Here is a 226,329-nt window from a genome sequence, read left to right as displayed (position 1 = left end):
AGAATATTGGGAATGGCGATGCCGTACGCCATCACCACCAGCATCATCGGCAGAACGAACCACAAGCTCCCTTCCAGCAGCAGTACCAGCAGGCCGCCGGCCAGTGATAAAACGCAGGCCAGCATCAGCAACGCGGGGAACAGCCAGTGTTTGCCGATCAAAAACTTGTTGATCGCCGCGCCGATACCGACCCCGGCCGCCAACACCAAACCGGTATAACCGAACCACTGCGCCGGCAGTTCCAACGCCGCGAAGTGGAATGGCGCCAGCTGGTAATAGCTGAACATGCAAATATTGAACAACGCCACCAGCAGCGCACTGAGCCAAATATCCCCGTCCTTGATCATCCGCCCCAGCGTGCCGAAAAATGAATGCTTCACCACCTGTTGCGGACGCGTCTCCGGCAGTTGCCAACCGGCATAGCCCAGCAACAGCGCCGCCAACAGCGCCAAACCGCCAAACACCCCCTGATAGCCCCAATAGTGAGTCAGCACTGCGCCGCTCAATACGCCAACCGCCGGGCTGATCGCCATGGCGATCCCCATCACCGAGAACACCCGCGCCAACTCATAACCGTCGAAGCGATCGCGAATCGCCGTTTGCGTCCCGACCGAACCGACCGCCGCGCCAAAGGCGGCCAGCACCCGCGCCGCCAGCAGCACGCTGAAGCTGCCGCTGAACAGTGCGACGATAGAAGCCAGCAGATAGAGCGTCAGCCCGGCCAAAATGGTGGGACGGCGTCCGATGACGTCGCACATCCGCCCCCAAACCACCACGCCCAGCGCAAAGGCGAAAAAGTAGCAAGAGAGCGTTTGCGCCGCCATTTCCGCACTTACCCGGAAACCATGCGCAATGTGCGTCAATGCCGGGCTGTAGATGGTCTCCACCACCTGGGGAAACATCATCATCGACGTCGCCAATGTCAGAGTCAGCTTACGTTGCATAACAGATCCTGTAGCCAAGAATAAGCTGCACAAGGTAGCATCTGCTCCCGGCGCCGATTACAATATAAAAGACAATAAATTTACAAAATCGGACATACTATGGCGTGGCTTCAGGCGCAGGACAGTTTTAATCCGGATACGCTCGACAACGGCGTGCTCGGGATCGCCGCCGAACTGGCGCAGCACGACTCTGGCACGCATTGGCATGACAGAGGCCAGTTGCTGTTCTGTCAGCAAGGCAGCATGCGTATCACGCTCAACCAAAGCATCTGTATGCTGCCGCCGGGCAGAGTTGCCTGGATCCCGCCGCAAGTGGCTCACCGCGTTCAGGTCAACGGCGTAGTCGGTTACCGTTCGCTTTATCTCGACGCCGATCGCTATGCCTGTCTGCCTGCGCAGCTTGCCGTACTGACAGCCTCGCCGCTGCTGCGCGAGGTGTTGGAACGCATCGCGTTCGCCGCATTCGACACCGACTGGCAGCATGGGCCTCACGCCAATATTCTGGCGGTCTGCCTGGACGAGATCGCCGCCGCGCCGCGCGAACTGACGTTGCTGCCGCTGCCCAGCGACCGGCGCCTGCGCCATCTGGCCAATCTGGACATGCTTCCGCCGCTGCACGAGCTATCGCGCTACAGCGGCGCTTCCGAGAAAACCATCAGCCGGATTTTCCGCCGTGAAACCGGCCTCAGTTATCAACAGTGGCGTCAGCAATGGCGCCTGATCAAAGCAATAGAGATGCTGGCCGCAGGGCTGAGCCAATCCGACGTCGCCGGTCGGCTGGCGTTTTCCAGCGACAGCGCCTTCGCCACTTTTTTCAAGAATATGGTGGGCTGCCCGCCAAGGGCGTATATGGAGAGAAGAAAGTAAGAGGCCGTCTAAAACGGCAACGCCGACAGAATGCGTTGATGGGGAGGAAAAAAGCGACGGCGGGAACGGCGCCCCCGCGACAAGCGAGAAACGCCGTTCCGCTACGCCCTTATCGATAGACGATCTCGCCCTTCGGCTCGTAGGCCGCCGCATCCAGCGGTGAATGTTTCTCGATGTACTGCTTCAGCACCTCAGCGTCGATAAAGCCGGTGTTGACGTAGCTCGGCAGCCCGTCCAGCTTCGGATAGCCGTCGCCGCCCAGCGCGTTGAAGTTCAGCGTCGCCATGCGGTAGGTTTTATCCGCCTGCAGCGGCTGGCCGTTGATCTTCACCTCGCTGACGCCCTTGCCGTCCGCCACCAGGCTGACGTTGGCGAACTGGGCGTAGGCGCCGGAATCCGGCTTCATGTTGGCCACCACCGCCAGGTACTGCTCAACCTCGCTGCCTTTCATATCGACATGCACCAGGGTGTTGCCGAACGGCTGTACCTTGAGCACGTTCTTATAGGTGATATCGCCGCTTTCAATCGAATCGCGCACCCCGCCGCCGCTCATCACCGCGAAGTCGGCATCGGCGCGCTCCCTCTGCGCCGCCAGCATCACCCGCGCCAGGTTGGTCTGCACGAAGCGCACCTTGCTGCGATCGCCCTCCAGCTTGCCGTTAACGCTGCCGATCTTCACGCCCAACTGCGCCTTGCCCTTCTCCTGGAACGGCGTCAGCAGTTTCATCATGGCCGGGTCTTCCGCGATCTGCTGGGTGTAGTACACCCGCTCGCTGGTGCCGTCCGCCTTCTCCACCTTCTTCTTCAGGTTTACCGGGATCAGCTGATAATGCACCAGCTTCAGCTCGCCGTTGCGGAATTCGAAGTCGGCGCGGCCCACGTATTTGCCCCACTCGTGCGCCTGCACGATCCAGGTGCCGTTCTGGCGATCCGGCGAGCACGGCGTGCCCGGCACGTAATCTGCCTGTTTGCGGTTGTCGCCGGCCATGCACACCGGATCCTGCGAGTGGCCGCCGACAATCATGTCGAGATACCCGGCCGGCAGGCTGCGCGCCATTTCCACGTCGCCCGGCGCGTTCGAGCCGTGTTCGCCGTTGTCGTAGTGCCCCATATGGGTGGCGGCGATAATCACGTCCGGCTTCTCGTCCTTGCGCAGTTGCTCCACCACCTGCTTCGCCTCCTGCGCCGGCACGCGGAACTCCATGTCGGTGAAGTACTCCGGGTTGCCTATCTTGGCGGTGTCGTCGGTCGTCAGGCCGATCACGGCAATCTTGATGCCCTGCTTGTCGAACAAGGCGTAAGGCTTGAACAGGCGCTGGCCGGTGCTTTTCTGATAGATATTGGCGGACAGCAGCGGGAAGGTCGCCCATTTTTCCTGCTGCCGCAGCACGCTCAGCGGGTTGTCGAATTCATGGTTGCCGATCGCCATCGCGTCGTAACCCACCAGGTTCATGCCGCGGAAGTCCGGCTCGGCGTCCTGCAAATCCGATTCCGGCACGCCGGTGTTGATATCGCCGCCGGACAGCAACAGCAGGCTGCCGCCCTGCGCCGCCACTTCCTGACGAATGCCGTCCACCAACGTTTTCTGCGCGCCCAGGCCGTATTCGCCATGATCGTTCTGCCAGAAGTGACCGTGATGGTCGTTGGTATGCAGAATGGTGATGGCGTAGGTCTTATCCTTTTCCCAGGCACTGGCGGCCCCCGACAGCAACGTCAGGGAAACGGCCAACGCACATGCGGTGGTTTTCAGCGAAAAACGCATGGCGGATCTCCGTGTATTAAATGGCTTTTATGATGAGGGCGAAATTGTAGCGCGAATCAATGACAGCTGATTTCAAATTTTTGCGATGTGAGTCTGATTATTTCAGATATGGTAAAAATTGCGCACCCTGCCTAAGATGTCTTCTCTGTGCTCAACAACTTATCAGGCTAATAATAATATGACCGACAGTAGCCAAAGCGCGATGCCGCCCGCCAAGGGCAGTGCGGTGAAAGGCACCGCCTTCTCCATCCTCGGCGCCATCAGCGTGTCTCACCTGCTCAACGATATGATCCAATCGCTGATCCTGGCGATTTACCCGATCCTGCAAGCCGATTTTCACCTCAGCTTCGTGCAGATCGGCATGATCACCCTGACCTATCAGCTGACGGCCTCGCTGCTGCAGCCGCTGATTGGTTATTACACCGATAAACACCCGCAGCCTTATTCGCTGCCGATCGGCATGGGCTTTACCCTGTCCGGCCTGCTGCTGCTGTCGGTGGCGAGCACCTTCCCGCTGGTGCTGCTGGCGGCGGCGCTGGTGGGCACCGGCTCATCGGTGTTCCACCCGGAATCCTCGCGCGTGGCGCGCATGGCCTCCGGCGGGCGGCACGGCCTGGCGCAGTCGCTGTTCCAGGTCGGCGGCAACTTCGGTAGCTCGCTAGGCCCGCTGCTGGCTGCGCTGATCATCGCGCCTTACGGCAAGGGTAACGTCGCCTGGTTCACGCTGGCGGCGCTGCTGGCGATCGTGGTGTTGCTGCAGGTCAGCAAGTGGTATCAACATCAGCACCGGGCAACTAAAGGGCAGCCGAAAAGCCCATCAACGCTGAAACCGCTGCCAAAACGTACCGTAGTCTACTCGCTGGGCATCCTGCTGGTGCTGATTTTCTCTAAATACTTCTATCTGGCCAGCATCAGCAGCTATTACACCTTTTATCTGATACATAAATTCGGCGTTTCGGTGCAGAATGCGCAAATTCACCTGTTCGCCTTCCTGTTCGCGGTGGCGGCAGGCACCATTATCGGCGGGCCTCTCGGCGACAAGATAGGGCGAAAATACGTTATTTGGGGTTCTATTTTCGGCGCTGCGCCGTTTACCCTTGTTTTACCCTATGCATCGCTCTATTGGACCGGCATTTTAACGGTGATTATCGGGGTTATTCTCGCCTCGGCGTTCTCCGCCATTTTGGTCTACGCCCAGGAGCTGATCCCCGGCAAGGTGGGCATGGTTTCCGGCTTATTCTTCGGTTTTGCTTTCGGTATGGGCGGATTAGGCGCGGCAGTTCTTGGTTATGTCGCGGATTTGACCAGTATCGAACTGGTCTACCAAATCTGTGCTTTCCTGCCGCTGATCGGCATTATCACCGCACTGCTGCCCAATATGGAGCATAAACTGCAATAACCCCGCGACTAGCCCGGATGAAATTACTTATTCGTCCGGGTTATCTTACGGATAAATCAATGTTATTTTCCATATCTGGCACAAAACCCCCTCATTGCCGCGCCTTAAGTGAAATCCTCTGCCTTTTTACAAAAAAGGCCAAATTAGCCAAGCAAGTCGTGCACAAATGCAATAAACTAAATGTATCTTTTCGTAACTTTGTTGCGTTTCTCCCGTGCCGCGATGCATAGCCAGAAGGAGTATGGATGCATAATTCAACACCGCTCATTACCACCATCGTCGGAGGGTTAGTACTCGCCTTCCTCCTCGGCATGCTGGCGAACCGCCTGCGCATCTCCCCTCTGGTGGGGTATCTGGCCGCAGGCGTGCTCGCCGGCCCGTTCACCCCCGGTTTCGTCGCCGATACCTCATTGGCGCCGGAACTGGCGGAAATCGGCGTTATCCTGTTGATGTTCGGTGTTGGCCTGCACTTCTCTTTGAAAGACCTCCTCGCAGTAAAATCTATCGCCATTCCCGGCGCCGTAGCGCAAATAGCCGTCGCCACCCTGCTCGGCATGGGGCTGTCCAAGCTGCTCGGCTGGGATCTGATCTCCGGCCTGGTGTTCGGCCTCTGCCTCTCCACCGCCAGCACCGTGGTGCTGCTGCGCGCGCTGGAGGAGCGGCAGCTGATCGACAGCCAGCGCGGGCAAATCGCCATCGGCTGGCTGATCGTCGAAGATTTGGCGATGGTGCTGACGCTGGTATTGCTGCCGGCCTTCGGCAACATGCTGGGCAACGACAACGCCAGCAGCAGCCAGCTGCTGATGGAGCTGGCGCTGACCATCGGTAAGGTCATCGCCTTTATCGCGCTGATGATCGTGGTCGGCCGCCGCCTGGTGCCGTGGATCCTGTCAAAAACCGCCAGCACCGGCTCGCGCGAGCTGTTCACCCTGGCGGTATTGGCGCTGGCGCTCGGCATCGCCTACGGCGCGGTGAAGCTGTTCGACGTCTCCTTCGCGCTGGGCGCTTTCTTCGCCGGCATGGTGCTGAACGAGTCCGAACTGAGCCACCGCGCGGCGCATGACACCCTGCCGCTGCGCGACGCATTCGCAGTGCTGTTCTTCGTCTCGGTCGGCATGCTGTTCGATCCGATGATCGTGATTAACGAACCGCTGGCGGTGCTGGCGACGCTGGCGATCATCGTGTTCGGCAAATCCGCCGCCGCGTTCCTGCTGGTGAAAATGTTCGGTCACTCCAAGCGCACCGCGCTGACCATTTCCGCCAGCCTGGCGCAAATCGGCGAGTTCGCCTTTATTCTGGCGGGCCTCGGCATTGCGCTCGGCATGATGTCGGAACACGGCCGCAATCTGGTGCTGGCCGGCGCCATTCTGTCCATCATGCTCAATCCGCTGTTGTTCACCCTGCTGGAACGCTATCTGGCCAAGACCGAAACCATCGAAGACCAAATCCTCGAAGAGGCGGTGGAAGAAGAGAAGCAAATCCCGGTGGATATGTGCAATCACGCGCTGGTGGTCGGCTATGGCCGCGTCGGCAGCCTGCTGGGCGGCAAACTGGCCGAAGCGGGCATCCCGCTGGTGGTGATCGAGAACTCCCGCCCGCGGGTGGAAGCGCTGCGCGAACAGGGCATCAAGACGGTGCTGGGCAATGCCGCCAATCCGGAAGTGATGGATCTGGCGCGGCTCGACTGCGCGCGCTGGCTGCTGCTGACCATCCCCAATGGCTATGAGGCCGGCGAGATCGTCGCCTCGGCGCGCGCCAAGCGGCCGAATATCGAGATCATCGCCCGCGCCCACTACGACGACGAGGTGGCCTACATCACCGATCGCGGCGCCAACCAGGTGGTGATGGGCGAACGGGAGATCGCCAACAGCATGCTGAACATCCTGCAGCTGGACACCCTGAGCGAAGAAGAAAAAATGGGCGGCTGCCCTATCTGAAGCGCCACGCGCGCACAAAAAAAGGTCCGGCATGCCGGACCTTTTCTTTTTCAGCGGGTTAACGCTCCCAGTAAGACTCTTCCAGGCTGTCTTCCCGCTCCGGCAGGCCGCGAGTGAGGCGCGGCGAATGCTGGTTCAACACCTGGTAGCTGACGCGGTTGGCGTATTTGCACACCTGCGCCAGGGAGGAGTAAGTCAGGTAGCTGCGCACGTGCTTGCTGGAGTTCGGCACGTTGTGGCGGTGATAGCCGTTGGCGGCGATATCGTGCAGCAACGCCGACAGCGCGCCGTCGCCGGCGCCGTTGGTGTTCATGATCTTCTCCGGCCCGCCCATATACGGCGCGATGTGCGAATAAACGCGCAGCGGATTTTCACAGTGTTCGCGGCGCATGGCGCGGCTGAATTCGTAGCGGTTGAACTCGGCGATATGCCCCGGCAGCAGCGGGTGCTGGGTCTGGCGCTTGTTGGCCTCTTCGGTGTAGCCCGCCATATACAGGCCGTTCGGCCCGGCGGTGCACAGCACCAGATCCACCCACTCCAGCGCCATGTCCGAGGCGGTCAGCGGATCGCTCAGCCCGGTCAGCTCCAGCGCTTCGTCTTCGTTCATCGCCAGAATCGTCACGTTTTCCTTCAGGAAGTCGCGCCACCACTGTGGGTTGTCGGCAATGACGTACTTGGTGCCCAGCGTCAACACCACCGGCACGTCGTGCTTTTTGGCGTATTCGATCGCCTGCAGGGTGGCAGCCTTCATCGGCTCCCCTTCCTTACAGCGCACCAGATAAGAGCTCAGCACCAGCGCCGACGCGCCGGCGATCACTTCTTCAGGAATGCTTTCCGGGCGCAGCTGGTTCATTTGGCCCGGGTTGATGGCGAAGGTGCGCTCGCCGCTTTCGCCAATCAGCGTAAAACAGCGGCCGATGGCGCCGTCTACGCCCTGCAGATAGTTGAGATCGGTACGGCTGGAGGTATTGCACAGGTAACGGTAGGCGTAGCTGCCGATTTTCACGTTGCTGCACATCACGCCGAGCAGCACCGAGCGATCGTCCGCCAGCACCGAATAGTTGTGCATGGTATTGCCGATGGTGCCGCCGGCGAACTGATGGGTAACCAGGTTGTTTTCATTCAGTTCCTGATACAGCGCCTCGGCGACGTCGTCTTCGATCACCAGAGAGTGGCCCAGGCTCAGGCCGTAGCGCTGGACAAAAGCGTCGTCCACCTTCGCCTCGATATCCACTAGCGTCTGGTCGATGCCGACGATATACGAGGTGCTGATTTCACTTTCGGGCTGGGCCTGCTGCAGAAGCGGATCGCGGGCGCTCACCGGGAAATAGTGTTTGGACTTGCGTTTACCAGGAAATTTCATGTGATTGGCGGTGGTGGCGGTTTAACAAGCGGAGAATGTTAACACATTCCCGCCCGATCACGATGATTCTAATATACAGATTATTGATGATTAGAGGCGCTGCGCCACCAGCTGCTGCATCATATCGATATGCGCCGGCTCGTCGTTCAACGCAGAGATATATTCAAACTTCTCGCCGCCGGCCTCGAGGAAGATCTCGCGGTTCTGCTCCTTGATCTCTTCCAACGTTTCCAGGCAGTCCGCCGAGAAACCCGGGCAAATCAGCTGAATGTGCTTCACGCCCTGCGCCGGCAGCCCCTTCAGGGTCTCATCGGTGTACGGCGTCAGCCACGGCTCGCGGCCGAAGCGCGATTGGTACGTCATCATCACTCGCTCCGGCGCCAGCGGCAATGTGGCGCTCAGCGCTCGCAGCGTATCCTCGCAGCGCTGCGGGTAGTCGTCGCCCAGGCGTGCATAGCGTTTGGGGATGCCGTGGAACGACAGCACCAACCGATCCGGCTGGCCATGCTCGGCGAACGAGCGCTCCACGCTTTGCTGCAGCGCGGCGATGTAGGCCGGGTGTTCGGCGTAATCGCGGATGAAGGCCACAGAAGGCAAGCGGCGATAGCCTTTCAGCACCCGCGCTACGCCATCCCATACCGCCGCGCTGGTGGAACAGGAATATTGCGGATAGAGCGGCAGCACCACCAGGTTGGTCACGCCCTGCGCCAGCAGCTTGTCGATGGCTTCCGCCAGGCTCGGCGAGCCGTAGCTCATGCCCAGCTCCACCGGCGTATTCGGCATGCGCGCCGCCAGCGCCCGCTGTTGGCGGCGGCTGTACACCAGCAGCGGTGAGCCTTCTTCCATCCACACCGACTGATAGAGCTTCGCCACGCGCGGCGAACGGATCGGCAAGATCGCGCCGTTGAGGATCGGCCACCAGATCAGCGGCGCCGTGTCGACCACGCGATCGTCACTGAGGAATTCCTTCAGATAGCGTTTGACCGCCGACGAGGTCGGCGCATCTGGCGTGCCCAGGTTCACCAGCAATACGCCGTGTTTCTCTTGCTTCATCTCAGTTCCCCTCATTTCCTTTCCGGCCGGCATTCCGTTCTGGGTCGGGATGTCAGCAGCCATTAATGCCGGCTATTGTAACGGAAAAGTCGTGCATCGAAACCGATAACAGCAACAGGCTATGCCTGTGGGCCTCCCCCTTGCGCCAGTCGCCACACCGCCGCCACGTTGCGCGCCGTCACCTGCAGATTGCGATCGGCGCCCGCCAGCGCTTCTTCCAGCGTCACGATGCCATCGAGCACCGAAAACGCCGCGTCGATGCCGTGTTGATGCACCACCTGGTAATCCGACGTCAGGCTGCCGGCGATGGCGATCACCGGCACGCCGTGGCGCTTGGCCACCCGCGCCACGCCGATCGGCGTTTTGCCGTGGATCGACTGGCTGTCCAGCCGGCCTTCCCCGGTGATCACCAGATCGGCATCGCGCACCGCCTCATCCAGGCGCAGGGTTTCGGTGACGATCTCGATGCCCGGCCGCAAACGCGCATTGAGCATGCCGAGCAGCGCCGCCCCCATGCCGCCCGCCGCGCCCGCCCCTGGCTGGGTGAGCACCGCGCGGCCGGTTTCCCGTTCCAGCAGCTCGCCATAGTGATGCAGCGCCGCATCGAGCTGCGCCACCATCTCCGGCGTCGCTCCCTTCTGCGGCCCGAACACCGCCGAGGCGCCCTTTTCGCCGCACAGCGGGTTATCGACGTCGCAGGCGGCGGTCACGCTCACCCATTGCCAACGCGCATCCAGCCCGGCGAGATCGAGATGCGCCAGCTGCGCCAGCGCCGCTCCGCCTGCCGGCAGCGGCCGGCGTGCCTTATCCAGCAACTTCACGCCCAGCGCCTGCATCATCCCGGCGCCGCCGTCGTTGGTGGCGCTGCCGCCGATGCCGAGAATGATCGCCTTCACGCCGCGTTCCAACGCCGCCAGCATCAGTTCGCCGGTGCCGTAGCTGGTGGTGATGCGCGGATCGCGCCGGCCGGGCGGCGCCAGGTGCAGCCCTGAGGCGGCGGCCATTTCAATCACCGCGGTTTCGCCGTCGCCCAGCAGGCCATAGAACCCCTGCACCGGCTCCCCCAGCGGCCCGGTGACCGTCACCTGGACGATTTCACCGCCGGTGGCCGCCACCATCGACTCCACCGTGCCTTCGCCGCCGTCCGCCATCGGCAGCTTCACGTAGTGCGCCTGCGGGTAAATTTGGCGGAACCCCCGCTCGATGGCGTCGGCGACGCCGAGCGCGCTCAGGCTCTCTTTGAAAGAATCCGGGGCAATAACCACTTTTTTCAGCGTTTTCATCACTGTTCCTTATCCCGCCAGGTTAAATACGCCAAACATCAGCGCCGAGATTGCCGCAATGGTGAACCCCACCAGCGTTTCGTACGGCAGCAGCTTCAGCCGCTCGTGCACCGCCATATTGACGCTGCCGCCGGTGGCGTGGAAGAAGCTGCCGTGCGGCAGGTGATCCAGCACCGTGGCGCCCGCATGGATCATCGCAGCGCCGGCCAGCCCGCTCACGCCCAGCTCGAGCAGCGTGGAGCTGAACACCCCGGAAGCCACGGCGGTGCCGGCGGTGGTCGACGCGGTCGCCATCGACATCAGCGCGCCGGACAGCGGCGCCAGCAGCCAGGCCGGCAGCCCGGTGTGCGTTAAGCCGTTAATCAAGACATCCTTCAGCGCCGAGTTGGCGATAATGCCCGCCAGCGTGCCGGTGCCGAGCAGCATGATCGCCACCGGTGCCATGCGCGACAGGCCGGAGACCATAAACTGATTGCACTGGCGGATGCGCCCCATCAGCAGCGCGCCCGCCAAGCCGCCGGCCGGCAGCGCGATCAGCGGATCGACGGCGATGCCGGCGATCGGCCGCAGCGACAGCAGCAGGATCGCCACCAGCGGCGCGCTGATTGCCGCAGCGAAGCCCGGCCGCGCCCCTTCGGCATGCTGAGTCAGCTCTTCGGCCATCACTTTGCTGCCTTTATCGCTCAGGCGGCGCGCCAGCAGATAGGCCACCACCAGGCCGCACAGCCCCGGCACGATGCCGGCCATCATTACCGAGGTGAGCGGCACGTGGAAATTGTCCGCCGCCGCGATGGTGTTCGGGTTGGGCGACATCACGTTGCCGGCCTTGCCGCCGCCGATCATCGCCAGCAGGATCGCCGCGCGCGAAATGCCGGCCTTTTGGGCTATCGACAGCGCGATCGGCGCGACGGTGATCACCGCCACGTCGATAAACACCCCCACCGCCGTCAGGATCAGTGTAGCCACCGCCAGCGCCAGCAGCGCGCGGGTTTCGCCCACCTTGCGCACGATGGTTTCGGCGATGGTGTGCGCCGCGCCGGATTCGATCAGCACCCCGGCCAGCACCCCCGCCGCCAGGATGCGCATCACGGCGTTGGTGATGCCCTGCGCCCCGCCGATCATCAGCGTTACGGTCTGCACCAGGTCGGCGCCGCCGCACAGCCCGCCCGCCAGCGCGCCGGCGATCATGCCGTAAGCCGGCGGCACCTTGCGTAGAATCAGGACGATGGCGACGGCTAACGCCACCAGCGCCCCCAGAGTGGATACGGTTGTCATTGTTGTTTTCTCCGTGGTTGATGTGCAGGCCAACATATCCCGCGCACCCGGCGTTGGCCTGAGGGGAAACAACAAAAAATCGCCGGGGGAACGGCGTGGAATTTGTGGGTTGGCACAACTCAGTCGTGCATCAGCATGCCGATATATAACCGCAGAGCGTCGGTTAATTGGTTGATTTTCATGCCAGTTATCGCTTCGATACGCTGCAGGCGATAGCGCAGGGTATTGACGTGGATATGCAGCTGTGCGGCGGTCTGCGTCTGATCACAATTCTGCGAAAAATAGTGGCGCAGCGTGCCGCGCAGCACGCCTTTTTCGTCCTGTTCGCCCAGCGTCCGCCAGGGGCGACCCAGCTCCTGCGCGCGCCAATCCTCCCCCAGATCGCACAACAGCGACGGCAGCGGGTAGTCGTGGTAGAACAGCGTGGCGTGACGCAGTTTCAGGCGCTGCGCCATCGCCTGAGTGGCGCGCGCCGTCAGGCTGGAACGATAGGCGCTTTGCGGATCGTCATAAAAACCGCCGACGATCAGCCGCACCCGGAAGCGGTGTTTGAGTTGGTTTTGCAAACGCTGGGCCTGTTGGCGCTCCAGCTTCAGGCTCCATTCGCCCTGCACCATGCAGGCCGGTCGCAGCAGGGTCATTTCATTGAAGCCGGTAATGGCGATCAACGCGTCGCGCTGGGTGGCCTCCAGCTCCGCCAGCAGCTCGCGCAGCAGGTGCGGCTGCGCCTCTTGCAGCTCGACGATCCACACGATGCGCGCCTGGCGCAGATCCAACCCCAAATACGCCGCCATCGCTGCCAGCGACGCGGTGTTCGGCTGGGGCTGCAGCAGCTGATTCGCCAGCTCTTCCCGGTAGCGTTTTTCCCACTGGTGCTGATCCAGCAGCGCCGCCTGCTCCACCATCATCTCCGCCGCCATCTTCACCAGCTCGGCGTAGGCGCGCACCTCGGCCGGTTCGCCGGAGATGCCGATCACCCCCACCCGCTGGTTGCGAAAGCTGAACGGCAGGTTGATGCCGGGCCGCACGCCCTTCAGATGTTCGGCGGTGGCGCGGTCGATTTCCACCACCCGATTTTCCGCCAGCGCCAGCACCGCGCCTTCATGGCGCTGGAACAGGCGCTGCGGGTTGCCGGAGGCGATAATCACGCCGTTGCTGTCCATCACGTTGACGGAATGGCTGATGATGCCCATCGCCCGCTGGACGATCTGGCGCGCGGTGGCTTCCGCCAGAAGATTGGTTTGTCTGAGCATGCCCGCTCCCTGCTGAGGGTGAAAACGCAGGCTTGTTATACGCTATTTGGCGCGGACGATTAACGGGCACGGCCGCAACAAGCCGCCGCGATCACAATTTGGCGGGAAAACGGCAAAAAAAAACGCCGGGCCACAGGCCCGGCGTCATGCACAACGCGCTTGCGATCAACCGAGGATGGTCGCCAGCTCTGCGCTCACTTCGGCCACCTTGCGGGTGCCGTCGATTTTGCGGTATTGGGTGTTGCCCGCCGCCGCTTCTTTGCTGTAGTAAGAGATCAGCGGCGCGGTCATCTGATGGTATTCCACCAGGCGCTTGCGCACGGTCTCTTCCTGATCGTCCTTGCGCGTGGTCAGCTCTTCGCCGGTCACGTCGTCTTTGCCTTCCACCTGCGGCGGGTTGAACTTCACGTGGTATACGCGGCCGGACGGCGCGTGCACGCGGCGGCCAACGATGCGGTCAACGATCAGCTCGTCCGGCACGTCGAACTCCAGCACGAAGTCCACGTTGATGCCGGCTTCTTTCATCGCGTCAGCCTGCGGAATGGTGCGTGGGAAACCGTCCAGCAGGAAGCCCTTGCGGCAATCTTCCTGAGCGATGCGCTCTTTGACCAGCGCGATCACCAGCTCATCGGTCACCAGCTTGCCGGCGTCCATGATCTCTTTCGCCTGCTTGCCCAGTTCACTGCCGGCCTTCACGGCTGCGCGCAACATATCACCGGTGGAGATTTGCGGAATGCCGTATTTCTCCATGATGAATTGAGCCTGAGTACCTTTACCAGCGCCCGGAGCGCCCAGCAGAATGATACGCATTGCGTAAATCCCCTTGCTATGTAGTTTTTATAAAATTGCGAAAACGCTCAACGATACCATTTCAGGGGGGGCAGGCTCAAGGCGCGCGAAGGAAATCGATTGCGGAATGTGCAAAAAAACGGACGAGCAAAAAGCGAGAAAAGGCGGGGAAAAATCGGCAATGCGCCCCTAACGGTGCCGTTAAGGGCGCATATTTTCAGTTTCAGGCGGACAGCAACTTGTTCATGCGACGGATGAACAGGTTCGGATCTTCCAGCGTGCCGCGTTCAGCCAGCAGAGCCTGATCCAATAACAGGTCGATCCATTCGGAGAAATGTTCGTTATCGCCCACATCGGATGCGCGTTTGACCAGAGCATGCTCCGGATTAAGCTCGAAAATGTACTTCACTTCCGGCGCCTGCTGGCCGGCGGCGGCGAACAGCTTGGCCATCTGGGTGCTCATTTCGTCGGCGTCGGTCACCACGATCGCCGGCGTATCGGTCAGGCGGTGCGTCAGGCGCACATCCTTCACGCGCTCGCCCAGCAGGGTTTTCACGCGTTCGATGAACGGCTCCAGCTGCTTCTCGGCGGCCTTCTGCTCTTCGGTTTCATCCGCCAGTTTGTCCAGCGTTTCATCCGCTTTGCTAACCGACTGGAACGGCTTGCCGTCGAACTCGGTCAGGTAGCTCATCATCCACTCGTCGATGCGATCGGACAGCAACAGCACTTCGATGCCTTTCTTGCGGAACAGCTCCAGGTGCGGGCTGCTCTTGGCGGCGGCGTAGCTGTCGGCGGTGATGTAGTAAATCTTCTCCTGCCCTTCCGCCATGCGGCCGACGTACTCTTCCAGCGACACGGTCTGCGCCGAGCTGTCGCCGTGGGTGGAGGCAAAGCGCAGCAGTTTGGCGATCGCTTCCTGGTTGCCGTGGTCTTCCGCCGGGCCCTCTTTCAGCACCAGACCGAACTGCTGCCAGAATTTCTGGTAGCCTTCGGCGTCATCTTTGGCCAGCTTATCCAGCATCTGCAGCACGCGCTTGGTCAGCGCGCCGCGCAGGTTTTGCGTCACGCGGCTGTCTTGCAGGATCTCGCGCGACACGTTCAGCGGCAGATCGTTGGAGTCGATCAGGCCACGCACGAAGCGCAGGTAGTTCGGCATGAACTGCTCGGCGTCGTCCATGATGAACACGCGCTGCACGTACAGCTTCAGACCATGCTTGTGATCGCGGTTCCACATGTCCCACGGCGCCTGCGCCGGGATATACAGCAGGCTGGTGTACTCCTGCTTGCCTTCTACCCGGTTGTGGCTCCAGCTCAGCGGATCGGTGAAGTCGTGGGCGATGTGCTTGTAGAACTCTTTGTACTCTTCGTCGGTCACGTCCGCCTTGCTGCGGGTCCACAGGGCCTGCGCCTTGTTGATCTTCTCCCAGGTGACGGTGTCGTCTTCTTCGTTTTTGCTTTCGATCTCTACCGGCAAGGCGATGTGATCGGAATATTTGCCGATCACCGAGCGCAGGCGCCAGGCGTCGAGGTACTCATCTTCGCCTTCGCGCAGATGCAGGGTGATTTCGGTGCCGCGGGTCTCTTTGGTGATGTCGGCGATGGTGTAGTCGCCTTCGCCGGCGGACTCCCAGAACACGCCTTCGTCATCGGCGGCGCCGGCGGCGCGGGTGCGCACGGTCACTTTGTCCGCCACGATGAACGCCGAGTAGAAACCGACGCCGAACTGGCCGATCAGCTGGCTGTCTTTCGCCTGGTCGGAACCGATGGATTCCAGGAACGCTTTGGTGCCGGACTTGGCGATGGTGCCGAGGTTTTCGATCACTTCTTCGCGGCGCATGCCGATGCCGTTGTCGGCGATGGTCAGGGTGCGCTGCTCTTTATCGAAGGACAAGCGGACGCGCAGCTCGCCGTCGCCGGCGTACAGCTCTGGCGCGGACAGGGCGCGGAAACGCAGCTTGTCGGCGGCGTCAGAGGCGTTGGAAATCAGCTCGCGCAGGAAAATTTCTTTGTTGGAGTACAGCGAATGGATCATCAAATGAAGCAGCTGTTTTACTTCAGACTGGAACCCGCGGGTTTCTTGACCTTTCATACTCATTGATTACCTCAAAAGACAATGGCTACCAAAATCGAACAATGAGGATCAGATGAGGGTCAGGGTCTTGTTTTTCAAGCGGACGGCGGGAGATTTTTGGCAAAAAAATGACGGGGCCGAACGGCCCCATCCGGGAAAACATCAGAACTTGATGGCGTGACGCCCGGCCAGCGAATGCGACAGCGTGGTGCCGTCGACCATCTCCAGCTCGCCGCCCACCGGCACGCCGTGGGCGATGCGGCTGGCGAGCACGCCATACTGGCCGCACATCTCGGCGATATAGTTGGCGGTCGCTTCCCCTTCCACCGTCGGGTTGGTGGCGAGGATCACTTCGGTGATGCTCTCCTTTTCCAGCCGTTGCTCCAGGCGATCCAGACCGATATCGCCCGGCCCGATGCCGTCCAGCGGCGACAGATGCCCCATTAGCACAAAGTAGCGCCCGGCGAACTGGCCGGTCTGCTCGATGGCATGGATATCCGCCGGGCTTTCCACCACGCAAATCTGGCCGTTTTGCTGACGGCGCGGATTGGCGCAGATGGTGCAGACGTCCTGCTCGGTGAAGGTGCGGCAGTCGGCGCAGTGGCCGATTTCCGACATCGCGCGCGTCAACGCCTGCGCCAGGCGCATGCCGCCGCTGCGATCGCGCTGCAGCAGCTGAAACGCCATGCGCTGCGCCGATTTCGGGCCGACGCCCGGCAGGCAGCGCAGCGCCTCCATCAGGGATTCAAGGAGCGGGCTGGTTTGCATCAGAACGGCATCTTGAAGCCAGGCGGCAACTGCATGCCGCTGGAGACGGAGGCCATCTTCTCTTTCTGGGTCTCTTCGATGCGGCGCGCGGCGTCGTTGAACGCGGCGGCGATCAGATCTTCCAGCATCTCTTTGTCGTCTTCCATCAGGCTAGGATCGATCTCCACGCGGCGGCAGTTGTGCGCGCCGTTGATGGTGACCTTCACCAGGCCCGCGCCAGACTCGCCGGTCACTTCCAATTTGGCGACTTCTTCCTGCATCTGCTGCATTTTTTCTTGCATTTGCTGGGCTTGCTTCATCAGGTTGCCCAGACCGCCTTTACCAAACATAGTCGTCTCTCGTCGCTAGGGCCGCGCACCTCGCGCGGCGTTTAAAGGGGGCGGATACTCTCTTCATCCAGATCCGCGTCGAAGAACCGGCACAGCGTCTGAATATGGGTATCCGCAACGATGGACTGGCGCGCCTGCGCCAGCTTTTCTTCATAGATGGCTTGTCGCCATTCCAGCGGGGTGCGCTCCGCCGGATTATCGTCCTCTATCACGGTCAGCTCGATCGGGCTGCCGTACAGCTCGCCGAGCGCTTCGGCCAGCGTCTTCTGCGCCGAAGGCGAATTCAGATGACGCTGCGAAGACCGCAGATGGAGGCAAATCTTGCCCGCTTCCGGCTGCTGCTTGAAGGCGTTCAACGCCAGCTGCTGCACCAGTTTCGGGATCTTGAGCTTATCGATTTCCGCCGCCCAGGCGTCGCGCTCCAGCGACTCCACCACCAGCTTGGCGGCCAGCTCCGGCGTTTTCTCGTGCTCCAACGCCGTGCGCAGCGCTTTCGGCGTCGCCAGCGGTTCCGGCGCCGCTTCCGGCTCGGTCTGCGCGCGCCAGCGATAGGCTTCCGGCTTGGCCGGTTTTTCCGGCACCTTCTTCTCCGCCAGACGCTGCTGGCTACGCTCGGTCACGGAAGCCAAACGCCCCAGCGCCGAGTTTGCCGGCCGCGCTATTCCTGGCGCCGCCGGCTCATTCTTTTTTGGTGTGGATGCTCCCTGCTGCCGCTGCAGCTGGGACCGCGCTTTCAACAGCTGGGCGGTGGCATCCGGTAATGGGGTCGATGATTGCCGCGGTGGCGCGGCCGGCTGCCCTAGCGGCGGCGGTGCGTCCTGAAACTGCGGCGGCTGTTGCGATGCGGCGGCCTGCGGCTGCGCCATCGGCGCCGGCGCGGTCTGCACCAACGCCACCGGCTCCGGGATCACCGCTTTCGGGTGAAACGCCAGCGCGCGCAGCAGGGTCATCTCAACCCCCATGCGGCGATCCGGCGCATAGGCCAGCTCTTTGCGGCCGACCAACAGCGTCTGGTAGTAAAGTTGCACATCGGCCGGCGGCAGGGTGCGCGCCAGCTCGCGCAGCCGTTGTTCCACGGCGGCGTACTGATTGTCGAGCATCGAAGGCAGCAGCTGCACCATCGCAATGCGGTGCAGCAGCGCCAGCGTCTCCACCAGCAGGTTTTCCCAGTCCACGCCGCGCGAAGCGGCCTGTGCGACCTGAGCCATCACCTTTTCGCCGTCGGCGCTGACCAGCGCTTCGAGGATCGCCAGCGGCTGTTCGTCATCGAGCGTGCCGAGCATCTGGCTGACGGTGGCGGCGGTCACCTGCCCCTGCCCCATGGCGATCGCCTGATCGGTCAGGCTCAGCGCATCGCGCATGCTGCCGTCGGCGGCGCGCGCCAGCAGCTGCAGCGCGCGGGCGTCGCTGGTGATCTGCTCCGCCGTCAGCACCGTTTCCAGCTGCTGGCGGATCTGATCGACGTCCAGCGCCTTGAGGTGGAATTGCAGACAGCGCGAGAGAATGGTCACCGGCAGCTTTTGCGGATCGGTGGTGGCCAACAGGAATTTGACGTGCGGCGGCGGCTCTTCCAGCGTCTTGAGCAACGCGTTGAAGCTGTGGCGCGAGAGCATGTGCACTTCATCGATCAGGTAGACCTTGAAGCGGCCGCGCGCCGGCGCGTACTGAACGTTGTCCAGCAGATCGCGGGTATCTTCCACCTTGGTTCGGGAAGCGGCGTCGATCTCGATCAGATCGACGAAGCGCCCCTGCTCGATCTCGCGGCAGTTGTCGCATTGGCCGCACGGCGTGGCGGTGATGCCGGTTTCACAGTTCAGGCCTTTGGCCAGCAGGCGCGCGATGGTGGTTTTCCCCACGCCGCGCGTGCCCGAGAACAGATAGGCGTGATGGATCCGCCCCAGCGAGAGGCCGTTGGCCAGCGCGGTCAGGACATGTTCCTGGCCGACCACGTCTGCGAACGTTTGAGGGCGCCACTTACGGGCGAGAACCTGATAGCTCATTAATACCGGAGAAGTCGAGGAATCTGGAGGGTCATGCTAACACAGCCCCGCGGCGATCCGCGAGGCCGTTGTGCCCAAGGGGCGATGCCGCATCAATGGCCGGCGAAGTCCACCAGGCAGTAGCAGTCGATGCCCAGCTTGTTCAGACGCGCTTCCCCGCCCAGATCCGGCAGGTTGATGATGAATGCGGCGTCGTTCACTTCACCGCCCAGGCGGCGGATCAGTTTGGTGGTCGCTTCGATGGTGCCGCCGGTCGCCAGCAGATCGTCCACCACCAGCACTTTGTCACCCGCGGTGATGGCGTCGGTGTGGATCTCCAGCTTGTCGGTGCCGTACTCCAGCTCATAGCTTTCGCTGAGCGTGGCGCGCGGCAGTTTGCCCGGTTTGCGCACCGGCACGAAACCGACGCCCAACGCCAGCGCGACGGGCGCGCCGAACAGGAAACCACGCGCTTCGGTACCCACCACCTTGGTCACGCCCGCTTCGCGATAGCGCTCAACCAGCAGCTCTATGCTGGCGGCGTAGGCCAACGGGTTTTCCAGTAGGCTGGTCACGTCGCGGAACAGGATGCCCGGCTTCGGATAATCCGGGATGGTTTTGATACTGTCTTTAATAAACTGAAGCTGCTGCGCAGTAGCGGTCATAATTGTTGCCTGATAAAACTGCCTGAAAACCGGCGCGCCGCTCACCCGCCGCCGCCGGGTGAAACACACCGGAGATGAAATGGCAGGCGATCCGCGCACGAAAACGCCCAAATCTATGCAAACTGGCGGACAAATGCAACTCTCCCCTGCATCTTTCAACCCGCAGCGTTGTTGACTGCACGCATTCCCCCCGGTCACTTACCTAAGTAAGCTCCCGGGGATGCCTACGTTTGTCGCCTGGCTGCGGCTTGAAAGCTATTGGGGAGTTTAAGGGACAATCAGCGCTGTTTTTGTTGCGGCAGGTCAATAACCGGCAGGCGCAGCATAAAGGTCAGCAAAATGACCAGCATCAGCAGCAACAGCCCGCGCACCCACCAGATTTTCACCAGCCACAGCGAACAGGCGAAGGTGAGCACGATCACCAGCACCGCCTTCCACTTCGCTCCCGGCGGCAGCGCGCGATGCTGTTGCCAGTGGCGCAGGTAGGTGCCGAACCAGGAGCGGTGCAGCAGCCAGTGATGAAAGCGCGGCGAAGAGCGGGCGAAACACCAGGCGGCCAACAGCAGAAACGGCGTGGTCGGCAACAGCGGCAGCACCACGCCCAACGTCGCCAGCACCACCGCCAGCCAGCCCAAAATGATCAATAACCCACGCGTCATGCGGCTCTTCGCTCCTCAATCGGTTGCCGCCTACTGTAGCATCGGCGCCGCGCCGGCGGAATATGCGTGCGGCGCTTGTTTCACGGCAGGATCGCGGGCAAGCTTACGCCTGTTGAAATCAAGAGGGAGCTTATGTGAGCACTCAGCGTCTATTACAGGTGTTGGCACAGCAGATCGCGGCGCTGGCGGCCGAAGTGACCCCGCGCGGCGACGTTCCGATCCCGCAGGCGCGCTTCGACGCCGCCCTGTTCGCCAACCGCGGCACGCGGCTGCGCGACTACCTGGCCGAGGTGGAGAAGAATTTCGCCCAGCTGCAAAGCGCCGCCAACGACAGCCGTACCAGCCAGGTGGCCTTTCTGGCCGAAAAACTGGTGGCTCAAATCGCCGCCCTGCAGCGCGAGCTGGCCACCCAGGCGCTGCGGCGCAAGAACCAGCCGAAAGAAGCCCCCGAGGCCGATCTGTACCACAAGCTGGCCGAGCATCAGGACTACGAACGCCGGCTGATCGCCATGATTCAGGATCGGGAAAGCCTGCTCGGCCGCCAGACCACGCTGGCGGCGCAGCAAAAGCTGCAGCACGAGCTGGCGGCGCTGGAGGGGCGCCTGATGCGCTGCCGCCAGGCGCTGGCGCGCATCGAGCGCAATATCGAGCGCAAAGAAAACGGTTTTTGAAGATTTATCACAATATTTTAATGATTATTCCCGGTTGCGCGCCGGGTTCACTATACTCTGCCGGTACGCGAGTTATTCATTCCATTAATTAAGCGCAGGTGCTATGTCTCTGGAAAACGCCTCACCCGAACTGCAGCTGGCGGTAGACTTGATTTACCTGCTGGAATGCAACGAGATCGATCCGGCCACCGCGCTGGCGGCGCTGGATATCGTCAAACGGGATTATCAGGAAAAACTGCAGCGCGCCGGCGTCACCTCTCCCTATCTGCCTGCCGGACAGTAATCAGGGACAGCGCCGCTGTCCCTTTCGTCTTTCAACGCTCATCAGCCCGCCGTCTGGCCGCCTTCGTCCGGCGAGCTGAGCGCGCAAATAATAAGGAAAAAAAAGCGTATCGCGGCGGCGATGCGCCGACAAACGTGAGCGGCGCCAGAGAAGGCAGAATCAATCAGCGCTGCATGATTTAGCTTCGGATCGGTTAAGAAGCCTGAAGATTGTCACGGCCACCGGCGGGCAACGAACAACAAAAGCGTTGCAGCTGATGGCCCGTTGCAGCGGAATCAGAAAGTCAGCACTTTTTCCGCCGCAAGCGTCCACTGCGCCAGCTCGACCAACGTGCCGATCGCCACGCCGTCCGCCAGCGGCAAGCGGCTGACGCCGCGCGCGTCGGCACAGGTCTTGCACAGCTTGACCGGCACCTGCTGCGCGGTGAGGATCTCCAGCATCTGCTGCAGGTGGTATCCCTCGTGCGGCTGCTGCCCGGCCAGCCCAGCCACCACCGCATCGGACATCAGAAACAGCCGCAGGTCGAGACTGCTCTGCTGCTCTTTCATGGCGATGGCCAACCGCAGCGCATTGAACAAGGATTCATGACCATAGGCGGCGCCATTGGCGATGAGAACAACTGATGACATGAAATCTCTCCTTATAAAGGAAGGCGGTCGGCGTCAGACGTCGCCGCGTCGGGTTTGAGGCGCAAGGTGGGGCAAAACTGCAGCATTTCCAAAAACGCGTCCACCAGCGCTTCGGCTTCGGCCCGCAGGTCGAAACTTTCCGGCATAAACAGCCAGTTTTCCATCAGGCCGGTGATATAACCGCGCAGGATGATCGCCGCGCGGCGGGTATGTAAATCGGCGGGTAATTGCCCGTGGTGAATGCAGTTATACAGCACCGCTTCAATGCGTTCGTAGCCGGCGAGGTACAGCACCTTGCGCGAATCCAGCAGCGGCATCATTTCACCGACAAATTCGCATTTGTGGAATATAATTTCCATCAACGCCCGCCTACGGCCGTCTTCAACCGTAGACGTCAGAATGTAAATCAGAATTTCTCGGATAACCCGCAGTGGATTATCGGGAAACTTTGCCTGATACTCTGTTTCGAGCTGGTCAATTTTCGGCTCGGTAGATTCCCAAACTTCATTAAACAGGTCTACCTTATTCTTGAAGTGCCAGTAAATGGCTCCACGCGTAACCCCGGCAGCGGTGGCAATATCTGTAAGTGACGTTGCAGCAACGCCACGTTCAGAGAACTCTCTCACCGCAGCATCAAGGATTTGCTGTCGGGTTTCTTGCGCCTGCTGTTTGGTTTTTCGTGCCATGGCATTGTTATTTAGGGGGAGTGTGATTTACATACATTCGCGAATGTATGTACCATAGCACGCACATATAATTAACGCAGCAATGGGTTTTAAAGCTTGTGATCCATTGATCATTTTGAAATCGGACACTTGAGGTTTTTCTATGAACAAAAACAGAGGGTTAACGCCTCTGGCGGCCGTTCTGATGCTTTCAGGCAGCTTAGTGCTAACAGGATGTAACGATAAAGAAACCCAACAGCAAGGCGCCCAACAACAGGCGCCTGAAGTGGGCGTAGTCACCTTGAAGGCCGAGCCTCTCAACATCACTACCGATCTTCCTGGCCGCACCGCTGCGTATCGTATCGCCGAAGTTCGCCCTCAGGTCAGCGGCATCATCCTGAAGCGCAACTTCGTTGAAGGCAGCGATATCAAGGCCGGGACGTCTCTGTACCAAATCGATCCCGCAACCTATCAAGCCAGCTACGACAGCGCGAAAGGCGATTTGGCCAAAGCACAGGCCAGCGCTTCCATCGCACGCGTGACGGTAAACCGCTACAAGCCATTGCTGGGTACCAGCTACATCAGCAAGCAGGACTACGACAACGCCGTCTCCACCCTGCAGCAGGCGGATGCCGCCGTGGTGGCCGCCAAGGCCGCCGTGGAAACCGCGCGCATCAACTTGGCGTACACCAAGGTGACCTCCCCGATCTCCGGCCGCATCGGCAAGTCCGCCGTGACCGAAGGCGCGCTGGTCAGCAACGGCCAGGCGACCGCCCTGTCCACCGTGCAGCAGCTGGATCCGATGTATGTCGACGTCACCCAGTCGAGCACCGACTTCCTGCGCCTGAAGCAAGAGTTGGCCAGCGGCGCGCTGAAGCAGGAAAACGGCAAGGCTAAAGTGAAACTGCTGCTGGAAAACGGCACCGAATACGCACAGGAAGGCACGCTGGAATTCTCCGACGTCACCGTCGACGAGACCACCGGCTCCATCACCATTCGCGCCCTGTTCCCTAACCCGAACGATACGCTGCTGCCGGGCATGTTCGTGCGCGCCCGTCTGGACGAAGGCGTGCGCAGCGATGCGCTGCTGGTGCCTCAGCAAGGCGTCACCCGCAACCCGCGCGGCGAAGCGACGGCGTTGGTGGTAGGGGCAGACGACAAAGTTGAGCTGCGCACGCTGAAGGCGGACCAGGCGATTGGCGACAAATGGCTGGTTACCGATGGCCTGAAAGCCGGCGATCGCGTGATCGTCTCCGGCCTGATGAAAGTGCATCCGGGCGCGCAGGTAAAAGTGCAGGAAGTTGACACTCAGGCGCAAAAACAGCCGCAGTCTGAAGCGCAGAAGTCATAAAAAGGAGCCTGTAATACATGGCTAAGTTCTTTATAGACCGCCCAATTTTCGCCTGGGTAATCGCCATCATCGTCATGTTGGCGGGGGTGCTTGCAATAATGAAACTGCCTATTGCGCAGTATCCCACTATTGCACCGCCGGCGGTGAGTATTTCCGCCAACTACCCGGGCGCAGATGCCAAAACGGTGCAGGATACCGTCACGCAGATTATCGAACAGAACATGAACGGTATCGATAACCTGATGTACATGTCCTCCACCAGTGATTCCTCTGGTAGCGTTACCATTACCCTGACGTTTGAATCCGGCACCGATCCTGACATCGCGCAGGTTCAGGTCCAGAATAAACTGTCGTTGGCCACCCCGTTGCTGCCGCAAGAAGTTCAGCAACAGGGCCTGAAAGTAGAAAAATCCAGCAGCAGCTTCCTGATGGTGGCCGGCTTCGTTTCCGACGATCCGAACATGACTCAGGACGATATTGCGGACTACGTGGCGTCCAACATCAAGGATCCGATCAGCCGTTCGTCCGGCGTGGGTGAAGTGCAGCTGTTCGGTGCCCAGTACGCGATGCGTATCTGGCTGGATCCGAACAAGCTGAACAACTACCAGCTGACGACCACGGACGTGACCTCCGCCATCACCGAGCAGAACAACCAGATCGCCGCAGGCCAGCTGGGCGGCCTGCCGCCGGTGCCGGGGCAGCAGTTGAACGCCTCGATCATCGCGCAGACCCGTCTGACTTCGCCGGAAGAGTTCGGCAAGATCCTGCTGAAGGTGAATACCGACGGTTCCCAGGTACGCCTGCGCGACGTCGCTCACATCGAGCGCGGCGCGGAAAGCTATGCCGTTACCGCTCGCTATAACGGTAAGCCTGCCGCCGGTCTAGGTATCAAACTGGCAACCGGCGCCAACGCCTTGAACACCGCCAAAGGTGTGAAAGATGAGCTGGCCAAGATGACGCCATTCTTCCCGCAAGGGATGAAAGTGGTTTACCCGTACGACACCACCCCGTTCGTTAAGATCTCCATCAACGAAGTGGTGAAAACGCTGATCGAAGCCATCATCCTGGTATTCCTGGTGATGTATCTGTTCCTGCAGAACTTCCGCGCGACGCTGATCCCAACCATCGCGGTGCCGGTGGTGCTGCTGGGGACCTTTGCGATACTCGCGGCGTTCGGCTTCTCGATAAACACCCTGACGATGTTCGGCATGGTGTTGGCGATCGGCCTGCTGGTGGATGACGCCATCGTGGTGGTGGAAAACGTCGAGCGCGTCATGGCCGAAGAGGGGCTGCCGCCGAAAGAAGCCACCCGTAAATCGATGGGCCAGATTCAGGGCGCGCTGGTGGGTATCGCCATGGTGCTGTCGGCGGTATTCGTGCCGATGGCGTTCTTCGGCGGTTCAACCGGCGCCATCTATCGCCAGTTCTCGATCACCATCGTGTCCGCGATGGCGCTGTCGGTGCTGGTGGCCTTGATCCTGACGCCGGCGCTGTGCGCCACCATGCTCAAACCGATCCCGAAAGGCGATCACGGGGTTAAAACAGGCTTCTTCGGCTGGTTTAACCGCATGTTCGAGAAAAGCACGCATCACTATACCGACAGCGTGGGCAACATCCTGCGCAGCACCGGCCGCTATCTGATCATCTACCTGCTGATCGTGGTTGGCATGGGCCTGCTGTTCCTGCGCCTGCCTTCCTCGTTCCTGCCGGACGAAGATCAGGGCATCCTGTTGACCATGGTGCAGCTGCCTGCCGGCGCCACCGAGTCCCGCACCAACAAAGTGCTGGAAGAAGTCTCCGACTACTTCCTGAACAAGGAAAAGGACAACGTGGTTTCGGTGTTTACCGTCGCGGGCTTCGGCTTCAACGGTAACGGCCAGAACAACGGCCTGGCATTCGTCAGCCTGAAAGACTGGGGCGAGCGTCCAGGGAGCGAGAACAAGGTCGAAGCGATCGCGGGTCGCGCCATGGGCGCATTCTCGCAGATTAAAGAAGGCCTGGTATTCCCGTTCAACCTGCCGGCGATCATCGAACTCGGTACCGCAACCGGCTTCGACTTCGAGCTGATTGACCAGGGCGGCCTGGGGCACGAGAAACTGACCGAAGCGCGTAACCAGCTGTTGGGCATGGTTGCTCAACATCCGGACGTGCTGGTGGGCGTGCGCCCGAACGGCCTGGAAGATACGCCGCAGTTCAAACTGATCGTCGATCAGGAGAAAGCCAAGGCGCTGGGCGTCAGCATCACCACCATCAACAGCACGCTGAGCACCGCGCTGGGCGGCTCGTACGTCAACGACTTCATCGACCGCGGTCGTGTGAAGAAGGTATACGTACAGGCCGACGCGCCGTTCCGTATGCTGCCGGAAGACATCAACAAGTGGTACGTGCGCGGTACAAGCGGCCAAATGGTGCCATTCTCCGCCTTCTCTTCGGCGAAATGGGAATACGGCTCACCGCGCCTGGAACGCTATAACGGCTTGCCGTCGATGGAAATTCTGGGCCAGGCCGCACCGGGCAAGAGTACCGGTGAAGCGATGAACCTGATGGAACAGTTGGCGTCCAAACTGCCAAGCGGCATCGGTTACGACTGGACCGGCATGTCCTATCAGGAACGTCTGTCGGGCAACCAGGCGCCGGCGCTGTACGCCATCTCGATTCTGGTGGTGTTCCTGTGTCTGGCGGCGCTGTATGAAAGCTGGTCCGTGCCGTTCTCGGTCATGCTGGTATTGCCGCTGGGGGTTATCGGTGCGTTGCTGGCCGCGACGATGCGCGGCATGAACAACGACGTGTACTTCCAGGTGGGGCTGCTGACCACCATCGGTCTATCGGCGAAGAACGCCATCCTGATCGTGGAATTCGCCAAGGATCTGATGGAGAAAGAAGGCAAAGGCCTGATCGAAGCGACGTTGGAAGCGGTGCGTATGCGTCTGCGTCCAATCCTGATGACGTCTCTGGCCTTCATCCTCGGGGTTCTGCCGCTGGTTATCAGCAGCGGTGCGGGCTCCGGCGCACAGAACGCGGTAGGTACCGGCGTAATGGGCGGGATGATCACCGCCACCGTCTTGGCGATCTTCTTCGTACCGGTGTTCTTCGTGGTGGTTCGCCGCCGCTTCAGCAAGAAGAACGAGGACCTGGAACACAGCCATCCGGTAGAGCACCACTGATCGCTCAGTGATGTGACATTCACCCGATAATCGAAAAGGCCGCGCATGCGGCCTTTTTCTTTTGCTTCAGTTGCTTAATGCAAACCGTTCTCATTAATTCACTCGTGGGCGCAATTTACGCTTGATCGCGACGCCGGGTCGGCGCATAATTATTGTTATAGTATAACATTACACGAGAGAGCCATTATGAAACCCGGCATCCATCCCGATTACCGCACCGTGGTCTTCCACGATGTCAGCGCCAACGCCTACTTTAAAGTGGGATCGACCATCAAAACCGATCGCACCATCGAGCTGGACGGCGAAAGCTGGCCGTATGTCACCCTCGACGTCTCTTCCGCTTCGCATCCGTACTACACCGGCAAGCAGAAAGACTATTCCAAAGAAGGCAGCACGGCGCGCTTCCAGCAGCGCTTTGGCCGCTTTATCGGCAATAAGTAACAAGGAAATCCCATGCAGGTATTGAGTTCATTGCGTTCGGCGAAAAATCGCCACCCGGATTGCAAAGTCGTGCGTCGTCGTGGCCGCATCTATGTGATCTGTAAAAGCAATCCGCGATTCAAAGCGGTACAGGGACGTAAGAAAAAGCGTTAACTCCCCAGTGTCATCTGTCGCAAAGCCCCGTTGCTGCTCAACGGGGCTTTTTTTATGGCGAGAAAGTGCCTGCAAGCTGTCCCCCGCCGGCAGGCGGGGGCAGAGGTTACTTCATGCTGCTCAGCAGCGCGTCGACATTGTGCTTGAACGCCTGTTCATAGGTGGCCGCCGGGCCGCCCGTACGGGAGAGCGCTTCAGGGTACAGCTCGCCGCCCCCCTTGGCGCCGGTGGCGGCGGCAATCTGTTTCACCAACCGCGGATCGGTCTGATTCTCGATAAAGTAAGCGTTGACCTTTTCCTGTTTGATCTGCTTGATCAGGCCGGCCACGTCGCTGGCGCTGGCTTCGGCCTCGGTGGAAAATCCGACCGGGGCAAGGAAAGTGACGCCATACTCTTGCCCAAAGTAACCAAAAGCATCATGGCTGGTCAGCACTTTACGTTTCTGTGGCGGCACTGCGGCGAACTGGGTTTTGGCCCACAGGTCCAGCTTTTGCAGTTGCTGAATGTATTCGGCCCCGCGCTGGCGAAAATAGTTGGCATCCTCGGGATCGGCGGCAATCAGGGCGTTCATCACGTTGGTAGCGTACTGCACGCCGTTTTTCATGCTGTTCCAGGCGTGAGGATCGGTAATCGCTTTGCCGTCCTCCTCCATCTGCCGGGTGCTGATGCCCTGTGAAGCGGTGATCACCTGCCCTTTATAACCCGAAGCGCTGACCAGGCGATCGATCCACCCTTCCAGCCCTAGTCCGCTGACGAATACCACATCAGCCTGAGCCAACTTTTTGCCGTCCTGCGGCGAAGGCTCGAAACTGTGCGGATCGCCATCCGGCCCCACCAGCGTGCTGACCTTGACGTGATCGCCCCCCACCTGTTTGACGATATCGCCCAGAATGGAAAAGCTGGCGACGGCGTCGACGGTCTTCGCCATCGCCAATGGGCTGGCCAGCAGCGCAGCGACCGCCAGCGATATAGGTAAACGTTTCATACTTTCTCCTTGCAAATGGCACTTCTCAACGGCGCGCGAAGGCGTAAATGCCTCCGCGCGTTCCAAACAGGATCGAGACGAAAAAGATGACGCTGGCGCTGAGCACGATCGCCGGGCCGGCGGGCAGCGAAGCGTAATAGGACCACACCAACCCAATCAGGCTGGAAAGCGCGCCGATGCCCATCGCCGTCGCCAGCGTCTGCGGCAGATTGCGCGCCCAGAAGCGCGCGCTGGCGGCGGGCAGCATCATCAGCCCCACCGACATCAGGGTGCCGAGGATCTGGAATCCCGCCACCAGATTGACCACCACCAGCGCCAGAAACAGGCCGTGGATCAGCGCCAACCGGCGCGGCGCGTTGACGCGCAGGAACGTGACGTCGAAGGACTCGATCACCAATGCACGGTACAGCGCCGCCAGCGCCAGCAGCGAAACCGAGGCGATCGCTCCGACCATCAGCATCGCCTGCGCATCCACCGCCAGGATCGAACCGAACAGCACGTGCAGCAGATCCACGCTGGAGCCGCGCAGCGAGACCAGCGTGACCCCCAGCGCCAGTGAGCCCAGATAGAACCCGGCGAAACTGGCGTCCTCTTTCAGCGGCGTGCGGCGGCTCACCAGGCCGGACAGCATCGCCACCGCCAGCCCGGCGATAAAGCCGCCCACCCCCATCGCCACCAGCGACATACCGGAGATCAGATAGCCGATCGCCGCGCCCGGCAACACCGCGTGGGACAAGGCATCCCCCACCAGGCTCATGCGGCGCAGCAGCAAAAACACGCCCAGCGGGGCGGCGCTGAGCGACAACGCCAGGCACGCCATGAGCGCGCGGCGCATAAAACCGAAAGAGAGGAAAGGATCGATAAGCCCATGCCACAGCATCATGGCGCCACCGCCCGCAGATCCGGCTGCCGTTCGGCGGCGTGATACCTCGGCACCTGTTCCAATACCCGCTCGGCCGCGCCCCAGTGGCAAGCCTGCGGCGTCAGCAACAGCACCTGTGGAAAATGCTCGGCGACCATCGACATATCGTGCAGCACAGCGATCACCGTTTTCCCCTGCCGGTGCAGTTGCGCGATCGCCTGCAGCAGGATCTGCGTGGTGGCGCTGTCGATGCCGGTGAAAGGTTCATCCAGCAAAATCAGCGGCGCCGGTTGAACCAGCAGGCGCGCAAACAGCACCCGCTGCAGCTGGCCGCCGGACAGTTCGCCCACCGGGCTGCGCGCCAGCGCGCTCATGCCAACGTTCGCCAGCGCCTCATTGACCTGGCTTGCCGCACGCCTGTTCATGCCGCCGAACATGCCGCTTTGCGGCCAACAGCCCATCGCCACCAGATCGCTTACCGCGATCGGGAATTGCCGATCCAGCTCGGCCTGCTGCGGTAGATAAGCCCTGCGCGGTGGCTTGCCGCCACTAAAACTCAGACTGCCGCCCAGCGGCGGCAACAATCCGGCGAGCGTTTTCAGCAACGTCGATTTCCCAGCCCCGTTGACGCCCACCACCGCGGTTAACGAACCGGCGCTGAACTGCCCGCTCAGCGGCGGGAAAAGCGGCGTGACGCCATAGCCTATCGCCAGTTGGCGCAAGGAGATCATGGCAGCGATACCGCCCAGAAGATGCCGAGCCACAGCAGGGCCAGCAGCGCAACGGCCCCCGCACAGCGCGCGGCGGCGGAGGTGGTAAACAACGAATTCAGTGACGGCGCGGCGTCATGTTGTGAAGAGGGAGTCAATGTGGTGACCAAAATGATGGGTTAATGGTTATAATATAACATCACACCCATTACCACATCTCAAGCTATGGCGCGACAATAATGCAACGGAACGTAACAGTCCTTCGCGCAGCGGCGCTTCCCCCGCAGCCTCCTTATCAAATTCAGGGATATTCCCATTCGGTTGAAATGTTGGCATAAGGTAAAGAACAGCGGTAAATCGAAAAATTTACCGGCGTGAGTGAAAAAGGAGTAAGATAAGCAGATAACATTGCTGTTGGCCGAGATTAATGCTTGTTACCCTTGCCTGTAACCTGGACGTCAACGCACTTTCTGTTAAAAAATTAAAGAAAGTGATTAATGACAATATAGCGGAGTTAGTGCCGGCGCTGACCAGCGGACTGAGTTTTTATTCTGAAAGCGCACGCTATGCCGAAGATTCATTAGAAATACTTGATATAGTACGACAAGGTGATGGCGATTATTCAATGAGTTATCGCTATAAGTGGGGCATTTTTAATGCCTGTCTGGATATCAACAGCGAAGATATCATCAACGACAGCGTACGGTTCCGAGTGACGGAGCGGGGTTTAATCTTCGACATCATTGATAACTCACGGCCATCAACTGCGGATGAATTGTAAGTTTACGTAATAACTGCAGGCCAAACGCGAAAAAATGATTTATATTCATTTTACGGGAAGTTTATTTAACCACCGTTAAGCTGCCTCCGTCCATGATGTAAATCAGCTTACTCACATAGTGTTATCACACCGCAATTAAGACTTACGGAGGGGATGATATGGATGAGTATTCGCCTAAGCGACACGACATTGCTCAGCTCAAATTCTTGTGCGAAAATTTGTATGATGAAGGTATCGCTACCCTGGGAGACAGTCACCATGGGTGGGTCAACGATCCGACGTCCTCCGTCAACCTGCAGCTTAATGAGTTGATCGAACATATCGCTTCGTTTGTGATGAGTTATAAAATTAAATACATGGACGAATCAGACCTGTCGGAGTTAGTCGAAGAATATCTCGACGATACCTATACGCTGTTCAGCAGCTACGGTATCAATGATTCCGACCTGCGCCGCTGGCAAAAAACCAAGGCGAGATTATTCAGAATGTTCTCAGGAGAGGACATCTGTACGACAATGAAAACTTAGGGGATAATTATTCCCGAGCTATTTTACGGTTATTAAACTAAAGGCCACCATGACTAAAACCGACTATCTGATGCGTTTACGTAAATGCACCACGATTGATACTCTCGAACGTGTTATTGAGAAAAATAAGTACGAGCTTTCCGATGATGAACTGGAGCTGTTTTACTCAGCGGCCGATCACCGTCTGGCGGAGCTCACCATGAACAAACTGTATGACAAAATCCCCACCTCCGTTTGGAAATATGTCAGATAATCATCCCCCAACGCGTTGAGCCGATGCTTTTATCGGCTTCAATGTTCAAACTGAATACGTATTTTTCCTATTGACAATGAAATGTTAATTACGTTCATTTTTATCGTTAATAATAAATAGAAACAATTCTCTGTTCCTGTCCGGGATATTACGCCTTAACGCGATTAACGCGTGCTGTCTCTCGCACTCCCTGCTTATCGGCCACACGCGTCACGGTCATGCCGTCGCTCTTCCCTATTACCTTCGCGGCCACGCCGCCGCACTGCCTCGCCGGGCGGCGTGATCGCCCCGTAAAATCAGAGCATGCGGCGCAAAATCGCCTGCCCGGCGAAGCAGTGGTGTTTAATCACCGCCGCTATGTGCAGCACGATCATGGCCGACAGCGCGATGCACGAATAACGGTGCACGGCGAAAAAGAAGCGGTTAACGTCGAGATTTGCTATCGGGCGAGGGAAGTCGATCGCGCCGAAAACGGCAAAGCCGTGCTCCAGCATAAGGAATCCACTGAGCAGCACCACGAAAATCAGCAGGTAGAATATTTCGTGCAGCAAATACACCAATCCCTTCTCGTGCCCTTGCAGCATATCGCCATAGGGCACCTTAGGCCGGAAAAAACGCCAGATAAAGCGCGCCATCATCAGCGGTGTCAACACCAAGGCCAGCGACATATTGGTCACGGAGAAAAAGGCGAAGATGCGCGCATCCGTCATAAAATGCAGTGAATAACCAACGATCATTACGTAGATCATCACGGCGGCAATGGCCCAATGCAGTAACCGACTGAAAAGATCGTAACGGGCAGGTTCGTGTGACATAAAACTCCTTTAAAAGCGGCCATCGCTGGCCGCTTGGCTATCCGATTTACGCTTACTTTTTCACGACCCAGGCATCCTGCCAGTTGGAACCCACGCCCGGCTCAAAGTGAGTCGCGCCGCTGTTCCACTGCATGCAGTAACCGCTGTAAGGGAAAGGTTTGCACTGATATACCTTGCCGTCTTTCGGTTGCAGCACCGTGGTGCCGGCAGTGTATTTACTCAGCGCGTTCGGGAAGACGAAGTTATAGTCGCCGTTGCCGCCGCCACCGCCGGTGGATTCCGCCTCCAGGTTGAAGTTTTCGATATCTGGTTGAATGCTCTGCCCGTTGTCGTTGCTGGCGATCACTTTCAGCATGTGGTGGCCTTCGCTGACGTTGCTCAGCGCCATAGTCAGCGGCTGGCTGGCGTCTTCCAGCGTCGCTTTCACATAGCCTTTCTCCGTCTGGCCGTGGTCGTAAACGCGCGCTTCAACCGTCAGTTTGCCTTTGACCTCGGCATTGAAGGTCAGCTGAGCTTTGCCGTCCTTGATTTTGGTGCTGGACAGGTTGCCGATGCGGATCTCTTCGGTGATAGCCGGCGTTTCTTCCTCATAGGAAATCACCACGCTCTTCATCGTGCTGCCCTGCTTGGCGTAGACCGCGTTGTTGCCGAATACCGGATTGACGTTGCCTTTGCCGTCTTTCACCCCGGCACGCACCGCTTTCTGTTCGGCGTTGATCTTGCTGGCCAGCGCGTGACCCCAGCGGTTTTTGTCGGTCAGCGTCTCACTGTCGATCGCCAGTTCGGTTTTCATCGTCAGCACTTCACCGTCCGCATCGAAGAAGCGGGCGATCACCTTGTCGCCAACCTGCAGGTTTTTACCGGTGAGGGAACCTTGCAGCTGCTTGCGCCATTCCGACACGACGCCGTCGTCTTCGAAGTTAACGTCAACCACCTGATAGAAACTGTTTACCGTGTCATTGATTTCCCACACGCCGTAAATCACCTGATAGCCGGTTCTCTCCGGCACCACGCACTGGTGCACTTCGCGATCTTTTGGCGGCTTGGCATGGCCATCAATCTCGCAGAACGGCTCTTTTTCGAAGGCCTCGCGCGACAGCGGCTTGTTCACATCCCAGTCCTGTTTGGTGATGTAGTAACGCCAGTTATTGGTTTTGTGCTTGGCGGTGTGGTACCAGGTGAACGTCTGTGGCCCCGGCTTCATGGTGTTCAACGCCCAGACGTTGACGCCCTGGCGATCCAACGACTCGAAGCCGTTCACCCCGCCGCTGGCCAGCTGGCCGTCGAGCGGCGTCGCGCCGCCAGGGAAGCCGGAAACCTGCTCGACGCTCTGCGGTTCCCACTGCGCCCGGCCGCAGTCGGTGTTGCTGCCCAGCTTGCACTTGTAGGCGCGGCTCTCGGGCACTTCGATATAACCGTGCGACCAGGCGGCCGAGGAGGCCGCGAGCGTTGCCATCATCAGGGCGATTTTGGATAATTTCATTACGACTCCAGTTAAATTTATTGGATTCCAACTGAGTGAGAAGAAACTCAAAGAGATGCGGCGATACCGCGAGAGGAATAATAAGTAGAAGCCCTGAACGCCCGGCACTTAGAATGCATTAAAATAATAAAACCTAATATCCTCATGATATTAAATGGCATGACAAACGTTTAAAATAATCCGGAAAGCGTGAAATACCGTAGCACCGAGCAAGAAAATAAATACACCGTACCAACACCGCAGAGAAAATAACGTGACATTGAAAAATATTGCCGCAGCGATCGTGGCATCCCTGCTGTTATCCGGCTGCCAGCACGCCGCCAAATCGGTTCCTGACGCCGCCACCCAACGCGACCAGCTGTCGTCGCTGGTCGGCGCCGGTCAATTTCTAAGAGACAGGTGCAACCGCGCCGATATTCCGGCCGGCGATAAGCTCGCGGCGGCGGCGCTGCAGGAAGCGAAGGAAAAAGATTGGACGCCGGCGCTCAATCGCGCCCAACTGCTTGCGGCGGGTAAACACGTCGCCGCGCAGCTGGAGGCCGACGCCACGCCGCTGCAGGAAAAGTGCCGTGGACTCAACCGCTCGCTGGCGCCTTTTTTAGCCCAGCTGCGTTAGCCCCCTATCGGCAGCGCAAGCCACTGACAGGCCACCGCGCCGGCGCCCGCCGTCGCCAGCCCCGGCCCGAAAGGCAGGGGTTGGGCCGCATCGCCGCCGCGCCACGCGCGCAGCAACAGCCACAGCAGGCTGCCGGCGGAGGCGAACAGCAGGATCGACGGCAAAGCGGCATAGCCGCCCCAGGCGCCAAGCGCCGCCAACAGTTTGAAATCGCCGTATCCCAGCCCCTCGCGGCCGGTCGCCAAACGAAATCCCCAATACAATAGCCAGAGCGCCAGATAGCCCGCCATCGCGCCAATGACCGCCGCCGGCAAAAAGGCCGGGTGCGCCAGGCAATGCCACAGTAAGCCGATCCACAGCAGCGATAGCGTCAGGCAATCCGGCAGCAGCTGACATTGGCTGTCGATCGCCGCCAACGCCAGCAACAGCGCAACCAACGCCAGCATGAAAAACCAATCCACCCCGATGCCGAGCCGCCAGGCCAGCGTTATCCCCATCAGCATCAGAAATAATTCCAGCAGTGGATAACGCACGGCAATAGGACGGCGGCAATAACGACAGCGGCCACGCAACAGCAGCCAACTTAATAAAGGAATATTATCGAACGCCGATAATTTTTTTGTGCATGACGGACAGAATGAACGCGGCCAAAAGAGATCGAACCGCTCGGCCTGCGCCGTTTCCATTTCGCGCTCAAGCATAATGGGCAGCCGATAAACAACTACGTTAATAAAACTACCGACGCACAGACTCAACACGGCGCTAAATAACAGCCAGTGTTCATCTGCCGCCGCATTTATAGCAAATAGCATGATTTTTTCTGATCCCTGATGATTCTTTCGCGTTGGTTACATCGACGGCTGCGTCGTTACCCGCAGCAGGCTGACCTGCACTACGCCCGGCGCCTGCTCCGCGCGTTCCACGGCGAGCGCCAGCACGCGGATACCATGCTCACGCTGCAGGGCGGCCAGCCACGACAGCAGGCTTTCAAACGGCACGGGCGGCAGCCCCACCTGCATCTGCGCATCACTTTCCGTCAGGGCGACGATGGGGATGCGGAACGCCTGCGCGCTCTGCCGCAGCCGCTCAGGCAGTTGCTCGCGCGCAGCGGCATCCGGCGGCAAGCGCGCCTGCAGTTGCTGGATGACGCGTGCCTGCCCCTGCAGCGCGGCCAGGCGCTGTGCGCTTTTCTGCGCCTGTGAAAACTGATACAGGCAGTAGCCGCAGGCTGCCAGCAGCAACAGGCTTAACAGCACCGCCCGCCGCAACGCCTTATCGCGCCACCCGATATTCATCGCTCACCTCTCACCGTCAGGATCGCCTGGTTGGACGCACCGCTTTCGCTGAACGCCATGCTGACCTCGCCGTCGTTAACCGGCGCCGGCAGCGGCACGTCGTTTCTGTTCACCGTCACCACCAGACGATCGTCGGCGGCGTCGAAAGCCAGCGCCTGCAGCTGCGGGGGCGCCCATAACGCGAGCGCCCCGGCCGCGTAGGGCAACAGCCTGAACAGCTGCGGCGCATTCAGGGCATCTTGCATACGCCGCACCCGCGCTTTCGCCGCCTGCTCGGCAAACGCCGACGCGGCCTGGCCCGGCAGCAGGTGCCGTGAGAGCGCCGCAATCTGGCTCTCGTTCTGCCGGGCCATCTGTTGGTGATGCAAACCGCCCACCAGCAGCGAACCGCTGAGCAACAGCAGCGCGCAGGCGGTCTTGTCGGGCAGGCGGCGCGGCCAGCGTACGCTCGGTTTGAAACGTCCCTGCAGCAGCGTGAATGTACTGTTCCAGGCCTCTTCCGCCAGTCGCCAGAGCGGATCCTCGTCAATGCGCGCCGCTTCCCAGCCCGCCGGAACCTCCCCGCCGCGGTGCAGACACCAGTCCGGCGTCGGCAGTGAAGCGCAGCCCAGCCAGGCGTCGGGCAGCTGCATTCCCTGCCCGCTTCCCGTTCGGATCAACCAGTGGTTGCGCCAATGCAGCGCGCTGCATTGGCCGGGCAGCGGCAATGCCAGCACGTCGGGCAGCATTTTATCGGCGCGAATGCCGCTGGCGCTCAGGCGCTCGACCCATTCCTGCATCTGCGTCAGCGCGACGCCGGCGAGGGTGAAATCGCGCTGCGCCTTGTCCAGCACCGCCCAGTGCATCTGCTCGGCATCGGCCAATAACCCGGCCTCATGGGCGTAGGCCAGCGCCAGCGGCGTCGCCTGCCGGGCCTTGCCCTGGAATGTCGTTTGCCTCAGCGCCACATGACGGGCAGGCACCAACACCACGACGCGGCTGCCCTGCGCCATGGCCGCCAACTCGCCGCCGCCTTCGGTCAGATCGAGGTGGGCGGCGAAACGGCAACTCGTCTCGCCGACGCGGCCCCAGCGCACATCGGCCATCAAGTCCTCGCTCAGCGCGATAAGCAGGATTGTATTCGCCACCCTTTACCCCTCCCCTCTGTCGAACAGGCGTCCGCTGACCGTGACGCCTGACTGGCCCGGTTGCAACGCGCTGACGAGCCGATAGCGCCCGTCGTTCAGCGTCAGCTGCAGCTGCGCAATCCAGCGGCTATCGTCGAACGTCAATCGCTCGCCGAGATCGTCGTCACCCAAGTCTTGCAGCGCTTTTTCCTGCGACAAAAACGCCAGCGTCTGCCAGCCCTGCGGCGGACGGGCCGCCAGCAGCGCCCGCAGCCGTTCATCGCTCAGGGCGTTCATCAGCATCGCCCGCAGCAGCGGTAATTGCGCCTCGCTCACGACATCCGGGTTGATGCGCAGTTCGGCATCCGGCGCCGCACAAAGCTGCGGTGCCAGGCGCAGGTAAAGCTCACGATCGATGCCGGCCAGCTCCCGCAGTTCGCTGACATTCCCCATCAGATACCCCTCGTCATCGCCCCTGGCGACGATGGCCTCGGCAATCGCGCCCGCCTGCGCGTCGGCGATCCCCAGGTTGTTCAGTAACAGCATGAATATCCGCCTCTCCTTATTGGGGGGCCCTCCCTCGCTATCCCCGGCCTCCGTTGGGCCGGCGGCGCGGATCAGGGCATTTAGGTTGAAACAGGCATCGACGCGGCGCAGGCGTATCGCCACCTCCCCCTCTTCGGTACGCATACTGAACGCCGCTCCTGATGCTCCCCAGGCCTTGCGCTTCTCTCCCGCCTGACGCAATCGCTGTTGGGTGTAGATCTCCCCGCCCAGCAGCAGCCATTTGGCCTTCAGCCGATCCTGTTGAGACTGGGTGCGCGCCAGCGAACGCTGCCAGTTGTCGTTGATATTGATCGCCACGATCGCCATCAGCGACATCAGCAGCAGCACCATCAACAGCGCCATACCGCGTTGTTTTTTCATGATGGCCTCGCGGCGGGCACCGTGACGATGCGGCGCACCTCCCCCAGCGCGGGGGTTTCGACGACGATCTCCACCGCCTGCGGCAGCAGCCCGCCGGCGCGCCAGGCCGTCAACCATTCGCCCTGCAGGTAAAAACGCAGGCGGAACCGCGTCACCTCCGGCAGCAGCAGCACGCTGCGCGCCGCCGCCTGCGGGCTGTCCAAACTCGGATAGCTGAGACGCTCGAGCCGCCCCTGCCGGTAGCGATACACCACCCGCTCCAGCGTGGCGCGCGGCAGCCGAGCGTGTGGATTCGGCCAGCCGTTTCGGATCAGCAGCAGCTGTATATCCGCGTCCTCGCCCACCGTCTGCCGCACCGCGAACTCCGGCACCGCCGGCAAGCGCTTATCGCCAATCGGCGCCCGCGCCTGCGCATGAGTGAAATCGCGTTCGACGATCGCCAGCGCCCGTTGCAGCTGGGTCAGCTGCGTCGATTTGCGCCGGGTGATTTCATCGCTTTTCAGCACGCCCCTAAAGACCGCCAGCGCGGTGAGCGACAGCATGGCGAACAGGGCGATGGCCAGCAGCATTTCCACCAGCGTAAAACCGCATTGCGAACCGCGTTTCATGGCAGTGCCCTGTAGGCCAGCATCTCCACCAGCGCGTTGCGATCCTGCGGATCGCGCCGGACTTCAATCGCGATCGCCCGCATTCCGGCGTCGCTGGTCTCCTGCCCGCGATAGCGCCAGTGCCAGGTTTCACCGGCCATCGCCGCAGTGCCCGAATGCCAGGCCAGCGTCGGCGGATACGGGTCGAGCTGCAGCAGCGTCAACTGGTTGTCCGCCACCCACAGCGCAACGGTCTTGGCTTCGATCGCGCTCAGGCTGCGCACCTGGCCGCCGGTGCTGTTGATCAGCGCCAGGCAGCCGATGGCGAAGATCATCAAGGCCACCATTACCTCCAGCAGCGTCATACCCCGCTGGCGTTTAATTTTCCGCGTCATCGCAACGAATATCCGTCGTTTCAAATACGAAGTAACCGGGTGCCTGCAATCGCCACTGGCACTTGCCCTGCGACAACACCACGCTGAACGCGGTGGTTTCGCCCCCCGGATACAGCCAAACCTGCGGCATCTGTGCCGCCGCGTCGTCAAGCGTGACGGTTTGCCCTTCAACGCTCAGCCGCAGCGCGATGCCCTCCGGCAAAACGTATTCATCCCGCCCCTCTTCGGCGGCGACGCTGCGCCAACCGCCGCTGCCGAACGCCACGCCATAACTCACCCCTTCACGTTCGGCCCGCTCGGCGAGGGCATACAGCCAATGGTTCAGCCACTCCCCCTGCCGCGCCAGCGGCTTCTCATCCGCAGGAAAACTCAGCACCACCAGGCCGCTGGTCACTCCCAGCAACAGCAACACCAACATGATCTCCAGCAGCGTAAAGCCGCGTATGCGCCTCATGGCGCGTCGGCGTCGGCCACCCAGTTGCCGATGTCGTCATCGGTGTCGGCAACGCCGTCCGGCCCCAGAGAAAACACGTCCAGCTTGCCGTGGCGCCCCGGGTTGCGCAGACGGTACTCCTGCCCCCAGGGATCTTGCGGCAACCGGCGAATATAGCCGTCTTCGGGATAATTCCTCGGGATCGGCGCCAGCACCGGCCGGGTCACCAGCGCCGCCAGCCCCTGCTCCGCGCTGGGATAACGCCCGTTATCCAGCTTGTACATATCCAGCGCATTCTCCAGCGCCACGATATCGCTGGCGGCCTTTTGCCGATCGGCCTTCTCTTTGTTTCCCATCAGGCTTGGAATGGTCAGGCTGGCCAACAGCCCCAGAATGACGATCACCACCATGATTTCCAGCAGCGTAAACCCTCGCTGCCGCGACCTGCGTATCTTGCTGATATGACTCACTTTACTCTCCATTAACGGCATGATTAGCCGACCATATTATTGAGCTGCAATATCGGCTGCAGGATGGCCAAAATGATGAACAGCACCGAACCGGCCATCGCGATCACCAATAAAGGCTCGAACAGCCCCAGCGCCAGCGTGATTTGCCGGCTGAAGGCCTCCTGCTGCATCGCCGCCGCCCGCTCGAGCATCATGTCCAGCTCACCGCTGCGCTCGCCGGACATGATCATGTGCCGCATCATCGGCGAGAACAGCGCGGTACCCTCGAGCGACGGCGATAACCCTTCGCCCTCCCGCACCCGCTCCATCGCCGCCAGCAGCCGTTCGCGGGCGGCGTCGTTGCCCAACACGCCGGCGCTGATGCGCATCGCCTCCAGCAACGGCACCGCGCTGGCGTTCAAAATGCTCAGCGTTTTGGCGTAGCGCGCCGTATTCACCGCCAGCGACAGCTTGCCGACCACCGGCAACCGCAGGATGAACGCATGCCAGCGCACGCGCCGCGCCGGATCCCGCAGGCGATAGCGGAAAGCGCCGAGACTCGCCAGAGCCAACATCAGCGCCAATGTCCCCCATTGGCGCAGCCCGTCGCTGGCGCCGAGCAGCATCCGGGTCGACAGCGGCAAGGTCTGCTTCATATGCACAAACTGTTCGATCACCTTCGGCACCACCGCCGTCAACAGGATCGCCACCACGCCGATCGCCACCGCCGTCAGCACCATTGGGTACACCAGCGCCTGCACGATCTTGTTCTTCATTTGCTGGCGCTGTTCGACGTAGTCGGCCAGCCGCTCCAGCACCGGCGCCAGATGGCCGGAAATCTCACCGGCCGCCACCATGGCGCAGTAGAGACGGTCAAAAATCCGCGGATGCTGCCCTAGAGCCTGCGCCAGCGGGAAGCCCTCCAGAATGCGCTGCCGCACCTGAGCCAACGCCGCCTGCAGGCCTTTTTTCTCCGTTTGCCGCGCCACCGCCATCAACGCTTCCTCGAGCGGCAGCGCAGCGGAGAGCAGCGTCGCCAGCTGCCGGGTCAACAGCGCCACATCGCCGCTGCTCACGCCGCTCATCCAGCGGCCGGCCAACATGCCGGCGAAAACGGGCCGCCCGCGCGCTTGCACCGCCAGCACCTGCCACCCCTTTTCACGCAGGCGATCGCGGGCGTGGCGCAGAGAATCCGCCTCCAACACGCCGCGCTGGGCGCGCCCCTCACGATCGCAGGCGCGATAATCAAACTTCATCGCCGTCCCCTTCGCGCGTCACCCGCAGCACTTCCTCCAGGCTGGTCTCCCCGGCGCGCATTTTGGCGATCCCATCCTGGCGCAGCGGCAGGTAGCGTTCGGCGGCCAGTTTCGCGATGTCCAGCTCGCCGTCACCGCGATGGATCGCCATGCGCATCGGTTCATCCAGCACCAACAGTTCGTGCAAGCCGATTCGACCGTGATATCCCTGCCCGCCGCAGGCCTCGCACCCCAACGGACGCCAGCAGGTCACCGCCTGCGTCGGTGGCAGCCCCAGCAGGCGCCGCTGCGCGTCAGGCAGCGCATAGGGCTCGCGGCACTGCGGACAAAGCCGACGCACCAGGCGCTGCGCCAACACGCCGCTGAGCGAACTCGAAAGCAGAAACGGTTCGACCCCCATGTCCCGCAGCCGGGTCACGGCGCCGATCGCCGTGTTGGTATGCAGGGTCGACAGCACCAAATGCCCGGTCAATGAGGCCTGCACCGCGATCTGCGCCGTTTCGCCGTCGCGGATCTCGCCGATCAGCACCACATCGGGATCCTGACGCAGCAGCGCGCGCAGCCCGCGCGCGAAGGTCATGTCCACCTTGGGATTCACCTGCGTCTGCGCGATGCCGGCCAACTCATACTCGACGGGATCTTCGATCGTCATGATGTTGCGCTGTTCATCGTTGATCTGGCTCAGCAAGGTATAGAGCGTGGTGCTCTTGCCGGAGCCGGTCGGCCCGGTGACCAAAATGATGCCGTGCGGTTGGCGGATCAGGCGCAGCAACGCCTGCTGGTGCGCCGGCGCCATACCCAGGCTGGGCAGTTCGAGCCGCACGCCCTGTTTGTCCAACAGGCGCATGACCACGCGCTCGCCGTGGCTGGCCGGCATCACCGACACCCGTACGTCGATCGCCCGCCCGCCGACCTTCAGCGCCATGCGCCCGTCCTGCGGCACGCGCTTCTCGGCGATATCCAGCTTCGACATCACCTTGATGCGCGACACCAGCAGCGCCGCCAGCTTGCGCTGCGGTGCCAGAATCCGCCGCAGCGCGCCGTCGATGCGAAAGCGGATCACCAGCTCGCTCTCGTAGGTTTCGATGTGGATATCGGAGGCGCGCTCTTTGATCGCCTCGCTCAGTAAGGCGTTGATCAGGCGGATAATCGGCGCATCGTCCTGTTCGTCCAACAGGTCTTGCTGCTGCGGCAGCTCTTCGGCCAGCGCGTAAAAATCCAGTTCGCCGCCCAGATCGTCGATCATTCTCTGCGCCTGGCCGCTCTCCTGCTGGTAGTGCGCCACCAGCCGTTGATCAAAAGCCTCTACCTCCAGCTGGGCCAGCGCCGGCTCGCCGGGCAGGCAGCGGTAGGCCTCCATCAATCCGGCGTGGCTCGTTTCAGGATGGCAATACATTTGGATGCCGCTCTGCCCATCGACGGCCAGCACGCCATGCTGGCGCGCCCAGGCGAAAGGCAGCAGCGGCCCCGCGGAACGGCGCTTCACGGGCGGGCTCCCCGCGGATAAAACGCGTCGATACTGGCAACGGTGGCGAGAAACGCCCGATTGTCGAGCGCCTTCTTATCGCCGGCGATCTCGCCGCGCAGCGCGTCATTCAGCTCACGATCGTCCTGCTGCTCGGCGTCGAACTTGCCTAACTTGCGTTGGCTCTGCCGGGCATACCCCTCGGTGCTGCGAATGATGGTCGGGCGGATAAACAGCATCAAATTGCGCTTGCTCGCTTTGGTGGCGGTCGAGCGAAACAGCGCCCCCACCAGCGGGATCTTGCCGAGGATCGGCACGCTGCTCTCCAGCTCCGAGTTGGACTTGTCCAACAGGCCGCCCACCACCACGGTTTCGCCGCTGTCCACCAGCACCGTGTTGTTGACCGTGCGGATATTGAAGGTCGCCCCCAGCGAATCCGGCGTGGCGCCGGCGCTGTCGGCAACGCTGGAGACCTCCTGTTCGATCTGCAGCAGCACGGACTGGCCCTGGTTGATCTGCGGTTTGACCTTGAGTTTGATCCCCACCGTCTTGCGCGACACGGTGTTGAAGACGTTATCGCTGTTGGTGGTTTGCGAACCGGTCAGGATTGGCACATCCTGCCCGACGCTGAACTCCGCCTCGGCGTTATCCAGCGTGACGATGCTCGGCGTGGCCAGGATATTGTTTTGGTTGTTGCTGGCGATGGCGGACAGCAATACGCCCCAGTTACCGCTGTAGAAACCGGTCATCAGGCCGTTGGCCTTGCCGAACACGTCGCTCATGCCGTTTTCGAACCCCGCCGACACCCCGGGCGCCGAGCCGGCGAACTGCGTGCCGCCGCCGTATTTGTTGGCCCACTGCACGCCGATGTTCAGCCCCTGCCCATCCTGCACTTCGACGATCACCGCTTCGACCAGCACCTGCGCGCGGCGCACGTCGAGCTTGGCGACCACCGCCTCCAGATCGCGCATCACGTCCGGCGCGGCGGTGATGATCAGCGCATTGGTCTGCTCATCGGCCTTGATCACCACGTTTTTCAGCAGCGCCACGTTGGCGGCGGCGCTCTCTTTCTCGTTTTGCAGGCCCGCACTCACGCCGGTCAATACCTCGACCAGGCTCTGCGCCTTGGCGTATTTGAGCGGAATAACTTGGGTATTGCCCTGGGTGACGCTCTTGTTATCCAGCTGATCAATCAGTTCTTTGGCGTGTTCGCGGGCCCGATCGTCCCCGGCGATCATCACGCTGTTGGTTCGCTCATCCGCCACCAGCCGCAGCGAGCTCGCGCCGGCCGTACGCCGCTTGCCCTCTTCGCGAAACAGTTCATTCACCATGCGCGCGATCTCCGGCGCCGCCGCATGCTTCAGCGCGAGGGTCTCGACCCGATTGCCGTCGTCCTGATCCATCTCCCTGACCAGCTCGAGCAGGCCGTTGACCACGCTGGCCCGCCCGGTGATCAACAGCGCGTTGCCCTGCTCGTAATGCGCCACGCTGCCCACGCCGATGCTGTCGTTAAGCTGGCGCAATATCGGCGAAACGTCCTTGGCCGCGATATTGCGCAGCGGCACCACGCGCATCACCACCTCATCCCCTTCGGCGATCGCCTCTGCGCCGTTTTGCGCCAGCGCGGCTCTTTTTCCCTCTTTGGCGGCAATCACCTTCAGGACGTTGTTGGGCATGCCGATGACCGTATAGCCATAGACATCCAGCACGTTGAGAAAGAACTGGTAATACTGTTTCTCGTCGAGCTGTTCGTAGCTGCGCACCGTGACCTTACCTTTCACCGCCGGATCGATAATGATGGTTTTGCCCAGGTTTTTACTGACCGTATTGATAAATTCCTGAATGTCCGTGCCTTTGAAATTGGCAGAGAATTGCTCCGCGCGCGCCGCGCCGCCCAGCGCGATCATGACGGCCGCCGCCGCTAATGCGCGCCATAAGCCGGCGCTCCAGCCTGGGCCGGAACGATAAATGAAATGCGTAATCACAATGTCGCCTTATGCTATGAAACACCCCGCGCCGAAACGGCGCGCCGGCTACTCTTTAAACGTCAGCGTGGCGTAATAGCCGTTTTCATCGAGCAGTATTTTATTTTTCACTATCCGCACGATAACGGCATTGCTGCCGGCCAGACGGTCGCCAACGCCATAACCGGTTTGCTTGCCGCCATGCTCGACGATGACCAGGCTTTTTTTGGCGTTGTCGCTGAACAGCAGGCCGGCTATCTTGCCGAGCGCTGCGGCTTCCGGCGCGTTAGCCAGCAGCTCGGCACCGATCGCCCATTCGCCGACTTTATACCCGTGCGCCTTTTCGCCGTTTTTCGCCGCTTGATAGCGGCCAAACCAGTGCGCGTCATTAATTTTTCCGATGTCATCTTCCTGAGGAAAGACACTATGACGCACCGGCCCGCGCGCGTTTTCACGGCTGGGCTCAACGGGCGCGCCATCCCCGGCCACCATTCGCCATCCCAGCTGGAGCATGAATGCCAGATTTATCAGGCAGAAAAGTAGAATAAGAAGGTCTGTCAACCGCTTGCTCACGTGCCCCCCGGTTATTCAACGGTGTCAACGCTAAGCGGAAATACCGACCACCATCGCGACAGAAAACAGCAGCGTGATGATCAGGGCCACTTTATAATTCACGGCGTCCAACCACGTTCGCCGGCGCTTATTAGCCGATGGCGACGGGCAGTCCCCCTGCAAATTAGCGGCCGCGCGCTCGCAGGCCTGAAAGCTCAGCATCACGCCAAATCGGGGAATGGTCTTGATCACCTCGCCGGGAATACCGTGGCGTGAGAGCAAAGAACGGCATTGGAATATCATTTGATAATAATTGTTGTCGCTGATGGTCTCATGATTGCAAAACCAGACCGCGCGAATAATGTCGTTCTTCTTATAAATACCGCTCAACAGGCACAGCATGAAGCGCCGCTGTAATTCGGTCATTTCAATGAGCACATTCTCTTTTTTAAACAACAGCGTTTTTTCATTGTTGTTTAATATCACCAACTCATTTTCCAACAGAGTCTCGTTCAGGGCAATGTTATGTATGTCCATCTCTCGCCTATCAGTTTAATGAAGTCCAAAGGCTCTTGTGCCATCACCTTTGCACGCATGCGGCGAGATGCATTTTCAATGAAAATTAATAGTTCGCCGTTTCAAGAGCGGCCTCAATTAATCATGCGAAAAACATTCATGCAACTTATTTCTTTAATATAAACAATATAAAATTAATATGGCTACACCGCATCGCCTTAGATTCATTAAATCATTTAAAAACATAATGATAGCCGTTTTTATAAAATAGCTAAATCACCATTAAATTTGATTAACAATGAAAAAATAGGCATTCACGCATAATAACCCATGTTATTAGCTGCGTGCGAAAAAGGCAGGACACGAGGATATAAAAGGTAACCAGAATACACCTTAACCCATATAAAATAACATGCACATCAGGATTCAATATTGCATAAAAACATCGGCGAGTAGGCATCGCTAAACATCAACGTATTCTTATCCACGCTGCGAATATGATAAAACGTCGATTCAGTGCTGAAAAAGTAAGTATACACCTCGTCCGGCAAGGTATCACGCGGCGAATAATTCACCTCGCCATAGTGGAAGCGATAAAAACTGCCTTGCGAGACGTAGCTGAAGTTAACCCGTCGGTTGACGAAATACTTCTCTTCGCCATCGTTGGCCAGGCCCGACAGCATCATCACGCCCTTATCGCCGGACAAAAAGATGTAGTTTATTTTTAGCGACAGCTGGATATCATCGTGCGCCGCCTGCGCGTCCAGCGAATTGAAATAATTAAACGTGGCGTTCGCTTCGCAGGACAAATCGCCGAAGCCATGATGGCTGCGCACCAGGGAATACACCACGCTGCCGGTCAACACACACAGGCCGACCAGCGTGGCTGACAAGATATTTAACTTTTTTTCCATGCCCGGATGTACTCGCTCTCACAATTATGCAAAACGGCCGCACTGTCCTTCGTGCATTTGGCGATAAACTGGCGTCCGCTGTCTTCACTGGCATTATGAGAACGGTTAACCTTGGTGATGATAATCTCACCGGGGCGGCAACGCTGGCCATAAAGATCCTTACGGATCAAGAACTGCAAATAGTCGTCCTGATGATTCTCCAAAAAATGGCCGGCATAGTAGATCGGGCAGCCGTTCACCGTACCGACGTAAGACAATACCTGCTTCTTTTCACTGTCGCGATGATGTTTGTAATAGATGAAGCACAGCGCCAGAAAAGATAATGGCACGACGATCGATAAGCTGCGCAGCAGAATAAAAAAATAATGGTGGGTATTTTTTGACGCCGCGGCGGATGCGGGCGATGTAGCGGGAACGTCCGCGGCATGGGGAGGCTCAGGCAAATCAATCCGCAGCCGCTCTATCGATATTATTCTATTGAGTCTATACCCCTTTTTAGAGAGGGTAACGATCAGGCGCTCGTTGAAACCAACAGACGTCAAGGCCCGCCGGGTCAGGCTGATATATTGATTTAACGTCGCGGAAGAAGCGCTCAAGCCGTGATCGCTCCAAACCTGTTGCAACAGCGTTTCCCGGCTTACCGCCTCGTGGCCATGCTCGAGCAAGCATTTGAATACTCTCGAATTGACGCTGGATAAGAAAACTTCCCGTCCCTTCTTTATACTCTTCAATGAACCGTTTTCAGTGTTAAATGTAATATCTTTATCAATGATATAAATCATGTTCAGCCTGACAGCGCACACGGGTTATTATTTAAACTTATTCAGCCAGTTCGTCGACCGCCGCGAAGCGCGGATAGTTTTTTCGCAACGAGAATAAACCATACTAACGCCATCCCAACAGGCGTGCAACTTTAAGAATTTTCCCTATCCCTGCGTCATTATTTGTCCCACAAATAACGATATAAACGCTATTTTTTCACCGTCATCGGATCTGTTGGCAACAATACATTTGGTCACGGGAGGAGAAGGGCAAAAACGGCGCAGAGGAAAAGATTCACGCTCGCGGCGTGCGAAATGACGCTTGCGCAGCTTGTCGACATGAGGAATAACGGGGATAAGCATTTTGCGGGCCGCAAAATGGGTGGGGACCCTGCCAGCTACATCCCGGCACACACGTCACCTGCTGCGGCTGCTTCCTTCCGGACCTGACCGAGTTCACAAGTTAGTGTTGCGGGAGAACCAACAGGGCCCCCATTGACGGCTTCTGTACTCCGAAGCGGTGGGCATTATCGGCGATGCCCCATCAAATAGCAAGCCAACCGGGGTTAACCGCTGTTTTCTTACCCACCTGCGCTGTGGCACACTCTTCGCCTGGGTTTTGAGTCACGCAGGAACAGCAATATGCAACCAGAAGACGCCTCTTTCAGCCAGCGGGTTTTCCATATCGTGGCCGCCATCCCGTTCGGCAAAGTCACCACCTACGGCGAAGTCGCCCGGCTGGCCGGCTCGCCGCGCGCCGCGCGTCAGGTCGGGGGCGTGCTGCGGCGTTTGCCGGAAGGCAGCACGCTGCCCTGGCACCGGGTGATCAACCGGCACGGACAGATCTCGCAGCAGGGGGAGGATTTTCAACGGCAACGGCAGGCATTGCTGGCGGAGGGGATTATTTTCGGCCCGCACAGCACGGTCGATTTCGATCGCTACGGCTGGCGCTGGTAAAACAAAACAGCCTTTGGCCGAAGCGCAAAGGCTGCTGATTTCATCTTGCTGTACCGCAGTAAGCTTACTGCATGGCGGTTGGCGCAGCCTGAATCGGCACACCCTGAACCGGAACCAGCAGCAGATCGGCACGGGTGCCGTTGCGGTTAACCACTTCCTGGATGGTGTCGGTAATAAACATCAGTCGCCCGTTGACCGTCACCGCCGCGCTCAGAATGATACGCGCATTCGGTTGGATGTCGGACGGGTTGTACGGCAGCGTAAAGCTGAATGGCGCCTGCTGCCCTTCAGTACGTACCGCGCGCTGTGCAATCACTTTGGACGGCGCATCTGCCAGCGAGGCATCAGAGAGGGTGACCGTCAGTACGGCGTCCGGCGGCAGCGCAATGCGCTGACGTATATTAACCGAACCTGTCACCACCGGGCCCTGAATCTGCGTTTGCGCAGCCGCCGGGTTACCGGCCGCCTGGGTAGGCACATCAGCACTCTTTTGCGCGCATCCCGCCAGCGTGATCGTCAGTGCCGCGGCACCGCCTACGATTTGCCAGAGTTTCATGGATCGGTCTCCTTTTTTATTATCAACATGTTGGTGGCTTTCACCACCTCACCTATTAAACCTAGCACAAAACACTGATAAATCCACTTTACCCTGCCTATTAATCACTTAAACAACCCAAGGCGTCCACGATTAAGAGCATTCTCATCGCCCCTTTAACGCAAAATGTTGACGCCGCGCCGTGATATTCCGCACACTGCGCAAAATGATTATTAGAAAGGTAATAACTTTATGAGCCAGGCATTGCAAAACCTCCTCGATCTGCTGGATCTGGAGAAAATCGAAGAAGGGCTGTTCCGCGGCCAGAGTGAAGATCTGGGGCTGCGCCAGGTGTTCGGCGGGCAAGTGGTCGGCCAGGCGCTGTACGCAGCCAAACAGACGGTGCCGGACGAACGCAGCGTGCATTCGTTCCACAGTTACTTCCTACGCCCAGGCGACAGCAGCAAGCCTATCGTTTACGACGTGGAAACCCTGCGCGACGGCAACAGTTTCAGCGCGCGCCGCGTCAGCGCCATCCAGCACGGCAAACCTATCTTCTATATGACCGCTTCCTTCCAGAGCCCGGAAGCGGGTTTCGAGCATCAGAACCTGATGCCGGACGTGCCGCCGCCGGAAGGGCTGCTGTCCGAGTCAGAGATCGCCCAGAAACTGGCGCATATGCTGCCGGAAAAAGTGCGCGAAAAATTTATCGGCCAGAAGCCGATCGAAATGCGCCCGGTGAAATTCCATAACCCGCTGAAAGGCAGCGTGGAAGAACCGCATCGCTACGTGTGGTTCCGCGCCAACGGCAGCATGCCGGACGATCAGCGCATCCACCAATATCTGCTGGGCTACGCGTCGGACTTTAACTTCCTGCCGACGGCGCTGCAGCCGCACGGCGTCGGCTTCCTCGAGCCGGGCATGCAGGTGGCCACCATTGACCACTCGATGTGGTTCCACCGTCCGTTCCGCATGGATGACTGGCTGCTGTACGCGGTGGAGAGCTCCTCCGCCTCCGGCGCACGGGGCTTTGTGCGCGGCCAGATCTACACCCGCGACGGCGTACTGGTCGCCACCACCGTGCAGGAAGGGGTGATTCGCCAGCGCGACGCCTGATCCGCAATATAAAGAAAGGGGCGATGTTTCCATCGCCCCTTTTGGCTTCATCATTATTTTAGTCTTTAGCGCACTGCCCTGCTTCGAGTCTTATTGGTTGTAGGCGCTCTCGCCGTGGCTGTTGACATCCAGCCCCTCGCGTTCCTGCTCTTCCGGCACTCTCAGCCCCACCATGGCGCCCGCGATCTTGAAGGCGATAAAGGCGGCGACGCTCGACCACACCAGCGTGATCAGCACGCTCACCAGCTGGATCCAGACCTGGTGGCCCATCGTCACGCCTTCGGCGTAGCCGGTGCCGCCCAGTGAAGAGGCGGTGAACACGCCCGTCAGCAGGCAGCCGACGATGCCGCACACCCCGTGCACGCCGAATACGTCGCAGGTGTCGTCCACTTTCAGCCATTTTTTCAGCGTTACGACGCCCCACAGACCGGCGACGCCGCCCACCAGGCCGATGATCAACGCCCCGCCCACGCCCACGGTGCCCGCCGCCGGCGTCACCGCAACCAACCCGGCGATCATGCCGGAGCAGGCGCCCAGCAGCGAAGGCTTGCCACGCAGCACCCATTCGGCGAAGGTCCAGGAGAGAATGGCGCCCGCGGTGGCAACCACGGTGTTGAGGAATGCCAGGGCCGCAATGCCGTTGGCCGCGCTGGCGGAGCCGGCGTTAAAGCCGAACCAGCCGATATACAGGATCGACGCCCCGGTAAACACCATCGGCAGGTTGTGCGGTTTGAAGGCCTCTTTACCGAAGCCGGCGCGCTTGCCGATCAGGTAGGCGCCGATCAACCCGGCGCTGGCGGCGTTGATGTGCACCACGGTGCCGCCGGCGAAGTCCAATGCGCCGTCGGCGGCCAGGTAGCCGCCGCCCCACACCATGTGCGCGATCGGCAGGTAAGACAACGTGAACCACAGGATCGCGAAGATCAGCACCGCCGAGAAGCGAATGCGTTCGGCGAAGCCGCCCACCACCAGCGCCACGGTGATACAGGCGAAGGAGGCCTGGAAGGCGACGTGGATCATCTGGCTGATGCTGCCGGTGACGCTGTCGATACCGATGCCTTTCAGCATCGCCGTCTCGAACCCGCCGAACACCGCATTGCCCTCGCTGAACGCCAGGCTGTAGCCATACAGCACCCACAGCACGCAAACCAGCGCGAAGGTGACGGTGACCTGCGTCAGCATCGACAGCACGTTTTTGCCGCGCAGCAGGCCGCCGTAAAACAGCGCGATGCCGGGCAGCGTCATGAACAGCACCAACGCGGTGCAGATCATCATAAAGGCGTTGTCGGCCTTATCAGCGACCGCCGGAGCGGCCAGGGCCAAAGAAGGAACCAGGGTTACCGAACTCAGGCCCAACATGGATAACAGTCTTTTCATTATCAATCATCCCCATCACTTAACTGAGTTCGCGGTTACAGTGCCGATTCGTCGGTTTCGCCGGTGCGAATGCGGATCACGCGTTGCAACTCGGCAACGAAAATTTTGCCGTCGCCGATTTTGCCGGTGTAGGCGGCTTTGCTAATTACATCAACCACTTCATCCAACTGATCGTCGGCGATGGCGATGTCGATTTTGACCTTGGGCAGGAAGTTGACGTTATATTCAGCGCCGCGATACAGCTCGGCGTGCCCCTTCTGGCGGCCAAAGCCCTTCACTTCGGTTACGGTCAACCCCTGAATGCCCACGGAGGACAGGGCCTCGCGCACGTCCTCCAGCTTGAACGGTTTGATTACCACGGTCACCAGCTTCATATTGCCCCTCCACGAATTAAGCCCAAACTCACCCCTGGTACGCCTCTTGTGTAGCAAGGGCTGTGCCAAATTTAATTTTTCATGGCGATTCAGCGGATTAGCGGGCGCGCGGGCGCCCCCGCGACGCAGCGCCGCACCGATACCTTGAATGGGTTAAATAATGCGCACTGATTTGGTGCGCATCGCGTCGAAAGAGTGCAGAAAGGGGGCATAGCTCTGGCGGGGTGCCTGCTTGTGGTGCGTTGGAAAGAAACAAGGGCCGCGATCGCGGCCCATGTTCAGGCGGGTTGGCTCTCCTCGCGCACCGCTTCCGCCAACTGCTCGCCCGCCAGCTGCAGCTGGTACATCTGGTAGTAGCGCCCCTGCTGCGCCAGCAGCTGCTGATGATTGCCCTGCTCCACCGCCTGGCCGCGATGCAGCACCAGAATGGAGTCGGCATCGACGATGGTCGACAATCGGTGGGCGATCACCACCAGCGTGGTGTGCTCGCGGATCGCACGCAGCGCGCGCTGGATCGCCTGTTCGGTGCCCGAGTCGATATTGGCGGTCGCCTCGTCGAGGATCAGGATCTGCGGCGCCTGCACCAATACTCGCGCCATCGCCAGCAGCTGTTTCTGCCCGACCGACAGGTTATTGCCCTGCTCTCCCAGCCGGGTGTGAATGCCCTGCGGGAAGCCGCGCACCAGATCCGCCAGCTGCACCGTTTCCAGCGCCCGCCACACGGCGTCTTCCTCGATGTTGCGCCCCAGCGTGACGTTGGCCAGCACCGAATCGGCGATCACCACCGGATCCTGCTGCACCATCGCCACGCCCTGGCGCAGCGTGCGGTGCGACAGGCTGGAGATCGGGCGGCCATCGAGGCGCACTTCCCCTTCGCTGACCGGGTAATAGCCCATCAGCAGGTTGGCCAAGGTGCTCTTGCCGCTGCCGGTATGCCCGACCAGCGCCACGAAGCCGCGCGACGGCACCGCCAGCGAAATGTGCTGCAGCACCTTTTTGTCCGCGCGGTAGGCGAAGCTCAGATCGGTGATGTCGATGCGGCCACCGGCCAACGGACGATCGTCGGCGCCGTAACTCTGCTGGCTGCGATCCATCAGCTCGAAGATGCGTTCGCCGGCCACCACCGCCTGCTGCAGGATCGACTGCTGCGAAGTCAGCTCGATCAGCGGTTCGTTCAGGCGCCCCAGGTAATTGATGAAGGCGTAGAGCACGCCGACGCCAATCACGCCTTCGCCGCTGAAGCCGAACAGCATCAGCAGGCCGCACAGCACCAGCGCCGAAAACAGGCTGAGCAGCGGCCGCAGCAGAAAACCGTCGAGCCGCAGGGTCTGCATGCGTGCAAGATAGTGCGACTGGCTGGCGGCGCTCATGCGCTCGCCGAAGCGCACCTGCTGGCGGAACTGCTGAATCACGCCCATGCCGTTGATCACTTCGTTGAAACCGTCGTTGATGTCCGCCAGATAGCTGCGCACCCGGCGCACGATCGGCGTGCTGTAGTATTGATAGATGCCCATCACCACGAACACCGCCGGGAAGATGCAGACCGCCACCAGCGCCATGCGCCAGTCGAGGCTGAACATCGCCACCAGCATGGCGCCGATCAGCGCGGCGCTTTTCAGCACCGTGGAAACCACCATCACGTACAGATCCTTGATCACCTCGGTGTCGTTGGTAACGCGCGAGATCAATTGCCCGACCGGCTGCGTGTCGAAGGCGCTGAGCGGCTGGCGCAGCGCGGCGTCCATCACGTCGGTGCGCAGCCGCTGCACCACGCCCACCGCAGCCTGGTTGAACAGCAGCGCCTGGAAGTAGTGCAGCGCTGCCGCCAGCAGCTCCAGCAGAATGTAAGCCGCCGCCAGCCCGCCGACGATCGTCAGCGGCAGCTGCCCTTTGGCGACGTAGTTATCGATGAAATAGCTCACCAGGATCGGCCCGGCGACTTCCGCCGCCGCCGCGATCCACAGCATCAGCACCGCCAGTCCCAGCGGTTTGCGGTACGGCGAGCCGTAGGCCAGCAGCCGCTTCAGCGTCGGCCACAGCTTTTGCACTTTATTCATCGGCCAACGCCTCCTCGCCGTTTTCCGGCGCTTCGTCCAGCGCCGCTTCCAGCTGCTGATAACGGTACATATCGCGATACCAGCCCGGCTGCGCCGCCAGCGCTGCATGATCGCCGCGCTGCGCCACGCCACCGTGCTGCATCACCAGGATCTCGCCGGCTTCGGTCAACGCCGACAGCCGGTGCGCGCTGATGATCACCGTGCGATCTTGCCCCCAGCTGCGCAGGTTGTGCAGGATCTGGTGTTCGGTGCGGCCGTCCACCGCCGACAGCGCGTCGTCGAGGATCAGGATCTCCGCATCCAGCAGCAGCGCGCGCGCAATGGAGATTCGCTGTTTCTGCCCGCCCGACAGCATCACGCCGCGTTCGCCCACCTCGGTGTCATAGCCCTGCGGCAACCGCAGAATGTCCTCATGGACGCTGGCCAACCGCGCCGCTTGTTCGATCTGCGCCTGCGTCGCCCCCGGATGGCCCAGCGCGATGTTGTTCGCCACGGTATCGGAGAACAGGAACGGCGTTTGGCTCACCACCGACAGCCGCGAACGCCAGTCGTCGAGTTTGACCTGCGGCAGCGGCAGGCCGTGATAGCGGATCTGCCCTTGATCGACGTCGAACTGGCGCTGGATCAGCGACAGCAGCGTCGATTTGCCGGCGCCGGTCGGCCCGCACAGCCCCAACATTTGCCCCGGTTTCAGCGTCAGCTCCACATCATGCAGCGCCGGGTGCGGGTTTTCCGGGTAGTGGAACGCGCGGATATCCACGTCCAGCACGCCGCGCCCGGCCGGCAGCGCCTGCGGGCCGTCCTGCACCGCCGGCGCCTCGTCGAGCAGGCTGCGGATGCGGCTGTAGGCCGCGCTGCCGCGCTCGACGATGTTGAACATCCAGGCCAGCGCCAGCATTGGCCAGATCATCAGGCCGAGGTACATCACAAAGCTGGTCAGCTGCCCGAGCGTCAGCGCCCCGTTCACCACCATCCAGCTGCCGCCGCCGATGGCCAGCAGGTTAGAGGCGCCGATGGCGATATAAATGGTCGGATCGAAGCGCGCATCCACCCGCGCCACGTGCATGTTCTTGGCGCCGGTCTGCGCCGCGACGTCGGCAAAGCGGTTGGATTGGTGATCTTCCAGCCCAAAGGCCTTGATCATGCGGATGCTGGTCATGCTTTCCTGCGCCTGATCGTTCAGGCTGGAAAACGCCGCCTGCGCCGATTTAAAGCGCTGGTGCAGTTGGTCGCCGTAATATTTGATGGCGATCGCCATCAGCGGCATCGGGATCAACGCCAGCACCGTCAGTTGCCAGCTGATTTGGGTGCTCATCACCACCAGCACCACCAACCCCATCACCAGCGAATCCACCAGCGTCAGCACGCCTTCGCCGGCGGCGAACACCACGCGGTCCACGTCGTTGGTGGCGCGCGCCATCAGATCGCCGGTGCGGTGGCGCAGGTAGAACGCCGGGTTTTGCCGGCTGAGCTGGCGGTAAAAGTTCTCGCGCAGCTCGACCGCCAGCTGGTAGGACGCGCCGAACAGCAATACCCGCCACACATAGCGCAGCAGGTAAACGACGATCGCGGTGCCGATCATCAGCCCGAGCCAGGCCATCAGCACGCCGGTAGACATTTGTTTTTCGGTGACGCCGTCCACGATGATGCCGACCAGCTTAGGCGGCAACAGTTGCAGGATGGCGATGACGATCAGCAGCACCACCGCCCCGAGGTAGCGGCGCCACTCCCGGCGGAAGTACCAGCCGATTTGAGCAAATAATCTCACGCAGTTTGATTCCAGGATTTTATGGGATTTGTCTCTTTTTCTGCTTCAGCGGAGCAGGATACCACCGTTGAGCCGCCCGTCCGGTGAACTTTTCACTCCGGCACCGGCAATGCAGTGGTGTATTTGATTTTTTCCATGGCAAAGCTCGAGGTGACGTCGATGAGGCCCGGCACGCCGTTCACCAGGCGCTTATAAAAGCCGTCGTAGCTTTTCATGTCCGCCACTTCGACCTGCATCAGGTAATCGTACTCCCCCGCCATGCGGTAGAACGCCAGCACCTCGGGCATCTGGCTGGTCAACTGCACAAACGCCTGATACCACTCGCTGCTGTGCTGCTGGGTCTTGATCAGCACAAACGCCGTCAGCCCCAGGCCGAGCTTTTCGTTATCCAGCAGCGCCACCCGGCCGCGGATATAGCCCTCGTCTTCCAGGCGCTTCAGCCGTTTCCAGCACGGCGTCGAGGTCAAATTGACCGCATCGGCCAGCGCCTGCAGCGACTGGGTGCAATCTTGCTGCAGCATGCACAGCAGCTTACGGTCTGTTTTATCTAACATAGCGGCCACCAGGAGAAAAATTTTCTCTCATTAGGCGATTAAACAGGGAAAATGGCAATCCTTTTTTCCTGCCGACAGGCTATGCTACGCCATAAACCAGCCCCCTATTCTGAGGCCAAATCATGACAAACTCTTGGGTAAAATATGCTATCGGTGAAATAGAAGCGGATTTTCAGCGCTCCGCCGATACGCACCTGATTCGCCTGAACCTGCCGGCGTTTCCCGGCATCTGCCTGTATCTGAAAGATGAGAGCACCCACCCGACCGGCAGCCTGAAACACCGTCTGGCGCGCTCGCTGTTCCTTTATGGCCTGTGCAACGGCTGGATCACCGAAAACACCACCATCATCGAGGCCTCTTCGGGCAGCACCGCGGTATCCGAAGCCTACTTCGCCCGTCTGATCGGCCTGCCGTTCATCGCGGTGATGCCGTCCTGCACCGCGCGCCGCAAGGTGGAACAGATCGCCTTTTACGGCGGCCGCTGTCACTTCGTCGATCACGCCGCCCAGATCTACGCCGCCTCCGAACAGCTGGCGAAAGAGCTGAACGGCCACTATATGGATCAGTTCACCTACGCCGAGCGCGCCACCGACTGGCGCGGCAACAACAATATCGCCGACAGCATCTTCCGCCAGATGGCGCGCGAACCCTTCCCGGTGCCGAAACACATCGTGATGAGCGCCGGCACCGGCGGCACCTCCGCCACGCTGGGGCGCTACATCCGCTATCAGGGGCACGATACGCAATTGACGGTGGTCGATCCGGAAAATTCGGTGTTCTATGACTGCTTCCACCACGGCGATCGCACCCTGATCGGCAGCTGCGGCAGCCGCATTGAAGGCATCGGCCGCCCGCGCGCCGAGCCGTCGTTCATCCCGTCGGTGGTCGACAACATGCTGCGGGTGCCGGATGCCGCCAGCGTCGCCACCATTCACTGGCTGGAAGGCGTGCTCGGCCGCAAGGTTGGTGCTTCCACCGGCACCAACGTCTGGGGGGCGCTGCAATTGGCGAAACAGATGCGGGAAAACGGCGAGCAAGGGTCGATCGTCACCCTGCTGTGCGACAGCGGCGAGCGTTATCTGGATACCTATTACAACCCGGAATGGGTCAGCAACAACATCGGCGATCTGCAGCCGTATCTGGCGCAGCTGGCGGATTTGTAACGCCAGGCTGCGGATAAAAAAAAGCCGGGTAGTCATACCCGGCCGGCTGTAAGGAGAACCTCATTCTTCGGGGGAATAGGTGAGGCAAGGTGAACGCAGCCAATGTTGTAAATAGTGGGCCACCGCCTGCTGCTGGCAATGGCCGATAACCGGTAGCTGCGGCAGCAGGGATTTCAGCTGCGGCAGGGCGTTGCCCATCACCACGCCGTGCCCCACCGCCCCCAGCATCTCTTTGTCGTTCATCGCGTCGCCGAACGCCATGCAGTCGGCCATCGTCAGCCCCAGATGGCGGCTCAGCCGGTCCAGCGCCGTGCCCTTATTGCAACCGAGCGGCAGCACCTCCAGGCAATCGTAGGCGGAAAAGCACAGGTCTGCCTCGTCACCCAGCTGCGCCCGCAGCTGCACCTGCAACGCCAGCAGCTCCTCATGCGGCGCGACAAAGCACACCTTGCTGTTGCCGCACGCCGGCAGACGGCGCACGTCGGCCAGCTGAAAACGAAAGCCGCTCAGGTGGTGCGCCCGCAGCATCTCTTCCGGCACGGGAAACTCGGTCAGCCAGCCTTCGTCGCGGAACACGTGCATGCTGGCGCGGGTGCGCCAATGATGATGCAAAACCTCTTCGGCGACCGCCGCCGGCAGATCGGTAGCGTGCAGCTGTTGGCCGCGGTTGTCATACACCCGCGTGCCGTTGCCGGTGATCAGGTAGCCCTGCAGCCCCAGCTGCGCCATGATCGGTTGCGCGTCGAGGTAGTGCCGCCCGGTGGCGAACGTCACCACCATCTCCCGCTCCACCAGCTGGTTCAGCACCGCCAGCGTTTCCGGGCCAACCCGGTGATCCGGCATCAACAGCGTGCCGTCCATATCGAAAGCTGCCAGGCGATACATAAAGACCTCTTGAATGTGAACGCGATTACAATCCGTGCAGTATGGGATGGTATTTGCGGAAGTAATAGTGAACAATTTTAGAAAACCGTTCCGGATTTCTGCCCATGCGCCTGGTTCACCGCCTCAGCCAATATCAACGCCTGTACCATCAGCTCGGCAGCGCGCCGGTCGCCGTGACCATCGGCGAGCTGGCGGCGATGTTCTACTGCAGCGAGCGGCACGCCCGCACGCTGGTGCAACAGCTGCAGGATCAGGGCTGGCTGAGCTGGCATTCGCAGCCCGGCCGCGGCAAACGCGCTCGCCTGCATTGCCTGAAAACCCCGGATGAGCTACGCGCGCAGCTGTTGCAACAGCTGCTGCAACAGGGCAACCATCAGGGGGCGCTGGAGATGGCGCAGCTCGATCCGCAGCACCTGCAGGATCTGCTCAGCCCGCACCTCGGCGGGCAATGGCAGGCCGGCAGCCCGACGCTGCGCATTCCCTATTACCGCACGCTGGAAGCGCTCGACCCGCTCACGCTGACCGGCCGCGCCGAGCAACACCTGGTGTCGACCCTGCACGCCGGGCTGACGCGCCTGATGACCGGTAACCCGGAACCGCAGCCCGATCTGGCGCACCATTGGCAGATTAGCGATCGCGGCCTGCGCTGGCGCTTCTTTCTGCGCAGCCAGCTGCGCTGGCACAACGGCGAACCGTTGACCGGCCACCAGCTGCTGCAAACGCTGGAAAAATTGCAACACCACCCGCGCAGCCAACCGAGCCTGGCCAACGTCGCGCGCATCAGCCTGCCGCATCCGCTGTGCGTTCAGTTCGATCTGCATCTGCCGGATTACTGGCTGGCCCACCGGCTGGCGGAACTACCTTGCCTGATGACCCACCCGGAGCTGCCGGCCATCGGCGCCGGCCCGTTCAAGCTGACGCTGAATGAACCGCAGCTGGTGCGGCTGGAACAGCACGCCGGTTACCACCTGCAGCATCCGTATCTGGACACCATCGAATACTGGATCACCCCCGATCTGCCCACCGCCGCCCCCTACACCAGCTGCCAGCACCCGGTGCGCATCACCATCGGTCAACAAGACGATTTGGCGCAGGCCCGGCCGGTGCAGCGCAGCATGAGCCTGGGCTGGTGTTATTTGGCGCTGAACCTGCGCCACGGCGTGCTGAGCGAAGCCCAGGGGCAAAAACTGCTGATGCTGATCCAGCAGTCCGGCCTGCTGAGCCATCTGCCGATCCCCAACAGCGTGATCACCCCCAGCCATGAAATGCTGCCCGGCTGGCGCATCCCCCGCCAACAGGTCGAAGAGGACGTCGCCCTGCCCGCCCGGCTGACGCTGCTGTATCGGCCGCCGGTCGAGCTGGAAACGGTGACGGCCGCGCTACAGCGGCTGCTGGCGCAGCACGGCTGCGAGCTGGAAGTGCGCTACTACGCCGGCAAGCGCTGGCAAAGCGAGGAACAGATCGCCCAGGCCGACCTGCTGCTGGCGGACAACCTGATCGGCGAAGCGCCGGAGGCGACGCTGGAGAGCTGGCTGCGGCAGGATACGCTGTGGCGCGGCATCCTGACGGAAAGCCGCTGGCAACAGCAACAGGACACGCTGCGGCAGATCCAGCAGCTGCAGGCGCAGCAACCGCGCTTCGCACAACTGCAGGCTTATTATCAACGGCTGATGGCCGCCGCCATCATCACGCCGCTGTTTCACTACCAGTATCAGATCAGCGCGCCGCCGCGCATGCATGGCGTAACGCTGACCGCCCACGGCTGGTTCGATTTTTGCCAGGCGTGGCTGCCGCCGCCGGTGGACGACGCCCCGGCCTGAGCCGAACCGCCCTGCGCCTGGCGGCCCTTTCTGCTACTATTGTCGCCGCAACGCAATTTTATCCTGCCGCCCGAATGTGTATCGGGAGAGGCCAAAGCCCAAAAAGGTGATTTTATGAAGCGCGCGGTTGTCGTTTTCAGCGGTGGACAAGACTCCACGACCTGCTTGATCCAGGCATTGCAACAGTATGACGAAGTTCAGTGCGTCACGTTCGATTACGGCCAGCGCCATCGCGCCGAGATTGAAGTGGCTCAGGAGCTGTCGGTGGCCCTCGGCGCCAAGGCGCACAAGGTGCTGGACGTAACGCTGCTCAACGAGCTGGCCGTCAGCAGCCTGACGCGCGACAATATCCCGGTTCCCGCCTACGACCCCAATCAGAAAAATGCGCTGCCGAGCACCTTCGTGCCGGGCCGCAACATCCTGTTCCTGACGCTGGCGGCGATCTACGCCTACCAGGTGGAAGCGGAAGCGGTGATCACCGGCGTGTGTGAAACCGATTTCTCCGGCTACCCCGACTGCCGCGACGAGTTCGTTAAAGCGTTGAACAAGGCGGTGACGCTGGGCATCGCCCGCGATATCCGCTTCGAAACGCCGCTGATGTGGCTGAACAAGGCCGAGACCTGGGCGCTGGCGGACTATTACCACCAGCTGGATCGCGTGCGCCAGGATACGCTGACCTGCTACAACGGCATCAAGGGTGACGGCTGCGGCGAGTGCGCCGCCTGCAACCTGCGCGCCAATGGCCTGACGCAGTATCGCGCCAATCAGGCGGAAGTGATGGCCGCGTTGAAACAAAAGGCCGGTCTGGCCTGAGGCAGTGACGGCGGCAGCTTCTGCCGCCCGTTCTCCCCCTGTTTACCGTGAGTTTTCCTGCGGCACAAGCGCCTCCAGATGCGCACGCAGTTCCCCCTCGAGCGGCAGCGCACGCTGCGTTTTCAGATCGACGCACACGAAAGTCAGCAGCGCGTCGGCCACCGGCGTCCCCGCCGGATCCTGCGTCACCTTTTGGCTCAGCACGCCGCTCTTGCCGTTGAGCTGCACCATCTGGCTGTCGATACGCAGCTTATCCCCCAATACCGCCGGGCTGCGGTAATTGATATTGATGTTCACCACGATGAAAGCGATGTTGTTTTCCGTCATCCAGCGGAACCCGGCCTCGTTCTCCAGCCACTCCCAACGCGCCTCTTCCAGAAACTCCAGATAGCGAGCATTGTTAACGTGCTGGTAAACATCAAGATGATAACCGCGAACTTTGATAAAGGTTTGCATAGGGAACGATCGCTCCTGCCTGGTGATTACAGAAAGAGGGAGCCGCGCTGGCTCCCTCGCCCGTTTGGTCAACGCGCCAAACTGGTAAGACCTGTAAAATGTAGCAGAGGAGTTTCGGCCTCAGCGGCATTTTGCCACGCAGCCGCGACCGGGATCACATTTTCAGCCGGGCGCGGTTCTTCTCAAACAGCGCCGGCCCGATGCCCGGCACCTCCTGCAACTGCTCAACCTGGGTGAATGGCCCATTCTGCTCGCGGTAGCGCACGATGCCTTCCGCCTTCTTCAGGCCGACGCCGCTCAAGGCGGCGGCCAGCTGTTCGGCGGTAGCCTGATTGATGCTGACCGCCGTTTCTTCGGCCACCCTGGTCATCGTCTGTTGCCCGCCATTGCTCGTCGGCGTTGAGAGCATGGGCGCCGGCGCCTCGGTTTTTTCCGCCGCGGCGCCCGGCCCAGCCAGGCATAACAACAGCGCGGTCAGCGCGGCGTTAACGTGACGACGGTAACCGAAAAACGCTTTTTTCTCTGAATGTTGCATGCTGTATCCTCCTTGTGTGTGACAGCACGGTTACCTTGCCGCGGCGGCGGATATTCAGCAATCGGCGGATATCAGATGTGGAAAAGGCCGCGAAAGCGGCCTTTGTTTGTTGCACTGCGTTGCAGAAAAATGCGGCGATTACTGAGGCTGTTGCTCAGCGGCACCCATTTTGATCTCGGCTTCTTTACGCAGGCTCGCCAGCAGCGAATCGAAGGAGACGCCGGTCGCGCCCTCTTCCATCTTGCCAACGAAGGTTTTCATTTCGTCTTCCGGCAACGTGCCTGGCTTCACCGCATCGAGCGCGATCAGCACCACGTTGTCCTGACGATCCTGCGACATGCCGTATACCGGTTTACCGTCCTGCGGGTGCGGCAGCGCGAACACGCTCTCTACCAGCTGGCTGTCTTCCGGCGCGCGCGCCATCTTCTGCACGGCGCCAAAGCTCAGGCCGGCGGCTTTCATCGCCTCGTCGCCCTTGCCCTGCTTCAGCTCAACCAGCAGCTTCTCGCCCTGCAGTTTCGCTGCCTGCAGCGCCTTGTTGCGCTTCACCAGTTCCGCCACGCGGTCTTTCACCTGGTCGAACGGTTCGATGCCTTCCGGCTTGTGGCCGCTCACGCGCACCACGAAGGCGCGGTCGCCGTCTACGGTGATCACGTCGGAGTTGCTGCCCGGCGCGCCGTTCTCGCCGATCAGCGAGCCGTCGAAGATCGCCTGCACCACCGGCTTGAAGTTCAGCGCGGCAGGAATGTTGTCACGGGTGAACCAGTCGCTTTGCGCCGCTTTCACGCCGGCCGCTTCTTCAGCCGAGGCCAGAGATTCGTTGTCGCTGGTCGCCGCTTCGCTCACCTTCTGCTGCAGCGCGTAATACGCGTCTACCGCTTTCTCCTGCTGCACCTGCTTGGCGATGGCGTCATGCACTTCGCTCAGCGGCTTCACTTTCTCAGGTTCGATATCGTTCAAACGCACGATCAGGTAGCCGACGGAAGACTTCACCACGCCGGACAGCTGCCCTTTCTCGGTCAGGTTAGCCTGCTTCAACTCGTCGGCGGTGGTTTCCGGCTCCAGCCAACCCAGCTCGCCGCCGGTGCGGCGTGAGATGATATCGGTGGATTTCTCTTTCGCCAGCGTGGCGAAATCGGCGCCCTTCTTCAGCTCGTCCAGCGCCGCGTTGGCTTCCGCCTCGGTTTTCAGCTGGATCACGCTGTAGTTTTTACGCTCCGGCTGGCCGTAGCTGCTCTTGTGCTGGTCGTAGTAAGCGCCGATGTCTTCTTCACTCACTTTCACCTTGTCCTGCATGGACGCAGCGTCCAGCGGGATATAGCTCACCTTCACCTGCTCAGGTGCGATGAAGCTGTTCTTGTTCTGATCGTAATACGCCTTCAGTTCGTCGTCGCCGGCGCTCTGTTTCGCCTGCAGCGCTTTCAAATCGATGGTCGCCAGGCGCACGTCGCGCTCCTGCAGCACCAACGCCGCCATGGCTTGCGATTCAGACGGCAGCACGAAGCCGGAATCGCCGAAGGCCTGGATCACCTGCTGATTGACCAACTGCTGGCGCATCGACTGCGCGAAGTTGTCGGCGGTGTAGCCCATGCGGCCGATCAGGTCGAGGTATTTGGCGTTATCGAACTGGCCGTTGGTCTGGAAGTAAGGCGCCTTGCGGATGGCGTCCTTGATCTGATCGTCGCTGACCGCCAGGCCCAGCTTCTTGGCGTACTGGTCGAGCAGCATGTTGTCGATCAACTGGGACAACACCTGACGGCGCATCTGCTGCATATAGCCTTCGTTGCCGGCCAGCGCGGAGAACTGGTCACCCAGCTGCTGCTGCATGCGGCTACGCTCGCTTTGGAAAGCCTGTTCCAGCTGAGCGCGCTCGATCGTCTGACCATTTACTTTCGCAGCATAATCGCCGGAGCCGCCGATCAGGTAGTTACCCACCCCGGTCAGAACGAATGACAGGATGATCAGGGCCAGGATGATTTTGAGCACGACGTGATTAGCAGCCGCGCGTAAATTGTCCATCATAGTGTGACAACACTCCGCTGTGATGTGGATTAACAACCCTTGTGCAGGCGCGTTCCCTGCGACAAAAATAAAAAAAGCGCATCAGTCCGATGCGCCTTGTATCTTACCTTACCAGCACCGCTGCGTCAGGTGATTGTTTATTACAAAACCCTGTTACGCTAAACGGTTAGACGCTAAATCAGTTTACAGCGTCTTTCAGCGCTTTCCCTGCACGGAAGGCCGGTACTTTGGCTGCCGCGATTTTGATCTCTTTACCGGTCTGCGGGTTGCGGCCGGTACGAGCCGAACGTTCACGCACGGTGAAGGAACCGAAACCTACCAGAGCCACGTCATCCCCTGCTTTCAGAGAGTCGGTAACGGAAGCGATTACTGCGTCTAAAGCACGTCCCGCTGCCGCTTTGGAAATATCAGCACCTGCGGCAATCTTGTCGATCAGTTGTGACTTATTCACTCTATCATCCCCTCTAGAATTCTATCGTCGCACCGAAAAATCCCTACGGTTGCGACAGCGCAGCTGTTATATCAATCCCATCGAACCTTGGCAAGCCACCGACTGCGTGGCAAAACGCGGGCCGACAGAGATCTAACTTAGCGGTACAAAAAAATACTGGCAAGTCCGAAATGGCTTGCCAGTATAAGTTTTATCAATGGTTTTTGCGATTCGTCACTATTTTGCCGCTACCGGCAGTGCACCGAAGGCCGGGTTTTGCAACGCAATGTTCAAAACTTCATCGATTCGCTGCACCGGATGAATCTCCAGATCGGCGATAACATTGTCCGGAATCTCTTCCAGATCGCGCTTGTTCTCGTAAGGGATCAGCACGGTTTTGATACCGCCGCGATGCGCCGCCAACAGCTTCTCTTTCAGGCCGCCGATCGGCAACACCTGGCCGCGCAGCGTGATCTCCCCGGTCATCGCCACATCGGCGCGTACCGGGTTGCCGGTCAGGCAGGAGACCAGCGCGGTGCACATCGCGATACCGGCGCTCGGGCCGTCTTTCGGCGTCGCCCCTTCCGGCACGTGCACGTGGATGTCGCGTTTCTCGTAGAAATCGGCGTTGATGCCCAATTTCTCCGCGCGCGCGCGCACCACGGTCAGCGCCGCCTGAATCGATTCCTGCATCACTTCACCCAGGGAACCGGTGTAGGTCAGCTTGCCTTTGCCCGGCACGCAGGCGGTTTCGATGGTCAGCAGATCGCCGCCCACTTCCGTCCACGCCAGCCCGGTGACTTCGCCCACGCGGTTTTCGGTATCCGCACGGCCGTAATCGACGCGCTGCACGCCCAGGTAATCCTTCAGGTTGTCGCCGTTGATCTCGAGATGCTTGAGCTTCTTGTCCATCAGCAGCGTTTTCACCGCTTTACGGCACAGCTTGGAGATTTCACGCTCCAGGCTGCGCACCCCGGCTTCGCGGGTGTAGAAGCGAATGATGCCGATGATGGCGCTGTCGTCGACCGTCAGCTCGCCTTTTTTCAGCGCGTTGCGCTCAAGCTGCTTCGGCAGCAGGTGCTGCTTGGCGATGTTGAGCTTCTCGTCCTCGGTGTAACCCGACAGGCGGATCACTTCCATACGGTCCAGCAGCGGCGCAGGAATGTTCATCGAGTTCGAGGTGGCGACGAACATCACGTCGGACAGATCGTAATCCACTTCCAGGTAGTGGTCGTTGAACGCCACGTTCTGTTCCGGATCCAGCACCTCCAGCAGAGCGGAGGCCGGATCGCCGCGCATGTCGGAAGACATCTTGTCGATCTCATCCAGCAGGAACAGCGGGTTCTTCACCCCGACCTTGGCCATCTTCTGGATCAGTTTGCCCGGCATCGAACCGATGTAGGTACGACGGTGGCCGCGGATTTCCGCTTCGTCACGCACGCCGCCCAGCGCCATGCGCACGTACTGGCGGCCGGTCGCTTTGGCGATCGACTGCCCCAGCGAGGTTTTACCCACGCCCGGCGGCCCCACCAGACACAGGATCGGCCCCTTGATTTTGCTGACGCGGCTCTGCACCGCGAGGTACTCGAGAATGCGATCCTTGACGCGCTCCAGGCCGTAGTGATCGGTATCGAGCACTTCCTGCGCCTTGTTCAGGTCTTTTTTCACCTTGCTGCGCGCATTCCACGGCACCTGCAGCATCCAGTCGATGTAGCCGCGCACCACGGTCGCTTCCGCCGACATCGGCGACATCATCTTCAGCTTTTGCAGTTCCGCTTCGGTTTTCTCGCGCGCCTCTTTCGGCATTTTCGCCGCATCGATCTTGCGCTTCAGCGCTTCGTGCTCGTCCGGCGCGTCGTCCATCTCGCCCAGTTCTTTCTGAATCGCCTTCATCTGCTCATTCAGATAGTACTCGCGCTGGCTCTTCTCCATCTGCTTCTTGACGCGGTTGCGGATGCGTTTCTCGACCTGCAGCAGGTCGATCTCCGATTCCATCATCGCCATCAGGTATTCCAGGCGCTCGGTGATGTCGGACATCTCGAGCACCGACTGCTTGTCGCTGAGTTTCAGCGGCATGTGGGCGGCGATGGTGTCCGCCAGGCGCGCGGCGTCGTCGATGCTGTTCAGTGAAGTCAGCACCTCCGGCGGGATTTTTTTGTTCAGCTTGATATAGCCTTCAAACTGATTGATCGCGGTGCGCACCAGCACTTCCTGCTCGCGCTCGTCGATCGACGGCGACTCAAGGTATTCCGCCTGCGCGGCGAAATGCTCACCGCTGTCGGACAGCGTGGTGATGCGCGCGCGCTGCAGCCCCTCGACCAGCACTTTTACCGTGCCGTCCGGCAGCTTCAGCATCTGCAGGATCGACGCTACGGTGCCAACCGAGAACAAGTCGTTAATGCCAGGTTCATCCGTTGAGGCCTCTTTCTGTGCCACCAGCATGATCTTCTTATCGTGATCCATTGCGGCTTCGAGGCACCGAATCGATTTTTCCCGGCCAACAAATAACGGGATCACCATGTGCGGATAAACCACCACGTCGCGCAATGGCAGAACGGGGATTTCAATGCGTTCGGAACGCTCAGGGTTCATAGAGCTCTCTCTTAGTTTAATTTCCGCCAGGTTGAGGGGGAATCTCATGAGACGCAAGCATCTAACGTTTCATAAAATCTGGTTAACGAGTATATGGGGATGAATCTCTTACATTCAACGGCAAGAATGCAGGAAAAAGAAATGGGGGATAAAATCCCCCATTTTGCTGATAACGCCCTGGTTTGACTGGCTAATTATTCGCCAGACGCCTGAGCTTCCGGCTTGCCGTAAATCAGCAGCGGTTTGGATTGGCCGGCGATGACCGACTCGTCGATCACCACTTTGTCTACGCTGTCCATCGACGGCAGATCGTACATGGTGTCGAGCAGCGCGCCTTCCACGATGGAACGCAGGCCGCGGGCGCCGGTCTTGCGCGCCATGGCTTTCTTGGCGATGGCGTTCAACGCTTCGTCGCGGAACTCCAGCTCCACGCCTTCCAGGTTGAACAGCGCCTGATACTGCTTGGTCAGGGCGTTCTTCGGCTCTTTCAGGATCTGAATCAGCGCGTCTTCGCTCAGCTCGCTCAGGGTCGCCACCACCGGCAGACGGCCGATGAACTCAGGGATCAGGCCGAACTTGATCAAATCTTCCGGTTCGGCCTGCAGCAGCAGTTCGCCTTCGGTCGCCTTTTCGGACTCGCCCTTGACGGTCGCGCCGAAGCCGATGCCGGAGCCGGTGTTGACGCGCTGGCCGATCACCTTATCCAGGCCGGCGAATGCACCGCCGCAGATAAACAGGATCTTGGAGGTATCGACCTGCAGGAACTCCTGTTGCGGATGCTTGCGCCCACCCTGCGGCGGAACCGCGGCGATGGTGCCTTCAATCAGCTTCAGCAGCGCCTGCTGCACGCCCTCACCCGAGACGTCGCGCGTGATCGACGGGTTGTCGGACTTGCGGGAAATCTTATCGATTTCATCGATATAAACGATGCCGCGCTGCGCTTTCTGCACGTCATAGTCACATTTTTGCAACAGCTTCTGGATAATATTTTCCACGTCCTCGCCCACGTAACCGGCTTCGGTCAGCGTGGTGGCGTCGGCCATGGTGAACGGCACGTCCAGGAAGCGCGCCAGCGTTTCCGCCAGCAGGGTTTTGCCGCTGCCGGTCGGGCCGATCAGCAAGATGTTGCTCTTGCCCAACTCGATACCGTTGCTGGTATCGCCGTTGCGCAGGCGTTTGTAGTGGTTGTATACCGCAACCGCCAGCACTTTCTTCGCCTGCTCCTGGCCGATGACGTAGTCATCCAGGTGGTGGCGGATCTCGTGCGGCGTCGGCAGCGCACTGCGCTCACGATGCGGGGCAACTTCTTTAATCTCTTCGCGAATAATGTCGTTACACAGATCGACACATTCATCGCAGATATACACTGACGGCCCGGCAATCAGCTTACGCACTTCATGCTGGCTTTTGCCGCAAAAAGAGCAGTACAGCAGCTTTCCTGAACCGTCTTTGCGCTTATCTGTCATCAGTCAAACCTCTTCTTTAGTCTTGTCCCGCAGGAAAATCACGGCGGCAGTGCGCCCAAACTCATATCGGGAACGCCGAGTGGCCACAGCAGAGCGAGCCCCTGCCCACTCTGATTACTATAGTCCATCGGCGCCGCGTGGTTCTAGCTGCGGTGTGTCAGAATGCCGTCAACCAGGCCGTATTCCACGGCTTCTTCCGCGGTCATAAAGCGATCGCGCTCGGTGTCGCGCTCGATCTGCTCCAGCGGCTGGCCGGTATGTTCCGCCATCAGTTCGTTCATGCGCGCTTTCACCTTGAGGATTTCGCGCGCGTGGATTTCGATGTCCGTCGCCTGGCCCTGGTAGCCGCCCAGCGGCTGGTGAATCATCACGCGCGAGTTCGGCAGGCAGAAACGTTTGCCTTTGGCGCCCGCGGTCAGCAGGAAGGAGCCCATCGAGCACGCCTGCCCCATACAGATGGTGCTGACGTCCGGCTTGATGAACTTCATGGTGTCGTAAATCGACATGCCCGCGGTGATCACCCCGCCCGGCGAGTTGATGTAGAGGAAAATGTCTTTTTCCGGGCTTTCCGCTTCGAGGAACAGCATTTGCGCCACGATCAGGTTGGCCATGTGATCTTCCACCTGGCCGGTCAGGAAAATGATGCGCTCTTTCAGCAGGCGGGAATAGATGTCGTAAGAACGCTCCCCGCGTGAAGTCTGCTCTACCACCATCGGCACCAGCGCCATGTTCGGTGCAAATTGATCTCGTTCGCCACTGTATGACATTACCGTCTCCTAATAGAAATTGCCTTGGCGGCCAGGGTGTCACCCTAATACGCCGATTCTACTTGAGAACGGCCATGATGACTATGCTCAAGCATTCGACCCGCGCCGCACGTACCCGACGGTTATTTCATCCCGCGCACTTTGGCAAACAGCCCCAGAATTATTCTTTACAGATTGGGGGATCCCGGCGCGATTTCAAGCCCAGAGGCCGATTTTCTCCGCGCGTCGAAAACGATGCCGTTAATCTGACCGTTATCATGCCAGCCAGTTCCCCAGGCAACAGGGTAAATATAGTGCATATTGCCCCGCTTAACCTGAGATTAATCAGCAACGTGGCAAAAAGAAAAGCCCGCAACCTGAGGTTGCGGGCTTTTTCATCGTGCGCCGGTTCGCCAGGCGAAACCGGAGGCGCCGTTCATGGCGCCCGGCACGCCGGCATTACGCCTGTTGAGTCTGGTTCATCAGCTCGCTGAAAGTAGTGGCTTTTTCAGTCACTTTCGCTTTTGCCAGCAGGGCTTCAACCGCTTGCTCTTCCAGAGCCACGTTGCGCATGTTGTTCATCAGCTCTTTGTTTTTGCTGTAGAACTCGATGACTTCGCTCGGATCTTCGTAGGCAGAAGCCATTTCTTCGATCAGCGTCTTCACGCGGTCTTCGTCAGCTTTCAGGTCGTTGGTGCTGATCACTTCACCCAGCAGCAGGCCAACCACTACGCGGCGTTTCGCTTGCTCTTCGAACAGCTCGCGTGGCAGTTCCAGCGCTTGCTTCTCGTTGCCGCCGAAACGCTGTGCAGCCTGACGACGCAGCACGTCGATTTCGCCATCGATCAGGGCAGCTGGCACGTCGATTTCGTTCGCGCTCACCAGGCCGTCGATCGCCTGAGACTTGATGCGGTTACGCACGGCGCCTTTCAGCTCGCGCTCCATGTTCTTGCGAACTTCGGTGCGCAGGCCGGCAACGGAACCGTCCGCCACGCCGAAACGCTTGATGAACTCTTCGGTCAGCTCCGGCAGTTCGCGCTCTTCAACTTTCTTCAGCACGATAGCGAATTTGGCCGCTTTGCCCTTCAGGTTTTCCGCGTGGTAATCTTCCGGGAAGTTCACGTCGATGGAGAACTCTTCGCCCGCTTTGTGACCGACCAGGCCTTCTTCGAAGCCTGGGATCATGCGGCCCTGGCCCATTGCCAGTACGAAGTCGGACGCTTTGCCGCCTTCGAACTCTTCACCGTCGATAGAACCGGTGAAGTCAACGGTCACGCGATCTTCAGCTTCCGCTGCGCGATCGGTTTCTTTCCAGGTCGCCTGCTGCTTGCGCAGGGTGTCCAGCATCGCGTCGACGTCTTCGTCGTTCACTTCAACCACAGGTTTTTCAACTTCGATGTTTTCCAGGCCTTTCAGCTCAACTTCTGGATACACTTCGAATTCAACGGCGAAGGTGAAGTCTTCACCTTCTTTGTACTCGCCCGGCACGTAGTTTGGTGCGCCGGCCGGATTAATCTTTTCTTTGATGATCGCGTCAACGAAGCTGCGCTGCATCGCTTCGCCCAGCACGTCCTGACGAACAGAGGCGCCGTAACGCTGTTCCACGATGTTCATCGGCACTTTGCCTTTGCGGAAGCCGTCGATACGCACGCTTTTCGCTGCGTTGATCAGCTCTTTCTTCACCGCCTGCTTGATAGTATCAGCCGGTACAGTAATAGAGAGACGGCGCCCAAGGCCTTGAGTGGTTTCTACTGAAACTTGCATCTTGTTACCTCAAAAAAATCACAGTGCTCGGTCAACTCCGTTCCAAGAACCAGGACGGCTACAAATAAGAACCGAGTTCCCTGATGACAGAAGCGTCCCGAAACCATTCCGGAAAAATAAGACGCGACATTATAGCGGCGCATGCATGGCGAGTCGAGGAAAGCTAGGCGGCGCAGGCGCGCTAAAACTCACACTTTTGCCGATTCGATCGCCAAAAGGCCGCCAAAACAGCCCGAACGTTGGCCACATTGCGCATCGGCCGTGTCGTCGTCAAAAACAGAAACGGCCCGCAGGCCGTTTCAAAATTCGTCAGTAGTAATACCCTAATTCAAGGGCAAAGTTCCACTGATACCTGAAAATTTCCCCCTCAGGCCAGCGTCCCGGCGCCGCGACACGGCGGCGAGGCCGGCACGGTATCCTGCAACCCTTCCCACTCTTTGAGCGTGTAGGTGTGCAGCGCCAGCGCGTGTACGCCGTCCGCCAGCTCCTCCGACAGCACGCCGTAGATGGAGCGGTGGCGCGTCAAAAAACGTTCGCCGACGAAGCGATCGCTGACCAATACCACTTTGAAATGGCTTTCTGAACCCGCCGGAACGTTATGACGATAGCTTTCATCAACGACTTCCAGATACGCGGGCTCAAACGCCGCCCTTAACTTTGCTTCTATTTGCTCGCGAATCATAGGATCTCCTTACAACACCGGCAGAGGACCGTGCCCATCTAGTTCAATATTAGCCGGTTTCCCCCCGTTTAGACCATCGCCGGGACAAATTTCTCTTTTCTGCGGTCAAATGATGAGCGTCATCCCCGCCGCTTGGGGGATTATCCGATTGAGCGGGCCAAAAAAGCGTGTTTTTATCAACGGCAGGTAAAAATTTGTCACTCAGGCGCCTTCCGCGCTTCCACCGCACGGCGGCGATGCTATGATGTCGGCAATTTGTTGTCGGCTATCCCGCTCTGATTATTGCTAAATCCATCGAGAATGAGACAGAAAATATGTTAAAGAAACTTTGTCTTCCTTTGCTGGCCGCCCTGCTGCTGGCCGGCTGCGCGACCAGCAGCAACACCCTCAACGTCACGCCGAAAATCGTTCTGCCGCAGCAGGATCCTACCCTGCAGGGCATCACCGTCAGCATCAACGGCGCGGATCAGCGCACCGATCAGGCGCTGGCCAAGGTGAACCGCGACGGCCAGTTGGTCACGCTGACGCCATCGCGCGATCTGCGTTTCCTGCTGCAGGAAGTGCTGGAGAAACAGATGGGCGCACGCGGCTACATGATCGGCGCCGACGGCCCGGTGGCGCTGCAAATCGTCGTCAATAATCAGTACGCGGACGTCTCCGAAGGCAACCTGCGCTACAACATCACCACCAAAGCCGACATCTCGATCATCGCCCAGGCGAAGAACGGCAACAAGCAGGTGAAGAATTACCGCTCGACCTATAACGTGCAGGGCGCCTTCACGGCCACCAACGAGAAGATCACCGACGCCGTCAACTCCGTGCTGGGCGACGTGATCGCCGATATGGCCCAGGACACCAGCGTCAACGATTTCATCAAGCAAAACGCGCGCTAATCGCCGCGCCTTGTGCCGCCCGGCGGATCGGGCGGCGCAGACAGGGAACTCATGTCGAAACACTATCTGAACATCTTCACCCAGCGTAACTCCGCCATTCTGCTGCTGCTGGGCTTCGCGTCGGGTCTGCCGCTGGCATTGACCTCCGGCACGCTGCAAGCCTGGATGACCGTCGAAAATATCGATCTGAAAACCATCGGCATCTTCTCGCTGGTGGGCCAGGCCTACGTCTTCAAATTCCTCTGGTCGCCGTTCATGGACCGCTATACCCCACCGTTCCTCGGGCGGCGGCGCGGTTGGCTGCTGGTCAGCCAGTTGCTGCTGGTGGCGGCGATCGTGGCGATGGGCTTTATGCAGCCCGCGCAGCACCTGTGGTGGCTGGCGGCGTTGGCGGTGCTGGTGGCGTTCTGCTCCGCCTCGCAAGATATCGTGTTCGACGCCTACAAGACCGATCTGCTGAAAGCCGAAGAGCGCGGGGCGGGCGCGGCGATCTCGGTGCTGGGTTACCGGCTGGCGATGCTGGTTTCCGGCGGCCTGGCGCTGTGGCTGGCGGATCGCTATTTCGGCTGGCAAGCCACCTACTGGCTGATGGCCGGATTGATGCTGATCGGCGTGGCCGCCACGCTACTGGCGCCGGAGCCGGACGAAAGCATCCCGGCGCCGCGCACCATGGAACAGGCGGTCGTCGCGCCGCTGCGCGATTTCTTCGGCCGCAACAACGCCTGGCTGATCCTGCTGCTGATCGTGATGTACAAAATGGGCGACGCCTTCGCCGGCAGCCTCAGCACCACCTTCCTGATCCGCGGCGTGGGGTTCGACGCCGGTGAAGTCGGGCTGGTCAACAAAACCCTCGGCCTGTTCGCCACCATCGTCGGCGCCCTGTTCGGCGGTGTGCTGATGCAGCGTCTCAGCCTGTTCCGCGCGCTGATGCTGTTCGGCGTCCTGCAGGCGGTCTCCAACCTCGGGTATTGGATCCTGGCGGTGACCGACAAGAGCCTGCTCACCATGGGCAGCGCCATCTTCCTCGAAAACCTGTGTGGCGGCATGGGCACCGCGGCCTTCGTGGCGCTGCTGATGACGCTGTGCAACCGTTCGTTCTCCGCCACCCAGTTCGCGCTGCTGTCGGCGCTGTCCGCCGTGGGGCGCGTCTATGTCGGCCCGATCGCCGGCTGGTTCGTCGAAGCCCACGGCTGGCCGTTGTTCTACCTGTTCTCTATCGCCGCCGCCCTGCCCGGCTTGCTGCTGCTCGGCATCTGCCGTCAGACGCTGGAGCACACCCAGCAGCATGGCGACTTCATGCCGCGCACCGAGTTTTCAGAATCTTACCGTTGGGCACTGCGCCTGCTGACGCTAGGCTGTTCACTGTTGGGCCTGTGGTTGCTGTTGCTGATCGCCAATGCGCTGGACTGGACGCAGGCACCGCTGCTGGCCGATCGGCTGCTGCAAGTCGGCGCCGCGCTGAGCCTGCTCGGCGTCGCGATGGGCAGCACGCTGGATTACCTCGCCCTTCGCCGCACCCGTTTGGCATAATCTGACCGGCCGGCGATTTCGCCGGCCGAAAAAAAAGCGATCCGCGGGTATATTTATTTCGGTAAAAAAAGATAATCGGCGCGAAAATTATTTTTTTATCCGACTGCCGCGCTCGGAAATAAAATTAAATTCACCTTTAAGACACAATTATTTTACATTAAATAAACCTTTTCTTCGTATTTCCCTGCCGCGCATTTCTTCGCCAAATTCATCATACCTTTAGTTTTCCTTAACATACGGGCTGCTCGTCACGATTCAGCGTGCCAACGCGTTGTTGTCATTAGTAAATTGTCACGCAGGGTTACATCTGTGACCCCCTTAACAGAAAGTGTCAACAAGCCGCTGACACTCCCTTAAGCATGTTTACAGTACTGCAACCTTCCCGTAAAATGCCCGCACACATGAAACGACAATTGAGCCTTTGTTATTGAGGTCGTTAGATGAGACTTAAGAAATACAATAAAAGTATTGGGATGCTGTCATTAATCGCAGCCACTGTATTGCTCAGTGGTTGCGATATGGTTTTGATGAATCCCAAAGGAGCAATTGGTGTTGAGCAACGGACACTGATTATCACTGCAATCGCGTTGATGTTGATCGTGGTGGTGCCAGTTATCTTCATGGCGTTCGCCTTTGCCTGGAAGTATCGCGCTTCCAACAAAGACGCCAAGTACAGTCCGAACTGGGCCCACTCCAACAAGATCGAAGCGGTCGTCTGGACCATTCCTATCATTATCATCGCCATCCTTGGCACCATTACCTGGAAGACTACCCACGAACTCGACCCGTTCAAGCCGATTGTCACCGACAAGAAGCCGATGACGATCGAAGTGGTGTCGCTCGACTGGAAATGGCTGTTCATCTACCCGGAACAAGGCATTGCGACCGTTAATGAGCTGGCTTTCCCGAAAGATGTTCCAGTCGAATTCAAGATCACCTCTAACTCGGTAATGAACTCGTTCTTTATCCCGCAGTTGGGTGGACAGATTTATGCGATGGCCGGCATGCAGACCAAACTGCACCTGATCGGCAACGAAGCCGGTGCCTACAAAGGCATCTCCAGCAGCTACAGCGGCGCAGGCTTCTCCGGTATGAAATTCACCGCGATCGTTACCCCGACCGAAGGCGACTTCGATCAGTGGGTGGCCAAGGTGAAGGCATCGTCTAAAAACCTGAACACCACCGACGACTTTAACAAACTGGCAGAGCCGAGTGAAAACAACCCGGTTGAGTACTTTGCCGCTGTCAAACCGAATTTGTTCAAAGAAACAATTGCCAAATTCATGGGCGACATGGATATGCACAAAGGCGCTGGCGCGCACGAAGGCATGGACATGAGCCAAGGTATGGACATGGGTGAACATGCTGCTCACGCCGGAGCCGAGGAATAACTGATGTTGGGAAAATTAACACTTGATGCGGTTCCGTACCACGAACCGATCATCATGGTCACCGTAGCCGCAATTATTGTCGGGGGCCTGGCAGTGCTGGCGCTGCTGACATATTTCGGCAAATGGAAGTGGTTGTGGAGCGAATGGCTGACTTCGGTCGACCATAAAAAAATTGGTATCATGTACATCATCGTGGCGATGGTCATGCTGCTGCGCGGTTTCGCCGACGCCATCATGATGCGTAGCCAGCAGGCGTTGGCGTCCGCCGGCGAAGCCGGGTTCCTGCCGCCGCACCACTACGACCAGATCTTCACCGCGCACGGCGTTATCATGATCTTCTTCATGGCGATGCCTTTCGTGGTCGGCCTGATGAACGTCGTGGTGCCGCTGCAAATCGGTGCGCGCGACGTCGCCTTCCCGTTCCTGAACTCCCTGAGCTTCTGGTTCTTCGTGGTGGGCGTTGTGCTGATCAACATCTCCCTGGGGGTCGGTGAGTTCGCTCAGACCGGTTGGCTGGCGTATCCGCCGCTGTCGGGTAAAGAGTACAGTCCTGGCGTCGGGGTCGATTACTGGATCTGGAGTCTGCAGATTTCCGGTCTGGGTACCCTGCTGACCGGCGTGAACTTCTTCGCCACCATTCTGAAGATGCGTGCCCCAGGCATGCCTATGATGAAGATGCCGGTGTTCACCTGGGCGGCGCTGTGTACCAACGTCCTGATCATCGTTTCTTTCCCAATTCTGACCGTCACCATCGCGCTGCTGACCCTGGATCGCTATCTGGGCACCCATTTCTTCACCAATGATATGGGCGGCAACATGATGATGTACATCAACCTGATTTGGGCCTGGGGTCACCCAGAGGTGTATATCCTGGTTCTGCCGGTGTTCGGCGTGTTCTCCGAAGTCACCGCGACCTTCTCCAGAAAACGCCTGTTCGGCTATACCTCACTGGTATGGGCAACCATCGCGATCACCGTTCTGTCGTTCATCGTCTGGCTGCACCACTTCTTTACCATGGGGTCCGGCGCGAACGTTAACGCCTTCTTCGGTATCGCCACCATGATCATTTCCATCCCGACCGGGGTGAAAATCTTCAACTGGCTGTTCACCATGTATCAGGGCCGTATCAAGCTCAACTCCGCGATGCTGTGGACCGTTGGCTTCATCATCACCTTCTCCGTGGGTGGTATGACCGGCGTTCTGCTGGCGGTGCCGGGCGCGAACTTCGTGCTGCACAACAGCCTGTTCCTGATCGCTCACTTCCACAACGTCATCATCGGCGGCGTGGTGTTCGGTTGCTTCGCGGGCCTGACCTACTGGTTCCCGAAATCCTTCGGTTTCACGCTGAACGAAAAATGGGGCATCCGCGCGTTCTGGTTCTGGATCATCGGCTTCTTCACCGCCTTCATGCCGCTGTACGCATTGGGCTTTATGGGCATGACCCGTCGTATCAGCCAGAACATCAACCCTGAGTTCCACCCTCTGCTGCTGGTTGCAGCCGGCGGTGCGGCGCTGATCGCCTGCGGCATCCTGTGCCAGCTGATTCAGATCTTCGTCAGTATCCGTGACCGCGAACAGAACCGCGATCTGACCGGTGACCCATGGGGCGCTCGTACTCTGGAGTGGTCAACTTCGTCTCCACCGCCGTTCTATAACTTTGCCGTAGTGCCGCAGATTCATGACCGTGATGAATTCTGGGACATGAAAGAAAAAGGCGAAGCGTATAAGAAACCGGCTAAATACGAACCGATTCATATGCCTAAGAACACCGGCGCCGGCGTGATCATCGCCTTCTTCAGCCTGGTATTCGGTTTCGCAATGATTTGGGAAATCTGGTGGATGGCTCTGGCCGGCTTCATCGGTATGATCGTTGTCTGGATCGGCAAGAGCTTCGATCACGATGTTGACTACTATGTGCAGGTTGATGAAATCGAGCGCATTGAGAACCAACACTACGAACAAATCCGTAAAGCAGGCGTGAACCATGTCAACTGAAACTCTGACCAATCATAACGCAGCCCATGCAGAGCATGGGCACCACGACGCGGGAGAGACCAAAGTCTTCGGATTCTGGATCTACCTGATGAGCGACTGTATTTTGTTTGCGAGCTTGTTCGCGACTTATGCAGTCCTGGTGAACGGGACCGCTGGCGGTCCCTCAGGTAAAGACATCTTCGACCTGAAGTTTGTCCTGGTCGAAACTTTCCTGCTGTTGTTCAGCTCCATCACCTACGGCATGGCGATGATCGCCATGAACAAGGGTAAAGTTGGCGGTGTAAACACCTGGCTGTTCCTGACCTTCCTGTTTGGTCTGGGCTTCGTGGCGATGGAAATCTATGAATTCCATCATCTGATCGCCGAAGGCTTCGGTCCGGATCGCAGCGCGTTCCTGTCCAGCTTCTTCGCGCTGGTCGGCACCCACGGTCTGCACGTAACTTCCGGCCTGATTTGGATCATCGTGCTGATGATTCAGGTGAGCAAGTTCGGCCTGACCGCGACCAACAAAACCCGCCTGATGTGCCTGAGCCTGTTCTGGCACTTCCTGGACGTGGTCTGGATCTGCGTATTTACCGTTGTCTACCTGCTGGGGGTTATGTAATGAGCCATTCATCCCATGAAACCTCTCACGGCGGCGCAAGCCACGGCAGCGTGAAGTCATACCTGATCGGCTTTATTCTGTCGATCATCCTGACGGTAATTCCATTTGCGATGGTAATGAACGGCACTGCCTCTCATTCCACCATCCTGGCGGTTGTTGTCGGCATGGCGGTTATCCAGGTGATTGTTCACCTGGTTTACTTCCTGCACATGAACACCTCATCGGAAGAGCGCTGGAACCTGGTGGCATTGCTGTTCACCGCTATGATCATCGGTATCGTTGTTGTAGGTTCACTCTGGATTATGTACAACCTCAACATCAATATGATGGTCGATTAAGAGCTGAGCTGCACGTGATGATTAAGCAATACCTGCAAGTCACTAAACCAGGAATTATTTTCGGCAATTTAATTTCTGTCGTTGGGGGATTCCTGCTCGCTTCCAAAGGGAGCATCGACTATCCCCTGTTTCTCGCCACCCTGGTGGGTGTCTCGTTGGTGGTCGCGTCGGGCTGTGTGTTTAACAACTACATCGACCGCGACATCGACAAGAAAATGGAGAGAACGAAGAATCGGGTGCTGGTAAAAGGCCTGATCGCGCCGAGTGTCACCCTGGTTTATGCGACCGTTCTGGGTATTGTGGGCTTCGCGTTGCTGTATATCGCGGCCAACCCGCTGGCCATGTGGCTGGCGGTGATGGGCTTCGTGGTTTATGTCGGCGTTTACAGCCTGTACATGAAACGCCACTCGGTCTACGGCACGCTGATCGGCAGCCTGTCGGGCGCCGCGCCGCCGGTTATCGGCTACTGCGCGGTAACCAACGAGTTCGACGCCGGGGCGTTGATCCTGCTGGCTATCTTTAGCCTGTGGCAGATGCCGCATTCTTATGCGATCGCTATCTTCCGCTTTAAAGATTACCAGGCGGCCAACATTCCGGTGCTGCCGGTGGTGAAAGGCATTTCCGTCGCCAAGAACCACATCACGGTCTACATCCTGGCATTTATGATCGCCACGCTGATGCTGACCCTGGTGGGCTACGCCGGCTACAAATACCTGATCGTCGCTGCGGCGGTGAGCGTCTGGTGGCTGGGCATGGCGCTACGCGGTTACAAAACCGAAAACGACAGCGTCTGGGCGCGTAAACTGTTCGTGTTCTCCATCGTCGCCATCACCTCGCTGAGCGTGATGATGTCGATCGACTTCAGCGCCACGGCGGCGCCTGAAGCGCTGGTGACCTACGTTTGGTAAGCCAAATCATCTGTGAATGGGCCGCTTTTGCGGCCCATTTTATTTGTCACGCCGAAAAGCGGCCGAACTGTAATATCTGTTAAACAACATTCGATTTACCCCCCCTGCCCTGCACACTAAAATGACGCAGCTTTACAGAAATCATGCCATCAGGCGCTGTCTCAACGTCTGATGGCATGGTTTTTACCGAGGTTTGATGTGAACGATAATTCAATGACCCCGCAGGAGCGCCGCGCCACCTGGGGATTAGGCACCGTATTCTCCCTGCGCATGCTCGGCATGTTTATGGTACTGCCGGTGCTAACCACCTACGGCATGGCGCTCAACGGCGCCAGCGAAGCGCTGATCGGCATCGCCATCGGCATCTACGGCCTGGCGCAGGCGGTGTTTCAAATCCCGTTCGGCCTGGTGTCCGATCGCATCGGCCGCAAGCCGCTGATCGTCGGCGGCCTGCTGATCTTTGCCCTCGGCAGCGTGATCGCCGCCGCTACCGACTCGATCTGGGGCGTGATCCTCGGCCGCGCGCTACAAGGCTCCGGCGCCATCGCCGCCGCGGTAATGGCGCTGCTCTCCGATCTGACCCGCGAGCAGAACCGCACCAAGGCGATGGCGTTTATCGGCGTCAGCTTCGGCATCACCTTCGCCATCGCCATGGTATTGGGCCCTATCATCACCCACGCCTTAGGCCTGCATGCGCTGTTCTGGATGATCGCCGTACTGGCGCTGGCCGGCATTGTCATCACCCTGGCGGTGGTGCCTTCCGCCGACACTCACCTGCTGAACCGCGAGTCCAGCATCGTGCGCGGCAGCTTCCGCAAGGTGCTGAGCAACTCGCGCCTGCTGAAGCTCAACTTCGGCATCATGTGCCTGCATATCCTGCTGATGTCGAGCTTCGTGGCGCTGCCGCTGGCGATGGAAAAAGCCGGGCTGGCGGCCAGCGAGCACTGGATCGTCTACCTGGTCACCATGCTGGTGTCGTTCGCCGCCGTGGTGCCTTTCATCATCTATGCCGAAAAATATCGCCGCATGAAACAGGTGTTTATGGGCTGCGTGGCGGTGCTGTTCTGCGCCGAAGTGTTGCTGTGGCTCTCCGGCGCGCGCCTGTGGGGCATCATCGCCGGCGTGCAGCTGTTCTTCATAGCCTTCAACGTGATGGAAGCCATTCTGCCTTCGCTGATCAGCAAAGAATCGCCGGCCGGCTACAAGGGCACCGCGATGGGGGTCTACTCCACCAGCCAGTTTATCGGCGTGGCGATCGGCGGCAGCCTCGGCGGCTGGCTATACGGATTGCAGGGCGCAGGGCTGGTGTTTATCGCCGGCGCCGTGTTGGCCGCGGTCTGGTTCCTGGTCAGCAGCACCATGAAAGAGCCGCCGTATGTCAGCAGCCTGCGCATTACGCTGTCGGAACTGGCGGTAAAGGATTCGGCGCTGGAAAGCCGCCTGAAGGCGCAGCCCGGCGTGGCCGAAGCGATCGTGGTGCCGGAAGAGCGCAGCGCCTACGTCAAGGTGGATACCAAGCAGACCAATCGCGGTCAGCTGGAAGCGCTGGTCAATTCGCTATAAAGCATCAGGGCCGGCAATGCCGGCCCCGTAGAGATTAATCGCGGAAGTTCTTGAACTGGAACGGCTGCCCCAGATCGCCGCCGCGCACCAGCGCCATCACGCTCTGCAAATCGTCGCGTGACTTGCCGGTCACCCGCACTTCTTCGCCCTGGATCTGCGCCTGCACCTTCAGCTTGCTGTCTTTGATCAGCTTGACGATTTTCTTCGCCACAGAGGTTTCAATCCCCTGCTTCAGCTTGGCTTCCACGCTGTAGGTTTTACCGCTGTGGGTAAACTCTTCCGGGATCTCCAGCGCGGCGCCGTCGATGCTGCGCTTGCTCAGCTTTTCGCGCAGAATGTCGAGCAGCTGCTGCACCTGGAAATCAGACTCGGTGGCAACCTTGATGCTTTGGTTTTTCTCGTTTAGCTCAAAGCTGGCCGGCACGTTGCGAAAATCCCAGCGGGTGCCGAGATCGCGGGTGGCGTTCTCAACGGCGTTACGCACTTCCTGCATATCAATTTCGGAAACGATGTCGAAAGATGGCATACTTCTTCCTCCTGAATGAGTGCCTAATAGCTTAGGCGATTTTGATGCCGAGCATGATAACCGCTTTGCCGCCTCAGACAAAATCTGCTGAACGCACGCAGGGATAGCGCTTCGGGCTGCCATAAAGCCTATAGTTAATTCACGGTAATTGAGCGGTATTCCCGTGTTTCCAAGGAGACTGAATGAAAATAACCATTCTTGGTTGCGGCGCGCTCGGACAACTGTGGCTCTCCCGGCTGTATCAACAGGGCCACGATGTGCAGGGATGGCTAAGAGTGCCTCAGCCTTTTTGCGCCGTGAACGTGATAGAGCCAGAAGGCGTCTCGTTTAATCGCAACTTGCCCACCAACGATCCGGAGCACCTCGCGCAGAGCGAGCTGCTGCTGGTGACGCTGAAAGCCTGGCAGGTGTCCAGCGCGGTCAGCGCGCTGCTGCCGAAGCTGAACCCCCAGTGCGCCATTTTGCTGCTGCACAACGGCATGGGCACCCAGGAGGAGCTGCCGCCGAACGGCCAGCCGATCCTGCAGGGCACCACCACCCACGCCGCGCGCCACGAAGGCAGCACCATTATTCACGTCGCCACCGGCATCACCCACATTGGCCCCACCTCGCCGGCCGCCCAACACCTCAGCCACCTGGCGGAAGTGCTGCATCAGGCGCTGCCCGACGTCGCCTGGCACAACAACATCGCCTCGGCCAACTGGCGCAAGCTGGCGGTCAACTGCGTGATCAACCCGCTGACGGCGCTGTACGGCTGCCGCAACGGCGATCTGCAGCGCTACCCGGAACAGATCGAAACGCTGTGCCGTGAAGTCGCCAGCGTGATGGCGATGGAGGGCTACCACACCTCCTGCGAAGGTCTGATGCAGTACGTGATGGACGTGATCCACAGCACCGCCGACAACGTTTCGTCGATGCTGCAGGATATCCGCAGCCAGCGGCACACCGAGATCGACTACATCACCGGTTACCTGCTGCGCCGCGCGCGCAGCCACGGCCTCACGCTGCCGGAGAATGCGCGGCTGTTTGAACTGATTAAACGAAAGGAAAATGAATATGAGCGTATCGGCGCTGGTCTGCCTGGCACCTGGTAGCGAAGAAATCGAAGCCGTCACCACCCTCGATCTGCTGGTGCGGGCGGGCGTAAAAGTCACTACCGCCAGCGTTGCCGGCGACGGCGAGCTGACTATCGTCTGTTCGCGCGGCGTCAAGCTGCTGGCCGACGCGCCGCTGGTGGCGATCGTCGATGAGCCGTTCGACGCCATCGTACTGCCCGGCGGCCTGAAAGGCGCAGAATGCTTCCGCGACAGCCCGCTGCTGGTGGAAAAGGTGCGGCAGATGCATCTGCAGGGCAACATTGTCGCCGCCATCTGCGCGGCGCCGGCGCTGGTGCTGCAGCATCACGATCTGTTCCCGAGCGGCAACATGACCGGCTTCCCGGGCCTGAAAGACCAGATACCGGCGGATAAATGGATGGAGCGCCGCGTGGTGTACGACGCGCGCGTCAACCTGCTCACCAGCCAGGGGCCGGGCACCGCGATGGAGTTCGCGCTGAAGCTGATAGACCTGCTGCTCGGCAAGGCCAAGGCGGCGGAGATCGCCGCGCAGCTGGTGCTGATCCCCGGGATGTACGATTATCGCGACAGTGAAGAAAACTGAATCAGCGATCGTAAACACGGGGCGCAGATCCGCGCCCCGTATCGCGTCAAAAACTGAGCTGGCTGGAGAAGCCCAAAACCAGACGCTCACTCGGCAGCGCGCCGGGTTTGATCACCGGCGTGCCGGCGAAAATGTCCGCAGCAAAACGCCCCTGATTCACCTGCAGGCCAATGACGCTCCCCGCCAACTGGCCGCCTTCCCCCTGTTGTTTGGCCAACTGCCCGTAGTCGAATCCAATATAGGGTTGCAGCATGTCACGTTCCAACGTCAGCGTATTGCGCAGATACCCTCCGCTGCTGCCGATCAATTTGCTGTCGCCGCTAAACCCACGCACCGTAGAACGGTCGCCGATAAACGACTTATCCTGGATCGGCTGTGCGGCGCTCGCCCATTGCCCCGATAACTCCCCGAGATAACGCAAACGATGACCAAATGCATTGAAGGGTTTCAGCATACTGCCGCCCGCTCGCAGCTGCTGTTCGGCATGTGAGCTCCCCTTCCCGACCCCGGCAAGGGCGTCGGCGGTCAGCGCGATTTGCGCACGGGCGCCATAATAAAGATGGCTGACGCCCAGCTTCAGGCTGGTTAGCCGTGCGCTCTGCAAGGCAATCTCCGTGTCATTGAGGTAATAGCGGTAATGACGTTGCAGCAGTTGCGCATTCAACGACGTTTTCTCATTCATCCCGCGCGCCAACGTATAGTCAGCCTGCAGCCCCCAATACTGCGAACGGCCGTTATAGCGATAATCGGTGAAGTTGCCGGCGAAAGTCTGGTGATAGCGGCTGTCTCCGCCCAACGCGCTGAAGCGCCAGTATCCCCAAGGCAAGCTATAGTACAGGGCGCGGCTTTCATTGCCTTTGCCCGGCGGCGCCAGAATGCTGCGCGCCATCGACAGGTAAAAAACGTCGCCCAAGGCGGTCAGATTATCGAGATACAGCGCGCCGCCGGTCTGATAACGCCCCGTAGAACGAACGCCGGCGTCATCCGCCCAGGCGGTAAAACGCCAATATTTATCCTGTTGGCGCAGGATCTCGATATCGCTTTCGCCAGCTCGTTCGCCCGGAGCAATGCGGATATCGCTGATGACGCCCGGTATCCCCCCCATGTTCTCCAGCCCTTGCTCGATACTACGCAAATTCAGCACATCGCCGGCCGCAATGGGAAAAAGCGCATCGGGGCGGAAATAGGCGCTGCTGCCCGCCTGCATTTTCAGCTGACCGATGCGGCCATAATGCACACGAACCTTCAGTATCCCTGCCGGTACCTCTTGAACGTCGAGCTGCACCCGCGAAGTGATATAGCCTTGCGCTATCAGCGCGTTTTGCAGCTTTTTGCGCAACCTCGCCAACCCTTTCTCCCCCATACAGCGGCCACGGGCCGTATGCGCCAACTGTTTGAAAGCCGTGAGGCGTAGCGGCGCCGTCGCCGTTTCGACTTTATCGATCATCCAACACGGAGATTCGCTGATAAATATGTCCGCTTGCGCGTTTTGCTCCGGCTGCGGCGACAAAACAGGAGGGGTGGACGGTAACAGCTTGCGTTGCGTATCGCCGATGAGGCTTTCCTGGCTAACGCGTTGTTTGGCCGGCGCCGGCGTGGCTTCAGCGCGGCTGCAACAGCTGAACAGCACGCCCAGACAAAGAATAAGACATTCCCTTTTCATGCTCTCTCATCCATTCCCCCACCCTTGGGTGGGGGAAACGTTTGTCACATCCAATAAGACCAACCGTAAGGCCAGCCGAAACCGCCGTATCCCCAACCCCAGCTATTCGCGGGCTTGTTGATGTCGCGGCCGTTGTTGGTGACCGCGCCGGACGTGGAGCGCATCGTGCCTGAGTTGTTGAAAGAGACGCCGCGATGGCTGATATCGCCATAGGCTTCAATCCTGCCGTAGTTGCTGAAACTGGTGTCCGACAAGCTGATGGAAGAAGCGCGAGAAACGATGCTCCCGCGGTTGGTGATGGACGTTCCCTGGATCGCCGCGCCGTTTTGGGCTTCGATCACGCCATTGCCGGCGTTGAACAAGCTGGTGGCGTTGAGTTGCAAAGCCTGCGCGGATTGAATGCCGCCGGTATTGTCGACGCGGGTCGCCCGCAGTGTCAGCGCGCCGTTTTGCGTTTTGACGCTGCCGCGATTGTTCAGTTGGGTCGCATTCAGCCGTATTGCCCCGCCCTCAATGCGGCCGATATTGTCCAGCTGCGTTGCCGTCAGGGAGGCCGAACGCGCACTCACGTTCTTTTCATTTTGCAGCCGGGTAGCGCTGATGTTCAATTGCCCCTGTGAAGCGATATTTCCTTGATTGACCAGCGAGTCGGTACTGATGTCGGCGCCGCCATTTTTCGCCTGAATCTGCCCGCGGTTGGCGATACCGACGGAAGCGCGGGATACGTTTTGAGCGCCGTTGCCGATTTGCACGCGCTCATCACTTCCCGCGTCGGTCTGAATACTGACGATGCTGACATTGTTCAACGCGGCGCCGGCGTTGGAGACCGCGCCATTGGCATTGCCGCTATTGACGCCTACGCCGTTTTCATTGGCGACCAACTTAATCTTGTTGGCGTACATGCCGCCCAACTCGGCGACGTCGATCAACACTTCAGGCTTATCTTTAGACGCTTCAACGCTATTGAAGCGGGATAGATCCGCCGAAACCGTTTTTTTCCCCGCCGAGACTAACAGGGCGTCCGCATGAACCGCCGCGCTGATTTCCGCCGTGCGCGCAATAACAGCCGTATAATCGACATCGCCCTTCGTCAAGCCCTCCCCCTCGACTCGAATATTGCCTTGATTAACGTGGTAGCCGTTAAAAGCACCGTCCTTGAACTGCAAATCGGCGGTAGTTAATACGCCGTTGCGGGCATTAATAAAACCGCAACCGTTGCAGGTAATGCCGGATTTATTGGCAATGACAACATCGGCACGTTGCCCGGCGACCTCTACCATCCCCTTCAAAATACTTTTATTTACCGAATTCACTTCATTCAGAATTACCTTAGCTGCACGGCCCTCTAACTGAGCGTTCCCCGCAACGGTTCCGGCCAATGACGTATTCGCGCCCGCAAGGCTGTTATTTAAAATAGCGCCCTGAGCGCCAACGTCGAACTGCGTGTAAACGTTATGCGAGACACCGTCCGCACCCGCACGATTGATATTCACCACCGGCACCTGATTGATATGGTCAACCGATGCGCCCCCCGTCTGAGGTGCTATTTGCGCCAACAGCGGCGCGCTGGGCAACAGCAACGCCGCTGCCGACAACAGCAATGTCGTCTTATTCATTTTCATTAATCGCTCTCCTTAAATAACGTTGTCCATCCCTGCCAACCATTAACTGACGTTCAGACTAATGGCGAAAAACATTAATGGCCATAGGGATATTCTCCTTTGCAATGTGCATTACCCTGATAACCATAAAATACGAATGGCCTATGCTCAGCAAAAATATAATTTGCACAGTAAGAGAAAAAATATGCGCAATCAAATGCCAAAACACAATTTCAATAGGGAATCTGCAGATAAACGCCGACAGGGTTGCCAGCGTTCGATAACAATAATATCCATACCATCAAATAAAAAAATCAATAGATATTTAATATATTGACTGAAGTGATTTTAATAAAAACAAAAACCAAGTTAAGTGTATTGTTTAAAAAACGGCGTAATAAGCAGGGTTATTTGGCGGGAAAATGCGCTTTGAAAGAAAACGGCCGGCGTCTGGCGACGCCGGCGGATAAATTACGGACGATAAACCTTCACGTTGCTGAAGCCTTGCTCCAGCAGGTACAGCGCCTGCAGGCGGCTCATCACGCCGCGCTCGCAGTACAGCAGGTAGGTTTTGCTCTGATCCAGATCGCCGAACTGGGTGCTCAGCTTGTAGAACGGCAGCGCTTTCACTTCAACCTGTTCCAGCTGCAGCGGCTTCTCTTCCTGCTCGTCGTTGGAGCGGATATCCAGGATCACCTCGTCGGCGCCGAAGGCCGCGACGGTTTCCACCTCGGTCACTTGCTCCTGCGCCTGCTCGGCGATGGAGCGGATATCGACGTTCTTCGCTTCGCTCACCACCCGGTCGAGAATGCTGAAATCGAAGTGGCTCTCTTCCTCTTCGATCTTGGCCTTGACGGCTTTCACCGTCGGGCTCTTCGAAATCACGCCGCAGTATTCCGGCATGGTTTTGGCGAAGTCTTCGGTGCCGATTTCGCGCGCCAGCTTGATGATGTGCTCTTTATCGTGCGAGATCAGCGGACGCAGGATCAGGGTATCGGACGCGTTGTCGATCAAGCGCAGGTTGGTCAGCGTCTGGCTGGAGACCTGCCCCAACGCTTCGCCGGTCACCAGCGCCTGCACGCCGTAGCGTTCGGCCACTTGCGAAGCGGCGCGCACCATCATGCGCTTGAGCACCACGCCCATCTGGCCGTCGTCAATCTTCTCCAGGATCTCACCCACCACCGGCTCGAAATCGATGGCGACGAAGCGCACCTTGTGCGAGCTGGCGAAGCGATTCCACAGGTAGTGCGCCACCTGCTTCACGCCGATCTCGTGCGCGGCGCCGCCCAGGTTGAAGAAGCAAAAGTGCACGCGGCAGCCGCGACGCATCAGCATGTAGCTGGACACGCCCGAGTCGAAACCGCCGGAAATCAGCGACATTACGTCTTCCTGGGTGCCGACCGGGTAACCGCCGATGCCTTCGAGGCGGCGTTTGACCAGCATCAGCTTGTCGTCTTCGATCTCCAGGTTTACCGTAACCTGCGGGCGGGTCAGGTTAACGCGCGCGCTCTCGATATGCTGGTTCAGACCGCCGCCGACATAGCGCTCCACGTCCTGCGAGTTGAACGCCTGCTTGCCGCGGCGCTTGACGCGCACGCAGAAGGTTTTGCCTTCCAGCTGGGCGCGGTAGGCTTCCAGCGTCTGCTCGAAGATGTGGTGGATATCGGTATAAGCGCGATCTTCCACTTCCAGAATATGGTGGATGCCGGGAATGCGCGTCAGGGCGTCGGCGATGACCGGCCGCTGGTTTTCATCTTTGGCGCGAACTTCGATATGATCCCAGTGACGGACGACCGCCAGCGTTTCATCATACTGCTTCAGGACGTTGCGAATATTGGTCGAGAGAATCTTGATAAAGCGCAAGCGCACAGATTGGCTCTTGATGGTGATTTCCGGGAACAATTTAATGATAAACTTCATGGCGGTCTTTGTTGTCAGATAAGAATTACGGCGCGGAGTATATCACCATATCGCCGCGCTCTGCGCACAAAACCATACATGAGCGCCATGATTTGCTAATCAAGATCCGCTAGGATAGGCTCTGGCGCCACGGTTCACATGATGACGTAAAAAGAAAATTATGCCGAAAAAACCAGCACAATCAGCCAGTACAGAGCAAACAGCCAGCTTTGAAAGCGCCCTCGGCGAGCTGGAAAGCATCGTGACGCGTCTGGAATCAGGCGAACTGCCGCTGGAAGACGCGCTGAACGAGTTCGAACGCGGCGTACAGCTGGCGCGTCAGGGACAGCAGAAACTGCAACAGGCGGAACAGCGTGTGCAGATACTTCTTAACGACAGCGCCGACGACGCGGCGCTGGCGCCTTTCACACCGGATACCGAGTAACCGACATGTCTGAGATCGCCCCAGCGGCCGCTTTTGCCGATCAACTGCAGATTTTCCGCCAGCGCGCCGATCGCGCGCTGCTGGACTTCATCGCCCCGCTGCCGTTCAACGACGGCAACATGGTGGCGGCGATGCGTCATGGCGCCTTGCTGGGCGGCAAGCGCCTGCGCCCGTTCCTGGTCTACACCACCGGCCAGATGTTCGGCGTGTCGCTGGCCAACCTGGACGCGCCGGCGGCGGCGGTGGAATGCATTCACGCCTACTCGCTGATCCACGACGATCTGCCGGCGATGGACGACGACGATCTGCGCCGCGGCCAGCCGACCTGCCACATTAAATTCGGCGAAGCCAACGCGATCCTGGCCGGCGATGCGCTGCAAACGCTGGCGTTTTCGATCCTGGCCGATGCTGAAATGCCCGACGTGGCCCTGCGCGATCGGCTGGCGATGGTCTCCGAACTGGCGACCGCCAGCGGCGTAGCCGGCATGTGCGGCGGCCAATCGCTGGATCTGGAAGCCGAAGGCAAGCGCGTCGACCTGCAGGCGCTGGAGCAGATCCACCGCCACAAAACCGGCGCGCTGATCCGCGCGGCGGTGCGTCTGGGCGCGCTGAGCGCCGGCGAAGCCGGGCGAGCGGCGCTGCCGCAGCTGGATCGTTACGCCGCCGCGGTTGGCCTGGCGTTCCAGGTGCAGGATGACATTTTGGACGTTGTCGGCGAGACTGAAAAAATCGGCAAGCGCCAGGGCGCGGACCAACAACACGGAAAGAGTACCTACCCGGCGTTGCTCGGGCTTGACAGCGCGAAAGCAAAAGCGTGGGATCTCTATCAGGAAGCATTAGCTGCATTAGACACTTTGGCAGCGCAATCTTATAACACAGCGCCATTGCGAGCGTTAGCCAGCTTCATTATTGAACGCGACAATTAACGTGTGACGTTAACTCCTCTGATATGAGTATCGAATGAGTCTTGATATAGCCAAATACCCAACCCTGGCGCTAGCGGAAAACCCCGAGGAACTCCGCTCACTGCCCAAAGAGAGCTTGCCGAAGCTGTGCGATGAGCTGCGGCAATACCTGCTGAACAGCGTCAGTCGCTCCAGCGGCCACTTTGCCTCCGGGCTGGGTACCGTCGAACTGACGGTGGCGTTGCATTTCGTCTACAACACGCCGTTCGATCATCTGGTGTGGGACGTCGGCCACCAGGCCTACCCGCACAAAATTCTGACCGGCCGCCGCGACCGTATCGCCACCATTCGGCAAAAGAACGGCCTGCACCCCTTCCCGTGGCGCGCCGAAAGCGAATACGACGTGCTGTCGGTCGGCCACTCGTCGACTTCGATCAGCGCCGGCCTCGGCATGGCGGTGGCGGCGGAACGTGAAGGCAAAGGCCGCCGCACGGTGTGCGTGATCGGCGACGGCGCCATCACCGCCGGCATGGCGTTCGAAGCGATGAACCACGCCGGCGACATCAACCCGGACATGCTGGTGGTGCTGAACGACAACGAGATGTCGATCTCGGAAAACGTCGGCGCGCTGAACAACCACCTGGCGCAGCTGCTGTCCGGCAAGCTTTACTCCACCCTGCGCGAAGGCGGCAAGAAAGTGCTGGCCGGCGTGCCGCCGATCAAGGAGCTGGTGAAACGCACCGAAGAGCACCTGAAAGGCATGGTGGTGCCGGGCACGCTGTTCGAAGAGCTGGGCTTCAACTATATCGGCCCGGTAGACGGGCACGACGTGCAGGGGCTGGTCGCCACGTTGAAAAACATGCGCGATCTGAAAGGCCCGCAGCTGTTGCACATCATGACCAAGAAAGGCCGCGGTTACGCGCCGGCGGAGAAGGATCCGATCAGCTTCCACGCGGTGCCGAAGTTCGATCCCGCCAGCGGCACGCTGCCGAAAAGCGCCGGTGGTCTGCCGACCTATTCGAAAATCTTCGGCGACTGGCTGTGTGAAACCGCCGCCAAAGACAGCTCGCTGATGGCGATCACGCCGGCGATGCGCGAAGGCTCCGGCATGGTGCAGTTCTCTCGTGACTACCCGCAGCAATATTTCGACGTGGCGATCGCCGAGCAGCACGCGGTCACCTTCGCCGCCGGGCTGGCGATCGGCGGCTACAAGCCGGTGGTGGCGATCTATTCCACCTTCCTGCAACGCGCCTACGATCAGCTGATCCACGATGTGGCGATCCAAAACCTGCCGGTGATGTTCGCCATCGATCGCGGCGGCATCGTCGGCGCCGACGGCCAGACTCACCAGGGGGCGTTCGATCTGTCGTTCATGCGCTGCATCCCGACCATGGTGATCATGACGCCGAGCGACGAGAACGAATGCCGCCAGATGCTGTACACCGGCTATCACTACAACGACGGCCCGAGCGCCGTGCGCTATCCGCGCGGCACCGGCACCGGCGCGGCGCTGGAGCCGCTCAACCTGCTGCCGATCGGTAAAGGCGTGGTGCGCCGCCAGGGGGAAAAGATCGCCATTCTCAACTTCGGCACCCTGCTGCCGGAGGCCGCGCAAGCGGCGGAGGCGCTCAACGCCACGCTGGTCGACATGCGCTTCGTCAAACCGCTGGACGAGCAGCTGGTGCTCGAACTGGCCGCCAGCCATGAAACGCTGGTCACGCTGGAAGAGAACGCCATCATGGGCGGCGCCGGCAGCGGCGTCAACGAACTGCTGATGGCCAAACGCCGTCCGGTGCCGGTGTTGAACCTCGGCCTGCCGGACAGCTTTGTCTCGCAGGGCAGCCAGGAAGAACTGCGCGCCGATCTGGGGCTGGACGCCGCCGGCATTCAGCGCCAAATCGAAACCTGGCTGGCGCAGTAATCGCCACTCGCGCCTGAAAAAACGCCTCCGCTCTCGGGGGCGTTTTCGTTTCCGCCCTCCGGGATCCGCGCTACAGTTACTGTCTGAGCTTTCGAATGGGAGGCAAGCATGAAGTACCTGAAACTGGGCAACACCGATCTGAACGTCTCGCGCATCTGCCTGGGCTGCATGACCTACGGCGAACCGAACCGCGGCAATCACGCCTGGACGCTGCCGGAAGAGAGCAGCCGCCCGCTGCTGAAACAGGCGCTGGAAGCCGGCATCAACTTTTTCGATACCGCCAACAGCTATTCCGACGGCAGCAGCGAGGAGATCCTCGGCCGGGCGCTGCGCGACTATGCGCGCCGCGAAGACGTGGTGGTCGCCACCAAGGTGTATTTCCCGCTGAGCAACCTGGAGCGCGGTTTGTCGCGCGCCAACATCATGCAATCCATCGACGACAGCCTGCGGCGCCTGGGCACCGACTATGTCGATTTGCTGCAGATCCACCGCTGGGATTACGAAACGCCGCTGGAAGAGACGCTGGAAGCGCTGCACGACGTGGTGAAAGCCGGCAAGGCGCGTTACATCGGCGCCTCCTCGATGTACGCCTGGCAGTTCGCCAAGGCGCTGTATACCGCCGATCTGCACGGCTGGACGCGCTTCGTCAGCATGCAGGATCAATACAACCTGATTCAGCGCGAAGAAGAGCGCGAAATGCACCCACTGTGTACCGCCGAAGGCATCGCCGTGCTGCCGTGGAGCCCGCTGGCGCGCGGCCGCCTGACCCGCCCCTGGGGCGAAACCACCGCGCGGCTGGTTTCCGACCAGTTCGGCAAGAGCCTGTACGAGGAAACTGAAGGCATCGACGCCATCATCGCCGAGCGCGTCGCCAGCCTCGCCGACGAACGCGGCGTTTCACGCGCGCAGATCGCGCTGGCCTGGCTGCTGAATAAGCCGGCGGTCAGCGCGCCGATCGTCGGCGCTTCACGCAGCGAGCAGTTGGATGACGCCATCGCCGCGGTCGATTTGAGTTTGTCGCCGCAAGAGGTCGCAGAACTGGAGACGGCTTACGTGCCGCATCGGGTGACGGGATTTGAATAAGAGAAGCGGGCGCAAAATGGCGCGCCCGTCTGTCAGAACAGCCCGATCGGCCAGTGGTGCCCAATCAGGTAGATGATGCCGGCGGACAGCACGCCGGCGATGATATCGTCGACCATGATGCCCATGCCGCCATGCACGTTGCGGTCGAACCAGCGGATCGGCCACGGCTTCCACATGTCGAGAATGCGGAAGATAACGAAACCGGCGGCGACCCAGCGCCAGTCGTTGACCGGCAGCGCCATCAACGTTATCCACATGCCGACGAACTCGTCCCAGACGATGCTGCCGTGATCGTGCACCTTCATGTCTTTTGCCGTGCGGTGGCAAATATAGACGCCGATGCAGATGCTGAACATCACCGTCAGCGAGTAGAGCTGCCACGGCAGCTGGATCAGCAGCAGCCAAAACGGGATCGCCGCCAGCGATCCCATGGTGCCCGGCATCACCGGCGACAAACCGCTGCCAAACCCGGTGGCCAGCAGGTGCCACGGATTGCTCATCCGCAGCCGACGCTTGGCTTCATCCATGGGTGCCCGGCTCCGCGTTGAAATGATCGAACCCAGCCCAGTCCAGCTCTACCGCCTCATCGTCGCGATAATAGCGGATGCCTTCAGACAGCGGGCCAATTTGGCCGATGCAGGTGTAGTCGGCCCCGAGGTGGCTCAACGCCACTTCCAGCGCGCCGCGGTTGATCTCCGGCACGGTGAAGCACAGCTCGTAATCTTCGCCGCCCGCCAGCGCCCAGCGCAGCGCCTGTTCGGCATCGGCGTGGCTGCTCAGCGCCTGCGACATCGGCAGCTCGTCCAGCACGATGCGTGCGCCACAGTCGCTGGCCTTAAGGATATGCTTCAGATCGGAAATCAGGCCGTCGGAGATGTCGATCGCCGAGCTGGCCAGATCGCGCAGCGCCTGCCCCTGCAACACCCGCGGCTGCGGCCGCAGATGGCGAGCGACCAAATAATCGCGCGCCGTCGTTTCCGTCACCGCCAAACGATCCTGCAGGATCGCCAACCCGGCGGCGCTGTCGCCCAGCGTGCCGGTCACATAGATCCAGTCGCCGATGCGCGCGCCGCTGCGGGTCAGCGCCCGGCCGGCCGGGATCAGCCCCTGGATGGTCAGCGTCATGCTCAGCGGCCCGCGCGTGGTATCGCCGCCGATCAGCTGCATGCCGTAATAGTTGAGCTGATCGAACAGGCTGTCGCTGAAGGCCTTCAGCCAGGATTCGTTCACTTCAGGCAGGGTCAGCGCCAGCGAAAGCCAGGCCGGATCGGCGCCCATCGCCGCCAGATCGCTCAGATTGACCGCCAACGCCTTATAGCCGAGATCGGCCGGATCGATGTCCGGCAGAAAGTGCACGCCCGCCACCAGCGTATCGGTACTGACGGCCACCAGCTGTTTTTCCGGCACTGCCAGCAGTGCGCAGTCATCTCCAATGCCCAACTGTACATCCCGGCGCACACGCTTGAACCGGTCAAAATAGCGGGCAATGAGGTCAAATTCGCCGCATGCCATATCGATATTCCACTAGAAGAAATTAAGGCCGGGAATGCCGGCCTTAATGTTTTACTTTTTCTTGCGAAGGGTTGGCGCCACTTTATCCAGCACCCCGTTCACAAACTTGTGGCTGTCTTCCGCGCCGAAGGTTTTCGCCAGTTCGATCGCTTCGTTGATCGCCACCTTGTAAGGGACATCCTCGCGCATTTTCAGTTCAAACAGCGCGACGCGCAGCACCGCGCGCTCCACCTGGCCCAGCTCTTCGAGCTGACGCGACAGGTAAGGCGCCATCAGTTCATCCAGCATACCTGCATTCACTGCCGCGCCGGACAGCAACTCGCGAAAATAGGCGACGTCAACATCTTTGACATCCTGCTCCGTCAGGAACTGGTGTTCAACATCGGCAAGGTCGTTTTTAGACAACTGCCAAGAGTAAAGCGCTTGAACAGCGCACTCACGAGCGCGGCGACGAGCAGCAGGTTTCACGGAATTCCCCTTAACTAAATTCAGGCTTTAATAGCTTTGATAACATTAATCATTTCAAGTGCGGTCAGCGCGGCTTCAGCGCCCTTGTTGCCCGCTTTGGTGCCGGCGCGTTCGATCGCCTGCTCGATGCTTTCGGTGGTCAGCACGCCAAAAGCAACCGGGATTTCGGCATTCATCGCAACGTTGCCGATGCCGGAGCTGGCTTCGCCCGCCACATATTCGAAGTGCGCGGTGCCCCCACGGATAACAGTGCCCAGCGCGATAACCGCGTCGTATTTGCCGGTTTTGGCCAATACGCTCGCCGTCAGCGGCAGCTCGTAAGCGCCCGGGACCCAGACAACGGTAATGTTGTCGTCAGCAACCTGACCAATGCGTTTCAACGCGTCGATCGCGCCTTCCAGCAGGCTGTCGTTGATGAAATTGTTAAAACGTGCAATTGCGATCGCCACGCGGGCCTTTGGAGTAGCAACAACACCTTCGATAACTTTCATGGGCTTTCCTTAAAAATGGGTTCAATACCCCGCAGGGGGGCGGATTCTATCATATTCTTTCATCGCCTGCGCGGCGCTTTTGTAAAACCGGCGCGCGGGCGCGAGATTCAGTGTTTCGCCCGCAGGCGCAAACGCAGATCGGAGCCGACCTGGCGCACATCGCTAAAGACGAATTCCGGCGCGTCGGCCAACCGCTCCAGACCCGGCAGGTGGCACAGGCCACGGCCATTATCGCCCAGCAGTTTCGGCGCGATGTACAAAATGAGCTCATCCACCAGGCCGGCCTGCAGCAGCGCGCCGGCCAGCGTTGCGCCCGCCTCCACCCAGATTGAATTCACCTGGCGCTTGGCCAACAGCATCATCATCACCACCAGATCGACGCCGCCGCCGTGCGCCGGGCAGATAAACTGCTCGACGTCTTGCGGCCAGGCCTGTTCATCCGCCTCCAGGCGCGCCAGCCAGGTGGCGCCCGGCTGCTGCACCACGCGGTGCTGCGGAGTAATGCGATTTTGGCTGTCGAGCAGGATGCGCAGCGGCTGGCGCAGATTGTCGCGCGGATAGAGGCGCTGCGTCTCGGCGTCCAATTCATCCCAACGCACCGTCAGCGACGGATCGTCCGCCAGCACGGTGGCGCTGGTGCTGAGAATGGCGGCGCTCTGCGCGCGCAGGCGCTGCACGTCCTGACGCGCTTCGGGTGAGGTGATCCACTGGCTCTCGCCAGAGGCCATCGCCGTGCGGCCGTCCAGCGACGCGCCTAGCTTCAACTGCACGTAAGGGAAACCGGTGCGCATGCGCTTGAGGAAGCCCAGGTTGACCGCTTCGGCCTCGGCCAGCATCAGGCCGTGCCGCACCTCAACGCCGGCCTGCTGCAGCTTGTACAGCCCGCGCCCCGCCACCTGCGGATTGGGATCTTGCATCGCCGCGACCACCCGGGTTACGCCGGCGGCCACCAGCGCATCGGCGCAGGGCGGCGTGCGGCCGTGATGGCTGCACGGCTCGAGCGTGACATAGGCGGTGGCGCCGCGCGCCTTGTCGCCCGCCATGCGCAGCGCGTGCACTTCCGCGTGCGGCTCGCCGGCGCGCAGATGATAGCCTTCACCGACAATTTCGCCGTCGCGCACGATAACGCAGCCGACGTTCGGATTGGGTGCGGTGGTAAAACGCCCCAGCCGCGCCAGTTCGAAGGCGCGCGCCATATAAAGTTCGTCGTGATGCATGAAAGATCCTTTAGTCTTGCAGGCGGGCGATCTCTTCGCCGAACTCGCGCACGTCTTCGAAGCTGCGGTACACCGACGCGAAGCGAATGTAGGCGACCTTATCCAGCTTTTTCAGCGCGTCCATCACCAGATTGCCCACCAGTTTGGTCGGCACTTCGCGTTCGCCGGTGGCGCGCAGTTGGGATTTGATATGATTAAGGGCGTTTTCCACGTCGTCCGAGCTTACCGGGCGCTTTTCCAGCGCTTTCAGCATGCCGCGGCGCAGTTTGTCTTCGTTGAACGGCTCGCGCACCTCATCGCTTTTAATCACTCGCGGCATCACCAGCTCAGCCACCTCGAAGGTGGTGAAGCGTTCATTGCACACCAGACACTGGCGGCGACGGCGCACTTGCGAACCGTCCCCCACCAGGCGGGAATCAATGACTTTGGTATCAACGGCGGCGCAGAAAGGGCAATGCATAACACGTCCTGATAAACGTTTTTTATAGATAAATGCAGTTTACCCCGAAGTGCAGCCACAACAAAGAGCGGCGGCCATTTGTTGCGACACGCGGCCGGGAAGCGGCGCCGATATGACTTTCCCCTCCGGGCGGACTAAGCTGATAACAGGAGATTCAGCATAGGAAATCGCCGTCATGACAACCTGTTACCCCAAAATCGCCCTGCTCGCCGCCGCCGTGTTGCTGGCGGGCTGCGCGCATAACGCCGCCGTGCCCCAGCTGCGCCATCAGGTCGCCGCGCTGAACCAGAAAGTGAGCGTGCTGACCGATCAAACCACCGCGCTGGAGCGGCAGAATCAGCTCAATCAGCACTCCGACAATGGCGTCTATCTGCTGCCGGCGGCCCGAAGCGCCGCCCGTTTGCAGAGCGGTATCGGCGAACTGAGCGTTTCGCTGAGCCACATCAAGAACGAAGCCAACGGCACGCAGGCGCAGCTGCATGTACGCATCCTCTCTCAGGCCACGCTGCCGCCGTTCAAAGCCGTGGTGGAATGGGGCCAGTTGGACGACGCCACCGGCCGGCCGTTGACCGCCGAGGCGCTGTCGCAACCGATCGCCAGCGCCGATTCGCTGCTGCCGAAGCCCGGCCAGGACTTCGAACTGCGCTTCAGCGGCCTGACGCCGGAACAATTGGGCTATATCCGTCTGCACAGTCTGGTTTCAACCGCCCAACCGGCGGTAGTGAAGCAGCACTGACACCCGAGGCAAAAAAAAGGAGCGCCATCGGCGCTCCTTCTCATATCGCTGAATACTGCGGTTGTTAAGGCAGAATCGAAGGCTGATCCGCGCCCTCTTTTTCCACTTTTTGCTGCAGCATGTGTTCGCGTTTCATCCCCAGCTTCAACGCCAGCGCGGACGCGACGTAGATCGAGGAGACGGTACCGATCGACACGCCGATCAGCATCGCCAGCGAGAAGCCTTGCAGCATCGCGCCACCGAAGATGTACAGCATCAGCACCACCATCAGGGTGGTCCCGGAAGTCATCAGCGTACGGCTCAGCGTCTGGGTCAACGACACGTTCATGATCTCGTAAGGCGTACCGCGGCGGATCTTGCGGAAGTTCTCACGAATACGGTCGGAAACCACGATGCTGTCGTTCAGCGAGTAGCCGATAACCGACATCAGGGACGCGACGATGGTCAGGTCAATCTCGATGTGGAACAGCGACAGCACGCCCAGCGTGATGATCACGTCGTGTGCCAGCGCGATAACCGCCCCCAGCGCCAGGCGCCATTCGAAGCGGAAACCGACGTAGATCAGGATACAGATCAGCGCCACCAGCAGCGCCATGCCGCCGGTTTGCGCCAGCTCGCTGCCCACGCTCGGGCCGACGAACTCGATGCGCTTCACGGTGGCATTTTTATCCACCGAGTCGTTGATCACGCCGATCACCTTGTTGCCCAGTTCCTGGCCTGCGGTGCCGGTCGCCGGTGGCATGCGCACCATCACGTCGCGGCTGCTGCCGAAGTTCTGGATAATCGGATCCTGGAACCCGGCCTTCTCCAGCGTATCGCGCATCAGGTCGAGATTAGCTGGTTTCTCCAGGTTGATTTCAATCACCGTACCGCCGGTGAAATCCAGACCCCAGTTAAACCCGCGCACCGACATGGTGGCGATCGACGCGACCAACAGCACCAACGAGATGCCGAAGGCCACGTAGTCCCAGCGCATAAAGTCGTAGACTTTACGGCCGTAGTTGAGTTGCTCAACAGTATAATCCTGTGCCACAACGCACTCCTCAGATAGACAGCTTGTTAATGCGTTTGCCGCCGTAAAGCAGGTTGACGATGGCACGGGTACCGACAATCGCGGTGAACATGGACGTCGCCACACCGATAGCGGTGGTGATCGCAAAGCCTTTGATCGAACCGGTGCCGACTGCGTACAGGATGATCGCGGTGATCAGCGTGGTGATGTTGGCGTCAACGATACTGGAGAACGCGCCTTTATAGCCCTCATGGATCGCCTGCTGAACGGACCTGCCGTTCTTCAGCTCTTCCTTGATACGTTCGTTAATCAGTACGTTGGCGTCAACCGCCACCGCCAGCGTCAACACGATCCCGGCAATGCCCGGCATGGTCAGCGTCGCCCCCGGCAACAGGGACATCACGCCGACGATCAGCACCAGGTTGGCGACCAGCGCCGTGGTGGCGATCACGCCGAACTTACGGTACCAGACCACCATGAAGACGATGGACGCCACCAGGCCCCACAGGCAGGCTTCCAGACCTTGGGTGATGTTCTGCTGACCCAGGGTTGGACCGATGGTGCGCTCTTCGACGATCTGAATCGGCGCGATCAGCGCGCCCGCACGCAGCAGCAGCGAAAGCTGACGCGCTTCGTTCGGGTTGCCGATACCGGTGATGCGGAAGCTGTTGCCCAGACGCGACTGAATGTTCGCCACGTTGATCACTTCTTCCTGTTTCACCAGCACCGCACGGCCGTTGGCGTCTTTCTTGCCGCTGTCCTTATACTCCACGAACAGGGTCGCCATCGGCTTACCGATGTTGTCCTTGGTGAAGTTGGACATGGACGTGCCGCCGGCGCTGTCCAGCGAGATGTTAACCTGCGGCTGGTTGTATTCGTCGGTGCTCGAGGTGGAGTCGGTGATGTGGTCACCGGTCAGGATCACGCGCTTGTACAGCACGATCGGCTGGCCGTCACGGGTGTATTTCACCTCGGAATCGCCCGGCACGCGGCCGTTGGCCGCCGCAGTGGCGTCCGCATTGGTGTTCACCAGACGGAACTCCAGGGTCGCGGTGGCGCCCAGAATTTCTTTGGCGCGCGCGGTGTCCTGAATGCCCGGCAGCTCGACCACGATGCGGTCGGCGCCCTGGCGCTGCACCAGCGGTTCGGCGACGCCGAGCTGGTTGACGCGGTTACGCAGGATAGTGATGTTCTGCTGGACGGCGTATTCGCGCGCTTCGCTCAGACGGGCGTCCGTCAGGCTGGCTTTCATGGTGTTGGCGCCGTTGGCGGACAGCACCAGATCGCGCTGACGCGGGCCGATGTAGCTGATGGCCTGATCGCGGGCCGCATCGTCACGGAAGCGAACTTCCACGCCGTTGTTGTCCAGCTTGCGGATAGACGCGTAAGGAATGCCCTTCTCGCGCAGCTCGCTGCGCAGGGTATCCATGGTCTGTTCCTGCAGCTTGCTCAGCGCGGTGTCCATGTCCACTTCCATCAGGAAGTGCACGCCGCCGCGCAGGTCCAGGCCGAGTTTCATCGGCTCTGCGCCCAGCATGGCCAGCCAGGTCGGCGTGGCCGGCGCCAGGTTCAGCGCCACGACGAATTTGTCACCCAGCTCGGTCACCAGCGCTTCGCGGGCGCGCAGCTGAACGTCAGGATCTTTAAAGCGAGCCAGGATGGCGCCATTTTCCAGCGCAATCGACTTGCTCGCGATGTTGTCTTTTTCTAATACGGTACGGACCTGGTCCAGCGTAGTTTCACTGGCGGCGACGCCGCGCGCGCCAGTGATTTGTACGGCCGGATCCTCACCGTAGATGTTGGGAAGCGCATAAAGCAGACCGACGAGGATCACGACGATCAACATCAGATACTTCCACAAAGGATAACGGTTTAGCACGGCAATTCCCTTCGGGAAAAAGATTACAGGGCCTTCATGGTACCTTTCGGCAGAACGGCCGCCACGAAGTCACGCTTGATCATCACTTCCGTGGTGTCGTTCAGCGCGATGGCGATGATGCCGGTGTCGGCCACTTTGGTCACGCGACCGATCAGGCCGCCGGTGGTCAGCACTTCGTCGCCTTTACCGATGGAGTCCATCAGCTTCTTGTGATCTTTCGCGCGCTTCTGCTGTGGGCGCAGGATCATGAAGTAGAAGATCAGGCCGAACACCACCAGCATAATGATCAGAGAGTACGGGCTTCCCTGAGCCGGAGCCCCTGCGGATGCGACGGCGTCAGAAATGAAAAAGCTCATTGAAATTCCCTCATTAAGTTATCAATTATTAGATCAAGCGTTTAAAGGCGGAATCGGCTTGCCGATCCGACCATAGAAATCCGCAACAAACTGCTCTAATTTACCCTCTTCGATAGCCTGGCGTAAACCCGCCATGAGGCGCTGGTAGTGACGCAGGTTATGAATCGTGTTCAGTCGAGCACCCAATATTTCGTTGCAACGGTCGAGATGGTGCAAGTAGGCGCGGCTGTAATGGCGACAGGTGTAGCAATCACAGTCCTTATCCAGCGGAGAAGTATCATCCTTGTGCTTGGCATTACGGATTTTTACCACACCGTCAGTCACGAACAGATGGCCGTTGCGGGCGTTGCGGGTCGGCATGACGCAGTCGAACATGTCGATGCCGCGACGCACGCCTTCCACCAAATCTTCCGGCTTGCCGACGCCCATCAAATAGCGTGGCTTATCTTCCGGAATTTGCGGGCAAACGTGTTCAAGAATGCGATGCATATCCTCTTTCGGCTCGCCTACAGCCAAGCCGCCCACAGCGTACCCGTCAAAGCCGATATCCACCAGCCCTTTGACTGAAACATCACGTAAATCTTCGTAAACGCCGCCCTGAATGATGCCGAACAGCGCATTTTTATTTTCCAGCTCGTCGAATCGCTTGCGGCTGCGCTCCGCCCAGCGCAGCGACATTTCCATCGAACGCTTGGCATAGTCCCAGTCGGCCGGGTACGGCGTACATTCATCGAAGATCATCACGATGTCGGAACCCAGGTCGTACTGGATTTCCATCGATTTTTCCGGGCTCAGGAACACCTTGTCGCCATTGATCGGGTTGCGGAAGTACACGCCTTCCTCTTTGATCTTGCGCATCGCCCCCAAGCTGAACACCTGGAAACCGCCGGAATCGGTAAGGATCGGCCCATGCCACTGCATGAAATCGTGCAGGTCGCCGTGCAGCTTCATGATCTCCTGGCCCGGGCGCAGCCACAGGTGGAAGGTGTTGCCCAGCAGGATCTGCGCGCCGGTTTCTTTCACTTCTTCCGGCGTCATGCCCTTGACCGTGCCGTAGGTGCCGACCGGCATAAAGGCCGGGGTCTCCACCACGCCGCGGTCGAAGATCAGGCGGCCGCGACGCGCGCGGCCATCGGTAGTCTGTAGTTCGTACTTCACAAAGCCTCCAGCATCAGAGAAACAGTCTGATGTCGTTGAAACGGGGCCGCGCCGTGCGCGCAGCCCGGGAAATTAACCGCCGACGGACTCGTTTTCCGCCTGCGGGTTACGGCTGATGAACATCGCATCGCCGTAGCTGAAAAAGCGATACTGCTCGGCCACCGCCTGCTGATAGGCGTTCATGGTATTTTTATAGCCGGCGAAGGCCGACACCAGCATGATCAGGGTCGATTCCGGCAGGTGGAAATTGGTCACCAGCGCGTCGATCACCTGATAGTGATAGCCCGGATAGATAAAGATGCTGGTGTCGCCGAAGAACGGCGCAATCAGCGCTTCTTTGCTGGCCGCCGCGGCGCTTTCCAGCGAGCGCACCGAGGTGGTGCCCACCGCTACGACGCGTTTGCCGCGCGCCTTGCAGGCCAGCACCGCATCGACCACCTCCTGCGGCACTTCGGCGTATTCGGCGTGCATCACGTGATCTTCGATGGTTTCCACGCGCACCGGCTGGAAGGTGCCGGCGCCGACGTGCAGCGTCACGAACGCCATTTCCACGCCCTTGGCGCGCAGCGCCGCCAGCAGCGGTTCGTCGAAGTGCAGGCCGGCGGTCGGTGCGGCGACCGCGCCGGGCTTCTCGCTGTAGACCGTCTGATACAGCTCGCGGTCGGCGTCTTCATCCGGGCGGGCGATATAAGGCGGCAGCGGCATGTGGCCGGCGGCGTTGAGGATAGTGAACACGTCGCGCTCGTCGTTGAAGCGCAGCTCGAACAGCGTCTCGTGGCGCGCCACCATGGTGGCGGCGATGCTCTCGTCATCCCCCAACAGCAGCTCGGCGCCCGGCTTCGGCGCTTTCGACGCGCGCACGTGCGCCAGCACGCGATGGTCGTCCAGCACGCGCTCCACCAGCACCTCAATCTTGCCGCCGCTGACCTTGCGGCCGAACATGCGCGCCGGGATCACGCGGGTATTGTTGAACACCAGCAGGTCGCCGGCTTCCAGCTTATCCAGCAGATCGGTGAATACGCCGTGCGTCAGCGCCCCGCTCGGCCCGTCCAGCTGCAGCAGGCGGCATGCGCTGCGTTCGGCCTGGGGATAGTGGGCAATCAGGGATTCGGGAAGTTCAAACGAAAAATCAGCGACGCGCATGGGTATTCACTTCTTCAATTTAGGGCTGGTTGGTAAAAAACAGGCGGCCTAGTCTAAAGCCGGGGGCGGTCAGCGGCAAGAAATAAGGAGGATTTGCCTGACTTCGGGTATAGTTGAGGGATGAATTTTCTCGCTCATCTTCACCTGGCCATGCTGGCGGACAGCTCGCTGCTGGGCAACCTGCTGGCCGATTTCGTGCGCGGCAACCCCGCCGCCGACTACCAGCCCGAGGTGGTGGCCGGCATCATGATGCACCGCCGCGTCGACGTGCTGACCGACAGCCTGCCGCAGGTCAAAGCCAGCCGCGACTATTTCAGCGCCCCCTACCGCCGCGTGGCGCCGATCACCCTCGACGTGGTGTGGGACCATTTTCTGGCGCGCCACTGGCAGCAGCTCGAGCCTTCGCGCGACCTGCACCAGTTTACCCAGGAAGCCCGCAGCCAGATCGAACCTTTTCTGCCGCTCACGCCGCCGCGCTTTCAGAACCTGAACGGCTACCTGTGGCAGGAACGCTGGCTGGAGCGCTACGCCGAATTGCCGTTCATCGCCCGGGTGCTGCAGGGCATGGCCAGCCGCCGCCCGCGCCTCGAGGCGCTGGCCGGTTCGTTCGCCGACGTCGAGCAACATTATCATCAGCTTGAAACACAGTTCTGGCAGTTTTACCCGAAAATGATGCGGCAGGCGAAGGACAAAGCGCTCTGAGGTCAAGCTCAAGCCCTTGAAATTGCAACGCCTTGCAAGAATTTACGTTTTGCCGCTTGCCCTTTTGTGGGAAAAGGTTATTTTTAAAGCTCGCTAAATTATATCAACGACTTTGATAGGTGAAAGCTATCTCATCGATTGGTCTTTTACCCTTTATTCACCAAGTCTCGGCCCCTATACTGGCCCTTGTTTTTACATCCACCCTTTAACACCTATTACAGGAGTAATTATGGTCCTGGTAACTCGTCAAGCCCCTGACTTCACTGCAGCTGCCGTACTGGGTAGCGGCGAAATCGTTGAAAACTTCAACCTGAAGAAGCACCTGAACGGCAAACCGGCCGTGCTGTTCTTCTGGCCAATGGACTTCACCTTCGTATGCCCTTCCGAGCTGATCGCTTTCGATCACCGCTATGAAGAGTTCCAGAAGCGTGGCGTTGAAGTGGTTGGCGTTTCCTTCGACTCAGAGTTCGTTCACAACGCATGGCGTAAAACCCCTGTCGACAAAGGCGGCATCGGTGAAGTGAAATACGCAATGGTTGCTGACATCAAGCGTGAAATTCAGAAAGCTTACGGCATCGAACACCCGGAAGCCGGCGTTGCGCTGCGCGGCTCCTTCCTGATCGACAAAGACGGCATCGTGCGTGCTCAGGTTGTTAACGATCTGCCAATCGGCCGTAACATCGACGAAATGATCCGTACCGTTGACGCGCTGCAATTCCACGAAGAGCACGGTGAAGTGTGCCCGGCTCAGTGGGAAAAAGGCAAAGCAGGTATGGGCGCATCCCCAGACGGCGTTGCAAAATACCTGTCTGAAAACGCTGCCAAGCTGTAATTTCAGCCTGATAGTGAATCAACCGGCCCACGCGGCCGGTTTTTTTATGCCCCTTTATGGGGCAGGCCGCCCACCTTCAGTGCTTTATTTCCCTGTTTCCGCTCACATTTCCCACCCTGCTCGCCGCGCGTGCGCCCATCTGCGGCTACTATCAATAACGCTGGCTCGCGCTTTGCAAGCGAACAGCGGCAAGCAAACACAACACAATAAAAAACTGACAGGGTAGGAATAACTATGTTTTTACAGAAATGGAGCAAACCCCTGACCATGGCGGCGCTGCTGGTCAGCGGCAGCCTGTATGCGGCATCCAACCCCGCGGTGGAAGCCAAAAACGGCATGGTGGTCACCTCGCAGCACCTGGCCTCGCAGGTCGGCGTGGATATCCTGAAGATGGGCGGCAACGCCATCGACGCCGCCGTGGCGGTCGGTTACGCGCAGGCGGTGGTTAACCCCTGCTGCGGCAACATCGGCGGCGGCGGCTTTATGACCGTTCACCTGGCGGACGGCACCGACACCTTCATCAACTTCCGTGAAACCGCGCCGGCGGCGGCCAGCGCCAACATGTATCTGGATGCCGACGGCAAGGTGAAGAAAGACGCCAGCCTGTACGGCTATCTGGCGGCGGGCGTGCCGGGCACCGTGCTGGGGATGGAAACCGCGCGTGAGAAGTACGGCAAGCTGAGCCGTGAACAGGTGCTGGCGCCGGCGATCAGGCTGGCGCGCGAAGGCTTTGTGCTGACCCGCGCCGATACCGATATCCTCGACACCACCGTCGCGCGCTTCAAACAGGATCCCGAGTCGGCCAAAATCTTCCTGCGCCCGGACGGCAGCCCGCTGCAGCCGGGGGACAAACTGGTGCAAACCGATCTGGCCAATACGCTGGAAGCCATCGCCAAAGGGGGAACCGACGCCTTCTATAAAGGCAAGATCCCGCAGGCGGTGGAGGCGGCGGCCAAACAGGGCGGCGGCATCTTGACCGCCGCCGACTTCGCCAATTACAAGGTCACCGAAACGCCGCCGATTACCTGCAGCTATCGCGGCTACAAGTTCGTGTCGGCGCCGCCTCCCAGCTCCGGCGGCGTGACGCTGTGCGAAATCCTCAACGTGGTGGAAGGCTACGACCTGAAAAGCATGGGCTTCAACTCGGCGGCGGCCATTCACACCATGACCGAAGCGATGCGCCATGCCTACATGGACCGCAACACCTACCTCGGCGACCCGGAGTTCATCAAAAACCCGATCGACCGGCTGGTGAGCAAGAGCTACGCCGAGCAGATCCGCAAGAAAATCGTCGCGGACAAGGCCACGCCGTCGGAAAACGTGCAGCCCGGCATGGAACCGCATGAGAAACCGGAAACCACCCACTATTCGATCGTCGATCACGACGGCAACGCGGTCTCCACCACCTATACCGTCAACGGCCGCTTCGGCGCCGTGGTGATCGCACCGGGCACCGGCTTCTTCCTCAACGACGAGATGGACGACTTTACGGTCAAAGTGGGCGAGAAAAACCTGTACGGGCTGGTGCAGGGCACCGCCAACAGCATTGCCCCCGGTAAGCGCCCACTATCGTCGATGAGCCCGACGCTGGTGACCAAGGACAACAAGATCTTTATGGTGCTGGGCTCGCCGGGCGGCTCGCGCATCATCACCATCACCCTGCAGACCGCATTGAACGTGATAGACCACGGCATGGCGCCGCAGGAAGCTGTGGACGCGCCGCGCATCCATCACCAATGGTTGCCGGATGAGGTGTACTACGAACAGCGCGGCGTTTCCGCCGATACGCTGAAGCTGCTGAGCGGCATGGGCTATAAGATGGTCGAGCAAACGCCGTGGGGCGCCGCCGAACTGATTCTGGTCGGCTTGCCGGGCGCGGCGGGCGTCAACCCGGCCAACTCCGGCAACGACTCGGCGGTTTCCGGCAAGGTGCGCGAAGGCTATCTGTACGGCGCCAACGACGTGCGTCGCCCGGCAGGTTCTGCGGTCGGTTACTGATGTAAACGCCTACTCACCTTTATCGCGGGGGCACTTCGGCCCCCGCAGTGTCTTTAGCCTTCACAGCGCCACACTGTGGCCGTCTCTTCCGCCAGCTGCAGGCGCAGCCCGCCTGCCGTTTCGCTCAACTCTCCCCGCCCTTCCACACGCCGCCACGGGCCGCGCGCCAACAGCGGGTTGTACGGCAGCTGCGCCTGGCCGCTGCCGTCGCGCTGCAGCGCCACCAACACCTGCTCCTGCTGATACAGGCGCACGAACACCAGCGTTTCCCCGCTGGCGTACAGCACCTGACAACCGCCGCGGCGCAATGCCACGCTCTGTTTACGCAGCGCCGCCATGCGCTGGAACAGCGCCAGCAGCGGCCGGTCCCAGTCGCCGACGTCCCACGGGAACGGCTTGCGGCAGAACGGATCGTTGCCGCCGTCCAGACCAATCTCATCGCCGTAATAGAGGCAAGGCACGCCTATCCAGCTCAGCAACCACACCGCCGCCATCTGCATGCGCGCCGGGTTCCCCTGCAACAGCGTGAGAAAACGCGCGGTATCGTGGCTGTCCAGTTGGTTGAACTGGATCAGCTGGCGGCCGTGCGGCAACCCGGCGCGGTAGCCGTCCATCCACTGCGCGCACCCGGCGGCGTCCAGCCGCACCGGGTGATAGGCTACGTCCAGCCCCGCCAAGAACGCCCGCACCGGCAGCGCGAAGCCCATATAGTTCATCGCCGCATCCTCCACGCCGGCGTGCAGCCAGCGGCGCGCGTCGCCGAAGTGCTCGCCCAAGACGTAGGCCTGAGGGTTCTCCTGCTTCACCGCCTGATAGATGCCAGCCAGGTGGTACAGGTTGCCGGTGGCGCCGCCGTTCTCCCCCAGCATGTGCACCACGTCCAGCCGCCAACCGTCGATGCTGTACGGCGGGCGCAGCCAGTGGCGCACCACGCTGCCTTCCCCGCGATAGATCGCTTCCGCCACCTGCGGCTCGGCGAAGTTGAGCTTCGGCAGGCTGGCGTTGCCCTTCCAGTCGAGCGCGCGGCCGTCCGGGTAAAAGTTGAACCAGCCGCGATACGGCGAATCGGGGTGGTGACAGGCGCCGTTTTCGCCCTGACGATGGCGGTCGAACCACGGATGTGAGTCGCCGGTGTGGTTGAATACCCCGTCCAGCACCAGTTTCATGCCCACCTTGTGAGTGCTCACTCGCAAACGCTGCAGCGCCGCGTTGCCGCCGAAGTGCGGATCGACCTGGTAATAGTCCTCGGTATCGTACTTATGCACGCTCGGTGCGGTAAAAATCGGGTTCAGGTACAGCGCCGTCACCCCCAGCTGCTGCAAATACGGCAGTTTGGCGCCGATGCCGTCCAGATCGCCGCCGTAAAAGGTCGAGGCGGCGTGGCGATCCTCCAGCGGGTGCTGCCAGTCGCGCCGAATCACCTCGGCGCCGGCCGCGTGATGGCGGTAGCTGCCGCTCTGGATGCCGTGCTCGCCGCCGCTGCTGGCGAAGCGATCGGGGAAAATCTGATAGAACAGCTGATCCGCCACCCACTCGGGGCCGTTGTCAGGTTCGTCGACGGCGAACTGCGCCAGCTGCCCCGGCGGCGTTGGCGACCAGCCCTGCGGCCCGAACCACTGCTGGCGATCGGCCCACAGCAGCTTGAAGCAGTAACGCCGCGTCGGCTCGCCCTCATTCAGCGTCAGGCTGGCCTGGTAGCGCCGCATCCCCTCGTGGCGCTGCGCTTTCATCGCCAGCAGCCACTCTTCGTTGTCCGGTTCGGCGCGCAAAAACACCCGTTCCGGCAGTTCATCCCCCTGTAACCACAGCGTGATATCCAAACGTTGCCCTTGCTTCACCACAAAAGGCGGGACCGGTTGATGCCAGGCGTTAAGCATACTGTTTCTCCTGCTGTACCAAACGAAATCGACGGCGTTCTTCAAGAAGCGAACAATGCCACGTTAAGTGCAACTCCCCCTCCTCTCTGGCCGCAAAACCCGGGGATGAGCCGGGGGGCGGAGACCGAAAAATAACGCTAACCCGATGTAAAAAAAGGTAAACAGGTACAAATCCTGCACGTTACCCCTTAGGCTAACGCGTTTTAAGTTTACAGGATATTTTTTGCGCATTTTTTAAGGAGTGGGAATGCAACAACAGATAACGCGCTGGCTGGAACAGTTTGGTTTGGAATTCGGCGGAGTGATGTCGCTGTTGATGGTATTGGGGTTGATTGTCCTGATCTCGGTCGCGATCCACCTGGTGCTGCACCGGGTGGTGCTGGCCGCCCTTCAGCGCCGCGGCCAGCAATCGCAGCGCGTCTGGCAACAGGCCATCACCCAATACAAACTGTTCCAGCGCGTGGCGCTGCTGCTGCAAGGGGTGATCATCAGCATCCAGGCGACGCTGTGGTTACAGAGCGGCAGCCAGACCCAGGCGGTGATCGTCACCGCCGCACAGGTGTGGATCCTCGCCTTCACCCTGCTGTCGCTGTTCTCGCTGCTGGATACGCTGCTGGCGCTGCTGCGCCAAAGCCCGATCTCCAATCAGCTGCCGCTGCGCGGCATTTTCCAGGGCCTGAAACTGGTGGCGGCGATCCTGATCGGCATCATGATCGTCTCGCTGCTGATGGGCAAATCGCCGCTGCTGCTGCTCAGCGGCCTGGGCGCCATGACCGCGGTCCTGATGTTGGTGTTCAAGGATCCGATCCTCGGCCTGGTGGCCGGCATCCAGCTCTCCGCCAACGATATGCTGAAGATCGGCGACTGGCTGGAAATGCCGAAATACGGCGCCGACGGCGCGGTCACCGACATCGGCCTGACCACGGTCAAAGTACGTAACTGGGACAACACCGTCACCACCATTCCCACCTACGCGCTGATCTCCGACTCGTTCAAAAACTGGCGGTCGATGTCGGAATCCGGCGGGCGCCGCATCAAGCGCAGCCTGAATATCGACACCGGCAGCGTGCACTTCCTGTCGGAAGAGGAACAGCGCCGCCTGCAGCGCAACCCGCTGCTGCACAGCTACCTGAATGATAAAACCCAGGAGCTGAGCCGGCACAATCAGGAGATTGCCATCGATCTGGCCTCGCCGCTCAACGGCCGCCGCCTGACCAACCTCGGCACGCTGCGCGCCTATCTGGAAGCCTACCTGCGCGCTCACCCGCGCATTCACCAGAACATGACGCTGATGGTGCGCCAGCTGGCGCCGACGCCGGAAGGCCTGCCGCTGGAAATCTACGCCTTCACCAACACCACGGTCTGGGCGGAGTATGAAAGCATTCAGGCGGATATTTTCGACCATATCCTGGCGGTGATCGACGAGTTCGGCCTGCGCGTGCATCAAACGCCAACCGGCAATGACCTGCGCGGCATGCTGCTACAAAACGCCAACGCTTCCTGACGTCGGCTGACGTAACTGTGTCTGCTGGTAATGATGTTCTTTCAATTGCCAGCAGATATCTCCATCCCCTTCTTTTCCCCGGTGAAAACGGCGTTAATGCGCCATCATCTTCACCACCGAGAGGGAAAGCCCTTGCTGAAACGCTTACGTCACCGGCTGTTTACCCTGATGGCCACCCTGCTGTTTATCGGCTGCCTGCACAGCGCTTCGCTGGACGAAAGCCGCATGCCCCGCAACCTGCAACCTTCGCTGAGCGCCCTGAGCAGCAATATGCAAGACATTCGCGAGGTGCTGGCGCGCTGCGCCGGCGAGGAAGAGGAGGAACGCCTTAACGGCGGCGACGTGCGTATCGAAGCGCGCGCCGCCGGGGAGGATGAAGCGGAAGACAAACGCCCGGCATAATAGGTTAAAAAACGCCCCATCTTGTTGCGCCATACGCAACACCTGGCTATGATGCGTATAGCGCAACACTCATGGAGCCGTCAGGATGATAAGAAGCTTCAAGCATAAGGGACTCAAAAAGTTTTTCGAAACCGGTTCAACGGCGGGTATCGACGCCAAGCAGGCGAAGAAAATCGCGCTGCGGCTGAGCGTGCTGGATCTGGCGAAAGTGATTGATGACGTAGATCTGCCCGGCTTCTTCTTGCACCCGCTAACGGGCGCTCGCAGCGGGCAATGGTCCGTCACCGTAACCGGCAACTGGCGTATCACGTTTGAACTGGTCGAGGGTGATGTTTATATCGTGAATTATGAGGACTATCACTAATGAACCGCATGCATAATCCCCCTCATCCTGGCGAGTTGATCAAAGAAACCATGGAAACGCTGAATCTCAGCGCGCGTGCGCTGGCTAAAGCGCTGGACGTCGCGCCCTCCACGGTTCAACGCCTGATCAGCGGAAAGTCCGATATCTCGCCGGAAATGGCCATCCGCCTGTCCATCGTGATAGGCAGTTCCGAACAGGTTTGGATGGGCATGCAGGATGCTTACGATCTGTGGCAGGCCAGGCAGTCCATCGACGTTTCCAAACTGCGCAAGCTGGACTTCGCTTGACGCCTGCTCCTAAAAAAACACCGGCCTTAGCCGGTGTTTTTCCATTCAGTCTTGCTGCGTCGCCAACGGCGCGCGTTTTTTCTGATGGTTGACCTTGAACCAGTATCCCGCCAGCAGCAATACCACCCAGACCAGGCCGGCGTACAGCGAGACGCGCGTGGTCGGGAAGTAGCCGATCAGGCCGATGATGAACACCAGGAACACGATCGCCACCACCGAGGTGAACACCCCGCCACGCAGCGGGAACGCCAGCTGCTTCACCTGTTCTTTGCTCAGGCTGCGGCGGAAGGCGATTTGGGAGAACAGGATCATGATCCACACCCACACGGTGGCGAAGGTCGCCAGGGACGCGATCACCAGGAACACGCTCTCCGGCATGATGTAGTTGAGGTATACCGCCAGCAGCAGCGCCAGCATCATCACCACCACCGTCACCCAGGGAATGCCGCGCTTCGACACCTTGCTGAACATCTTCGGCGCATGGCCCTGCTCGGCCATGCCGTGCAACATGCGGCCGACGCCGAACACGTCGCTGTTGATCGCCGACAGCGAAGCGGTAATCACCACGAAGTTGAGGATACCTGCCGCCACGGTGATGCCCATATGCTGGAAGGTCAGCACGAACGGGCTGCCGTTGGTGCCCACCTGATTCCACGGGTAGATAGACATGATGACGAACAGCGTGCCGACGTAGAACACCAGAATGCGCCACGGCACCGAGTTGATGGCCTTCGGAATCGATTTTTTCGGATCTTTGGCTTCGCCGGCGGTGATGCCGATGATTTCAATGCCGCCGTAAGCGAACATCACCAGCTGCAGCGACAGGATCATGCCGATAAAGCCGTTGCTGAAGAAGCCGCCGTTCGACCACAGGTTATGAATGCCGGTCGGTTGCCCGCCGTTGCCGATGCCCCAGATGATGATGCCGATGCCGGCCACGATCATGATGATGATGGTGGCGACTTTGAAGAACGAGAACCAAAACTCCAGCTCGCCGAACACCTTGACGCTCATCAGGTTGATGGCGCCGATGATCAGCACCACGCTCAGCACCCAGATCCAGTGCGGCACTTCCGGGAACCAGACCCCCATATAGATGCCGAAGGCGGTCACGTCGGCGATGGCGACGATCAGGATTTCAAAGCAGTAGGTCCAGCCGGTGATGTAACCCGCCATCGGGCCGAGGTAGTCCTGCGCATAGCGGGAAAACGAGCTGGCCTGCGGGTTGTTGACCGACATCTCCCCCAGGGCGCGCATGATGATAAAGGCCACGATGCCGCCGATCAGGTAAGCCAGCAGCACGCTCGGGCCGGCCATTTTGATGGCGTCCGCCGAGCCGTAGAACAACCCGGTGCCGATGGCCGATCCCAGCGCCATAAAGCGGATATGACGCGTACTGAGGCCGCGTTTCAGCTTATTGTCGGGGGCAGTGGTGGGTGACTGTTGTTGCATGAAAATGACCCATAGTTTTAAACGTAAAAAAGCCACGGACATGTCCGTGGCCCTGGATTAAGCCGGGGGATTATCAGTGCGCGGTCACTTGGGAACGCGTGCACACCCGATCATAAATCGCGACCAGCACCAGCATCAGCAGCGAAGGCGGCAACCATGCCAACCCCTGCTCCGCCAGCGGCAGGTGAGTGGTCCAGGCCGGCAGCAGCTGCTGGAAACTGGAGGCTTTCACCGCGTCAAGGATACCAAACAACAGGCTGACAAGCATCACCGGCGCGATGATGCGCGGCGCGCTGTGCCACCAACGCAGGGTGAAGCTCAGCACCACCAGCACGATGCACGGCGGGTAAATCGCGGTCAGCACCGGAATGGAGATCTGGATCAGGTGGCTCAGGCCGAGGTTGGACACCACCATCGAGAACAGGCCCAGAATAAACACCAGCGTCTTGTACGAGAACGGCAGGTATTGCGCGAAGAACTCGGCGCAGGCGCAGGTCAGGCCTACCGCGGTCACCATACAGGCGATGAAGATCAGCGCCGCCAGGAAGAAGCTGCCCAGTCCGCCGAAGGTGTTCTGAACGTAAGCGTGCAGGATCACCGCGCCGTTGGTGGCGTCCGGCACCAGCGCGCCGCTGCCGGAGCCCAGCTTGAACAGGCTCAGGTAAACCAGCGTCAGGCCCACGCCGGCGATCAAACCGGCCAGAATGGTGTAGCGGGTTAACAGACCGGCGTCTTTCACGCCGCGCGAGCGCGCCGCGTTGACGATAACGATGCCGAATACCAGCGCGCCCAGCGTATCCATGGTCAGGTAGCCGTTAACGAAGCCGGAAGAGAAAGGCACGCTCTGGTAAGCCGCCGTCGCCGGAATCGGCGCGCCGGCAGGCCACAGCAGCGCGGCGATGCCCAATACACCTAACGCCACAATCTTCAGCGGCGCCAGCACATGGCCGACGGTGTCGAGCAGGCGGCCCGGATACAGGGAGATGCCGATCACCAGCGCGAAGTACACCAGGCTGTAGATGAACAGCGGCATGGCGCCGTCGCCGGTCAGCGGGGCGATGCCCACTTCAAAGGACACGGTGGCGGTGCGCGGCGTGGCGAACAGCGGGCCGACGGCCAGGTAGCAGACGGTCGCCAGCAGCAGGCCGGCGCCGCGGCCGATCGGCGAACTGAGGGCATCGATGCCGCCGCCGACGCGCGCCAGCGCGATGACGGTGATGACCGGCAGACCGACGGCGGTGATCAGGAAGCCCAGCGCCGCGATCCAGACGTGTTCACCGGACTGCAAGCCGACCATCGGCGGGAAGATGATGTTCCCAGCCCCAACGAATAAGGCAAAGGTCATGAAGCCCAGTGCCAGGATATCTTTTGACGTTAAACGATGACTCATACGATGTCGTGTTGCCTGTTCAAATGAAAAAAATTGTCCGATAGCGTGGTGGCGTGACGCCCCACCGGTTGCCGGCATGCCCGATCGTCGCAGCGCCAAATAAGCACCCTAAACGCAGTCGATCCGGCGTTTATGTCCCTATTCGAAAGTGGCCGCTCATGAAGATGGGCAAAATTTTAGGAGTTATAAAAATGGAGGTTTAATCCGACAACGAGGGCTAAGGTAAACGTTTATAGCGCTTCAAGGCAAGACGCACGGCGAAAAGCAGAGCTATCGACCATATAAACTTTAGCCACCAGTCGATCATATTGGCTATCAATAAATATACACTACATGATTTGTATCATTTTTGAACAATGGATTCACGAAACGTGAAACATATACCGCTTTACCGCGCGAAAACGCCAATAAATGCCCGGTTTTCGCGTGGTATAAGCTCCGTTTGGCCGTTAAAAAAGGCGAAAATTACGCCGCTTTTTGTCGCTTATTGCACCGTGGCCGCCGCGAGCGGCTGCAGCCCGAGCGCCTGGCGGGTCCTCTGCAGGGCGCCCGGCGGCAGCGGCAGATAGCCGTCGTGATTGACCAGGCTCTGCCCTGCGTTAGACAGCACGCGATCGAGGAACGCGGCGGTCAGCGGCTCCAGCGGTTGATTGGGGGCTTTGTTGATGTAGATATAGAGATAGCGCGACAGCGGGTAGCGATCGTTGCGCACGTTGGCGGCGGTAGGCGCGACATAGTCCTCTCCCGATTCCGCCAACGGCAGCAGCCGCACGCCGCTGGCGCGAAAACCGATGCTGGCGTAGCCGATGCCGTTGAGCGAACCGGCCACCGCCTGCACCACCGAGGCCGAACCGGGCAGCTCATTGACGCGTGGCATAAAATCGCCGCCGCACAGCGCGCGCAGTTTGAAATAGCCGTAGGTGCCGGACGCCGAGTTGCGGCCGAAGCGCTGCAGCGAGCGCGTCGCCCAGTCGCCGCTCAGCCCCAGCTCGCCCCAACGCGTCAGCGGCTTGCTTTCACCGCAGCGCCGGGTGGCGGAGAAAATGCGATCGAGCTGCTGCAGATTGAGGCCGCGCAGCGGGTTGTCTTGATGCACCAACACCACCAGCGCATCCACCGCCACCGGCACCGCCAGCGGCGCATAGCCGTAACGGTGTTCGAACGCCGAAACCTCGGCCGCCTTCATCGGCCGGCTCATCGGGCCCAGCTGCGCGGCGCCCGCCGCCAACGCGGTCGGCGCGGTCGACGAGCCGGCGGCCTGGATCTGCAGGTTAACGTTGGGGTAATGCCGGCTGAAATCCTGCGCCCACAGCGCCATCAGATTCGCCAAAGTATCGGAACCGACGCTGGACAGGTTGCCCGCCAGCATGCCGTCGGGCTGCGCCAGCGCGCCGCGTCCGGCCAGCAGCGCCAGGCAAAGCAACAGCCCTCGGGTTATTCGGGTCATACCGGTGTCTCGCGTTAATTTTTCACCGCATTCTCTGATAAAGCGGCGGGAACAATCAACCGGTTGGGTAAGGTAAAGATAAAGCGGGTGCCGATCCCCGGCTCGCTGAGGATCTCCAGCCGCGCGTCGTGATGGCTGAGCGCATGCTTGACGATCGCCAGCCCCAGCCCGCTGCCGCCGGTCTGGCGCGAACGGGCCTTGTCGACGCGGTAAAAACGCTCGGTCAGGCGCGGCAGGTGTTCGGCGGCGATGCCCGGCCCGTTGTCGCTGACCTGGAACTGCGCGCCCTGCGCCGTCTGCTGCCAGCTCACTTCGATATGGGTGCCCTTCGGCGTGTGGTTGACCGCGTTGTACACCAGGTTAGACACCGCGCTGCGCAACTGGTCTTCATTGCCGAACACGTTGAGCTGTTCGTTCACCCGGAAAGTGATCTCGTGATTGCCGCCGCTCAGCGATTGCGCCTCGCGCTGCAACACCCGCAGCATCAGCGGGATATCCACCCGCTCGTTCATGTCGACATTGGGCGCCGCCTCGATGCGCGACAGCGTCAGCAGCTGCTTGACCAGCCCGTCCATCCGGCGGGTCTGCTCCTGCATGGTGCCGAGCGCCTTGCTGCGCAGCGAACCGTCCTGCTCTTCGTCGCCCATCATCTCCAGATAGCCCTGCAGCACCGTCAGCGGCGTGCGCAGCTCATGGCTGACGTTGGCGAAGAAGTTGCGCCGCGCCCCCTCCAGCTGGCGCATTTGGGTGACGTCGCGCGCCACCATCAGCAACTGCCCTTCGGAGTAGGGCATCACGCGGAATTCGACGTAGTGTTCGTTGTTCAGCTGCAGCGTCAGCGGGCGCGAGAACTCCTGCTGTTGCAGATAGTGGCTGAATTCCGGATAACGCAGCAGGTTGAGGATGTGCTGGCCGTTGTCTTCCGGCCAGCGGAAGCCGAGCAGATGCTGCGCCAGCCCGTTGCACCAGAAGATGTTGCCTTCAACGGTGGTCATCACCACCGCGTCAGGCAGCGATTCGGCCCCGCTGCGAAAGCGCTTGATCAACAGCGCCAGCTCGCGCCGGCGGCGGCGGTTGCGCTGCTGCATCTGATACAGGCCATAGAACAACGGCTCCCAACTCCAGCGGCCGGGCGGCGGCGTCATGCTACGGTCGATCCACAGCCAATGAGAGAGTTTGAGCTGGTTGTAGAAATTCCACACCAGCGCGGCCAGCGCGGAGGCCAGCAGGAACCAGGGCAGATAACCGAAAATCAGCCCCAGCAGTAAGGCGGGCAAACAGAAAAGAGCCAGCTCCAGAGCCAGCCTCTTCCACGACAGACGTTCTAACACGGCATATTCTCCAGCGCAGCGCGATCAGTAGCGCGTTGAGAACCGGTAGCCGGTGCCCCGAACGGTTTGAACCATTTTATCATGCCCACTGGTTTCTAACGCCTTGCGGAGCCGACGGATATGCACGTCAACGGTACGGTCTTCCACATAAACGTTAGTGCCCCAGACGTGATTAAGCAACTGCTCACGGCTATAAACCCGCTCCGGGTGGGTCATAAAGAAGTGCAGCAGCTTGAACTCGGTCGGCCCCATGTCCAGCGCCTGATCGTTCGCCATCACGCGGTGGGAGGACGGATCCAGGCTCAGCCCTTGCATTTCAATCACCTCTTCCACCGCCATCGGTGAAATGCGGCGCATGACCGCTTTGATGCGCGCCACCAGTTCCTTGGGCGAGAACGGCTTGGTGATGTAATCATCCGCCCCCACTTCCAGGCCGCGCACCCGGTCTTCCTCTTCGCCGCGCGCGGTCAGCATCATCACCGGGATATCGCGGGTCAGCGCTTCGCGCTTCATATGTTTGATAAACTGAATGCCGGAACCGCCGGGCAACATCCAGTCGAGCAACACCAAATCAGGGAACGGCTCAGACAGGCGCGTCACGGCGCTGTCATAATCCTCGGCTTCCAACGGTTGGTAACCATTCTGTTCCAACACAAAGCACACCATCTCACGGATCGGCGCTTCGTCTTCCACCACCAGTATGCGTCTTGCCATCGTCAATCCTGCCAATGTGTTAGCGACTTTGCGGGCGCCATTATGCGTCAGTTTTGTGACACTTTTATGAAAAAAAGCGGCTGTTATAGGCAGTAAGCATAGCGATTATTTCCCGGCGCAAAGAAAAATCATCCGGTTGTCATCATCATTGCGCCGGGACAGCCGCCGCCGCGGCCTTTATAATCATCGCCATTACCTTTGCATCCGGGAGTGTCATGCGCCTGATCCACACCTCTGACTGGCACCTTGGCCAGTACTTTTTCACCAAAAGCCGTGCCGCCGAGCACCAGGCTTTTCTGAACTGGCTGATCGAGCAGATCGAGCAGCAGCAGGTGGATGCGCTGATCGTCGCCGGGGATCTGTTCGATACCGGCTCGCCGCCCAGCTACGCCCGCGAGCTGTACAACCGCTTCGTGGTGGAGCTGCAGCGCACCGGCTGCCAGCTGGTGGTGCTGGGCGGCAACCACGATTCGGTAGCGACGCTGAACGAATCGCGGGAACTGCTCTCCTGCCTGAATACCACGGTGATCGCGAGCGCGCAGGGCTCCCTTGAGCAGCAGATCGTGGTGCTGAACCGGCGCGACGGCCAGCCGGGCGCGGTGCTGTGCGCCATTCCTTTTCTGCGGCCGCGCGATCTGCTCACCAGCCGTGCCGGCGAATCCGGCGCGCAAAAACAGCAGGCGCTGCAGGAAGCCATCGCCGAACATTACCAGGCGCTGTATCAGGCGGCCTGCGAACGCCGCGATCGGCTGGGCCTGCCGCTGCCGATCGTCGCCACTGGCCACCTGACCACCGTCGGCGTCACCACCTCCGACTCGGTGCGCGACATCTATATCGGCACCCTCGACGCCTTCCCGGCGCAGGCCTTCCCGCCCGCCGACTATATCGCGCTGGGCCACATTCACCGCGCGCAGAACGTCGCCAAATCAGAGCATATTCGCTATAGCGGCTCACCGATTCCGCTCAGCTTCGATGAACTGGGCAAAGCCAAAAGCGTCTTCCTGGTCGATTTCGCCGGCGGCGCCCTGCAGCAGGTAGAAGCGTTAACGATCCCGCAGTTCCAGCCCATGCAGCTGATCAAAGGCGATCTGGCCGAGATCGAACGGCAGCTGCAGCAATTTGCCGACTATGCCGGCGAGCTGCCGGTGTGGCTGGATATCGAAGTGGCGACGCAGGACTACCTCAGCGATATCCAGCGCCGCATCCAGCTGATGGCGGATGAGCTGCCGGTGGAAGTGGTGCTGCTGCGGCGCAGTAAAGAGCAGCGCCGCCAGGCGATCGCGCAGCAGGATAAGGAAACGCTCAACGAACTGAGCGTCAACGAGGTGTTCGAACGGCGCCTGGCGCAGGAGGCCGACATGCCCGAAGCGCGCCAACAGCGGATGCATCAACTGTTCCGCCAGGTGGTCGAGGCGGTGCAGCACAATCCTGAGGAGACCCAACCATGAAGATCCTCAGCCTGCGGTTAAAAAACCTCAACTCGCTGCAGGGCGAGTGGAAAATTGACTTCACCGCCGAGCCGTTCGCCAGCAACGGCCTGTTCGCCATTACCGGCCCGACCGGCGCGGGCAAAACCACCCTGCTGGACGCCATCTGCCTGGCGCTGTACCACCAGACGCCGCGTCTCAACGTCACGCCGAGCCAGAATGAACTGATGACCCGCCACACCGCCGAATCGCTGGCTGAGGTCGAATTCGAGGTCAAGGGCGTCGGCTATCGCGCCTTCTGGAGCCAGCGCCGCGCCAAAAACGCGCCGGATGGCAATCTGCAGGCACCGAAGGTGGAACTGGCGCGGCGCGAGGACGGCAAGATCCTGGCGGACAAGGTGCGCGACAAGCTGGAGATCACCGCCGCCATCACCGGGCTGGACTTCGGCCGCTTCACCAAATCGATGATGCTGTCTCAGGGGCAGTTCGCCGCGTTCCTCAACGCCGACGCCAACGATCGCGCCGAACTGTTGGAAGAGCTGACCGGCACCGAAATCTACGGGCGGTTGTCCGAACAGGTGTTCGAATCGCACAAGCAGGCCAAAACCGACCTGGATGGGTTGCACCAGCGCGCCAGCGGCATCGAGCTGCTGAACGATGAACAGCGCCACTCCCTGACTGAACAGCTGACGGCGCTGAGCGCGCAGGAAAGCGCCCTCGGTAAGCAAACTCAGCAACAGCAACAGGCGCTGAGCTGGCTGCAGCAATGGCAACGCCTCCAGCAACAGCAAAACGAGGGTCAACGGCGGCTGGAAACCGCCCAGCGCGAGCAGACGGAGGCCGCCCCGCAGCTGCAGCGGCTGGCGCTCAGCGAACCGGCCGAGAAATTGCGGCCGCTGCGCGGTGAACGCGATCGCTGCCGCGCCGAGCTGCAGACGATACAACAGCAGGCAGCCCAGCTGACGCAGCAACAGGAACAGCACTCGGCGCAGCTGGCGCCACTGCAGCAGGCGGTGGAAAAGGCCCGTCTGGCGCAGCAAGCCCATGCCGAGTATATGCGGCAGCAGCAACAGCTGATCGATGACCAGGTCGCCCCGCTCGACCACCAAATAGCCCAACTGCAGTCGACGCAGGCCGAGCGGCGACAGGCCGGCGATGCTGCCGCGCAGCAGTGTGCCAAACAGAAAACCACGCTGGAGCAGCTCACCGCCGAGCGCAGCCAGCTGACGGCGCAGGCCGCACAGCATCAGCAGCGGTTGAACGCGCTGACCGAAGCGCTGGCCGTTCAGCAGCAACAGCAGCAGGCGCTGGCGGCGCAAACGCCGCTGGCCCCGCTGCGCCAGCGCCTGAGCGCTCTGGCGGATCTTCGCCCGACGCGCCAGCAGTTATTTACGCTCGCCTCTTTATCGCAACAAGTTGTTAAACGGCTGGAACAGCAGCGGCAAGAGCTAAACATCGGTCAAAATGAACTGACCCAGTTGGAGCCACAGTTAGAGCTCATCCGTCAGCAATTTAAGCAGCAGAAAGCCCACCAGGCCGATGTTGAAAAAACCTATGCGCTGGAACAACGGATCGTGGGTCTGGAAGCCGAGCGCGCCCGTTTGCAACCCGGCGCCCCCTGCCCGCTGTGCGGCTCATGCGATCACCCGGCGGTAGAACAATACCAAGAGGTAAAACTGTCAGAAACTGCGCAACGTCTGGAGCAAATGAAAGTCCAGACCGAAGCATTGCAAAAACAAGGCGTCGAGCTGCGAGCCCGTTACGACAACCTGCAACAGCAATTGCAACGCCAACAGCAGGCTATCGCGCAGGATGAGCAGCAGTTGGCTGCCCAACAGCAGCAGTGGCAGCAGCTCAGCGCGCCGCTGGCATTCGACTTTACGTTGGCCGAGGGCGAGCGCCTCAGCGCCTGGCTGAGCGGCTGCGACGACGAAGAGCGGCGCGGGCAGCACGCGCTGCAGCAGCATGAACAGGCGGCGCAGGCGGTACAGCAGGCAAAAGACGCGCTCGCCGCTCTGCAAACGCAGCAGCAGCAGGCGCAGCAACGGCTGGCGCTGCTCGAAGAGCGCTTTACGCTGCTGCAGAAAACCCATGCTGACAGCCTGCAACAGCAGCAAGACCTACAACAACGCTGGCAAGAAGGCGAGAAGACCCTCGCCGAACGGCGCGCGCAGCGGCTGGCGCTGTTCGGCGAACAGCAGGTCGCCGAGGTGCGCGAACAGCTGCGCGCCAAACAAACCGCCTGTGAGCAGGCCAGCTTGCAGGCCGCCGAGCAGTGGCAAAAAGCGCAGGAACTGCGCGAGCGCCTGGCCGGCCAGCAGGCCGGATTGCAACAACAGCACACCCAAATGCAGGAACGGCTGCAGCAGGCGCAGCAGCTGTGGCAGCAGGCGCTGGCCGACAGCGAATTCGCCGATGAAACCGCCTTCGCCGCTGCGCTGCTGGACGACGCCCTGCGCCGCGAATTGCAGCAGCGCAAAGAGCAACTGCAACAGCGGCAGGTGGAGGCCGCCGCCCTGCTGACGCAGGCGACGCAAACGCTGGAGCAGCATCGGCAAAGCCGCCCAGAAGGGGTGGATGAAGCCAACGCGGATCTCGACGCACTCACCCAATCGCTGGCCGAGCTGGCACAGCAGTTGAAAACGTTGCAGCTGCGCCAGGGTGAACTGCGCAACCAGTTGGAAAGCGACGCCGCCCGCCGCCTCAATCAACAGGCGCTGTTCGAGCAAATCGCCCGCAGCCAGCAAGACTACGACGACTGGAGCTACCTCAACCAGCTGATCGGCTCGAAAGAAGGCGACAAGTTCCGCCGCTTCGCTCAGGGGCTGACGCTCGATCATCTGGTTTATCTGGCCAACCAGCAACTCGGCCGGCTGCACGGGCGCTACCTGCTGCAGCGCAAAACCAGCGACGCGCTGGAGCTGCAGGTGGTGGACACCTGGCAGGCCGACGCGCTGCGCGATACCCGCACCCTGTCCGGCGGCGAGAGCTTCCTGGTCAGCCTGGCGCTGGCGCTGGCGTTGTCCGATCTGGTCAGCCACAAAACCAGCATCGACTCGCTGTTCCTCGACGAAGGCTTCGGCACGCTGGACGCCGAAACCCTCGATACCGCGCTGGACGCGCTGGACAGCCTGAACGCCTCCGGCAAAACCATTGGCGTGATCAGCCACGTCGAGGCGATGAAAGAGCGTATTCCGGTGCAGATCAAGGTGAAAAAGGTCAACGGACTCGGCGTCAGCCGGCTGGAGGCGCACTTCAGGCTGGAGTGATCCCGCGGCGCGCGGCGCAGAAGTGTGACCGCGGCGGCACTCCGCGGTGAAAAGCGTTGAGCCGCGGCGAACACGGGTTATTATGCAGGCATAACAGGATTGTTACTGTATCCCCTCCGCCGCTCAGGCCGCAGGACAGAAACATAAAATACAGGCAAAACCTGACGCCCGGGATCGCTTCCGGGCGTCAGGTTTTTTCGTTTTCAGGATGCTGAAACACCGGGAAAGACCATGAAAATCGCTAAAATACTCAATAATAACGTGGTGATTACGCTGGACGACCGTCAGGAAGAGACGGTGGTAATGGGAAAAGGAATCGGCTTTAAAAAGAAGCCCGGCGACACGCTGGACGAAAGCCTGATCGAAAAGGTGTTCACCCATAACGGCGGTGAAATCGCCGAGCGCTATAAAGAGCTGCTCTCCGAGATCCCGTTGGCCTGCGTCACCACCGCCGACCGGATTATTACCCTCGCCCGCGAACGGCTGCCGGGCAAGTTGCATAACATCGTCTACATCACGCTGACCGACCACATCCATTTCGCTCTGCAGCGCCACGCGGAAGGATTGGATATCAAAAATGCGTTGCTGTGGGAGATTAAAAAGCTCTATCAGGCCGAGTTCGCCGTCGGGCTGGAGGCGCTGGCCTTGATCGCCGAGCGGCTGAATACCGCGCTGCCGGAAGACGAGGCCGGATTTATCGCCTTGCACCTGGTCAACGCCCAGCTTAACGACGAGATGCACAACACGCTGCACATCACCCGCGTGATGCAAGAGATCCTCAACCTGGTCAAATACCACTTCCGCTTTGATTACAACGAGGAAGCCCTGAGCTACCACCGTTTCGTCACCCATTTGAAATTCTTTGCCCAGCGCCTGCTGGGGAAAAACTACGTCGACAGCGACGACGACTCGCTGTATCAGGTGGTGAAAGAGAAATACCGTGAGTCATTCGCCTGCGCCGGCAAAATCAACCGCCACATCGAAAAGCACTATCAGCATCAGCTCACCACGGAAGAGATGATGTTCCTGACCATTCATATCGAACGGGTGCGCAGCGAAAGCGAGGAAAAACCGGCTTAACGGCGGGCGTCCGCCACCCGCACGCCGTACTGCGGAAACACCGCGTCGGCGGAGATCAGCGTCAGCCCCTCGGCCTGCGCCTGTGCGATCAGCATGCGATCGAAAGGATCCTGATGATAGGGCGGTAGTTGCCCGGCCTGTTGGCAATGAAAGGCGTCCATCGGCAGCGACAGAAAATCTTCGGCCTCGATGATCGCAAAGATGTCTTCCGGCAGCGCCAGCTTGCCCAGCGCCTGCTTGATCGAGATCTCCCAAATGCTGGCCGCGCTGACGTATACCGCATTGCCCGGATCGGCGATCTGCCTTTTGGCGTTCGCGCCCAGGCAGGCGTCATCAATCAGCCACCACAGCAACGCGTGGGTATCCAGCAGCAGGCGCTTCATGCATCGCCCTCAAACAGCGCCGCAATGGCCGCATCCCCCGCGTTGAAATCCGCCGGCACGGTAAACTTGCCCTTGGCGGCGCCGGGCCGGCGCGCTTCGCCCTGGATGGCGACCAGCTGTACGTACGGCTTCCCTGCTTTTGCAATAATCACGGTTTCTCCCTCCGCGGCTCTGTCCGCCAGCTGGCTCAGATTGGATTTGGCTTCGTGCATATTGGCCTGAATCGGCATACGCGTCCTCCTTAGCTAAGTTAGCTAAAGCATAAAGCGCCGTCCAGTTTTTGTACAGGGAATGGTTTAAAGCGCGAGCAGCCTCGCGCTTTGCTGCAACGCTTAGCGCTGCTGTTGCGGCCATAACCAGGCCGCGCCGCGTACGCCGCTGGAGTCGCCGTGCACCGCCTTGCGGATCGGCGTTTCACACTCGCCGCCGAACACCCAATCTTTCACCCGCTGCGGCACCGTGCGGTACAGGCGATCCACGTTGCTCATGCCGCCGCCGAGCACCACCACGTCCGGATCCAGAATGTTGATCACGTGCGCCAACGCTTTCGCCAGCCGCATTTCGTAGCGCACGATCGCCTGCTCCGCCAGCGCATCGCCCCGCTCGCTCAGAGCCATGATTTCGTGCCCTTGCAGCGCGTTGCCGCCCAGGCGCGCATAGTCGGTGGCGAAACCGGTGCCGGAAATAAAGGTTTCGATGCAGCCCGGTTTGCCGCAGTAGCACGGCACTTCGCGGGCGTAGCGCAGCTCATCGTCATCCTGCCACGGCAGCGGATTGTGGCCCCACTCGCCGGCGATGCCGTTGCCGCCGGAATGCGCCTGCCCATTCAGCGCCACGCCGGCGCCGCAGCCGGTGCCGACAATGACCGCAAACACGGTTTGCGCGCCGGCGCCTGCGCCGTCGGTGGCTTCCGACACCGCCAGGCAGTTGGCGTCGTTGGCGATACGCACCTCGCGCGCCAACAGCGCTGAGAGATCCTTGTCCAGCGGTTGGCCGTTGAGCCATACCGAGTTGGCGTTTTTCACCCGCCCGGTAAACGGCGACAGCGTGCCGGGAATGCCGATCCCGACCGATCCCCGCTCGCCGGTATGATCTTCCGCCAGTTTCACCAGCCCGGCGATCGCCGCCAGGGTTTGCCCATAGTCATGGCGCGGCGTGGCGATGCGATGGCGAAACAGCTCCCGGCCGTCGTCCGCCAACGCAATCACTTCAATTTTTGTCCCGCCCAAATCGATGCCAATGCGCATGTATTTTTCTCCTCGATGCCGCGCAGCGTTGCCACAGCCTAATGTAAGTACGCGGATGAATCACCTGTTTCCCTCTCCCCCGCCCGGCCTTTTCCGCTGCGGTCGGCGACGCAATTCGGAGAGAATGGGGCGATTTTTCAGCGTCAATTCGTTATCATGCCGCCCTGCTTTTGACGAATCAGCGTGCCGAGCGCACGCCCAGCCAGGGATAACATTATGCTGTGGTTTAAGAATTTGATGGTTTACCGTTTGAGCCGCGAAGTGGCGTTAAACGCGGATGAAATGGAAAAACAACTCAGCGCGTTCGCCTTCACGCCGTGCGGTAGCCAGGACATGGCCAAGACCGGCTGGGTCTCCCCGATGGGCTCGCACAGCGATGCGCTGACGCACGCGGTCAACGGCCAAATCGTCATCTGCGCGCGCAAGGAAGAGAAAATCCTGCCGTCGCCGGTCATCAAGCAAGAGCTGCAGGCCAAAATTGAGCGCCTGGAGGCGGAACAACATCGCAAACTGAAGAAAACCGAGAAAGACGCGCTGAAGGACGAAGTGCTGCACAGCCTGCTGCCGCGCGCCTTCAGCCGCTTCAACCAAACCTTCATGTGGATCGACACCGTCAACGATCTGATCATGGTCGATGCCGCCAGCGCCAAACGCGCCGAAGATACGCTGGCGCTGCTGCGCAAAAGCCTCGGCTCGCTGCCGGTGGTGCCGCTGACCATGGAAAGCCCGATCGAACTGACGCTGACCGAATGGGTGCGTTCCGGCGAGATGCCGGCTGGTTTCGCCATTCAGGATGAAGCGGAACTGAAAGCGATTCTGGAAGAAGGCGGCGTGATCCGCTGCAAGAAACAGAATCTGATCAGCGACGAAATCGCGGTGCATATCGAAGCCGGCAAGCTGGTGACCAAGCTGGCGGTGGATTGGCAGGAGCGCATTCAGCTGATGCTGTCGGACGACGGCTCGCTCAAGCGCCTGAAATTCGCCGACACGCTGCGCGAGCAGAACGACGATATCGATCGCGATGACTTCGCCCAGCGCTTTGACGCCGACTTTATCCTGATGACCAGCGAGCTGGCGGCGTTGATCAAAAACACCATCGAAGCGCTCGGCGGCGAAGCCCAGCGTTAATCCCGCCGCAGAAATGACCAGGGCCCAGCATCCGCTGAGCCCTGCGTTTCCCTAACGAACAAAATTTATTTGCTCAGGTAGCGGCACAGATAGGCGGTCGCGTCGGCCACCTGCAGGTTGAACTCGCTGTGCCCCGGCACGAAGAACTTCTCACCCGGCGTAAACACCTGCCAGTCCGGCGCCCCCGGCAGCAGCACTTTCAGCGCCCCGGTGATCACCGTCATTTCTTCCGGCTGCGCGGTGGAGAAGGTGTATTCCCCCTCTTCCATCACGCCCACGCTGGTAAGACCGATGCTGCTACTGTCAAAACCGATAGACTTCACTTTTCCGGCAAAATACTCATTCACTTTCAGCATAGACTGGCACCCGCGTAATCATCTTGATGGAAAATCCATATTGGGGGATTGCGGTTGATCTGTCACTGGTTTTTCGCGCGAAATGCGATCGCGGCGCAGAGGAAAACGCCGCCGGGCCTCTCTACGGCAGTCAGGGCTGCTGAAACCCGGGGATACCCGCGAGCGCAAAGCGCCCGAGGCCGCGCCGGGCGGTGATTTATGGCTATTTGAATCAGCCGATTAACTCTGCGGCCAGCTTGGCGACCAGAACGTTCGACAGCAGCACCGGCACCGACAGACGCGCCTGCAAAAAAGCGCGGTGGCGCTGGTGATAACCGATGCAATCGAGCACCACCACCTCCGCCCCCTGCCGCAGCAGTGCGCAAGCCGCCTGCTCCAGCGCGGCGTCATCCGCCAGATAAGGACTGGCGACGGCATAGCTCGGCGGCGTCGCCAGCTGCCGCCATTTGCGCGCCTGCTGCCCAACCTGTTCCGCCACCGGCACCACGATGCCGACGCGGTGTTCGCCGACGATCGCGGAGATCAACGGCGGGATGATGCGATCCGGCTCCAGCAACAGCGCCTGCTCCGCCTGCAATCGGCCGAATTCGCCGGTGCACAGCAGCAGGATCACCTGGCATCCCGCCGCCTCCAGCTCGCGGATCTTCTGCTGCAACCCGCTTTCGACGCGAGCGGCACAGAGCGTCACCTGCGTGCCGTCCAACAGGCGCGACACCAGCAGCTTATCGCCCCGTTGCGGCGCATAACGCTCGGCGATCTGCCCGGCATCCAGGCCGTCCAGCAAACCGACGTGCCTCACCCGCTCCGCCGGCAGATAAGCGGACAGCAGCGGCATGATATCGCTGCGCGGCGCCTGACCGATGGTCAGCGTGGCGAATGAAGCCGTCATGGGGCTATCTCCTTTTTTGCAGGTGACTCAGACTGCCGTACAGCGCCAGCAGCTGGCCATATTCGGCGGCATCGTAGAACCGGCAGGTGCCGCGGCCGAATTCTTTGGCGACTTCCACCGCGAATTTGACCGCCAGCGCGATATCCGTTTCGTGGCTGGCGCCGGTGCCGCAGCCCGGCACCACCGATTCGCTGCAGATCGCCACGCCGACCACCGGCGCCGCAGTAGCGGTCGAGGGCTGCAGGATGCTGTTGAGGTGATGCACGCCGTTGCCGTAAGGGGTGATGTCCTGCGTGGTGATCGGGAAGGTCACCGCCGGGCGGCCGCTGGTCATCTCCATGATGCGCAGCAGATCTTCCGCCACCCGCAGGATGTAGCCCTCTTTCACCGTCGGCGATAGCGCATAGCCTTTGTGGTTGATGATGCGGTTGCCTTTGGTGGTGTCGATCGACAGGATGGCGTCAGCCTCCGGCACCACTTCATTATCGTTCATCGTCACGTCATCGATCGGCGAATCCATAAAATCGACCGGATCGTGCGGCCGGGTCGGTGCGTTCGGGCAAATATGGGTGGTGACGATCACATCCCCCGGCAGCGTGTCGCCCTTGCGCTGCATCTCCGCCAGCTTCAGCGCGGCGGCAATGGCGGCGATCGCGCCGTCGCCGTCGGACACCAGCCCGATACGCGTCGGCCGCGCGCCGATGCCGCCCAGGCGGCCGATAATGCCCAGCGTCGGCGCCGCACCGCCAGCGAATTTGCCTGCGCTGCCGGGGATCTCGATGCGCACGAAATCGGTGCCGCCCTTCGGCCCCTCGGCGCGCAGGGTGCTGGCGCGGATCGCCGGGTAAGGCGCAAACAGATCGACGACGTCCTGGCCGCTGACGAATGCGCTATCAATCAATTCAAAAACCTGCAGCGTTTGTTGCAAACTCATGGTCGTTTTACCTCACCAATGTCATCGGTAGGGGCTATTTGCCCTTGCTGGAAAAAATCGAGCTGAAGAAGTTGTAGAGCGCGTCGCCGGCGATAAACCCGGCCGCCATGATCTCCATCGGCGTGCGGCCGCGATCGCCCCAACGGCGCAGGATCGCCACGCGCAACGCGATGCCCACCAGCACCGCCCACCCAGCCAAGGCGTTGTTGATCAGCAGGCCGGTTGCCAGCAGCACGCCGAGCTGGCGCTTGGGGCCGCCGATCAGCTGCACCACGGCGCCGGGGATCGCCCAGATCAAAAGGCTCCAGGCGATGCCCGGCTGCGCACCGGCCTCGATGGTCTTGGCGTAAACGCGCGCGACCGGCGGGATCAGGTCCTGCAGGAAATAGCTGTGGTAAGAGAGGTAAACCACCGGAATGGCGATGAGGAAGGCGATCAGCGCCGCAAACAGCTGAATGCGGCGCCCCAGCAGTTCCTGCCGCAGATCCTCGCCGTAGCCGCGCAGGATGAAGCCGGCTTTCAAGTCAAAGCCCATGTCGGCGAAGGCCGGCCCGGTAGCGGCGGTAAAGCCGGTCAGGATGCACAGCGCCAGCGGTGGGAAACCGATCAGGATACCGACGATCAGGGTGATCAACGCCACCGCGAACGCCGGAAACCAGCCGGAGTGCATGGCGGCGATACCGACGATCAGCTCATGAACGAAAGCGGCGAACGCCGCGTAAATCACGAACAGCGCCAGCATCGGCAGCGACATCTCGCTAAACAGCCCGCCGACCAGAGCCAAAAACGCGGCGATGGCGATGTAGCCGACCGCCCCCAGGCCGAGCGCTTTGCTTACCGCGCTGTCCGGTTGGGTATAACCGGCGCTATCGGCGCGGCGGCTGCGGATCACCTGCGCGACCTGGATCAGCGCCACCAGGCCGGCGCCGACCATCACGCCGTGCGGAATAAAATGGGCATTGATATCGAAACCGGCCACCGGCTCGGCGTAGGCCCGCAGCAATAGCCCGACGCCGAACATGCTCAGCGCCCAGATATTGCCGATAAAGGCGGTGCCGAAGGCCGCCATGGGGATCTTGAGCATTGATCCGGCGATGCCCACCCCTACGCCCACCACCAAAAGCCAGGCCTGCTTGCCGCCGCGATCGCCGGCTTTAATCGCCTCCGCGGCGGCGACGCCCGGCGGCCAGGCATTGGCGGCGGGGAACACTTTGGTATCGAACAGGCGATAAAGCAGATAGGCGTCGAGCAGCATCGCCGCCGCCACGCCGCAGAACATCGGCAGAATAAGCTGCGGTTGCCCCATCACGTAAGGCACCGCAATCGGCATCAGCAGGCAGTTCGCCGCGCCGAAGGTGGCTGAGGAGATCACCGTCTGCGCCAGGTTCTGGGTGTGCACCGAGCGGTAGCGTTGAAACATTTGCAGCGGAATGCGCGCCAGCAGCATGGCGATCAGCGCACCGATGATCGAGGTGTTGGGCGTCACGCCCAGCGTGGTGATCAGCTGAACGCCGATGATCGCCCCCACCACCGAAAGCAGCGCCATGACCAACAGCGTGCCGGCCTCTTTTAGCGGATTATTTGATTTCATGCTTGGTATCCCTGAATATTTCCTGCCGCATGCCGGAAATAACGCCCGACGATAGTTCGCCGCGGCAGTTCCATTATTTGGAACTGCCGGCGTCATAACGTGATTATTTTCTTATTTAGCCCGTCTATTTCTCACCAATAAAATACGGTGAAATATAATTAATGAGTTCCCTGGTGTCGGCGCTCGTTAATGATGATGAAACGTTATAGCTCCGGCGCGTTAGTTGATCTGCTGCCAATAATCATCGCCATATTTTTCCGCCAGTTGGCGGCTGACTGCGGTTAATTCGGCCAGAACTTCCGGTACAAACGGCTGTTCCTCGCCCTGCGAAGGGAAGGACAGACACAGCCCCACCGTCTCGCTGCCGTGCTTGTTCACCAGCGCGGTCGCCAGCGAACTGATGCCGTTCAAGGTTTCATTGCGCGCCAGCGACCAGCCCTGGCGCCTCACCTGCTGCAACTTCTGCAGCAGCGCATCCAGCGTTTGCGGCGCATTGGGCGAAGCCGCCCGGTAACCGCCGGCGTAACGCGCCCGAACCTGCTCGTCGCTTTCACGCGCCAGTATCGCCCGGCCGACCGAGGTTTCCGCCGCCGGTGAACGGTAGCCCGCCGGGGTGACCACCTGCAAAAAGTGGCGGCCGGGGAACATGCGCATCACCATGATCTCCTGCCCCTCCAGCACCGAGAGGTAGCCGGTACACGCCGTCTGGCGGCACAGCTGCGCCATGCTGGCCGCCAGGTTGTCCACCAGCGGCATCGACAGATAGTGGCTGGATGCCGCCAGCAACAGCGCGCCGATGCGGTAACGCCGGCTATCGGGATCGCGCTCCAGCATGCCCTGATTTTCCATGCTCTGCAGCAGGCGCGATACCGTGCTTTTCGGCAGCGCCAATTGATCCACCACGTCGCTGAATGCAATGCCCGGTTGGCCATGCATCACGCGTTGTTGAGAAAAGAGTTTTAATACCGCAGCGGCATTTTCCAGCGTTGTCATGATGCGCCTTGTTCCACTATATGGAACTCAGTTCCTGTTTTATAATTAAAAACTAAAACCCGAACTCCGCAGCGTCAAGCTGTTTATTTTTTGTCAGCCGCAAAATAAAAGACATTCGTGCTTTTTAAATGAAAATATCGCGCAGAACGCCAACTCCGCCGCGCCAAATAAAATAACGATACGCTTTGAAAATAATGAATAGCAGGACAAGCTGCTGAAAAATGATTTTATCAGGGAGAGATATTGTCGCGGCTCAAAAACTTGCGCCGCGCAAACTGAAATCGATCGGCAACGTCAATTCCACCGTGCCGTTAACGTAGGCGTCCGCCGGCGGCGTAGGCAACGGCGAAGCGCGCTTGACCAGCGCCTGGATTTCGCGATCCAGCGACGGCAACCCGGCGCTGCTGACCAGCGTCACTGCCAACACATGGCCCTGCCTGTCCAGGGTGAAACGCACCTGCCCGACGCCCTGGCGCTTCAGCCGCAAGGCGTCTTTGGGATAACGCTTAAAGCGATTAAGGCGGCCGTTGATGCGGCTGCGCCAGCTATCTTCCCCCACCTGTGCATAGGGCGTCAGGCGGGTTTGCGGCGCGGCCGCTTTATCCGCCCGGCCCGGCGGCGGCGCGCCGACGCTTTGCTCCTGAATTCTCGGCGGCGCGATCGTTTTCTCCTGCGGTGGCGTGCGCGGCAGGGGGATTTTCTTCACCGGCTTGGGCGATTTTTTCTGCTTCGGCGCTACGGCGATGTTCGGCCGTACGGCTTCAGGCACCTTCACCGTCGGCAAGGGTTCCTGCGGCGCTGGCGGTTCAACCTGAGGCGGCGGCGTCCTTTGCCCCGGCGGTTGTTTTACCTCGGCCGGAGCCTGCGGTGCGGCGGCCATCACCACCATGACCGCCGGCGGCGGCACCCACGGCGGCTCGGCCTTGTCTCGCCAGGGCCAGAGCAGCGCCGCGGCCAGCAGGTGCAGCGCCAGCACCAGCACCAGGCAACGGCGCCAGGGCATGGCATCGCCGGGCGCGGCGAAAGGCAGCGGCGAAACCGACATGCTCACTCTTCCGTCAGCGCCAGATGAAGGCGATCGGTCAGCGGTTTGAACAGGTAGTTCATCATCGAACGCTCGCCGGTGCGGATGAACCCTTCGACCGGCATCCCCGGGCGGATTTCCAACCCGTTCAACCGCTGCAGACCCGCTTCGCTGACCTTGGCGCGCACGCTGTAATAGGGCGCACCGCTTTTCTCATCGGTCAGGCGATCGGCACCGACCAGCGTCACCTCGCCCTCGACGCGCGGCGTGGTGCTTTGGTTAAACGCCGAGAACAACAGCTCGACCGGCAAGCCCACCTGCACCTTGTCGATCAGTTCGACCGGAATACGCGCCTCCACCTGCAGCCCCCGATCGCTGGGCACGATCTCCATCAGCTGCTGACCGGCGCCGATCACGCCGCCTTCGGTGAACACGCTCAGCCCCACCACGGTGCCCGCCACCGGCGCTTTCACCTGCGTATGGCCCAGATCGGCCTCCGCCTTGGCCAGGCGGTTATCCAGCTCGTCCAGCTTCATCCGCACCTCGGCCAGTTGGCTGCTGACCTCTTTTTGATACTCTTCCCGCCGCTGGATCGCCCGCAGCTTCAGCTCCAGGATCTGGCGCCCCAGGCGGCCGATATTGCCGGTGTCTTCGGACGCCTGGCCGTCGATCTGCGCATACTGCCCTTCCAGATCCAGCAGCCGATTGCGCGCTACATACCCTTGCGCCGCCAGCTTGCGCATGCCGCTCAGCTGCTCCTGCAACATGGCCTTTTGCCGCTGCTTGCTGGCGTAAGACTGCCGGATCCCTTCCAGCATCGCCTGCGATCCGGCGATGCTCTCCGCGATCGCCGCCAGCTCGCTCTGCAACGCCGCGCGGCGGCTGGTGAAAAGCTGCTGTTGCAGCAGCATCAACGACATCACCTCCGGCTCCTCCCGCCGCGCCTGCAGCAATGCCGGGAAAGCGATCGCCTGCAGGCCGTCGCGCTCGGCCTGCAGCCGCGCCCGCTGCGCGGCGTTGCTCAACTGCTGGCTGCGCAGCGCATCGCGCTGGGTGCGGCTGTCGACGGTATCCATCAGCAGCAGCACCTGCCCGGCGCTGACCCGGTCGCCCTCATGCACCTGAATTTGCGACACCACGCCGCCGCTCGGGTGCTGTACCGCCTTGCGGTTGCCGGCCACCACCACGCTGCCGGAGACCGGCACGCCCTTATCCAGCGGCGCCAACAGCCCCCACAGCAGGAAACCGCCAAACCCCAACAGCACCAGCCAACCACCGAGCCGCAGGTGGCGCCCTTCGTCGAACTGCCGGGAAAGCGCGTCGATATCGCCGGGGATCACACTCTGATTGCTCATACTTTTCGTTCACCGCTGGCCGTTTTGGCAAAATTGGCGTAGTTGACGTTGAAACCGCCGCCGCTGCTGCGGCCGGCGTTGGCCGGTACGGTCGCGGGCGTAAAACCAGGCAGTTTTTTCAGGATGGCGTCGCTGGGGCCGAAGTGCTGCACCTGGCCGGCGGCCAGCACCAGCAATCTGTCGGTCGTCGCCAGGATCGCCGGTTTGTGGGTCACCAACACGATGGTGGTGCCGCGCTTTTTCAGCGCTTCGATCGCCCGCTGCAGCGCCTCTTCCCCTTCGCGATCGAGGTTGGCGTTCGGTTCGTCCAATACCACCAACGCCGGAGAACCATACAGCGCGCGCGCCAGCGCCACCCGCTGACGCTGGCCGCCGGACAGGCCGCTGCCGCCCTCGCCCAGCTCGGTTTCATACCCTTTGGGCAAATGCAGGATCAGTTGGTGCACGCCGGCCAGCGCGGCGGCGGCCACCACCTTCTCGGCGTCAACCTGGCCAAAGCGGGCGATATTTTCCGTCAGGGTGCCGGCGAACAGCTGGATATCCTGCGGCAAGTAGCCGATATGCGGCCCCAGTTGCTGTTTGTCCCACTGCCGAAGATCCGCACCGTCCAGCCGCACGTCGCCGCTGAGCGGCGTCAGCGCGCCGACCAGTTGGCGCATCAGCAGCGTTTTGCCGGAGCCGGACGCGCCAATGACGCCCAGCACCTCCCCGGCCTCCAGACGAAAACTGACGCCGTGCAACACCGGCGCGCTCCCGCCCGGCGCGCTGGCGGCCAGCTGATTTACGGTCAATGTGCCATTGGGCGCAGGCAGCGGCAGGCTCGCCGCCTGCGGCGGGTTGGCGGCCAGCATCACCTCCAGCCGCTGCAGGGACTGGCGCGCCGACGACCACTGCTTCCAGGCGCCGATCAGCTGATCGATCGGCCCCAGCACCCTGCCGATCAGGATCGATCCGGCGATCATCATGCCCGGCGTAATGTCGCCGTTGACCGCCAGCAGCGCGCCGCAGCCCAACATCAGCGACTGCAGCGCCAGCCGCACGGTTTTCGACCAGGCGGTGACGGCGGCGATTTTCTCGCTGGCGCGGTTCTGCAACAGCAGGAACTGCTGATGCTGCCGCAGCCAGCGCAGGCGCAAATCGGTCAGCATCCCCATGGCGGCAATGGCCTCCGCATTGCGCAGGTTGCCGTTGGCCTGCTGCGTGGCGCTCAGCGCGACCCGGCCGGCCTCCGCGAGCGGCGCCTGCGACACCCGCTGGTTGAGCCAGGCCAGCAGCACCAGCACGATCACCCCGGCGCTGGCCAACGCGCCAAGCCAGGGGTGGAGCAGAAAAACCACCAGCAGATAAACCGGGAACCAGGGGGCATCGAAAAAGGCGAACAGCGCATTGCCGGTGGCGAACTGGCGCAGGTTGGTCAGATCGTTCAGCGCCTGCCCCGCCAGCGGGTTGCCGGTTTTCAGGTTGGTTTCGAAGGCGGCGTCGTAGACCCGCTGATTCAAGCGCATATCCATCTGGGCGCCGAGGCGGATCACCACCTGGCTGCGCACCCACTCCAGCAGCCCCATAAACAGGTAAAGGCCGACCACCATCAGGGTCAGCATCGCCAGCGTCATGCGGTTGCCCGACGGCAACACGCGATCGTAGACCTGCAGCATGTACAGCGCCGGTGCCAGCATCAGCAGGTTGATCACCGCGGTAAACAGCGCGATGCCCCAAAATCCGCGCCGGTATGCGGCCAGCACGCTCATCACTTCTCCGCGCCTGACGGCGTTTTTCATGGCGTTTTCCATCGGCTAAAAACGAGAAAATGCCCGCCGGGGCGCGCGGCGCCGGCGGGCAAACGGCCGCGATCAGGCCGCCAGCAGTTCCGGGCTGTCGGCGTGCTGCACGCCCACCGCCGTCGCCGCCGCCACCTGATCGAAGGTGGAATTGACGCTCAGGCCGTAGTCGTCGAGGATGCCGTTCAGCGCGGTTTCCAGCGCGCCGGTATCGCCGGACATCAGGCCGTACACCACCTGGTGCACCACGCCATCGTGGCCCTGCGCCTGCAGGCTGCTGAGGTTCAGGCCGCCGAAGCTGACGTCAGGCACCTGAATGCTGTACGGTGATGTATCGCCACCGCTCAAACCGTCGCCGAACGACAGGGAATCCAACTGGCCGTACAGGGTATGCGCCGGTTCATTGAACAGCGTGTAGGTCAGGTTGCCACCCGCCACGACCGACGTGACATGGTTGTCCGTACTGGTCACGGCGTATTGGCTACCGGACAACCGGCCGCCGTAGAGGCCACCGCTGTTTGAGCCTTCGACGACATTGCCGTTGGTATGGTTGATATCACCGAATGTCGAAGCCCATTGGCCCAGATAGTCATGAATGCTGTAACCGCCAAAGCTGCTGTCATAGTTAACTGAAAATGCCATTTCTCTATCTCCATTGATGAACGGCGCCCCTTGCGAGGCAGCCCTTGTGCTCAAGGATGAGCAACGCCCTTTTACTGCTTAAAAACGGTATTCCACCCCGCCCTGCACGGTGCGGCCGCGCCCCAGGGTATTGGCCAGCGTCTCCCCATAGCTGACGACGTAGGCGCGGTTGGTCAGGTTCTCCACCGAGCCGCGCAGCGTCAGGCTGTCGGTCAGCTTGTAGCTGGCGTACAGATCGAACAGGGTGTACTTCGGCCAGTCGGCCAGGTACGGATAGTTGGATGGCACCGAGCTGTCCTGATAGCCCGGCGCAAAGCGCACGGTCACCCCGGCGTCCAGCTTGCGATCGAAGGCGCGGCCGCCCAGCGTCACCGAGCCGCGATCGCCCGGCAGGTAGGCGGCGGAGCCGAACTGCGTCCCCCCGTCACACGTGACGAAGTCATTGGAAGCGGCATCCGGCTCAACATAGAAGTTGCCGCGGCGCGATCCGTCGCCGTAGCGCAGACGCCCTCCCAACCAGGCCTTGTTCGAGCAGAACTCGTTTTTGCCGATCATGTGGGTGTAGGTCAGGTCGGCGTAGAACACCCCGGCGTCATAGTTGAGCTGGTACTCCAGCCCGCGGAAGCGGGTTTTAGACAGGTTGTTGACGTAAGCGGCATTGCCGATGCTCGGCTGCACCAGCCCCGGTTTATTGCGGTCTATCGCCAAGTTGATGTAGTTATCCACTTTGGTGTCGAAGTAGGCCACCTTGGCCACCAACCGATCGCCCTCAAACCACAGATCCGGCTGCTGCACGTTGAACCCGACTTCCCAGGCGCGCGAGCGCTCGGGCTGCAGGAACGGGTTGGGGTATTGCGTGGAAGAACTGTGTGCGCTGCCGTTAGTCAGCGTTTCGGTGATCGCCGGCGGCCGCCAGGATTTGCCGTAGGTGGTATACAGCTCAAGCCACTCCACGCCGGGGCGCACCGCCACCGCCAGCGTCGGCGACAGCTTGCCCTGATCGCGATCCACGTCCCAATCTTCGCGGGTAGTGGTTGAACAGCCGGTCAGACGCAACGCTTTGCAAGGATTGTCAATCGTGTAGCGTTGCCCATCCTTGGCCAAATCCGGATAGCTCAGGCCGGTCTGGCCGCGCAGGCGATAGCGGTCGTAACGCAGCCCGCCCTCCAGCGTCAGCCAGCCGTCGTAGTCGTAGGTCAGGTTGGCGAACAGGCTGCCGACCGAACGGTTGCCGGCCGGCGTCACCCCTTCCATACCCTCACGGGAAGAGTCGCTGGTCGCTTTGTCGTAATAGAACTCCAGCCCGTAGTTGGCGCGGAAGTCATGCCCCGGCGCCAGGCTGAAACGCGAGGTGTTTTGCGCCTGCGCGCCATAGGTGCGCAGGCGGGTGCGCGTCGCGTAGCCGTTGTCCAGCAGCGAGCTGGTGCTGTAGGTGTCGCTGTCGTCCTGAGTATCGACGTAATACAGCTTGGCCTGAAAATCGAGCCAGTCGACGCCTTCCGGTGCCAGGCTGTAGTCGAACGCCGCGTTGCGCGCCATCACGTCGCTGTAACCGGTGCGCTTCCAGCCCAACTCATAGGGCGGGCGGGTGCCCAGGTTGGTCAACGTGCCGGCGATCGGCGACGCGGTCTGGGTCTGCAGATAGCTCAGCTGCAGGCGCTGGTTGGCGGGCAGATTCCAACCCACCTTGGCCAGCCGCGAGTGCATGCGGTAATTAGTGTCGGGGATTTTGTTGTTCTTGATGCTCTCGGCGTAGCGATCGTAATTGCCGGTGTCGTTATTGATGCGAATGTTGCCGATGTCGCCCTTGTTGCCGGGCCAATAGTCGCCGAGGTGGCGTTCGCTGGCGGCCAGCAGGATATCGCCGGTTTCGTTGCCCAATGCCAGTATGCCGCTGCCGATGAAGTGGGTGCCGTTATCGCCGGTGCTGGCGTGCAGCTTGCCGCCCAGCTCTTTGCCCGGCGCCAGGAAATCGCTCGCGCTGACGGTATTGAAGGTGGCGATGCCGCCGAGCGTGCCGGCGCTGCCCATACCGCCGGTGGTGCCCTTGTCGATGGTTACGCCGGACAGCAGTTCGGAATCGATGTACATGGTGCCGTTACGCTGGCCATGGCCGCTCTTTTGAAAATTCTGCCGCATGCCGTCGATGTTCATGTTCACCCGGCCGTAGTCTTGTATGCCGCGGATGTTGACCGACAGCGCCGGATCTTGCTGGCTGACGCTGGAATAGGCCCCCGTCGTCTGCTCCAGAATATCGGCCGCGTGTCGCGCCGGGCGGTTGTCCATCTGTTCGCGGCTGATGACGCTGACCGAGCGCGGTTCGTCGTAAACCCAATCGTTGGCGTTGATGCCGCCGGCGCCCAGCACCGTCAGGCTATCCAGCGCCAGCGCGCCGCCGTCGCCGTTCGCCGTCGGCAGCCGGCTCAATACGATCTGCCCCTGCGGCTGCAGGCGGAAAGCCACCGGATTGCCGCCGATCAAGCGCCGCAGGCCCTGTTCAACGCTCATGCTGCCGGTCAGCGCCGCCGCCTGCATGCCGTCGAGCTTCACCTCGTCGAAAAATACCTGCATGCCGGCCTGCTCGGCGAAGCGCAACATGGCGCTTTGCAGCGGCTGCGCCGCAACGTTGAAATGCTTTTGCTGTACAGCCTGCGCGCCGTTCGCCTCAGCCTGGGCAGCGAGCGCCACAGCCGGCTGAGTCAACATCATCGCCGCCAGCGCGGCGCGTACCGCCGTGGCCAATCGGCCGGCCGGCGTGGTTCCCTTGTGAATAAACATGCGTGTGTGTTCCACCCGAAAGAATGCCAAACCAAGTGATAATGGAAATCAATCTCGTTTAAACATAAGGACGTTCCGGGAGGCAAAAACCCGTAAAGATTTTTTACAGAAAGTGAAAATAGCGGCGAAACGGGCATCCCGGCCCGCCTGCGCCGCTCAGTAAAGCAGCGTGATGCCAGGGAGATTCAGTTGGCGGGCGGAGAGTTCCTGACGAATGGCGCCGACGCCGTCGTCGAGTTTATTGAGTGCAAACACGCCGCTCACCGTGCGCGCTCTTAGCGCGGGATTGACCGCCACGATGCGGGTCGCGCGATAGCGGTTGAGCTGCGCGAGCGCCTGCGGCAGCGGTTGGCGGTCGATCACCAGCCAGCCGCGCCGCCAGGCGTCATCGCCGGCCGTTTGCCGCGTCAGCTGCAGCTGCCCGTTGCGGTAATGCGCCGCCTGGCGTTGCGCGACCACCAACGAGCGCTCGCCGCGCTCAAGCGTCACCCGCACGCTGTGCTGATGCACGCTGATGTCCACGCCCTGTTCGGTGCGCGCCACGCTGAACTCGGTGCCCAGCGCCTGGGTGACACCGTTTTCCGCCTCCACCCTGAATGGGCGGCTTTCCGCCCCACCTAACGGCGCGACGATAAAATAGGCGGCGCCGCTCAGCAGCCGCACCTTGCGTTCGCCTGCGGAATACGCCAGTGCGATCGCGCTGCCGCTGTCCAGCGCCACCCGGCTGCCGTCCGGCAATGCCACTTCGCGCACCTCGCCGCGAACGGTTTGATAATCCGCCTGCATGCCGATCCACAGATCCGGCCCGCGATAAACGCCGAAGGAAACGGCGATCGCCACCGCCGCCGCCACCGCCCAGCGGGGCCATCGATGGCGAGATGGCGTTTTCAGCGCCGCCACCTGCGGTTGTAACGCCTGCCGCTGCTCTGGCGGCAGCTGCCCCAGCGTCGTCCACAGCAGGCGAGCCTGACGCAGCGCCGCCGGATGCTGCGGATCGGCGGCCAGCCAGGCGTCCAGCGCTCGCCGCCGATCGGCCGGCAGCGCCCCTTCGGCCAGGCTCACGGCCCAGGCGGCCGCCTGCTGTCGCGCCTGTGCGGTTAGCGGTTTCATAATGGCATAGACCTCTGTTTTTTCTGGTTATAGGTTAAGACGTCTGAGCGCGGATAAACCCGTAAAAAAATTGCCATTATTGTTCTTCCATCCGCGCCATCAGCCGCTCGAGCGCGCTGGCCAAGTGTTTTTCCACCGTGCTGAGCGACACGCCCAGCTGCGCCGCCACCTGCGCCTGGGTCAGGCCATCGAGCCGGTTAAGGCGGAAAATCTGCTGCGTGCGCGGCGGCATGTCCGCCAGCGCCTGTTGCAACAGCTGCAGCAATTGGCTATCGATCGCCAGTTGTTCAAGCGCCGGTTCACCGGAGGGATACTGCGCCAGAATGTCGTCTTCGACCGCTTCGGTCTGCCGCCGCTGCTGCTGGCGCAGATGGTCGAGCATCAGGTTTTTGGCGGTTTTGTACAGGTAGGCCTCGATATCGAGAATATTACCCTGCGGATACTGCTCGGTCAGGCGGGTAAAACTTTCCTGCGCCAAGTCCGCAGCCAGCTGAGGGTCGCGCAGTTTGGCGTTCAAATAGGCTTGCAGCGGCCGCATATGGCGCAGAAACAGCGCCTGCAACTCGGAATTGGACATCTCTTTTCCCAGAAGTGAAACACCCAATAGGGGCGATAAAAATCACATAAATGATTATCATTATCAATATTGTTCTGGGAAATATGTGCTAAGGCGGGGATAAACGGGAAACCGGCCTGGCGCCGGTTTCCGCTGGGCTGCAGGTCAGAGCTCTAACGCCTCGTCCTCATAGCGATGCTTGGCGTCGAGCGCTTCCTGCTCGGTTTCATGTTCACTGAGCAGCGTATTCGGCTCAATGTCGTCGGTGCGCACTTCAAAACGGCGCAGATGCAGGTTCGGGTCGCCCCGAAACACCTCTACGACGCGGGCGCTCCGTGGATAAGCAGGTTGATCATTTTCGCGCATGCCGTTCTCCCGTGTGTTTCACACAGTAGCAAGTATAGCAGCCGCCCTCATTCCGACACGCGCGAGCCAAGATCGCGATCGCCGGGCGAGCCCGCCAGCAGCTCGGTCAGTTCGTCGCAGGCGCAAATGCGGCCTTCACGCACGGTGAAGTGCGCCAGCACCCGCACGCGGCTGCAGGAGCCGTCGCGCTTTTCCACCTCGACCAGATGGTGGGTCAGCACCGCCTCGCCCCGCTCCGCCGCCGCGATCACGCTCAGCGTCATGCGCCGGGTTTGCCGCTTCAGCAGCGCCATGTGTTGCTCAAACTGCTCGAAGTTCAGCACCTTGCCATCCACCTGCTGGCGGTAGTCTGCGCTGAAACGGGCGGCGAGCTGCGTTGGCCGGTGCTCCGGGCTGGCGACGACCTGCTGCAGCGTATCGAGTACCAGATCCAGTGGGGTAAGTTGAGTCATCAGGTTTCTCCGAAATAGGGTGAACGGCGATCCTATCCCGACCAGGCGATGGCATAATAACCACATCAAGACTTTTAATAACGTTAAACGGCCAATATGACGCAGATCCGCAGCCAACGCCTTCAGCATGAAAAAAAACACCTGACGCCCTGGCACCGGCACGAAGGCGGCCAGATCTATCTCTTGACGCGCGGCATGCTGGCAATGGAACTCCCGGGCCGGCAATGGGCGATCACCGGCGGTACGCTGGGCTGGCTGCCGCCGGGATGCGCCCATCAGGCGCTGGCCTGCGGCGACGTGGCGGGTTGGAGTCTGTATCTGCCGGTGGAAAGCGTGCCGGAGATGCCGCCGCTGCCGCAGCTGCCGCAGCTGTTTACGGCCTCTGCGCTGTTGCAGGCCCTGGTGGAGCGCATCGCGCAGTTCCCCGCCGGCCCGCTGAGCGCGCCGCAACGGCGGCTGCTGCAGGTGCTGCTGGACGAAATGCACGCGGCAAGCCGCGCGCCGTTACAATTGCCGCTGCCGCAGGACGCCAGGTTGCTGAACATCGCCCGGGCGCTGCTGAACGATCCCGCCAGCCCGCGCAGCCAGCGCGACTGGGCCATTTGGGCCGGGCTCAGCCCGCGCACCCTGAGCCGCCGCTTTCTGCAGGAAACCGGCATCAGCTTCGCGCTGTGGCGCCAGCAGGCGCGGGTATTGCGTTCACTGGAGGGATTATCACGCGGCAAAGCGGTCGGCGAGGTGGCCGACGCCTGTGGCTATGATAACGTCAGCGCCTATATCGCCGCCTTTCGTCGCCGCTTCGGCGTCACGCCCGGGGCGTACTTTGCGCCGGCTCGGCAAACGGAATAGGAAAACGGGCGCCCGGCGCCCGAAGAGAAGAAAGGGTTACTTCACCGTCTCACGCGGCAACACCGCGAGGATTTGTTCCACCACCCGCTGCGGATCGGCGGCGCCGTCTATCACGTAATGCGCGGCGTCCTGATACAGCGCTTCGCGCGCCGCCAGCACCTCGAGCATCTCCTCGGCGATCGGTCTGCCGGTGAGCGTCGGGCGCTGCGCATCTTCCGGGTACTCTTCCAACCGCTGCGCCAACACGCTGGCCGGCGCGCGCAGGTAGATAACGGTGCCATGCTGGCGCATAAACTGACGGTTCTCCTCCGCCAGGATCGCCCCGCCGCCGGTGGCAACTATAGTTGACGGCTTGGTCACGGTTTGCAACGCGATGGTCTCGCGGCGGCGGAACCCCAGCCAGCCCTCGCGCTCGACCATTTCCGCCACGCTCATCTGCGCCGCCTGCTGCATAAACAGATCGGTATCGACGAACTGATAGCCCAACGCCAACGCCAATGCGCTGCCTACCGTGGTCTTGCCGGCTCCGCGAGCGCCTATCATGAACAGGGTTTGTGTCATTACGGGTTGTCCCTTATGCGGTGACTTGAGTGCATTGCATACCAAAATACCGAGCGGGTGCGATGGCGTGGTGGCAGCATCATACCCTGCCCGCTCTGTATTTCAATATTTACGATAGTGTAAATTCCATGGCACAGCGACTGCCTGCGGCAAAGCCGTGCGCCAGATCCTCATCCAGGTGCCGCCGCAGAGCAGCCGTGAGCCGCGCGTCGTCGAGCGGCCGGAATCCCAGCCGCCGGTAGTAAGGCGCATTCCACGGCACCTCAATGAAGGTGGTGAGCGTCAGGCGGCCCGCGCCCTGCCGTTTGGCCTCTTGCGCCACCGCGCCGATCAGGCGACGGCCGACGCCCTGCCGCTGCCAGGTGTCGGCGACCGACAATTCGGCGATGTGCCAATCTTCCCCCTGAGCCTGCACGGCAATAAAACCGGCGCACTCGCCGTTGTCGCTTTCCGCCAGCCATTCACGGCGCTCGGCGATAAATGCGGCATGCTGCTGCGGGGCCATCACCTCGCCTTCGGCGATAAAGCGCCATTCCGGCTGCTGGCGAAACAGCTGCGCCGCCGAACGTTCAACCGCCATCAAGTGCACAATATCCCGCTGCTGCGCCAAACGAATCTGCAGGCTCATGGGTTCTCCTTAACGTTGGGGTGGTTATTTAAGCAAATTTCACCGCCCGTGGCTTAGAAATCGACACTGCCGCGCAGCACCACCTCACGCGGTTCCCCCACCGCCACGCGCAGGTTGCCGCCGCTGGACGGGTAGTAGGTTTTATCGAACAGGTTCTTCACGTTCAGCTGCCATTTCACCCGATAGCCGTTGATCGGCATGGTATAAGCGGCGAACGCATCGGCAACGGTGTAATTATCCAGGTAGAAGCTGTTGGCGGCGTCACCCGGGCGGCGGCCCACGTAACGCGCGCCGGCGCCGATGCGCACCTCATCGCCGCTGTACAGGCCCGGGCTGCCCAGATTCTGGGTCAGGAACAGCGAGGCGGTGTGGCGCGCCACGTTGGTCATCTCTTTCCCCTTGTTGTCCGGATCGTCCACCACCCGCGCGTCGGTATACGCATAGGAACCGATCAGGCTCAGCGAGTCGGTGAGATTGCCGGCCACGTCCAGCTCCACGCCCTGCGAACGCACGCGCCCGGCGGTGCGCGTCACGGTTTCGCCCTCCACCAGCTCACTGACCATCACGTTGCGCTTGGTGATGTCAAACAGCGCCAGCGTGCCGGTAACGCCGTTCGGCAGCGCCAGCTTGCCGCCGACTTCCCACGACTTGCCCTGCTCCGGCGGCAGCGAACCAATTTGGGTGGCGATGGAAGAGTTCGGCTTGAACGACTCGGTATAGCTGCTGTACAGCGACACATAAGGCGTCAGCTTGTAGACCACCCCGGCGCGCGGCACCAGCTTGCTGTCCGAGCTGTCGGTATTGGCCTGGAACGGCCGCCCCTTGCCGGCATAAACGTCGAAAGCGTCGTAACGCAGCCCGCCCATAACCAGCCATTTATCGGTCAGCTGGATGGAATCCTGCATAAACCAGCCGTAGCTGGTGAGGTTTTCCCGCTGGTCGCTGTCTTTGGCGCTGACCGCGGTTGACGGCGGCATCAGGCCGTATACCGGATGATAGATATTGAAATCGCTGTTCTTTTTACCGCGAATCATGTCGCCGCGGTAGGTACGGTTATCTTCAAAATCGAAGCCGAACAGCATCTGGTGGTTGATGCTGCCCCAGTCCACGTCGCCATTGAGCGTCAACTGCACCGCGTTGGCGTGGCTGACGGCGTTGGCGGTCGCGTCGGCCTGGCGGCTCAACACGCCGCTCTCCGGGTTCAGCGCCGTGGCGCGCGCCTGGTTGTCGCTGTAGCTGTTGTGGCTGTAGGCGTAGGTCAGTGAGCTTTTCCAGCGCTCGTTGAGCGTTTGATCGATCTGCAGGGTAACGCTGTCCTGATCGCCGCGGGTGGCGTTATAGGCTTCGTCGAAACGGCGATCGCGCGGCGTATTCACCGGCTTGCCGGTGCGCGAATCGATAATGGTGCCGCGATCGAACGGCACCAGATATTCCATATGTTCATAGGCCAAGCGCACGGTGGTGTTCTCGCCGTACCACATCAACGACGGCGCGATCACCGTCTGGCGATTGCGACCAAAGTTGCGCCAGTAATCGGTTTCATCGTGATCGACGATCATGCGATAGGCGAACCCCGACGTGCCGAGCGGCCCGGTAACGTCAAGCTGGCCGCCGCCGCCGTTGAAGCTGCTGCCCCAGCCTTCCACGTGGGTATGCTGCTGCAGCTGGGGCTTTTTGGTGATCATGTTGATCATCCCGCCCGGCTCGCCCATGCCGTACAGCATCGAGGCCGGCCCCTTGAGCACCTCCACCCGCTCGGTGGTCGGCGTGAAGTTGCGCGCCTGCACCGAGCGCACGCCGTCGCGCAGAATGGAGCCGTCGCGGTTGTCGCCGAAGCCGCGTTTCATGACCGCGTCCTGGGTGCCGCCCAGCGTGTTGGCCTGGGTAATGCCGCTGACGTTGTACAGCGCTTCGTCCAGGCTGCTGACCGCCTGATCGGTAATCACCTGCTGCGGCACCACGTCGATCGCCTGCGGCACGTTCAGGAGGCTGGTTTCGCTGCGGGTGCCGGTGACGCTGGTCAACGGCTGATAGCTCTGCACGCCGTCGGCGTCTTTGCGGCCAATCACCACCAGGCTTTCTTCTTTCGATGCGGCTTTTTCCGCCGCCCACGTCGGCGATGTTGCGCAGGCCGCCAAAGGCAACGCGCACCACCAGCCGCGCTTGTTGTTATTCATTATCTAACTGACTCCAATAGGTCCCTGAAAAAGGTAACGGCAAAAACTGCTGATAAAGCTGTTGGAAGGTCTGCTGCGGGTTAATGTCGGCGAACAGATCCGGGTAAAACGCTTTGGCGAACATCTCGACCAGCACCACGTGATACGGGCTGAGGTAAAAATTGTGCCAGACGCTCCAGGCGCGATGGTTTTTCACCGCCTGCAGGCTGGCCAGCATTGGCTGTTTGGCGATCAGCCGGCGGAAGCTATCGGCGGCGTCCTGTTGGCTGACCTGCGGCCCGAGGCGCAGATCGGACAGCCGTTTGCCCTGCGGGCCGGCCATGCCGGTGGCGAGGTAAACGTCGGGATTGGCGCTCAGAATGGTTTCCGGGTTCAGTTCGCCATACACCCCTTTGACGCTGGCGTTGGCGATGTTGTCGCCGCCGGCGAAGGTCAGCAGATCGCCGAGATTGCCGTGCGCGGCGGTAGTGCAGCAGGTGTCGCGCCGCCCCAGATGCAGGTGCAGCATCACTTTGGGCTTCGGTCCCTGATAGCCCGCCAGCCGTTGCCGGATCACCGCCATATGCTGCTGATAAAACGCGATGAACTGCTCGGCGCGCTGCCGGCGATTGAGCACTTCGCCCAGCAGCCGCACGCTCGGCACGGTGTTGTTCAGCAAATCGATGCGCAGATCGACGTAGATCACCGCCACGCCGGCCTTGTTCAGCGCGGAAACCAGCAGATCGTTGTCGCCGTCTTCACGCGCGTAGCGCGCCAGGATCACCAGATCCGGCTTCAGCTGCAGCAGGCTTTCGATGTTAACCTGGCGGAAATTATTGCCGCTGATAATGGGGATCGCGGCGATCTGGGGGAATTTCTGCGTATAGAGCTGCCAGCTTTGCGCGTCGAACCGCGCCAGATCCGCCGGCCAGCCGACGATGCGCTGCGCCGGGTTGCCCGGCTCCAGCAGCGCCAGCGTATACAGCATGCGGCTCTCCCCCACCACGATGCGCTGCGGGTTGTCCGGCACCACGACCTGGCGGCCGGTGATATCGGTCACCGTCTTCGCCTGAGCGGAAAACACGCCAAAGCACAGGGAAAGCAGCAGTAAAATGAGGGGATTGCGCATGATTGAACCGACACGGGGAATAGTGTGCGCATGATAATCACTCTCATTAGCACTTGCAATCCTGCGCCGCAATTGCCAAAAGAAATCCGGGAAACGGCGCCGGGCGCGCGCCGAAACACCGCGAAACCGCTGAAAGAGCGGCTTTAAAAAGTTAAAAAAATGGCGGAAAAGTCGGTTAAATAGAACGGAGAAACAGCAAAAAACCGGGAGATCACCATGACTCAACGCATCATTCCGCTGTCGGAGTGCCCGCAGTTTGCCGATGTGTGCGCCGCCTGGGCCTTCGGCCAGTGGGGCTCACAGCGCGGCGGAACGCTGGAGCGCACCCAGCTGCGCTTCGCCCAATGCAGCCGGCCGAGCGACGATCACCTGACGTTGATGATGATCGATGGCGATCGCCCGGTGGGCATGGCCAGCCTGTGGCCCAGCGACGATCATCAGCGCCAGGATCTCACCCCGTGGCTGGCCGGCGTTTTCGTGCATCCCGATCACCGCCGCAAGGGCATCGCCCACCGTCTGGAAATGGCCATCGTCGAGGCGGCGCGGCAGCGCCATCACTCGGTCTTGCATCTCATCACCGATAAATCGGAAGCGCTGTACGCCGGCTGGGGTTGGCATCCCCTTGAGCGCCGCCGGCAGCATGACGAAGACGTGGTGGTGATGGAGAAAACGCTGTAGCTAACGCGGCGTACAGACATACACCAGCGCCGGCGGGAAGTTGCGCACCACCCGCAGGCGCTTCCAGTGAAAATAGCGCGACAGCAATTTTTCCGACAGGTGGCTGTACTGGAACAGCACCAGCGTGCCATTGCGCGCCAGCAGCCGCTGCCGGGCCTGCTGAAGAATGCGCACGCTGATCCTGACCGGGATCGACAGCAGCGGCAGGCAGGAAAACACCACGTCGTAATCCGTGGCCATCCGGGTCGCCGAATGGGCCATCACCTGCAGCCGCCGATCGTCTATTCCACGCAGCCGATGCACGAAATGGGGTTGGATCTCGAAAGCCTCCAGCGCCGCATCGGAGCGCATCCGCCCCAGAATGCGTTTGGTCAGTACGCCGTCCGCCGCGCCCAGCTCCGCGATCGACAACGCCCGGGTCCATTCAATCTGATTCAACATCGCCTGGCACAGCCACGGAGAAGAAGGCGCCAGCGTGCCGACGGTGCGCGGCGAAGCCATAAATTGCTGCAGGTAAGCGAAGTGATTCATCAGTTGCAGCCGGGTCGCATTTAACATTGAGGCCTCCTTGGGTTAAGCCCTCAATGTGAGCCGAATTTCTTAAGTAATCATTAACATGATTCCGAAAGCGGCGGACACAGTTGTAAAAAAATGCAACCTCAGCCGCGGTGGAAAAAGAAAAACGGTCGTAATAATGACCTGAAAATAAGCCGCTTATGCCCCGGCTGTTCAGATAATTATTACGACCGTTTATTTTATTGACCGCACAGCCGCGGCCAGAGGGTAAAAAAACCAACGCTTAGCGATAAATTTCCGCATTGCCGCGCCAGTTGCTGGAATCCCCGGGGGTATCCAGACCGATAATGCGGTAATGGCTGGCGCCGTCCGCCGCGGCTTTTTCTTTCAGGGCGGTGATGGCGTCATGCGGTGAGCCGCTAATGCCGGAAACCGACACTACGCCGACGCTTTGCAGATTGGCGGCCTGCTCGCTGTTGACCTGTTTCACCGACGACAGCGGCGCGGCGAAAGTGGAGAAGGAAGCGGCGGCGATCAATACGGCTGCGATGCTTGGGATAAGTTTCATGATTGACTCCAGGTGTTCTTGTTTATTAGCTCGTTGTCAGTGATGTTAATTATCCGCTAGCCAATGAAAACGGACGTCACGCAACGTAAAGAACATCAATCATTGTGAGGAGAATAAGGAGGAAGTGAGAGCGAGTATGTATTTTCAGGCAGGAATGACTTTATAGGCTTCACCTTACCCCTATTTGATGAACAATTAAAGACAGGACGAAAGAAAGAACGCGCGCCGCCGCTATTTAAGATTTTTTACCCGCCGAGGCGCGCTGAGCTACGCTGATTTTGACGGTGTGGGGGAGCATCTCGCGCGGCAGAACGCCGCAGCGGCACGCGGAAGCCTGAAGCAAAAGGGGGCGCTATCGCCCCCGATATCGGTCACTTCAAGGGGTGCGGCAAGGTGAGCACCCAGAGCTCGCTCAGCGACTCCGGCTGCTCCAGCGGGCGCAATTCGATGCGGGCGTCGGTCTTGTCGCCGTCGAGGCTCAACCGCCCTTCCTTCTCCAGCTGGTAGTCGCCGATTTTCTTGCTCTTTGGCGACGCATCCACCAGCTTGGCCTGCAAGCCGAAATCGTTGTCGTTGATCACCGCCAGCGTGCGATCGTCGATCAGCGCCAACCCTTCGGCTTTCTCCTGGCGCCAGCCCAACTGGCGCAGATCCGCCACTTCCTGTTTCTGCGCCAGCTTCACGCCGCGTTTGGCGAGCTCTTTCGCATCGTCGAACTCCAGCGCTTTCCCCTGGTCGTCAAACGCGCTCAGATCGCTGGCCTGCGCGAGATCCACCAGATAGATCTTGTTGATCATTGTTTTATCTTTATCGCTTCCCTGTTCAATCAACAGGACGCGCTGGTTGTCCAACGCCACCACATCGCCAATCTTGGCGTCTTTGGCTTTTTTATAGCTGTCGATATCGATGGGATAGCCGTACATGGCGGTTTTGCCACTGCGCGGATCGAAGCTCACCAGCCGGATAAACTGCGCCTTGTTTTTGCTTTTGCCCTCGACATCCAGCGTGCTCTGCACCGCCGCCAGAATGCGCCCATCCGGCATTCGGGTCAGCCCCTCAAAACCGCGGTTGGGCTGGCGCCACTTCAGGATGTTCGGTAAACCGCTCGCCACCGCCTGCTCGCCGGCCTGCGGCGTTGGGCCGTATTTGGCGAGAATTTTGCCTTTGCCGTCGACATGGATCAGAAACGGGCCGTACTCGTCACACAGCCAATAGCCGCCGTTGCCGTCACCGATGATGCCTTCGGTATCCAACCCGCGGCGATCGCCGGACAGCGGTTGCAGCGCGTCATTCAACGCCACTTCGTTCGTGGAACCAATCAGCTCGCCCGGCAACGGCAGCCCGCTGATCGGCCCTTTTTCGTCATGCAAGGGCCGCGCATTCTCGGCCACGGCCTTGCCGGCGCCAATACGAATGTCCATCAACAGGGGCACGAATTGCGGATTGGCGAAAATCTTGGCTTCTTGCTTGCCCACCGCAGGGGCATCGGCATTCGGGCCGCGATCGGTCAGCGTCGTCAGCACCAGATCGTCGCCCTGCTTGCTGTTGAACGTCAGCCCTGAGCCGATCCCCACCGGCAGCCCCTGCGGGAAATTCTTGGCGAACGCCCCCTGATACGCGACGCGTTCCCCGCCGGGAAAGCCGACCACATAACGCGCCACCTCAATGTCGGCAGCGTAGGTGAATACAGGAAACAGTGAAGCCAACAGCAGGGAGAGCGATTTTATTTTCATGATTTTTACTCGAGGTTGAATGAAGCGTTATCAGGCAGAAGAAGATATTAATTTAGCATGACACTTAGATGACAACAGGCCATTCGTCAAATACACAATCGGTAATAAAGTTGGCTGGCAAATAGAAATTAGCAATTAACCTGAGCGTATTGAATGGGGAAAACCGCTGGAAAAAATCGCCCGAAAATAGCGTGCCATTTCGCTTAGGGTAAATTCTTATGGCAAAGATAAAAAAATCGGCAAACACGCGCCGGCACGGGGAAAAACGGCGTTTTTCTCATAGACAAAATAAAATACCGAGGATTTAATACCGCCGTTATTCAAGGTGCATTAAGAAAATTCTATAGAATATCTGCATGAACTGAAAAAGCTGTTCTATAGTTTTTAGTGCTAACGCCCGTTAGTCAATTCCGCAGGATGGAATCTATGTCAAAGCGACTTTTTGCCGAATTTTTTGGCACATTTTGGTTGGTGTTTGGTGGTTGTGGTAGCGCAGTATTAGCAGCGGCGTTCCCACAGCTGGGTATTGGTTTCCTCGGCGTAGCGCTCGCTTTCGGTCTGACCGTGGTGACGATGGCCTATGCCGTCGGCCATATTTCCGGCGGGCACTTTAACCCGGCGATCACCGTCGGCTTATTCGCCGGCGGCCGTTTCGCGGCGAAAGACGTGATCCCTTACGTGATCGCTCAGGTGATCGGCGGTATCGCCGCAGCGGCGGTGCTGTATTTGATCGCCAGCGGCAAAGCCGGTTTCGACGCCACCGCAGGCGGTTTCGCCTCCAACGGTTACGGCGAACACTCTCCGGGCGGTTATTCTCTGCAATCAGCTATCGTGATTGAGCTGGTACTGACCGCCTTCTTCCTGATCGTTATTCATGGCGTGACCGACAAACGCGCGCCGGCAGGCTTCGCCCCGCTGGCGATCGGCCTGACGCTGACCCTGATCCACCTGATCAGCATCCCGGTGACCAACACCTCCGTCAACCCGGCGCGCAGCACCGGCGTAGCGATCTTCCAGGGCACCTGGGCGCTGCAGCAGCTGTGGGTATTCTGGCTGGTGCCGCTGGTCGGCGGCATTATCGGCGGCCTGATCTACCGCTGCCTGCTGGAAGACAAAAAATAAGCGCATCGCAGCCGATAGCGTTTCGCGGGGCAGCCTTCATCGGCTGCCCCGTTGCTTTCAGCCCTTCGTCACTTCAAACATCATGATATCACTGGTAAAGGTGCCGTCCGGCTGAATGGCGAAATGCGCCGCCACCTCCTGCGACACGCTTTGCTGCAGCGCGCGGATCGCGGTAACGAAATGCGCCGGCGTGCGCATGCGCGCCACCCAACTGCCAAACTCCAGCATCAACCGATCCGACGTCACCTCGCGCACCACCAGCCCGGCTTCGGTCAGCAACGTCAGCCACTCGCCCGGCGCATAGTTGCGCACGTGTGAGGTGTCGCGCAGCACTTCCACGGTTTGCAGATAGATATCCAACAGCGGATGCCCCGGCGAGACCACGTCCATAAAGATCGCTCTGCCGCCCGGCTTGAGTACCCGCCTGACCTCACGCAGCGCCTGGCCGACGTCGTGCCAGTGGTGCGCCGAATAGCGGCTGATGACCAGATCGAAGCCGGCGTCCTCAAACGGCAAAGACTCCGCCACGCCCTGCTGCAGCTGAATGTTGTTCAGGCCTTTTTCCGCCGCCGCCTGCTCCACCACCGCCAGCATCTGCGCCGACAGATCGTAGGCCACCACCTGTGCCACCCTGGCCGCCGCCGTGAAGCTGGCATGCCCGGCGCCGCAGCCCAGATCGAGCAAGCGCGCGCCGGCGTGCGGTTCCAGTAACTGTGCAAGGCGCTGCAAATCCTTGCCCTGCGCGTGTACCGCGCTGGTTAAGTAGGCGTTGGCCTGCTCGCCGAACTGCCGGTCTACCGCGTTTTTATGGCTGTTGCTGATGCTCATGTTTGCTCCCGTTATTATCCGGCTTGCGCCTGTGCCTGAAGACTTTCGGCTACTATAATCAGGCTACTATACGGGTACAATATGAGCAGTTATCCTGGTATAAATAGGTACCACGCTATGTCATCAGAAGCCTTATCCGGGCCAAAGGCCCTCGGCGCGTTTCTGCGCGCGCACCGCGAACGCATCACGCCGGAAATGCTCGGCCTGCCCAGTTCCTCGCGCCGCCGCACCAGCGGCCTGCGGCGCGAAGAGCTGGCGCAAATCAGCGGCATCAGCGCCACCTGGTATACCTGGATCGAACAGGGGCGCGAGGTGTCCATTTCCCCCTTCACGCTGGCGCGCATCGCCAAGGCGCTGCGGCTCGGCCCCGCCGAACGCCACTACCTGTTTACCCTGGCGCGCGTCGCCGACCCCGAGCAGGAAACTCACCGCGAAACCGCCAACGACGCGGTGCTGCAAAGCGTGCACCAGATGACGGTGCCCTGTTACCTGCTGGACGTGACCTGGAACGTCGTCGCCTGGAACCCGCAGGCGGCGGCGCTGTTCAGCGGCTGGCTGGATGTGGCCAACAGCCCCAACCTGCTGCACTTCATGTTCTTCCACCCGCTGGCGAAAACGCTGGTCAGCGATTGGGAAGAGCGCGCTCGCCGCGTGGTGGCCGAATTCCGCGCCGAAACCAGCCATCATCAAAACACCGAAGAGATGCGCGCCTTCGTGCGCAACATGACGCACAACAGCGCGGACTTTAATCACTGGTGGAAACAGCATGACGTGATGGCGCGCGAAGGCGGCGAGCGCGCGTTCGAGCACCCTCAGCAAGGCGCGCTGCGCTATCGCCAGCTCACCTTCCACCCGGCGGAGCACGGCGGCCTGAAGCTGGTGATGCTGATCCCGCTGCCGTAATTGGTAACAAATTCATAGACAGGTTTACCCGTCATTTATTTATTGGTTCATGTAAACGCGCTAGGGTGATTGTTACCGATGACAACGATCATCCAGCACCGTTATTTATCTCCCGAGGTACGCCTATGCAATCCGAAGAACAACGCCTTATCGATGGTCTGTTTGGCCGCCTGAAAGAAGCCGAGACCAAGACGGGCCCACGGGATCTCCAGGCAGAACAGCAAATCAATCAGCATATTCGCGAGCAGCCTTCCGCCCCTTATTACATGGCGCAGGCGATGATCATTCAGGAAGCGGCGCTCAAGCAGATGGACCAGCGGGTCAAAGAGCTGGAAGCCCAGGTTGCGCAGCTGCAGCAAACCGCCAACGACCAACAGAGCAGCGGCGGTTTCCTGGCCGGCCTGTTCGGCGGCGGCAGCCGCAATACGCCAAGCCCGCGTGAACAGTATCAGGCGCAGCAGCAAAATACGGCGGCCTGGAACAACGCGCAGCAGGGGGGCTACGCGCAGCCGCAGCAGCCAGCCTACGCCCAACCGCAGCAGGCGGCGCCTTCACGCGCCGGCGGCTTCCTGGGAGGCGCCTTGCAAACGGCGGCGGGCGTCGCCGGCGGCGTGGTATTGGCCGACATGCTGACCGGCATGTTCCGCCATTCGCAGCCGCAGGAAATCGTGAACATTATCGAAGAAACCCCGGCGCCGCTGGACGACAGCGCGATGCGCAATTTCGACGCCTCCAACAACCTTGATACCTTCAACAACGGCGACGGCGGCAGCTTCCTGAATCAGGACAACGGCTTCCAGAACGCCAACTACCAGGACGACCAGGACTACGCCGACGACGATTACAACGACGACGACGATTCCTTCCTGTAATGCCTCTCTCCCCCTCTCACCCGCAGAGGGGGGATTTCCCGTTTCGCCGATCTGGACTACAGTGAACGCTGTTTATTTATCCGGCCGGGAGAAACGATGCCGAGCTTTAATCCTTCAGCCCCGTACTTCAGCGAACGCCTGCAGATGCGGCCGCCGGTGATGGCGGACCTCGAACGTTTCTACGCCATCTTTGGCGATCCGCAAACCCAACGCTTCAACCCCGCCGGCCCGCTCACCAGCGAGGCGCAGGCCGCTTCGGCGCTGCAGGAGCGGCTCGCCGGCTGGCGGCAACACGGCTACGGCTCCTGGGCGCTCGCCCTGCGCGAACGGCCGGATTGGGTTATCGGGTTTGGCGGGTTGTCCTGGAAACCGCTCGGCGCGCAGCGCACCGTGAACCTCGGCTATCGCTTCGACACCCGCGTCTGGGGCATGGGGCTGGCCACCGAGATGGCGCGGGCTTCACTGCAATACGGGTTTGTCGGGCTGGGTCTGGGTGAGATTTCCGCCATTGTGCGCGCGGAGAATCAGGCTTCGTGGCGGGTGCTGGAAAAGATCGGCATGCAGCGTGTGGATACGCTGGATGACGTGCCCGGCGCGGCGCCGAGCCTGGTGTATACGCTAAAGCGCGGCGACTATCAGGGCTGATCGTCGCTGATTTTAGCCAACGCCATGCGGTAAGATTTGACCTTCTGACGCTTTTTCAGCCAGGTGGTGGTAGAGACGATGAACACCGCGCCCGACATCGCCAACACGCCGATCGGGTGGCCGTAAAACACCATCAAGGCAAAGTACACGGCGGAAACGATCGCCACCCACTTCGCCGTATTGCCCATGTCGTTCTTCTCCTGGGTCAAACGGCGGATGTGTTCTTCTTCACTGATTCCCATACGCGCTCCTTGTTGGCTGAACGTTCCATTATATGGGGCTGGAATGTTGATATTTCAAGCAGTTGGATGGTAAAGAAGCGTAAAGCTCAGGCCGGCGGTTCCCGCCGCCGGGGCAGATAGCGCCCGGGCTGATCGGCGCCCGGCAGGCCGGTGCCGTCGTTGCGGCCAAACAGCCGGTAGCGATTGCCGGCGACCGCGTCGTAGACCTTGTCCGCCAGCCGCGGCGGCAGGTAACGCGCCAGCGCCAGCACGCGGTACGGCCACCCCAATTGGCGCAGCGCCTGGAACAGCGCAGCCGAACGCAGCCAATAGCACCCCTGCTCAACATAGACCACGGAATCGAAACGATCGGTCGGCAGCCCCAACGCCTGCAGGATCGCCTGCCCTTCGACGGATTGCACCGTCGCCAACAGAATGCACCGCTGCCGATCGGCGCGAATAAGATACCTCACCAGCCCGTGACACAGATTGCATTCGCCGTCGAACAACAGCGCGCGATCGCCGGGCTGGAGATAGGGCAATGGTGATAAAGGGGTCATTCCGCCTCCCGTTAAACGCACGCCTTAGCCTAACGCGCCTTGAGCGTGCGAACCAGAGCGGGATGACGGCCCGTTAACGCGCAGGCGGGGCGTCCGGCACGGCGACCACCGCGACGCGTACCTCGTAATGCTTGGCGCTGCCCGCCGGGATCACCGCCGTCAGTTTATTGATGGTTTCCACCGGATTGTCGCTGGCCGAGGTGGCGCAGAACAGTTCGCCGCCGTGGCAGAACCCCGGCTTGGGCGGGTGCCCGCCCGGGAAAGGCGGCATGCGCATCGGCTCATCCGCCGCGGGCGGCACCGCTTTGGCCGCAGGCGCCTCGGGGGCAGATATCGCGCTCGCGCTGAACAACAGCGCCATGCCCATGCAGGGCAGCGCCAGGATCTTGATTGCTTGTTTCATTGAATTAGCCTCATTTGCCGGGTTCGGGATTACGCTACCCCGCTCCCGGCTAATGAGAAAGCCGCTTTTCGCTACCTTTTCGCCCCGCTACGTTTTGCTTACATCCCGCGTCTAACGTGATGAAAGGCTAAAGGTGGGGTAAAGGAGCGTCGCGTTACTTACCGTTTGTCAGCGTGTTATAGCTGGTCATCAGATTGCGGTAGTCCGGGATATGATTGGAGAACAGCGTGCCCAGGCCTTCGATGTCGTTGCGCCAGTCGCGGTGCAGTTCGCAGGCGACGCCGAACCAGGTCATCAGCTGCGCGCCGGCGGCTTCCATGCGGCTCCAGGCCGACTGACGCGTCAGCTCATTGAAGGTGCCGGAGGCGTCGGTCACCACAAAGACCTCAAAGCCTTCATTGAGCGCAGACAGCGCCGGGAATGCCACGCACACTTCGGTCACCACGCCGGCGATGATCAGCTGCTTGCGGCCGGTGGCTTTTACCGCCTTGACGAAGTCGTCGTTGTCCCAGGCGTTGATTTGGCCAGGGCGGGGAATGAACGGGGCATCGGGGAATTGGGCCTTCAGTTCCGGCACCAGCGGGCCGTTGGGGCCGTTTTCGAAACTGGTGGTCAGAATGGTCGGCAGATTGAAGTACTTCGCTAAATCACCCAGCGCCAGCACGTTGTTTTTAAACCGATCGGGATCGATATCGCGCACCAGCGAAAGCAGCCCTGCCTGATGATCCACCAGCAATACGGCGGCCTGGTCCTTGTCGAGGCGTTTGTAGTTTGCAGTCATGGTTTTACTCCCGTGGGGGTTGATGTTGCGGATGAAGCGCCCCGCCGCTGGGACGGGGCGCTGAGGTCTAAGTGTAGCGCCTGAGCCGGGGAACGCTTCCCGGCTCGGGCGCCTGCGGTCAGCCGGCGCTCGCTTCAGCGTTCATGCTGCCGAACTTGCCGCTGTTGAAGTCGCGGAACGCCTGCTGGATTTCCGCGTCGCTGTTCATGACGAACGGGCCGTAGCCGACGATAGGCTCATCGATCGGTTCGCCGCTCAGCACCAGCAGCGCGACGTCGTTGTTGGCTTCGATAGTGATCGCATCCCCCGCCCGGTCGAAACGCACCATTTGGGTTTCGCGCACCACCTCTTCGCCGTTGACCAGGATCGCGCCGTGCAGCATCACCAACGCCAGCGTATGGCCTTCTTTCACCGTCAGCGTGGTGGTGTGGCCGGCATTCAGCTTCATATCCCACACGTTGAGCGGGCTAAAGGTGCGTGCCGGGCCGGCGTGGCCGCCGAAGTCCCCGGCGATCACCCGCACCTGCCCGGCGCCGTCCGCCAGCGGAACCACCGGAATATCGGCGTTCAGCAGCGTCTGGTAACCCGGCTCGGCCATTTTGTCCTTGGCCGGCAGGTTGACCCACAGCTGCACCATTTCCATGGTGCCGCCCTTGCGCGAGAACTCCCGCGAATGGAACTCTTCGTGCAGAATGCCGGAGGCGGCGGTCATCCACTGGACGTCGCCGGGGCCAATCACCCCGCCGCTGCCGGTCGAGTCGCGGTGTTCCACTTCGCCCTGATAGACGATGGTCACCGTTTCAAACCCGCGATGCGGATGCTGACCCACGCCGCGGGTGCCGGAGGCAGAGCGGAATTTGGTTGGCGCCGCGTGATCCAGCAGCAGGAACGGGCTCATTTCCGCCCCCAAATCGTTATAAGAGAACAGCGAATTCACCAGGAAACCGTTACCGACCCAATGTGCTTCCGGGCTGTTGTGAATACCGAGGATTTTTTTCATCTTGAACTCCCGTTTCAGGCCTCACGGCCTTAAGTTGATGGCAGAAGTTTAATCCGTCGGGGTTTGCTGCAGTAGTAGGCAAGATGTACACTCAGCGTTCTACTGGTAGAACGATAAGGGATAGGATGCTGACCGATCTGAACGATCTGTTTTTCTTCGCCAGCGTGGTTGATCACCAGGGATTCGCCCCCGCCGGCCGGGCGTTGGGCATTCCCAAATCCAAGCTCAGCCGCCGCGTGGCGCTGCTGGAAGAGCGCCTGGGCGTGCGCCTGATCCAGCGCTCGACGCGGCGTTTCTCGGTGACCGAGGTCGGCCAAAACTATTACGCGCACTGCAAGGCGATGCTGGTGGAAGCGGAAGCGGCGCAGCAGGCGATCGAACAGACGCGCGCCGAGCCCTGCGGCACGGTGCGCATGTCCTGCCCGGTGGCGATCCTGCACACCCGCGTCGGTAGCATGGTGGCGGCCTTTATGGCCGACTATCCGAAGGTGACGGTGCATCTGGAAGCGACCAACCGCCGGGTGGACGTGGTGGGGGAAGGGTTGGATCTGGCGATCCGCGTGCGGCCGCCGCCGCTGGAAGACAGCGATCTGGTGCTGAAGATCCTGGCGCAGCGCACCTGGTGCGTCGCCGCCAGCCCGGCGCTGGTGCGCACCCTCGGGCCGGCGCACGCGCCGGAAGACCTGCGTAAATACCCGACGCTCGATCTCGGCCCCGCGCGCGCTCAGCACCAATGGCGGCTGACCGGCCCGCAGGGTGAACGGGTGGAGTGGGAACACACGCCGCGGCTGGTCACCGACGACATGCTGATGCTGCGCACCGCCGCCATCGCCGGCGCCGGCATCGTTCAGCTGCCGGCGATGATGATGCGCGACGACATGCTGCGCGGCGAACTGGTCCAGCTGCTGCCCGGCTGGCAGCCGCAGGGCGGCGTGGTGCATGCGGTTTACCCGTCGCGCCGCGGGCTGCTGCCGGCGGTAAGGCTGCTGCTCGATTATCTGGGCGAGCAGTTCACCAGCATCGAAGAGGAGTGATCAGGCGGTGATTTCAATCGCGTTGCCGTCCGGATCGCGGATGACGGCCTCGTAGAAGCCGTCGCCGGTCCAGCGCGGCGCGGACTGCAGGATGCCCTCCTGCTGCGCGCGCTGCGCCAACCGATCGACCTGCCGCTCATCCCCCAGCGACAGCGCGATGTGCGCCCAGCCCACCCGCTCTTCCTGGGCCTGCGCCGGCAACAGCGTCGGCACGCGCATGATCTCCAGCGTCGGCCCGGCCGCCAGGCTGACGAAGCGGGAAACAAACCCCGGCCGGTTGCGGCTGACGTACTCCTCGCCCGCCTCAGCGTTGAAATAGCGCTGCCAGAACGCCAGCTGCGCGTCGATGTCGCGGGTCCACAGGGCTACATGGGCTATTTTCATCATCATTCTCCGGTCGGTAAATCGCTGTGCCAAACCTGGCCGCCGCCCTGCGCCACCTGCAGCTCGAGCTGCGGGTGCGCGCCGCGCGCCGTCACCAGATGATCCACCCGCCCGGCGGGCAGGAAGGGGTAAGGGGCGTAGGTATTGAGTTTGTCGCGGGTACACAGCACCGCTACGCTGCCGGCACGCGTCAGCAGCCGCTTTTTGAACGTGGCGTCCTGGTAGCTCAGCGCGGAAAAGCCGCCGTCCGGGTCGTAGGCGCAGATGCCGGTGAACACCAGATCGAAATGGAAACCGTCTATCTCTTCCGCGGCTTTGGCGTCCACGCAGCCGCCAACCTGCGCATCCAGCTCGCCGCCGATCAGAATGGTGCGGAGCCCCGGCCGTTCCAGCATTTTGCCGGCGATGCTCAACGCATTGGTCACCACCGTCAAACGCCGATCGCGTGGCAACAGATCCGCCAGATACAGATGGGTGCTGCCGGCGTCGAGGAAGATCAGTTGTTCTTCACCGATCAACCCCAGCGCGGTCTGCGCCAGCGCCAGCTTCTCATCGCCGCTGAGCGCCATGCGCGCCGCAACGGGCCCCTCGGCCGGCGTCGGCGCCAGCGCGCCGCCATAGATGCGTTTGCACAGATTCTGCGCCGCCAGCTGGCGCAGATCGCGGCGGATGGTGGCTTCGGTGGTATTCAGCCGCTGCGCCATCTCCAGCGCCAGCACCCGCCCCTGTTGGCGAAGCGTGTCGAGAATGGCCTGGTGGCGCTCATTCGGTAGCAGTTTGGACATCGTGTCAATCCGGTGACGCTAAAGTGATCACAAATGTACACAAACAAACATAAACGTACAACCGTGAGCGAAAGAAAAATCGCCGGGCAGGATTTTCGCCTGCGGGATGTTGGCTATACTGAGGCAAGCGAAGTTACCGCAGACGTAACGGCTTGGACGCTAAGGGAAAACGATGTTATTGACGATCGCAAGGTGGCTGTTTCAACTCCCCGGGAAGCTGTTCGGGCTGATTTTCAAAAATCGCCTGAGGATATTTTTATTCTTCATGCTGGTCGCCGTTGGGGTGCTCGGCGCCAAGCGCTATCTGCGCGCCCACCAATATGACGACGAGTTCAGCCTCGCCGCCCCCGCCGATTACAACCGCGCAATAAAGCGCGAAATGCCGCTGCGCGAGGCGCGTGAACAGTGCGGCGGGCCGCTGCATGACAATGCCGGGCAGCCGTGGCCCGCCTCAGCGGGTTATCTGCATCAGCCGACGCGGCTGCCCACGGCCGGTCTGCATCGGCTGACGCTGGATAATCAGGGCAACGATTTTGCGGTGCTGGTCAAGCTGGAAACGCCGACGGCGCCGCAGCAGCTGGCGGAAGTCTTTATTCCGCCCGCCGACAGCTTCGAGGTGAAAATCAATGCGGACGCGGAACACGTGATGAAAATCAAGAACATCAAGACCGGCTGCATGTTCCGCTCCCGGCCATTCAACCTGGATAAACAGCGCGATTGGCGCATGCCGCTGACGCTACAAAAAGACGGCAGCCTGCAACTGCAGTCGATAGGCGATCGCCAATTCTGATCGGGCGCCGGAACCGGCGCCGCATAGGGTTACTTTTTCACCGGATGATCGCGGCGGAACAGCTCCCAGCTTTCAATTTCCTGCCCACTCGGCAAGGTGCAGGTGGAATACTGTCCCGCCGCGTTCTCTTTGGCGTTCAGCTTGCCGCCGATTTGGGTGCAGTACACGTCGGCCGGGTTCGCCATGCCGATCGGTTTCACCTGCGGCGGCGGTGGCGCATTGTTGGATTTCACGGAACACCCCTGCAACATCGTCATCCCTGCCAACAGGGAAAGCATCAACGTTTTTTTCATTTTTCCAGCTTATGCAAAAAAGAACGGCGGAGCGCTCCGCCGTTCACTTATCATGAAATAAAGGATTTGCCCTGTTTCAGCACCAGATCGCAGGCTTTTTGCTTCACCTTCTCGGTGATCTGCGAGGTGCCCAGGCTGTTCAGATCCAGGCTCTTGCCTTCGCCGGTCTGCAGCAAGCCGCCCAGGCCCTGCTGATAATCCTGGCTCTTGGCGTTTTCGGTGCTGGTGATGCCCAGCTTGCTGAGCAGCTGATCTTTCACCCCTTCGGCGCCGTTAGCCGACAGCACGTTGTTTTTCACGCAGTACTGCAGGATGCCGGCGGCATTGGTCATGCTGCTGGAGCTCAACGCCTTGTCGCCACCGTTCAGCAGGCCGGTCAACGAGGAGAGCGACATGCCGCCGCTGCTGTCGCCGCCCGACTTGCTCAGTTCGCCCGCCGCGCTGCTGAGGGAATCCATCAGCCCGGCGGCCTGGGTAGCGCCGCTGGCCAGGGTAGCGGACAGCGCCAAAGCCAGCAGTAAACGATGTTTGGTGATCATAGTGGTGAAACTCCTGTAATAACGGCATGCAATCGGCGCAGCGCGCCGGGATACCCTTTCCGACGCCGCCGGCGGCGACAAGTTCCTTTTATCTCACCGCCGCGCCGTTTTTCGGAATTCAGGAAATTTAGAACTGCCAGCGCAGCCAGGCGAAGAACACGTTGCCGTTGTTATAGGTACCGGGAATGTAGGTCGCCTGGAACGTCAGCCGCTGATAGCCGATAGAGGCCAGCGGCAACGGTGCCGGGATAGGAATGTATTTCCAGTTGTCACGCGCGGTGACGCTGGCGGTGAAGCCCAGCCCCAGGCGGAAATCCTTGTCATCCAGCGGGCGCCAGATCTTCTCGTAGGCGTAGCCGCCGATCGGCTCCCACTTGTTGAAGGAGTCCTTGAACGCCATGATGTAGATGCCGTGCCAGTCACCGTCGCTGTCGTAGCGGGAGATACCGTAACCGGCCCCCCACGGGCGCTCGTTGTACTTATCGATATGTTCATCATCATAAGTCCAACGGTTGTGCCAGGTAATGGCCGGGATATAGAGATCGTGGTTAGGCGAGTTGTTCCAGGTCTCCGCCACGTTATCGGTAAAACGCTGCCATAGACCCGGTTTTTCAGCCTGCGCGGTATTGCCACTTTCTGTACCAACCTCAGCGTAAGAAGGCAGTGCAGGAAATATCAACGCCAGAGAACATGCCAAAAGAGTCCGTTTGAGAAACATCGTAAAGCTCCTGTAAAAATACGGCCGCAGATTTTTACCGATAGCCCAGGCAAGATCAAGCTGTATCTAATTTATCCAACGCCCGTTGTGCTTTGGTTAAGTTTAGCGCCGGAAAATGCCCAATAATTCATGACAAACTGTACTGATATCCGCATGCTATCGCCTTTAAGGCGGCAAAACCGTGGGAAAAGTCCGCTTTGTCGCACGCTACTCGCAGGCAAGATGCTTGACCAACACATCGACATCGAGACGGTTCACAAATTCCAGAGAATATGAGGAATAGAGGCCGAACAGGCGGTTTTGGTGCCCGACCACCACCAGATCGATGCCGGCCTGATGAATGAAATCGTTGACGTCCTTAAAGCGCCGGATGGTGACAATTTCCTTGACCGCAACCGGCGCATCGACGGCGCTCACCAACCGGCTCAGCATCGCCTTGGCGGCGATCACCTCCTGCGCCTGGCGATCTTTGACCAGCGCATCGCTGCCGTACTCCAGCTCCGCATAGTCGGCGTTAAGGTGGCCGACGGTGATGGCGATCGGCAACCCGCGCACCATCGCCACCGTTTGACGCAGCAACGGCAGCCCATCGCGCTCATCGTGAATCAGTACCAGAATATGTCGATAGCTTTTCATCGCATAACCCCCTCACAGACCATCACTGCAGGGACATCATCCCCTCTGGTAGGTATACGCCATCTGCGCGCACGTGGAGAAAAGTTTACGTATCACTTCCCACGGAATGTGATGGCCACCACGTTATATTAGCGCCCGCAACGGCGTATTTTAACGCCGGCCCGATGTGGCGCGCACTGCAGCCCCCGTAAAGCAAAGCTGACGAAAATGGGCGAACAAAAACCGATTGTTGTTAATTTTTTGTTTTTTAATAGTTGCACAATGGTTTCATGAAATAAGCGTGCGGCGGATCACCAAAATCCCCCTTTACGTCAGCTTCGGTTTTTCTTTCCCAGGCAAAAAGCGTTGTGTCGCTCAATGGGATTTAACGCGGCGTCAAAAGTACCGGATGATTCGCCCTGCATCATGATAAATGCCAATGCGCCGCCGCTTTGCTGTCGATATACCGCCAATGAAAAATACCGCCTCCTCCCAATACACGATAACCCTACTTTTTATGTATTTCCCAATCGCGTAAAGCGCCGAATACAAACCGCCTATTTACCGCCTGCCCACCGTCTCTTGAACAAGCCGACGCTTTAAATAACTGTTAATGCTAACGACACAACATCGCCAGCAATTTATTTTTGCTGATTTTCGCCTGACAAAATAAAGATAAATAATCCGGAGCAATCAATGAAAATAACTATCGGGTCATTCATTCTGCAACAGCTTCACGCCCTGAACGTCGATCGTATTTACGGCGTGCCCGGCGACTATAACCTCAGCCTGCTGGAGCTGCTGGAAAGCGATGACCGGCTGGCGTTTATCGGCAACTGCAATGAATTGAACGCCGCCTACGCCGCCGACGGCTATGCCCGAATGAAGGGCGCCGGCGCGCTGATCGTCACCTACGGCGTCGGCGATCTGGCCGCGCTGTCCGGCATCGCCGGTGCCTATGCCGAATCCTCGCCGGTGGTCTGCATTGCCGGCACGCCGCCGCTGCACGCGATGAAGAATCATCAGCTATTGCACCATACTCTGGGCGACGGCAATTTCGACAACGTCATGAACTGTTTTAAACAATTCACCGTTGCTCAAGCCTTGATTACGCCGGAAAATGCCGCACAGGAAATTCCGCGCGTTATTTCCCGCGCCTGGATAGAGAAGAAACCGGTGTATTTACAGCTGCCTTCCGATATTTGCGACGTCGAAATTGAAATCACCGCAGCCACAGCGGCGCCGCAGTTGCCGGCCAGCGATAAATATAATGTGCAATTAGCGGCGATGGCGCTGTTAACCAAAATAAAACGCGCGCAGCGCCCGATCATGTTGGTCGACCAAATGGTGGATCGCTATCAGCTGCAGCGGTTGGTGATCGAGGTCGCTCACCGCTTTGCCATTCCGCTGACCAATATGCCGACCGCCAAATGCATCATTCCGGAAGATACCGCCGGTTGGATGGGTGGCTACAGCGGCAACCTGTCGCGCCCCGAACTGTATGAACGCATGGCGCACTCGGACTGCGTGCTGAGCTTCGGCGTGCGTCTGGTGGACTCCACCACCGGCTATTTCTCGCAGCAAATTCCCGCCGCCGCTCAGGTAGATATCCAGCCGTTCTCGCTGAAGCTGGACAACACCTCCTACCCGGCGGTGGCGACGGCGGATCTGCTGCAGGCGCTGCTGGATCTGAGCGAAGACACGCCGGTACAGCCCCTGGCGCCGCTGCCCGATCCGCGTGAAAAGCTGGCGACGCCGAGCGACGCCCCCATCGACCAGGCCTATCTGTGGCAACGGATCCAGCGATTTATCCGGGCAGATGACGTGGTGGTGGTGGAAAACGGCACCTCGGGCGCCGCCATCGGCGGCATGCGCATGCCGGGCGGCGTCAAGGTAGTCAACCAACCGATCTGGGGCTCGATCGGTTATACCCTGCCGGCGCTGCTCGGCACCCTGATGGCGGCGCCTGAGCGCCGTCACCTGCTGTTCATCGGCGACGGCTCCTTCCAGCTCACCGCGCAGGAAGTGTCTACCCTGCTGCGCTGCGAGCAAAAGCCGATCATCTTCCTGATCAACAACGACGGTTACACCATCGAGCGGTATATCCTCGGCGAAAACTCGTCCTACAACGACATCGGCCCGTGGGACTACGCCAAACTGCCGGCGGTATTGAATACCCAGGCGCAGCCGTTCAGCGTGGCGGTGGAAACCACGCAACAGCTGGAAATGGCCCTGGAACACGCATCGCGGCAGGATCGGCTGGCGTTTATCGAGGTGAAAGTGCCGATGATGGACACGCCGCCGGTGATGAAAGAGTTCTGCAACCGCTGCAACAGCTTTAACTTCGGCCTGACCAACCCGCGCCGCAGCGCCTGATGCGCGATCGCGCCGCCGATGGTTTCAGGCCACCGGCGGCGTTTTCTTTTGGGTTACCCGCCGGCGCGCGCCATGCAGCGCTGGCGGCGTTCATCCACCCGCTTGGCGAACCAGGCGGTGGTCAGCTTGCGGGTGATTTTCGGGCTTTCCAGCTGGATGCCCGGCAGCATCTCACGCGGCAGTTTGCCGCCCGCCAGCGCGTAGACCTTCTTATACAGGTCGGTGTCGGCAAAGCCGGCCGTCTCGCCTTTCTCGAGCGCCCGGCGAATGGCGCTGTCGCTCATGTTCAGGCGCTTGCCGAGCGTGCGCACCGCCAGCTCGGTCGAGCCGGGCTTGTCGCTGCCGAAGTCGATAAGATCGCCGTCCAGCGCCAGCGGAATGGCGCTCGCCCGGCTGACCGCGTTTTGGAACGCCGCGTTGCGGCTGGCGTACCAGCCGGCGTTGAAGTCGGCAAAGCGATAAATCGGCCGGCTGTAATCGGCCGGGTATCCCAGCAAATGCATAATGCCGAAGTACATACCGCCGCGCCGGCTGAAAACTTCGCGGCGAATCGAGCCGTCGACCGGATAAGGGTACCCTTTGGCGTGCGCCTCGGCGAAGGCAATACTCACCTGCATCGGGCCACCGGTATGTACCGGATTTAAATGACCGAACAGCTTCTGCCCCATCGGCACGCGGTCGATCATGTCATCGAAGATATCGCTCAGATCCTTCTCGGTACGCACCTTATCCAGCCGCTCGCTGTAGCTCTGGCCGTTCGACGACGAGATCTTCAACGCGGTATGTACCAAAAAGTTCGGGATGTGCATCTGATCGGCGCGGCGGTCGATCTCCTTCCAGGCGATCTTCGGCAGCCCCGGCACCTGCGGGTTAGCCCGGAACGTCGACTCCTGTTCGGTCACCGCCAGCACCGAACACAGGTTCTCATCGCTCGGCTCGATGCCCTGCGCGGCGAAGGCGGCGGTAATATCGGTGGCCCAGCCCTGACGATCGCCGGCGTTGGCCGGGATCAGCGTCAGCAGCCGGGCTTTGACATCGGCGGGGCGCGCCGTCGGCGCCGTGGTGGTGGTTTTGCTGGTACAGCCCGCCAGCGCCAGCAGCGCGGCCAGGCTCAGCAAACGGAAGGATATCGGGTGGAATAAACGAGGTATCGGCATCTTTTCCCTGAACGTGATGACATGAACAGCACTGAAATTAGCCCAGCCGCCGCGCACAATCCAGTATAAAGATATGCCACGCCTTTCCGTCAGGCCGCTATGTTCAAACGCTCGATAAAGATGTATTTTATATACATCATATAAATCACTTTGCTTGCCCAGCCAGAGGAGCCCCTTATGGAGCAGCAGCTGCTTTGCTATAAAACCCTGCCGGAATGGAACAGCGACACGCTGCCGGATGCCTTTCGTCAGCGCCACAACACCCAGAGCGGCACCTGGGCGAAGCTCACCGTACTGAGCGGCAGCCTGACGTTCGCCATGATGACCGAGGACGGCGCCACCACCGAAACCTGGCAATTCAGCCCCGAAAGCCAGCCGCCGTTTATCGCTCCGCAGCAGTGGCACCGCATCGTTTCCTTCTCGGACGATATGACCTGCCGGCTGGCGTTTTACTGCACGGCGGAAGATTACTACCACAAGAAATACGAACTGACGCGCACCCACTCCGAAGTGATCGAGGCGGCGGCGCGCATCGCGCCGGGCAAGGCGCTGGATCTGGGCTGCGGCGGCGGCCGCAATTCGCTCTATCTCAATCTGAAGGGTTTCGACGTCACCGCCTGGGACAAGCACGCGCCGTCGATAGACCGCCTCAATCAGATCATCGACGCCGAGCAGCTGACCCGCCTGAGCGCCGGAGTGCAGGATCTCAATACCCACCGCTTCAGCGGCGAATACGACTTCATCCTGTCCACCGTGGTGATGATGTTCCTCGAACGCCAGCAAATTCCGCATATCGTGCAAAACATGCAGGACAGCACCGTGCGCGGCGGCCATAACCTGATCGTGGCGGCGATGGATACCGAGGATTATCCCTGCCCGCTGCCGTTTCCGTTTACCTTCAACCCGGGTGAGCTGAAGCATTATTATCGCGACTGGGAGATCCTCAAATACAACGAGGACGTCGGCCAGTTGCATAAGACCGATGCCGCCGGCAACCGTATCTCGCTGCGCTTCGCCACCCTGCTGGCGCGCAAGCTATAGCGCGTCGTGAAAGATCACCCCCAGCGTGTGGCGTTGGCCGGAACGTACCCGGCTGACGCCGTGGCGCAGATTGACCCGATAATAGCCTTTAGCCCCCGCCATCGGGCGATGATGCACGGCGAACACCACCGCGTCGCCCTGCTGTAGCGGCACCACCTCCGGCCGGCTCTGCATCCGCGGCCGCTGTTCGGTCAACACGAATTCGCCGCCGGTGAAGTCCCGTTCGGGGGCGGAGAGCAAAAACGCCACCTGCAGCGGAAACACCCGCTCGCCGTACAGATCCTGATGCAGGCAGTTGTAATCCCCCGCTTCGTAACGCAACAGCAGCGGCGTCGGCCGCCGTTGGCCGGCCCGGTGGCATTCGGCCAGGTAGGCTTCGTGTTCGGCGGGATAGCGCGCCGCCAGGCCCAATAAGGTATTCCAGCGGTTGGCCACCGGCAGCGGCAGCGGATAGGCGAAATAGCGGTACTCGCCGCGGCCAAAACCGTGCTGCGCCATCACGACACGGCTGCGGAAGTGCGCATCGTGCGGGTAGAGCGCCGCCAGCTCGCGGCACAGGTCTTGGCTGAGCACGCCAGGCAACCGCGCACAGCCCTGCGCATCGAGTTCGCGTTCAATCGCCGCCCAGTCCAATTCGGCCAGCCGCGCCGCCAGCGAGCGGCTCATCGCTGCGCCTCTTTTTCCAGCAAGGCTTTCTTGCGCTCGACGCCCCAGCGATAGCCGGACAAAGCGCCGTCGTTGCGCACCACCCGGTGACAGGGGATCGCCACCGCCAGCACGTTGGCGGCGCAGGCGCCGGCCACCGCGCGCACCGCTTTGGGCGCGCCGATGCGCCGGGCGATGTCGGCATAGCTGACGGTTTCGCCGACCGGTATCGTCTGCAGCGCTTGCCAGACCCGCTGTTGAAACGCGGTGCCGCGAATATCCAGCGGCAGCGCCAACCCGTTCTCCGGCGCTTCAATCAACCCCACCACCTGCGCCATCAGCGCTTCATACTGCGCGTCGCCGCCGATCAGCTCAGCATTGGGAAATTTGTCCTGCAGATCCTGCACCAACCGCTGCGCATCGTCCCCCAGCAGAATGGCGCAGATGCCCACCTCGCTTTGTGCCGCCAGGATCTCACCCAGCGAACAGCGCCCGACGGCGAAATGGATGCGCATGCCTTTGCCGCCCGCCCGGTAAGCCTTCGGCGTCATGCCCAGCGCGGCGTTGGCTTGCTGATAGAAGCGGCCGTTGGCGCCATAGCCGGCGTCGAAGATCGCGTCGGTCACCGTCTCCTGCTGCGTAAGACCGGTGCGCAGCCGTTGGCTGCGCTGCGCGTCGGCATAGCCTTTCGGCGTCAGGCCGGTGATCGCTTTGAAGAGCCGGTGGAAATGGTATTGGCTCAACCCGACGTGGCGCGCCAGGGCCTGCAGCGACGGCGCTTTCTCCGCCCGTTCGATATAGCGGCAGGCCTCGGCTATCTGCCGCGCATGCTGCTCGGTCAACGGCGCCAGCCCCTGGCGGCAGCGTTTGCAGGGCCGATAACCCGCCGCCTCCGCCTGCTCGGCGTCATCGAACAGTTCCACGTTTTGCCGATTCGGCTGGCGTGACGGGCAAGAAGGCGAGCAATACACGCCGGTGGTTTTCACCGCATAGATAAAGCGGCCGTCGGCGTGTTTATCGCGGCTGACGATCGCCAGCCAGCGCGGATCGGCGCTGTCGATTACGTTTTTCATCATCCGTTCCTCACTGCGGTTTCGATGTTAACCAGCATAGTGACGGGCCGTTGGCGAAACACGTCGGCTCTTGCTTTTTAATTCGGCGCCGACGTTTTCAACAATGTTTCGACAATTTTTAACCAACAACATGAAGTTTATTACGTTGCCAACCCGGTTGCACAGCGTTAGGATCGCGGCCGGTCACGGGCGTGGCCAGTGTTTTTGCCTGTTAGTTGCGCGCATGGAGAGGTTATTGTGTTAGAGAGTTTTGGCGTCCTGAATTTATGGACCTATTTGGCCGGAGTGGTCTTCATCATCATTCTGCCGGGGCCAAATACGCTGTACGTACTGAAAACCGGCGTATCGCGCGGCGTGCGCGCCGGCTACACCGCGGCGCTCGGCGTGTTCATCGGCGATGCGATCCTGATCTTCTGCGCCTATATCGGCGTGGCTTCGCTGATCCGCACCACGCCGTTCCTGTTTACCCTGGTGCGTTTTCTCGGCGCGATTTACCTGCTGTTCCTCGGCGCAAAAATCCTCTACGCCACCTTCGTGCAGAAGGCGCAGGCGCAACAGCAGCAGATTGAAGGCGGCCACAGCATTCTGCGCAAATCGCTGACGCTGAGCCTGACCAACCCGAAAGCTATCTTGTTTTACGTGTCGTTCTTCGTGCAGTTCATCGACTTCAACTACGCGCACACCGGACTGTCGTTCACCATTTTGGCGCTGATCCTCGAAGCCGTCAGCTTTATCTACATGAGCACGCTGATCTTCTCCGGCGCGATGCTGGCGCATTTCTTCAATCACAAGAAAGGCCTGGCGAAGCTCGGCAACGGCCTCATCGGCCTGCTGTTCCTCGGCTTCGCCACCCGTCTGGCAACCCTGAGCTCGTGATCCCTCCCGGCCGGCGCCCGCCGGCCGCAGTTTACCCTTCCGTCACGGCAAAATGACACGCAGGGCAAACCGAATGTCAGGCAGACCAAAGCCGCCGCTTTTCCGCTGATCTAGACTTGCAGGGTTAACGATAACCTGATGAGCCTGATCGGAGGATGTATGTCTGACAATACCGTAGCCGTGCTGGATAGCGTGTCGCGTTTTCTCGATCGTCAGCATGGGCTGTATATCGACGGCCAGTGGCGCGCGTCCGCCGCGGAAGACCGCCTGGCGGTGTATAACCCCGCCAATGGGCAGCAGATCGCCACCACCGCCGACGCCAATGAACACGACGTCGCGCTGGCGGTGCAGTCCGCCCACAAAGCCTTCAGCGAAGGCGTCTGGGCGCAGCGTCTGCCGGTAGAACGAGAACGCATCCTGCTGCGCTTCGCCGATCTGGTGGAACAGCACGCCGAGGAGCTGGCGCAGCTGGAAACCCTGGAGCAGGGCAAATCCATCAACATCGCCCGCGCCTTCGAAGTCGGCAGTACCCTGAACTGGATGCGCTACACCGCCGGGCTGGCGACCAAAATCACCGGCCAGACGCTGGACGTCTCCATTCCGATGCCGCCGGGCGCCAAATATCAGGTTTATACCCGTAAAGAGCCGATCGGCGTGGTCGCCGGCATCGTGCCCTGGAACTTCCCGCTGATGATCGGCATGTGGAAAGTGATGCCGGCGCTGGCGGCGGGCTGCTCCATCGTCATCAAACCGTCGGAAACCACCCCGCTCACCCTGCTGCGCATCGCCGAACTGGCGAGCGAAGCCGGCGTGCCGCCGGGCGTGTTCAACGTGGTCACCGGCCGCGGCACCGTGTGCGGCAAGGCGCTGACCGAACATCCGCTGATCGCCAAAGTCAGCTTTACCGGCTCCACCCCGGTGGGCAAAAGCATCGCGCGCGCGGCGGCGGATCGCCTGACCCGCGTGACGCTGGAGCTGGGCGGCAAAAACCCGGCCATCGTGCTGAAAGATGCCGATCCGCAGCAGGTGATCGAAGGCCTGATGCTCGGCAGCTTCCTCAACCAGGGGCAGGTGTGCGCCGCCAGCTCGCGGATTTATATCGAAGCACCGATTTATGACCAGCTGGTGGCAGGTTTCGAACAGGCGGTGAAATCGCTGTCGGTCGGGCCGGGGATGGATACCGGCGCGCAAATCAACCCGCTGGTGTCGCTCGCGCACCGCGACAAGGTGGCGGCCTACCTGGACGACGCCCGGGCGAAAAACGCCGAGCTTATCGGCGGCGCGGCCGGGCCGGATGCCAACGGCTTCTACATTCCGCCGACGCTGGTGATCAACCCGGACGACAGGCTGAACCTGACGCGTGAAGAAGTGTTCGGCCCGGTGGTCAACCTGATTCGGGTGGCGAGCGCCGAGGAGGCGCTGAGTAAGGCCAACGACACCGACTTCGGGCTAACTGCCAGCCTGTGGACCACCAGCCTGCAGCAGGCGATGGCGCTGACGCCACGCATTCAGGCCGGCACCGTGTGGGTCAACACCCATACGCTGATCGACCCGAACATGCCGTTCGGCGGGTTCAAACAGTCGGGCAGCGGCCGTGATTTCGGCCCGGATTGGCTGGACGCTTACACCGAGTCGAAATCGGTCTGCATCCGCTATTGAGTGAAGCGGCGCGGGCCTGGCCCGCGCCCTGGCTTACTGATACTGCCGACGGTACTCGCTCGGCGACATGCCGAAACGCTGCTTGAAAGCGGTCGAGAAATGGCTGTGATCGGCAAAACCCCAGTCGAGGCCGACTCCGGCCAGCTTCTCCTGCCCGGCGGCGCTGCGCAGCGCCTGCGCGCACAGATCCAGCCGGCGGTTCCTGATGTACTGCGCCACCACCAGCCCCTGACGGGCGAACAGCCGATACAGGCTGCGCAGCGACACCCCCAACTCGGCCGCCACCCATTCCGGGCGCAGCTGCGGCGACTGAATATGCCTGTCGATCAACGCCAGCGCCTTGTCGAAAACCGGCTGTTGCCCCTCCGGGCGCGCCTGTTCGAGCGCCAGCGCCGGGCGCAGCAGCGCCGCCAGCGCATTCAGCACCGCCTCGCTTTCCGCCGCGGCGAGTTGAGGATCCTGCATGCTGCTCAGCACCAGCTGGCGGCTGAGGCGCACCGCGCTGAGCTCTGCCCCGAGACGCTGGGCGCAAGGCGGCGGCACCGGCAGGCAGCCGCGCGGCAACAACAGGGAGATTTGGCGTGAATCGCGCTGGAAGGTGAAGCTGCTGGGCCGTGAGGCGTCGATCAGCGTGATGTCGCCGGGAGAGAGCACCGTCTGGCTCTCGCCCTGCTCCATCAACGCGCTGCCGCGCAGCTGGAAGACGGTAAAAAAGTGCGCGCCGTCGCTGCGGGCGATCTCGCGCGGCGTGCGGTACAGCCGGGCTTGAGACACGTCGACCACGCTCAGGCGCAGCGCATGGGCGCGGAATTCCTGCATCGCCCCGCTGAAGCCCGGCCCCAGCGTTTTTGCGCAGAATCTGCCGCAGGCGGTGTTGATTTTGCCCAGCCACTCTTCGAAGCCGACGTCCCGGAGCGTTGCCAATGCCGTCATGATCTCTCCCTTCAAACAGCAGCGGTGCTGCGCCGTTGAACAGAAAACCACCATAACAATCCGTTAACACACAATCAATGGCGAGCCGGGGATTTGGCGCCGCGATCACAGATCATCGGGCGTCGGAGGAGGAATCGCCTTAAGGCTGCGTATCCAACAGATGCCGCACCACCGCCGCGTACTCTTTGGCGTAGCCTTCAACGCTGGTGCTGGCCATGCCGGCATTGTCTATCTTGTATTTGCCGGCTACGTAGAACGACGGGGTGCCGCGCACCTCGAACGCCTTCACCGCTTCGTTCTGCTTGGCGATCAACCCTTTGACCAGCAGGCTGTGGCGCGCGTTTTCATAGGTGGCGGCATCGATGCCGGCCGCCGTGAACACCCGCTGAATATCTTCGGCGCTATTGACGGCGCGCTGTTTCTGCAGCGCGTCGAACATCGCCCCTTCAATCTTGTCTTCCACGCCCAGCACCGTCGCCACCGCCCAGGCTTCGGTCAGCTCATTGCCCAATTTGCCCATAAGGCTGACGTGATACTTGGTGACTTTCTCACCGGCGGGCAGCGCCTGCGCCACGGTGCTACCTACCCGGTAGGTCTCGGCGAACTGATAGCAAGGGCCGCAGTAGAAGGAGAAGAACTCCACCACCGCTGGCGCGGCGGCTACCGGCTTATCCAGCCGGGTGTATTGCTCGCCCGCACGGTAATCCGCGGCCTGAACCGCGGGCAGCGCCAACATCAATACGACGGCGGCGGCGAACGAACGCTTAACGTTTGCCAACATAAACACTCCTGGTTTCGATTATGAACATCGTCCTTAGCGGCGGTTTTTATAATCAAATAACCGGCAGAAGGCCAGTTTTTATTACCTTCTGTTTATGTGGGATTCAGTCAGCGGCCTTCGTAACCGTCCCAGTAGGCGCCCACCGCTTCCTGCGACAGCACCTGACGGCGTTTAGGATTGTCGGAGCCGCTGTAGGCGCGATTGATGAAAATGGTTTTGTGTTCCATGTTCTGCTGGAATTCCGGGCTGGCCAGATAATCGGCCTTTTGCTGCGCCTCGCTGCGCGCCACGCCCGCCGCGCGATCCTTTTTCCCCTGCTGGTAGAACTGTTCGAACATCGGCACGGCGTTTTTAATGCTGCCGTTCACATCGGTGCGGAATTGCGGGTCGAAGTCGTCGCGCGTTTGATAAACGTAGTGCTTGGCATGCCGCTCCGCGCTGCTGAGGTGGTGGGTGCAGGCGCTGAGCGCCAACAGCGGCAACAACAGCGCCGCGCTTTTCAGTCTTTTCATGTCGTCTGTCCCTGTCAGTGAGGAAGGTTCCTTTAGCGCCAAGAGCATAGCGCCGGCCCCCGGTAAACGTCAAACGACAAAATACGCATCACATTGTTTTATATTAATATTATATACATTGATTGGTATTCATTGCCTGAAACACTATGCTTTAACCTAACAGGGTAAACACTCACCGACAGCGAGGCGGCCAATGAAACCGATCGACAAAAACGTGGGGGAGTACGACCTCACGGCGGAAAAAAAAGCGGGCATGATCACCGGCACTATCCGCGGCGAGCTGCCGGACAGCGACGCCAATCTGCCGCTGCTGCCCTTCTCCGGCACCTTTGCCGGCCCGAGCGTGGCCGAAGCCATCGCCGATATTCAGCAGCAGTTCCCCGACATCGAACCGGCGATTATCGACGACTTGCGCGAGGAACTGCTGAAGGCCGGTTTCTAAACCGGATCGCGGTGGCGCACGAACGGGCTATAGACCGGCGCACCGGGCTTCAGCGCCAGATCGGCGTCAAAATCGTCATTGCGGTTGAACCGCACCGCCGGCCAGGCGGCAAGATCGCCTAAGCCAGCCCGATACGCCTGCGTCACCTGCGCCAAAGCGGCGTTCTGCGCCTGCAGCGCCTCGCCCGTCAGCCCGCCGCGCACGCCATAAATCAGGAACGGCTCCAGCACGCTAAAGCCGATATAGTGCAGCGCATGCATGATCGGCCACAGCATCAGCCGCATATCGCCGTCGCGCCCGTTCGGCGCGCAGGCCTGAGCGGAGGCGCCGGCGGTGACGGTCAGCAGCGCCCGTTTGCCGCGCATCACGCCGTTTTCATGGCGGTGGCGACTGTCGTAGATCCCGCCGTAAACGAACACCCGATCCATCCAGCCCTTGAGGATGGCCGGCGCACCGAACCACTAGAAAGGGAACTGCAGCACCAGCGTGTCCGCCCAGCGCAGCAGCTCGATATGCCGCCGGATCTCCGCCGGCAGCGCCTGAGTCGTCCAGTGATGGCGCTGCTCCTGCATCGCATCGAACCTTCCCGCCTGCTTTATGCTGGGGTAATGGTCTGCGCCTTCACGCGGATCAAACCCCTCCTGATACAGATCGACCGTCTTCACCTGATGCCCCTGCGCCAGCCAGGCCTGCCGCGCCTGTTCGGCCAAATGGGCATTGAAAGAATGCGGCTCGGGGTGAGCCAGCACAATCAGCACGTTCATCCTGTGTCTCCCGCTGTAAGGTGGTGCTGCTATGCTGTGGCTTTATCGCACCCTTGGCAATTACGCACCTGAAGGTAACCCCCCATGGCCTATCCCGGCGACGTCTACTCGAGTAAATGCTCCGCGCGCGATGCGCTGGCGCTGATTTCCGGCAAGTGGGTGATGCTGATCCTGCCCGCGCTGGCGCAGCGGCCGATGCGCAACGGCGAACTGCTGCGCCGCATCGACGGCATTTCACAGAAGGTGCTGACGCAAACGCTGCGCCAGTTGGAACGCAACGGGCTGCTCGAACGCTTGGATTTAAGTGAAAGGAATCAGGCGCATGTGGAATACCGGCTCAGCGCCGTCGCCTACTTGCTGGTCGAGACGCTGACGGCGCTCGACCGATGGGCGGAATACCATTTCCCCGAGTTGGACGCCGCCCGCGAGCGCTATGATGCAGACCGCAAGCGCGCGGCCGATTAAAGCGGTTTGCCTGGCAACTCGGGGCGCACAGAATGCGCAGCTGAGACGCTTGTTCCCCGTCGCGCCATCCGTTATCTATAGTTAAATCAATTCGCCGGTAACGGCCCCCCCACCTGAGGATCTTGCCTTGACGTTTTTAAAACACCCTATCGCCGGATTGGCGCTGGCAAGCGCCGGCCTGCTGTCGGCGGGCGGCGCGCTGGCCGCTTCCGATGCATTGGTGTACTGCACCGTCGCCTCGCCGGAATCGTTCAACCCGCAGCTCGCCAGCTCCGGGCCGACCTTTATCGCCACCTCGCAGGTGCTGTACAACCGCTTGGTGACGCTGCGCGAAAGCGATAAAACCCCCGCCCCTTCGCTGGCCACCGAGTGGAGCGTCAGCCCGGACGGCAAGATCTACACCTTTACCCTGCGCCAGGGCGTGAAATTCAACAGCAACAAATACTTCACCCCAACGCGCGACTTCAACGCCGAAGACGTGGTGTTCACCGTGATGCGGCAGAAGGATCCGGCTAACCCGTATCACAAGGTCTCCGGCGGCAACTATGAATACTTCACCGACATGGGCCTGGACAAGCTGATCGCCAAGGTGGAGGCGGTGGACGAGCATCACGTGCGCTTCACGCTGAGCCAGCCCAACGCCGCCTTCGTCGCCGACTGGGCGATGGATTTCGCCTCGATCCTGTCCGCCGAGTACGCCGACGCGATGCTGAAAAAGGGCACGCCGGAATACGTCGACAACTGGCCGATCGGCACCGGGCCGTTCGCGCTGCAGCAGTACAAACAGGATTCGCTGATCCGCTACATCGCCAATCCGCACTACTGGCAGGGCGAAGTGGCCAGCAAGCACCTGATCTTCTCGATTACGCCGGATCCGCAAACCCGGTTGGCCAAACTGAAAACCAACGAATGCCAGATTATCCCCGCGCCGCTGCCGGAACAGTTCGCCGCCATCAAGGCCGACGGCAACCTGCAGCTGCACGACATCACCGGGCTGAACGTCGGCTATCTGGCGTTCAACACCCAGAAAAAACCGTTCGACAACCTGCTGGTGCGCCAGGCGCTGAGCTATGCGGTGGACAAGAAAGCGATCGTCGCCGCGGTGTTCAAAGACAGCGGCACGCCGGCCAACTCGCTGCTGCCGCCGGGCATGCTGGGCTACAACGATCAACTGCCGGAATACGCCTACGATCCGCAGAAGGCGCGCGAGCTGCTGAAGCAGGCCGGGCTGGAGCAGGGCTTTGAGACCGATATCTGGTCGATGCCGGTACAGCGCCCCTACAATCCGAACTCGAAGCGCATCGCCGAGATGATCCAGAGCGACTGGGCGAAGGTGGGCGTGAAGGCCAAGATCGTCACCTGGGAGTGGGGCCAGTATCTGGCCGGGCTGCGCAAAGGCGAACAGCAGAGCGCGCTGTACGGTTGGATGTCGGACAACGGCGATCCGGACAACTTCGCCACCCTGCTCGGCTGCGCCGGGGTGCAGAGCGGCGCCAACGTGGCGCGCTGGTGCGATAAGGATTATGACAGCCTGATCCAGCAGGCGATTCTGGAGAACCAGCCACAGGCTCGCGCCAAGCTGTATCAACAGGCACAGGTGATCTTCGCCAAACAGGCGCCGTGGCTGCCGCTGGCCACCGGCAAAGTGTTCTACGCCACCCGCAGCAACCTGAGCGGCTATGTGGTGGACGTGAACGGCAGCGATTTCGCCAAGGCCAAATTGAACTGATCCCGGGCGCCGCAGCGAGGGCTGCGGCGCTATTTGCTTCGCTACTTATTAAGCTGCCAGCCTCTGAATCTATCGTCCATTAGCTTCACAACTTACGATGCCAACTGCCTCCTCTGCCGCCAAACACTTAGCCCACTAAATTCATAGCTTAATAAGCGGCTTAACCCCTGGCATTTTGCTTAAACTGCACACGGGCGCTTTCCTCACCTGTAACATTTCGTTACCATCGGCGCACAGACCCTTTAACATCAAAAGGCAACCCGGTGCAGAACACCTACATGCCGTGGCAAATTCGCCTGCACTGGCTGGTGGCGATCCTGCTGGTCATCACCTGCGTCACCATCGAGCTGCGCGGCTTTGCCGAACCGGGCAGCGCCCCCTGGTACGTGCTGGTTGTCACCCACTTCAGCTGCGGCGTAACGGTGTTCGCGCTGATGATCGCCCGCCTGTTCCTGCGTTGGCGCCACCCTTCGCCCGCCATCGCGCCCAAACCGCCTAAGTGGCAAACCGGCCTGGCGCACCTGACGCACACCCTGATTTACCTGCTGCTGTTGACGCTGCCGGTGCTGGGGGTGTATTCGCGCTATCTGGGCGGCAAGGAGTGGTATCTGTTCGGCCTGCCGATGCCGTTCGCCGACGTGGCCGATCGGCCGCAGGCGCGGATGATTATCGGCTGGCACAAAACGCTGGCGTCATTCGGCTACTGGCTGATCGGCCTGCATGCCGCCGCCGCGCTGTTTCACCACTACATCGTCAAGGACAATGCGCTGGTGCGCATGCTGCCGTTGATGAAAAAGCGCTGAATAATTTGGCGCCAGGGATGAATTTTCGGGCCACGCCCGCCGACAGGGAATGACATGCAAACCCAATTTTTTAATGTGACCGTCGAACAATGTGCCTGCCAACAGACGGCGCCAGACAACCTGGTGAGGATCATCGCCGCCGGCCAAACGTTCTTTTTTTACCGTGACGACTTCAGCGACAGCGAAAATCTGCTGGCCACGCTCGCCGCCGGCGATCGGGTGAAGATCGGCGCCCATCGCCTGCAGGACGGCAGCTACTGGCTGCACTGGCTGCTGCACGAGACAAAAGGCCGGCTGGAGCCCGACAGAACGCTGAAATACAAGCTGAAATACTTCGCCCTGCTGGTGCTGGGCGCGGCGCTGGCCGGCGGTTTTCCGGCAGCCTTTTTCATCATGGACGGGGAAGATTCCTGGCTGACCATCGTTCTGTTCTTTATCGCCGTAATCGCCGGCCTTGTCGGCATCGGCATGGTGCTGTTCGTCGGTTCGGAGCTGCTGCTGATCGGGCATCGCGGCCGCAGGCGCCTGCTCAAGGCGCTGGATCGCGTGCTGCAGGGGCAAGACATCACGCCGCCCGGATCGCTCAGCCTGAAAATCCCCGGCATCAAATACCGGGCCGTCAGTGCAGACGCCGCGTCAGTGCCCGCAGCGCAGCAAACCGACGTCTCCCTCCCCGACGGCGTCGAGGCCTCCGGTATCGAGACGGTCAACGCCCTGAGCTACGAACTCCGCCACTATGAGATCCCGCGCCAGGTGCAGTATTTGGACACCTATGCGTGGCGCCAGAAGGAGACGCACTTCGCGTTGACGACCCGTGCGCTCAACGTCCCCAATACCAAACTGCATCCGGTATTTCGTCGGCAACATCCGCTTTTCATCGCCAAAGGCGATCCGCTGCAGGTGCTGTATTGCGAGAACGACACCGTCCCCGAGTTGCCTACGGTGCGTGGGATCATCAACCACCGCGATCGCCAGACCTACCTCATCGGTGGCCGCCGCTACTTCACCGAATCCGGCCTTAACCTGTGCGCGCGCGTTGTCTTCATTCTCGGCGCGATCGTGACGTGCTTTGTGCTCGGCCTGGCGGTGGCGGATAACGCCGATACCCCGGCGGGCTTTTACCTGGATGCCTGGACCCTGCAGCGTCTCGGCAGCGAATTGCCACCGATTCTTCTCTTAATGATGCTGATGGTCAGCGGCCTCGCGCTGTTGATCGAGGGCTTCGCCCAGATCTGCCGCCTTTACTCTTTTGACCAGCACCGCACGTTTAAAACGTTCAAATACCTGCGCAATCTGCGCCGCAGGTTATGGCGGCAGGATCAGGTGACGGAGCTGAAATGATGACGTTAGCGCTTTATAAAAGACCCCTTATTATCCTGACGCTGTTTTTGGCCAGCGCGCTGGGTGTCTATTTCCTCGCCCCTGAACAACGCTATGCGCAGTGGCAATGGACCCAGAGCGACGAAGCATTGCCGACGATAGCCCATTACGATCTCATCCACAGCTACCCGGCGCAGGACGGCGCCCTGCTGCTCATCAGCAAAAGGAGTGAGCGCGGGGCCTACAATAGCTTTTACGGCTGGGCGGCCAACTATCTCAGCCAGGTATTGTTCAGCGGCCCGCAGGGATTGCAGATGCTGGGGGAACTCGACGAGTCTATCCACGATGCGGTTTGCGGCGGGCAGGAGTGCGTGCTTTTTCTGTCCAAGGGGCGCCGGCTGGTCGATGTGAAACAGGGCACCATCGGGGCGCTGATCCCCTGGCCGGAGGGCGACGACAACCGGCCTTCCTTTATCGGCGGCAAACTGGTGGCGCTGCCGGGTAAACGCGCGCTGTATCTCATCAGCACCGAAGGCGTATTCTACAGCCCGGACTTTGGCGCCCATTGGCGGCAAACGCTGGATCTGCCGGCGCTGTTGGAAGCGCGACAGCTGCTGGGTTTTGAGCGCGGCGAGGAGGACTCACCGACGGCTTACGCCTCCGGCAAGCGCAAATCCATACCCGAGATCTTTACCGCCGTTGACGGCGATCGCGTGCTGTTCTGGATGAATCCGGTGCTCGGCTCCGGCGCCTTGCACATCGCCGTTAACGGCAAAACCGGCGAGGTGGCCGAACCGCATTGGCTCACGGTGCGCGTGACGGAAAGCGCGCAGGCCCCGGATGGCGGCATCTACCTGATCGCACAGACGCTGGAAAGAGGGCTGTATCAGCTCCTGCGTTATCAATCCGACGGGCAGTTGAAGGTGCTGCTGGAGACCGGCGATAAATCGCTGTATCAGCTGTGGGCAGGCAACGACAAGCTGGTCGCCCAAACGGATAACGGCGATGCGCGCCTTTCGCTGATTTTCGATCTGCGCTCATCCGACGTGCGCTACCGCCAGCCGTTGGAGTACCGCTACAACGGGCGCGACGACGCACGCCAAACCGTGATCGAACCGGAAAGCCACTATGGCGATGACGGGGAGCCCCCGGCGCTGCCCTACTTCGTTCGCTATCGTTCCACCACGCCGTGAACATGAGGAACTTGCCATGCTGTTAGGTTATGGCGCCGGCGTTGCAGGGCTGGTGGCGCTGTTGTTGGCGCTGCTGCTCGCCGGCATCCTGCTTGCCTGGTGGGGCTGGCGCTACGCTTCTGCCCGCTGCGGCCGCCCACACCCGCCGCTTTCCTGGGGCGGCTATCTGCTGGCCTCGGCGCTGGCGATCTACCCGGTGGCGTTCGTGCTGATGCTTATCGACATCGCCATCCAGGATCTCAAGAGCCAACGGGCGGAAGAACGCTGGAATCGGCGCAGCTACCTGACGCTCGACGAAGCCAAACCGTTCGGTGAAATCACGCTGACGAAAGGCAGCTGGGTAAACCGGCAGGAACCGCGCCTGCCCGGCACCGAAAACAGCCCCATCACGATGGACGGCGTGACCGCCGTGCGTTTTCCTCGGCCGCAGAGCGTGGCCGGCGTGCCGATCATTGCCTTCGAGGTTTTACCGCCGGTAATGGAGCTGGCGAGCACACACACCTTCCCCCGCCCGAGCGGCCAAAGGGTGCGCTGCGAAGCGGGTTGGCTGGTCTCTTTCTCTTTACCGCCGGATAAGCCGGCCCCGCAGTGGGAAGAGTGGCAGGCCGGGCTGCCTGCGGCGGCGTTTCGGCCCAGCGACTGGATCTTTAGGGAGTGCTTCCCCGGCAGCCCGATCGCCGTGCTGACCTTGCACAACGGCGAAGTCAGGGTGCTGCCTTAAGCCTTACGCCATGGCGTTGGGCAAGCGCACGGTCACGCGGTTATTGGCCGTGGGCAGCCGCAGCGGCGCGTCCTGCCAGCTTACCGCGATAACCAATACCGGCGGCGCCGCTACGCGCGGCGCACGCCCGTCGGGCCCCACGCTGTAGGCATCCCATTCAATCACGAATACGCCGCCGTCTTGCGGCTCGACCCGCTCGACAAAAAAGGTGGTGTCCGAACCGCGCCCGCCCGCCGGTTTGTGCGCGTAGGAGAGCAGGCTGAACCACTCGCCGGCGAAGTACAGATGGTACAGACCGTCGACGATATGCTCGCCGCGGAACTGGCAGCCGCCGACGCTCAAGCCGTCACCCGTCGGCGATTCCGCCACGCGTTCGAGATCGCACACCAAGCGATCGGTCGGCCGGTTATCCAGCAACAACTCATAAGGCGGCGCGTGCAGCAGCGCGGCAGGATCGTCCGCATGGCGCAAATCCGCCGGTAACGTCGAGCGCGCCGCCAGCGCGCGGCCACTGGGCAAGGCGATCTCCAGACGATCCGCCGGATCCTCTGCCCACTGCGGCACCCACAGACCGCGCACCTGACGCAGCGGCGTGGCCGCCGCCTGCCGACAGCTCGCCCGCAGCCGCGCCAGCGCCTCGGCGGAACCGCCGGCCACTGCTTCCAGCTCGCGATCGGTCAGCGCAGGCAGTGCGTACATCGCCCGGGCGGCAGGTTCGTACACCGTCAGCCCCTCACCCTCGCGGCTGCGGGTCGGGATCAGGCGCAACCTGCCGCCGTCCACGTCCTGCGGCGCCGCACAGGCGCCATGCACAATCGCTCCGTCGCGCAGCAACAGCGTCCAAAAACTGGGGCCGCCCATGCCCAGCTCCCCCACGCCGCCAATCTGCCGGTCGCTGTCGCCGGCGTGCGTCATTTCAATCGGCTGCGAACGCCAGTCGGTCTTGCGCCACTCTGCGGCCTCCTCGGGGTCTTGCTCGCCTTTTGCGGCGTATTTCGCCCATTGCAGCACGGCGAACAGCGCGATGCACAACGCGCCGAAAATCGGGTAATCCCGCCAAATCAACAGCCAACCGACGATCAAAAAGGCCCAGGCGGCCATGGCGATATCCTTTTTCAAGAGAAAACCGCCTGATTCTAGCGCAGGCGGTTAGCGGGGTTGAAGCCTATGTCATGAATAATTAGCCGTTAAATAGAAAGGCAATAATTTCAGCGTTATTTCTGTGACCATGAAGATCACATAAATAACGCTTCACTGAGTGATTTTAACGTAGAAAAGATAACTCTCTGTATCTCAATGAAATATTTAAACCCGTATTAAAAGGCGAAGAATTAAAGCGGGAAAAAATCGCAATAATTTGTGCATATTCTAAACATTGACTATGTTTAGACATACTCTTTATATGCAGGTAAACATACTGAAAGACAAAAGAGCAAGGCCCTCAAGATAATTAAACCAACCTCGCGCACCGCGTGGGTGAAACACTCTTTACTATAAAAATTCCGAGGATATTTTATCTCCACGGAACGAGTAACTTTGCGTTTTATCAGGCCAATAGGCTACACACCGCAATTAATATCATTATTAGCATTCCGGAGAGCGACAATGAAAATCGTTACAGGCATTATCCTTACCTCTGTGGCCGCCTTCAGCGGCGCGGCTTACGCGGCCGATGCGCAGCCTACCACCGGCAACGCGGAAGTGACGCTGGAACACGTGCACGCCGTGATGGAAAACGGCAGCCCGGCGCCGCAGCACGACGCCGCCTGCAAAAAAGAACTTTCCATGCCGGAATCGAAATATATGGGCATGAAGGTCAAAACCGATTACACCATCAACAGCAGCACCATGATGATGTCGGCCAAATCGATGTTCCCATCGCCAAACGATAAACAGCCGATGGAGCTGACGGTCGATCTCTCCGCGCTGGGCCTGGCGGATGTGTATGCCTTCGGCGCCTTTAAACCGGCCGCGCTGCCGCAGGCCTATATTTATTTCACTATCGACAAGGATTTTAAAAATCCGGTCAGCACCTTTATGGTCATTAACCAAGGCAAGCAATATAACTGCGTGATCTCCAGCTCGAATAAAATGATGAGCGAAGAGATGCGCGGCAAGATGATGAAGAAACAATAACAGAATGAAAAACGGCGCTTCCCTTAACAGGAAGCGCCGTCAGCAAAGCATTAAATCAGACCAGGATTATATTTCTGATTGAATTTCTCTTCCGATTGGAACAGATAAATAATGCCTTCGATAAAGCCGACAATCGCCGGGATCCCCGTCCAGCAGAACAGCAGGTAGAACAGCCCCCACCACTTCATCCCCAGGTAAAACTTGTGAATGCCCAGCCCACCCAGGAAGATGGCCAGCAGGGCCGCCGCGAGCTTGTCTTTTCTGCTCATAGTGCACTTCTCCTTACTTCTCACCGAACCACCGGCATGTCCAAAAAACGGATGCCGCTCCGCAGAGCGCCGCATCGCAATGCTTGAGGTGAAAACATTCACCCATCAAGGCTCAACAGGGGTAATTATAACAGTGATTAATTAAACGGTTGTTTAACCGGCGAAACGGTAGACAAATGGGAGATCGCATTGATTTGACTATGCGCTTTCCCTCCGTACTATCCCTGAGGCATAAGTTATTAACAGCGCCATATTTAATCCGCTGCAAAAAAGAGTGACAGGAAAATTGCACTCTCTGTTGGCAATCGGAATTTAGTATTTAATTCAATTAATTATCCGATTAACAGCCATCACCCTACCGTACACCAGGGTTCGCCTATTTGAACCAATGGCGTCAAAGCCGGTGTGACAAGTGAGCATCTAATGGGCCAGGCCGCTCAGCCATTACATATTTATCGCCCCTATCGCCCGACGCATCGTCCTTCATACGGCGTTGTATTTCGCCAATCGGTTTACCTCATTTCCATCATTCATTTTGATGTCAACTAAGTCTGCTTTATACAAGCGTCTTTGCCGTCCATCCTGCACAGTGCAGGAGCGGCCATCGCAACTCTCAAATTTTCAATGTCTCAATGACCATTCTTAGGGCGGGGGATACATTGCGATGGGGATAATAAAGAAATAACCCTTCCATTCGCAGGCTGTAACGCTGTAATACCCTGATTAGCACCCCACGCTCTAAATCATCGGCAACCAACTCGACAGGAACATAGGCCAGCCCCAGGCCCAGCCGCGCGGCTTCTGCCTCCATATAGCTGTCAGATAAGGCCCATTGCCCTTCCGGCCGATGAGTGATTTTTTTATCATCCTGATGGAGTTCCCACTGGTATAGGTTGCCGTCGGCAAGCTGATAGGCGATACAGGGATGTGTCTTTAAATCCGCAGGATTTTGTGGAAAACCGTAACGACGAAAATGTTCAGGAGTCCCCACAATCGCCATCTCCATATCGGGCGTAATACGCACCGCGACCATGCCCTGGCCTACTTCAGGCCCAAGACGGACACCTGCATCGAATCTTTCCTCGATAATATCGACGAACCGGCTCTCGTTCATGAGTTCGAGCCTGATATCAGGATAGCGCTGTTTAAATACCGCAAGCTTTGGCAGCAGGCATTTATCAATCGCGTGCTGGCTGGCATTGATGCGGACCGTGCCGGAAGGGGTCTCACGATAATGCGCCAGTGTCGCAAGCCCAAGATCTAAGGTATCAAATCCGGACTCCGTTTTCTGATAGAGCTGCTCACCCGCTTGCGTCAGCGATAGCTTACGCGTGGTGCGCACCAGTAGCTGGACACCTAACCTTTCTTCAAGCTCGCGAACAGAACGGCTTATCCCCGATTGAGCCAGGCCAAGCCTGTGAGCCGCAGCGGTAAAACTACCTTCCCGTACTACCTGCATAAACAGGTAAAGCTCGTTGTAGTTCTCCCTTTTTGCCATTGATTTACTCCCCCAAGAATGACGCCAGTCTCAGCATTAATTTATAACAATATGGTATTAATCTTAGCAATTATCTCCCTCTAATCAGCATTAATTCTGCTCACTATAATGAGCCCATCAAAACAAAGCACAGCAGCGTTGTCCGTAGGAAACCTGTCTCTCTATCTTGTTTTTCATGGGGATTTTTATGAAAGCTTTCACCCGAACGCTAAAAACCGCAATGCCTGCCATGCTGTTATTCGCATCATTAAGTGGAGTCACGACAATGAGTTATGCTGATTCAGTCAATCCGAATGCTCCTGTTTCGATGATCGATAAATGGGACAAGACGTTTGCCGAGAGCCAGAAAGTCGATCATCGTAAGGTCTCGTTTCAGAATCGATATGGGATCACCTTAGTGGGCGACCTTTATCTCCCCAAAGATCGTGGCGATCGCAAGCTGGCGGCGATTGCCGTCAGCGGGCCTTTTGGCGCGGTGAAGGAGCAATCCAGCGGCCTGTATGCGCAAACGCTGGCGGAACAGGGATTTGTTACCCTGGCGTTCGACCCTTCTTATACGGGGGAAAGCGGCGGCTATCCGCGTAACGTCGCCTCGCCGGATATCAACACGGAAGATTTCAGCGCGGCGGTAGATTTCTTGGGGCTGCAAAAAGAGGTGGATCGCAACCGTATTGGGCTGCTCGGCATTTGCGGCTGGGGCGGCATGGCGTTAAACGATGCCGCGATGGATACCCGCGTCAAAGCGGTGGCCACCAGCGTGATGTACGACATGAGCCGGGCGATGGGCCATGGCGTAGGTGATGGCAAAGACCGTTATTCGACCGCCGACCGTCGTGCCGTTCTGCAGTATCTGAATGAACAACGCTGGAAGGATGCGGAAAGCGGAACGTTCGCACGAGGTGGCCATGATATTAACGTCGACAGCAATGGCAAGGTCAGCGCGGGTGAGCGCATTCTGCCAGAAACCCTGCCGGCCGATCCGCATCCGGTGCTGAAGGAGTTCTTTGATTACTACCGCATGCCGCGCGGTTTCCACGAACGCTCCGTTAACTCGACCGGGGCGTGGACGGCAACGATGCCGCTGTCGTTTATGAATATGCCGCTGCTGAGCTACGCCAGCGAAATTACTATCCCGACGCTTATCGTGACCGGTGAAAAAGCCCATTCACGCTATTTTGCCGAAGATGCTTATAAGGCGGTCGGCAGTAAAGAAAAAGAGCTGGTGATTGTCCCCGGTGCAAATCATGTGGACCTGTACGACAATGTGGCCGGTAAAATACCTTTCGCTAAGTTCGAACAATTTTTCAAAGCCAATCTGAAATAGCCCCTCTACTGACAACCTTAAAAGCCGCCTGTCTACGCGGGTGGCTTTTATTCTGACTTCCGTGAAATCTGACTATGTCTGCACTTAGCCAAACACCATCACCGAATAATCAGCCCGCTTACTGGAGCGGCATTTTTGCCATGACCCTGTGCGTCTTTGTGCTGATTGCATCGGAATTTATGCCCGTCAGCCTGCTTACGCCGATTGCCCGTGATTTAGACGTGACGGAGGGGCTGGCGGGACAGGGAATTGCCATCTCCGGCGCGCTGGCCGTTCTGACCAGCCTGACGCTTTCGACGTTGGCTGGAAATGTGAATCGCAAGTACTTACTGCTGGGGATGACGATTCTGATGGCCGTGTCGGGGCTCGTTATCGCACTGGCTTCCAACTATCTGATGTATATGGCAGGCCGCGCGATGATAGGTATTGCGATCGGTGGATTCTGGTCGATGTCTGCGGCAACGGCAATTCGTCTGGTGCCACAGCATCAGGTTACGCGTGCGCTGGCTATTTTCAACGCCGGCAATGCGCTGGCGACGGTAGTGGCAGCGCCGCTGGGTAGCTATCTTGGAGCGACCATCGGATGGCGAGGCGCTTTCTTGTGCCTGGTCCCCGTCGCGGCCGCTGCCTTTATCTGGCAGTGCGTGAGTCTGCCGGGTATGAACGGCAATAATAACCCTGCGTCACGCGGATCCGTATTGCGCCTGCTCAGTCGCCCTGTTGTCTCCATTAGCATGCTGGCTTGTGGCCTGTTCTTTATGGGGCAGTTTGCGTTATTTACCTATGTGCGTCCGTTTCTGGAGTTGGTGACGCGGGTTGATTTCTCTGGCTTGTCGCTAATTTTACTGGTTATCGGTGTGGCCGGTTTTATTGGCACGCTGGTTGTCCCGGCATTCCTCAATAGGAAATTCTATCTAACGCTGATGGCCATTCCTGGGCTGATGGCTGTCATTGCCATCGCCCTGATTCTTGCCGGGCATAACGTTTGGGCTGTCTCGTTGCTGTTAGGCCTCTGGGGCATGCTGGCAACCGCCGCGCCAACGGGATGGTGGACATGGATTACACGCACGCTGCCCGAGGATGCGGAAGCCGGAGGCGGCCTGATGGTTGCGGTGATTCAGCTCTCGATTGCCCTTGGTTCAACGGCAGGTGGCATGATGTTTGACAGCCTGGGATGGCGAAGTACTTTTGGCTTGAGTGGCTTATTACTTCTTGGTGCGGTAGCGATGGCGTTTCTTACGTCCCGTCAAAATAGCAATACGTACTAGCGTAATCAGTTTGTTCAAACGAGCTCTCAGCCATGGCAGTGAAAGCTAGCCGAAAATTCAAGACCGAACAGAAGTACGCGCGCGACGGACTTTACCGGACAATAAACCAATCGATTCATTGTAATTCAAAGCGTTTAGGGATAATCAAGGATGTGGTAGGAAGAGATGAGGGTGCCGATGACAGGAGTAAAAAACATCTTCAACCAATTTTTTTAATAAACTTATTTTTGCAAGGGAATCTAACCACACACCAATATGAATCCCTGATGTTGCTATATGCATTCTGAGCACTACTACTATAGGCCGTGTAACAAGTGAGCATCTAATGGGCAAGGCATGCCCTGCCCTACAGGGCGACGCATCATTCTTTACACGGCGCTATATTTCGGCAATCAGCCCGCTTCATTTCCATTATTCATTTTGATATCAGCAAAATCTGATTTTATACAAGCCGCTTCATCGTCCACTGGCATATTGTCAAGGTCATCAACTCCGTCGTTCTTTGAAGAAATATCTCTTTTTAGCTTATAAAATAAAGCTTCAATATTAACTTGCTCTTGACCCTTCACCGCCACCAATTCCAACGTTTTATTTATTGCCGCGTCACAACTCAGAGCACTTATCAATACACGGGCTATTTGTTTACGAGATATCACACCATCTTCAGGCGTTCCAGCATGGCGTCGGTCTCCCTGAAGCATGACGAGTTTGTGTTCATCATCATTGTTGTAATCAAACCAGCCGGGCCTGACGATGGTATAGGGGTGACCGCTAGCCCTGACCAGACGTTCAGCACGTCTTTTCCAGTCATGAACCTCAGTACGTTGATTCCATGTACTGAGCCGCTCGGTGACACCAATTGTTGTCATTAAAGCAATGCGAACAGGTACATCCTTCAACACTTTCAGGATATTACGCACGCCGCCATAATCTATCGCTCTAGCCCCAATGCGCCCCTGGCCATCGGAACCGAGAGTAAAAATGACTGCCTCAACATCTTTCGGTAAATCTACCAATGTCTCAGGCATTGAAACATCACCGTAAAAAACATCAGTTTCACGAGGAAGCAATTTTACTTTTCTCTTGTTTCTGACCAGCGCTACGGGCTGATGGCCCATTTCAATGGCGGTATTCACGACATGAAGACCAACACTTCCTGTCGCGCCTGCAATGAGTACTTTCATGATAAACCTTCTGATAATTCAGACTTATTTTCGATACAGTCAGAATATCAATTTTCATTATTTCCAGTAATGGGGCTAAAATGATTGTGTCTATGAACACCCTTCATAAATGCGCTTTGAAGGGAATGCTTCCATAAGGAAATCGCCAATGCTCAAAGAAAATTTCAACGAACTGCAAATCTTTCTTGTGGTAGCGAGGGAGCGAAGTTTTACCAAAGCAGCGGGTAAGCTGGGCGTTTCCCAGTCTGCACTCAGCCACGCGATGAAGGCACTGGAGGAAAGGCTGAATATCCGCCTTCTGACCCGCACGACCAGAAGCGTAGCCCCTACAGAAGCCGGCGAGAGGATTATTGCCTGCCTTGAACCGCGTATTGCCGATCTTGAACAGGAGCTGGAATCGCTTGTTCAACTGAACGGCACTGCCTCCGGCAATATCCGTTTATCTGCCGGAGAGCATGCCGCGCGAAGTCTGGTATGGCCGAAGTTAAAACCCTTCCTCAGGGAATATCCGGAAATTAATCTCGAACTGGTGGTTGATAACGGCTTTGTCGATATTGTTGAGAGGCGTTTCGATGCCGGGATCCGTCTGGGTGAAAGCGTGGATAAAGATATGATTGCGGTGAGAATTGGGCCGGACATGAGAATGGCCGTAGTGGGAGCACCATCTTATTTCGCTGCAAATCCTGCACCTGAAACGCCGCACGAGCTACAAAATCATCGGTGCATCAATATGCGCCTGCCAACAGCCGGTGGACTTTACCATTGGGAGTTTGAGAAGGATGGGAAACCGTTACGAGTCAGAGTGGAAGGCCAGGTCACGTTTAATCTGCAGGCGGAAAGGATTGATGCGGCGTTATCCGGTTTTGGCATTGCCTGCATACCTGAGGACAGGGTGCAGGATTATATAAAGTCAGGAGAGCTTATTCAGGTTCTGCAGGACTGGTGTCCATCTTTCCCCGGATACTATCTTTACTACCCGAGCCGTAAGCAGCATCCGCCCGCGTTTGCACTGATGATCGATGCACTTCGCTACTCGGAATAACGAGTCCGCCATTCACTGCAGACCCGTCCGGGCAATTAACGGCCTACGCGAGCCTGGGGCTCAGGAGAGTAATGTTCGCCGACAATTTTAATCGTTTCAAGCGCGGAGACTTCAAGTCCGGATTTACCCAGATAACGTTTTTGCATTGAATGAATACCTCCTTATTGCGACTTAAACATCAAGTTTGCGGCCAGTCAGCCATTCCACCATCGCGGGGTCGCGGTGAGAAAAGAAGGCGCTGGTTGCGGTATCGAGTGCGGCGATCTGCAGCATATCTTCAGAACTGAGTTCAAAATCGAGAATGTTGATGTTCTCTTCCATACGTTCTTTCCGCACTGATTTCGCCAGCGAAATGATGCCTCGCTGGAAGATCCACCGCAGCACCACCTGGCCAACACTTTTGCCGTACTTCTGACCAATCGCTGTTAACACGGGATGCTGGAACAGGCCATTTTTACCTTCTGCAAACGGTGCCCAGGCCTCCGGCTGAATGCCACGGCTTTGCATCCATGGAACGGCATGCAGTTGCTGGTTAAAGGGGTTAACTTCAATTTGGTTTACCGCAGGGGCAACGTTGTTGAAGGCGATAAGATCGGCCAGTCTGTCAGGATGGAAGTTGCTGACACCAATGGCGCGAATTTTGCCTGCCTGTTGCAATTCTTCCATGGCCCGCCACGCCCCATGGACATCACCGTAAGGCTGGTGAATCAGGTACAGGTCAACGTAATCGAGTTGAAGTCGATTCAGAGAGCGTTCGAACTGTGCTTTAGCGCCTTCGTAGTTAGTATCCTGCAGCCACAGTTTGGTTGTAACAAAGAGTTCGTTACGGGCGATACCGATCTGTTTCAGCGCATTCCCGACCTGGGTTTCATTCTGGTAAGACGCGGCGGTATCGATCAGACGGTATCCCGTATCGATGGCATCAATAACGGCTCTTTCGCATTCAGCGGCATCAGACATCTGAAACACACCAAAGCCCAGCAGGGGCATTTCAATACCGTTGTTCAGTTTTACAGTTTGCATGACGTTATCCTTCATCTGTTGTGTTGGAAAAGCATAACTCAAAGTGATTTATTCGATTAGGTGGGATAATTAGCTAGGGTTTATTAGACGTACTCATTAATTTAGAGGAGGCTGACGGCCGACTTTATGCCAGGATTAGGCTACTTTATTTTTTATAAAGCTGATGTTTGTATTGAGCCCTCATGATTGAGGGCTCAATACTATCTAGCTCTACTGCAGTTTTTTCTCTTTCAGAAACTGACTCACCAAATCAGCAATCTGCACATTATTTAAATCGGAGAATGGGAAGTGGGTATTACCTTTTATCCCTACTTCAGGTAGATGCGTCACAGTGACATCCCCGCCATGTTTGTTCACCGCGTCACGCCATTCACGAGCCATCGCCAGACGTACGCGCCAGCTGTCCTGCGCGGGCATGGCTACCGGTTTATCCGGTATGTTATCGCCGTAAATAATCAGAATCGGGATTTTGGTCAGTGCCATAAATTGCTCCATTGGCACAGGCTCACCCTTCAGTGTGTCGAACGCGCTTGGCATAGGGGCTGGGAGTTCCTTCTCCGGGAAGACAAAGCTGCTGCCTGGCTCGAAGGCGACAATGGCTTTGACCTTGTCGTTTTTCATCGCCGTGTACCAGCCTGGTCCACCACCCTGAGAGTGGGTGAAGATGACAGCCGGGCCGGATTTATCTACGACGGCGGACATCGCATCAGAGATAACATTGATATCAAACGGCCCGGTATTCGGGGTCATCTGACGGAAATACTGGTTCAACGCTTCTTTGTCGTGAGAGAACTGAACGCCTTTAAAATACTCCGGCCACACGCCAACGCGGAACTGGTTGAACCACATCTGTTCATCCGGTTTAGGCGTAACGGTACCTTCTACAGTCGTGCGCCCGGCGCTGCCCCGACGTGGCTGATCGACAAGATAAGTTGAGAATCCACGCCGCAGGAAGATGTTCTGGAAACCTTCACGACCATCCGGAGTGCTCTCCCAGGTACGGGAGAACTGACCTGCGCCGTGCAGCATCAGGATAGGGTATTTATGCGGATTTTCCGGGATTTGGTAAAACACAGAAGCATGATCGCCATGGTAGGTTTGGCCAGCAGAATCCAGCGGCTTTTTTGCGTCAAATGTTCCTGGTGCGGTGATGATAGTGCCACCAGCAGAAAAGCTTCCCTGTTCCTGAATGACCAACGGCTCAGCGTATACCGACTGCGCCACCAGGCCACCCGCCATCACGCAGATGGCCAGCGTTTTTAAGATTGTCTTCAAGATTACATCCTCTGTTATGTTTGCCGTTCAATCATATCTGAGTTGTCAGCGATAATTATTTAGCACCCCTGATTGCCCTTATTTGGCAGACTCATGAATGCACACGATTAATTGCGTATGGTATCTAACCAACGGGTGACCGTTTCAGTCGTTCTTCGCTCCTGGTCACATTCAATGACCAGCGGTTTTTCCCGGCGAGCTGTTGGGGCGAGACTGGCAAGGATGTCGTCGCTGTCTCCTTTACCATAGCCACCATGAGTAATGAAGGGGATGAGTAGTTTGCCCGCAAGGTTGTGGCTGCTGAGAAATGCTTGCACGACAGGCGGCACGCTGGTCCCCCAGATCGGAAAGCCTAAATACACGGTCTCGTAGCGTGAGATATCTGCGACGCTATTTTTCAATGCGGGTTTGACTCCTCGCTCACGCTCATTTTTCGCCTGTTCAACGGTCTGAAAATAGTCTTCCGGATAAGGTGTTGCCGGTTCAATTTCAAATAGGTCGGTGTTCAGGCTACGGTGAATGACGCCCGCAATCACCCGTGTATTTCCGCTGCGAGAAAAGTACGCCACCAGAATTCGACTTTTACCCTGCACGTTTGCGTTTCCGGTGGCAGCTGTCGCCAGGGAGACGTTCGCCAGCGTGAGCCCGGCAAGTGCGGTGATCAACATTCTGCGGTTGGGATCATGCTCCATTACTAACTCCTAATTGTTAGCGAGCGCCTGCTGCAGCGCCTTTTCAGCTCGCGTAGCCGCATCATTTTCGCCATGTTCACGCAGAACCTGTGCCAACTGGCGCAGCTGCGCTGCCGTCAGGCCAACCCGTATGCTTGCTCGCGTATGCGATAACAGCTGGGCCTCAACGCCTGGTGTGGCGGCCAATGCGCCAACCGTTGCCAGCTCGCGGCTTTGCCAGTCGAGGTTATCGCGGGCGAAAATGTCCCCGAACAGATGCGTTTGCAGGAACTGGTTAATCACCGGTGCAAAATCAAACAGTGGGCCCTGGACGGGAGCGCCTGAGATTTTCGTCTGGTTTGCGGTACCGACACGGCGAAGTTCATCCCCGACAGGAATCGGGGCAGCGGGGTCTTTCCCCTCAAGGTCTTGGATGCCACGTTGTTTACGTGCTTCGACGACCTTCATCAATTCACTAAGCGCATTCAGGCTACGGGGGAATCCCGTGTAGGCATAAAGCTGGACGAGAATCTCTTTGGTTTCGTTTATCGTGAGCCCGGCGTCAAGTCCTTGGTTCAGTGCGGTATTCAGCTTATCCATCTGGCTGCTGGCCATCGATGCCGCAATCAACGGGATGGCCTGTTGGCGGGCTGACAGCGTAGCTGAAACCGTTTGTTCGTGGTTCATTTCCGAGGCTCCTTTATTGGCGGGCGCAGCATGTGCCGTGAGACCAAAACCAAAGGTCAGCAGTACCGCTGCCGCTAATGCCTTAATGAGCGTGGTATTGTTCATCTGTCACTTTCTCCATCCAGTTAACGCTTTTGCCATCCACAATCCCGGTTATCGCCAGATGCGTCATCGCACTGCCGGGTGCCGCCCCGTGCCAGTGTTTGACGCCCGCCGGGCAATAAACAACGTCGCCAGCGCGGATAACCTGCACCGGCTGGCCTGCTTGTTGCGTTAGCCCAACACCCGAGGTCACAATCAGCCGCTGACCCGCCGGATGCGTATGCCAGGCGGAACGAGCACCAGGTTCAAAGGTGACATAAGCCCCGGAAACATTGATGTCGTTATCCGGTTTGAAGAGAGGATCAACCCGGACGCGACCGGTAAAGTTCTCGGCTGGCCCGTACACCGCGTTCTGACTTCCAGCGGGGGCGATATGGACAGCGGGATTTTGCTCCGCTGCCCAGGATGAAAATGTGAAGAGGGGCAGTAACACCCCGAGGTAACGTAAATGTCCGATCATGCAAAGCGTCCTTATCAATGTAGAGGGAATTGCCTGCGATGATTTTATCGAGGGCGTAATGACGTCAGGCTGACGCCCCCCTGACAATTCTGTCAGTTAACCCTGGCCCCGGCTCAGTGTCGGGGTAAGCATTGCCCGCCGCTTTACCCGCTTGCATCGCAAAGGTGAGGCCAAATGTATTGATGCCACCTTCACTACGGGCAAAGACATCCCCTCGGTGCATAATGGCGACGGCACGCACGATCGACAGGCCCAGCCCATGATGGGTATCACTCCTGGCTCGGGAGGTGTCAACGCGATAGAACCGCTCGAAAAGCCGATGTAAGTGTTCTGGGGTTATCGGATCGCCAGGGTTAGAAACCTCAACACAGGCTTGATGGTTTTTTTCGCTTACCCGCACCGTAACCGTGCTATTGGAGGGTGAGTGTCTTGCGCTATTTTCCAGTAAATTAGCCAGTGAACGGTGGAACAGTCGCCGGTCGATGTGCGCGGTGACATCGCCTTCCACATCCAGAGAAAGCTGTTTTTCAGCAAAAGAGGGTTCAACATACTCCGCTGTTTTCAGAGTTTCTTCTCGCAGGGAGACCTGCATAAGCTGAGAAGCATGTTCACCCGCGTGGGCATGGGACAAAAACAGCATGTCGTTAACTATCGACGTCATGCGTTCAAGCTCTTCCAAATTGGAACCTAATAACTCTTCCAGTTCATCTTGCGAACGTCGGCGCGAGAGGCCCAGTTGCGTCTGGCCGATAAGGTTGGTCAACGGTGTACGGAGTTCATGTGCAACATCGGCGTTAAAGCTGTCGAGCTGTCGCCAGGCGATTTCCTGACGCGCTAACACGCCATTAAATGATGATGCCAGTTGCTGCAGTTCTTTGGGTAAAGCGCGGGTATTCAGGCGCTGGCCATGGTCCCCGGGTGCGAGATGCCGAGCCTGTTTACTGAGAGCACCAACGGGACGAAGACCGATCCTTGAGACAATGTATCCCAGTAAGGCGACAATCACTACGCCCAGTGCGGTAATGATCAGCAATGTACGCGTGAACGCATCGAGTGTGCCCATGTACGGCGTGGAGTCGATGGCAACCACAAAACGCAGTTCAGGCCTTTCACCGTTCGCGGGGATGGTGTTCACTAACAGGAACAGCGAGCATGCACCGTCCGATGCGCCGGGCACTTTATTAAAGCCTTCCTGCAAAGACGACCACTGAACCCCCACCGGTGGTGTTCCCCCCATGCTAAAGCGCGGGTTATCACTCACTATCCAGTAGCGAACACGCTCACCTTCAGAATTGGTTAATACAGTGAATTTATTGGCAAGCAGTGACCAACCGTCAGCCGAGACTCGTGCGGTGATCCACGGACTCATTAATGATTCCCGGAACAACAGCTCGTTGTGCATCTGCTTTTGCAAAGAGTCATGCAAGGAGCTTCTGAGCAGGATACCGATAACGGACACAATCAGCAGCGCGGATAAGGCAAACATCAGCGCCAGGTGAACGGAGATGGAACGCTTAAGCATGCTTGCCCCCTTCATTATTCAGACCGGACTTCGAGGACATATCCCATGCCACGAACGGTATGTAACAGTTTGATATCGAAAGGAGTATCAACTTTGGCTCGAAGACGTTTAATGGCAACTTCAACCACGTTGGCATCGCTATCAAAATTCATGTCCCATATCTGCTCCGCAATCATCATCTTTGACAGAATCTCCCCCTGATGTCGGGCCAAAAGGCTCAGCAGGGAAAACTCTTTTGCGGTCAGCTCCAGTCTCGTTCCTGCACGAAAAACCCGGCGAGCCAGTAAGTCGAGATGCAGATCGTGAATTTGCAACTGGGTGATGTCTGCACCGTCCGTCGCGCGGCGACGCACCAGCGCCTGGATGCGCGCCACCAGTTCAATGAGAGAAAAGGGTTTAGGGAGATAATCATCCGCGCCAAGACGAAGTCCTTTGACGCGCTCGTCGACCGATCCCCGCGCAGAAAGCATCAGCACCGGCGTCTGTTTGGCTGCTCGCACCCCCTCAAGAACCCGATAGCCATCCATCCCCGGCAGCATCACATCCAGTATTATCGCGTCGTAGTCGAACTCCAGCGCGTAATGAAGACCTTCGGCACCATCTGCAGAGACATCAACCATAAATCCGGACTCACTCAACGCACGGTTGAGATAGGTTGACGTTTTTTCTTCATCTTCGACTAACAACAGGCGCATAACGGGACTTCCTCTTAACTTTTCATCGGTGCTTCAACATCTGAATAAACCTGCACGGCATCCGGTAATCGAGAGCATTTTGCCTCTTGATCACCAACAGTAAGCTGACGACTTACTGACAAAAATGTTATTTCCCTGTCACGATGCTGACAGCCCTCCCCTTCTAATCTGAGCCTGCAAATTTGATTCCGCGAGCTTGCTTAAGCAGGCTGATACTCATCGGGAGATGACCATGAAACTCACTCTTATAAGTGCAATACTGCTAACGGCAATGGCTGGAGTTACCACAGTCAATGCGGCTGATTACAAAAAAAACCCATTCACACTGGCCTATGACGGAGCCATCACTGAGAACGTCAAAGGCAAGGTCAACATTCATCCAGTGAAATACGATCTGCATGGCATCCAGATTGCTGCGAATGTCTATACCCCTGCTAACTACGATCCCGCCAAAAAATATCCTGCGGTGGTGGTTGCACATCCTAATGGGGGCGTAAAAGAACAGGTCGCCGGGTTGTATGCCCAGCGTCTCGCCGAACAGGGCTACGTCACGATTACCGCCGATGCGGCTTATCAGGGCGCTAGCGGTGGTGTGCCTCGCAGCGTAGATAAACCTGCTAATCGCATTGAGGATATCCACGGCATGGCTGACTACATCAGCCAGTATCCTGGTGTGGATACCGCCCGCCTTGGTCTGCTGGGTATTTGCGGAGGCGGCGGGTATTCACTTGTTGCGGCCGAAACTGACAAACGGTTCAAATCGATTGCAACCATCAGCATGTTTAATTCAGGCCTTGTGCGCCGCAACGGTATGCAGGATTCGCAGCGGGACACTATCCAGCAGCGTCTTCAGCAGGCTTCTGACGCACGTGCTCAGGAAGCAGCCGGAGGCGAAGTGCTTTACTCCGGCGATGCCAACCTGACTGATGAACAGATTGCTAAATTACCTTTTGCCTTATATCGCCAGGGCTACGAGTACTACTGGAAAACTCACGCCCACCCGAACTCCACGTTTAAATACACCACCAGCAGCCTGTTGGATTTAATGAGCTTTGACGTAACGGACCATATCAATCTCATCAATAAACCGCTGCTGATGATTGCAGGTACAAAAGCGGATACGCTCTATATGACTGAAGATGCGTTCGCGAAAGCCACCGGTACGAAGGACAAAGAATTCTTCCTGATCGATGGCGCTACTCATATCGAGACGTATTGGGTGCCTAAATACGTTGATCAGGCAATGCAAAAGTTAGACGTCTTCTTCGATAAAAATATTTAGTCCGTTTCTGACGATACCCCGGCCAGCCTGACAGGCTGGCCGTTTCAAGAACTTGAGCAATGATTATTCAGGTATGCATCTAAGACTAACGAAGTCGGGAAGAAAGATAATTGCGTTCACTGAATAGCCTCTATGAATGAAATTCATAAACCCAACATAGGGAGTGCGTAATGGTTATTTTTTTATCTGAATGGTAAGCGCTATCAAGGTGCTGGCTGCTGTAAATACTGCAATGATCCATCCCATCGTCCAGGGTGAGCCATCGCTGAACAGAGCCAGCAGCAGTGAAGAGATGATGCCACTGCCGTATTGAAATGCTCCCATTAATGCCGACGCTGAACCTGCAACATTAGGCACTGCGTCAAGTGCGCAAGCGGTGGATGTTGCCGCGATGATGCCATTCATGGAGAAGAACACGAACACAGCCCCGACAATCAAGAATAATCCACCTACGCCCAGACCGGTTGTGACTGCCAGCACTAATGCCGCAATAGTAGCGATGAATACGGCATTCTTGAGTAGCATTTCCAGGGGATAGCGGTGAACCAGGCGTCTGTTGACCATACTCACCACCATTAATCCGACAATGTTGATGGCAAATAGCCAACCGTAATGTTGCGGATCAACACCAAAGTACGTGATGTACACAAACGGGGAGCCCGTGATAAAGGCATAGGCCGCGACGTAATAGAAGGTCAGGCACAGAGTAAACCGCATGTATCTGGTGTTGGTTAGCAAGGTAAAGTAGTTTTTAAAGGCTTTGGTTACGGAGGTTTGCGAGCGTTTCTCAGCAGGTAATGTCTCCGGCAACCAGAATAAAGACATCAGCATCAATGCTCCGATAATCGCCAGTAACCAGAAAATGGTGTGCCATGAGGTGACTTTAATCATTTGTCCGCCAATTAGGGGACCAGCAATCGGCGCGATAGCCATAATAATCATCAGGGTCGATAACATTTGCGCAGCGCGAGTGCGGCTAAACAAGTCACGTATCATTGCACGAGCCAGCATCGGACCGGTACAGGCACCTAATGCCTGAAAAACACGCCAGAAAATAATTTGCCCGATATCGGTTGATAACGCGCAGCCCATGGAGCCTATAACGAATAACCCCATTCCTATGAACAGTGGCAGACGTCGTCCGAAGCGATCGCTAACTGGCCCCCAAATCAGTTGAGCCAGGCAAAAACCAATCAAGAAACCGGTAATTGTCAACTCTGCATTACCCCGCAAGTCTTTAGCCATAAGGGGCATAGCCGGTAAATAGATATCTGTTGACAAGGACGTTACAGCCATTAATGCACTGAGTGTGATAACAAAAATCATCCCTGACGTTTTCTTTGAGTATTGCAATGCGTTGCTCATGGGGTTCCACATGTATGGTATTCATGTGGAATATATTACAGCCCCGGATGTGAATAATAATGAGCTGCTTAAGGATAGAGTTTATGAGCGCTGCTCATGAATAGCGCCCCCTCACGGCCTGAGGCAAAAGTTGCAGCCTATTGCGGAAAATACGCTCATTAATGAGCGTATTTATCCTGGCCGTTGCTTTTTCATTTTAGGCAGCCCCCTTTCAACACCTCTTCCGAACGCTGCGCAGGTCACATTGGGGTTGTAGAGAGACAGCCCCAATCCATCACTGATATGTGTAAGGTGAGGGATTAGTTTGCCATTACAGACTTGTAAATTATTAAGTCGCATGTGTATAGAAATTCAAGACCGAACAGAAGTACGCGCGCGCCGGATTTTACCGGACAACAAACCAATCGATTCATTGTAATTCAAAGCGTTTGGGGATAATTAAGGATGTGGTAGGAAGAGAGTATGGTGCCGATAATAGGAGTTAATTTAAACAATTAAATGATTGATATTATATAATTTATTTTTCACAAAAACATTAAATACCCGGATAGATACCCATCAAATAGGTTTCAATCCCTATACGGGAGCGAAACCTACTTACACGCCTTATTCGCCGCCAGTAATTCCCGCTCATACCCTATCCGCTGATGACGCTCAGCGCGCAACGCTCGCATCTGGGCGTCGATAGGTGCACCGATCGGCAGCTGGTCAACAGCGAACGCCGGGCGCGCAACATCCGCCGTTTTGCATGGCACGGCCACCGGCACTTTCACTTCAACGTAGGACGGCGCCGGTGGCGGCGCGCTCGAGCAGCCGGCCAATGCAAGGGCGGAAACCATGAACAGATTCTTCATTGTGCACGCTCCCGGCGCAGCTCAGCGTCGAAAGCGGCCGATGCGGCGGCGCACGTTTCGCCAGTGGTTCGCTCGGCCATAACTGCGTTAGCCCTCTCATAGTCGCCCTGCGCCTCCCTGCGGGCTTTTTCCTGATCTGCCTGGGCCTTGGCTTCCATCTCTTCCTGTTTACGCTGCAGCTCCGTTATGCCTGCGTTCTGGCTAGCGATCGTCGCAGCCTGTTGCCGGCCAGTATCCTTACACTGCGTCAGCGCCTCGTTGAGACGGTCAATCGTCGGCTGATAGTGACGACCAGCCATCCAGGCACCAGCGCCGACAACGGCCGCCAGCGCCAGCAAGATCGCCACCGCAGATGTTATTTTGCCAGACATAGCGCGCGCTCCTTGTCACGGCGGATCACCAGGCCATTGAGCTTTACGCCACCGGCATACACCCAGCGCGGGAACTGCTCGCAGGCGGCCACCGTTTCACCCTGGCGGAACAGCCGGAACATCGTCGACTTCTGCATTGCCGGGCATCCAACGTTAAACGTGATGCTTACCACCGCATCGAAGGCGCCCTGCTGCAGTTTGTCACCGGCGGCATAGTTGGTAACGCAGCTCTCCGCCGCCAGGATGTTCTTTTGCCAGTCCGCGGCGATCTGCTGATCAGTTTTGCGCACGCCTGGATTAACGCCGTGCGTATTTCCAACGCCGTCAGTCCACACATCAGCCGGGCATTTGTAAGGGTCACGTCGGCAACCCTCTGCATTACCGATCAATTCCAGGCCGGCGCGGCTAGTTTTTACCTCACCGCTCGAAAGCACCAGGCCGATGATCACCATCACAGAACAGACGGCGCCGGCGGCGCCCGTCTTTTTAGATAAATTCACGCTTCATTCTCCCCACCAGGTAGCGGCGTATAAAGGTCCGCTTCGTCCATCGAGTTACCAGCGCGCCCGTTGCGCTTACCCAAGTAGTCTTCATAAAGCTCGGTGCGGCGCTCTTCTTGCTTCCGCTTCGCCCTGGCATCAATGCGCCCCAGCACAAACGAAAGCACAGAAACAAACACACCAATTGCGCCAAATGCGATATAAATCAGATCCTGCGTCGTTATGCCGGCCGCAGAGGCAATCGCGGCCAACCAGGCGAAAAACTGAGTTACGATATTTACCGGTTGCTGATCATTCATTTTCATGCCCCACCCCTTGGGGTTTTATGCTGCACCCAAAGAAGATTTAAGCGCGCGCTCGCCCTCCTCAAGAGGATTGCCAACACCGCTATAGATGAAGTCAAAGGTCCGTTTCCATCCCGACGTAACGCCGCCGACGGAGAACGTGTACCAGACAGTTGCGCTTGTCCCAGCCATGCGCTCGAGTGCGATCACCTCATACGTAACGTCCGTGTCCTCGGTTCCTCCAGGGATTTCCAGCAACAAATCTGGGTATGACGTATTTACCTGAAGCTTTTTCCTGATAACGAATGACATTATTCCCCCTTAAACTATTGTTCCGTTGAATACGTAATAAGCGCCAAATCCAAACACGCCATGCAATAATGACCCACTGGTCTGCGAACCTGTCCGCTTGTAAAAAGATTTCGCATCAACTGTTGGAGCTAACTGTTGTGATAACAGCGTGGTGTTGAAGTTTTCATACTCAACACGCATTGAAACAAACTTACCCACCAAATCCGGGGGAAGGTTTGTATACGTATTTTCAGCAGGCAATATATAATCACCCGGAATAACTACCGAGTTTAGATTGCATGATGGCAACTGTGTTACAGCACCGAGTCGAACACCCATTACGGCGCCCCTCCTAAAATCACATTGTTGTAGTACGAATAACGCGGAATATTTACACTCCCGAAGTAACAGACAATTTCTGACTTAACCGATGGTGATGTTAATGTTAAGTCACCCGTACCATAGCTAATAATTCCGGTGAAACTTGCGGATGAAACATTACTAAAACCACACACGCCATTAGGGTTTACATACATGTTTGATAGCGTTATGGACGACTCGACTTCAACGTTTGACAATTTAAATCCGTATGCATAACTCATTGTCAACGATTTTATATTGCAGTTAGACATTTTCAGCGGGCAAAAATTTTCGTTACCGCCACTAAAGCTGATATCTGTGAAAGTGCTGTTAGACGCCACCACGGTGCATGCAGTATTCCCCGCCGCTACCTTAATGCCGCCAGAGTTCGGAAATTTGATATTTTCAAGTATTGCGCCTGTGTAACGGCCGCCGTAATACACATCGTCATAACCCAGTTGATAACCATTGGCGCCGTCTGCATGCAGGTATCCGCCGCGCGCAGTAAATGGTCCGGCGGTATAGTCAAACCCTGGCTCGGAGTCCTGCCCCATGTACCGAACGCCAACGGTGCCAGCGGCAAGCCGCTTCTTGAAGCCACCATTAACTACCGCCGGGACGCCCGCTGCGCGATCAGTTTCGTGGTGGCTATTGATTATGTGGATCGGCGATGAGTCACCACTGACGATAACGTCAGCTACAGAATGATAATTGTCTTCGAAGTGGAAGTTTTCTATTCTGATGAAGTTGCTGTTATCGGAACCTGTTGCCGAATATAGAATATGCAACGGGGCATAGGTTTGATATTTTATGTCAACATTCTTCGCTGATTGATAATCACCAATGTTAGGGCTCATACGGCCGCACTGTAGCAAAACGCAATCGCGAAGTGCAGAATCCCACATCAGATCGCATATAATCCCGCCACCATATGGCTGGTAGACAACAACCTTGTTAACTTCGCTCTTTGGGCCGTAGAAGCTATAGATGCCGTGACATTTACCATGACGGCTATTGTCTCGGTTGAGGACTCGGATATTTAGGTCATCAACCTTAACCGTTCCAAACCACTGTTTCACTGGTACAGGAACGCGTCTCTCAGATAGATTTGTCGGAGCAGCATGTATTACGCCGAAATCACGCCATGTGTTATCGTTTTGGTCTGCGCAGCCGTGGAAAACAATTTGCGTCCCTGTATACGGGTTAGTTAACCCGTCCTCATTCTTCTTGTAGACCCCCTTAAGAATAAGCGGCCATGTCCCCTTATAAGTTCCATCCCCGTTATAAAGGCCAAGCTCAGGGTGGCGGGCGTGAATCAGGTCACCAATTGCAGGCCCACCGAAAAACGGCCTGTAAATATCGATAACCCCACCTGGAAGCCGCATCTCAGGCGAGAAGCCGAGGCGGAATACGTTCATTTGGGCTTGAAAATATGCCTCATCCCAATCGCCAAACTTGTCATAATAAAATTCAAGGTGTTGTACATTGCGAAAAATATTAGTGAACTGGTGGCCAATGGTTGCAATTGGGTAAGTCTTTTCAATGTCAAAACCAACCAGCCCCGCCCCGCCGGTGCTGGCAAGTTTTAACGCAAGATCGGCAGTATCAGTCATCGAAAATACGGGGGTTGGTCTACCCTCTTCGGTATAGCCCTGGAGTGAATGGCCACGCGTTTCAGCATCAGGCATCGCAGCTACGTTTTCAGGGAATCGCAATACCCGCTGAAGATTGGTTTTCCCTGTTTCATCAACGTAATTTTTGGTTGCCGCATCTGAACCATTAACCGGATTGCCGAGGTTTTCGATTCGGAACCCTTTCGCATTGAATGGGCCGCCAAGCAACGGACGTGTCAGTGCAAGTCCGAGATAAATAAACGCCTGCTGAATCGCCATCCATAAGCGATCAAAATCCTTGTTTACGGTATCAGCCAGCAGATCGCCGTTGTCTTGGTAGTCGGTCAGCCGGTAGGTGGGGATCACTCGTTCAAGCATAACGGTAACGCCGTTCGCCGGCGGAGTCAGGAATGAAACCTCGCCGCCATCCACGTTGCCAACGCCGGAAATCGTATAACCGGAGGTGATCACCGATCCATTGAGGGAAACGGCTAAATCACCGACATTCAGCAGGTAGAACTCGTAGGGGAAAACGGTTGTCAGGCCGTTGGCCGTGTAAATGTTGTATGGGGTCTGGTTAGGTACCGACATAAGGCAGCCTCGGTTTTAATAGTCCACTGCGACCTCATGATCGCCATCGTATGGCTGCCAATGTTCCCGCGTCTGCACATTCGAAATCTTGACTAACTTACCGATGCGCACCGGGGTCTGACCAATAGCGCCGGCGCCAGAGTCGATGTAGTCGTCGTCTTGATTGGTAAGCTCCGGGTTGAAGTCCCTCATTTGGTCGTACATCGGGCCATCCAGCACGTCGACATGTGCCCATAGGAACTTGGACGACAGCGGAGCCTCGAACGCATCAAGAATGCGCTTCTGCTTGTTGGTAATGGAGAACTCCTCCGACACGCCGCACCCGGTGCCTTTCAGCGCCTGCCGCAGCAGCTTCGGCGCAAAACCACCAGGGCCGTTGACTTCGACGACTACCCGGGGGATTTGGTATTTCACCACCAGGTCTCGGATTTGGATAACCTGACCACCGATGATTTTGTCGTGCTCGTCGAAATCGGCCAGATCGCCGATCAGCCCTTCACACTTATGCCAGTACAGGTGCCCGCGGGCATCGGTCAGCATGATGGTGAAGGCGCTGGCGTCGGATTTGATCTTACCAAGCGCCACGTCCCAATAGGCTACCGCCCCGACAATCTGCGTACTGCCCAACCACATCGAGCAGCCGCCGTTAGCGAAGCGCACCTCAGGCTCGACAGCGTACGCGCGGATACGATCGGGGTTAAGGCGAACGTCGCCCACCGGCTTGCTGTGCAGCTGGTATTGGCTATCCCACGCGTTTATCGTGCGGGTCTTCTTCCGCCGCTTCTCCATTTCCTCACGGTCGAAGCGCTCCGGCCATTCGCAATCGGCGTAACAATCGACCAGCACGTCAGGCGGCGCGGCAAATTCGATACCAGTTTCTGTGAGGCGATAATCTTTCCCTTCGACCAGCAGGCGTGCGCCTTTATGGATGCCTGTGAAAACGTACTCCGGCGGGAACGGCAGACGATAAGCCTTCTTCGTGGCTTTCTCCGCCTCAATACGGTGCTCCTTGTTGAATAGCTTGATGGTGAGGCAGTCGGCGCCCATCTGTTCGAGCTCGTCGTAAAGGCTATCGTGCGTGTGCGGGGTGCCAATGTAGAGCGTGCGGCCGCCTGGTACCAGTATGTGCGTCTGCTCTTCCAGACGGTAGCGCAGCTTTTCGCGAGCCTCCGGCGTCTGAATATTTTTCGGCACTTCCACGTCGTCATTCTGGCACTCGTCGGCGCGCGCCGAGGTGACGTTCGACAGGATCCCTTTGGCGTACATGCTGGCGTTACGGCTATCCTCAGCACCGTTAACCCACCACTGTTCAACGGTACCAAGGCCATCAGGCAACATGCCAACAGTCAAAGGGTGATTGCGCAAAACATTCAGTGTATCGCGGCTCGTTTTGTACGCGGTGCCGTCAGACTCGGACTGGTGTAGAATGCGGTATGTGCGATCGCGGTAATAGCGCCAAGCGTTATAGACCGCCAGGATGGTCGATTTGCCGAAACCGCGGAAGCAGCGCAGCACCGCCAGATCGCCACGATGCTCAAGCCAGTGCACGGCGCGCCAGTGGCAGTCTGGCACGTCCCAACGCATACGCTCGGACCACATGAGAAAGAACGCCGGGAATGAAACCATCAGCCGACTTTCGCTTTGCTAAGGGCGCGGTCGACAATGCGCTGTGCTTCTTTCTCCGCTTTGGCGATCTGTTTATTCGCTTCCGCTTCTGCGTTGCTGGCAGGATCCGCCGGCGCACCGCCCCGGGCGTGCATCCCAATCAGCGAATGTAACTTAACCAACAGAGTCAGCGTTGCGGCCGCGTTTTTCTTCTCCCAGTACCGGTCGCCGCGTTCTTCCTGCGTAAAGTCCTTTTGCGCCTTGCCTGCGCCCGGCCAGTTGTCGGGATTGGATTCAGTGATCGCAACATCGGTCAGCTTGTCGCATAACGCCGTCAGGCGGGTTTTGTAATCTTCGTGCATAAAATAGCCCCATCAGTATGATAGGGCTATTCTGTTTGTGAAGCGGATTCGAAATCCTGAGTGTTTAACCTGTGGGAGAAATACTGTGCGAAAGCTTATTTACTTAACTCCTTTATTTTCGCCAAATGCTCCAACTTCCTACGTTTCCACCATAAAGATATCAACGAATGTTTTTCATCTTCAGTTTTATCTAATACCACGGGGCGGCTAATAGCGATAAAACTTATAACCGTAGTGCACATTACCAGCCCGCTGACTAGTGCCGTTTTTTCGTTATACCAGTGACGCGTGAAAAAACCTATAAGGTAAAGTACCCACACGCCCCCCGAAAAAACTAGCGCATTCAGAGCTAAGCCCAGCACGCGCCACCCGCCTAATAGTCTATATTTTGCTTCCCAGTAGCTCATTCTTCGGCTCCTTTTAGGGCAACCGATCCTGTGGCCGCCACCAGTATGTTTGATTGAACTCTTTACGCGAGCGTTTTTCCATCCTGCGTAAATAGCCCGGAGAGAAATACTCTTGCATCTGGTTGAATATCATATGATCCAAAACAGCTTTTGTGTACCACAGGTTTTGCCCAGGGATCAGCCCCTTCACAAACTTCACAGTATCTCCGCCGGTTTGTTCGGGTTTTCCCTCGACAGCATTAAGCGGGACGCCCTGCGCCAACTTAATGGCATCGTCAACCAAACCAGCCACCGGGCCTAGCATTGAAGCCAACGCATCAGACCCGTACTTGGTGTGGTCAGAAAAGAAAAAGTCCCCGTAAAGTCCGAGGCCTCCGCCTTTTAGCAACGCATTCATCCAGAACTTAAATGATTGGTCGCCAAAAGCTTCACGGGGGTTTTTACCCGCAATCATGTCGCTGATTTGCTGAGACATAGCCCCCAAGATCGTCGTGCTAGCCAAAAACGTCGCGAGATACGCGACGCGCCCGCCCGCGGACGGCATGTTCAATGCTCGGGACCAGTGACGCATCATTACCGAAATCGGGAAAGATTTAAACAGGAACAGGCTGCGCCATAGCTCCCCATGGATAGTGCCGCGTTGCACACCCGCACCGGCAATCATCCGCTCGCGTGCGCCAGGCGAGATCACCGCCATGTCGACTTCTTCGGATACGGTGGCAAGCAGCTTACGCATCGCCTCAAACTTCACGCGCTCCGGGTTACCAAATGCCTCGAGTTTTTCATTCGGAATACGCATGATGCTTTCCGGGGTGAGCATGGTTGTATTACCTTTCCCCCAATCCTCTTGTTCGGCCAGGCGCCAAATGCTCCAGTCGCGTTCTGTAATCCCTTTGCTTTTGAGGATCCGGCCGTCATCAGCAGCAATTTTCCCAAGGCTTCCATGCTGGCGCACCAGATTACCCACGCCGCCCATCATGGTGACGCCGTAGGCGCGTTTATGGGCATCTGACCAGGCAGACAGGCCACTGGCGCGCATAACCGCGTTGGCCGTCCAGCGTGACGCCGACGGGCCCATGTTATCGGTCGCCCAGCGGTTCACGCTGCCGATCAGCGTTTCCATCGATAGGCCGGCGCCTCGCGCAAGCCGTAGCTCTTCTTTGTTCGCAGGGTTCATGGCTGCCAACTGGTTACGCAACAGCTGCGCCATGGGCAGATTGTTCACTTTGGCAGTAAGGTACATCGTGCCATTATCCGAAAGTGAAGAGATCAGCGCCGAACCGAGCCGCGTTGCAACAAGCCAGTTTCGGACGTTATCCGACCAGCGCGCGATATGTGGGTTCGCAATGGGTTGCGTTTTTCCGGCAACAAAATTGTAAAGGCTCTCGGTACTGTTACGCAGGCGATTAATACGCCCTGACCGCTGCGGGTTTGCCTCTGCTGTCTCGCTGGTCAGCTGATCCAGCAGAGACCGGAATACGTGATCGGGGTTGGGCCCGTAAGTTTCCACCAGCGCGATATCCTTGCTCACGCCATCAATGTGATTTACCAAAATGTCCCACATCGATTTTTCGCCAAAGCGCTGCTGGTATTCGAGGTAGGTTTCGGCATCACGAAAATGAATCTGCCGTTCAGCACTCCCGCGATTTGCCCGAGCGCCGGAGACCCGCAGCCCGCTGTCGCCCAGCTTGTTCATACCTCCAGTAGCGATCGTTTTGTAGGCCTCGCCCAGGAACGCAGCAAGCTCCGCATCATTCATCATCTCGCCGTTTTCTTTCACATATTTATTGCGGTCGAGTTTCCCAACGACAAAGCCCACCCATTCATCCTGTGACGCCTTGCCCACCTTCTCCATGGAATGATGCTGCGGCAGCCCCCAATCTTCCAGAAACCCTACATCGCCACCTGCATCGTTGAAACGTTGGCGCAATAGCTCCGCAACGCGTCGCCACGCTTGGGCGCCTTTTTTAGCCCGCTGATTTCCAGTTTCCTGCCCGCGCATCTCGTAGACCAGATCGCGCACGCCTTGATTGTCTTCGAACAGCTGGAAGAAGCGCGGATCGATAGCTTCGAAAAGCTCCTCCAACTGGCTCAGAGCATAATCACGGGTCGCCTTGGTTCTCGACTCTACGGAAAGAAAATTGGCCTTGCCGTCCGCGTGAAAAGCTATGGTGCGGTTTAGCGCCTCGAGCTTTCCATCCTTGCCCTGGTAGCTGTTGATGTAGTTATCAAGGCGCTGGCGCGCGGCAATGGTTAAGGCTACACGCCGCTTTTTCAGTGCGGCCTCGCGCTGCAATTCGTCGGCCGCCATCTGCCCGGCGCGCTGCATCCGTTCCGCTTCGCTAAGATTGCGCCATGAGGCTGGATCGTTACGCGCGAGGTTGCGCATATTTTTCACGATGCGATCTTCAATCCCTTTTATTTCTGCGGCGGTAAGTGGTCGCTGTGATGCTGCGGTGATCGCCTGAATGCACTCGTCTCTCATGAAATTATCTCCTCAGGAAGCAGCTCACGGCCACATCAAATAAATTTGCGTCATGTTGGGCATTGGCCACATCGCGATCGGCCTCAGCCATTAGATCGGCAGCTCTTACCACCGTTGTGCTGTCGTCTGGGTTTACGACGTGAACCTGTAGATCCGGGTTGTCGGAAATGGCGCGTTGCGCCTCCAACGTGTCGGCTTCCGCTGCGCGGAAATCATCCCCGCTAATGGCACGCTCCGCGCCCGCAATTTCATCTTGCTGGATCTGCTCTCGTGTTCTGGGTTTCGGTGTGGATAGGTAATTGGCGCCGGCCACATCGTCGAAACGAGCCGCGTTAGTGTCGCGAGTTACGGTATCAGGTAACCCCATCGCCTTACGCACCTCTTGCGATGCCAGATCGACACGCGGGCGACGCTGAATAAACTCGGCTCCATCCATCAATGAACCGACGTCTACCGGGTGCCCAGCGAGCGCATCAGTCAAGGCTTTATCCATGGCGCGGGCATGCGCATTGCGTGATAGGACGCTTACAGGAACACCAGGCGATGCCGTAACCTCATAGTTGAGGTGAGAGCTTGAAGTCAGCGCCGCGTCGATCTCTGCCGGCTCTGCGCTGCGTACCGCCACGCTTTCGCCCCGGCTATTGATAAATCGACCAAGCCCGCCGAAAGCTATGCCGAGCACGGCGTCGACCGCCAATGCCTGAGTATCGAAAACATCGTACTGGCGGGCCATATCCTCATAGCCACCGCGTCGTAGGATCTCCGCTGATAAACCCCTCTGTGCCATGCCCATCGCGACGTTGGTACCTGCGGAATAAAGCAGGTCAGGTACCGCCCGCGCAGCAGTACCGGCAGCAGCGCCTACAGCTGTACCGCCGGAAGTTAGAGCGGCGCCAACACCTTCAGCTACTGCACCACCGGCACGAAGGCCGAGAGACATAGGAAGAACTGCGCCAAGCGCCGCTGTCCCGCCAGTTACCAGCGCTTTTTCTACAGCGGTGCCATAATCCACACCGTCAGCACGAGACTTCTCGTAATCGGAAAAGCCCTGCAGGCCGCCAACCGTAGCCGCAGCGCCAGGCAAGCCACCCAACAGCGTGCCGGCCGCCGCCTGCCCGCCAACCTCCGCCAGAGAGAAAAGCACCTGCCCGGCGGTGCCGGTGGTTCCGGCGTCAGGCGTTAACGCCCGTACCTGCTGTTCCGCCAGCTTTCGCTGATTCTTGATGAAACTTTCAGAGGTGTCGTTCACCCCGAACGCATCATTAACAGCCCGTGAGATCGGCGACACAACGGCATCCACGCCAGCCCATGCAACTTGATCGGCCTGTGTACCCCCAGCGTAAAGCCCCTTGAAAGGGGCAGTGAATGCGCCCTCAAAAAAATCAGCATCTGAGCGGGCGGAGCCGATCGGGTTTTCTGCTGCCGTTGCCAGCTCCCTGTTTTGCTGCGCCTGGTTAAATCCGAAATAACTCACTGCGGTATACCTCCATTTCCGAGGCGAACGCGCTCAGCGTTGATGCGGAGCACGACCGGATTACCGTCCTTACCGAGCAGGTAGCCGGCCCCCAGCTTTATCAGGTATTGGCTGTCGCCAAAGCTTTGCAGCCCATATTGCCCAGGCGGCGCCTTGATGCCGGCATCAACGATCTGGGATTGCCACGCGGTGTTTACGGCAGAATCAAATTGCCCCTCTGACATTCCCCACGGTAGCAAAACCTCTCCCTGCCCGTTGTAATCGTAAACGCCACCCGTCGCGACGTTGATTGCCTGAGTCCATGCGTCACGGTCATATTCGCCAGAAACATCGCCCTTCTTGGCCATCAGCCCGGCGTAGTAGTCCTTGGCCACCTCATAGGCCTGTGACGCGCCGGCCGCATCTCCGGCAAAGGCATTCCCAACTGCATCAACGAAATCCGGGCGCAGATCGGAATCTTTCGGTATCTCGATTCCTTTCGTTTTGTTCTCCACCCCATTCACTTTGGTGGTGATCCCAGCCCGAGCATTCGCCCCTTCGATGATTGTTTTTGCCGCATCATCGGGGTTTACCATGGAGTCTGAGATCCATCCGGACTTACCGATCACATTACCGCTCTTACCCATAATCGCGCCCGCAACAGCAGCGGATGGGGCGTAACTGCTAACCTGCTGCAGCGCTGCGGAATACTGCGCGCCAGTCCCCAATCCCTGGCGCATCGCATCCAGGTAGGCAACTGACTGCGACGCCGGCGCGGTACGCAGCATATCGCCAATCTGCGATGCTTCTGCCTTTGAAAATACAGTTAATGGCGTTCCGTAGTGCCGGGCGATCTCCGGGGTGGCACTGGCGCGGTTTGTAAGACTACTGCCGAATAACTCAGGGGATTGCATGTCCAGCAGGTTAACCTGCTGCTGGCCGGCGGCATAAAGGATGGGATCGGCTTCACGTACCTTGTTCACGTACACCACGGCTTTTTGCAAGGTTTCGTATCGCTTAGACGATTCGGCGAACCCTTCGCCGGGTGCCGGCTCGCGTGCGTTAAGCAGCGCCTGCTGACCGCCCGGAGATAGCTGTTGTACAACCGAAATGTCGCGGCTAAGTTGGCGTGTGTCGAGGTAGCTGGCGTACTCTTTTTGCCCGGCGTCATACCCATAAGCACGGACAAACTCACCCTCGCTAAACTCTCGGGGATAGCTCTTGCCCTGGTAGGCGACGGCGTTGAAGTCTTTCAGCTCACTTTCCAGCCCGGCACGATATTCACGCTGCTGTTGGCTTAACTGACCTTGCGCCATGCTACGCAGTCGCGCCAGCTGTACCGGGTCGAGCTGAGTAACCGCTGTTGCTGCTCCAGCTGCACGCAAATTCCCACCATTTGGCTGGGGTAATGCGGTCATTCCCAATGCAGCCATAGCACCGGTGGTGATCTGCTCTTGCGAATAGGGATTGCTGCCATTTTCATGTTGGGTGATGCTGACACACAGCGCGGTAAGCGTATTGATATCGGTCAGATCAAGACGTTTGTCAGCCGGCACGCCGAGAGCCTTAGATACCGATGCCGTGTAGGCTGCAGTGTCGTTTTCGTTTGGTGGCGCCCACCGCCCGATAATTTGCTCAACCGTGGTGTAACCGCGTTTGTTGTAGGCCAGCAGATTTTTACATAGCGCGCGCAGCCCGTGTTCCGGTGTGGCGAACGAAGCAAAACGACCATCACCTTTTACTTCCCCGTCCCAGGTATTGGCAGTTTTAACCAGATTGCCCGGGTTGTTATTGCGAATGCCAAGTGGCTGCGAGCTGTTAGGTTTTACATAAAGCTTTTCCTGATCAGAATGCAGCCGTTCCGCGTATTTCGTTGCATCACTTGGATTGTCGAAGATGCCAAGGTGTTTGCCTGTTTTTTCATAAACGGCAATCGCCTCATCATCGGAAAGAATTTTTCCATCATCACTAACCGTTGGGATCAGCACTTCACCTTCATCGGTACCGATCGAAATCGTGCGAACGGTGCTGATCGTGCCATCTGAATTTTTAACCGTCGGTCGATGCAGGAGATCAATATTTCCCGACGCTACCATGCCCTGAGTATCATTTGGGGTTCCGCCAAATTGCTTCGTACCGCTATAGCGTATTGCGCCGCCGGCGTCAGATGGCTCTCCCATCAGGCGAACAGCAGTTACCGCATCCGACGCAACCAAATTTTCCATGGTTTTATATGCGGTTGTCTTAACGTAATTATTTTGTTGTTCGGTTACCTGTTCCGGCGTCCAACCGTGGGCCTTGCCATACTCGGCGATCTGCTGCTGCGCGCTACCAACCTCTAACTGATAATTAACGTTGTCACCCCAATAGCTCTGCGCACGCGTGGAGCTGTTCGCTATGGTCGACTCAAAATTACCCTGCTCCACCTGGCGGCGCTGGCTCAATTCATGGGTTAATCCTGTGCGCTCGAGCTGAATGCGCTTTGCGATTGCTTGCTGCTGGAACTGCTGGCGCATTTCCTGCGGTAAATCGGCTGCCAGTTTGTTCGCAAAGTCCTCGTACTGGCTGGTGTAGTTTTTGGTCGCACCTTCCGCATTGGTTCCCTGTTGTGCCAGTAAGCCATGGTCAGGATCGTTAACCAGCCCGTTACTGAAATCATCAAGCTGCAGCGTCAGCGCCTGCAGCTGGCTCTGGTTTTCCTGGGCAATTCGGCGCTGCTGATCTTCGGCAACACCGATCCCGACAGTCGCCAGGTGCTGCAATGCATTGGCAGGAGCACCAACGTTCCCAACGTCAATGCGCGTACGCTGCGCCTCCGGCGTCACATTGCCAAAATTTCCGGTTGGTATCCGCATCAGCGCACCCCCATATTCGAGAACATGTTATTCGACGCCGCGGTACCGGTGTTCGTCGTGGTTGTTGGATTGGCTTTTTTCCAGCCGGAGTAACCGGTGCCGGCGGCAGACAGTAGCGAGCTGCCCGCGTTGATGTAGCCGGACGTCGCCGCATTGCGGCCACTGAGTCGGTCAGCCTGCGCCTGCGCGTTGTACCGCGCGCCGGTGTTCATGCCGTTCAGGATCGTTGTGTATGCGTCCTGCTCTGCGTCGCCGGTGATGCCGGATGTGATGCGCAGCGCTGTTCCCTCGCCAGTTTCAACGCCAGACGCCGCCAGCGCCGCGTTTGCCTGTGCGGCCTGCTCACGCCCTGCCTTGCGTATCCTGTCGGCTTGTACGCGCGCTGACGCGCGAGCGGCCTCTGCATCGGCGTTTGCCTGGTCCGCCTGGTAGTTCGCCATTTTCTGCTGCTGAATACCGCCAGCGACAGCGCCGCCGGCAGCCAGCACCGACGAACCGATCACTGCCACCTCTAACCCGGTGCACATAATCAAATCTCCTTCGAATACAACAGGCCAGTGCGCGACAGGCCAAGACGTTCATACATCGCCCCGGTGCGTTCTTCGTGCACGCCGGTGGTGATACCCATATTGATAACGGCGGCGCCATGGTCAGCGGCCCACTCGATAAAGGTTTTAACCAGGCGCGGGCCGGCAGATCCGCCGCGGTGCTCAGGCGCGATAAACAGCCCGTACTCGAAAGCCATCAGCTTGCGCGAAAACCACTGCTCGGCGATGCCGCCGGCCATCCAGCCAATCACCTGCCCGCCGTGCTCGGCCACCAGCACGCATCCGCCAGGTGCGGCGATCAGGTGCTGCGCCAGCTCGGCGCATTTCTGCTCGTCAAAAGGCGAGGTTTCGGCGTAGCGCGATTCCAGGTACATGCAGGCGCCAAGCTCAATCAGTGCCGGGATATCCCCGGCGGTTGCGTTGCGGATCATTGTCAGCCCCCGTTACTGGTGAAAGTGGTAATGATGGACAGGAGGTGGAACGGCAGCGGCTGGCGCTGCTGGATCAGTAGCGTGTCCTCGCCTTTCTCCCAGCCCAATTTCCCGAAGTAGTGATCGCCGGTGAACAGCGGCGCCGGCTGGTTGAGGATTTTCGGGCCGAATGTACGGAACGGGATCACCTGACCGTTGCACTCGGCGCCAGTGGTTTCGAGGAATCGCATGGTGACTTCGCTTGTTCGCTTCTTGGCGCTCTGCGTGGTGCCCTCAGTGGTGCCAACCTCTGGCGTGAGCGTTTGGATCGTGGATTCAAAATGCAGACCGATTTCCACCCGGCGAGCTTTTCGCGTCAGGGTGATCTGCCCACCAGAAACCATCTGCATGGGCATAACAGAACCGTCAGCCACTACATCGACAGTTTGCCCCTCGAGATGGTTTAATCCTGCCCACGTCGTTGCTCCGGTCTCGCTGCTGCCGGTTACGGCGGCGTCGGTGTACAGCGTAGAATCGAACACCTCGACATAGCGCACCACCTGGCCGCCGATCTCCCGGCGAACCAGCGCGTAAACCACGTCGTTACTGTCCGACGGGATCGACGCCACGGACTCAAACCGGCCGGCGGTGATTTGGCGAGACCAGGCGATCACCTCCTGAGCCCGGTCAATTGCCATCGTCACCATCACGCCGTCGGTGCGCACCAGCCAAATAAAGGCGTCGGGCTGTTGCTGGTACGCCATATCGATCACCCCGCCGGCGGTGATGTGTTCTGCCAGCACCGTCATATCGTTGGCCGAATACGAAACAAAGCTGTCCGGGTCATAGGCCACGGCATAGAGTTTGCGGCCGGCGCGCTGTACGAACATGATTTCGGTACCGACGCGCACCGGGCGGATCCCGTTGCATCCGTATGGGCTGGGGTTTTTCACCGAGATATTTGTCGGGGTGATCGCCGCATCGTTGCCCGCGGTGATCGTGAACTCGCCGCCGTACGTCAGCGCGATCAGCGTGTTCATCTGTGCCAGGTGCACAATCGGGTTGAGTTGGTCGGAAGACAGCGTAAAGCTGATCGCCTTGTCATCGTCGGTACCCAGCTCAAAGGACAGATAAACGCCGGTTTCGCTAAACCAGATGGTTTGCGGGTACTTTATCGAACCGGCCAGAACGAGGCGCTGTTGGTGCAGGGTCACCGCGCCAGGGTAGCCATATTCGTCCGTCCAAACCGTATCCTCGCGCGTCCATGCGCCCGGCGACGCTGCCTGTGTGGCAGTTAGGTCAGTGCGGATAACGCCGACGGCAATCTGCTCGCTGGTGATGCTCTTGATCAGCACCAGGCCGCTGTTAATACGGACGTATGAGCCAACATCCTCGGCAACCCAACCGGGGCCGGTGAATGGCGCCGGATCCTCGCTGTCTTTCGGTGGCTCGTCGTCGCTCAGCATCAGCGTGATTTCTGAGCCGACAAACTCCTTAACTGACGGCTTGCACCATTTTTCCGGCGTGTCGCGGATTTCATCGAACGGCTCAACAATAAACGGGCACGGCTCGAGCACCCAATCAAGCTGCCCGCGCCGCTGCAGGCGGTGAGGTTTAACGCCTTGGTGCACCAAAAACATGGTGTCGGCGCCCTGAACGTAATTTACGGCTGGCAGCATGGCGGAGCTGTACGGGCTGGCGATTTCATACGGGGTGTTGTCGTCTTTCACCAGCTGCGCGCCGTTCTGGAAAATCCGCATGTAGCCGTCGCCAAACTCCAAAACGTACGCCTGGGAGCGGTTAAAAACGTAGGGGATCAGCCGGGCGCCGCGGTCGCCGTATTTGGCCGCTGCCGCGTAACGGGTACCAGGACGACGCATAACCCCGCCCTGCACCACGCAAACCGCATTCTCGATCTGCTTGGCGCCGTTGGCGTAACGCGCGATATCAACACGGCCCATGAGGCGCGGGGAAATCTCGCCGGCGGTGAAATTGGTTTTTATCAGGTTGGCGCGCACGGTCAGAACCTCGAATCGTAAGTTGGATAGCCGCCCAGCTCTTCCGGCGGTTCTTCCTGCCCGTCGATAGACTTGGCTTGGCGCAGTAGATAAGCCGCCTCTTGGGTCAGGCTGTCGCGCAGGCTGGCGGATGCCGTTACCGCATAGGCCAGCTTGGCCGCCATGGTGGCTTCTGCCAAATTCACCAGCGCCGAGTCCCAGGTCGATTCATCTTCGTTGCGGAAGATGTAGCGCAGGCGGATCACGTTCTGATTGGCCAGCAGCTTATTGCCTTCGATGCGGTACGGGATTTCGTCCCACTCTTCGCCGACGGACAGGATGCGGATCAGGTCACCGGGCAACGGGAATTGAAAGCCGAAACCAAACGCCGGCGCCGTACTGCTGGGTGAAAGCACCACGCGTTTAACCGCGCAATTCCATGGGTGCTTGCGCAGCAGGTCATTGCGCACGGTCGGGTAGATATTGGAGCACAGGCGGGCGTGTTCGCTGTTTTCGTCGAAGCTGTTGATCGGGTGCGCACCGAGCGCGAGCAATGCGTTTGAGCAGATAGAAATACTGGAAGCCATAGCGGTACCTCATGAAAAAGGCCGGGGTGTTACCCCCGGCAAGGGAGCGCTGGCATTAAGCGGTGAAGTCGATCGCGACAACCTTGTTTTCGGCTGCGCGGCCGGCGCCGTAGGACGCATCGACAGAGATCTGAATGGTATTGTTCTTGTCGCGGCGCGGGCCGATATCGGTGTTGTACTCGGCACCGGTACCGAAATGCACTGCAGACTTACACCAGGCGGCGGCAGTCTTGGTGGTGACAGCCGGATCGCCGGAGCTGGCCGAATCCAGTTTTTCGTATGCCAACCACTTGAAGCCCAACCAGTTGCCGGACACCGCACCTTCCTGCAGCATTTTCACCGCCATGAAATCGGCGCTGGTCAGGGTGGTATCGCTCAGGATCTGCGTCAGCATGTCGGCGTTGTACGTGATGAACAGCTCTTCGCCGTTCTGTTCGTCACACTCGTTGCGGCGGAACATGGCCTTAGCGGCGATCAGCTTGGCCTTGGTCATGCCGGTACCGCCGGCCACAATCTTCTGAGACGCCGGCAGCGCCACAGGAGCGTAGGCGCCAGTGTTCGAGGTTTTGCGCAGGACGGTATCCAGCAACGCGCGGTAAATCACGTCGTCCTTTTTGCGGTTCGCGGCCGCCAGGGTCAGTTGCAGATATGGCCCCTGCGGGTCGGCGATCAGCTTGCGCAGGTCGCGTTTTTCCACCGGCACGAACACGCCGTAATCCGCCATCAGCGCGTTACGGGTACCCGCTTCAGGCAGATCCCAAACCGTATCACCGAATCGCTCGGTGATTGGGTTCATTTCGATGGTGCCCATGTCGTTGATGGTGAACGATGCGCCGGTGATCGTACCGCGATCGTGTACGGCAGCCTGCAGGCGCGAGTCCTTCTGTTGAGACTGAATTTCGAAAGAATCATGGAACTGCTGCACAAAGGCGGCGGTGATCATGTTCTTGTTCGGATCAAAAGCCATTTTTTATCACTCCAAAGATTATCGCCTGCGAGGTATCGGTTTCCCGGCTCGGTTCAACGCTGGCCGGTTGGCGCTTACGGGCAGCGGGGAATCAGGTATCCGGCTACCACGCCGGGCTGTTGGCGTGAGGATCGGTTAGGTTGGCGTTCGAAATCTTGAGTAAATGAAAACGCCAGCGGTTTGGCTGGCGCTTGGTGTTGCGGGGTGGCGGCTACGCGATGGTATGATCGCCGTAGGTTTTCTGGTAGAACGCGCGCACCTGTGCAGATACACGTTCGTGATCGGCGTGTTTCGGGTTGGTGTATGCCTCGGACTTCATCAGGTCGCGGATGCTCTGCTGTTCTTCGAGATTGATTTGTCCATTGCCTACGGGGGTGTCCTCGCCCATCTCCGCCCCGATTTTCGCCAGCATGCGGATAACCATCGGGTTGTTGCCGATCTCGTCCATCTTGCCTTGGTCGGCAGGGTCGGCCAGCGACATAAACGCGCGGTGCGCCAGCCCGATATTTTTCTGGAATTCCGCATCGGTTTTCCACGTGCCGCGCAGCTCAGTAGCCGCCGCCTCTTGATCCAACTCAGCAGCTCCACCCACCAGCGCCGGAGCGCGGCTCATGTACTCACCGAGGATAAAGCCCATCTGATCGTTAGTGATGCCCTTGGCGTGCGCCGCCTTGAGGAATCCCTGCATCTCAGGGTCAGCCTTGAACTCGTCCCACTTGAAGCCCTCGGCCTCTACCTTCGGGGAATATTCTTCGACAGTTTTCGGCGGAACGTCGCCGCTACCGAAGCGCTTGGAGAGGTGCGAATAAGCATCCGCCAGCTTGCGCGCCGAGTCTTGCAGGTTAAATTTTCCATCAGCGCCGCTGGTGCGGTACTTCTCAGGAATAAAATCACCCTCGGCCGGTTGGTTTTGAGCACCGGTGCTGAGCAGAGAATTACCGCCAGCATCACCAGTATCTGGTTTATCCGCATCGCCATTCCCCCCAGCGTCAGCGCCTACATCTGCATTCATGAAAAGGTGTTTAAGCTTCCACATCGTCGTTTACTCCGTCTGCCAGATTAAGCTGGCGCAAAATGAAATCGAGCACATCGCGTTGCCCGGCCTTAAAACAGGTTTGGCGGTCGCCCTCAGGGCCGCCCTTCACAAAAATCGACCCGCCGAAGCGCCGGGTTAATTCGTCCAGCACCTCGGCGCCGCCGGCCGTTTCTTCAAACAGCCGCTTGTAATCCAGTGGTGAAACTTTCTTGATTCCCATCAGCCCCCCGCCAGTTGTTGGCCAATTGCTTCACCGGCGCTTTGCCCTACGGCGCCGGCTGCCTGCTGGCCCGCCTGCATCAGCAATGCCTGTTGTTGCTGTTGCTGCTGCGCCTTGGCGCGCTGGTCGCGCAGCGTGGACACGTCCGCCGACGAGCGCATAACTTTGGCTGGCACACCCAGCGCCTCGCCGACAACGCGGCTTGCTTCGTCGCTGTCCATGTTGTCGATAATGTCCGGGTAAACCTGAACCAGCTGCATAACGTTCTGGGCGTAACGCTCAATCGCTGTGACGTCTTCCAGTTTCTGCGCGCGCGCCAGCGGCGAGATATAACGCACATTGAAGTTAGCGGCGTTCATGCTCTCCGGCGGTTCAGGGAACACGCCAGCGCGAAACGCGATACCGAAACAGCGCTCAACCAGCGGCTGCAGGTATTCCGCTTGGAATCGGCCGTACACCGGTCCCAGCAACTGGCGGATTAGCGCGACGCGCACATGCACCTCGGTGGCCGTCATGGCCGGGCCGTCCTGTGGCTGCAGCTGGTCGGCCATCATGATCTTGCGGATTGACGCCTGCAGACGTTCCTCAGCGGTAAATGCGACATTGAAATCGGAGCCGGTGAGCAGCGGCTTCATGCTGTCGACGCTGTTGGCCACGATGATGCGGCGCGGCCCTACTTTGACCGTTCGAGGGTTAAGCACGCCGTCATCCTCGGCGATCCACATGCCGGAAATCGCCAAGTCCTGCGCGGCTTTCTCCATACGTTTGGTTTCGTTCAGTTCCTTGCAATCTGGCAGCGCGTCATAAACCGGGCCGATGCCGTACGAACCGCCGGGGATTTTCATCCAGCGCGGCACGCAGCACGGGAATTCGTGATAGCCGGATTCGCGCACCACTTTTTTTGCGGTCACATCAATGTTGAACGACGCGAAGCGCAGGTTTTTGGCCAGGCGCGCGTTAACCATGTAATTCGTGCGAGGGAAAATCGCGTGCAGAAAATCAAATTTGTCGTCTGGTTTTTTCTTAGCGGCGTCGCGTATCTTCTCGCTTACCGCATCCTGGCCAAACTCGGCGATCGCTTGTTCCGCGGTCAGTTGGTAGCAGCGGAAAATCGTATCAACGATGCCGTCTTTGCGAGTCGATGCGACGTAGCACTGCGCCAATGGCCACTGCTGGAATGAATAGCCGCCCTCGTCCCGGTCTTCATCGACGTACAGCACAAACCAGCCAGCGCACACCACATCGAGATTTGCTTCATAACCCTCGGCGTCGAAGTTGGCCGCGTGGATGTTTTCCCACACCAGTGTTGCGCAGGTAGAAAGCCACGCCTTGGCGTCGTCCGGCAGGGATTCACTGTCGAGATTCAGCCACCGCGCGTTAGCCGGCGTCATACCGGACATGAGAGCGGACGCCAGCATGCGCGAGCTATCGGTCGCCGTGCCGTCCAGCAGCTTGGCCACCTTGTGCTTTGCGCTCTGGGCGTCCAGCACCTCAGACGAGAAACCAGCGCCGCGCAGCGGGTACGTGTAGTCGTAGCATTCCCGCCAGACGCTTTCATGCATCTGACGGGTAGCCTTGAGCGTATTCACGCGTTTAATCAGCCTTGCGGCGGTGTCGCCCATCAATCACGCCCCTAACGTTGATTTATTGCCTGCCGCCTGAGCACCACTTGCGAGCAGTGAATCACCAGCATCTGCGGCGCCCTGCGCACCGCTGGCCAGCAACGAGGAGCCTTTCTTGCGCTTCTTGCGGTTTGCTGCGTCAGCGTTTGAGGCTTTCGCCGCGGCGTCTGCTGCTGCGTCTGCCTCGGCCTGCGGGTCGGTCTGTACTACTTTCGGTGCAGATCCACACATAGCGGTTTCCTTAGCCTGGTACGTGCCAGCCGTGTTCGGTTAAAACAGGTTTGCCTGGTGCCGGCTGCTTCTTGCCCTCTTCGTTCGTCACCATCGGGCCGGCGCCGCCGGTAGCCACATCGGTGACTTTCTTCACCAGGGTGAGGAATTCGAGGTTATCGGTCAGGCGGTGACCGTCAGCGTCGAGGAACTCCAGCCCTTCGAATCGAGCGATGATTGCTGCCCCCTGTTCATTCAGGCCGGAAAGGATCGCGTTGCGCTCTTCAAGTGCTGCGCCGTCGAGCAGCTTTGCAACGCGCTGCTGCACGGTACCCTCGGTGACTGTTGCGCCAGCGCTGGCCGCGTTGAGCTGCTCAGGGGTGTTAGCGGGTCCGGGGATACCCGCGCCAGCGTCACCGCCGATCAGGTCGCTGTCGTCGTCCTGGGGGGCTTCTTGGCCGGGGGTTTCAATCTTGACGTTCTTACGTGCCATGGGGAGTTACTCCGATTGGAATGGTACGCAGAGTGTCAAGCGGGCTCGCGTTCGAATTCTTGACTAAATGGATAATTGGGCTGAAATCGGAGCTATTTAACATAATGAGCCTTACGCGCACCGGCGAAAATGCACTCGACGCAAAACCACAGTGAAGGCCGCAAAAGGGATAGTTTTCTTGGCGAAAAGGCGGGGTATTTGACTACAACATTTTGGTAACAAATCGCGGGGTTTGGGGTTGGAGCAAATCCGTATGCTAACCCCGTATTTTTGACAGTTTTCCCTAACGCTTGCGGTAACGGCTGTATGGCTCCCGACTGTACGGCAACTGGTGCGCTTCGTGCTCGGTCACCAGCTCCCACAACCGGATCAGCGCCTCGCCCTCGGCATAGCGCGGCTGGTTGCCCTGCTTCCAGTAGAACACCGTCGAGGGCGCAACGTCCAGGTGGTTAGCGATAACCCGCTGCGTCATGCCAGAGCGCTCTACGTCGGTGATTATCCTGAACCAATCCACATGCATGGTGGCCTCCTGTTGGCGGTCTGCAAACGCGCGCCCGCGCGAGGGTAGAGAGGGGTTTAATCTGGATTTAACCCCGTTCGCGCTTGCCGCTTAAATGCATCCCGCTAATTGTTCGTAGTTATTTGCAAAAATCTGCATATTCGCCCTGTAACCACCTGCAACCACCTGTAACCACCTTTTCTTAACCTTTCCAAGAAGGCCCCTATATATATAATGGGGTTTATAGCTTTAAGGTGGTTACAGTGGTTACAGTGGTTACAGGCATTGAATTTAAAGGGCTGTCGAGCGTAACCACCCGAAGGGCTAAGTGGTTACAGGTGGTTACGCCTGCTCCCAAATACGCTGCACTTTCCCTTCCACCCTCCGTAAAACACGCTGATAACCGCAAGCTTGCAAAATACTGCTGATTCGCATTTCTTCGCGTTTGCCGATGTTCTTAGGGTCGAGGTTCAGCGCGTCCCTCAAAACGTCCGTAGCGCGTAAAAATTCGCGACTTCGTGGCGTCGCTTCCGTCATGAGATCGGGTTCGTCCAGCCAACACTCGACCGTCTCGAGCCATGCGTCCTTAATCGTGTACTGTTCGTGCACGGCGGTGGCCAGGCGCTCGGCCTCGCGGAACTGGACGCCGCCCAACTGTTTGAAGGTGTCGCGTGCTTCCGCCCATAGCTGCAACACATCCGCGTGTATGGCGTCGACATTCACCTCGGTGACGCGTACCGGCAGCCACCGGCGGTTGCCGGTCTTGTCGGCCAGGAACTCGTCCTCGTTGGTGGTACCGATGAACACCAGCCGACGCGGGAACTGTGTCGCGAACTCGCGGTATTTGGGGATCCAGTTTTCGTGCGTGCGTGTAATGAAGGCCTTGATGGATTCCAGCTCGCGGGTATTGAGCCCGCGCAGTTCGCCTATCTCGGCCACCAGGCGGCCACGCATCTTGCGCGCCAGGTCGTCGTCTTTCTCGGCGAACGATACCTCCGTGAAGAACGCAGGGTCGGGCGACAGCGCCGCCACGCCGCTGGACTTCTTAACGCCCTGCTCGCCCACCAGAATCGGCACCATATCCGCCTTGCACCCGGGCGACAGCACCCGGCCGGCGAGCGCAGTCCACATGTACAGCGATACCGCGCGGGTGTAAGCGCTGTCCTCGGTACCAAAATGAGTGTGGTAGAAGCGGTTGATACGCTGCACGCCGTCCCATTTGAGCGACTCGAGCCATGTCATGGCGCTATCGAATGGCTGTTCGTCGGCGGCCAGCATCACCACGTCGCGAATCAGCTCGCGGCCAATAGGTTTGAAGCCGCGGCGCTCCATTGTGATGCGCAGGCGGGAGTAGTCCGGGTCGCCGAACGACTGCCATTGGTCAGCACCATCGGGCGCGAACATGATTTCGTCGCGGAATTGGTCGAAGCGGATCTGCAGGCCGCAGAAATCAGGCCGCATTACCGCTTTGGCGGCGTTGTCGATGGTTGATTCAATCTGCCCGAACTTGTCGCGCTTAAACGTCGGCAGCGGCGCAGGCTCGGTCACTTCCACCGGCAGTGCTTCGAAATCGCTGTCGCGGAATCCTATCTCGTTGAGGTAGTCACCATCGTTGCGGTGCGCGCAGCTGGCGTGCAGGCATTTGAAATGCCCCATCTCAAAACCGGCAGTACCGCCGGGGAAATACACTGTTGAGGTGGTGTCTGTGGCGGAACTGTGGCCATCTTCGAACGGGCAACGGATGTAACGCTCACCGCTGGCGCCAAAATCCAGCGTCCAGCCGTTGGCGTCGAGATAATCCGCCACTTCATCCGTGGCGCCGGGTGTGGTAACGCTGCGGTCGCGCAGGCGCCCCGCACCGGCCTCAGTCGACGTTTCCACCGGCAGCGCGGCAGCCAGCGCCGCCCAAAGGGCTTCGAGCTGCTCCGCAGTGACGACTGGCGGCTCCTCTGGCAGGCCGCCATCCCATTCGATGCGCACGCCGCTGGGGTGAGTGCCCGCGACAACAGCCTGTTGCCCGTCAGCCAACAACTCAATGATGCCGTTATCTGCCGCCAGGCGGTGAATGCGTTTGCGGTAATCGCCGCTTATCGCCAGCAGATACAGGCACTTGTTGCTGTTCGCCCGGTGCCGGCGCGGCGGTAGCACGCCAAGGTGCTCGAGCAGCAGATCGCGAACGACGGCCTGCACCTCAGACACTTCGCTATCGCAGTCCAGCGCCAGCCAGCCGCTACCGGTTCGCGCGCAAATACCGTAATCAGGCTCGGCAGACCAACGCTCCAAATCGCCGGCGCCGATGGTCAATTGCGTCCAGTTTTTGACGCCAATAACCCGCCGCTTGTGATCGTACTGGCTGGGTGTTTTACCCAGCGCTTTCATCTTTGTAACAGGGGATAGCGTCGCCGCAGGGTCACACACAACCGGCAGCAGGTTGTCGCTGCGGCCGAGGATCAGGTCGAAGTGGAACCACTCTTCAGGCGTTGCCCCCCAAATATTATTTTTCGGCATGGGTTACGCCTTATCGCTTGTGCATTCGCCTGTCAGCAACCAATCAGGATCGCATTGCAACGCTTTCGCCAATTCGAGAATAAAGCTGGTTCGCCCCGCCCGCCCCGATTCAATGTACTGAATAGATTGCTGACGCACGCCAACACGCTCAGCCAGCGCGGTCTGGGTGATGCCCAGTGTCTTACGGCGGTCTTTTATGCGAGAAGCAAGGGTAGAAGTGTCCATAAATAAAGCCTCGGGATTAACAGGTTTACTTGTAATTAGTTCACAAGCACCATGGTTTGTCAAATACAGATGTATCTGTAATCATCAGCGGAAGATAAAGGAGCTTTAAAATGAATCTGGCAAGCCGAGCTAAGAAACGTCGTCTGGAACTGAACCTGACACAGGCTGAGGTGGCGCAGCGCGCGGGAGTCGCTCAACAGTCGATTGAAGCAATTGAAAACGGTAAGACTAGAAAACCCCGTAACCTAATCCCCTTAGCTGCGGCACTACAGTGTGATCCTAAGTGGTTATTGCTCGGCGGAGACGTCGTGACTGACTACAATTACGGTGCACGAAAGGTGCCTATTTTGAGCTACGTCCAGGCAGGACTTTTCGCGGCAGAAGAATCATTGGAAATAGACGGAGATTTTGAGTACGTGCTCACAACAGCAGAGCTGTCGGAACGTTCCTTTGCGCTTCGGATCCGAGGGGACTCTATGGAACCAGAGTTTAAAGAAGGGGACATAGTGATAATTGACACTGAAGTCTACCCAACCCCGGGAGAATTTGTCGCAGCCAGCAACGGTTCACATGAAGCCACATTTAAAAAGTATCGTCCGATAGGGATTGACTCAAAGGGGAAAGAAAATTTCGAGCTCGTACCTTTAAACAGCGACTATCCAATATGCCGTTCCTGGGAGAAACCTGTAAGCATCATTGGCACTATGGTAGAACACCGCATCTTCCGCAGAAAACGATAAGCGCATAATCAAATCCCAACAAGGGGGCTTTTTAGCCCTCTTTTTTATTGCCTAAAAACAGGTAATTAGGTACTACATGCACAATTTTACAAATACACATGTTGACTGCGTAACAGGTTTACTTGTATTTTTAACTCGTAGTCGAACGGCGCGACTTTAAACCATGCGTCGGAACCGCGGCGGGGCAAGGAGCCGGCAATGCGGGGCAAAGTGAACTTATCAAGCGTCCCGTGGGGCGCTTCATTAAGACCACTACAGCAGAGGGTTACACGATGACTAACGAGAAATTCAGTAAAGACGCATATGAAACGGCTGTTGAATTCAACGTTCAGCAACGTTTTGCGGCGATGTTGGTTCACACAGGAAACTTTAACGTGAATCGTCGTGGCGCTGACATGGTTTCGTTCATTGCTGATCGGAAAGCTGACTATCAAACAGCCCACCCTGACATGCTGACTGCGGGACAAACCATAGTTAACCAGCAACATTTCACCGATTTTATTTGTTCCGGGATTTGGCGTAGTACCGACAGCCAAAGCGGCAGGGCTACAAAGGGTAAAATGATGGAATTACAAAGAGTTTTAAACACAGAAGTTATTATCGGTGACATTGTTCACGCGCATGGTGCGGTCTTTAAAGTGATAAAAGTACTCAGTTTCCCCGGGGCGGGAACTGACGGAAAAGATGTAGCGGCAAATATTGCTGAATGGGTATCCGGCAGAATTGAACCGGGCTACTTCGGACCTGGCAGAGAATGGAATTTCCAAGGCAATGACAGAGTAACGCAACTAATTGAACCCCGCTAATCGACTAACACTCACCGCGCCCTACGGGGCGATCCACTACAGCAGGGGTTACACGATGACCATCTACCATGCGGCAAAGAACAGCCTCCCAATGTGCGGACAACGCGGACAAATTGGCGGCTTCTACGCCTGCACAATTAGCCCAAAGGGTTGGAATCAGTTGCCAGATGAGCAGAAATGCAAGAAGTGCATTGCAAAGATAAAAGCAAAGAAATCCACTACTAAGTAACACCCACCGCGCCCTACGGGGCGCACCAACAGGACCACCACACCATGAAATCCCTACATTTCATCCATTCAGGCGTCAGCGGCTGCGCTGAAGTGTCTGGCGCCACCGTCTTCGTGCGCTATGCCGGCGCCGGTTTCCACCTGTCAGCCACCAAAGACGGCCTGCGCAAGAAGATCATGGCCGAGCTGGCAAAAGCTGGCCTGCTGCCGAAAACAATCCGCTCGTGAAATTCCCTTGCTGTGAGAAGCATTTGCCCCGCGCGCCGGGGCTTTTTTTTTCTATCTGAAAGCGCATCCGGCTAACCGCTACGCCTCGCCCGCTGGCGGCGGGTGCGCTCCCCGATAGCAAAAGGAGCCTTCCCCATGAATTCCTTGAAACAGATGCAACACCGTCACCGTGTGACTGGTGCGGATTTTCACACCCCGAAAACGCGCGGCCTGCTGTACCCGCTGGTTTTGCTGTGCGTTGCCTTTTTCATCCTCCACTTAGCGAGATAGTAGAATGCAAATCACTACCTACAAGGGTTTCAAGCAAGACCTCACCTGCCGCGGCTTTCAGTTCGAGATGGGCAAAACGTTCGAGCACAAAGGCAAGGTAGAGGCCTGCTCGGGCGGCTTCCACTCCTGCGAGTACCCGCTCGACTGCTTCAGCTACTACCCACCTGCGGAAAGCCGTTACGCCGAGACCATCGCCACCGGTGAGGTCAGTCGTGAAGATGGCGGTGACAGCAAGATCGCCAGCGCCACCATCACGATCAAAGCGGAAATTTCCATGCACCAAATGGTGACCCGCGCGATTGATTGGATCTGGAGCAAGGTTGACAGGTCGTTAGAACAGACCAACACCGGCGACTACTCGGCGGCCAGCAACACCGGCGACTACTCGGCGGCCAGCAACACCGGCGACTACTCGGCGGCCATCAACACCGGCGACTACTCGGCGGCCAGCAACACCGGCGACTACTCGGCGGCCAGCAACACCGGCGACTACTCGGCGGCCAGCAACACCGGCGACTACTCGGCGGCCAGCAACACCGGCGACTACTCGGCGGCCAGCAACACCGGCG

The 226,329-nt window shown here is 59.3% G+C and carries 227 protein-coding genes, 1 other RNA gene, 1 pseudogene and 1 other annotated feature (1 of these 230 only partly in view); of the genes and pseudogenes, 74 read left to right on the top strand and 155 right to left on the bottom strand.

Going from position 1 to position 226,329, the window contains the following annotated elements; genetic code table 11:
• A protein-coding gene (locus ACJ8PI_RS01145; RefSeq protein WP_049196335.1) for a multidrug effflux MFS transporter crosses the window boundary here: on the bottom strand, positions 1–944 show its 5' portion. 220 nt of this gene lie to the left of the window's left edge; only the first 944 of its 1,164 coding nucleotides appear in the window; the start codon lies at positions 942–944; its stop codon lies off the left edge, out of view.
• 99 nt (positions 945–1,043) lie between these two features.
• Between ACJ8PI_RS01145 and ACJ8PI_RS01140 the strand changes: the two genes are divergently transcribed.
• Complete coding sequence (locus ACJ8PI_RS01140) at positions 1,044–1,811, top strand: AraC family transcriptional regulator (protein ID WP_033637359.1); 768 nt, start codon at positions 1,044–1,046, stop codon at positions 1,809–1,811.
• A gap of 109 nt (positions 1,812–1,920) precedes the next feature.
• Here ACJ8PI_RS01140 and ushA read toward each other — a convergent pair whose 3' ends face one another.
• Positions 1,921–3,573: a bifunctional UDP-sugar hydrolase/5'-nucleotidase UshA gene (gene ushA / locus ACJ8PI_RS01135; protein WP_033653238.1), complete on the bottom strand. Its 1,653-nt coding sequence runs from the start codon at positions 3,571–3,573 to the stop codon at positions 1,921–1,923.
• 178 nt (positions 3,574–3,751) lie between these two features.
• On the opposite strand from ushA, the gene ACJ8PI_RS01130 reads away from it, so the two are divergent.
• A complete protein-coding gene (locus ACJ8PI_RS01130; RefSeq protein ID WP_164134438.1) occupies positions 3,752–4,972 on the top strand; it encodes an MFS transporter in 1,221 nt (406 codons plus the stop codon).
• A 245-nt stretch (positions 4,973–5,217) separates the two neighbouring features.
• Positions 5,218–6,909: a YbaL family putative K(+) efflux transporter gene (gene ybaL / locus ACJ8PI_RS01125; protein WP_033637356.1), complete on the top strand. Its 1,692-nt coding sequence runs from the start codon at positions 5,218–5,220 to the stop codon at positions 6,907–6,909.
• A 58-nt stretch (positions 6,910–6,967) separates the two neighbouring features.
• On the opposite strand, the gene ACJ8PI_RS01120 is transcribed toward ybaL, so the two are convergent.
• The 12 genes from ACJ8PI_RS01120 to ACJ8PI_RS01065 all read right to left on the bottom strand — a co-directional run bounded on the left by ACJ8PI_RS01120 (position 6,968) and on the right by ACJ8PI_RS01065 (position 20,396).
• Positions 6,968–8,272 carry an inosine/guanosine kinase gene (locus tag ACJ8PI_RS01120; RefSeq protein WP_033647265.1) on the bottom strand — a complete coding sequence of 435 codons (1,305 nt, stop codon included), beginning with the start codon at positions 8,270–8,272 and terminating at the stop codon, positions 6,968–6,970.
• 90 nt (positions 8,273–8,362) lie between these two features.
• The gene (gene hemH / locus ACJ8PI_RS01115) at positions 8,363–9,325 is read right to left on the bottom strand and encodes a ferrochelatase (protein WP_033637355.1); all 963 of its coding nucleotides are present in this window, start codon (positions 9,323–9,325) and stop codon (positions 8,363–8,365) included.
• Between the two features lie 119 nt (positions 9,326–9,444).
• Entirely contained in the window at positions 9,445–10,608 is a 1,164-nt protein-coding gene (locus ACJ8PI_RS01110; RefSeq protein WP_060445686.1) for a glycerate kinase, read from the bottom strand.
• Between the two features lie 9 nt (positions 10,609–10,617).
• Positions 10,618–11,883 carry a GntP family permease gene (locus tag ACJ8PI_RS01105; protein ID WP_015376868.1) on the bottom strand — a complete coding sequence of 422 codons (1,266 nt, stop codon included), beginning with the start codon at positions 11,881–11,883 and terminating at the stop codon, positions 10,618–10,620.
• 119 nt (positions 11,884–12,002) lie between these two features.
• Positions 12,003–13,136, bottom strand: coding sequence for a sugar diacid recognition domain-containing protein (locus ACJ8PI_RS01100; protein WP_039566980.1), 1,134 nt, complete (start codon positions 13,134–13,136; stop codon positions 12,003–12,005).
• A gap of 165 nt (positions 13,137–13,301) precedes the next feature.
• Entirely contained in the window at positions 13,302–13,946 is a 645-nt protein-coding gene (gene adk / locus ACJ8PI_RS01095; protein WP_004940261.1) for an adenylate kinase, read from the bottom strand.
• A 202-nt stretch (positions 13,947–14,148) separates the two neighbouring features.
• The gene (gene htpG / locus ACJ8PI_RS01090) at positions 14,149–16,014 is read right to left on the bottom strand and encodes a molecular chaperone HtpG (RefSeq protein ID WP_162091343.1); all 1,866 of its coding nucleotides are present in this window, start codon (positions 16,012–16,014) and stop codon (positions 14,149–14,151) included.
• A gap of 144 nt (positions 16,015–16,158) precedes the next feature.
• Positions 16,159–16,764, bottom strand: a complete 606-nt coding sequence (gene recR, locus ACJ8PI_RS01085; protein WP_004940263.1) for a recombination mediator RecR — start codon at positions 16,762–16,764, stop codon at positions 16,159–16,161.
• Positions 16,764–17,093, bottom strand: coding sequence for a YbaB/EbfC family nucleoid-associated protein (locus tag ACJ8PI_RS01080; RefSeq protein ID WP_004940264.1), 330 nt, complete (start codon positions 17,091–17,093; stop codon positions 16,764–16,766). Before ACJ8PI_RS01080 ends, recR begins: the two co-directional genes overlap by 1 nt.
• A 41-nt stretch (positions 17,094–17,134) precedes the next feature.
• A complete protein-coding gene (gene dnaX / locus ACJ8PI_RS01075; RefSeq protein WP_033653240.1) occupies positions 17,135–19,093 on the bottom strand; it encodes a DNA polymerase III subunit gamma/tau in 1,959 nt (652 codons plus the stop codon).
• Positions 17,738–17,802 (bottom strand) — a sequence feature (DnaX frameshifting element). (Overlaps the previous gene by 65 nt.)
• Before the next feature lie 92 nt (positions 19,094–19,185).
• Positions 19,186–19,737, bottom strand: a complete 552-nt coding sequence (gene apt / locus ACJ8PI_RS01070; protein ID WP_015376864.1) for an adenine phosphoribosyltransferase — start codon at positions 19,735–19,737, stop codon at positions 19,186–19,188.
• Between the two features lie 278 nt (positions 19,738–20,015).
• Positions 20,016–20,396, bottom strand: a complete 381-nt coding sequence (locus ACJ8PI_RS01065) for a DUF454 family protein (RefSeq protein WP_164134439.1) — start codon at positions 20,394–20,396, stop codon at positions 20,016–20,018.
• 134 nt (positions 20,397–20,530) lie between these two features.
• On the opposite strand from ACJ8PI_RS01065, the gene priC reads away from it, so the two are divergent.
• Entirely contained in the window at positions 20,531–21,067 is a 537-nt protein-coding gene (gene priC / locus ACJ8PI_RS01060) for a primosomal replication protein PriC (protein WP_033653242.1), read from the top strand.
• A 103-nt stretch (positions 21,068–21,170) separates the two neighbouring features.
• Positions 21,171–21,350 carry a pleiotropic regulatory protein RsmS gene (gene rsmS, locus ACJ8PI_RS01055; protein WP_016928837.1) on the top strand — a complete coding sequence of 60 codons (180 nt, stop codon included), beginning with the start codon at positions 21,171–21,173 and terminating at the stop codon, positions 21,348–21,350.
• A gap of 275 nt (positions 21,351–21,625) precedes the next feature.
• On the opposite strand, the gene ACJ8PI_RS01050 is transcribed toward rsmS, so the two are convergent.
• A complete protein-coding gene (locus ACJ8PI_RS01050) occupies positions 21,626–21,979 on the bottom strand; it encodes a DsrE/DsrF/TusD sulfur relay family protein (protein ID WP_004940282.1) in 354 nt (117 codons plus the stop codon).
• Positions 21,980–21,990: 11 nt separating this feature from the next.
• Positions 21,991–22,665, bottom strand: a complete 675-nt coding sequence (gene acrR, locus ACJ8PI_RS01045) for a multidrug efflux transporter transcriptional repressor AcrR (RefSeq protein WP_033637348.1) — start codon at positions 22,663–22,665, stop codon at positions 21,991–21,993.
• A 142-nt stretch (positions 22,666–22,807) separates the two neighbouring features.
• Between acrR and sdeX the strand changes: the two genes are divergently transcribed.
• The 4 genes from sdeX (at position 22,808) to ykgO (ending at position 27,753) form a co-directional block, all read left to right on the top strand.
• The gene (sdeX, locus tag ACJ8PI_RS01040; protein ID WP_033637347.1) at positions 22,808–23,995 is read left to right on the top strand and encodes a multidrug efflux RND transporter periplasmic adaptor subunit SdeX; all 1,188 of its coding nucleotides are present in this window, start codon (positions 22,808–22,810) and stop codon (positions 23,993–23,995) included.
• A gap of 17 nt (positions 23,996–24,012) precedes the next feature.
• The gene (gene sdeY / locus ACJ8PI_RS01035) at positions 24,013–27,159 is read left to right on the top strand and encodes a multidrug efflux RND transporter permease subunit SdeY (protein ID WP_033637346.1); all 3,147 of its coding nucleotides are present in this window, start codon (positions 24,013–24,015) and stop codon (positions 27,157–27,159) included.
• 186 nt (positions 27,160–27,345) lie between these two features.
• Complete coding sequence (locus ACJ8PI_RS01030; RefSeq protein WP_004940303.1) at positions 27,346–27,600, top strand: type B 50S ribosomal protein L31; 255 nt, start codon at positions 27,346–27,348, stop codon at positions 27,598–27,600.
• A gap of 12 nt (positions 27,601–27,612) precedes the next feature.
• A complete protein-coding gene (gene ykgO / locus ACJ8PI_RS01025) occupies positions 27,613–27,753 on the top strand; it encodes a type B 50S ribosomal protein L36 (protein ID WP_004940304.1) in 141 nt (46 codons plus the stop codon).
• Positions 27,754–27,859: 106 nt separating this feature from the next.
• Here ykgO and ACJ8PI_RS01020 read toward each other — a convergent pair whose 3' ends face one another.
• Genes ACJ8PI_RS01020 through ACJ8PI_RS01010 form a run of 3 tightly spaced genes read right to left on the bottom strand, consistent with a single transcriptional unit; the run spans position 27,860 to position 30,331 of the window.
• Positions 27,860–28,738, bottom strand: a complete 879-nt coding sequence (locus ACJ8PI_RS01020) for a metal ABC transporter substrate-binding protein (protein ID WP_074026625.1) — start codon at positions 28,736–28,738, stop codon at positions 27,860–27,862.
• A gap of 25 nt (positions 28,739–28,763) precedes the next feature.
• Positions 28,764–29,621 carry a metal ABC transporter permease gene (locus tag ACJ8PI_RS01015; protein WP_033637343.1) on the bottom strand — a complete coding sequence of 286 codons (858 nt, stop codon included), beginning with the start codon at positions 29,619–29,621 and terminating at the stop codon, positions 28,764–28,766.
• Positions 29,618–30,331 carry a metal ABC transporter ATP-binding protein gene (locus ACJ8PI_RS01010; RefSeq protein ID WP_033647273.1) on the bottom strand — a complete coding sequence of 238 codons (714 nt, stop codon included), beginning with the start codon at positions 30,329–30,331 and terminating at the stop codon, positions 29,618–29,620. Before ACJ8PI_RS01010 ends, ACJ8PI_RS01015 begins: the two co-directional genes overlap by 4 nt.
• 406 nt (positions 30,332–30,737) lie before the next feature.
• Here ACJ8PI_RS01010 and ACJ8PI_RS01005 point away from each other — a divergent pair, with 406 nt between their 5' ends.
• The 3 genes from ACJ8PI_RS01005 (at position 30,738) to ACJ8PI_RS00995 (ending at position 31,871) form a co-directional block, all read left to right on the top strand.
• On the top strand, positions 30,738–31,091 hold the full coding sequence (locus ACJ8PI_RS01005) for a hypothetical protein (protein ID WP_033653245.1): 354 nt from the start codon (positions 30,738–30,740) through the stop codon (positions 31,089–31,091).
• Between the two features lie 158 nt (positions 31,092–31,249).
• The gene (gene tomB / locus ACJ8PI_RS01000; RefSeq protein ID WP_004940312.1) at positions 31,250–31,618 is read left to right on the top strand and encodes an Hha toxicity modulator TomB; all 369 of its coding nucleotides are present in this window, start codon (positions 31,250–31,252) and stop codon (positions 31,616–31,618) included.
• 49 nt (positions 31,619–31,667) lie between these two features.
• Positions 31,668–31,871 (top strand): HHA domain-containing protein, encoded by a 204-nt coding sequence (locus tag ACJ8PI_RS00995; protein ID WP_004940313.1) that lies wholly within the window; start codon positions 31,668–31,670, stop codon positions 31,869–31,871.
• Between the two features lie 296 nt (positions 31,872–32,167).
• Here ACJ8PI_RS00995 and ACJ8PI_RS00990 read toward each other — a convergent pair whose 3' ends face one another.
• Both ACJ8PI_RS00990 and gbpA read right to left on the bottom strand, forming a co-directional pair.
• A complete protein-coding gene (locus ACJ8PI_RS00990) occupies positions 32,168–32,686 on the bottom strand; it encodes a cytochrome b (RefSeq protein WP_049235197.1) in 519 nt (172 codons plus the stop codon).
• A 52-nt stretch (positions 32,687–32,738) separates the two neighbouring features.
• Entirely contained in the window at positions 32,739–34,169 is a 1,431-nt protein-coding gene (gbpA, locus tag ACJ8PI_RS00985) for an N-acetylglucosamine-binding protein GbpA (RefSeq protein WP_033637339.1), read from the bottom strand.
• A gap of 253 nt (positions 34,170–34,422) precedes the next feature.
• On the opposite strand from gbpA, the gene gspS reads away from it, so the two are divergent.
• The gene (gspS, locus tag ACJ8PI_RS00980; RefSeq protein ID WP_164134440.1) at positions 34,423–34,785 is read left to right on the top strand and encodes a type II secretion system pilot lipoprotein GspS; all 363 of its coding nucleotides are present in this window, start codon (positions 34,423–34,425) and stop codon (positions 34,783–34,785) included.
• Here gspS and ACJ8PI_RS00975 read toward each other — a convergent pair.
• From ACJ8PI_RS00975 to ffs, 16 genes are all read right to left on the bottom strand, one after another.
• On the bottom strand, positions 34,782–35,597 hold the full coding sequence (locus ACJ8PI_RS00975) for a prepilin peptidase (protein ID WP_060426613.1): 816 nt from the start codon (positions 35,595–35,597) through the stop codon (positions 34,782–34,784). The genes gspS and ACJ8PI_RS00975 overlap by 4 nt on opposite strands.
• Before the next feature lie 36 nt (positions 35,598–35,633).
• Positions 35,634–36,080 carry a type II secretion system protein GspM gene (gene gspM / locus ACJ8PI_RS00970; RefSeq protein ID WP_033637337.1) on the bottom strand — a complete coding sequence of 149 codons (447 nt, stop codon included), beginning with the start codon at positions 36,078–36,080 and terminating at the stop codon, positions 35,634–35,636.
• Positions 36,077–37,207: a type II secretion system protein GspL gene (gspL, locus tag ACJ8PI_RS00965; RefSeq protein WP_033653250.1), complete on the bottom strand. Its 1,131-nt coding sequence runs from the start codon at positions 37,205–37,207 to the stop codon at positions 36,077–36,079. The genes gspM and gspL overlap by 4 nt, the downstream gene beginning before the upstream one ends.
• Positions 37,208–37,210: 3 nt before the next feature.
• On the bottom strand, positions 37,211–38,113 hold the full coding sequence (gene gspK / locus ACJ8PI_RS00960; RefSeq protein ID WP_164134441.1) for a type II secretion system minor pseudopilin GspK: 903 nt from the start codon (positions 38,111–38,113) through the stop codon (positions 37,211–37,213).
• Positions 38,110–38,721, bottom strand: coding sequence for a type II secretion system minor pseudopilin GspJ (gene gspJ, locus ACJ8PI_RS00955; RefSeq protein WP_033653252.1), 612 nt, complete (start codon positions 38,719–38,721; stop codon positions 38,110–38,112). Before gspJ ends, gspK begins: the two co-directional genes overlap by 4 nt.
• Positions 38,718–39,095, bottom strand: coding sequence for a type II secretion system minor pseudopilin GspI (gene gspI / locus ACJ8PI_RS00950; protein ID WP_223307169.1), 378 nt, complete (start codon positions 39,093–39,095; stop codon positions 38,718–38,720). Before gspI ends, gspJ begins: the two co-directional genes overlap by 4 nt.
• On the bottom strand, positions 39,079–39,549 hold the full coding sequence (locus ACJ8PI_RS00945) for a prepilin-type N-terminal cleavage/methylation domain-containing protein (RefSeq protein ID WP_164134442.1): 471 nt from the start codon (positions 39,547–39,549) through the stop codon (positions 39,079–39,081). The genes gspI and ACJ8PI_RS00945 overlap by 17 nt, the downstream gene beginning before the upstream one ends.
• A complete protein-coding gene (gene gspG, locus ACJ8PI_RS00940) occupies positions 39,546–40,010 on the bottom strand; it encodes a type II secretion system major pseudopilin GspG (RefSeq protein WP_052475389.1) in 465 nt (154 codons plus the stop codon). The genes ACJ8PI_RS00945 and gspG overlap by 4 nt, the downstream gene beginning before the upstream one ends.
• An 11-nt stretch (positions 40,011–40,021) precedes the next feature.
• Positions 40,022–41,233 (bottom strand): type II secretion system inner membrane protein GspF, encoded by a 1,212-nt coding sequence (gspF, locus tag ACJ8PI_RS00935; RefSeq protein WP_161725938.1) that lies wholly within the window; start codon positions 41,231–41,233, stop codon positions 40,022–40,024.
• A complete protein-coding gene (gene gspE, locus ACJ8PI_RS00930) occupies positions 41,223–42,719 on the bottom strand; it encodes a type II secretion system ATPase GspE (RefSeq protein WP_204350482.1) in 1,497 nt (498 codons plus the stop codon). Before gspE ends, gspF begins: the two co-directional genes overlap by 11 nt.
• A complete protein-coding gene (gspD, locus tag ACJ8PI_RS00925; protein WP_033638681.1) occupies positions 42,716–44,605 on the bottom strand; it encodes a type II secretion system secretin GspD in 1,890 nt (629 codons plus the stop codon). The genes gspE and gspD overlap by 4 nt, the downstream gene beginning before the upstream one ends.
• A 126-nt stretch (positions 44,606–44,731) precedes the next feature.
• Entirely contained in the window at positions 44,732–45,235 is a 504-nt protein-coding gene (locus ACJ8PI_RS00920; protein WP_033653256.1) for a type II secretion system protein N, read from the bottom strand.
• 30 nt (positions 45,236–45,265) lie between these two features.
• Complete coding sequence (locus ACJ8PI_RS00915) at positions 45,266–45,751, bottom strand: winged helix-turn-helix domain-containing protein (RefSeq protein WP_033637328.1); 486 nt, start codon at positions 45,749–45,751, stop codon at positions 45,266–45,268.
• A 398-nt stretch (positions 45,752–46,149) separates the two neighbouring features.
• The gene (locus tag ACJ8PI_RS00910; RefSeq protein WP_033637327.1) at positions 46,150–46,644 is read right to left on the bottom strand and encodes a FidL-like protein; all 495 of its coding nucleotides are present in this window, start codon (positions 46,642–46,644) and stop codon (positions 46,150–46,152) included.
• On the bottom strand, positions 46,629–47,426 hold the full coding sequence (locus ACJ8PI_RS00905) for a winged helix-turn-helix domain-containing protein (protein ID WP_033637326.1): 798 nt from the start codon (positions 47,424–47,426) through the stop codon (positions 46,629–46,631). Before ACJ8PI_RS00905 ends, ACJ8PI_RS00910 begins: the two co-directional genes overlap by 16 nt.
• A gap of 368 nt (positions 47,427–47,794) precedes the next feature.
• Positions 47,795–47,891, bottom strand: an RNA gene (gene ffs, locus ACJ8PI_RS00900) — signal recognition particle sRNA small type.
• Positions 47,892–48,047: 156 nt separating this feature from the next.
• On the opposite strand from ffs, the gene ACJ8PI_RS00895 reads away from it, so the two are divergent.
• Positions 48,048–48,362: an MGMT family protein gene (locus ACJ8PI_RS00895; RefSeq protein WP_033647296.1), complete on the top strand. Its 315-nt coding sequence runs from the start codon at positions 48,048–48,050 to the stop codon at positions 48,360–48,362.
• Between the two features lie 64 nt (positions 48,363–48,426).
• Here ACJ8PI_RS00895 and ACJ8PI_RS00890 read toward each other — a convergent pair whose 3' ends face one another.
• Positions 48,427–48,918, bottom strand: coding sequence for a YbaY family lipoprotein (locus tag ACJ8PI_RS00890; RefSeq protein WP_049196364.1), 492 nt, complete (start codon positions 48,916–48,918; stop codon positions 48,427–48,429).
• 231 nt (positions 48,919–49,149) lie between these two features.
• On the opposite strand from ACJ8PI_RS00890, the gene tesB reads away from it, so the two are divergent.
• The gene (gene tesB, locus ACJ8PI_RS00885) at positions 49,150–50,013 is read left to right on the top strand and encodes an acyl-CoA thioesterase II (protein ID WP_004940320.1); all 864 of its coding nucleotides are present in this window, start codon (positions 49,150–49,152) and stop codon (positions 50,011–50,013) included.
• Between the two features lie 90 nt (positions 50,014–50,103).
• Here the strand turns inward: tesB and amtB are convergent, their stop codons facing one another.
• The 5 genes from amtB to ACJ8PI_RS00860 form a co-directional block, all read right to left on the bottom strand.
• Positions 50,104–51,390 (bottom strand): ammonium transporter AmtB, encoded by a 1,287-nt coding sequence (gene amtB, locus ACJ8PI_RS00880; protein ID WP_004940322.1) that lies wholly within the window; start codon positions 51,388–51,390, stop codon positions 50,104–50,106.
• A 35-nt stretch (positions 51,391–51,425) separates the two neighbouring features.
• Positions 51,426–51,764 (bottom strand): P-II family nitrogen regulator, encoded by a 339-nt coding sequence (gene glnK / locus ACJ8PI_RS00875; protein ID WP_004940327.1) that lies wholly within the window; start codon positions 51,762–51,764, stop codon positions 51,426–51,428.
• 278 nt (positions 51,765–52,042) lie between these two features.
• On the bottom strand, positions 52,043–53,821 hold the full coding sequence (gene smdB / locus ACJ8PI_RS00870; RefSeq protein WP_039566989.1) for a multidrug efflux ABC transporter permease/ATP-binding subunit SmdB: 1,779 nt from the start codon (positions 53,819–53,821) through the stop codon (positions 52,043–52,045).
• A complete protein-coding gene (gene smdA / locus ACJ8PI_RS00865; RefSeq protein ID WP_164134443.1) occupies positions 53,814–55,589 on the bottom strand; it encodes a multidrug efflux ABC transporter permease/ATP-binding subunit SmdA in 1,776 nt (591 codons plus the stop codon). The genes smdB and smdA overlap by 8 nt, the downstream gene beginning before the upstream one ends.
• Before the next feature lie 92 nt (positions 55,590–55,681).
• Entirely contained in the window at positions 55,682–56,143 is a 462-nt protein-coding gene (locus ACJ8PI_RS00860) for an Lrp/AsnC family transcriptional regulator (protein ID WP_004940330.1), read from the bottom strand.
• 122 nt (positions 56,144–56,265) lie between these two features.
• Here ACJ8PI_RS00860 and ACJ8PI_RS00855 point away from each other — a divergent pair, with 122 nt between their 5' ends.
• Positions 56,266–57,306: a PLP-dependent cysteine synthase family protein gene (locus tag ACJ8PI_RS00855; RefSeq protein ID WP_015376851.1), complete on the top strand. Its 1,041-nt coding sequence runs from the start codon at positions 56,266–56,268 to the stop codon at positions 57,304–57,306.
• A gap of 60 nt (positions 57,307–57,366) precedes the next feature.
• Here ACJ8PI_RS00855 and cof read toward each other — a convergent pair whose 3' ends face one another.
• On the bottom strand, positions 57,367–58,191 hold the full coding sequence (gene cof, locus ACJ8PI_RS00850) for an HMP-PP phosphatase (RefSeq protein ID WP_049213809.1): 825 nt from the start codon (positions 58,189–58,191) through the stop codon (positions 57,367–57,369).
• 104 nt (positions 58,192–58,295) lie between these two features.
• Here cof and ACJ8PI_RS00845 point away from each other — a divergent pair, with 104 nt between their 5' ends.
• A complete protein-coding gene (locus ACJ8PI_RS00845) occupies positions 58,296–60,011 on the top strand; it encodes an SgrR family transcriptional regulator (RefSeq protein ID WP_039566991.1) in 1,716 nt (571 codons plus the stop codon).
• A gap of 114 nt (positions 60,012–60,125) precedes the next feature.
• Positions 60,126–60,824, top strand: coding sequence for a 7-cyano-7-deazaguanine synthase QueC (gene queC, locus ACJ8PI_RS00840; protein ID WP_049213808.1), 699 nt, complete (start codon positions 60,126–60,128; stop codon positions 60,822–60,824).
• 42 nt (positions 60,825–60,866) lie between these two features.
• Here the strand turns inward: queC and ACJ8PI_RS00835 are convergent, their stop codons facing one another.
• From ACJ8PI_RS00835 to bolA, 9 genes are all read right to left on the bottom strand, one after another.
• Complete coding sequence (locus ACJ8PI_RS00835; RefSeq protein ID WP_033637318.1) at positions 60,867–61,280, bottom strand: acyl-CoA thioesterase; 414 nt, start codon at positions 61,278–61,280, stop codon at positions 60,867–60,869.
• A 154-nt stretch (positions 61,281–61,434) separates the two neighbouring features.
• Positions 61,435–61,815, bottom strand: a complete 381-nt coding sequence (locus ACJ8PI_RS00830; protein ID WP_039566993.1) for a ComEA family DNA-binding protein — start codon at positions 61,813–61,815, stop codon at positions 61,435–61,437.
• A 138-nt stretch (positions 61,816–61,953) separates the two neighbouring features.
• Entirely contained in the window at positions 61,954–63,837 is a 1,884-nt protein-coding gene (ppiD, locus tag ACJ8PI_RS00825; protein WP_049213807.1) for a peptidylprolyl isomerase, read from the bottom strand.
• Positions 63,838–64,015: 178 nt separating this feature from the next.
• Complete coding sequence (hupB, locus tag ACJ8PI_RS00820) at positions 64,016–64,288, bottom strand: nucleoid-associated protein HU-beta (RefSeq protein ID WP_004940351.1); 273 nt, start codon at positions 64,286–64,288, stop codon at positions 64,016–64,018.
• Positions 64,289–64,504: 216 nt separating this feature from the next.
• On the bottom strand, positions 64,505–66,859 hold the full coding sequence (gene lon, locus ACJ8PI_RS00815; RefSeq protein ID WP_033653263.1) for an endopeptidase La: 2,355 nt from the start codon (positions 66,857–66,859) through the stop codon (positions 64,505–64,507).
• A 194-nt stretch (positions 66,860–67,053) separates the two neighbouring features.
• On the bottom strand, positions 67,054–68,325 hold the full coding sequence (gene clpX / locus ACJ8PI_RS00810) for an ATP-dependent protease ATP-binding subunit ClpX (RefSeq protein ID WP_004940354.1): 1,272 nt from the start codon (positions 68,323–68,325) through the stop codon (positions 67,054–67,056).
• Positions 68,326–68,468: 143 nt separating this feature from the next.
• Positions 68,469–69,092 (bottom strand): ATP-dependent Clp endopeptidase proteolytic subunit ClpP, encoded by a 624-nt coding sequence (gene clpP, locus ACJ8PI_RS00805; RefSeq protein WP_016928858.1) that lies wholly within the window; start codon positions 69,090–69,092, stop codon positions 68,469–68,471.
• A gap of 438 nt (positions 69,093–69,530) precedes the next feature.
• Positions 69,531–70,835 (bottom strand): trigger factor, encoded by a 1,305-nt coding sequence (gene tig, locus ACJ8PI_RS00800; protein ID WP_004940358.1) that lies wholly within the window; start codon positions 70,833–70,835, stop codon positions 69,531–69,533.
• Between the two features lie 367 nt (positions 70,836–71,202).
• Positions 71,203–71,517, bottom strand: a complete 315-nt coding sequence (gene bolA / locus ACJ8PI_RS00795) for a transcriptional regulator BolA (RefSeq protein WP_004940361.1) — start codon at positions 71,515–71,517, stop codon at positions 71,203–71,205.
• 314 nt (positions 71,518–71,831) lie between these two features.
• Here bolA and ACJ8PI_RS00790 point away from each other — a divergent pair, with 314 nt between their 5' ends.
• The 8 genes from ACJ8PI_RS00790 to ACJ8PI_RS00755 all read left to right on the top strand — a co-directional run bounded on the left by ACJ8PI_RS00790 (position 71,832) and on the right by ACJ8PI_RS00755 (position 80,739).
• The gene (locus ACJ8PI_RS00790) at positions 71,832–72,410 is read left to right on the top strand and encodes a lipoprotein (RefSeq protein ID WP_399573428.1); all 579 of its coding nucleotides are present in this window, start codon (positions 71,832–71,834) and stop codon (positions 72,408–72,410) included.
• Between the two features lie 51 nt (positions 72,411–72,461).
• The gene (ampG, locus tag ACJ8PI_RS00785; RefSeq protein WP_033653264.1) at positions 72,462–73,940 is read left to right on the top strand and encodes a muropeptide MFS transporter AmpG; all 1,479 of its coding nucleotides are present in this window, start codon (positions 72,462–72,464) and stop codon (positions 73,938–73,940) included.
• Between the two features lie 440 nt (positions 73,941–74,380).
• Complete coding sequence (cyoA, locus tag ACJ8PI_RS00780; protein ID WP_025301763.1) at positions 74,381–75,331, top strand: cytochrome o ubiquinol oxidase subunit II; 951 nt, start codon at positions 74,381–74,383, stop codon at positions 75,329–75,331.
• A 3-nt stretch (positions 75,332–75,334) separates the two neighbouring features.
• On the top strand, positions 75,335–77,326 hold the full coding sequence (gene cyoB / locus ACJ8PI_RS00775) for a cytochrome o ubiquinol oxidase subunit I (RefSeq protein WP_033637313.1): 1,992 nt from the start codon (positions 75,335–75,337) through the stop codon (positions 77,324–77,326).
• A complete protein-coding gene (locus ACJ8PI_RS00770) occupies positions 77,316–77,930 on the top strand; it encodes a cytochrome o ubiquinol oxidase subunit III (protein WP_004940367.1) in 615 nt (204 codons plus the stop codon). Before cyoB ends, ACJ8PI_RS00770 begins: the two co-directional genes overlap by 11 nt.
• A complete protein-coding gene (locus tag ACJ8PI_RS00765; protein ID WP_004940369.1) occupies positions 77,930–78,268 on the top strand; it encodes a cytochrome o ubiquinol oxidase subunit IV in 339 nt (112 codons plus the stop codon). Before ACJ8PI_RS00770 ends, ACJ8PI_RS00765 begins: the two co-directional genes overlap by 1 nt.
• A 17-nt stretch (positions 78,269–78,285) precedes the next feature.
• Positions 78,286–79,176: a heme o synthase gene (gene cyoE / locus ACJ8PI_RS00760; RefSeq protein ID WP_019454196.1), complete on the top strand. Its 891-nt coding sequence runs from the start codon at positions 78,286–78,288 to the stop codon at positions 79,174–79,176.
• Positions 79,177–79,374: 198 nt separating this feature from the next.
• The gene (locus ACJ8PI_RS00755) at positions 79,375–80,739 is read left to right on the top strand and encodes an MFS transporter (protein WP_033653267.1); all 1,365 of its coding nucleotides are present in this window, start codon (positions 79,375–79,377) and stop codon (positions 80,737–80,739) included.
• Positions 80,740–80,773: 34 nt separating this feature from the next.
• On the opposite strand, the gene ACJ8PI_RS00750 is transcribed toward ACJ8PI_RS00755, so the two are convergent.
• Positions 80,774–81,265: a YajQ family cyclic di-GMP-binding protein gene (locus ACJ8PI_RS00750; RefSeq protein ID WP_004940373.1), complete on the bottom strand. Its 492-nt coding sequence runs from the start codon at positions 81,263–81,265 to the stop codon at positions 80,774–80,776.
• Positions 81,266–81,447: 182 nt separating this feature from the next.
• Between ACJ8PI_RS00750 and panE the strand changes: the two genes are divergently transcribed.
• Positions 81,448–82,359: a 2-dehydropantoate 2-reductase gene (gene panE / locus ACJ8PI_RS00745; protein ID WP_033647309.1), complete on the top strand. Its 912-nt coding sequence runs from the start codon at positions 81,448–81,450 to the stop codon at positions 82,357–82,359.
• A complete protein-coding gene (gene yajL, locus ACJ8PI_RS00740) occupies positions 82,322–82,924 on the top strand; it encodes a protein deglycase YajL (RefSeq protein ID WP_164134444.1) in 603 nt (200 codons plus the stop codon). Before panE ends, yajL begins: the two co-directional genes overlap by 38 nt.
• A 46-nt stretch (positions 82,925–82,970) precedes the next feature.
• On the opposite strand, the gene ACJ8PI_RS00735 is transcribed toward yajL, so the two are convergent.
• The 3 genes from ACJ8PI_RS00735 to thiI form a co-directional block, all read right to left on the bottom strand.
• Positions 82,971–84,587 carry a ShlB/FhaC/HecB family hemolysin secretion/activation protein gene (locus tag ACJ8PI_RS00735; protein ID WP_041033637.1) on the bottom strand — a complete coding sequence of 539 codons (1,617 nt, stop codon included), beginning with the start codon at positions 84,585–84,587 and terminating at the stop codon, positions 82,971–82,973.
• Positions 84,588–84,631: 44 nt separating this feature from the next.
• The gene (locus ACJ8PI_RS00730) at positions 84,632–86,209 is read right to left on the bottom strand and encodes a filamentous hemagglutinin N-terminal domain-containing protein (protein WP_164134445.1); all 1,578 of its coding nucleotides are present in this window, start codon (positions 86,207–86,209) and stop codon (positions 84,632–84,634) included.
• A gap of 450 nt (positions 86,210–86,659) precedes the next feature.
• Positions 86,660–88,108: a tRNA uracil 4-sulfurtransferase ThiI gene (thiI, locus tag ACJ8PI_RS00725; RefSeq protein ID WP_033637305.1), complete on the bottom strand. Its 1,449-nt coding sequence runs from the start codon at positions 88,106–88,108 to the stop codon at positions 86,660–86,662.
• Positions 88,109–88,268: 160 nt separating this feature from the next.
• Here thiI and xseB point away from each other — a divergent pair, with 160 nt between their 5' ends.
• The 4 genes from xseB to ACJ8PI_RS00705 all read left to right on the top strand — a co-directional run bounded on the left by xseB (position 88,269) and on the right by ACJ8PI_RS00705 (position 92,441).
• A complete protein-coding gene (xseB, locus tag ACJ8PI_RS00720) occupies positions 88,269–88,532 on the top strand; it encodes an exodeoxyribonuclease VII small subunit (RefSeq protein WP_033642062.1) in 264 nt (87 codons plus the stop codon).
• 5 nt (positions 88,533–88,537) lie between these two features.
• The gene (ispA, locus tag ACJ8PI_RS00715) at positions 88,538–89,458 is read left to right on the top strand and encodes a (2E,6E)-farnesyl diphosphate synthase (RefSeq protein WP_033637304.1); all 921 of its coding nucleotides are present in this window, start codon (positions 88,538–88,540) and stop codon (positions 89,456–89,458) included.
• 34 nt (positions 89,459–89,492) lie between these two features.
• On the top strand, positions 89,493–91,358 hold the full coding sequence (gene dxs / locus ACJ8PI_RS00710; protein ID WP_033637303.1) for a 1-deoxy-D-xylulose-5-phosphate synthase: 1,866 nt from the start codon (positions 89,493–89,495) through the stop codon (positions 91,356–91,358).
• A gap of 108 nt (positions 91,359–91,466) precedes the next feature.
• On the top strand, positions 91,467–92,441 hold the full coding sequence (locus ACJ8PI_RS00705) for an aldo/keto reductase (RefSeq protein ID WP_033637302.1): 975 nt from the start codon (positions 91,467–91,469) through the stop codon (positions 92,439–92,441).
• Between the two features lie 32 nt (positions 92,442–92,473).
• Here the strand turns inward: ACJ8PI_RS00705 and pgpA are convergent, their stop codons facing one another.
• From pgpA to nrdR, 6 genes are all read right to left on the bottom strand, one after another.
• A complete protein-coding gene (pgpA, locus tag ACJ8PI_RS00700) occupies positions 92,474–92,968 on the bottom strand; it encodes a phosphatidylglycerophosphatase A (protein ID WP_033634010.1) in 495 nt (164 codons plus the stop codon).
• The gene (thiL, locus tag ACJ8PI_RS00695; protein WP_033637301.1) at positions 92,961–93,953 is read right to left on the bottom strand and encodes a thiamine-phosphate kinase; all 993 of its coding nucleotides are present in this window, start codon (positions 93,951–93,953) and stop codon (positions 92,961–92,963) included. Before thiL ends, pgpA begins: the two co-directional genes overlap by 8 nt.
• A 51-nt stretch (positions 93,954–94,004) precedes the next feature.
• Positions 94,005–94,421 (bottom strand): transcription antitermination factor NusB, encoded by a 417-nt coding sequence (gene nusB / locus ACJ8PI_RS00690; protein WP_004940384.1) that lies wholly within the window; start codon positions 94,419–94,421, stop codon positions 94,005–94,007.
• Positions 94,422–94,441: 20 nt separating this feature from the next.
• Positions 94,442–94,912, bottom strand: coding sequence for a 6,7-dimethyl-8-ribityllumazine synthase (gene ribH / locus ACJ8PI_RS00685; RefSeq protein ID WP_033637299.1), 471 nt, complete (start codon positions 94,910–94,912; stop codon positions 94,442–94,444).
• A 107-nt stretch (positions 94,913–95,019) separates the two neighbouring features.
• Complete coding sequence (gene ribD / locus ACJ8PI_RS00680) at positions 95,020–96,129, bottom strand: bifunctional diaminohydroxyphosphoribosylaminopyrimidine deaminase/5-amino-6-(5-phosphoribosylamino)uracil reductase RibD (RefSeq protein WP_101455746.1); 1,110 nt, start codon at positions 96,127–96,129, stop codon at positions 95,020–95,022.
• Positions 96,130–96,139: 10 nt separating this feature from the next.
• Positions 96,140–96,589 carry a transcriptional regulator NrdR gene (gene nrdR, locus ACJ8PI_RS00675; protein ID WP_004940387.1) on the bottom strand — a complete coding sequence of 150 codons (450 nt, stop codon included), beginning with the start codon at positions 96,587–96,589 and terminating at the stop codon, positions 96,140–96,142.
• 175 nt (positions 96,590–96,764) lie between these two features.
• On the opposite strand from nrdR, the gene ACJ8PI_RS00670 reads away from it, so the two are divergent.
• A complete protein-coding gene (locus ACJ8PI_RS00670) occupies positions 96,765–97,325 on the top strand; it encodes a DUF3251 domain-containing protein (protein WP_049196389.1) in 561 nt (186 codons plus the stop codon).
• Between the two features lie 64 nt (positions 97,326–97,389).
• On the opposite strand, the gene secF is transcribed toward ACJ8PI_RS00670, so the two are convergent.
• The 5 genes from secF to queA all read right to left on the bottom strand — a co-directional run bounded on the left by secF (position 97,390) and on the right by queA (position 102,873).
• Entirely contained in the window at positions 97,390–98,358 is a 969-nt protein-coding gene (gene secF / locus ACJ8PI_RS00665) for a protein translocase subunit SecF (protein WP_019454209.1), read from the bottom strand.
• A 10-nt stretch (positions 98,359–98,368) separates the two neighbouring features.
• On the bottom strand, positions 98,369–100,216 hold the full coding sequence (gene secD, locus ACJ8PI_RS00660; protein WP_087763277.1) for a protein translocase subunit SecD: 1,848 nt from the start codon (positions 100,214–100,216) through the stop codon (positions 98,369–98,371).
• 23 nt (positions 100,217–100,239) lie between these two features.
• Complete coding sequence (gene yajC / locus ACJ8PI_RS00655; RefSeq protein WP_004940391.1) at positions 100,240–100,572, bottom strand: preprotein translocase subunit YajC; 333 nt, start codon at positions 100,570–100,572, stop codon at positions 100,240–100,242.
• Between the two features lie 33 nt (positions 100,573–100,605).
• A complete protein-coding gene (tgt, locus tag ACJ8PI_RS00650) occupies positions 100,606–101,730 on the bottom strand; it encodes a tRNA guanosine(34) transglycosylase Tgt (protein ID WP_033647322.1) in 1,125 nt (374 codons plus the stop codon).
• Between the two features lie 72 nt (positions 101,731–101,802).
• Entirely contained in the window at positions 101,803–102,873 is a 1,071-nt protein-coding gene (queA, locus tag ACJ8PI_RS00645; RefSeq protein WP_004940394.1) for a tRNA preQ1(34) S-adenosylmethionine ribosyltransferase-isomerase QueA, read from the bottom strand.
• 120 nt (positions 102,874–102,993) lie between these two features.
• Between queA and ACJ8PI_RS00640 the strand changes: the two genes are divergently transcribed.
• From ACJ8PI_RS00640 to ggt, 3 genes are all read left to right on the top strand, one after another.
• The gene (locus ACJ8PI_RS00640; protein ID WP_060428117.1) at positions 102,994–103,575 is read left to right on the top strand and encodes an ACP phosphodiesterase; all 582 of its coding nucleotides are present in this window, start codon (positions 102,994–102,996) and stop codon (positions 103,573–103,575) included.
• A gap of 229 nt (positions 103,576–103,804) precedes the next feature.
• Positions 103,805–104,407 (top strand): peroxiredoxin C, encoded by a 603-nt coding sequence (locus tag ACJ8PI_RS00635; RefSeq protein WP_019454212.1) that lies wholly within the window; start codon positions 103,805–103,807, stop codon positions 104,405–104,407.
• 234 nt (positions 104,408–104,641) lie between these two features.
• Positions 104,642–106,405, top strand: coding sequence for a gamma-glutamyltransferase (gene ggt, locus ACJ8PI_RS00630; RefSeq protein WP_041033623.1), 1,764 nt, complete (start codon positions 104,642–104,644; stop codon positions 106,403–106,405).
• A gap of 53 nt (positions 106,406–106,458) precedes the next feature.
• Here ggt and malZ read toward each other — a convergent pair whose 3' ends face one another.
• Entirely contained in the window at positions 106,459–108,282 is a 1,824-nt protein-coding gene (gene malZ, locus ACJ8PI_RS00625; RefSeq protein ID WP_164134446.1) for a maltodextrin glucosidase, read from the bottom strand.
• Positions 108,283–108,529: 247 nt separating this feature from the next.
• Between malZ and ACJ8PI_RS00620 the strand changes: the two genes are divergently transcribed.
• From ACJ8PI_RS00620 to ACJ8PI_RS00605, 4 genes are all read left to right on the top strand, one after another.
• Entirely contained in the window at positions 108,530–109,786 is a 1,257-nt protein-coding gene (locus ACJ8PI_RS00620; RefSeq protein ID WP_033637290.1) for a mechanosensitive ion channel family protein, read from the top strand.
• A gap of 132 nt (positions 109,787–109,918) precedes the next feature.
• A complete protein-coding gene (locus tag ACJ8PI_RS00615) occupies positions 109,919–110,188 on the top strand; it encodes a hypothetical protein (protein WP_033637289.1) in 270 nt (89 codons plus the stop codon).
• A gap of 85 nt (positions 110,189–110,273) precedes the next feature.
• Positions 110,274–110,552: a type II toxin-antitoxin system RelE/ParE family toxin gene (locus tag ACJ8PI_RS00610; RefSeq protein ID WP_019454217.1), complete on the top strand. Its 279-nt coding sequence runs from the start codon at positions 110,274–110,276 to the stop codon at positions 110,550–110,552.
• Complete coding sequence (locus ACJ8PI_RS00605; protein ID WP_025160069.1) at positions 110,552–110,839, top strand: HigA family addiction module antitoxin; 288 nt, start codon at positions 110,552–110,554, stop codon at positions 110,837–110,839. Before ACJ8PI_RS00610 ends, ACJ8PI_RS00605 begins: the two co-directional genes overlap by 1 nt.
• A 45-nt stretch (positions 110,840–110,884) precedes the next feature.
• Here ACJ8PI_RS00605 and proY read toward each other — a convergent pair whose 3' ends face one another.
• From proY to phoB, 5 genes are all read right to left on the bottom strand, one after another.
• Positions 110,885–112,291, bottom strand: a complete 1,407-nt coding sequence (gene proY, locus ACJ8PI_RS00600) for a proline-specific permease ProY (protein WP_033653281.1) — start codon at positions 112,289–112,291, stop codon at positions 110,885–110,887.
• 73 nt (positions 112,292–112,364) lie between these two features.
• On the bottom strand, positions 112,365–113,681 hold the full coding sequence (brnQ, locus tag ACJ8PI_RS00595; RefSeq protein ID WP_033653282.1) for a branched-chain amino acid transport system II carrier protein: 1,317 nt from the start codon (positions 113,679–113,681) through the stop codon (positions 112,365–112,367).
• Between the two features lie 484 nt (positions 113,682–114,165).
• On the bottom strand, positions 114,166–115,128 hold the full coding sequence (locus tag ACJ8PI_RS00590) for a PstS family phosphate ABC transporter substrate-binding protein (protein WP_033647326.1): 963 nt from the start codon (positions 115,126–115,128) through the stop codon (positions 114,166–114,168).
• A gap of 14 nt (positions 115,129–115,142) precedes the next feature.
• Positions 115,143–116,459, bottom strand: a complete 1,317-nt coding sequence (gene phoR, locus ACJ8PI_RS00585) for a phosphate regulon sensor histidine kinase PhoR (protein ID WP_033653283.1) — start codon at positions 116,457–116,459, stop codon at positions 115,143–115,145.
• 24 nt (positions 116,460–116,483) lie between these two features.
• A complete protein-coding gene (phoB, locus tag ACJ8PI_RS00580; RefSeq protein WP_004940438.1) occupies positions 116,484–117,173 on the bottom strand; it encodes a phosphate response regulator transcription factor PhoB in 690 nt (229 codons plus the stop codon).
• A gap of 215 nt (positions 117,174–117,388) precedes the next feature.
• Here phoB and sbcD point away from each other — a divergent pair, with 215 nt between their 5' ends.
• From sbcD to licT, 3 genes are all read left to right on the top strand, one after another.
• Complete coding sequence (gene sbcD / locus ACJ8PI_RS00575) at positions 117,389–118,621, top strand: exonuclease subunit SbcD (RefSeq protein WP_103773713.1); 1,233 nt, start codon at positions 117,389–117,391, stop codon at positions 118,619–118,621.
• Entirely contained in the window at positions 118,618–121,869 is a 3,252-nt protein-coding gene (gene sbcC, locus ACJ8PI_RS00570; protein ID WP_164098782.1) for an exonuclease subunit SbcC, read from the top strand. The genes sbcD and sbcC overlap by 4 nt, the downstream gene beginning before the upstream one ends.
• Before the next feature lie 231 nt (positions 121,870–122,100).
• Positions 122,101–122,949, top strand: coding sequence for a BglG family transcription antiterminator LicT (gene licT, locus ACJ8PI_RS00565; RefSeq protein WP_041033609.1), 849 nt, complete (start codon positions 122,101–122,103; stop codon positions 122,947–122,949).
• Here licT and ACJ8PI_RS00560 read toward each other — a convergent pair.
• The 3 genes from ACJ8PI_RS00560 to mak form a co-directional block, all read right to left on the bottom strand.
• On the bottom strand, positions 122,946–123,332 hold the full coding sequence (locus ACJ8PI_RS00560) for a type II toxin-antitoxin system VapC family toxin (RefSeq protein ID WP_019454226.1): 387 nt from the start codon (positions 123,330–123,332) through the stop codon (positions 122,946–122,948). The genes licT and ACJ8PI_RS00560 overlap by 4 nt on opposite strands.
• Positions 123,329–123,562: a type II toxin-antitoxin system Phd/YefM family antitoxin gene (locus tag ACJ8PI_RS00555; protein WP_033637280.1), complete on the bottom strand. Its 234-nt coding sequence runs from the start codon at positions 123,560–123,562 to the stop codon at positions 123,329–123,331. The genes ACJ8PI_RS00560 and ACJ8PI_RS00555 overlap by 4 nt, the downstream gene beginning before the upstream one ends.
• 102 nt (positions 123,563–123,664) lie before the next feature.
• Entirely contained in the window at positions 123,665–124,579 is a 915-nt protein-coding gene (gene mak / locus ACJ8PI_RS00550; RefSeq protein ID WP_033653287.1) for a fructokinase, read from the bottom strand.
• Between the two features lie 216 nt (positions 124,580–124,795).
• Between mak and rdgC the strand changes: the two genes are divergently transcribed.
• Complete coding sequence (gene rdgC / locus ACJ8PI_RS00545) at positions 124,796–125,707, top strand: recombination-associated protein RdgC (RefSeq protein WP_004940461.1); 912 nt, start codon at positions 124,796–124,798, stop codon at positions 125,705–125,707.
• A gap of 65 nt (positions 125,708–125,772) precedes the next feature.
• Here rdgC and ppnP read toward each other — a convergent pair whose 3' ends face one another.
• From ppnP to ACJ8PI_RS00475, 14 genes are all read right to left on the bottom strand, one after another.
• Entirely contained in the window at positions 125,773–126,063 is a 291-nt protein-coding gene (gene ppnP / locus ACJ8PI_RS00540; protein ID WP_004940463.1) for a pyrimidine/purine nucleoside phosphorylase, read from the bottom strand.
• Positions 126,064–126,274: 211 nt separating this feature from the next.
• On the bottom strand, positions 126,275–126,952 hold the full coding sequence (locus ACJ8PI_RS00535; protein WP_039567007.1) for an AroM family protein: 678 nt from the start codon (positions 126,950–126,952) through the stop codon (positions 126,275–126,277).
• 4 nt (positions 126,953–126,956) lie between these two features.
• The gene (locus tag ACJ8PI_RS00530) at positions 126,957–127,886 is read right to left on the bottom strand and encodes a DUF1177 domain-containing protein (protein ID WP_033647333.1); all 930 of its coding nucleotides are present in this window, start codon (positions 127,884–127,886) and stop codon (positions 126,957–126,959) included.
• Positions 127,887–127,920: 34 nt separating this feature from the next.
• On the bottom strand, positions 127,921–129,477 hold the full coding sequence (locus ACJ8PI_RS00525) for an OPT/YSL family transporter (protein ID WP_060420419.1): 1,557 nt from the start codon (positions 129,475–129,477) through the stop codon (positions 127,921–127,923).
• Positions 129,478–129,696: 219 nt separating this feature from the next.
• Positions 129,697–130,470, bottom strand: coding sequence for an IclR family transcriptional regulator (locus ACJ8PI_RS00520; protein ID WP_033647338.1), 774 nt, complete (start codon positions 130,468–130,470; stop codon positions 129,697–129,699).
• 253 nt (positions 130,471–130,723) lie between these two features.
• Entirely contained in the window at positions 130,724–131,515 is a 792-nt protein-coding gene (locus ACJ8PI_RS00515) for an energy transducer TonB (protein ID WP_164134447.1), read from the bottom strand.
• A 2-nt stretch (positions 131,516–131,517) separates the two neighbouring features.
• The gene (locus tag ACJ8PI_RS00510; RefSeq protein ID WP_033647342.1) at positions 131,518–132,849 is read right to left on the bottom strand and encodes an HlyD family type I secretion periplasmic adaptor subunit; all 1,332 of its coding nucleotides are present in this window, start codon (positions 132,847–132,849) and stop codon (positions 131,518–131,520) included.
• Entirely contained in the window at positions 132,846–134,627 is a 1,782-nt protein-coding gene (locus ACJ8PI_RS00505; protein WP_164134448.1) for a type I secretion system permease/ATPase, read from the bottom strand. Before ACJ8PI_RS00505 ends, ACJ8PI_RS00510 begins: the two co-directional genes overlap by 4 nt.
• Positions 134,628–134,699: 72 nt before the next feature.
• Positions 134,700–135,269, bottom strand: a complete 570-nt coding sequence (locus ACJ8PI_RS00500) for a heme acquisition protein HasA (protein ID WP_164134449.1) — start codon at positions 135,267–135,269, stop codon at positions 134,700–134,702.
• Positions 135,270–135,347: 78 nt separating this feature from the next.
• Positions 135,348–138,047, bottom strand: coding sequence for a TonB-dependent receptor (locus tag ACJ8PI_RS00495; RefSeq protein WP_060426292.1), 2,700 nt, complete (start codon positions 138,045–138,047; stop codon positions 135,348–135,350).
• Positions 138,048–138,203: 156 nt separating this feature from the next.
• Positions 138,204–139,157: a FecR family protein gene (locus ACJ8PI_RS00490; RefSeq protein WP_164134450.1), complete on the bottom strand. Its 954-nt coding sequence runs from the start codon at positions 139,155–139,157 to the stop codon at positions 138,204–138,206.
• A gap of 76 nt (positions 139,158–139,233) precedes the next feature.
• A complete protein-coding gene (locus ACJ8PI_RS00485; protein ID WP_021504701.1) occupies positions 139,234–139,734 on the bottom strand; it encodes an RNA polymerase sigma factor in 501 nt (166 codons plus the stop codon).
• A 144-nt stretch (positions 139,735–139,878) separates the two neighbouring features.
• On the bottom strand, positions 139,879–140,079 hold the full coding sequence (locus ACJ8PI_RS00480; protein WP_004940491.1) for a YaiA family protein: 201 nt from the start codon (positions 140,077–140,079) through the stop codon (positions 139,879–139,881).
• Positions 140,080–140,126: 47 nt separating this feature from the next.
• Entirely contained in the window at positions 140,127–140,531 is a 405-nt protein-coding gene (locus ACJ8PI_RS00475) for a nuclear transport factor 2 family protein (protein WP_164134451.1), read from the bottom strand.
• Positions 140,532–140,627: 96 nt separating this feature from the next.
• On the opposite strand from ACJ8PI_RS00475, the gene ACJ8PI_RS00470 reads away from it, so the two are divergent.
• Positions 140,628–141,380 (top strand): helix-turn-helix domain-containing protein, encoded by a 753-nt coding sequence (locus ACJ8PI_RS00470; RefSeq protein WP_164134452.1) that lies wholly within the window; start codon positions 140,628–140,630, stop codon positions 141,378–141,380.
• Between the two features lie 36 nt (positions 141,381–141,416).
• On the opposite strand, the gene aroL is transcribed toward ACJ8PI_RS00470, so the two are convergent.
• From aroL to ACJ8PI_RS00450, 4 genes are all read right to left on the bottom strand, one after another.
• Positions 141,417–141,941, bottom strand: coding sequence for a shikimate kinase AroL (aroL, locus tag ACJ8PI_RS00465; RefSeq protein WP_033637260.1), 525 nt, complete (start codon positions 141,939–141,941; stop codon positions 141,417–141,419).
• Positions 141,942–142,050: 109 nt separating this feature from the next.
• Positions 142,051–142,569 (bottom strand): GNAT family N-acetyltransferase, encoded by a 519-nt coding sequence (locus ACJ8PI_RS00460; RefSeq protein ID WP_164134453.1) that lies wholly within the window; start codon positions 142,567–142,569, stop codon positions 142,051–142,053.
• A gap of 53 nt (positions 142,570–142,622) precedes the next feature.
• The gene (locus ACJ8PI_RS00455) at positions 142,623–144,746 is read right to left on the bottom strand and encodes a TonB-dependent siderophore receptor (protein WP_164134454.1); all 2,124 of its coding nucleotides are present in this window, start codon (positions 144,744–144,746) and stop codon (positions 142,623–142,625) included.
• On the bottom strand, positions 144,739–145,854 hold the full coding sequence (locus ACJ8PI_RS00450; RefSeq protein WP_033653300.1) for an ABC transporter substrate-binding protein: 1,116 nt from the start codon (positions 145,852–145,854) through the stop codon (positions 144,739–144,741). The genes ACJ8PI_RS00455 and ACJ8PI_RS00450 overlap by 8 nt, the downstream gene beginning before the upstream one ends.
• Before the next feature lie 216 nt (positions 145,855–146,070).
• Between ACJ8PI_RS00450 and ACJ8PI_RS00445 the strand changes: the two genes are divergently transcribed.
• Complete coding sequence (locus ACJ8PI_RS00445; protein ID WP_033637256.1) at positions 146,071–146,532, top strand: GNAT family N-acetyltransferase; 462 nt, start codon at positions 146,071–146,073, stop codon at positions 146,530–146,532.
• On the opposite strand, the gene ACJ8PI_RS00440 is transcribed toward ACJ8PI_RS00445, so the two are convergent.
• The 3 genes from ACJ8PI_RS00440 to ACJ8PI_RS00430 form a co-directional block, all read right to left on the bottom strand.
• A complete protein-coding gene (locus tag ACJ8PI_RS00440; protein WP_060422083.1) occupies positions 146,533–147,090 on the bottom strand; it encodes a class I SAM-dependent methyltransferase in 558 nt (185 codons plus the stop codon).
• A 241-nt stretch (positions 147,091–147,331) separates the two neighbouring features.
• Entirely contained in the window at positions 147,332–147,616 is a 285-nt protein-coding gene (locus ACJ8PI_RS00435; RefSeq protein ID WP_033647361.1) for a YdgH/BhsA/McbA-like domain containing protein, read from the bottom strand.
• Between the two features lie 371 nt (positions 147,617–147,987).
• The gene (locus ACJ8PI_RS00430) at positions 147,988–149,349 is read right to left on the bottom strand and encodes an esterase-like activity of phytase family protein (protein WP_101427823.1); all 1,362 of its coding nucleotides are present in this window, start codon (positions 149,347–149,349) and stop codon (positions 147,988–147,990) included.
• Between the two features lie 426 nt (positions 149,350–149,775).
• On the opposite strand from ACJ8PI_RS00430, the gene aqpZ reads away from it, so the two are divergent.
• Positions 149,776–150,471, top strand: coding sequence for an aquaporin Z (aqpZ, locus tag ACJ8PI_RS00425; RefSeq protein WP_025301712.1), 696 nt, complete (start codon positions 149,776–149,778; stop codon positions 150,469–150,471).
• Positions 150,472–150,528: 57 nt separating this feature from the next.
• On the opposite strand, the gene ACJ8PI_RS00420 is transcribed toward aqpZ, so the two are convergent.
• Complete coding sequence (locus ACJ8PI_RS00420) at positions 150,529–151,299, bottom strand: class I SAM-dependent methyltransferase (protein WP_033647366.1); 771 nt, start codon at positions 151,297–151,299, stop codon at positions 150,529–150,531.
• Between the two features lie 117 nt (positions 151,300–151,416).
• Between ACJ8PI_RS00420 and ACJ8PI_RS00415 the strand changes: the two genes are divergently transcribed.
• From ACJ8PI_RS00415 to ACJ8PI_RS00405, 3 genes are all read left to right on the top strand, one after another.
• Positions 151,417–152,202 carry a helix-turn-helix transcriptional regulator gene (locus ACJ8PI_RS00415; protein ID WP_033653303.1) on the top strand — a complete coding sequence of 262 codons (786 nt, stop codon included), beginning with the start codon at positions 151,417–151,419 and terminating at the stop codon, positions 152,200–152,202.
• A 125-nt stretch (positions 152,203–152,327) separates the two neighbouring features.
• The gene (locus tag ACJ8PI_RS00410; RefSeq protein WP_103829812.1) at positions 152,328–153,074 is read left to right on the top strand and encodes a DUF2076 domain-containing protein; all 747 of its coding nucleotides are present in this window, start codon (positions 152,328–152,330) and stop codon (positions 153,072–153,074) included.
• Between the two features lie 96 nt (positions 153,075–153,170).
• Positions 153,171–153,719, top strand: coding sequence for a GNAT family N-acetyltransferase (locus ACJ8PI_RS00405; RefSeq protein WP_103829813.1), 549 nt, complete (start codon positions 153,171–153,173; stop codon positions 153,717–153,719).
• On the opposite strand, the gene ACJ8PI_RS00400 is transcribed toward ACJ8PI_RS00405, so the two are convergent.
• The 5 genes from ACJ8PI_RS00400 to ACJ8PI_RS00380 all read right to left on the bottom strand — a co-directional run bounded on the left by ACJ8PI_RS00400 (position 153,710) and on the right by ACJ8PI_RS00380 (position 156,684).
• On the bottom strand, positions 153,710–153,961 hold the full coding sequence (locus tag ACJ8PI_RS00400) for a hypothetical protein (RefSeq protein ID WP_033637247.1): 252 nt from the start codon (positions 153,959–153,961) through the stop codon (positions 153,710–153,712). The two genes, ACJ8PI_RS00405 and ACJ8PI_RS00400, sit on opposite strands and share 10 nt — an antisense overlap.
• Positions 153,962–154,047: 86 nt before the next feature.
• Positions 154,048–154,500, bottom strand: a complete 453-nt coding sequence (locus ACJ8PI_RS00395) for a thiol-disulfide oxidoreductase DCC family protein (protein ID WP_033647373.1) — start codon at positions 154,498–154,500, stop codon at positions 154,048–154,050.
• A gap of 73 nt (positions 154,501–154,573) precedes the next feature.
• Complete coding sequence (locus tag ACJ8PI_RS00390; RefSeq protein ID WP_033653306.1) at positions 154,574–154,903, bottom strand: hypothetical protein; 330 nt, start codon at positions 154,901–154,903, stop codon at positions 154,574–154,576.
• Between the two features lie 154 nt (positions 154,904–155,057).
• Positions 155,058–155,684, bottom strand: a complete 627-nt coding sequence (ycaC, locus tag ACJ8PI_RS00385) for an isochorismate family cysteine hydrolase YcaC (protein ID WP_004928476.1) — start codon at positions 155,682–155,684, stop codon at positions 155,058–155,060.
• Between the two features lie 118 nt (positions 155,685–155,802).
• Positions 155,803–156,684: a pirin family protein gene (locus ACJ8PI_RS00380; RefSeq protein ID WP_033647377.1), complete on the bottom strand. Its 882-nt coding sequence runs from the start codon at positions 156,682–156,684 to the stop codon at positions 155,803–155,805.
• 125 nt (positions 156,685–156,809) lie between these two features.
• On the opposite strand from ACJ8PI_RS00380, the gene ACJ8PI_RS00375 reads away from it, so the two are divergent.
• A complete protein-coding gene (locus ACJ8PI_RS00375) occupies positions 156,810–157,718 on the top strand; it encodes a LysR family transcriptional regulator (RefSeq protein ID WP_033637243.1) in 909 nt (302 codons plus the stop codon).
• Here the strand turns inward: ACJ8PI_RS00375 and ACJ8PI_RS00370 are convergent, their stop codons facing one another.
• Together ACJ8PI_RS00370 and ACJ8PI_RS00365 are read right to left on the bottom strand one after the other, a co-directional pair.
• Positions 157,719–158,102, bottom strand: coding sequence for a VOC family protein (locus ACJ8PI_RS00370; RefSeq protein WP_033647378.1), 384 nt, complete (start codon positions 158,100–158,102; stop codon positions 157,719–157,721).
• 2 nt (positions 158,103–158,104) lie between these two features.
• Entirely contained in the window at positions 158,105–158,887 is a 783-nt protein-coding gene (locus tag ACJ8PI_RS00365; protein ID WP_033647381.1) for a DeoR/GlpR family DNA-binding transcription regulator, read from the bottom strand.
• A 33-nt stretch (positions 158,888–158,920) separates the two neighbouring features.
• On the opposite strand from ACJ8PI_RS00365, the gene ACJ8PI_RS00360 reads away from it, so the two are divergent.
• On the top strand, positions 158,921–159,211 hold the full coding sequence (locus tag ACJ8PI_RS00360; protein ID WP_225845530.1) for a hypothetical protein: 291 nt from the start codon (positions 158,921–158,923) through the stop codon (positions 159,209–159,211).
• A complete protein-coding gene (locus ACJ8PI_RS00355) occupies positions 159,153–159,677 on the top strand; it encodes a hypothetical protein (protein ID WP_239509782.1) in 525 nt (174 codons plus the stop codon). Before ACJ8PI_RS00360 ends, ACJ8PI_RS00355 begins: the two co-directional genes overlap by 59 nt.
• A gap of 29 nt (positions 159,678–159,706) precedes the next feature.
• Here ACJ8PI_RS00355 and ACJ8PI_RS00350 read toward each other — a convergent pair whose 3' ends face one another.
• From ACJ8PI_RS00350 to ACJ8PI_RS00335, 4 genes are all read right to left on the bottom strand, one after another.
• The gene (locus ACJ8PI_RS00350; protein ID WP_060429520.1) at positions 159,707–159,970 is read right to left on the bottom strand and encodes a putative hemolysin; all 264 of its coding nucleotides are present in this window, start codon (positions 159,968–159,970) and stop codon (positions 159,707–159,709) included.
• Positions 159,971–160,020: 50 nt separating this feature from the next.
• Positions 160,021–160,509: a DUF2501 domain-containing protein gene (locus ACJ8PI_RS00345; RefSeq protein ID WP_015376789.1), complete on the bottom strand. Its 489-nt coding sequence runs from the start codon at positions 160,507–160,509 to the stop codon at positions 160,021–160,023.
• Positions 160,510–160,636: 127 nt separating this feature from the next.
• Entirely contained in the window at positions 160,637–161,227 is a 591-nt protein-coding gene (gene pagP / locus ACJ8PI_RS00340) for a lipid IV(A) palmitoyltransferase PagP (protein WP_025301698.1), read from the bottom strand.
• 207 nt (positions 161,228–161,434) lie between these two features.
• Positions 161,435–161,863: a hypothetical protein gene (locus ACJ8PI_RS00335; protein WP_060429519.1), complete on the bottom strand. Its 429-nt coding sequence runs from the start codon at positions 161,861–161,863 to the stop codon at positions 161,435–161,437.
• A 675-nt stretch (positions 161,864–162,538) separates the two neighbouring features.
• On the opposite strand from ACJ8PI_RS00335, the gene ACJ8PI_RS00330 reads away from it, so the two are divergent.
• On the top strand, positions 162,539–164,218 hold the full coding sequence (locus ACJ8PI_RS00330; RefSeq protein ID WP_164134456.1) for an alpha-keto acid decarboxylase family protein: 1,680 nt from the start codon (positions 162,539–162,541) through the stop codon (positions 164,216–164,218).
• Between the two features lie 53 nt (positions 164,219–164,271).
• Here ACJ8PI_RS00330 and ACJ8PI_RS00325 read toward each other — a convergent pair whose 3' ends face one another.
• Positions 164,272–165,375 (bottom strand): DUF1615 domain-containing protein, encoded by a 1,104-nt coding sequence (locus tag ACJ8PI_RS00325; RefSeq protein ID WP_164134457.1) that lies wholly within the window; start codon positions 165,373–165,375, stop codon positions 164,272–164,274.
• A 177-nt stretch (positions 165,376–165,552) separates the two neighbouring features.
• On the opposite strand from ACJ8PI_RS00325, the gene tehB reads away from it, so the two are divergent.
• Positions 165,553–166,416 carry an SAM-dependent methyltransferase TehB gene (gene tehB / locus ACJ8PI_RS00320; RefSeq protein WP_164134458.1) on the top strand — a complete coding sequence of 288 codons (864 nt, stop codon included), beginning with the start codon at positions 165,553–165,555 and terminating at the stop codon, positions 166,414–166,416.
• Here the strand turns inward: tehB and ACJ8PI_RS00315 are convergent.
• Positions 166,411–167,082, bottom strand: coding sequence for a 2OG-Fe(II) oxygenase (locus ACJ8PI_RS00315; protein ID WP_164134459.1), 672 nt, complete (start codon positions 167,080–167,082; stop codon positions 166,411–166,413). The genes tehB and ACJ8PI_RS00315 overlap by 6 nt on opposite strands.
• A complete protein-coding gene (gene ada, locus ACJ8PI_RS00310) occupies positions 167,079–168,134 on the bottom strand; it encodes a bifunctional DNA-binding transcriptional regulator/O6-methylguanine-DNA methyltransferase Ada (RefSeq protein WP_060429515.1) in 1,056 nt (351 codons plus the stop codon). The genes ACJ8PI_RS00315 and ada overlap by 4 nt, the downstream gene beginning before the upstream one ends.
• 237 nt (positions 168,135–168,371) lie before the next feature.
• Here ada and leuE point away from each other — a divergent pair, with 237 nt between their 5' ends.
• Positions 168,372–169,010 carry a leucine efflux protein LeuE gene (gene leuE, locus ACJ8PI_RS00305; protein WP_016928933.1) on the top strand — a complete coding sequence of 213 codons (639 nt, stop codon included), beginning with the start codon at positions 168,372–168,374 and terminating at the stop codon, positions 169,008–169,010.
• Between the two features lie 159 nt (positions 169,011–169,169).
• Positions 169,170–170,669 (top strand): aldehyde dehydrogenase family protein, encoded by a 1,500-nt coding sequence (locus ACJ8PI_RS00300; RefSeq protein ID WP_049196449.1) that lies wholly within the window; start codon positions 169,170–169,172, stop codon positions 170,667–170,669.
• 33 nt (positions 170,670–170,702) lie between these two features.
• On the opposite strand, the gene feaR is transcribed toward ACJ8PI_RS00300, so the two are convergent.
• From feaR to ACJ8PI_RS00285, 3 genes are all read right to left on the bottom strand, one after another.
• Entirely contained in the window at positions 170,703–171,602 is a 900-nt protein-coding gene (gene feaR, locus ACJ8PI_RS00295) for a transcriptional regulator FeaR (protein WP_041033541.1), read from the bottom strand.
• Between the two features lie 139 nt (positions 171,603–171,741).
• Entirely contained in the window at positions 171,742–172,383 is a 642-nt protein-coding gene (locus tag ACJ8PI_RS00290) for a DsbA family protein (RefSeq protein ID WP_060429513.1), read from the bottom strand.
• A 107-nt stretch (positions 172,384–172,490) separates the two neighbouring features.
• The gene (locus tag ACJ8PI_RS00285; protein ID WP_041033536.1) at positions 172,491–172,895 is read right to left on the bottom strand and encodes an Exc2 family lipoprotein; all 405 of its coding nucleotides are present in this window, start codon (positions 172,893–172,895) and stop codon (positions 172,491–172,493) included.
• 193 nt (positions 172,896–173,088) lie between these two features.
• On the opposite strand from ACJ8PI_RS00285, the gene ACJ8PI_RS00280 reads away from it, so the two are divergent.
• A complete protein-coding gene (locus ACJ8PI_RS00280) occupies positions 173,089–173,337 on the top strand; it encodes a hypothetical protein (RefSeq protein WP_019454278.1) in 249 nt (82 codons plus the stop codon).
• On the opposite strand, the pseudogene ACJ8PI_RS00275 reads toward ACJ8PI_RS00280, so the two are convergent.
• Positions 173,334–174,101, bottom strand: a pseudogene (locus ACJ8PI_RS00275) (NAD(P)H-dependent oxidoreductase). The gene ACJ8PI_RS00280 and the pseudogene ACJ8PI_RS00275 sit on opposite strands and share 4 nt — an antisense overlap.
• A gap of 84 nt (positions 174,102–174,185) precedes the next feature.
• On the opposite strand from ACJ8PI_RS00275, the gene ACJ8PI_RS00270 reads away from it, so the two are divergent.
• The 6 genes from ACJ8PI_RS00270 to ACJ8PI_RS00245 all read left to right on the top strand — a co-directional run bounded on the left by ACJ8PI_RS00270 (position 174,186) and on the right by ACJ8PI_RS00245 (position 180,332).
• On the top strand, positions 174,186–174,566 hold the full coding sequence (locus ACJ8PI_RS00270; protein ID WP_164134460.1) for a winged helix-turn-helix transcriptional regulator: 381 nt from the start codon (positions 174,186–174,188) through the stop codon (positions 174,564–174,566).
• A 127-nt stretch (positions 174,567–174,693) separates the two neighbouring features.
• A complete protein-coding gene (locus ACJ8PI_RS00265) occupies positions 174,694–176,295 on the top strand; it encodes an ABC transporter substrate-binding protein (RefSeq protein WP_164134461.1) in 1,602 nt (533 codons plus the stop codon).
• Positions 176,296–176,573: 278 nt separating this feature from the next.
• A complete protein-coding gene (gene cybB, locus ACJ8PI_RS00260; protein WP_079656961.1) occupies positions 176,574–177,098 on the top strand; it encodes a cytochrome b561 in 525 nt (174 codons plus the stop codon).
• A gap of 54 nt (positions 177,099–177,152) precedes the next feature.
• Positions 177,153–178,439 carry a hypothetical protein gene (locus ACJ8PI_RS00255; protein WP_164134462.1) on the top strand — a complete coding sequence of 429 codons (1,287 nt, stop codon included), beginning with the start codon at positions 177,153–177,155 and terminating at the stop codon, positions 178,437–178,439.
• Entirely contained in the window at positions 178,436–179,611 is a 1,176-nt protein-coding gene (locus tag ACJ8PI_RS00250) for a hypothetical protein (RefSeq protein WP_164040340.1), read from the top strand. The genes ACJ8PI_RS00255 and ACJ8PI_RS00250 overlap by 4 nt, the downstream gene beginning before the upstream one ends.
• Before the next feature lie 16 nt (positions 179,612–179,627).
• Positions 179,628–180,332 carry a hypothetical protein gene (locus ACJ8PI_RS00245; protein WP_164134463.1) on the top strand — a complete coding sequence of 235 codons (705 nt, stop codon included), beginning with the start codon at positions 179,628–179,630 and terminating at the stop codon, positions 180,330–180,332.
• A 3-nt stretch (positions 180,333–180,335) separates the two neighbouring features.
• Here ACJ8PI_RS00245 and ACJ8PI_RS00240 read toward each other — a convergent pair whose 3' ends face one another.
• Positions 180,336–181,451 carry a hypothetical protein gene (locus ACJ8PI_RS00240; RefSeq protein ID WP_239509783.1) on the bottom strand — a complete coding sequence of 372 codons (1,116 nt, stop codon included), beginning with the start codon at positions 181,449–181,451 and terminating at the stop codon, positions 180,336–180,338.
• A 486-nt stretch (positions 181,452–181,937) separates the two neighbouring features.
• Between ACJ8PI_RS00240 and ACJ8PI_RS00235 the strand changes: the two genes are divergently transcribed.
• Positions 181,938–182,468, top strand: coding sequence for a hypothetical protein (locus tag ACJ8PI_RS00235; protein WP_039567038.1), 531 nt, complete (start codon positions 181,938–181,940; stop codon positions 182,466–182,468).
• A 50-nt stretch (positions 182,469–182,518) separates the two neighbouring features.
• On the opposite strand, the gene ACJ8PI_RS00230 is transcribed toward ACJ8PI_RS00235, so the two are convergent.
• A complete protein-coding gene (locus tag ACJ8PI_RS00230; protein ID WP_015376761.1) occupies positions 182,519–182,737 on the bottom strand; it encodes a TM2 domain-containing protein in 219 nt (72 codons plus the stop codon).
• Positions 182,738–183,350: 613 nt separating this feature from the next.
• Complete coding sequence (locus tag ACJ8PI_RS00225; protein ID WP_164134464.1) at positions 183,351–184,235, bottom strand: LysR family transcriptional regulator; 885 nt, start codon at positions 184,233–184,235, stop codon at positions 183,351–183,353.
• Between the two features lie 187 nt (positions 184,236–184,422).
• Here ACJ8PI_RS00225 and ACJ8PI_RS00220 point away from each other — a divergent pair, with 187 nt between their 5' ends.
• A complete protein-coding gene (locus tag ACJ8PI_RS00220) occupies positions 184,423–185,559 on the top strand; it encodes an alpha/beta hydrolase (protein ID WP_204350483.1) in 1,137 nt (378 codons plus the stop codon).
• A gap of 140 nt (positions 185,560–185,699) precedes the next feature.
• Positions 185,700–186,827: an MFS transporter gene (locus tag ACJ8PI_RS00215; protein ID WP_060439049.1), complete on the top strand. Its 1,128-nt coding sequence runs from the start codon at positions 185,700–185,702 to the stop codon at positions 186,825–186,827.
• Positions 186,828–187,219: 392 nt separating this feature from the next.
• On the opposite strand, the gene ACJ8PI_RS00210 is transcribed toward ACJ8PI_RS00215, so the two are convergent.
• Positions 187,220–188,011: an SDR family oxidoreductase gene (locus tag ACJ8PI_RS00210; RefSeq protein WP_049235141.1), complete on the bottom strand. Its 792-nt coding sequence runs from the start codon at positions 188,009–188,011 to the stop codon at positions 187,220–187,222.
• A 148-nt stretch (positions 188,012–188,159) separates the two neighbouring features.
• On the opposite strand from ACJ8PI_RS00210, the gene ACJ8PI_RS00205 reads away from it, so the two are divergent.
• Complete coding sequence (locus ACJ8PI_RS00205; protein ID WP_049196473.1) at positions 188,160–189,053, top strand: LysR family transcriptional regulator; 894 nt, start codon at positions 188,160–188,162, stop codon at positions 189,051–189,053.
• A gap of 171 nt (positions 189,054–189,224) precedes the next feature.
• On the opposite strand, the gene ACJ8PI_RS00200 is transcribed toward ACJ8PI_RS00205, so the two are convergent.
• The 7 genes from ACJ8PI_RS00200 to ACJ8PI_RS00170 all read right to left on the bottom strand — a co-directional run bounded on the left by ACJ8PI_RS00200 (position 189,225) and on the right by ACJ8PI_RS00170 (position 195,488).
• A complete protein-coding gene (locus ACJ8PI_RS00200; RefSeq protein WP_041033513.1) occupies positions 189,225–190,076 on the bottom strand; it encodes an aldo/keto reductase in 852 nt (283 codons plus the stop codon).
• 210 nt (positions 190,077–190,286) lie between these two features.
• Complete coding sequence (locus ACJ8PI_RS00195; RefSeq protein ID WP_164134465.1) at positions 190,287–191,351, bottom strand: alpha/beta hydrolase; 1,065 nt, start codon at positions 191,349–191,351, stop codon at positions 190,287–190,289.
• 107 nt (positions 191,352–191,458) lie between these two features.
• Positions 191,459–192,043, bottom strand: coding sequence for a flavodoxin (locus ACJ8PI_RS00190; RefSeq protein WP_049235139.1), 585 nt, complete (start codon positions 192,041–192,043; stop codon positions 191,459–191,461).
• A gap of 9 nt (positions 192,044–192,052) precedes the next feature.
• Positions 192,053–192,814, bottom strand: coding sequence for a carboxymuconolactone decarboxylase family protein (locus tag ACJ8PI_RS00185; RefSeq protein WP_164134466.1), 762 nt, complete (start codon positions 192,812–192,814; stop codon positions 192,053–192,055).
• Entirely contained in the window at positions 192,792–193,271 is a 480-nt protein-coding gene (locus ACJ8PI_RS00180; RefSeq protein ID WP_049196482.1) for a (R)-mandelonitrile lyase, read from the bottom strand. Before ACJ8PI_RS00180 ends, ACJ8PI_RS00185 begins: the two co-directional genes overlap by 23 nt.
• Positions 193,272–193,335: 64 nt before the next feature.
• Complete coding sequence (locus ACJ8PI_RS00175) at positions 193,336–194,793, bottom strand: heavy metal sensor histidine kinase (protein ID WP_164134467.1); 1,458 nt, start codon at positions 194,791–194,793, stop codon at positions 193,336–193,338.
• A gap of 14 nt (positions 194,794–194,807) precedes the next feature.
• Complete coding sequence (locus ACJ8PI_RS00170; RefSeq protein ID WP_049235136.1) at positions 194,808–195,488, bottom strand: heavy metal response regulator transcription factor; 681 nt, start codon at positions 195,486–195,488, stop codon at positions 194,808–194,810.
• Between the two features lie 271 nt (positions 195,489–195,759).
• Here ACJ8PI_RS00170 and ACJ8PI_RS00165 point away from each other — a divergent pair, with 271 nt between their 5' ends.
• Complete coding sequence (locus ACJ8PI_RS00165) at positions 195,760–196,770, top strand: alpha/beta hydrolase (RefSeq protein ID WP_399573473.1); 1,011 nt, start codon at positions 195,760–195,762, stop codon at positions 196,768–196,770.
• A gap of 174 nt (positions 196,771–196,944) precedes the next feature.
• Here ACJ8PI_RS00165 and ACJ8PI_RS00160 read toward each other — a convergent pair whose 3' ends face one another.
• From ACJ8PI_RS00160 to ACJ8PI_RS00030, 27 genes are all read right to left on the bottom strand, one after another.
• A complete protein-coding gene (locus tag ACJ8PI_RS00160; RefSeq protein WP_239509784.1) occupies positions 196,945–198,135 on the bottom strand; it encodes a multidrug effflux MFS transporter in 1,191 nt (396 codons plus the stop codon).
• A 593-nt stretch (positions 198,136–198,728) separates the two neighbouring features.
• The gene (locus ACJ8PI_RS00155; protein WP_442528077.1) at positions 198,729–198,989 is read right to left on the bottom strand and encodes a hypothetical protein; all 261 of its coding nucleotides are present in this window, start codon (positions 198,987–198,989) and stop codon (positions 198,729–198,731) included.
• On the bottom strand, positions 198,986–199,360 hold the full coding sequence (locus tag ACJ8PI_RS00150) for a hypothetical protein (RefSeq protein WP_442528076.1): 375 nt from the start codon (positions 199,358–199,360) through the stop codon (positions 198,986–198,988). The genes ACJ8PI_RS00155 and ACJ8PI_RS00150 overlap by 4 nt, the downstream gene beginning before the upstream one ends.
• The gene (locus ACJ8PI_RS00145; protein ID WP_442528117.1) at positions 199,345–199,812 is read right to left on the bottom strand and encodes a lysozyme; all 468 of its coding nucleotides are present in this window, start codon (positions 199,810–199,812) and stop codon (positions 199,345–199,347) included. Before ACJ8PI_RS00145 ends, ACJ8PI_RS00150 begins: the two co-directional genes overlap by 16 nt.
• Positions 199,813–199,856: 44 nt before the next feature.
• The gene (locus ACJ8PI_RS00140; protein WP_442528075.1) at positions 199,857–200,165 is read right to left on the bottom strand and encodes a hypothetical protein; all 309 of its coding nucleotides are present in this window, start codon (positions 200,163–200,165) and stop codon (positions 199,857–199,859) included.
• Between the two features lie 18 nt (positions 200,166–200,183).
• Positions 200,184–200,456 carry a hypothetical protein gene (locus tag ACJ8PI_RS00135; RefSeq protein WP_442528074.1) on the bottom strand — a complete coding sequence of 91 codons (273 nt, stop codon included), beginning with the start codon at positions 200,454–200,456 and terminating at the stop codon, positions 200,184–200,186.
• A gap of 9 nt (positions 200,457–200,465) precedes the next feature.
• Complete coding sequence (locus tag ACJ8PI_RS00130; RefSeq protein ID WP_442528073.1) at positions 200,466–200,774, bottom strand: hypothetical protein; 309 nt, start codon at positions 200,772–200,774, stop codon at positions 200,466–200,468.
• On the bottom strand, positions 200,774–202,999 hold the full coding sequence (locus ACJ8PI_RS00125; protein WP_442528072.1) for a phage tail fiber domain-containing protein: 2,226 nt from the start codon (positions 202,997–202,999) through the stop codon (positions 200,774–200,776). Before ACJ8PI_RS00125 ends, ACJ8PI_RS00130 begins: the two co-directional genes overlap by 1 nt.
• A gap of 15 nt (positions 203,000–203,014) precedes the next feature.
• A complete protein-coding gene (gene terL, locus ACJ8PI_RS00120; protein WP_442528071.1) occupies positions 203,015–204,625 on the bottom strand; it encodes a phage terminase large subunit in 1,611 nt (536 codons plus the stop codon).
• Positions 204,625–204,966, bottom strand: coding sequence for a hypothetical protein (locus tag ACJ8PI_RS00115; protein WP_342184462.1), 342 nt, complete (start codon positions 204,964–204,966; stop codon positions 204,625–204,627). The genes terL and ACJ8PI_RS00115 overlap by 1 nt, the downstream gene beginning before the upstream one ends.
• A 95-nt stretch (positions 204,967–205,061) precedes the next feature.
• Complete coding sequence (locus ACJ8PI_RS00110; RefSeq protein WP_442528070.1) at positions 205,062–205,373, bottom strand: hypothetical protein; 312 nt, start codon at positions 205,371–205,373, stop codon at positions 205,062–205,064.
• 13 nt (positions 205,374–205,386) lie between these two features.
• Complete coding sequence (locus ACJ8PI_RS00105) at positions 205,387–207,858, bottom strand: hypothetical protein (protein WP_442528069.1); 2,472 nt, start codon at positions 207,856–207,858, stop codon at positions 205,387–205,389.
• A 4-nt stretch (positions 207,859–207,862) separates the two neighbouring features.
• Positions 207,863–209,332: a hypothetical protein gene (locus tag ACJ8PI_RS00100; RefSeq protein ID WP_442528068.1), complete on the bottom strand. Its 1,470-nt coding sequence runs from the start codon at positions 209,330–209,332 to the stop codon at positions 207,863–207,865.
• On the bottom strand, positions 209,329–212,166 hold the full coding sequence (locus ACJ8PI_RS00095; protein WP_442528067.1) for a hypothetical protein: 2,838 nt from the start codon (positions 212,164–212,166) through the stop codon (positions 209,329–209,331). The genes ACJ8PI_RS00100 and ACJ8PI_RS00095 overlap by 4 nt, the downstream gene beginning before the upstream one ends.
• Positions 212,166–212,693, bottom strand: a complete 528-nt coding sequence (locus ACJ8PI_RS00090; protein WP_019456272.1) for a hypothetical protein — start codon at positions 212,691–212,693, stop codon at positions 212,166–212,168. Before ACJ8PI_RS00090 ends, ACJ8PI_RS00095 begins: the two co-directional genes overlap by 1 nt.
• Before the next feature lie 2 nt (positions 212,694–212,695).
• Positions 212,696–213,145, bottom strand: a complete 450-nt coding sequence (locus ACJ8PI_RS00085; protein ID WP_442528066.1) for a GNAT family N-acetyltransferase — start codon at positions 213,143–213,145, stop codon at positions 212,696–212,698.
• A 2-nt stretch (positions 213,146–213,147) separates the two neighbouring features.
• Positions 213,148–215,142, bottom strand: a complete 1,995-nt coding sequence (locus tag ACJ8PI_RS00080; RefSeq protein ID WP_442528065.1) for a hypothetical protein — start codon at positions 215,140–215,142, stop codon at positions 213,148–213,150.
• 2 nt (positions 215,143–215,144) lie between these two features.
• Positions 215,145–215,708: a hypothetical protein gene (locus ACJ8PI_RS00075; protein ID WP_442528064.1), complete on the bottom strand. Its 564-nt coding sequence runs from the start codon at positions 215,706–215,708 to the stop codon at positions 215,145–215,147.
• A 55-nt stretch (positions 215,709–215,763) separates the two neighbouring features.
• Positions 215,764–216,675, bottom strand: coding sequence for a phage capsid protein (locus ACJ8PI_RS00070; protein ID WP_442528063.1), 912 nt, complete (start codon positions 216,673–216,675; stop codon positions 215,764–215,766).
• Positions 216,676–216,886: 211 nt separating this feature from the next.
• Positions 216,887–217,711 (bottom strand): hypothetical protein, encoded by an 825-nt coding sequence (locus ACJ8PI_RS00065; protein WP_442528062.1) that lies wholly within the window; start codon positions 217,709–217,711, stop codon positions 216,887–216,889.
• On the bottom strand, positions 217,698–217,931 hold the full coding sequence (locus ACJ8PI_RS00060) for a Bbp19 family protein (protein WP_047568214.1): 234 nt from the start codon (positions 217,929–217,931) through the stop codon (positions 217,698–217,700). The genes ACJ8PI_RS00065 and ACJ8PI_RS00060 overlap by 14 nt, the downstream gene beginning before the upstream one ends.
• Positions 217,931–219,553, bottom strand: a complete 1,623-nt coding sequence (locus tag ACJ8PI_RS00055; RefSeq protein ID WP_442528061.1) for a portal protein — start codon at positions 219,551–219,553, stop codon at positions 217,931–217,933. Before ACJ8PI_RS00055 ends, ACJ8PI_RS00060 begins: the two co-directional genes overlap by 1 nt.
• Positions 219,554–219,556: 3 nt before the next feature.
• Positions 219,557–219,784, bottom strand: coding sequence for a hypothetical protein (locus ACJ8PI_RS00050; protein ID WP_442528060.1), 228 nt, complete (start codon positions 219,782–219,784; stop codon positions 219,557–219,559).
• A gap of 10 nt (positions 219,785–219,794) precedes the next feature.
• Complete coding sequence (locus ACJ8PI_RS00045; RefSeq protein WP_442528059.1) at positions 219,795–220,256, bottom strand: hypothetical protein; 462 nt, start codon at positions 220,254–220,256, stop codon at positions 219,795–219,797.
• Positions 220,257–220,539: 283 nt separating this feature from the next.
• A complete protein-coding gene (locus tag ACJ8PI_RS00040) occupies positions 220,540–220,776 on the bottom strand; it encodes a hypothetical protein (protein ID WP_342184450.1) in 237 nt (78 codons plus the stop codon).
• Positions 220,777–221,097: 321 nt separating this feature from the next.
• Positions 221,098–223,263, bottom strand: a complete 2,166-nt coding sequence (locus ACJ8PI_RS00035; protein ID WP_442528058.1) for a VapE domain-containing protein — start codon at positions 223,261–223,263, stop codon at positions 221,098–221,100.
• Positions 223,264–223,266: 3 nt separating this feature from the next.
• A complete protein-coding gene (locus ACJ8PI_RS00030; protein ID WP_346421118.1) occupies positions 223,267–223,488 on the bottom strand; it encodes a helix-turn-helix domain-containing protein in 222 nt (73 codons plus the stop codon).
• 110 nt (positions 223,489–223,598) lie between these two features.
• Between ACJ8PI_RS00030 and ACJ8PI_RS00025 the strand changes: the two genes are divergently transcribed.
• From ACJ8PI_RS00025 to ACJ8PI_RS00005, 5 genes are all read left to right on the top strand, one after another.
• Positions 223,599–224,228: a LexA family protein gene (locus tag ACJ8PI_RS00025; protein WP_442528057.1), complete on the top strand. Its 630-nt coding sequence runs from the start codon at positions 223,599–223,601 to the stop codon at positions 224,226–224,228.
• A 272-nt stretch (positions 224,229–224,500) separates the two neighbouring features.
• Positions 224,501–225,034 carry a hypothetical protein gene (locus ACJ8PI_RS00020; protein WP_442528056.1) on the top strand — a complete coding sequence of 178 codons (534 nt, stop codon included), beginning with the start codon at positions 224,501–224,503 and terminating at the stop codon, positions 225,032–225,034.
• Between the two features lie 55 nt (positions 225,035–225,089).
• A complete protein-coding gene (locus ACJ8PI_RS00015; protein WP_442528055.1) occupies positions 225,090–225,263 on the top strand; it encodes a hypothetical protein in 174 nt (57 codons plus the stop codon).
• A 44-nt stretch (positions 225,264–225,307) separates the two neighbouring features.
• Positions 225,308–225,490, top strand: a complete 183-nt coding sequence (locus ACJ8PI_RS00010; protein WP_442528054.1) for a hypothetical protein — start codon at positions 225,308–225,310, stop codon at positions 225,488–225,490.
• Positions 225,491–225,764: 274 nt separating this feature from the next.
• A partial coding sequence (locus ACJ8PI_RS00005; RefSeq protein ID WP_442528053.1) for a DUF7666 domain-containing protein occupies positions 225,765–226,329 on the top strand: 565 nt, incomplete at its 3' end.

Origin of the sequence: Serratia sp. CY82433, assembly GCF_052166535.1 — a bacterium.
Taxonomy (GTDB): Bacteria; Pseudomonadota; Gammaproteobacteria; order Enterobacterales; family Enterobacteriaceae; genus Serratia; species Serratia sarumanii.
The sequence above is the reverse complement of the archived record's forward strand: the minus strand, read 5'-3'. Positions and strand labels throughout refer to the sequence as shown.

Coding starts and splice junctions, on each gene's coding strand:
- ACJ8PI_RS01140 (WP_033637359.1), top strand. CDS start 1,044: ATGGCGTGGCTTCAGGCGCAGGACAGTTTTAATCCGGATACGCTCGAC.
- ushA (WP_033653238.1), bottom strand. CDS start 3,573: ATGCGTTTTTCGCTGAAAACCACCGCATGTGCGTTGGCCGTTTCCCTG.
- ACJ8PI_RS01130 (WP_164134438.1), top strand. CDS start 3,752: ATGACCGACAGTAGCCAAAGCGCGATGCCGCCCGCCAAGGGCAGTGCG.
- ybaL (WP_033637356.1), top strand. CDS start 5,218: ATGCATAATTCAACACCGCTCATTACCACCATCGTCGGAGGGTTAGTA.
- ACJ8PI_RS01120 (WP_033647265.1), bottom strand. CDS start 8,272: ATGAAATTTCCTGGTAAACGCAAGTCCAAACACTATTTCCCGGTGAGC.
- hemH (WP_033637355.1), bottom strand. CDS start 9,325: ATGAAGCAAGAGAAACACGGCGTATTGCTGGTGAACCTGGGCACGCCA.
- ACJ8PI_RS01110 (WP_060445686.1), bottom strand. CDS start 10,608: ATGAAAACGCTGAAAAAAGTGGTTATTGCCCCGGATTCTTTCAAAGAG.
- ACJ8PI_RS01105 (WP_015376868.1), bottom strand. CDS start 11,883: ATGACAACCGTATCCACTCTGGGGGCGCTGGTGGCGTTAGCCGTCGCC.
- ACJ8PI_RS01100 (WP_039566980.1), bottom strand. CDS start 13,136: ATGCTCAGACAAACCAATCTTCTGGCGGAAGCCACCGCGCGCCAGATC.
- adk (WP_004940261.1), bottom strand. CDS start 13,946: ATGCGTATCATTCTGCTGGGCGCTCCGGGCGCTGGTAAAGGTACTCAG.
- htpG (WP_162091343.1), bottom strand. CDS start 16,014: ATGAAAGGTCAAGAAACCCGCGGGTTCCAGTCTGAAGTAAAACAGCTG.
- recR (WP_004940263.1), bottom strand. CDS start 16,764: ATGCAAACCAGCCCGCTCCTTGAATCCCTGATGGAGGCGCTGCGCTGC.
- ACJ8PI_RS01080 (WP_004940264.1), bottom strand. CDS start 17,093: ATGTTTGGTAAAGGCGGTCTGGGCAACCTGATGAAGCAAGCCCAGCAA.
- dnaX (WP_033653240.1), bottom strand. CDS start 19,093: ATGAGCTATCAGGTTCTCGCCCGTAAGTGGCGCCCTCAAACGTTCGCA.
- apt (WP_015376864.1), bottom strand. CDS start 19,737: ATGACCGCTACTGCGCAGCAGCTTCAGTTTATTAAAGACAGTATCAAA.
- ACJ8PI_RS01065 (WP_164134439.1), bottom strand. CDS start 20,396: ATGACGCGTGGGTTATTGATCATTTTGGGCTGGCTGGCGGTGGTGCTG.
- rsmS (WP_016928837.1), top strand. CDS start 21,171: ATGTCTCTGGAAAACGCCTCACCCGAACTGCAGCTGGCGGTAGACTTG.
- ACJ8PI_RS01050 (WP_004940282.1), bottom strand. CDS start 21,979: ATGTCATCAGTTGTTCTCATCGCCAATGGCGCCGCCTATGGTCATGAA.
- acrR (WP_033637348.1), bottom strand. CDS start 22,665: ATGGCACGAAAAACCAAACAGCAGGCGCAAGAAACCCGACAGCAAATC.
- sdeX (WP_033637347.1), top strand. CDS start 22,808: ATGAACAAAAACAGAGGGTTAACGCCTCTGGCGGCCGTTCTGATGCTT.
- sdeY (WP_033637346.1), top strand. CDS start 24,013: ATGGCTAAGTTCTTTATAGACCGCCCAATTTTCGCCTGGGTAATCGCC.
- ACJ8PI_RS01030 (WP_004940303.1), top strand. CDS start 27,346: ATGAAACCCGGCATCCATCCCGATTACCGCACCGTGGTCTTCCACGAT.
- ykgO (WP_004940304.1), top strand. CDS start 27,613: ATGCAGGTATTGAGTTCATTGCGTTCGGCGAAAAATCGCCACCCGGAT.
- ACJ8PI_RS01020 (WP_074026625.1), bottom strand. CDS start 28,738: ATGAAACGTTTACCTATATCGCTGGCGGTCGCTGCGCTGCTGGCCAGC.
- ACJ8PI_RS01015 (WP_033637343.1), bottom strand. CDS start 29,621: ATGATGCTGTGGCATGGGCTTATCGATCCTTTCCTCTCTTTCGGTTTT.
- ACJ8PI_RS01010 (WP_033647273.1), bottom strand. CDS start 30,331: ATGATCTCCTTGCGCCAACTGGCGATAGGCTATGGCGTCACGCCGCTT.
- ACJ8PI_RS01005 (WP_033653245.1), top strand. CDS start 30,738: ATGCTTGTTACCCTTGCCTGTAACCTGGACGTCAACGCACTTTCTGTT.
- tomB (WP_004940312.1), top strand. CDS start 31,250: ATGGATGAGTATTCGCCTAAGCGACACGACATTGCTCAGCTCAAATTC.
- ACJ8PI_RS00995 (WP_004940313.1), top strand. CDS start 31,668: ATGACTAAAACCGACTATCTGATGCGTTTACGTAAATGCACCACGATT.
- ACJ8PI_RS00990 (WP_049235197.1), bottom strand. CDS start 32,686: ATGTCACACGAACCTGCCCGTTACGATCTTTTCAGTCGGTTACTGCAT.
- gbpA (WP_033637339.1), bottom strand. CDS start 34,169: ATGAAATTATCCAAAATCGCCCTGATGATGGCAACGCTCGCGGCCTCC.
- ACJ8PI_RS00975 (WP_060426613.1), bottom strand. CDS start 35,597: ATGCTATTTGCTATAAATGCGGCGGCAGATGAACACTGGCTGTTATTT.
- gspM (WP_033637337.1), bottom strand. CDS start 36,080: ATGAATATCGGGTGGCGCGATAAGGCGTTGCGGCGGGCGGTGCTGTTA.
- gspK (WP_164134441.1), bottom strand. CDS start 38,113: ATGAAAAAACAACGCGGTATGGCGCTGTTGATGGTGCTGCTGCTGATG.
- gspJ (WP_033653252.1), bottom strand. CDS start 38,721: ATGAAACGCGGTTCGCAATGCGGTTTTACGCTGGTGGAAATGCTGCTG.
- gspI (WP_223307169.1), bottom strand. CDS start 39,095: ATGACGCGGAAAATTAAACGCCAGCGGGGTATGACGCTGCTGGAGGTA.
- ACJ8PI_RS00945 (WP_164134442.1), bottom strand. CDS start 39,549: ATGAGGCGCATACGCGGCTTTACGCTGCTGGAGATCATGTTGGTGTTG.
- gspG (WP_052475389.1), bottom strand. CDS start 40,010: ATGGAGAGTAAAGTGAGTCATATCAGCAAGATACGCAGGTCGCGGCAG.
- gspF (WP_161725938.1), bottom strand. CDS start 41,233: ATGAAGTTTGATTATCGCGCCTGCGATCGTGAGGGGCGCGCCCAGCGC.
- gspD (WP_033638681.1), bottom strand. CDS start 44,605: ATGATCGCGCTGGGCGGCGCGGCGCGCGCGGAGCAATTCTCTGCCAAT.
- ACJ8PI_RS00915 (WP_033637328.1), bottom strand. CDS start 45,751: ATGGACATACATAACATTGCCCTGAACGAGACTCTGTTGGAAAATGAG.
- ACJ8PI_RS00910 (WP_033637327.1), bottom strand. CDS start 46,644: ATGGAAAAAAAGTTAAATATCTTGTCAGCCACGCTGGTCGGCCTGTGT.
- ACJ8PI_RS00905 (WP_033637326.1), bottom strand. CDS start 47,426: ATGATTTATATCATTGATAAAGATATTACATTTAACACTGAAAACGGT.
- ACJ8PI_RS00895 (WP_033647296.1), top strand. CDS start 48,048: ATGCAACCAGAAGACGCCTCTTTCAGCCAGCGGGTTTTCCATATCGTG.
- ACJ8PI_RS00890 (WP_049196364.1), bottom strand. CDS start 48,918: ATGAAACTCTGGCAAATCGTAGGCGGTGCCGCGGCACTGACGATCACG.
- tesB (WP_004940320.1), top strand. CDS start 49,150: ATGAGCCAGGCATTGCAAAACCTCCTCGATCTGCTGGATCTGGAGAAA.
- amtB (WP_004940322.1), bottom strand. CDS start 51,390: ATGAAAAGACTGTTATCCATGTTGGGCCTGAGTTCGGTAACCCTGGTT.
- glnK (WP_004940327.1), bottom strand. CDS start 51,764: ATGAAGCTGGTGACCGTGGTAATCAAACCGTTCAAGCTGGAGGACGTG.
- smdB (WP_039566989.1), bottom strand. CDS start 53,821: ATGAATAAAGTGCAAAAGCTGTGGCCGACGCTGAAGCGGCTGCTGGCC.
- ACJ8PI_RS00860 (WP_004940330.1), bottom strand. CDS start 56,143: ATGTTAGATAAAACAGACCGTAAGCTGCTGTGCATGCTGCAGCAAGAT.
- ACJ8PI_RS00855 (WP_015376851.1), top strand. CDS start 56,266: ATGACAAACTCTTGGGTAAAATATGCTATCGGTGAAATAGAAGCGGAT.
- cof (WP_049213809.1), bottom strand. CDS start 58,191: ATGTATCGCCTGGCAGCTTTCGATATGGACGGCACGCTGTTGATGCCG.
- ACJ8PI_RS00845 (WP_039566991.1), top strand. CDS start 58,296: ATGCGCCTGGTTCACCGCCTCAGCCAATATCAACGCCTGTACCATCAG.
- queC (WP_049213808.1), top strand. CDS start 60,126: ATGAAGCGCGCGGTTGTCGTTTTCAGCGGTGGACAAGACTCCACGACC.
- ACJ8PI_RS00835 (WP_033637318.1), bottom strand. CDS start 61,280: ATGCAAACCTTTATCAAAGTTCGCGGTTATCATCTTGATGTTTACCAG.
- ACJ8PI_RS00830 (WP_039566993.1), bottom strand. CDS start 61,815: ATGCAACATTCAGAGAAAAAAGCGTTTTTCGGTTACCGTCGTCACGTT.
- ppiD (WP_049213807.1), bottom strand. CDS start 63,837: ATGATGGACAATTTACGCGCGGCTGCTAATCACGTCGTGCTCAAAATC.
- lon (WP_033653263.1), bottom strand. CDS start 66,859: ATGAACCCTGAGCGTTCCGAACGCATTGAAATCCCCGTTCTGCCATTG.
- clpX (WP_004940354.1), bottom strand. CDS start 68,325: ATGACAGATAAGCGCAAAGACGGTTCAGGAAAGCTGCTGTACTGCTCT.
- clpP (WP_016928858.1), bottom strand. CDS start 69,092: ATGTCATACAGTGGCGAACGAGATCAATTTGCACCGAACATGGCGCTG.
- tig (WP_004940358.1), bottom strand. CDS start 70,835: ATGCAAGTTTCAGTAGAAACCACTCAAGGCCTTGGGCGCCGTCTCTCT.
- bolA (WP_004940361.1), bottom strand. CDS start 71,517: ATGATTCGCGAGCAAATAGAAGCAAAGTTAAGGGCGGCGTTTGAGCCC.
- ACJ8PI_RS00790 (WP_399573428.1), top strand. CDS start 71,832: ATGTTAAAGAAACTTTGTCTTCCTTTGCTGGCCGCCCTGCTGCTGGCC.
- ampG (WP_033653264.1), top strand. CDS start 72,462: ATGTCGAAACACTATCTGAACATCTTCACCCAGCGTAACTCCGCCATT.
- cyoA (WP_025301763.1), top strand. CDS start 74,381: ATGAGACTTAAGAAATACAATAAAAGTATTGGGATGCTGTCATTAATC.
- cyoB (WP_033637313.1), top strand. CDS start 75,335: ATGTTGGGAAAATTAACACTTGATGCGGTTCCGTACCACGAACCGATC.
- ACJ8PI_RS00770 (WP_004940367.1), top strand. CDS start 77,316: ATGTCAACTGAAACTCTGACCAATCATAACGCAGCCCATGCAGAGCAT.
- ACJ8PI_RS00765 (WP_004940369.1), top strand. CDS start 77,930: ATGAGCCATTCATCCCATGAAACCTCTCACGGCGGCGCAAGCCACGGC.
- cyoE (WP_019454196.1), top strand. CDS start 78,286: ATGATTAAGCAATACCTGCAAGTCACTAAACCAGGAATTATTTTCGGC.
- ACJ8PI_RS00750 (WP_004940373.1), bottom strand. CDS start 81,265: ATGCCATCTTTCGACATCGTTTCCGAAATTGATATGCAGGAAGTGCGT.
- panE (WP_033647309.1), top strand. CDS start 81,448: ATGAAAATAACCATTCTTGGTTGCGGCGCGCTCGGACAACTGTGGCTC.
- yajL (WP_164134444.1), top strand. CDS start 82,322: ATGAGCGTATCGGCGCTGGTCTGCCTGGCACCTGGTAGCGAAGAAATC.
- ACJ8PI_RS00735 (WP_041033637.1), bottom strand. CDS start 84,587: ATGAAAAGGGAATGTCTTATTCTTTGTCTGGGCGTGCTGTTCAGCTGT.
- ACJ8PI_RS00730 (WP_164134445.1), bottom strand. CDS start 86,209: ATGAAAATGAATAAGACGACATTGCTGTTGTCGGCAGCGGCGTTGCTG.
- thiI (WP_033637305.1), bottom strand. CDS start 88,108: ATGAAGTTTATCATTAAATTGTTCCCGGAAATCACCATCAAGAGCCAA.
- xseB (WP_033642062.1), top strand. CDS start 88,269: ATGCCGAAAAAACCAGCACAATCAGCCAGTACAGAGCAAACAGCCAGC.
- ispA (WP_033637304.1), top strand. CDS start 88,538: ATGTCTGAGATCGCCCCAGCGGCCGCTTTTGCCGATCAACTGCAGATT.
- dxs (WP_033637303.1), top strand. CDS start 89,493: ATGAGTCTTGATATAGCCAAATACCCAACCCTGGCGCTAGCGGAAAAC.
- ACJ8PI_RS00705 (WP_033637302.1), top strand. CDS start 91,467: ATGAAGTACCTGAAACTGGGCAACACCGATCTGAACGTCTCGCGCATC.
- pgpA (WP_033634010.1), bottom strand. CDS start 92,968: ATGGATGAAGCCAAGCGTCGGCTGCGGATGAGCAATCCGTGGCACCTG.
- thiL (WP_033637301.1), bottom strand. CDS start 93,953: ATGGCATGCGGCGAATTTGACCTCATTGCCCGCTATTTTGACCGGTTC.
- ribH (WP_033637299.1), bottom strand. CDS start 94,912: ATGAAAGTTATCGAAGGTGTTGTTGCTACTCCAAAGGCCCGCGTGGCG.
- ribD (WP_101455746.1), bottom strand. CDS start 96,129: ATGCATCACGACGAACTTTATATGGCGCGCGCCTTCGAACTGGCGCGG.
- nrdR (WP_004940387.1), bottom strand. CDS start 96,589: ATGCATTGCCCTTTCTGCGCCGCCGTTGATACCAAAGTCATTGATTCC.
- ACJ8PI_RS00670 (WP_049196389.1), top strand. CDS start 96,765: ATGACAACCTGTTACCCCAAAATCGCCCTGCTCGCCGCCGCCGTGTTG.
- yajC (WP_004940391.1), bottom strand. CDS start 100,572: ATGAGCTTTTTCATTTCTGACGCCGTCGCATCCGCAGGGGCTCCGGCT.
- queA (WP_004940394.1), bottom strand. CDS start 102,873: ATGCGCGTCGCTGATTTTTCGTTTGAACTTCCCGAATCCCTGATTGCC.
- ACJ8PI_RS00640 (WP_060428117.1), top strand. CDS start 102,994: ATGAATTTTCTCGCTCATCTTCACCTGGCCATGCTGGCGGACAGCTCG.
- ACJ8PI_RS00635 (WP_019454212.1), top strand. CDS start 103,805: ATGGTCCTGGTAACTCGTCAAGCCCCTGACTTCACTGCAGCTGCCGTA.
- ggt (WP_041033623.1), top strand. CDS start 104,642: ATGTTTTTACAGAAATGGAGCAAACCCCTGACCATGGCGGCGCTGCTG.
- malZ (WP_164134446.1), bottom strand. CDS start 108,282: ATGCTTAACGCCTGGCATCAACCGGTCCCGCCTTTTGTGGTGAAGCAA.
- ACJ8PI_RS00620 (WP_033637290.1), top strand. CDS start 108,530: ATGCAACAACAGATAACGCGCTGGCTGGAACAGTTTGGTTTGGAATTC.
- ACJ8PI_RS00610 (WP_019454217.1), top strand. CDS start 110,274: ATGATAAGAAGCTTCAAGCATAAGGGACTCAAAAAGTTTTTCGAAACC.
- ACJ8PI_RS00605 (WP_025160069.1), top strand. CDS start 110,552: ATGAACCGCATGCATAATCCCCCTCATCCTGGCGAGTTGATCAAAGAA.
- proY (WP_033653281.1), bottom strand. CDS start 112,291: ATGCAACAACAGTCACCCACCACTGCCCCCGACAATAAGCTGAAACGC.
- brnQ (WP_033653282.1), bottom strand. CDS start 113,681: ATGAGTCATCGTTTAACGTCAAAAGATATCCTGGCACTGGGCTTCATG.
- ACJ8PI_RS00590 (WP_033647326.1), bottom strand. CDS start 115,128: ATGACCCGAATAACCCGAGGGCTGTTGCTTTGCCTGGCGCTGCTGGCC.
- phoB (WP_004940438.1), bottom strand. CDS start 117,173: ATGGCAAGACGCATACTGGTGGTGGAAGACGAAGCGCCGATCCGTGAG.
- sbcD (WP_103773713.1), top strand. CDS start 117,389: ATGCGCCTGATCCACACCTCTGACTGGCACCTTGGCCAGTACTTTTTC.
- sbcC (WP_164098782.1), top strand. CDS start 118,618: ATGAAGATCCTCAGCCTGCGGTTAAAAAACCTCAACTCGCTGCAGGGC.
- licT (WP_041033609.1), top strand. CDS start 122,101: ATGAAAATCGCTAAAATACTCAATAATAACGTGGTGATTACGCTGGAC.
- ACJ8PI_RS00560 (WP_019454226.1), bottom strand. CDS start 123,332: ATGAAGCGCCTGCTGCTGGATACCCACGCGTTGCTGTGGTGGCTGATT.
- ACJ8PI_RS00555 (WP_033637280.1), bottom strand. CDS start 123,562: ATGCCGATTCAGGCCAATATGCACGAAGCCAAATCCAATCTGAGCCAG.
- mak (WP_033653287.1), bottom strand. CDS start 124,579: ATGCGCATTGGCATCGATTTGGGCGGGACAAAAATTGAAGTGATTGCG.
- rdgC (WP_004940461.1), top strand. CDS start 124,796: ATGCTGTGGTTTAAGAATTTGATGGTTTACCGTTTGAGCCGCGAAGTG.
- ppnP (WP_004940463.1), bottom strand. CDS start 126,063: ATGCTGAAAGTGAATGAGTATTTTGCCGGAAAAGTGAAGTCTATCGGT.
- ACJ8PI_RS00535 (WP_039567007.1), bottom strand. CDS start 126,952: ATGACGGCTTCATTCGCCACGCTGACCATCGGTCAGGCGCCGCGCAGC.
- ACJ8PI_RS00530 (WP_033647333.1), bottom strand. CDS start 127,886: ATGAGTTTGCAACAAACGCTGCAGGTTTTTGAATTGATTGATAGCGCA.
- ACJ8PI_RS00525 (WP_060420419.1), bottom strand. CDS start 129,477: ATGAAATCAAATAATCCGCTAAAAGAGGCCGGCACGCTGTTGGTCATG.
- ACJ8PI_RS00520 (WP_033647338.1), bottom strand. CDS start 130,470: ATGACAACGCTGGAAAATGCCGCTGCGGTATTAAAACTCTTTTCTCAA.
- ACJ8PI_RS00515 (WP_164134447.1), bottom strand. CDS start 131,515: ATGTCGGTTTCGCCGCTGCCTTTCGCCGCGCCCGGCGATGCCATGCCC.
- ACJ8PI_RS00510 (WP_033647342.1), bottom strand. CDS start 132,849: ATGAGCAATCAGAGTGTGATCCCCGGCGATATCGACGCGCTTTCCCGG.
- ACJ8PI_RS00505 (WP_164134448.1), bottom strand. CDS start 134,627: ATGAAAAACGCCGTCAGGCGCGGAGAAGTGATGAGCGTGCTGGCCGCA.
- ACJ8PI_RS00500 (WP_164134449.1), bottom strand. CDS start 135,269: ATGGCATTTTCAGTTAACTATGACAGCAGCTTTGGCGGTTACAGCATT.
- ACJ8PI_RS00495 (WP_060426292.1), bottom strand. CDS start 138,047: ATGTTTATTCACAAGGGAACCACGCCGGCCGGCCGATTGGCCACGGCG.
- ACJ8PI_RS00490 (WP_164134450.1), bottom strand. CDS start 139,157: ATGAAACCGCTAACCGCACAGGCGCGACAGCAGGCGGCCGCCTGGGCC.
- ACJ8PI_RS00485 (WP_021504701.1), bottom strand. CDS start 139,734: ATGTCCAATTCCGAGTTGCAGGCGCTGTTTCTGCGCCATATGCGGCCG.
- ACJ8PI_RS00480 (WP_004940491.1), bottom strand. CDS start 140,079: ATGCGCGAAAATGATCAACCTGCTTATCCACGGAGCGCCCGCGTCGTA.
- ACJ8PI_RS00475 (WP_164134451.1), bottom strand. CDS start 140,531: ATGACTCAACTTACCCCACTGGATCTGGTACTCGATACGCTGCAGCAG.
- ACJ8PI_RS00470 (WP_164134452.1), top strand. CDS start 140,628: ATGACGCAGATCCGCAGCCAACGCCTTCAGCATGAAAAAAAACACCTG.
- aroL (WP_033637260.1), bottom strand. CDS start 141,941: ATGACACAAACCCTGTTCATGATAGGCGCTCGCGGAGCCGGCAAGACC.
- ACJ8PI_RS00460 (WP_164134453.1), bottom strand. CDS start 142,569: ATGAGCCTGCAGATTCGTTTGGCGCAGCAGCGGGATATTGTGCACTTG.
- ACJ8PI_RS00455 (WP_164134454.1), bottom strand. CDS start 144,746: ATGAATAACAACAAGCGCGGCTGGTGGTGCGCGTTGCCTTTGGCGGCC.
- ACJ8PI_RS00450 (WP_033653300.1), bottom strand. CDS start 145,854: ATGCGCAATCCCCTCATTTTACTGCTGCTTTCCCTGTGCTTTGGCGTG.
- ACJ8PI_RS00445 (WP_033637256.1), top strand. CDS start 146,071: ATGACTCAACGCATCATTCCGCTGTCGGAGTGCCCGCAGTTTGCCGAT.
- ACJ8PI_RS00440 (WP_060422083.1), bottom strand. CDS start 147,090: ATGTTAAATGCGACCCGGCTGCAACTGATGAATCACTTCGCTTACCTG.
- ACJ8PI_RS00435 (WP_033647361.1), bottom strand. CDS start 147,616: ATGAAACTTATCCCAAGCATCGCAGCCGTATTGATCGCCGCCGCTTCC.
- ACJ8PI_RS00430 (WP_101427823.1), bottom strand. CDS start 149,349: ATGAAAATAAAATCGCTCTCCCTGCTGTTGGCTTCACTGTTTCCTGTA.
- aqpZ (WP_025301712.1), top strand. CDS start 149,776: ATGTCAAAGCGACTTTTTGCCGAATTTTTTGGCACATTTTGGTTGGTG.
- ACJ8PI_RS00420 (WP_033647366.1), bottom strand. CDS start 151,299: ATGAGCATCAGCAACAGCCATAAAAACGCGGTAGACCGGCAGTTCGGC.
- ACJ8PI_RS00415 (WP_033653303.1), top strand. CDS start 151,417: ATGTCATCAGAAGCCTTATCCGGGCCAAAGGCCCTCGGCGCGTTTCTG.
- ACJ8PI_RS00410 (WP_103829812.1), top strand. CDS start 152,328: ATGCAATCCGAAGAACAACGCCTTATCGATGGTCTGTTTGGCCGCCTG.
- ACJ8PI_RS00405 (WP_103829813.1), top strand. CDS start 153,171: ATGCCGAGCTTTAATCCTTCAGCCCCGTACTTCAGCGAACGCCTGCAG.
- ACJ8PI_RS00400 (WP_033637247.1), bottom strand. CDS start 153,961: ATGGGAATCAGTGAAGAAGAACACATCCGCCGTTTGACCCAGGAGAAG.
- ACJ8PI_RS00395 (WP_033647373.1), bottom strand. CDS start 154,500: ATGACCCCTTTATCACCATTGCCCTATCTCCAGCCCGGCGATCGCGCG.
- ACJ8PI_RS00390 (WP_033653306.1), bottom strand. CDS start 154,903: ATGAAACAAGCAATCAAGATCCTGGCGCTGCCCTGCATGGGCATGGCG.
- ycaC (WP_004928476.1), bottom strand. CDS start 155,684: ATGACTGCAAACTACAAACGCCTCGACAAGGACCAGGCCGCCGTATTG.
- ACJ8PI_RS00380 (WP_033647377.1), bottom strand. CDS start 156,684: ATGAAAAAAATCCTCGGTATTCACAACAGCCCGGAAGCACATTGGGTC.
- ACJ8PI_RS00375 (WP_033637243.1), top strand. CDS start 156,810: ATGCTGACCGATCTGAACGATCTGTTTTTCTTCGCCAGCGTGGTTGAT.
- ACJ8PI_RS00370 (WP_033647378.1), bottom strand. CDS start 158,102: ATGAAAATAGCCCATGTAGCCCTGTGGACCCGCGACATCGACGCGCAG.
- ACJ8PI_RS00365 (WP_033647381.1), bottom strand. CDS start 158,887: ATGTCCAAACTGCTACCGAATGAGCGCCACCAGGCCATTCTCGACACG.
- ACJ8PI_RS00360 (WP_225845530.1), top strand. CDS start 158,921: ATGTACACAAACAAACATAAACGTACAACCGTGAGCGAAAGAAAAATC.
- ACJ8PI_RS00355 (WP_239509782.1), top strand. CDS start 159,153: ATGCTGGTCGCCGTTGGGGTGCTCGGCGCCAAGCGCTATCTGCGCGCC.
- ACJ8PI_RS00350 (WP_060429520.1), bottom strand. CDS start 159,970: ATGAAAAAAACGTTGATGCTTTCCCTGTTGGCAGGGATGACGATGTTG.
- ACJ8PI_RS00345 (WP_015376789.1), bottom strand. CDS start 160,509: ATGATCACCAAACATCGTTTACTGCTGGCTTTGGCGCTGTCCGCTACC.
- pagP (WP_025301698.1), bottom strand. CDS start 161,227: ATGTTTCTCAAACGGACTCTTTTGGCATGTTCTCTGGCGTTGATATTT.
- ACJ8PI_RS00335 (WP_060429519.1), bottom strand. CDS start 161,863: ATGAAAAGCTATCGACATATTCTGGTACTGATTCACGATGAGCGCGAT.
- ACJ8PI_RS00330 (WP_164134456.1), top strand. CDS start 162,539: ATGAAAATAACTATCGGGTCATTCATTCTGCAACAGCTTCACGCCCTG.
- ACJ8PI_RS00325 (WP_164134457.1), bottom strand. CDS start 165,375: ATGCCGATACCTCGTTTATTCCACCCGATATCCTTCCGTTTGCTGAGC.
- tehB (WP_164134458.1), top strand. CDS start 165,553: ATGGAGCAGCAGCTGCTTTGCTATAAAACCCTGCCGGAATGGAACAGC.
- ACJ8PI_RS00315 (WP_164134459.1), bottom strand. CDS start 167,082: ATGAGCCGCTCGCTGGCGGCGCGGCTGGCCGAATTGGACTGGGCGGCG.
- ada (WP_060429515.1), bottom strand. CDS start 168,134: ATGAAAAACGTAATCGACAGCGCCGATCCGCGCTGGCTGGCGATCGTC.
- ACJ8PI_RS00300 (WP_049196449.1), top strand. CDS start 169,170: ATGTCTGACAATACCGTAGCCGTGCTGGATAGCGTGTCGCGTTTTCTC.
- feaR (WP_041033541.1), bottom strand. CDS start 171,602: ATGACGGCATTGGCAACGCTCCGGGACGTCGGCTTCGAAGAGTGGCTG.
- ACJ8PI_RS00290 (WP_060429513.1), bottom strand. CDS start 172,383: ATGTTGGCAAACGTTAAGCGTTCGTTCGCCGCCGCCGTCGTATTGATG.
- ACJ8PI_RS00285 (WP_041033536.1), bottom strand. CDS start 172,895: ATGAAAAGACTGAAAAGCGCGGCGCTGTTGTTGCCGCTGTTGGCGCTC.
- ACJ8PI_RS00280 (WP_019454278.1), top strand. CDS start 173,089: ATGAAACCGATCGACAAAAACGTGGGGGAGTACGACCTCACGGCGGAA.
- ACJ8PI_RS00270 (WP_164134460.1), top strand. CDS start 174,186: ATGGCCTATCCCGGCGACGTCTACTCGAGTAAATGCTCCGCGCGCGAT.
- cybB (WP_079656961.1), top strand. CDS start 176,574: ATGCCGTGGCAAATTCGCCTGCACTGGCTGGTGGCGATCCTGCTGGTC.
- ACJ8PI_RS00255 (WP_164134462.1), top strand. CDS start 177,153: ATGCAAACCCAATTTTTTAATGTGACCGTCGAACAATGTGCCTGCCAA.
- ACJ8PI_RS00250 (WP_164040340.1), top strand. CDS start 178,436: ATGATGACGTTAGCGCTTTATAAAAGACCCCTTATTATCCTGACGCTG.
- ACJ8PI_RS00245 (WP_164134463.1), top strand. CDS start 179,628: ATGCTGTTAGGTTATGGCGCCGGCGTTGCAGGGCTGGTGGCGCTGTTG.
- ACJ8PI_RS00235 (WP_039567038.1), top strand. CDS start 181,938: ATGAAAATCGTTACAGGCATTATCCTTACCTCTGTGGCCGCCTTCAGC.
- ACJ8PI_RS00230 (WP_015376761.1), bottom strand. CDS start 182,737: ATGAGCAGAAAAGACAAGCTCGCGGCGGCCCTGCTGGCCATCTTCCTG.
- ACJ8PI_RS00225 (WP_164134464.1), bottom strand. CDS start 184,235: ATGGCAAAAAGGGAGAACTACAACGAGCTTTACCTGTTTATGCAGGTA.
- ACJ8PI_RS00220 (WP_204350483.1), top strand. CDS start 184,423: ATGAAAGCTTTCACCCGAACGCTAAAAACCGCAATGCCTGCCATGCTG.
- ACJ8PI_RS00215 (WP_060439049.1), top strand. CDS start 185,700: ATGACCCTGTGCGTCTTTGTGCTGATTGCATCGGAATTTATGCCCGTC.
- ACJ8PI_RS00210 (WP_049235141.1), bottom strand. CDS start 188,011: ATGAAAGTACTCATTGCAGGCGCGACAGGAAGTGTTGGTCTTCATGTC.
- ACJ8PI_RS00205 (WP_049196473.1), top strand. CDS start 188,160: ATGCTCAAAGAAAATTTCAACGAACTGCAAATCTTTCTTGTGGTAGCG.
- ACJ8PI_RS00200 (WP_041033513.1), bottom strand. CDS start 190,076: ATGCAAACTGTAAAACTGAACAACGGTATTGAAATGCCCCTGCTGGGC.
- ACJ8PI_RS00190 (WP_049235139.1), bottom strand. CDS start 192,043: ATGGAGCATGATCCCAACCGCAGAATGTTGATCACCGCACTTGCCGGG.
- ACJ8PI_RS00185 (WP_164134466.1), bottom strand. CDS start 192,814: ATGAACAATACCACGCTCATTAAGGCATTAGCGGCAGCGGTACTGCTG.
- ACJ8PI_RS00180 (WP_049196482.1), bottom strand. CDS start 193,271: ATGATCGGACATTTACGTTACCTCGGGGTGTTACTGCCCCTCTTCACA.
- ACJ8PI_RS00175 (WP_164134467.1), bottom strand. CDS start 194,793: ATGCTTAAGCGTTCCATCTCCGTTCACCTGGCGCTGATGTTTGCCTTA.
- ACJ8PI_RS00170 (WP_049235136.1), bottom strand. CDS start 195,488: ATGCGCCTGTTGTTAGTCGAAGATGAAGAAAAAACGTCAACCTATCTC.
- ACJ8PI_RS00165 (WP_399573473.1), top strand. CDS start 195,760: ATGGCTGGAGTTACCACAGTCAATGCGGCTGATTACAAAAAAAACCCA.
- ACJ8PI_RS00160 (WP_239509784.1), bottom strand. CDS start 198,135: ATGAGCAACGCATTGCAATACTCAAAGAAAACGTCAGGGATGATTTTT.
- ACJ8PI_RS00155 (WP_442528077.1), bottom strand. CDS start 198,989: ATGAAGAATCTGTTCATGGTTTCCGCCCTTGCATTGGCCGGCTGCTCG.
- ACJ8PI_RS00150 (WP_442528076.1), bottom strand. CDS start 199,360: ATGTCTGGCAAAATAACATCTGCGGTGGCGATCTTGCTGGCGCTGGCG.
- ACJ8PI_RS00145 (WP_442528117.1), bottom strand. CDS start 199,812: ATGGTGATCATCGGCCTGGTGCTTTCGAGCGGTGAGGTAAAAACTAGC.
- ACJ8PI_RS00140 (WP_442528075.1), bottom strand. CDS start 200,165: ATGAAAATGAATGATCAGCAACCGGTAAATATCGTAACTCAGTTTTTC.
- ACJ8PI_RS00135 (WP_442528074.1), bottom strand. CDS start 200,456: ATGTCATTCGTTATCAGGAAAAAGCTTCAGGTAAATACGTCATACCCA.
- ACJ8PI_RS00130 (WP_442528073.1), bottom strand. CDS start 200,774: ATGGGTGTTCGACTCGGTGCTGTAACACAGTTGCCATCATGCAATCTA.
- ACJ8PI_RS00125 (WP_442528072.1), bottom strand. CDS start 202,999: ATGTCGGTACCTAACCAGACCCCATACAACATTTACACGGCCAACGGC.
- terL (WP_442528071.1), bottom strand. CDS start 204,625: ATGGTTTCATTCCCGGCGTTCTTTCTCATGTGGTCCGAGCGTATGCGT.
- ACJ8PI_RS00115 (WP_342184462.1), bottom strand. CDS start 204,966: ATGCACGAAGATTACAAAACCCGCCTGACGGCGTTATGCGACAAGCTG.
- ACJ8PI_RS00110 (WP_442528070.1), bottom strand. CDS start 205,373: ATGAGCTACTGGGAAGCAAAATATAGACTATTAGGCGGGTGGCGCGTG.
- ACJ8PI_RS00105 (WP_442528069.1), bottom strand. CDS start 207,858: ATGAGAGACGAGTGCATTCAGGCGATCACCGCAGCATCACAGCGACCA.
- ACJ8PI_RS00095 (WP_442528067.1), bottom strand. CDS start 212,166: ATGCGGATACCAACCGGAAATTTTGGCAATGTGACGCCGGAGGCGCAG.
- ACJ8PI_RS00090 (WP_019456272.1), bottom strand. CDS start 212,693: ATGTGCACCGGGTTAGAGGTGGCAGTGATCGGTTCGTCGGTGCTGGCT.
- ACJ8PI_RS00085 (WP_442528066.1), bottom strand. CDS start 213,145: ATGATCCGCAACGCAACCGCCGGGGATATCCCGGCACTGATTGAGCTT.
- ACJ8PI_RS00075 (WP_442528064.1), bottom strand. CDS start 215,708: ATGGCTTCCAGTATTTCTATCTGCTCAAACGCATTGCTCGCGCTCGGT.
- ACJ8PI_RS00070 (WP_442528063.1), bottom strand. CDS start 216,675: ATGGCTTTTGATCCGAACAAGAACATGATCACCGCCGCCTTTGTGCAG.
- ACJ8PI_RS00065 (WP_442528062.1), bottom strand. CDS start 217,711: ATGTGGAAGCTTAAACACCTTTTCATGAATGCAGATGTAGGCGCTGAC.
- ACJ8PI_RS00060 (WP_047568214.1), bottom strand. CDS start 217,931: ATGGGAATCAAGAAAGTTTCACCACTGGATTACAAGCGGCTGTTTGAA.
- ACJ8PI_RS00055 (WP_442528061.1), bottom strand. CDS start 219,553: ATGGGCGACACCGCCGCAAGGCTGATTAAACGCGTGAATACGCTCAAG.
- ACJ8PI_RS00050 (WP_442528060.1), bottom strand. CDS start 219,784: ATGTGTGGATCTGCACCGAAAGTAGTACAGACCGACCCGCAGGCCGAG.
- ACJ8PI_RS00045 (WP_442528059.1), bottom strand. CDS start 220,256: ATGGCACGTAAGAACGTCAAGATTGAAACCCCCGGCCAAGAAGCCCCC.
- ACJ8PI_RS00040 (WP_342184450.1), bottom strand. CDS start 220,776: ATGCATGTGGATTGGTTCAGGATAATCACCGACGTAGAGCGCTCTGGC.
- ACJ8PI_RS00035 (WP_442528058.1), bottom strand. CDS start 223,263: ATGCCGAAAAATAATATTTGGGGGGCAACGCCTGAAGAGTGGTTCCAC.
- ACJ8PI_RS00030 (WP_346421118.1), bottom strand. CDS start 223,488: ATGGACACTTCTACCCTTGCTTCTCGCATAAAAGACCGCCGTAAGACA.
- ACJ8PI_RS00025 (WP_442528057.1), top strand. CDS start 223,599: ATGAATCTGGCAAGCCGAGCTAAGAAACGTCGTCTGGAACTGAACCTG.
- ACJ8PI_RS00020 (WP_442528056.1), top strand. CDS start 224,501: ATGACTAACGAGAAATTCAGTAAAGACGCATATGAAACGGCTGTTGAA.
- ACJ8PI_RS00015 (WP_442528055.1), top strand. CDS start 225,090: ATGACCATCTACCATGCGGCAAAGAACAGCCTCCCAATGTGCGGACAA.
- ACJ8PI_RS00010 (WP_442528054.1), top strand. CDS start 225,308: ATGAAATCCCTACATTTCATCCATTCAGGCGTCAGCGGCTGCGCTGAA.